We start from the raw sequence: 174,888 nt of genomic DNA, 5'->3' as shown, positions 1-174,888 counted from the left end.
GTTCATGCAGCAATTACGCAGAAAAAGCAATTACAACCGCTGTTGATACAATATTTCAAATAAATAAGAGATTACACACAATTTTCAGTATTTTTGTGATACAATAGCACACATTATGGAACATGTATTCAAGGAGAGATGACAGATGACAAAGCAGTTAACAGTTGCGGTTGTTGGGGCAACAGGTGCAGTAGGATCGAAAATGATGGAGCAGTTGATTAAACGTAAATTTCCGATTGGACATATTAAATTTCTAGCTTCTGCTCGTTCAGCAGGAAAATCAATCGAATTTAATGGGGAAACATATACAATTGAAGAAGCGACACCTGAGGCTTTCGAAGGCGTCAATGTCGCTTTATTCTCAGCTGGTGGTTCAGTATCAGCTGTGCTTGCACCAGAAGCAGCTAAGCGTGGTGCAGTAGTTATTGATAATACGAGCCATTTTCGTATGGATCCAGAGGTACCGCTTGTCGTGCCTGAAGTGAATCGAGGCGACTTAGCGAAGCATAAGGGAATTATTGCGAATCCAAACTGCTCGACAATTCAAATGGTAGCTGCGCTTGAACCAATTCGTCATGCATTTGGTTTAACAAAAGTAATTGTTTCAACTTATCAGGCAGTATCAGGTGCAGGGATTTCTGCGATCCAAGAATTAAAGGCACAAAGCGAAAACTGGGATGCAGGTAAAGATGTAGAAGCAAATATTTTACCGTCTGGTAGTGATAAACGTCATTACCCAATTGCTCGTAATGTCATTCCACAAATCGATAAATTCACAGATAATGGATTTACATACGAAGAAATGAAAATGATTAATGAGACGAAAAAAATCATGCATGCACCAGAGCTAAAAGTAGCTGCTACTTGTGTTCGTGTGCCAGTCGTTTCAGGTCACTCTGAATCTGTTTATATTGAGGTAGAGAAAGACGCGTCAATCCAAGAGATTTTCGAAGTATTACGCAACGCACCAGGTGTGGTATTACAAGATGATATTGCAACACAAACTTACCCAATGCCTATTTATGCAGAAGGGGAAGACGCTACTTTTGTAGGACGTATCCGTCAAGATTTAGACAACAGCAAAGGGTTCCATCTATGGATCGTTTCTGACAATTTATTAAAAGGCGCCGCATTAAACTCTATCCAAATTGCAGAAGCAATGCTTGAGGATAACTTACTATAAGAGGGGTGTAAGGATGAATTTAGGTCGAATTGGAACGGCAATGATTACGCCGTTCAAAAATGATGGCACGATTAATTATCCAGAACTAGAACGTATTATTAAYCATTTAATAGACAATGGTACTGATTGTATTGTTGCTTGTGGTACGACTTCTGAAAACCCAACTATGTCTACAGAAGAGAAAATTGAAGTTGTACGCTTTACCGTAGAGAAAGTAGCAGGTCGCGTACCAGTTATTGCAGGTACTGGGGATAATGAAACAGCTTACTCTATCGCGATGACACATAAGGCAGAAGAAAATGGAGCAGACGGCATTATGCTTGTAGCTCCTTACTATAATAAGCCAAATCAACGTGGGATTTATGCTCACTTTGAAACCATTGCTAAACAAACTAGTCTCCCTGTTATGCTTTATAATGTTCCAGGGCGTACTGGGGTCAATGTTGCCTATGAAACTTCTGTTGCATTAAGCAAGATTCCTAATATTGCTTGGATTAAGGAAGCGAGCGGTAACTTAGATCAGATGGGTGATGTTATTGAGAATGTTGATCCAGCTGATGATTTCTTAGTGTATAGTGGGGACGATGGTTTAACACTCCCACTAATGGCCATTGGTGGAGCAGGTGTTATTTCTGTAGCTGCCCATGTGGTAGGCAATGATATGCAATTAATGATTAAAGCGTTTGAAGAAGGAAATCATAAGCTAGCAGCCCAAATTCACCGAGCCTTATTACCTTTAGTACGTGCGCTGTTCGCTCAGCCCAACCCTTCACCGATTAAATATGCGATGACAAAATTAGGATTTGATACACTCAATGTTCGTTTGCCGATGATGGAAATGACAGATGAAGAGAAAGCTAATTTTGACCGAATTTGGGATACGTATCAAGAAAAAGCGAAAAGTTTTAGATAAATAGCAGCGAGGCTGATAGCATTACAGCCTCGTTTTTTATATTTTTTAAATAAAAAGTATGTACAAAATTTGTAACTCCTCGTCCTTACAAATACTTATTTAGCTCTATTTATACAGGATAGCCAATATTTGTTTTCCATCTGCTAGTAATAAGCAAATAGCAGGAAAATCTATTTCCTACGTGAAACATGTATTTTTAATTTGTGCAAAAGCTTTGCAAACCGTATAATAAATGTTAAGTGGTTGCTGTTCGGGATATTTTTTAGGAGGAAATAAATTGACAAAAAAGAAAAATGAATTAATCCGCATCATCCCTCTTGGTGGTGTAGGCGAAATTGGGAAAGCCATGTACGTAGTAGAAATTGATGAAGAGCTATTTGTGGTGGATAGCGGCTTAATGTTCCCAGAAGATGAAATGCTAGGTATAGATATCGTGATTCCTGACATTACTTACTTAGAAGAAAATAAAGAACGTGTGAAAGGTATTTTCTTAACACATGGTCATGAAGATGCAATTGGCTCTATTGCCTATGTATTACAAAAAATAAAGGCACCTGTGTACGGATCGAAATTAACTATTGCATTAGCAAAGGAACATTTAAAAGAATTACCTGCACCACATCAAGTGAAGTTTTTTGAAGTAACAAACCGTAGTCGTATGAATTTTAACTCAACGTATGTAACATTCTTCCACACAACACATAGTATTCCCGATTCGTTAGGGGTAGTGTTCCATACATCTGAAGGCGCGATTGTTCATACAGGAGAGTTTAAATTCGATCAGTCAGCGACAGGTAAATTTAAACCTGATTTAGCAAAAATGGCACAGCTAGGAGAAGACGGCGTTTTCATTTTACTATCTGAGTCTTGCGAAGCTGAGCGACCAGGATATACGACATCAGAGATTGTCATTGAAGAACAATTATCAAAAACATTCCACTCAGCACCAGGTCGTATTTTAGTAGCTGTTTACGCATCGAATTTTATTCGAATTCAACAAGTATTTGCTCAAGCACAGAAATCATTCCGTAAGGTTGTAATTGTGGGCAAACCTTTGGAAAAGGCAGTTGATTTAGGCGTACAGCTTGGTTATTTAACAGTCGAAGAAGATACAATTATTCCGATCTCGGAAATGCAAAAATATCAAGATGATGAAATTATCATTATTGCAACAGGCAACAGAGGAGAACCTCTCGATGCTTTAGAAAAAATTGTCCGTAAGCACCATCGTGACATTAAAATTAAACAAGGTGACACGGTACTAATTACTTTTACACCTTCTCCTGGCATGGAAGTTCAAATGGCGAATACAATGAACTCTATGTCAAAAGCAGGCGCTGAAATTTTGACTTCTAGCAAAAATGTCCATGTTTCAGGACATGGTAGCCAAGAAGATTTAAAGCTGATGCTAAACTTGATGCAACCAAAGTACTTTATTCCCGTACAAGGAGAATACCGTATGCTAATTGCGCATTCTAAATTATCACAACAGCTAGGTATGCAAAAATCCCAAATTTTTATCGCTGATAAAGGGGATATCGTAGAATATAAAAATAATAAAATGCGCATGAGTGGTCGTGTACAAGCTGGTAATGTCTTAATTGACGGTATTGGTGTAGGCGATGTAGGTAACATTGTACTTCGTGACCGTAAATTATTATCGCAGGATGGTATTTTCATTGTGGTGGTAACATTAAATCGAGCACAAAAGAAAATTGCCTCTGGGCCAGAAATTTTATCACGAGGCTTTGTCTATGTACGAGAATCAGAGGAATTAATGATTGAGGCTTCTGACATTGCGAGGAATGTGATTGAAAAGTACGTTGGGAAAGAAACCTTTGAATGGACGAACATAAAACAAGAAATTAGAGATACGCTAAATACGTATTTATTCCAAAAAACAAAACGTCGCCCAATGATTATTCCTATTATTATGGAATATTAATTGAACAAGCTCATCGTATATGCTTTGAGGAAAAAATAAATGATAAAGGATTTTCTCCCAATTGCGGTGGAAAATCCTTTTTTTGAAATATTCAAGTTCTACATGTGATGATTCGCTACATATATAGAATGGATTGCAGAAGAAGGTGAATTTGATGGCAGTTAGTAAGAGAAAAAAAGTTACTAAAAGTAAAACGACAACAGAAAAAAAAGAAATGCATCCGCTTATGTACGAAATATTAGGGTTGCTCTTAATTGCATTAGCAGTCATTATGATTTTTGAATACGGCATGATCGGGCGGATTCTACAAACAATCGCCATGTTCCTTTTTGGTAATTTACATTTTGCTGTTCCATTTATGCTTATATTTGTTGCATTGTTAATGATGATTGGTCGTAAAAAAGTTGGGATAAAGGATCGATTAATACTTGGCATGTTCCTCATTGTTATGAGCTTAACGATTTTTAGTCATGGCATATTATTTGAACAACTATCCAAATCAGGTGGTCTACTATCTGATTCTGTGCTACGTGAATCATGGCGAATTTTGATTAATACAGATGGTATCATTCATCGTAGTAATGCTTTAGGGGGTGGCATGATTGGTGCCCTACTATTTAGTGGGCTTCATGTGCTGTTTGAAGCCTCGGGGGCAAAAGTTGTTGCTTGGGTTATTTTCTTTATTGGTTTAATTCTTGTCACTGGTAAAGCATTAGTGCCTTATCTAGCAGAAAAAACGCCAGATATATTTGGTAAATGGAAAAAAAAGCATCATGATAAGAAAAAAAATACACCGAAAAAACCAAATAATCGTCGTTCAAGAGTAGAGAGTGGGGATGAAGTAGCAGCTGTTAATCAATCTATAGATATGCCTGAACAAGAAGAAGAAATACCACATGAACCAATTATTTCTGCTTTTACACAGAATGTTTCACAGGAAAGAGAAGTGATTGATACAACTCACATGGTGGAAAATGAACTTGAAGAAGCATCGGATGATGTCCAGATTCAGGGCACAGATGCAGTAGAAAATGCAGATTATCAGCTCCCATCATATAATTTATTACAATTACCTCCACAACATGATCAAAGTGGTGAATATTCAGTGATTCAGGCAAATGCCAAAAAGCTTGAGCAGACATTACAANKNNTKGDNRTRRWSRSRNAGGTGACACAGGTGCATTTAGGTCCTGCTGTTACGAAGTACGAGATTTTACCAGATATCGGTGTGAAAGTAAGCAAAATTGTCAATTTGCAAGATGATCTTGCATTAGCATTGGCAGCTAAAGATATTCGTATGGAAGCGCCAATTCCTGGGAAATCTGCGATTGGTATAGAAGTACCTAATAGTGAGGTAGCCATTGTAACACTTCGTGAGGTATTAGAATCGAAAGATGGTGCTAAGCCTGAAGCATTATTACAAGTAGCATTTGGTCGAGATATTACAGGACAAGCTGTATTAGCAGAGCTCAATAAAATGCCACATTTACTTGTAGCTGGTTCTACAGGTAGTGGGAAAAGTGTTTGCATAAATGGCATTGTTGTATCCATACTAATGCGTACAAAACCGCATGAAGTGAAGCTCATGATGATAGACCCAAAAATGGTTGAATTAAACGTTTATAATGGGATTCCACATTTATTAGCGCCTGTCGTAACGGATGCACGTAAAGCTTCGCAAGCACTGAAAAAAGTGGTATCTGAAATGGAACGCCGCTATGATTTGTTTTCTCATACAGGTACAAGAAATATTGAGGGCTATAATGCACATGTCCAAAAGGTTAATGATCAAACAGAGGAAAAGCATCCAAAGCTACCTTATATTGTGGTTATTGTAGATGAGTTAGCGGATTTGATGATGGTCGCATCAAGTGATGTAGAGGATTCGATTACACGTTTAGCGCAAATGGCAAGGGCAGCTGGCATTCATTTGATTATTGCCACACAACGACCAAGTGTAGATGTTTTAACAGGTGTCATTAAAGCAAATATTCCATCCAGAATTGCTTTTGCAGTTTCTTCCGCGATTGACTCAAGAACAATTTTAGACATGGGTGGAGCTGAACGATTATTAGGACGAGGCGATATGTTATTTTTACCTGCTGGAGCTTCTAAACCAAAAAGGGTGCAGGGTGCCTTTTTATCAGATCAAGAAGTGGAGGCAGTCGTTCATTTTGTTATAGAACAGCAAAAAGCTCAGTATCAGGAGGAGATGATTCCTACTGAAGAAGAGACCATTTTAGAGGAAACAGATGATTTGTATGATGAAGCAGTCCAATTAGTTGTCAATATGCAAACAGCATCTGTCTCTATGCTTCAACGTCGCTTCCGTATTGGTTATTCAAGAGCTGCACGTATTGTTGATCAGATGGAGCAACGCGGTATTGTTGGGCCTCCAGAGGGTAGTAAACCTCGTCAAGTACTTGTTCACCAATACGATAACTAAGCAAAAAATGAAGACGAAAATGGCGAGAGCATTTGTATTTTTGTCCAAAAATTTGCAGATAAAATAAAGAAAGAATGAATTCTATAACAGATTTTACTCAAAACTGTTTATTTCATTCTGCAAAAATGTTATATTTATGAACGATTAGTAGGAATGTTGTACATCAGATGTCTGATCTCTGATTTTGGTGGTGATATATGTGACTATTAAAGCAGATCATCGTCATCTCTATCTTCAAGTAATCGATCGTTTAAAATCTGACATCGAGGCTGGCGTTTTTAAAGAAAATGAAAAGCTGCCTTCAGAATTTGAATTATCGAAATCACTAGGAGTCAGTCGAGCAACACTTAGAGAAGCACTTCGACTGTTGGAAGAGGAAAATGTGATTGTGCGCCGACATGGGGTTGGGACTTTTGTCAACCCGAAGCCGTTGTTTACATCAGGCATCGAGCATTTATCTAGTATTTCTTCTATGATCGAGGCAGCAGGTATGGAGCCAGGTTCGCGATTTTTAAAAGCGACTGAGCATGTGCCTTCTGAGGAAGATTTAAAACGCTTCCAAAGTGATGGCGACGATAAAATACTCACGATTGAACGTGTCAGAACAGCGGATGGTGAGCCAGTAGTATACTGCATAGACAGGCTACCTGCAAGCTTCCTGCCTACTGACTTTGTCGAAAAAAAAGAAGTTTCACTGTTCTCTGCACTTGAGCAATCTGGCAAAATTCATGTAGCTTATGCTGTAACCTATATTGATCCAGTTGGGTATCATGAACAAGCCTCACCGATTTTAAATTGTGGACGTGAGACAGCTCTTTTAGTGTTAAAGCAATTGCATTATGATGATCATGATCAAGTAGTGCTCTATTCAAAAAATTATTTCCGAGCTGATAAATTCAGCTTCCATGTAGTTCGTAAACGGGTGTAGAACATTTCTAAATTTTTTCCTGCTAATTACAATACCTTTGGGGGGTTAATTAAATGAAAAAACGTAAATTTGGTTTAGTATTAACATCAGTATTAGCGGCAAGTGCTATTTTAGGTGCTTGTGGTACGAAAGACGACGAAAAGCCAGCGAAAGAAAATGACAATGCTTCAGGTGGCGAAAGCACAGAAGAAGCTTTCTCAGTAGCGATGGTTACTGACGTAGGTGGCGTTGATGACAAATCATTCAACCAATCTGCATGGGAAGGTGTACAAGCTTACGGTAAAGAGCATGATTTATCAAAAGGTGATGGTGGTTTTGACTACCTACAATCAGCTTCAGATGCTGACTATGAAACAAACTTAAACAACTTAGTTCGTCGTGACTTTAACTTAGTATTTGGTATCGGATTCATGATGGCTGATGCAATTGATGCAGTTGCTTCTGAAAATCCAGATAACCACTTTGCATTAATCGATGCTGAAGTAGAAGCAGACAACGTAGTAAACGTACTGTTCAAAGAGCAAGAAGGTGCTTTCTTAGCAGGTGTTGCTGCAGCGAAAACATCTAAAACAGGTAAAATCGGCTTCGTAGGCGGCGTTGATATTCCAGTTATTAACCGTTTCCACGCTGGTTTCGTTGAAGGGGCTAAAGCAGTAAACCCAGATATCGATATTCAAGTAAAATATACTGGTGCCTTTGATAAAGCAGATCTTGGTAAAATTACAGCGAACAGCATGTATTCKTCAGGTGTAGATGTAATCTTCCACGCTGCTGGTGCAACTGGTAACGGTGTATTCTCTGAAGCAAAAGAGCGTAAAGCGACAGATCCAAATGCTGATGTATGGGTTATCGGTGTAGATGCTGACCAATACGACGAAGGTAAAGTAGACGATAAAACAAACGTTACATTAACTTCTATGTTAAAAGGTGTTAATACAGCAGTAGTAGATATTTCAAATAGAGCGAAAAATGGTGATTTCCCAGGTGGAGAAACACTTGTTTACGGTTTAGCTGAAGACGGCGTTAAACTTGCGGATTCTCGCGGTGCGATTCCAGAAGATGTACAAAAAGTAATCGACGAATATAAAGAAAAAATTGCTAAGGGTGAAATCAAAGTTCCAGAAAAAGTGGAAAAATAATTCATCTTTTGATCATCATAAGGGACTCTTAGAAGGACCTTATGATGATTTTTCAATCTATCGTTATATTTAGATTATTCGCAATACTCTATTTAACTAGATTTATAGAAACCTTATAGAGGTAGTAATTATGATTTGAAWAATGATGGTAACAAGKTAATAGAAGAAAGGTTTCTAAYGATGACCTTTCCTGTATTAATTTAGCAAAACATCTACCTCTATAGGTGGKATATTAAATCGGTAATAAAATATAGCCTCTAGTAGAAAATTTATTACTGGACGTATGGCTCATTTGTACCATACATCATGTAGCAGCAGATACTATACGCTAAGATGAAAATACTTAATAATAGTGCCTATTAAGGGAGTGACAAATTTGGATTATGTGATTGAAATGCTAGGAATCCGTAAAGAATTCGGTAATTTCGTGGCGAATAATAATATCACCCTCCAACTGAAACAAGGCGAGATTCATGCATTGCTAGGTGAAAATGGTGCAGGTAAATCGACTTTGATGAACGTCCTTTTTGGTTTGTATCAACCAGAGGGTGGCGAAATTCGTGTACGTGGGAAGGCTGTAAAAATTACAAACCCGAATATTGCCAATGATTTAGGGATTGGCATGGTGCATCAACATTTTATGTTGGTAGAAAACTTTACGGTAACAGAAAATATCATTTTAGGCACTGAGCCTACTAAAATGGGAATTGTGAATATAAAAGATGCGGCTAAGAAAGTACAAGCACTTTCTGAAAAGTATGGATTAGATGTTGATCCGAACGCCAAAATCGAGGATATCACGGTTGGTATGCAACAGCGTGTAGAAATATTAAAAACATTGTATCGTGGTGCCGAAATTTTAATTTTTGATGAACCAACTGCATCATTAACACCGCAAGAAATTACCGAATTAATTCAAATAATGCGCCGTCTTATCGCAGAGGGTAAATCCATTATTTTAATTACGCATAAGCTAAAAGAAATTATGGAAGTTTCAGACCGTGTGACGATTATCCGTAAGGGAGAAGGGATTGGCACAGTTGTAACCGCTGCCACAAATCCTGATCAGCTTGCTGAAATGATGGTTGGCCGTCAGGTTGAATTCAAAACGGAAAAAACGGATGCGACACCGACTGACGAAGTGCTTGCGATTGAGAACTTGGTTGTTACAGACTATCGAAATATTGATAAAGTGAAAGGTCTTAATTTAAATGTTCGTAAAGGTGAAATCGTAGGTATTGCTGGTATTGATGGTAATGGTCAATCCGAGTTAATAGAAGCCATTACAGGTCTACGCAAAATTAAAAGTGGTAAAGTCAAGCTGAATGGTAAAGATATTACTAACATGAAGCCTCGTAAAATTACAGAGGAAGGCGTAGGACATATTCCACAAGACCGTCATAAGCATGGATTAGTTTTAGATTTCCCAATTGGTCATAATATTGCATTGCAAACATATTACCAATCTCCAATAGCGAAGGGCTTTGTGATGGACTATAAAAAGGTGTCAGAGAAAGCTCGCCAAATCATTAAAGAGTATGATGTGCGTACTGGTAATGGAGAGATGACACCAGCTCGTGCATTATCTGGTGGTAACCAACAAAAAGCAATTATTGGTCGTGAAATTGACCGTAACCCCGATCTACTAATTGCTGCTCTACCAACGCGTGGACTTGACGTAGGAGCTATTGAATTCATTCATTCTCGTCTAATTGAGCAACGTGATAAAGGGAAAGCCGTTTTGTTAATCTCATTTGAATTAGATGAGGTGATGAATGTTTCGGATCGAATTGCTGTTATCTATGATGGACAAATTGTTGATGAGTTAAATCCGAAAGAAACGACTGAACAAGAGCTAGGCTTACTAATGGCAGGACAAAGTAAAAAAAATATAAAGCGTGATGCGAAGGAGGGGAACGACTAATGTCAAATCGTGTCATTAATATCCTCGTTCCTATCATCTCTATCATTATCGGTTTAATTGTAGGGGCTATCGTTATGGTAGTCAGTGGCTATGACCCAGTGCAAGGTTATATCGCTCTTTGGACAGGTATTTTTGGAGATTCATATTCAATCGGGAACACAATTCGTCAAATTACACCATATATTTTAGCAGGTCTTGCGGTAGCATTTGCATTCCGTACAGGGCTCTTCAATATCGGTGTTGAAGGTCAGCTAATTTTAGGTTGGCTAGCCGCTGCTTGGGTAGGTTATGCGTTTGAACTTCCTAAAATCATTCACTTACCATTAGCATTGCTTGCAGCAGCAGCTGCAGGAGCATTTTGGGCCTTTATTGCAGGTTTCTTAAAAGCGAAATTTAAAGTTCACGAAGTTATTGCGACAATTATGCTGAACTACACTGCACTTTATATTGCAAATGCAGTGATTAAAAAATTGTCCGATGGCAGCTTTAAAACAGAACGTATCCATGAGTCAGCTTCTTTACGTTCTCCGTTTTTAAGAGAGCTTACAGACAATTCAAGTCTTCACTATGGGATCATTGTTGCACTTTTAATGGTAGTTGTGATGTGGTTCATTTTAGAAAAAACAACACGTGGCTACGAGCTAAAAGCAGTAGGTTTTAACAAAAATGCTGCTGACTATGCAGGTATGAGTGTCAATAAAAATATCATTTTAGCTATGACAATTTCTGGTATGTTTGCAGGTCTTGGTGGTGCGATGGAAGCTTTAGGGACATTCCAAAACGCATCCATTAAACCTGGCTTTACGGGAATTGGGTTTGACGGTATCGCCGTTGCGCTTCTTGGAGCCAATACACCACTTGGAGTAGTGTTTGGGGCATCCCTTTTTGGTTCTTTAAAATATGGTGCATTAAATATGCCAAATGCTGCGGGTATTCCAGAAGAAATCGTATCCATTATTATTGCATTGATTATCTTCTTCGTTGCATCAGGCTATATTATTCGAGTAGGCTTACAAAAGCTGAGCAAGAAAAAGGAGGGACAATAACATGAGCTTTTTAGAAATGTTATATTTCATCATCCCTTCAGCGATTCTTTATGCAACACCTTTGATTTTTACGGCCATCGGTGGGGTATTCTCTGAACGCTCTGGTGTTGTCAACATCGGGCTAGAAGGCTTAATGATTGTCGGTGCGTTTGTTGGTATTTTTGTCAATTTAGAATTCGCTTCATCATTAGGGGCAGCAACAGTTTGGGTGGCAATGCTAGCAGCTGTTGTGATTGGTGCTGTGTTCTCACTTTTCCATGCTGTAGCTTCTATTTCTTTCCGTGCCGATCAAACGGTATCAGGGGTAGCTATTAACTTACTAGGTTTAGCTGCAACCGTATTCTTAGTAAAAATGATTTATGATAAAGGTCAAACAGATATGATTGACCAACCGATTCGTCGTTTCGGTGTCCCTTACTTAGAGGATATTCCGTTCTTCGGTCGTTTACTGTTCCATGATGTTTACAGCACATCTATTTTAGCGTTCGCTGTAGCATTCGGGGCATGGTTTATCATTTATAAAACGCCATTCGGCTTGCGTTTGCGTGCCGTGGGTGAACATCCAATGGCAGCAGATACAATGGGTATAAATGTAAATAAAATGCGCTATATTGCCGTGATGATTTCAGGGGCATTAGGTGGTCTTGGTGGTGCAGTGTATGCACAAACAATTACACACGACTTCTCACATGCAACAATTGCTGGTCAAGGTTTCATGGCTATTGCCGCAATGATTTTCGGGAAGTGGCATCCAATTGGAGCACTAGGTGCAGCCTTATTCTTCGGTTTAGCACAAACATTAAGTATTGCAGGGAATCAAATTCCGCTAATCGAGAATGTTCCAGCAGTATATCTACAAATTTTACCGTATGTGTTAACAATTCTTGCTTTAGCAGGATTTATTGGTAAAGCAAACGCTCCAAAAGCGAGTGGACAACCTTATATTAAAGGTAAACGCTAAGAAAAGCATTTTAAGGACTGGGCACTATGCTCGGTCCTTTTTTTATTATAATTGGCGTAATTTTTAATTTTTCCCATACATACTTTGGATTCCTTTTGCAATTATAGACAATAGACATGTATAGTATGTGTAGTACATCGTTATATTAAGAAGGATAGGAGGGTTTCATATGTTTAAAACAATACCTTTTGCAAAAGGTGTCAATTTGCATATCCGACAAACGACCCAATTTAAAACCGTAAATTTTTCAATTAAATGGAGAAGAGCATTAACGGCTAAAAGTGCATCAGAGCGTACAGTATTAACAAATGTACTGCAGCACAGTAATGCTAAATATAAGACAACTGCTGCTTTTCGAAGCTTTTTAGATGACTTGTATGGTACAGTTTTGTATTTTGATACATCGAAGCGCGGAAATGAGCATACGGTTCTTATGAATGTAGAGACTGTTAATGATCATTATCTAGCAAATACAAGTGTCTTAAACGAAGTCCTTGGTTTATTGCATACAGCTATTTTTGAGCCTAATCTAGAAAATGGTGTCTTTAAGGAATCCGTTGTTGAGCGTGAGAAAAAGACAGTTATTCAACGTATTGAATCTATTTTTGATGATAAATCTCGCTTTGCTCAATTCCGTCTACAACAAATCCTGAGACCAAATGAGCCAGCATCAATTTCAGCGAATGGTAGTGTCGAAGAAATTCAAAAGATTACCCCTGCCTCATTATTTGAGGCTTATCAATCGATGCTAGCTAACGACAAAATCGATATTTATGTAGCTGGAGACATTAATGAAGAGGAAATTGTTGCGAAATTAAAAAAAGCGCTACCATTTAAGGATCGTACTCCTGAGGAAGTTCCAGCAGTACTCCCCCAACAACATCCAGACAATGATTATGTAAGAGAACAGCATGAAATGAAACAAGGTAAACTTCATATTGGCTTTAGCACACCTGTTAGATTTGGTGATGCAGATTTCTCTAAGATGCAAATTTTTAATGGGATTTTTGGTGGATATCCACATGCTAAGTTGTTTATGAATGTTCGTGAAAAAGAGAGTCTTGCTTATTATGCTTCTAGTTCCTATGCTTCGCATTATGGACTTGTATTTGTTGTATCTGGGATTGAAGCTAAAAATGAAGAAAAAGCGCTATCTTTAATTAAAGAACAACTTGCCGTCATGCAGGCTGGCGACATTACAGATTTAGAGCTGGAGCAAACAAAGGCTATGCTGACGAATCAGCTAAAAGAATCCTTAGATTCGGCACGAGGTCAAATTGAAATTTTTGATCAATATAAGGATTTACCTGAGGAATTCTCAGTTCAAGCCTGGGCAAATAAGTGGAAAGCTGTGACAAAAGAAGATGTTGTTGCAATGGCAAAGCAAGTGCAGCTTGAAGCGGTCTATTTCTTATGTGGAAAGGAGCAAGCCGCACAATGAAAACAATAGAATTTAAACAATTAGATGAAATACTTTATTATGAAAAACTAGACAATGGCTTAGATGTTTATATATTGCCGAAAAAAGGCTTTTCTAAAACATTTGTTACATTTACAACAAAGTACGGCTCTGTCGATCGTACGTTCGTGCCAATTGGTGAAACAGAAAGTATTACTGTACCAGATGGTATTGCACACTTTTTAGAGCATAAAATGTTCGAAAAAGAGGATGGAGACGTTTTCCAAAAATTTAGCGAATATGGTGCTTCTGCGAATGCCTTTACATCGTTTACGCGTACAGCTTATTTATTTTCATCTACTGACAATATTTATAAAAGTACAGAAACTTTATTGAATTTTGTCCAAGAACCATACTTTACAGAAGCTACTGTCAATAAAGAAAAAGGAATTATCGGGCAAGAAATTACAATGTATGATGATCAACCAGACTGGCGTCTATACTTTGGCACAATCGAAAATATGTATCATCATCATCCTGTAAAGATTGATATCGCTGGTACAATTGAATCGATTGATGGCATTACAGCCGAGCACTTATATACGTGCTACAATACGTTTTATCATCCTTCGAATATGTTGTTATTTGTGATTGGTGCTGTTGAACCAGAAGAAATGATGACGTTTATTCGTGAGAATCAAGGTAAAAAAGAGTTCCCAGAACCAACGCCTATTCAACGCTTCTTTGATATAGAACCAACAGAAGTAGCTATTAAAGAACGTACATTAAATATGGATGTTCAAAAACCAAAAATTTATGTAGGTTTAAAAGCGAAAGACACTAATTTATCAGGTCAGGACATGTTAAAGCATGAGTTGTCGGTTCAAATTGCACTTGAGCTTATTTTTGGACGTACCTCTGATTTTTATGAACGTGTTTACGAGGAAGGTTTAATTGATGAGACATATGCTTTTGATTTTACCTTAGAAAATGGTTTCGGGTTTGCCATGATCGGATCAGATTCAGCAGAGCCTGATAAATTGGCAAAAACGATTATGGACGAATTAGCAAAATATGAAGGAAATAGCCAGTTTGATCGTGCTGGTTTGGATCGTATAAAACGCAAAAAAATTGGGTTCTTCCTACGTGCACTAAATTCGATCGAGTTTATCGCAAACCAATTCACACGATATTCCTTTAATGACATGAATTTATTTGATGTAGTACCAGTACTTGAGACATTAACTGTGGATGATTTACAAAAAGCATTTGCTTCTATCCAAGGTGAAACACAGCAAACGGTCTTTAAAATTCTGCCAAGTAAGCAGGATGCACAGTGAAAAAATTTGCCCTTGTTTTAGGTGCATCAGGTGATATCGGTCATGCCATTTGTCAAAGCTTAGCTGAGGACGGCTGGTCTATCTATGTACATTATTCAAACAATCAAAATGCGGCACAGAGATTATGTGAAATGCTTTCCGAAAATTTCCCTGCACAAGAATTTATGCTTGTACAGGGGGATTTTTCAATTGTTAATGGAGCAGAATTAGTAGCCGCGCAAATTTTCAATGTGCAGGCTATTGTTTTTGCCAATGGACAAGCCCACTATTCATTGCTCGAAGATACGACAGTTGAGGATATGGATGCTTTATGGCGTGTTCATGTTCAAAATCCTATGAGACTAACAGCTTTACTTTCTGGAAAACTTCGCAAGCATGAAGTGAGCTATGTACTATTTATAGGTTCCATCTGGGGAGAAKCTGRCTCWRCRGGGGAGGMAMTTKAYGCWAYTGTTAAGGGTGCGCAACATGCTTTTGTTAAATCCTATGCAAAAGAAGCGGCATTATCTCGGATTAGAGTGAATGCTATTGCTCCTGGTTTTATAAATACCTCAATGAACAGCCATCTAAATCAAGAAGAGCTTCAATACATTTTGGACGATATCCCACTAGGCTCCATTGGACAAACAAAAGATGTGGCTGAAATGGTACGTTTTTATTTGTCTGGTAAAGCTAATTATGTGACAGGACAAATCGTACGATTAAATGGAGGCTGGTACATATAATAATCTCTTTTGCACATACTACTTGTGTAAAGGAGGAGGAAGAATATGACCATTTTAGAAAACTGGCAAAAATGGACATCGTTTTTAGGACAAAACGTTATGCAAGCTGAATCAAGCGGTATGCCGAAGAAAATGATTCAAACGGCTGCTGTCCAAATTGGGGAATATTTGGCGACTAATGTCGATCCTAAAAACGAACAAGAGCGAGTGCTGTCGGATTTATGGGGCGTTGCCTCTGAAGATGAAAAACATGCATTAGCGAATTGTGTCATTAAGCTTGTACAAAATAAGCATGTGCAGTAAATAAAAGAGGAGAGCCAATCTCCTCTTTTTGCTATACAATAAACTTTTTATCTGTGAAAACGGGAACGTATGTAAGCCTATTTAACAGTCTTCAAAAAAAATTAGTAAATAACGCTGTAATTCCATGTATTCTAACTTTCCATTACATAAAAAATCAGCTATGATGGAACTTATAAAGGATTTTTTACGTTAACTAATAGGAAGGGAACGAGTGTGTTGAGCGATTGGTACTTTGAATATGAAATTCAGGTGAATCGCCCTGGATTATTAGGAGATATTGCTTCACTTTTAGGGATGCTTCGTGTCAATATTATATCAATAAATGGTGTAGATGAGGATCGACGTGGTATGTTAGTGCATACAGACAATGATGAGGCAATTGAGCGTTTTCGTACAATTGTTTCGACAATGGAACATATTAACGTAACCAAATTTCGACAACCAAAACTTCGTGACCGTTTAGCCATTAGGCATGGTCGTTATATTCCTCGAGATGCAGATGAAAAAAACACATTCCATTTCGTAAGAGATGAATTAGGTATTTTAGTCGACTTTATGGCAGAACTCTTTAAAAAAGAGGGACATAAGCTGATTGGTATTCGTGGCATGCCACGTGTTGGAAAAACTGAATCCATAGTAGCCGCCAGTGTCTGTGCCAATAAAAAATGGATCTTTTTATCATCTACAATGATTAAGCAAACAGTTCGTAATAAGCTTGTGGGAGATGAATTTAGTCGTAACAATATTTTTATTTTAGATGGTATTGTGACTCGACGTTCATCTGATGAGAAACATTTGCAATTAGTGCGTGAAATGATGAATATGCCTTGTATCAAAGTTGTAGAGCATCCAGATATGTTTGTTCAGCATTCTGAATATAAAATAGAGGATTTTGATTATATTATTGAACTACGTCATCACACTGATGAAGAAATTACTTATGAAATAATGGAAAWAARWCATATGTCCGAATCCGATTCTTTTGGAGGATTTAATTTTTAATTTGATGTTAAAGTAGGTGTTATTAGTGGCAGAATTAGGGACTCGACTGAAAGAGGCGAGACTGTCTAAAGGCTACAGCTTAGACGATTTACAAGAAATAACGAAAATCCAAAAACGTTATTTAGTAGGAATTGAAGAGGGCAATTATTCCATTATGCCTGGTTCGTTTTATGTACGAGCTTTTATCAAACAATATGCAGAAGCTGTTGGGTTGGATGCGGAAGAAATCTTAGAGACATATAAAAATGAACTACCGAGCACTCCAAACGATCAAGTAAGTCAATCGATGACGAATAGCCCCAGCAGAAGAAAAGTAACGAAAGGCCCTTCGAATAAAATGATGGAGGCTATGCCAAAAATCATTGTTGCTTTATTTATTGTAGTCATTATTGTGGCTATATGGGTGCTATGGCAATCAAAAAACAGTCCAGGGACAAGCGAAGAAGTAAATCCAACTCCTGAAATTGAATATGACACAAATGTCAAGCCAATTGATAGTGAGAAGGATAAAAAAGAACAAGAAAATAAAGATGCACAGAAAAATGATAAAGAAGATACAAAAGCTACAGAAGAAACACCAACTGATGAAGATGACACTGATCAAACTGAAGAGATGAAGCAAACAATTTCCGCGGGTACTGTTGAAGCAGATGGAGCGACAACTTCTTATACGTTAACAGGGACAGATACAATGAAACTGAAAATTGAAATATCAGGCCCTACATTTGTTGGTATTCGCAATCAACAGCAACAAGAAATCTTAACAGATACGCGTGTCTATAATGCCGGGGAAGTAGTTGAATTTGACGCCTCAACACAAAACTATGTTCGTATTCGTCTCGGTAATTCAACGCAAGCTAAAATCTATATTAATVWCVAACHTCTAACGTATGCACAACAAATTGTAACGCAAAATATCGTCATHAATTTCAATAAAGAACAGTAGTCATCACATGATGACTACTTTCTTTCATCATGAAAGGTGTTAGAAAAATGAACATTCCAAATAAAATTACCATCTCTCGAATCTTACTTATTCCATTCTTTGTCATTGTTATGATGTTTGATTTTGGCTGGGGAACATTATCACTTTTTGGTGCAGAGATGCCAATTCATCATTTTATAGGCGCACTTATTTTTATCTTTGCTTCAACAACCGATTGGGTGGATGGTTATTACGCACGTAAGTATAATCTTGTAACGACATTTGGGAAATTTTTAGATCCCTTAGCTGAMMAKTTAMTTGTCTCAGCAGCCTTTWTTTTAATGGTCGAGCTTAAGATGGCACCTGCTTGGGTAATTATCATTATTATTAGTCGTGAATTTGCTGTAACAGGTTTACGTTTGATTTTGGCAGGTGGWGGAGAAGTCGTAGCTGCCAATCAGCTTGGTAAAATTAAAACTTGGGCACAAATTGTAGCGATTGCTGCTGCTCTTTTACACAATACAATCTTTACATTGGTTGGTATTCCATTTGATACAATCATGCTCTATGTTGCATTGTTCTTTACACTTTGGTCAGGATGGGATTATTTCTATCTAAATCGACGTGTATTACTTGAGTCTAAATAAGAAAGGTCTTGGGATCATGAATGCTGAAATTCTTGCGGTTGGCTCAGAACTATTATTAGGTCAAATTACGAATACAAATGCGAGATTTATCTCAAGCCAGCTATCCGAGCTTGGCATCAACGTTTTTTATCATACCGTAGTAGGCGATAATGCAAAGCGTTTAGAACAAGCTATCGAAGTGGCAGAGTCTCGTGCAGATCTCATTATTTTTTCGGGAGGACTTGGTCCAACAAAAGATGATTTAACGAAGGAAACGATTGCACGTCATCTTGGTGTTTCTCTTGAGCTTGATGAAGTAGCATTGACGTATATTGAGCAATTTTTTGCTAAACGAGGACGTCCAATGACGGAAAATAATCGTAAACAGGCATTAATTTTAGCTGGGAGTGAAGTATTAGCTAATCACCATGGAATGGCTCCAGGTATGATCTTCACAAAAAATGATCGCACTTATATTTTATTACCAGGACCTCCAAAAGAGTTAGAACCAATGTTTCAATTTGAGGCTAAACCTAAACTTGCTGCGATGCTTAATGATGGAGGGATCATTGCATCACATGTTATGCGATTTTATGGAATTGGTGAGGCCGAGCTTGAAGTACAAGTTCAAAATATTTTAGATGCACAAACCAATCCAACAGTTGCTCCACTTGCTTCTGATGGTGAGGTAACGTTACGCGTAACAGCTAAAGCCGCAACAGAGCAACAAGCTGGCCAGCTTATTAAGGCAAAGGTTGCAGAAATACAAGCACTTGTTGGTGATTATCAATATGGTGTAGATGATGATTCCCTTGCCTCAAAAACGGTAGAAATGCTACTGGATAATGAGCTAACAATTGCGGCTGCAGAAAGTTTAACTGCTGGTTTATTTCAATCTGAACTTGCGGAAATTCCAGGGGTAGGCAATGCACTTATAGGAGGCGTTGTTACCTATGCAGCAGATGCGAAAGTAAAACAGCTAGGCATTTCACAAGAATTAATTGATACACATGGTGTTGTGAGTGCTGAGTGTGCAGCGGCAATGGCAAGTGCTGTTCGTGAGAAATTTGCTACAAATATTGGGATTGGTCTTACAGGAGAAGCAGGTCCCACTGCACATGATCATCAGCCAGTAGGTACGGTTTGGATTGGTATTGCCATAAATGACGAGGAGCCGCTTACATATTTACTTCATTTATCAGGCATGCGGAATACGAATCGACTCCGTGCGGTGAAATTTACATGCCATTATTTAATGCAACTTTTAGAAGAACGTGGCTACACAAAACGATATTAAAATAGAGTAGAACATAGGAATTTGGGTAGAGGAAAACTATCCAAATTTTTATTTTGAAGAAAAATCGAATAAATGTTCGCTTTTTTCTTGCGTGTTTTCTCAAAAACAAGTATAGTAGAGATAGATAAAAACAGTGAACAGTTTTCGAAGGAGGAAAATGAATGAGTGATCGTAAAGCAGCCTTAGAACAGGCTCTAAAACAAATTGAAAAGAATTTTGGTAAAGGTTCCATCATGAAACTCGGTGAAAAAACCGATTTAGAAATTGCGACATCTTCAAGTGGTTCACTTGCACTTGATGCTGCATTAGGAGTCGGTGGATATCCACGTGGACGTATTATTGAAGTATACGGTCCAGAATCATCTGGTAAAACAACTGTTGCTCTACATGCCATTGCTGAAGTACAGGCAACAGGTGGACAAGCAGCATTTATCGACGCTGAGCATGCATTAGACCCGATCTATGCACAAAAATTAGGTGTCAATATTGATGAGCTATTGTTATCACAACCCGACACAGGTGAGCAAGCACTTGAAATTRCAGWAGCATTAGTGCGTAGTGGAGCTATTGATATTATCGTTATTGACTCTGTTGCTGCCTTAGTGCCAAAAGCTGAAATTGAAGGGGATATGGGTGACTCTCATGTCGGCTTACAAGCACGTCTAATGTCTCAAGCTTTACGTAAACTTTCAGGTGCGATTAATAAATCAAAAACGATTGCTATTTTCATTAACCAAATTCGTGAAAAAATCGGTGTCATGTTCGGTAATCCAGAAACAACACCAGGTGGACGTGCGCTTAAATTCTACAGCTCTGTCCGTTTAGAAGTGCGACGTGCAGAAGCTATTAAGCAAGGTAATGATATTGTTGGTAACCGTACTAAAATTAAAATTGTAAAAAATAAAGTAGCACCACCTTTCCGTACAGCTGAAGTAGATATTATGTATGGAGAAGGAATTTCTAAAGAAGGCGAAACAGTCGATTTAGGCGTAGAATTAGACATTGTACAAAAAAGTGGTTCTTGGTATGCATATGGCGATGAGCGCTTAGGTCAAGGACGAGAAAATGCTAAACAGTATTTAAAAGAAAATACTGCTGTCCTAGAAGACATAGCAAATAAAATCCGAGCTTCTTATGGTATTGCAGCTTCTTCTTATACAATTGCTGCCCATGATGATGAAGAAGAGATGGATGAAGAATTAATGTTACTTCTGGAAGAAGAATAATTAATGATTGCATTGTTCCCACTTTATTGAGGGGGCAATGCATTTTTTTGTCTATATTCTTAAATTTTTACACATAATAAGAGAGAGKCTATGTGTTTATTTCTTATGTACTGTTTTTTTATTAATTGTATTTAACATGAAAAATTTTCTAGTGAAATAGTAATAGGGAAAAAATTCACTGAATGGATAGGACTTACTTTTTTTGGCTAAGGTGGCGAACATACGCCTGACTATCCTTGACAGAGCATGAGGCTAGCTATACAATTAAATATGTATAATTTCTGAATTATGACTTTAAATAGGCAGTACATTTTATCCTCATTTAGCAAATGTTTTATAGTGAAATATCCTTTAAAATGGATGTCTAAACGCCTACTGGATGAAGATAATGCCTTTGGCCAATGAAACGGGTTTTGCATAAATTTTAACAAAATCTGGTGCATTTTAGCTAAGGCGACATAGATGTATGCGCCGACTGAAACTGTAATACCCAAATAGCAAGAGGAGGTGTTCATATGGATGGAATTACTATCATCTCCGCTTTGCTTGGACTCATCGTTGGTGCCGCTGTTAGCTATATCTACATGAAAAAAGTGAATGACTCAAAAATCACTGGTGCTAAACATGTCGCTGAAACAATCGTTGAAGAAGGAAAACGAGAAGCGGAGGCAATGAAGAAAGAAGCACTACTTGAAGCCAAAGATGAAACTCACAAATTTCGTACTGAAGCTGAAAATGACATTCGTGAACGTCGTTTAGAACTTCAAAAACAAGAGAACCGTTTATTGCAAAGAGAAGAGAATCTTGATCGCAAAGATGATGCTCTAAATAAGAGAGAAGCTGGCTTAGAGCGCAAAGAACAAGCTCTAGCTGAAAGACAACAGCATATTGAACAGATGGAGAGCAAAGTGGACGAGCTCATGGCATCACAAAAAACAGAGTTAGAACGTATTTCTGCTTTAACTAGGGATGAAGCTAAATCAATTATCCTCAATGAAGTAGAAAAAGAGTTATCAACTGATATTGCTGTGATGACGAAAGAAGCTGAAACACGTGCGAAAGAAGACTCAGATAAAAAAGCACGTGAAATTTTATCATTAGCATTACAACGCTTTGCTGCAGATCACGTAGCAGAAACAACTGTATCTGTTGTGAACTTGCCAAATGATGAAATGAAGGGACGTATTATTGGTCGCGAAGGCCGTAATATCCGTACATTGGAAACGTTAACAGGAATTGATTTAATTATTGATGATACGCCAGAAGCGGTTATATTATCAGGCTTTGATCCAATTCGCCGTGAAACAGCTCGACTTGCACTTGAAAAACTTGTACAGGATGGTCGTATTCACCCAGCTCGTATTGAGGAAATGGTGGAAAAAGCTCGACGTGAAGTGGATGAACAAATCCGCGAAACAGGTGAGCAAACTACATTTGAAATTGGTATTCATAACTTACATCCAGATTTAATGAAAATTTTAGGCCGCATGAAATATCGTACAAGCTATGGACAAAATGTCCTAAAACATTCAATTGAAGTCGMWCATTTAGCAGGATTACTTGCTGCTGAACTTGGTGAAGATGTAGCATTKGCTCGTCGTGCAGGCTTATTACATGATATTGGWAAAGCAATCGATCATGAMGTTGAAGGAAGCCASGTTGAAATAGGTGKGRAATWRSMAACAAAGTATAAGGAACACCCAGTTGTCATTAATAGTATTGCTTCGCATCATGGTGATACTGAAGCAACATCTGTTATTGCGGTATTAGTCGCTGCAGCTGATGCATTATCAGCTGCTCGTCCAGGTGCACGTAGTGAAACACTTGAAAACTATATCCGCAGACTTGAAAAGTTAGAGGAAATTTCAGAAAGCTATGATGGCGTAGAAAAATCTTATGCGATTCAAGCTGGACGTGAAATTCGTATTATTGTACAACCTGAAAAAATTGATGATTTAGCGTCTCATCGTCTTGCGCGTGATATTCGCAAACGTATTGAGGAAGAACTCGATTATCCAGGTCATATTAAAGTAACAGTTATTCGCGAAACACGTGCTGTGGAATACGCGAAATAAATATTAAAATAATAGGCATCCCTTGACCAAGGTCAGGGGGTGCCTTTTTGTATGTGAATAAATTCGATGTGATCTACCCAGTAAGAATAAATGGATGATTCCAACAATATAGTATGGAATAAAGCATAGTGAACTAGCCTCAACATGAATACCTTTTAAAAATTAACCAGCCTAGTTATACTCCATTTTTACAACTGGTATATGTTTTGACAAGGAGTGAAGAGCATTGAAAGAAACAATCACATTACAAGATATATTGAAAATAGTCCGAGAAAACTTTCTTTTTATCATAAGTTTTACACTTTTTGCAGCGTTGGTTACGGCCTTTATTAGTATCTTTGTGTTAAAACCTACCTATGAGGCAGAAACGCAAATTTTAGTTAATCAAAAAAATATAGAGCAACCACATTTAGGTGTACAACAGGTTGAAACAGATCTCCGACTTATTAATACGTATAACATTATCATAACAAGTTCTGCTATTTTATCTAAAGTTATAAATAAGCTAGATTTGGATGTCACACCTGAAGTTTTAATGGATCAAATTACTGTATCTAGTGCCAATAACTCACAAGTTGTCAATATTAATGTTGTAGACAAGCAAGCAGGGTTGGCTGTCGAAATTGCCAATACAATAGCAGATGTGTTTCAAGAGGAGATCCAAGTTTTAATGACGGTTGATAATGTTAATATTTTGTCAGTTGCACAATTAGATAAGGAACCTGTACCGATTGCGCCAAATAAAACCCTTTATATAKTAGCAGCCTCGTTTATTGGTTTTGTTTTAAGTGCTGCTCTCATCATCATAATAGAGAGCTTAGATACTACAATCAAGACTGAGCAAGATATTGAAGAGCTAGTAGGACTACCGATTATTGGCTTGATTAGTCAAATTAGTGATGCTCACAATAAAAGCACTAGGATAAAATCTCGTAAAACGAGGAGAGGGTCATAATGTTTTGGAAAAAAAAGAAAAAGAAGAAGTTAGTGAAAATGGCACGAAAACTTGTGACGATTGCAAATGACCATTCTTTTATTTCTGAACAATTTCGAACAATCCGAACAAATATTACTTTTTCAATGCCAGATAGAGAGATTAAAACAATATTAGTGACATCTGCAACACCAGGTGAAGGAAAGTCAACCAATGCAGCCAATATAGGTGTTGTTTTCGCACAAGAAGGAAAACGGGTCGTCATCGTAGATGCAGATTTACGAAAACCAACAATGCATTATACGTTTCTATTGCAAAATGCTAGAGGACTATCAAATTTACTAACAAGACATTTTACAATTTCCGAAGTCGTCAATAATACAGATATTGCTAATCTATATGTCTTGACAAGTGGGCCTATTCCCCCCAATCCAGCAGAGTTACTAGCTTCTACCTTAATGGGGAGTGTAATTGAGGAACTAAAGAAAGAGTTTGACATCATTATTTTTGATGCGCCACCCCTACTATCTGTAACAGATGCTCAAATTTTGTCCAATAAATGTGATGGTACATTATTAATTGTGAACAGTGGAGTTGCAGAAAATGAAAGTGTGTTAAAAGCAAAGTCAAGCCTTGAAGCCTCAAAAGCAAATATTTTAGGCGTAGTATTAAATAACTATAAAATGCCACTCCATCAATATTATGAGCAATATTATCGTTGATTCAAGTATCTATACAGGGAAGTGAAGTACAGTGATTGATATGCACAGTCATATATTATTKGATGTCGATGATGGTCCGAAAACGATTGAAGAGACACTTTGTTTATTTGAGCAGGCAGTTTTGGAGGGGATTTCAACGATTGTTTCCACTTCGCATGCTTTACATCCATTGTATAATGTCCCCTTTGATGTCGTGAATGAGCAAATTGTACAGTTACAAATGGCAATTGACCAACGTAAAATGCCGTTAAAACTTTACACGGGACAAGAGGTACGCTTGGCAGGTAACATTCTAGAATTGTATGAAAAAAAACAATTACATACATTAGCAAATTCCAATTATTTGCTGTTGGAACTTCCCTCTAATCATATTCCCAAATATACAAAGGATATCATTTACTCGTTATTAACAGCAGGCATAACACCAATTATTGCACACCCAGAGCGAAATAGAGTCATTTCAGAAAATCCAAGTCATTTGGAACAAATTATACGCGAGGGGGCAGTTGCACAAATTACATCAGGGAGTTTAGCAGGATTGTTTGGAAAAACCGTCCAAAAACTTTCGCTAAATTTAGTGCGCTCGAATCTTGTCCATACATACGGTTCAGATGTGCATAACTTAAATACACGTCCTTTCTTATTTGAAAAGGGACTTAGATTTTTAGAAAAACAAAAAGATTTGGATATGGTAGAATTTTTGCTTGAAAATAACGAACGAATCATTAACAATCTTACATTAATTGTATATGAACCAGATGATACTTTCACAAAAAAATGGTGGAAGTTTTTTTAAAATGGGAAAGCACCTTTAAGTTGTAAGGACATAAAAGGTAGGAAAAAGTAGCTGAAGCACTAGAGACATTCTATGTTTAAGGGGGGCATATGAGATGCGAGTTGTTTTTATGAGGAGTAACCCTGTTTCTCCAGATCCAAGGGTTGAAAAGGAAGCACATTGCCTTGCGAAAAATAATTGGAAGGTTCACATTTTAGCTTGGGATAGAGATAAAAAATATAAAATAAAGAACCAGCTGTTAGAAGGTGAACAGGCAATTCGTATTACAAGGTTTGGTATTCCGGCAACATTTGGAGGAGGTTTGAAAAAGAACTTAGTCCCATTTATAAAATTTCAACTTAAACTTTTTCAATGGTTACTTCGCCATAAAAATACGTACGATATGATTCACGCTTGTGATTTTKATACAGCGTTAATAGGTACAATATGTGGGAAATTACTTCGTAAAAAAGTAATCTACGACGTATTTGATTCGTATACATCACCATTTTATGGACCAGAGATTATTGGAAAGGTCATTGCTAGTCTAGATATACGCCTTATGAATAGTGTGGATGCAGTCATTATATGTACAGAAAAGCGCAAAGAACAGATTGCTAAGGCTTCACCTAAAAAAATAGAGGTCATATATAATACTCCACGTTATATAGATTCCAATGATTGCTTAGATTTGAACCCGAAAAAAGTAAAAATAGTCTATGTAGGTATACTTACTGAAAATCGATTGATTAGTGAATTGGTTGAAGTAGTAAAGAATACGCCAAGTTATGAGCTGCATATTGGTGGATTTGGTAAGTTAGCTGATACATTGCTGCAAGCTTCGAAAATGCATGACAATATACACTTTTATGGTAAGTTACCCTATGAAAAAACAATAGAGTTAGAAAATAGTTGTGACATTATGACGGCTATTTATGATCCTACCATCTCTAACCATTATTATGCTGMACCTAATAAATTCTATGAAGCGTTAATGCTTGRTAAGCCTTTGATTATGGTGAAAAMTACGGGAATGTCAGAAGTAGTTGCRACAAATAATTTTGGAGAACTTATTGATTACAATAGAGAGAGTTTACAAAACGGAATTGAGAATTTGGTAAAGCGTAGAAAAGAATGGCCAGAAATTTCTCGTGAAATGAAGGCACTGTACGAAGAAGGTTACAGCTGGGCGAAAATGGAGAAACGGATAACTGATTTATACAGTAATTTATAAAAGCCATGCGGAGTGTGAGTAGCAAAGGGAGTAGCTCGTAACGGCTATCGATCCAATTTTTATAAACGTAAGAGCAATATGAAAATTTACAGTAGTATTTTTAGGGGGGCTAATATGAAAATATTATTTGTTGCACAAAATTTTCAAAGGGGTGGCATCCAAAAGGCGTTAATTAATATGCTAAAAGAAATCAGCCTCTACGAGAAATATGAGATAGATGTTTTCACATTTAGTGGAGGGGAATTAATGAACGATATTCCCTCCAATGTGAAGGTAACTACAGGGAACTTACTGTTACAACTAATTGCTACACCTTTTGCTGAAGTGAAAAAAAGAAATAACGTATGGCATATTATTTTACGCATTGTGTGTATGATAGTTGTTCGATTAATAGGTTCCCATAACTTCTATTCGATGCTTTTAAAAAAACATCGCAATAATTGTCATTATGATATCGCCATATCTTATTTTAATGATGTACCCAATCAATACTTCAATAAGGGGACCAATTTATTTGTAGATCAGTTTGTGATAGCAGATCGTAAGCTCGCATGGATTCATACAGATCCCATTAAAGCGAATTTTAATTATGAGGCTTGTGTCAAAACCTATAAAAATTTTGATCGATTGTTATGTGTTTCAGTAGCATGTAAGGAAAATTTAATAAATTTTCTTCCACAATATCAACATAAAATTCAAGTGGTTTATAATTTTTTTCCAATCGAAGAGATTAAAGAACTGGCATGTCAATATACACCGTTTCATAAAAGCGAGTTGGATTTAATATCTGTCGGGCGAATTGAAAATAGTACAAAAAGGTTCGACCTTATTCCACATCTGTGTAAGTTGTTAAAGGAAGCTTCTATAAATAATTTTCGCTGGCGCATTTTAGGGGATGGACCAGACCTACTTTCAAATCAGCAATTAGCTTTGCAACTAGGTGTAGAGGATGTAGTTGAATTTGTAGGAGAAATGAAAAATCCCTATCCATTTATAAAATGTAGTGATGTATTCGTTTTAACATCTGCCTACGAAGGCTATCCAATGGTCATTGGGGAGGCATTAATTGTACAAACGCCTGTTATTACAACGGACTTTGCCGCAGCAGGTGAACAAATTTGTAATGGTCATAACGGATTGATAACAGGCTTTAACATYCAAGACSTCTTTCAAGTCATTTCTAGTGTTATGAMAAATACAGAATTACTACACAATATGAAAAATTACATAGAGGAAAATCACTACACAAACAAAAAAGCTCAAGAGCAACTTGTATTGGAGTTTGATKTACATGATAGAATCTAAGAATTTTAGTGTGCTCATTTGTATAATTTCAAGTATCTTTGTCGTATTCAAAATATATACAGGTAGTAATCTATTTCTCTGGCTCTTCTTCCTTTTAACTAGTTTGGCGATGCTGCTAGATAAGCAGCAGCATCGAATTGACTATTTATTGTTTTTTATTTCGTGGGTGTACGTCATTAAATTCGATATATCAGGATATTCACTGCTTGTTGTACTTAGTTCTTTCTATATTTTGTTAAGTATTTTGACGCTCTTTTTACAAAAGCAAGGTATTTCAAAACGACTCCTATTAACCTATTTTTTATTTGCATTTTATACGGTGGCCGTAACGATAGTTAGTGGTGGTAATCTTATTGCAGTTTTAGGCTTTGTGTTGAATTATAGTGTGCTCTTTTGTGCAATATTGACCCTCGATGATAAGGCATATTTCAGAAGGTATACGTATATCTATGCATCGGGTTTACTAGCTGCTTCAATCGTTCGATTGATTAGTTATTCTATCCCAGAAATTGATCATTTCATAGAGTCAATGACCATTGTGAATACAGTGAAGACAATGAACTCGATTAGTACAAGATTTACGGGTTTAGATTTAGATCCAAATTACTTTAGTTTGCAAGTATTAATAGCTATGGCTTGTTTATTAGTGCTTTTTAATYWGGATGRRWAARAKGWGAAAAAGTMAATTGTATTACTCGTGATATTAGCATTTTTTGGCATACTGACATATTCCAAAATGTTTATTATTACATTAATCGTTTTCATTATGATGACATTTGTTGTATTCATTAGAAATAATGTGAAGACTGCTATTAAATTTTCGTCTTTTATCGTGATTATTTGTGGGGGTGCCCTCTATTTTTTTTACGAGAAGTTATTCGAAATTTATTGGATTCGGTTTTTTGGGTCAGGAATATCGACAGATGCCATTACCACTGGTCGAGTGAGTAGTTGGAGCCTATTTGTAAATGAAATCCTTCAAAACACGAAAGTATTTGTTTTGGGTGCAGGCTTTGGCACAAGCTTTGCGAAGGTAAAGATGGCACATACAATGTACTTATCAACTCCCTATTATATAGGTTTVADCGGAATADTCTTGTCAGTACTATACATTTCAAGCCTCTATAAAGTACTTAGAGAGAATGTCGGAATTATGAATARACCAGGCTTTCAAATCCTTTCAATCAAYGCTATTCCTCTCTATATCATGTKAATAGCGAATATAGGACTTGATTCATTTGTCATGGATTATTTTCCATATCATATTTTATTAATTATGTTTGCACTGACTATGAGTAAAAGTAAGGGAGCTATTATGAATGAGAGGTGAGGTGAGTGCCATATTTAAGCATTATTGTCCCCGTCTATAATACGGAACCTTACTTAAAAATGTGTCTTGATAGTATTCTGAGACAGGAATTCGTAGATTTTGAGTTGATATTAGTAAATGATGGCTCGACTGATAGCTGCTCAGTAATCTGCGATGAATATGCCGAATCTGATACAAGAATTACCGTCATTCATCAAGCAAATAGTGGTGCTGTCAGTGCCCGTAAAGCAGGGCTAAGGGTCGCCAAAGGACAGTATATTGGTTATGTAGATAGTGATGATTGGATTGAAGTTGATATGTATAAATCATTATGTAATACTGCACGTGTTTTTGATGTAGATATTGTTATTTGTGACATTGTAGAAAATTATCCACTCCAAGAAGTGAAGAGATCACAGCTTGTCTCGCCTGGTTTGTACAGGAAGGATAGAATGGAAAAAGAAGTATATCCAATTATGCTATATTCGGGTGAGTATTACCGTTTTGGCTTATATCCATCTTTATCTAACAAAATATTTAAAAGAGACCTATTAGAGAAAAATCTCTTTGATGTGGATGATCAAATTTGCATGGGGGACGATGCTGCTTGTACATATCCTAGCTTACTTGATGCAGAAAGTATTTATATATTAGAAAATCAGTATCTCTACCATTACCGTCAGCATTCTTCTTCCATGACGGCTAGTTATGATCAGATGTTTTTTAAAAAAATACTTGTGTTGTATGAACAATTGAAAGTTTTAAAGTACAGGAAAGCAGACCAGGTTCCTAATTTTGCTGAACAACTTCAGTATTATTTTACTTATTTAGTGATGGCAGCGGTGAATAATGAATTGAATAGATTCAACCATAAGCGTTTACATGAAAAGCGTACCTTTATTAAGAAAATGTTGATTCATGAAGCGTTTCATGGATCGTTGCATGCGATTCGGATGACAAATATGCCGCTCAAATCAAAGATCTATACTTGGTTATTAAAGAAAAAACAAATTCTTTTACTTTTCATGTTGAATAGGTTTAAACAGCGGATCAGTGATTGCAAAGGCTTAATTCTTACTTTTACTAAAAGAAAAGGTGCTTACCAGCATGAGAACTAAGAGACTAGTTTTAAATTTAATGTCTAATGTATTACTACAAGTTGTTGCAGCGGTTATTAATTTCATTTTACCTCGACTATTTATGACAACATACGGCTCTGCTACAAACGGGCTTGTTTCGTCGATTAAGCAATTTTTAAGTTATTTAAAAATAGTAGAGGCTGGGGTTGGTAATGCATCTATAGTGGCACTTTATAAGCCACTAGCCAAGGGTGATAAAGACCAAATAAATGGAATTCTTTCAGCGACTAATCGTTTTTATAGACGTTCGGGTTATGTCTTTGTTGGATTAGTCGCCATTTTGGCTATTTGTTATCCGTTATTAGTAGGAGATGAAGTGAATCCGCGAACGGCTCTTTACATGGTACTTATTTTGGGGATTAGTGGCATGTGGGAGTATTTTTTTATAGGGAAATATTTAGTTCTACTGTCGGCAGATCAAAAAAGCTATGTTATTTTTCGCATTCAAACAATGTTGCTTTTTGCGAGTGCACTATTGTCAGTTACTTTGATAGCATTTGGTTTTTCCATCGTCATTGTTGTTGCTAGTTCAAGTGCCATATTGCTACTGGATGTTCTTTTTTTAAGATTGTATGTTAAAAAGAAATATCCATATTTCAATAGTAAAAAACAAGCGAATACGTTAGCAATTAAAGATAAATGGGATGCTTTAATTCATCAAATTGCCTCGTTAGTGGTGTTTAACACGCCGTTTATTTTAATAACGATTTTTCTGGGCTTAACAGAAGTCAGTGTGTTTACAGTTTATAGTATGGTGTTTAATGCAGTCACTTTGTTTATATCCACTTTTTCAGGGGCGATATTAGCAGCTTTTGGAGACATTCTTGTCAAAGAGGATAAGGACGTTCTTCGGAAATATTTTAATCACTTTGAATATATTTTTTATGGCATCATTGCTTTTAGCTACACATGTACAGCTATTTTAATATTGCCATTTATAAAGATTTATACAGCAGGGATTGAAGATGCCAATTACATAAGGCCCTGGTTAGCAATATTGTTTGTCATTGTAGGAGTAGCGAATACAATTCGGATTCCTGCCAATACGTTAGTGAATGCTGCAGGCCATTTTAGAGAGACGAAAAATCGTGCCATTATGGAAGCATTAATCAACCTTGTAGTTTCTCTTGTTTTTGTACAGTTTTTTGGCGCAGAAGGAATATTACTGGGAGGAATTTGTTCATACGGCTATCGTACTTATGATTTAATCATTTATTCTTCTAAAAAGATTTTACAAAATTCACCTAAAGATACTGTCAAAAAAATTGTGCAAAATAGTATTTTTGCACTTACTGCAGCAATACCATTTATATTTTTTATCGAGCTCCATATTACATCTGCAGGTTCATGGCTTGTAGCCGCTATATGTATTTCCTTGTGGACGATGTTTATTTTATTAGTAGGTAATTTTATTATTGAGCCTCAAACAATGCGAGATATTTTGGTGCAATTAAAGAGAACAACTACCAATAGTAAATAATTTTATCCCTGCATTGAGTAAGGTAAGTAGCATAATTGAAAGGCAAATTGATTCCTTTGAAATGGCAGGTGAGGGTGATGAAGCGAGAAGTCAAAGAAATATATTTACTACGATACGTTGCTTGCTTAGGGATTGTGTTAATGCATAGTGTTACGTTGGCATTGAACATGTATGACATAGAAGAAGGTCCACTATTCGTAATCCTGACATCTATTCAGCTGATCTTTATGTTCGGGACACCTCTTTTTATATTTATCTCAGAGTTTGTCATTGCCTATTCCTATTCAGATCGTTTGCCGAAAAAGTTTTATGTAAAACGTTATAAATATATGTTAACGCCATTTCTTTTTATTGGACTACTTGATGCCGTTCTTAAATCAATTGAATTGCCTTCTATTGAATTTGCCAAAAAACTACTACTAAATTATTTGGAAGGTGATTTCCATGGTTATTTTATCGTGATCATTTTTCAGTTTTATATCATTCATCCATTTTTTGTGAAATTTATTGCCTCAAGATACCCTGCCTATAAAGTAATAATGACTGCTTTTATCATTAATTTTGGTTACTTAGCCTTTTTTAATTTTTTGGATCCATTTAAGTATTTTCCTGATTTAGCGTATACTAGTTTACAATGGGATTTTTTTAATAAGATGCCATTTCCTGCGTGGATTGCTTATTTTGCAGTAGCTTATTACTGTGGAAAAAATTATGATAAATTTCTATCGTGGTTACAGCGTTTTCGTTATTTGTTACTAGCAGTATTACTAATCACAGTAAGTCTTTTGCTAATCACTCAATTATCAGGTATTATTACGGAAGTTCATTCAAAGAGAATAGACGTTATCCTTTATACATTCAGTGTAGCTTTTCTGTTATTTTTCATCGCGAGTAACAGAAGAAAAATGCCGAAATTTATCATTTTTATTAGTCGTTATTCCTTCGGTATATATTTATTACATCCCCTAGTTAATAGCCTACTTAAAATTTTTTTAACGAATTTTATCGAAACATTAAGTGTATTTTCTGTCATTGCCATTTCATTTATTGTCAGTCTCAGTTGCTCCATTTGTATAACATATATAATGAGTAGATGGAAATTAGGCGCTTTTTTTATAGGGCAACTCAATACCAATGGGGCCTCATCTAATAAAAAAGATGCACAATTTCCCATCCAGAAATCCTAAATAAACTGGCATTTAAACGTGTAAATGGGGTAAGGCTTGCGATTTACTTTGCGATTGCCAAAGCAAAGATGGTAAACTAAAAGATGTTATTTAGAGAAAGTGTGGTCTTGCATAATGAAAGTTCTATTTATTGGTGATATTGTTGGTTCAATTGGTCGAGATGCGGTGGAAAAATATTTACCTCGCTTAAAAAAGAAGTATAATCCAGATGTTGTGATTGCAAATGGGGAAAATGCTGCGGCAGGACGAGGGATTACTCGTAATATTTATAATAGCTTGCTACAAATGGGTGTAGATGTTATTACGATGGGGAATCATACATGGGACAATAAAGATATTTTTGATTTTATTGATGACGCGGATTACTTAATCCGTCCGGCAAACTTTTCAAGTGAAGCACCTGGTAAAGGTATGGTTCAGATTTCTAAAAATGGCGTGACATTATCTGTCATTAATTTACATGGTCGTGTATTTTTACCGCCACATGAGGATCCGTTTGCAATGGCAGATCAATTGATTGCAGAGGCTCGACAAATATCTCCACTTGTCTTCGTGGATTTTCATGCTGAAGCGACTAGTGAAAAAATCGCTCTTGGTTGGCATTTAGATGGAAAGGCTTCAGCGGTTGTTGGGACACATACACATGTGCAAACAGCAGATGCAAGAATTTACCCGCAAGGTACGGCTTATATCACGGATGTTGGTATGACAGGGCCGTACGATGAAATTTTAGGTATGACGAAGGAAAGTGTCATCTATAAATTCCAAACAAACATGCCATCTCGTTTTGAAGTTCCGAAAAAAGGGCGAGAGGTTTTGAGTGGTTTCTTTGTCGAGATGGATGATCGAACAGGAAAAGCTATTGCCTGTGAACGCATTTATATAAATGAAGACTATCCATTTCAAGGGTAGATAAGTCGAAGAATGTTTTTTTACGTTTCTTTTACGGGGATATAGGTTTCTTTGTCAAACTAGTCTATTTCCGTTTTGCGGAGCATAAAATGTGCTACGGACAATAACTTGAGGTCCAAAAAGGGGGACATGAGTTGTTGAGCGTAAACACTATTCGCGAAACGGGGAGGAATAATTGTGGATTCATTAAAAGTATCATCACGCTCTAATCCAAATTCAGTTGCAGGTGCATTAGTCGCGGTAATCAGAGAAAAAGGGCAGGCAGAAATGCAAGCAGTTGGGGCAGGTGCACTTAACCAAGCCGTGAAAGCAGTGGCCATTGCACGCGGATTTGTAGCGCCAAGTGGCACAGATTTAATTTGCGCGCCGGCGTTTGCCGATATTTTGATTGCTGGAGAAGAACGAACAGCATTAAAGCTGCTAGTGGAAAAACGTATTCGATAAAAAAGTAATGAAGTAAAATGCTCTGTCACATAATATGGTGGCGGAGCATTTTTTCGTTTTCCTGTTTTACATATGATAGATGTCACTTGAAATAGGGGCGTGATTTTGCTTAGATTTGAAAATTACAACTTTATGAACAGGATTTTCAGTCAAAGGTCTGATTTTCGCCTAAATCGTGGAGAAACAATAGTCCAGACGGTTTCTTCGTGTTAAACTTATGAAGGAAAAATAATAGTACACATTGGATTTAAGGAGTTGTTGACATGTTACATCAGCTTTCATGGAAAGTCGGTGGGCAACAGGGTGAAGGGATTGAGAGTACAGGTGAGATTTTCTCAATGGCAATGAATCGTCTAGGTTATTTCCTATACGGTTATCGTCACTTCTCTTCTCGAATTAAAGGTGGCCATACGAATAATAAAATTACAGTTCGTCCAACAGAAGTACGTTCAATTGCGGATGATTTAGATATTTTAGTGGCATTCGATCAAGAAACAATTGATGTCAATTATAAAGAGCTTACAGAAAAGGGTATTATTTTAGCCGATGCAAAATTTGATCCTGTTAAACCAGTGGATTCAAAAGCACCATTATTTGCAGTACCGTTTACAGAAGTAGCAGCAGAGCTTGGTACTTCGTTAATGAAAAACATGGTGGCTATCGGCGCAACTGCATCATTGCTAAACCTAGAAGACGCAGTATTCCAAAATGTTGTCGATGATATTTTTGGTAAAAAGGGCGAAGAAGTCGTACAAAAAAATATGGAAGCCATTACACGTGGTCGTCAAATTATGAATGAGCTGTTAGTTGATCGTATAGGCGAATGGGAGCTTGCACCTGCAGATGGTAAACGTCGTATGTTTATGATTGGGAACGATGCGATAGCACTTGGTGCATTAGCTGCTGGGACACGCTTTATGGCAGCATACCCAATTACACCAGCGTCTGAAATTATGGAATACTTGATTAAAAAATTGCCGAAATTCGGTGGAACGGTCATCCAAACGGAAGATGAGATTGCAGCAGCAACAATGGCTATTGGCGCTAACTTTGGCGGTGTACGTTCCTTTACAGCTTCTGCTGGTCCTGGTCTTTCATTAATGATGGAAGCAATTGGTCTTTCAGGTATGACAGAGCAACCTTTAGTAGTAGTGGATACACAACGTGGAGGCCCTTCAACTGGGTTACCAACTAAGCAAGAACAATCTGACTTGATGGCTATGCTTTACGGTACTCATGGAGAAATTCCTAAAGTAGTCATTGCACCTTCTACAATGGAGGAAGCTTTCTTTGATACGATCCAAGCATTTAACATTGCAGAGGAATTACAATTACCAGTAATCTTAATGACAGATCTACAATTATCTCTAGGTAAACAATCTGTTGAGCCATTTGATTATAATAAAATTGAAATTCGTCGCGGTAAAATTGTGATGGATGATCTTGAGGAAGCGGCAGATAAAGCCTACTTCAAGCGTTACGAAGATACAGAAGATGGCATTTCACCTCGTGTCTTACCAGGTACATTGCATGGTATTCATCACGTTACAGGTGCTGAACATGATGAAACAGGGAAGCCATCTGAGGCAACGGGTAATCGCCAAACTCAAATGGATAAACGCTTCCGCAAATTAGAGAGCTTGAAATTTGATAACCCAGTCTTTGTTAATGCACCACATGAGGAAGCCGATATTTTATTAGTAGGCTTTAACTCAACAAGAGGAGCTATTGAAGAAGTGCAAGAACGACTGAATGCACAAGGAATGAAAGTGAATCATGCCCATATTCGTTTAATTCACCCATTCCCATCTGCAGAAATAGCACCTCTTGTTGCACAAGCGAAAAAGGTGATCGTTGTAGAAAATAACTATACAGGTCAATTAGCTAATATTATGAAGATGAATGTTGGTGGTCACGATAAAATCGCGACAATCACTAAATATAATGGTACACCATTCTTGCCTGGTGAATTAGAAAATCGTGTGAAGGAGTTGACTCGCTAATGGCAACATTTAAGGATTTTCGTAATACAGTGAAACCAAACTGGTGCCCAGGCTGTGGAGACTTCTCAGTACAAGCAGCTATTCAACGTGCTGCTGCAAATGTCGGCATAGAACCAAATGAACTTGCTGTCATTTCGGGAATTGGATGTTCAGGTCGAATTTCAGGGTATATCAATTCTTATGGATTCCATGGTATTCATGGTCGTGCACTTCCGATTGCACAGGGATTGAAAATGGCTAATCGTGATTTACATGTTATCGCTTCTGGTGGTGATGGTGATGGATTTGCTATTGGTATGGGGCATACAATTCATGCCATCCGCCGTAATATTGATATAACTTATATTGTAATGGATAACCAAATTTATGGTTTAACAAAAGGTCAAACATCTCCACGTTCAGCTGCTGGATTTATTACAAAATCTACACCAGGTGGAGCTRTYKMKSYRWCWTTKMRWCCMTTMSMSRNMSMRTTMRYARGTKGTGCAACATTTGTGGCGCAGGGCTTCTCTACAGATATTAAAGAATTAACAGCACTAATTGAAGCTGGTATTAACCATAAAGGTTTCTCATTTATCAATGTCTTTTCACCTTGTGTAACGTATAACAAAGTGAACACATATGATTGGTTTAAAGAAAATTTAACAAAATTAGCAGATGTTGAAGGTTATGATCACTCAAATCGTGGTATGGCAATGCGTACAGTGATGGAACACGAGGGGTTAGTAACAGGCATTATTTATCATGATACGGAAACAACGTCGTATCAAGAAAAAGTACCTGGCTACTCTGAGTTACCATTAACAGATATCGATATCAAAATGAGCGAAAATGATTTTAATGATTTAGTAAAAGAATTTATGTAAAATTGATGAGATCGAAGCATTTGGAATGAAGTCATTCCAAATGCTTTTTTTATGCTTTAGTAATCGATCGCAAGTAAGTAATTGTTATGGAATCCTTATAAAATCCTTATATTTATTTTTTACACTAAGGTCATCGAAAGGATGATGCCTAATTATGAAAGATTTGATATTGAAAACAAACAATCTGAATAAAGCGTTTAAAGGACAAAACATTGTAGATAATTTATCGTTAGAAATTAAACGTAATTCAGTTTATGGCTTACTTGGACCTAACGGAGCGGGAAAATCTACAACCTTAAAGATGATAACGGGCATGCTACGACCTAATGCTGGAGATATCATTTTTAATGGACATCTATGGTCAAGAAAAGATTTGCAGGATATCGGGGTCTTAATTGAAACACCACCCTTGTATGATAATTTAACAGCTAAAGAGAATCTAAAAGTTCGAACGATAGCGTTAGGCATACCACAAAGTCGGATTGACGAAGTATTGGAGATTGTAGATTTAACGAATACGGGGAAAAAACGAGCAGGTCAGTTTTCTTTAGGGATGAAGCAACGATTAGGTATAGCAATTGCGCTGTTAAACAAACCGAAACTGTTAATTTTAGATGAGCCGACAAATGGTTTGGATCCAATCGGTATACAAGAGCTTCGTAAGCTCATTCGCTCCTTGCCAGAACAAGGTATCACTGTTATATTGTCTAGTCATATTTTGCATGAGGTAGAACAAGTTGTGGATGATATTGGCATTATTGCTGGTGGCAAGCTTGGCTATCAGGGACCAGCTCCACAAGGTCATGAATTAGAGTCACTCTTCATGCAGGTTGTTACTGCCAACAGAAAGGTAGGTCATTAGTATGTTAGCCATCATGAAAGCAGAACAATTAAAATGGAAGCGAACTTTTATTCCCAAACTACTGTGGCTTACGCCACTTATAACCTTACTTATAGGCGCTGTACTGATGGGAGGTGAATATTTTCAAACAGGAGCTTATAACTGGTGGTATACGATGCTTCTGCCAGGTGCACTGACGATTTGCTGTGCCTTAGTGATCGAAAAAGATAAGAAGTTGAAATACCATAGTATACTTGCACTACCACTTGGCCTCAAAAAGGTTTGGTTGGGAAAAATACTTTCATCAGGTGTATGGCTTTTCATTATCACTATTATGTTCTTTGGAGGAATTACAGTAGGGGGATGGCTATTTGATCATAGCTTACCAATAACAAGCAGCTTATTAAGTTCTCTAATTATTTTCGTAACGTTTTTGTGGCAAATTCCCTTATGTCTTTTTCTGGCAGCTAAATTAGGAACCTATTTGGCTATTTTGCTCAATGTAGTTGCCAATATCGTAGGGATTGTAGTATTTGCTGATGGAGAGCTATGGTATTGCTATCCTTTTGCAATAGGTGCACGTCTATTATGCTCAACTCTCGGTATATTACCAAATGGTCTACCAGTACCTGAGGGTAGTTCTTTACTCAATAACGATGTTATATTTCCTGGATTATTGATAACGATCACTTGGTTTATCATAATCACTTCACTCACGACAAAGTGGTTTCAAAAAAGGGAGGCCAAATAGCAAATGGACATGTTACGATTATTGAGAGCAGAAAGTCTTAAAACAAGACGAACTCCATTACTACTTACACATCTACTTGTCCCCATTGCTATTTCTGGATTGTTTTTAGCTTACTATTCCTATTCACCATGGGATTTTCACGGAAAAGTAACTGCCTATTTTCAAGGCCTAGCGTGTGGACTACCTATGATTATAGGATTAGTATGTGCAATGGCATCCGATCAGGAGGCGAAGGCAGGTCATTATCAAAGCATGCTAGTCTCAACAAAAATAAAAATAAAGGCATACTTGAGTAAGCTTATATTATTATTGATGTATAGCTTTGGAGCCATCTTTATGTCTGTAGCTATTTTTAGTATGGGCTTTAGAGAATTATTACATGAAGTAGATTTTGACTATTTATTTTATAGTGTTGCTGCCTGTATTTTATTCAGCAGTCATATTATTTTTTATATTTTACATTTATTTGTAAGCTTCCAATTTGGAAAAGGTGCTTCGATTGGTTTAGGCATTGTAGAAGCCCTGCTGGTCGCTTTGTTGCTTACTGGTTTAGGTGATGCTATTTGGCCCTTTTTACCGTATGGATGGAGCGGTCACTTTGTTTCTTTATGGATTTTAACTTCGGCGGGCACAAATTTAACATTGCTCGAAGGAAGTATCCAAACTAGTATAATATGGTGCTTAGCTGGAAGCATACTGGCTTTTGCATTATCTTGCCTATGGTTTTGGAGATGGGAAGGTAGAGCAGCTGAATAGTAGGAATGGATGGTTGAGGATAAATTATGGCAAATATATTAGTAGTTGATGATGAAATTGATATTTTAATGCTGGTTAAAAATGCACTACATAAAGATAATCATTTAGTAAATATTGTGTTTAATTCGACAGAGGTAGAGAAGATGGATCTAGGCTTCTTTGATCTAATCTTACTTGATGTGATGATGCCTGCTATTGATGGCTTTACGCTATGTAGGCAAATTCGCCATGCGGTAGATTGTCCGATTCTTTTTCTTACCGCTAAAACCTTAGAGGAAGATATTATGTTTGGTCTTGGCTTAGGTGCAGATGACTATTTAATCAAACCTTTTAGTATTGGCGAACTACGGGCAAGGGTAAATGCTCATATTCGACGTGAAAATAGAGAGAAACGGAATGTTCTTTATCATGGTAAAGTTCATTTTAATCTTTCTGGTAAAGAACTATTTGTTCAAAATGAGAGGATTCCGTTAACCAAAAGTGAGTATGAAATATGTGAATTTTTAGCGCGTCATCGCGGGCAAGTTTTTTCTAAAGAACAAATATACGAAACGATTTTTGGATTTGATGGCAAAAGTGACAGTACAGCGATAACAGAGCATATTAAAAATATTCGTTCAAAGCTGCATGCATTTGATATAGAAGTCATTGATACGGTTTGGGGGATTGGCTATAAGTGGAAACCGTAAAACCGAGGAAAGGAACACGTCTGCATACATTTTTTCTGAGATATTTATTTTTTCTGTGCATTGGCATCATTCTTTTAGTGGCACTATTAATAGGTCTATTTATGTTTGCCTTTTCAGCTAATATTATTTTACCTGCAAATTATGCAGAGGCACAAATCACGTTAGCAAAAGATCGAATTGCTACAAGCAGCTCGGTAACGGATGCGATGATCCCTGACCTTGTAGAATATGCAGTGGTTTCAAACCAGGGAGAGTTTATTTCAGGCAATTTAACTAAAGAAGAGGCTTCCTATGCATGGCAGTTAAAACAAAAAGGAGAAAAGCAGGGAAGTTCTCGATTTTATGCATTTATTGAGCGCGAACAGGAAGTATGTATTTTACGCTATAGTTTAGTACCTGAGTATCGCTCTGCTATCATAAGAAATTATTTACCTAATCCGCAATTAACAGTTTTATTAGTTTTTATTATTGGAGTTGTTGTACAAGCAGCGGTACTTGCTGTTCATTTTGGCAGAAGACTAAAACAAAAAATGATGGGCTTACAAGAAGCTATTGAAAAAATACAACATCAAAATTTGGCATTTCATTTACAACCGTCTGGAATCCAAGAAATTGATGATATTGCTCTTTCTTTTGAACAAATGAAGGAAGCATTAAATACTTCTTTGACACAGCAATGGCGGGCAGAAAGATTGCGCAGAGAACAAATATCAGCACTGGCACATGACCTGAAAACACCATTGACGATTATTCGGGGAAATGCCGAACTTTTATTGGACACCGCCCAAGATGAAATGCAAAAAGAATTTAACCATTATATATTAAAAAATACGGTTGAAATTGAAAAGTTCACAAAGCAATTAATGGATCTTTCGAATGTGGAGCAAGGTATTGTCACCTCAAAATCAAATGTCGCCATGCATTCTTTTATTCAACAGGTCGAACAACAAATGAAAGCTCTTGCTTTAGAAAAAAATCTTGAAGTTAGTGTAGAAATGGTCAGGCTACCTACTTCCATTATGATAGAGGAAGAGCTTTTTTATCGGGCTCTATTAAATGTGATTGTCAATGCAGTTGAGCACACACCAAATAACGGCAAAGTCACTTTATCTGTTGAAGGAAAGGGGGATGTTATTCATTTTACTGTGAAAGATAGTGGTACTGGTTTTTCAGCAAAAGATTTAAAAGAGGCTACCAAACAATTTTATCGTGGAGACCCAAGTAGAAATACAACAGATCATCATGGTATGGGCCTTTATATTGCAGAGTCAGTTATTAAAAAGCATGATGGGGTAATAACACTCGCTAATGATTCGATAACGGGTGGAGGAAAAGTGACAGTCACTATTCCTGTTATGAGGATGGAGTAACAGTTTATTTTTTCCAATTTACTGCGGGTAGAAATCAAAGTCATTGCTCTAATGAAGTCCTTCATGTTACCCTAGTAATAAATTTAGTCCTTTTTATTGGAAGTAAGGTTTTACAACTAACTATCCTTATAAAGGGCTTTTTTTATAGAAAAAAGTTTTAAGGGTACTTAAATGGAGGAGTTTTTTTTATGGCAGAAAGAGGTAGACCAAAAGGCGCAAGTGGAGAAGAAAGTCGCGCATTATTACTTGAAATTGCAGCGAAAGAGTTTGCGCAGCATGGATATCATGAAACGAAGGTGAGTACGATAGTAAAAAGTGCATCATTAAGTCAGCCTACTTTTTACCTGTATTTTAAAAATAAAGAGTCCATTTTTGAAGAATTAGAGAATCTTTTTCGTTTACGAATGATGGATTTAGCCAAAAAAAGCCGCTTACAGCCTGCATTAGAGCAAGCAACAGTAAAATCACGTATTATCCATAATGTTAAGGAATTATTAGCGTTTTTTGCTAAAAACCCAAATTTAACAAGAATTGGATTATATTTATCGACAAAGGCTGATGAAATAAAGGCACAAATCGTCAAGCAAATTAAAGAGAATCTGGATTATGAAGTAGATGCTGGCTATTTTCGGAAAGATTTAGATACACATATAGTTGCAGAGAGCTTAATAGGTATTATTGAGCGATTAACATTTGTTCAATTACTGCCAAAGCAAAAAAAGCCAGAAGAGATAGCCACTGATATTGTGAATTTATTAATAGATGGTATGTTGGATAGGGGAAGTCATGACTAATAATCAACCACTTCATAATTTTAAAAAAAGAAAATACTGATTTTTTCTTTTTTTAAAGTTGAATATTACTTTTGAGTAATATAATATTAGGAATATGTAGTGATTACCATTAGTATTTCAAATGGTTCACTCAATTAAAGAAGAAAAGAGGAGGTGAATGGAATGATGTATCCACCAATGCCATATGTAGGAGATAAAGGTGGCCGTATTACTGTTAAGTAATTATTACTTAAGGGTCTGGCTTATTTAGTCAGACCTTTATCTTTTAAATGAAGAGACTGTTTAATATGCTTGAACAGAGTAAGTTAGAAAATGTAACTTTCTACTACAGAAAAGAAGGTATAAAGCAATTGATTGGTCAATTAGCAACTGTAGATGGATTAGTGAAATTTCAGGGGACAAGGGGTGTTTTTGGAAAGATTTAGTTACACATATGGGTTTCAGAGTGTTTTAGTGAATTGATTGAATGATTAGCATTCATTCAATTGTTGCCAAAGTAAAAAGCCAAGAGATAGATAATTGTAACTTTAGTAATAGAAAGGATATTTACTAGAGAAAATAGAGGAAATAACTATATAAAAGAAAATGATTTTTCTTTTATATAGTTGAATATTACTTTTGAGTAATATAAAATTGCTTATTGTTATTTTATATCAAGATGTAGAAAGAAGGATCTATGAGTACCAAAATAACATCTCTGTTAACGTTCATCCAGATTTTTTAGGATCAAATCAAACCTTCTAAACTACTGTAAAAATCGATGGGGCTTTAAATAGACTTAGTGAATGAGTGACACCATTAAGAAGAAGGAAGATTGTACATGGGAGTGATGTTTAATGTTTAATATGTAAAATTAATCCAAAATAGAGTCGCATTTTGCTTTTATAGCAATTTAAAATTTTTAAATAATATAATTATCGTATATGTTTGTTATTCGTATATGCATTAGAACATGATTGATGTAAGAGAGTGCTCCTATTCTTTTTCAATCACATATTGGTAGAAGTAAAATGTATAGAAAGAGGAGAATGCTATGAGAAAATGGCAGCAGGCAGTATCGGTATTTGTCATCTATTTGTTAATGGCACAGATTGTAGTTGGTAGTTTCCCAGTGTATGCTGAAACGAATGATCATGAACAGCCCATACTAACTGTCACACTCACAACAGATGGAGAGCCTTATATAGATGGTGACATTGCTTCAAGTCCTGTTACTATTCAAGCGACAACAACTACAGTTGATAGTGCTAGTCTACAGATAGAGACTTCTAACGACAAAGGAAATACATGGACAGTATTCAATACTTTAACGCCACTTGTTTTAACAGATGCAGGGGACTATCATATTTGGTTTAGAATCATTGGGCAATCCGCCATTAGTAAGCATGTAATTCGCATCGCAGAACAAAAGCCATCGTTATTGTCAGCAGGTAACTCTATTATTTATGTGGACGCAACTGCTACTGTTGGGAATAATGATGGTACAAGTTGGGACAATGCATTTCAAGATTTACAATCCGCTTTACATAGCGCACTAAGTGGACAGCAAATCTGGATTGCCCAAGGAACATACACACCAACTAGAAAAATGGATGTAAATGATTCACGCAGCGTAGCATTCCGAATGAGAAATGGTGTGGAAATTTATGGCGGTTTTAAAGGTGATGAAGAGACATTAGCGCAGCGAGATTTTAACACATACAAAACTATACTAAGTGGAGCACTTCCTAGTGGAGAAAATGCCTATCATGTATTTTATCATCGATATGACCCTGATGTAAGTGTATTAAATGAAACAGCCATTCTCGATGGTGTCACCATTACGGGAGGTTTTGCTAATAAGGGGACGCATATGTATGGTGGTGGGATGTACAATAGCGATGGCAATAACCCACTCTTAAGAAATGTCCTATTTACCGGGAATAAGGCACAGGGAGATGGTGGAGGCTATGGAGGTGCTATGTATAATACTAGAGGAAGTAACCCGATTTTAACAAATGTTCTATTTAATGGAAATGAAGCGTACCTAGGTGGCGCTATCTACAATGCTAGTAGTAGTCCAAGATTAAGTGGTGTCAAATTTGATGGAAATAAAGCGACTGGCTATGGAGGCGCTATCTATAATGGTGGTAGCAGTAGTCCGACTTTAACAAATATAACATTTACTAGCAATGAAGCAGTATACGGAGGTGGTATATACAACGGTAACGTGAGTAATCCCATCTTAACGGAAGTTGAATTTAATAGAAATAAGGCAACTCAACATGGTGGTGGCATGTACAATTATGCCAATAATCCAACTTTAACAAACGTAACCTTTAATGAAAATGAAGCTACTTTTTATGGAGGTGCTCTATACAATGATGCTAGCAGTCCCAACTTAATGGAGGTAACATTTAGCGAGAATAAGGCGGAGTATGGAGGAGGGATGTTTAATACTGGTAGCAATAGTAGTCCACTATTGAAAAATGTGCTATTCAATAAAAATCAGGCAAGTCAGTTAGGAGGAGGGATGTTTAATACGAACTATAGTATCCCAAGCTTAACTGATGTAACGTTTGATCAAAACAATGCAATCAATGGGGGCGGCATGCACAATACCAATAGTAGCCCGATGATGACAACTGTAACATTTCGTGAAAATAAGGCCGGTTATGGTGGAGGGGCTATGTCTAATGATGGTGTCAGTAATCCAATTTTAACGAATATGCTATTCATTGGAAATGAAGCGTATATTGGGGGCGGTATGTTCAATGATGGCAGTAGCAGCCCCAATTTAAGAAATACGTTATTTACTGGCAACAAGGCAGATTTTGATGGTGCTACTATAAGTACTGACTCTCCAACTAGTAATATCATCTTAACGAATGTGACCATCAGTGGCGATGTTCCGAAATATGGAGTGGGTGCTATTTCTGGAGGTGGCTCAGCTAGTAAAATTCAAAATAGTATTATTATCGGAAATAACAAGAAAATTGCCTTTTATAATTATAAAGGTAAAGTTGAAAATAGCTTGCTCGATGTGGAAGTAGGAAAGAACATAAGAGGGAAACTATTTGATACGACTGGGACGGCTGTTGATACGCCCACTTATCTGCCAACAGATGTGTTTATGGATTCAAGCAAGAAAGATTATCGCTTAAAAGCAGATTCTCCAGTAATAGATCAAGGGAATGCTAGTTATCCTGAATTAGCAGATATAACAACAGACCTTGCTGGGAAAAAACGTGTGCAAGGAGCGGCGATTGATTTAGGCGCGTATGAAGTGCCAAATTATTATAACATTATCTACGATGCAAATGGAGCAACGGGAGGCAGTGTGCCACAAGATGATCAGAAATATGAAGAAAATGCCCTTGTGACAGTGAAGGTTAATAGCGATAATCTTGTGAAAACAGGCTATACCTTTAAAGGCTGGAATACACAAGCAGATGGTAAAGGCACAGCATATGCAGTGGATGATACCTTCCCAATGGGTACAGATAATATTATATTGTATGCGGAGTGGGTAGCTAACCAAACATATACAGTCAAATATGATGCAAATGGCGCAACAAGTGGTATAGTGCCACAGGATAGTCCATTATATGAGGAAAATGAAAAAGTGATGGTACAAGGAAATAGTGGAAATCTAGTAAGAACAGGCTACACATTCAAAGGCTGGAATACACAAGCAGATGGTAAGGGAATATCCTATGCCGAAAATGCAACCTTTCAAATGGGAAAAGCCGATGTCATCTTGTATGCCCAGTGGACAGCGAACCCAACTTATACAGTCATATATAATGCAAATGGTGCAACAAGTGGGACAGTGCCAAAGGATAGTACATTATATGAAGAAAATGAAACAGTAATGGTACAAGGAAATAGTGGAAATCTAGTAAGAACAGGCTATACTTTTGCGGGCTGGAATACAGCACAGGATGGTAAGGGTATAGCCTATATAGCAAATACGCCTTTAATAATAGGTGAGGCAGATATAATTTTGTATGCTCAATGGATAGCGAATTCTTCAACACCTGGTGGAGGTAATGCCAATGGTCCTTCAATGCCGCATGGAGGTAGTGCTTCTCATCCATCAACGTCTATTCAAATATCCTTCGAGACAAATGGTGGCCTATCTTTAGAGGACATGGAGATTACCTATAATACAAGAGTCAGTGATTTACCTGTACCAACAAAGGAAGGTTTTCGTTTTGACGGTTGGTATATAGATAAAGCGCTAACGATACAATGGGCTGAAGATACGCTTATGAGGGAGAATTTAACGCTCTATGCAAAATGGATAATATTGCCAACAAAAGAACCGAAAGAACCACAGCAATCCCCACAGTCAAAGCCTTCCGTGGTGACTTTCGAAGATATCGAAAACCATTGGGCACAGGATATGATTGAGGCATTAGCAACGCAGGGCATTATTAAAGGATATGAAGATGGTACTTTCCGACCGAATGAATCAATTAGCCGCCAGCATGTTGCCTCATTATTCACACGTGCTTTTGAATTCGAGGTGATTCGCCCAACAGCAGCCTTTTCGGATGTAGCACCAAACCATATGTACTATGATGCGATTATGACCTTACAGCAGGCAGGCATTATTGATGGAGCGGATGGAGCATTTCGTCCAACAGACAATATTACACGGGCACAATTAGCTAAAATTTTAGCAAATACACTACAACTGAAATCAGAAGGTAAGAGTTCTTTTAAGGATGTAGATAGCAATCATTGGAGTGTTGGCTATATTGCGGCATTAGAGCGAGCAGAGATTACATTAGGGGATAATGGCAAGTTCCACCCTGAAGCTTCTGTGACAAGAGCCCAATTGGCGGTTTTTATATACCGAGCAATGCAGCAATAAAAATGATTTTTTAGGCGTGAGGCTATCTAACAGCTTCGCGCCATTATACTATGAAAGAGTAATATTTTTGTTGAATATTACTTTTGAGTAATATAAAGTAGTGAATAGATAGTGAGGGTAATTCTGATGAATCACTAAATAAAGAAGAAGGAGGGATTCGATGCAACAACCGTTAAAAAAGTGGAAGCTATTGTTAGTCACTAGTGTTGTTATTATTTTATGTAGTTTGGGCTTGTTACCAAATGCAACAAAGGCAGCAGAAATTACAGTTAATGGAGAGGTTCTATCCTATATCCAATACCTAGAAGGAGATTCTGCAGGGATTCTCCATATATATAGTGGAGATTATTTAACAAAAAATTTTACCGATAGAGATAGTTTACCGACAGATGCGAAATGGATAACATTTTTTCCAATTACTCTGCCATTAGATAATGGTATAGAATACATGTTTAGTCGTGATGGAAAATCTGTAGAAAAGCAGTATGTTCACAATTGGACTGATATTCCTTCTGATGTTAAGTGGATAACAGTAAGTAATTTTGATGGTGATATTGGGAGTGGGAAAAACCCAATAACGAATCAAAAATACCGCTATAGTGTAGATGGTGTAAATATTGTGGAAAGTGCTACCGTTCCTGCTAATGCTTTATGGGCTAATTTAAGCTACTATGAAACCATTTCTAATGGAACACATAAACGTTTAAGGTATGAAAAAGTGAATTACACATTAAAATTAAATCCAACACCACCAGTGATCAATTTAACAAAGTCCCCTACAGGATGGACAAATGGTGATGTTACAGTTACGGCAAATATTAGTAGTGAAAGTGATTTGAAGATTCAAAAGTGGGATTATGGCATTCAAAATGAATCATATTTTAATACAGCTGGAAACTCATTAGTAGATTCTTTTGTTAGTATAGATCAAAATCGAACGATTACGTGGTATGCAAGGGATATTTTATTAAATTCAACTGTTCAAACGATTACTATTGATAATATCGATAAAGATGCACCAATCATTACAAGTGGCAATATGACCATAATTACCAATCAGAAATTAGAAGTTCCAATTACCATTACTGATAGTAAAAGTGGAGTGAAAACGAAGAAATGGGCATTTGGAAATCAAAATGAATCTTATTTTTTGACGGGAGGAAATCCGTTCACTGAGAATAAAATTGTTGTGGATAATTTTGGGACATATACATTGTTTGCGGAAGATCATGCAGGAAATAAGTCAATCTCCACCGTGCATTTATATTCAGCGGATTTAGAGGGCTTACATTTAAATGAAGGAACGCTTTCTCCACAATTTTCTAAAAAAATACTTTCTTATGATGTCAATGTAATGAACACAGTTTCAACCGTTACAGTGATACCAAATGCTATAGATTCAACTGCAACAGTTAAGGTTAATGGGAATCTAGTCAGTAGTGGTGCAACATCAGCTACAATTCCCCTTAATGTTGGAAGTAATACAATATTAATAGAAGTAACAGCTTTAAATAGCACAAAAAAGACATACCAAGTGAAAGTAACGCGGGCGCTATCAAGTAATGCTAATCTAATTAGTCTTACTTTAAGCTCAGGAATACTATCTCCTGAAATTAGCTCAGGAGATAGCAATTATACAGCAAGCGTAGAGAATGCCATTACTAGTTTAACAATAACACCAACAACAGCAGATGCTACAGCTAAAATAAAGGTGGACGGGCATGCGGTGAGTAGTGGCATAGCATCAAATCCGATTCCGCTGAATGTAGGACAGAATACGGTAACAATCGAAGTAACAGCAGAAGATAACACAACGCAGAGGACCTATACAATTACGATAACGAGATTCCCATCGAATAATGCTAACCTGAGTGATCTCACTCTAAGCACGGGGTCATTCCTTCCTGTATTTAATGGGGGAGATTTCACCTATACAGCAAGCGTAGAGAATGCTATTACTAGTTTAACAGTAACACCAACAGCAGCAGATGCCACAGCTAAAATAAAGGTGGACGGGCATGCGGTGAGTAGTGGCACAGCATCAGATCCGATTCCGCTGAATGTAGGACAGAATACGGTAACAATCGAAGTAACAGCAGAAGATAACACAACGCAGACCTATACAGTAACGGTAACGAGATTCCCATCGAGTAACGCAAATTTAAAAAGTCTAACGTTGAATTATGGAAATTTGAAGCCGTCATTTGATTCTCAAATTGAAAAATATTCAGTTAATGTTGATGTAAATGTGAATAGTATAGATTTAACACCAATACTGGATGACCATGATGCAACGCTGATGATTAATGGAATACCAAGCAGCAGTGGAAAGAAAATGACAGTGTCACTAAACTTCGGGGCAAATACTATTTTACTAGAAATAACAGCACCAGACGGGGTTACGAAAAAGAAATACAAAGTTGAAATATATCGTGAACAGCTACCAGCACCCGTAGATTCACCACAAATTCCAGGAAACTCAGCGCCTGTAGAGCCAGCAGCACCAGCACCAATAGAGCTTCCTCAGCTGGTACCGACTGATCCTAAGCAACCGCAAGAGCCCATTACAGATATTATCTTTTCAGACGTGCCCGTGCATCATTGGACTTACACAATGATTGGTGATTTTGCTAAACGTGGATATATTACAGGGTATGTGGATGGTACTTTTAAACCAAATGATCCGATTTCTCGTCAGCATGTTGCGTTAATATTTTCCCGTATTTTTAAACTAAATCCCATACAGGAAGCACAAACATTTAAGGATATTCCACTAAATCATCGGTATTATGAAACCATCAAGTTGGTGCAACAAGCTGGTCTGTATCAAGGTATTAACGGATACTTTAAGCCAAATGAAAATATGACACGTGCTCAAATAGCGAAAGTATTAGCTATAGCATTAAACTTATCACCAACGAGCACACATACATTTAAAGATATTCCATCAACACATTGGGCACATGACTATATTATCGCTCTGGCGGCAAATGATATTGCGTTAGGGGATAACGGTTACTTTAAACCAGAATCTTCAGTAACACGTGCCCAATTTGTAGCATTTTTATACAGAGCCTTACAACAATAATAAAATCCAACATGGTTCATATTTGTATAATTTTGTTAATCAACATGTGTGATTATGGGATAAAGGGGATGTTATGAGAAGAACATGGCAACAAGTGGTTTCGTTATTTGTCATCAGGTTGTTACTTATACAACCTGTGTGTGGTAATGTGACCGTATTTGCAAATATAAATGAGACACTTCATTTTACAATTACAACAGAATCCATCATCAGGTGACAATAAATACAAATGGTGGTACAATACTTCCGCCATTAGAGGTTGCTTATAATACAAAAATAAGTGATTTACCTTTGCCTACCAAAGATGGTTTTCGCTTTGGAGGCTGGTATGAGGATGCAGCATTTAAAATTAAGTGGGATGAAGATACAGTTATTCGAGAGAATTTAGTAATATATGCAAAGTGGATACCTTTGCCAGTGTACGAATCAGACACACCGCAGCACTGGTAAGGTTCGATGATATGGATAGCCATTGGGCAAAAGAGATAGTCGAGGAACTAGCGACACTAGAGATTATCCAAGGTTATGAACATGGGACTTTCCGTCCGAATGAACCAATTAGTCGAATGCATGTAGCAGTATTATTTGCTTGCACCTTCGAGTTTGAATCAATTCGCTCAGCAAAAGTCTTTTCTGATATAGCACCAAAACCTATCTACTATGAAGAGATCAACACGCTACAGCAAGGGGGAATTATTGATGGGTGGGGTGACACATTCCGACCATTAGAAGCTATTACATGTGCACAAGTAGCAAAAATTTTAGCAAAAACATTACAACTAACTTCTGAGGGTACAAGTTCATTTAGTGATGTTTCTAGTAATCATTGGAGCATGGATTATATTGCAGCACTAGAACAGGTTGAGATTGCATTGGGGAGTAATGGTGAATTTTATCCCAAAACGCCAGTAACACGTGCCGAGCTAGCGACCTTTTTATTCAGGGCACTCCAATTTTAACTATCTTTTGTGTAATCTAACAGCTTCACATCGTTATGAACACTGTAAAGTCGAATATTACTTTAAGTAATATAGATTAGCGATGAATAGATATTTTTATAATCACATTTGAAAGCTCATTAATTTAAAGAAGAAAAGTAATGGATATTACGTATAGCAACAAAGGGTAAAAATATTTTCTATTTGTAAATAGTCCAATAGATAGAAGAAATTATAAGTTAAATTAGTCTATTATTAGAAGTAGAAAAAACTGATTTTTCTATTTTTCTAGTTGTATATTACTTTAAAGTAATATAGAATCAAAAATAAGCAGTGATTATCATTAGCTTATCTGATGGTTGTTCACTCAATAGAGAAAAGAAAGTGAGGTGAAAAGTAATGATGTTTCCTCCAATGGGTTTCCCAAAAGGCGATACAAAGCCATTCGGTAAATAATTATTACCTCAAGGTCTGACTTTTTAGTCAGACCTCATCTTTTGAAATTTAATCAGGGAAGGCTGTTTACCATGCTTGAACCAATATATGAATTAGAAAATGTAACTTTCTACTATAAAAAAGGTAAATTTAAAGCAAATAATGGCATTTCATTGACTATATATAAAGGTGAAATAATTGGATTATTAGGCCCGAATGGTGCAGGAAAAACGACATTGATAAAGCAAATGATAGGACAGCTAGCACCAACAGAGGGATCCGTGAAATTTCATCAACAAGAAGTATCTAAGAATCCGAAGTATGTATTGAAACAGACTGCTTATTATTCACAGGAGACTTTTGCTTTATCATTTTTAAAAACATGGGAAGCCATTTATTTTACGGGTAGATTAAAGGGGCTTTCCAAAAAAGAGTCGAAGCAACAGACAGATAATATTTTGCTGAGGTTAGACATGGAAGCTTATCGAGATAAGCTACTGTCAAAGCTTTCGGGTGGTCAAAGAAGACTCATTAGTTTAGGAGCAACTTTGATTGGTCAGGCATCTGTTATGATTTTGGATGAGCCTACAAATGAGCTGGATCCATTAAAACGGAAATTAGTATGGGACATCATTCGTGAGCTTAACCAAAAGGGTACAACAATTATTTTAGTCACTCACAATATTTTGGAAGCTGAAAAAGTTGTTCATCGTGTAGCTGTTATAGATAACGGAAAGCTTTTAGCCATTGACCATGTCGAAAAGCTAAAGAGAAGAGTAGACCAAAGAATGCGTTTAGAAATTTATGCACAGGAGGCCTCTATTCACAATATCAAAGACAGACTGAAAGATTTTGGACAAGCAGAATTAGTAGAGGATACAAAACTCACGATGTTAATCGAGAAAAATATGGTTCGTACTATTGTTGAAATAATACAGGATGAGACATTGAACATTAACCAATACTCTCTGTTTCCACCAAGTCTAGAAGATGTCTATTCACTACTTCAAGAACAGCAAAGGAGTGAATAGTTAATGAATGCCTTTAGTCAATTCTTTGTTGAATTACTTATTTTATTTCGTATACAAATAGCTATTGTAAGGCACCAATTATTATGGATTATTGCAATGTCTTCCATTTTCCCAATAGTTACTTTAGTTTTTCTAGAATTTTTACTGGGTGAATCTAGCTCTGAACAATTGGCACGATTAATTATCGGTAATATGATTTTTAGTATTCTATTAATGGGGATGAATATTCTAGGGCAGGATATCTCGTATCAAAAATTTGGGGGCTATTTTACATATTACTCATCCCTTCCCATTCGAAAGGTTAATTTTATTTTATCTTTGTTGTTTTATGGTATTTTAACTTCCTTACCTTCGTTTATTATTGTATTTACGTTTGGTCAGCAAATTTATGGGGTGAATCTTCATTTTGAGTGGCTTTTACTACCAGTTGCTTTATTGGCGATTTTTAGTGTAGTAGGCATTGGTGTATTAATGGGTTTTTTATCTCCAAATCCTCAATTTACAAATATTGTAGCGCAATTTTTGTTGATGTTTGTTACTTTCTTAACACCAGTTATGATTGAACTGAAAGACCTTCCCATCGTTCTGCAGTGGATTTCCTACGTGTTACCTACAACATATGTAGCGAATGTATTACACGGTATGTTAACTGTTGGATGGACCAATTCTACATTCATAGATGTTCTTATCTTACTTATTTTTTCCTGTTTTTCTTATCTATTGATCAGTAAAAAAATACATTGGCGTGTTCAATAAATTATTTGAATAGGGAGTTAAATTTATAATGAAAACTTTTGAAACTAAGATAGATCAGTATGCTGAATTGGTCATAAAAATAGGTATTAATATTCAACAAGGACAGACTTTAGTGATTTCTGCCTCGATAGCTGCTGCTGATTTTGTTCGGAGGGTTTGCCGACATGCCTATCTCAATGGTGCACATTATGTTTATATAAAGTGGATTGATGAAGAGCTTGCTCGAATTGAATTTGAATATATGACAGAGCAAGGCTTAGCCTATACACCAGATTGGCTTGTGAAGGGGTATGAAGAAATGGCGAGTAGTGGTGCCGCTTTTCTTTATATTATTTCACCCCACCTGCAAAATATGGAGGGAATAGACCCTGTTAAGGTAGAAAAAGCAGAGTATGCTTCTGCACTTGCTTTTCGTTCTTTTACCGAAAAATTGATTAAAATGCAAGTTAGTTGGACTGTTATTGTTTATCCGACGGAGCAATGGGCAGCATCTATTTTCCCTGACTTAGAGCCCAAAAATGCTCTTGAGGAATTATGGGAAAAGTTTTTTGAAATACTAAGATTAAATGAAGAGAGCCCACTACAAGCTTGGGAAAAGCATGTTGAAACATTAAATAAAAGGGCCACGTTATTGAATGAAAAGCATTTCCGTTATTTACATTTCATTAGCGAAGACACAAATCTAAAAATAGAGCTACCACAAAATCATCGTTGGGTTAATGGCTTGGAAACGAATGACAAGGGAAGCTCATTTATTTGTAATATGCCGACTGAAGAAATTTATACGACACCACTCAAAAAAGGAGTAAATGGAATAGTCAAAAATACAAAGCCATTAGTTTATGAAGGGCAGATCATTGATCAATTTACACTTACATTTAAAGATGGTGAAATTATTGATTTCTTTGCAGAAAAAGGGATGGATGCATTCCAAAGTATTCTTCAAAAAGACGAGGGTGCTAGATATATAGGTGAGGTTGCATTGGTTCCTCATGATTCTGCAATCTTTGCGAGCAATCTACTATTTTATCATAATTTATTTGATGAAAATGCATCCAGTCATTTAGCCATTGGGCAAGCCTATACTTCAGGCTTGAAAGAAGATGGTGCAAACCTAGAAAACATAAATAATAGTATGATCCATATTGATTTTATGATAGGCTCACAAAACTTACAGGTGAATGGAATACGAGAGGACGGTACTGCCGAAGAGATTTTAGTGAATGGTGAGTGGGTAATTAAATAAGGGGGAAGATGAATGGAAATAGTGCAGTGTAAGACTGATAATGATTATGAAAAATTCGCTGTTTTCTTTTTGCAAAATAGAAATATATTTGACGATATGTATCCGATTTTAGATACACTTGGTAGTTTATATGTCATGATAGAGGAAACAAATCTGCTTCTCTTTCAAAATACACAGCAGGAAGTATTTGCTGCAGCAAGCTATACATTGGGTGTAAGAGAAGATCAATTTAAAAATAAACATATCGTTTTTATTGATTGCGCACTTTTAAAGAAAGAATATCAAAATAGTCGATCCTTTGTTAAGGGTTTTCTACAAATGCTAAAACATATTTTAGAAGAACACCCAGAAGTGAAGGAAGTCCAATTTTATGCTTATCGCCATCATGGCTATATTCACCGTCTTTATAAAAAGTTTGCCACTATTATAGATGAAAAAGAAGGATATTTTGGAATGCAAGATGTCTTCTCTGTGGAATTTCACAAATTGACTACTTTTTTAGAGGAATTTAATAAAAAACAAACCATTTAAACGGAATGGATAAAGGGCTATTTCAGGCAATGATTCTTTAAAAAATGCTACAATAAAAGAAAAAAAGAGGCGATGTACGTGAATAACGTCATTGATTTTATTGCAAAAAAAAAGGAACGTGAAGACMGAAAGCGTGCTCAGGATTTAGAACGTTATGTAGCTACACAATGTAATTTTCAACACCCTGAAAATATTGATGCTCTTGTAGAGGACAAATTGATTGAGGTTAAAGATCATACGTTATTTCTTGGCTTTCTATCCATTTTAAAGGATGAGCAAATAGAACCGTTAGATATTTTTCAAGATGTCTTTTCATTAGAGCCCTCTCGTTTTGAAATGTCCTACAATATGAGATGGTGGTCAGTTGTGCAATTGGCATTTACATTTTTAACAATTCTCAAGGAAAATGAGCCGCATACATATGCTGATTTTTTAGGTCTCTCCACATAATCTAAGTANGTSTMCGTCTGTAAAGCAAACGTACACATACTTAGATTTTTCTTATCTTCCCCCGCTAGCTTTACAAGCCTTCTTCATTTATTCATTAAATWCANAGATATTYAWAAKTCCTSAMWARTWTTTASWAAATAKKCTKAAYACMTMCAKASKTGSTTAAKKTTWRKTTTAWAACATAACGTTTGTAAGCAAATAAAAATAAAGCAAAACAAATGGAGGGTCCAACACATGGCAATTCAAAAACTGTGGAAAAAAGGTCTAATTGGTGCATTAGCTATTTCCATGTTGGCAGCTTGTTCTGACAGTTCATCTAGTGCAAATGAGGTAAACAAGGATTTATCGCTTGAGGACATTACAGAAAAAGCAAAGGAAGAGGGCACTGTTAATTCTGTCGGTATGCCAGATACATGGGCGAACTGGGTAGAAACCTGGGAGGAACTCGGGACCGAATATAGCATCAAACACAAGGATACGGACATGTCGAGTGCAGAGGAGTTAGCGAAGTTTGAAGCAGAGAAGGATGATGCTACGGCAGATATTGGAGATGTCGGGATTGCTTTTGGACCAATCGCTAAGGACAAGGGCTTAACATTACCATACAAAACGTCTTATTGGGATGAAATACCTGATTGGGCTAAAGATGATGAAGGACACTGGATTGTTGGCTATACAGGAACCATTTCTTTTTTGACAGATAAAAATAATGTGAAGAATGCTCCAACATCATGGGAAGACCTAAAAAATGGAGATTACACAGTAAGTATTGGGGATGCATTAACAGCTAACCAAGCACAGTTTGCCATCTTAGCAGCGGCTATAGCATTTGGTGGAGATGAGTCCAACATCCAGCCAGGTATAGATTTCTTTGCTGAATTAGCGAAGCAAGGACGTCTACAGGGAGATCCATCAGTAGCAARYMTRSMRWAWKSTGAAWKARATRWWRMRAWMYTATGGGACTTTAATGCATTAGGTTATCGTCATCAAATTGATGAGGACCGTTTTGATGTAGTGATACCTAAGGAGGGATCTGTCACTTCTGGTTATGCAACGGTAATTAATAAATATGCCAAAAACCCACATGCTGCCATGCTAGCACGTGAATATATTTTATCTGATGCAGGTCAAGAAAATTTAGCAAAAGGCTATGCGCGTCCAATTCGGGACGGAGTGAAATTACCACAGGATGTAAAAGATTTACTATTACCTGCTGATATGTATACGAATGCACAACCTGTTAAAGACCAAAAGAAATGGGAAGATACAACAAAGCAAATCCCTCAACTCTATCAAGAGCAGGTGTTAATCCATGCAAAATAACAAAGTGGTTCTCATTGTTATCGATGCCTTGCGCTTTGACACAGCCTGCACACATATGGGGTTCTTGCACCATTTAGTCGAGCGTCAGGTAGCTGCTCGCTATAAGGTTTGCTCAGAGGTGCCTTCTTTATCAAGACCATTGTATGAGACGATTTTAACAGGTACACCCCCTATTGTACAYKGCGTTACCAKCAATWTSACAGTKCGTTTATCGAAAGGGMAWAGTGTCTTTCATATYGCAAAKGAGMATGSTTTAACTACAGCAGCCTCCGCCTATTATTGGGTGAGTGAGCTTTATAATAGAGCGCCATTTAATCATATGGAGGACAGGCTACAACTCGATACACATTTACCAATTGAMAATGGTATGTTCTATTTTGAGGATCATTATCCAGATAGTCATGTAWTKRCYKATGYAGYATGSTTAAKGGSTCAWAAGYARCYTGATTTCCTGTATATTCATCCAATGAATGTKGATGATGATGGTCACAAATTTACGGCAGATTCTGCTCAATATCGCAATCGAGTTTTAGCGATGGATGCTTTACTATCCTTGTTTATTCCAAAGTGTATGGCGCTGGGCTATGAGGTTATCGTTACGGCTGATCATGGCATGACAAGAGATGGTAATCATGGCGGTACCACACATGAGGATCGTCATGTCCCGCTATTTGTCATTTCAGATGCTGTAAAGGCTGGCATAAAAGAAGGCATTATTTCTCAATTACAAGTTGCACCACTGTGCTGTCATTTATTAAATATCAAGCCTGCTGAAGATATGGTACCACTCCTGTTAGAAGGTGTGTTTACAGCAAAAGAGGTTTAAATAATAGTAGTCGCTCTTATTATAAGGAGCGGCTATTATCCCCATGAGCCGCAAGTCATTTATAGAAAGAAGTGAGTGTGTTGATATCGAAGCGGCAATCCATTGCTTGGCTTTCGCCTTTTCTTGTATTACTATTACTGTTTTTCTTAGTACCGCTCCTATATATGCTCATTACAAGCTTTYAAAATAGTGAGGGCTTTACTCTGAAGCAGTATGAATCAATTTTTACGAACGWCTACATTCKKCAAGGKTTKAAAAAKAGTATTACKTTATCTGTKATCTCAGCTATGATTGCGTTACTTATCACCTTGTTTGCAGTTTATGCCATGATGAAGTTTTCAGAGCCAGTACGGGAGAAGATTTTAATACTTACGAACTTAACCTCCAATTTTTCAGGTATTCCGCTAGCATTTGCTTTTATCGTTTTACTTGGCAATAGTGGTTTATTTACATTGTTATTTGACAAATGGGATATTGAGGCGTTGACATCCTTTTCATTATACAGTTGKAGCGGTTTGTTACTTATTTACATTTACTTTCAGCTGCCATTATCACTAATGCTTCTATATCCCATTTATGATGGAATTCAGCAACAGTGGAAGGAGGCGGCAGCTCTTCTTGGTGCATCTAGCTGGCAGTTTTGGATGAAAATTGGTCTCCCTGTTATGCTCCCAGGAATTGTGGGAACCTTTAGTGTATTGTTCGCCAATGCAATGGGCGCGTATGCCTCTGCTTATGCATTAACAAGTAGTAATTATAATTTAGTGGCGATTCGTATAGGCTCCTTAATAAAAGGTGATATTTTTGCTCAGCCAGAGCTAGCCAGTGCCATTGCAGTTATATTAGCAGTGACAATGGTAACGGCCATGCTGATCAGTGAGTGGAGCATCTCTAAAACAAGGAGGAAAGTAAAATGAAAAAGCGTGGTTTGGCTGATTTCTTTTTCCTTCTGCTCGTGGGATATTTACTATTACCTGTGTTAGCAACAATGCTCTATGCGTTTGCAACAAAATGGAATAAAACGATATTGCCAGAAGGACTCACACTAAAATGGCTTTCCACATTGTTTCAGGATACCGATTTTATTCAGGCATTTGGTCGTTCAGTATTTTTAGCAGGGGGGGCAGTTAGCATTGCACTCCTTGTCATTGTGCCAGCCATTTTCGTCATCGTCCTATACTTTCCAAGATATGAAAAATGGATACAGATGGCAGTGGTGATGGTGTATTCTTTTCCAGGAATCATTTTAGCTGTAGGGCTTATACGCGTTTATAGCCAAATAGGTATACCGATGATATTTGTTGTTTTAGGTGCCTATGTTGTGGGAATTCTTCCTTATATCTATCAAGGTACACGAAATAGTTTAAGAAATATAGATGCGAGGCAGCTACTTGATGCCGCTCAATTACTAGGCGCATCCAAAAGGCAGGCATTCACAAAAATTTTACTGCCTACCGTTTATCCAGGCTTATTTGCAGGGGCATTGTTATCCTTCTCTGTCTTATTTGGTGAGTTTGTCTTAATTAATCTTGTTGTAGGTTCTCGCTTTGAAACCGTTCAAATTTATTTAATGAAAAAGCTTAGCACAAGTGGACATATTGCTAGTGCTGTTGTTTTCATCTATCTCGTGCTAATGGGTCTTTTAACATTCGTCATTGCTATCGTAACGAAACGATCGAAAGGTGCTACAAATCTATGAATTATCTTGTTATTGAAGGGCTTCATAAAAAATATGGACAAGTATCTGTCTTAACCAATATTCATATGGAAATTCAAAAAGGAGAATTTATCACACTATTAGGTCCTAGTGGTTGTGGAAAGAGTACGATTTTGCGTATTGTTGCAGGCTTAACAGATGCATCGGCAGGTAAGATTTTGATTGAAGGAAAAAATATGAGTGGCGTACAACCGAAGGATCGTCAAGTGGGTATGGTCTTTCAATCCTATGCACTTTTTCCTAATATGACTGTGCTCGAAAATGTTGCTTTTGGTTTGCGTATGCAAAAAGTTAATACGGCAGATATAGAGCAGCGTGTTCATGAAATGCTAGCGCTTGTTCATCTAAGTGAGAAAGCTAATGCGTACCCGAAAGAATTATCGGGAGGTCAACAGCAGCGTGTTGCTCTAGCCCGTGCATTAATTGTCCGACCTAAAGTACTGTTATTAGATGAGCCGCTTAGTGCGCTTGATGCTCAAATTCGCAAAAAACTTCAAGCAGATTTACGAGCAATTCAGCGAAAATTAAATATGACAATGATTCTAGTTACTCATGATCAGGAAGAGGCAATGGCTGTTTCGGATAGAATATTTGTCATGAATAATGGCAGCATTGCCCAAAATGGTACGCCAACGGAAATCTATACGAAACCAAATAATGAATTTATTGCTAATTTTATCGGTCATTATAATGTTTTTCCTCGCCAAACTTTAGAAAAAATGCTTGGAGCATCTTTAATAGAGCAAGCCACGAAATTTGCTATACGACCTGAGGCGTTACATCTCGATCAACGAGATGGGGACTTATGTCTCTTTGGGGTTGCCAAACAATCATTAATGAGCGGCAATATTATTCGTACTACGTTTGAAGGAGAAATGGCGTTTACAATGGAACAACTGCATCAACAAGGGTATTCGATTGAAATGGGAAAATCCTATAAGTGTTATGTCGCACAAGAAGATGTGATTGCGCTATCATGACTTACGCTAAACTGGAAAGATTTGAATTTATTTTAAAACAATTAGATTCTGAAGGGAAAATTATTGTTGCCAATATTGCCGATGCCCTTCAGGTAGCACCAGAAACAATTCGCCGAGACTTTGATGAATTAGAACAACAGCATTTATTATCAAGAGTTCATGGCGGGGCTATTAAATATACGAATGTACGTAATGAACCGGTATTTTTACGCAAGCTACAAATGCACAAGGACGCAAAGAGACAAATTGCTCGTATTGCTGCAAAACGCATTTGCGACGGCGATACTATTGCAGTAGATACAGGTACTACAACAGTACATATAGCCGATTTTTTACTAGCTGTGGAAGATATAACGGTTGTAACGAATTCAATTGCAGCAGCTATTCAATTTAATTTAGCCATAGAAGAACGACGCATGACAGGCAAGGTCATATTACTAGGAGGTACGGCGAATCCAAAACAATCTTCTGTTGCAGGTGCTATGACGTTAGAAATGCTAGATAATATGAATTTTGATAAGGCCTTTTTATCGTGTGGTGGCATTAGTGAGGGCATTGTTTATGATTACGATTTGGATGAATCTCTTATTTCAAAGAAAATGCTCAAGCATAGCAAAGTGAGTTATTTATTAGCCGATGCATCTAAAATTAATGGCAAATCATTTTTTCAAATCTGTCATCTTGATGAATGTACAGAAATTCTTTGCGAAAGCACTTGTCCATTAGAATGGCAGGCTTATGAGGAAAAATGGACGATATGTAATGGAGGGAAGAGTGGATGACAATTGATTATCATGTACATTTAGAAGAGGGACCTTATTCATTTCGCTGGCTAGAGCGTACATCGCAGGCACTGGAGTTTTTTCATTCGAATGATGAAACGGAAAAAGGCTCCAAACAACAAATAACTTGTCATTTACAGCGGCTAGCAAGGCGTGTGAAAAATGGCTGTTATAGTGAGGAATGGTTGGATTTATATCTCGAACAGGCAAAGCAGCTTGGCTTACGTGAGGTGGGGATTGTCGATCACTTATATCGTTTTCAAGAAACGCGTGCCTATTTTGAGCGATTTATGAGGCTGGATGAAAGTAAAATTGGACAAATTCAGCGCTATTGGCTGGATCGTGTGATGACAGAAAATATGGATGCTTTTGTGACGACCATTCAGCAGGCAAAGGAAAAATGGCGTCAACATGGCATTACACTGAGACTTGGTATAGAGGCAGATTATTTTGTTGGTGGTGAGGAGGAATTAACTGCTTTGCTAGCAGGTTATCCTTGGGATTATGTAATTGGTTCTGTTCATTTTGTTGATGGGTGGGGCTTTGATAATCCACAAACAAAGTATCTTTTTGAGCAAATGGATCAACACTCTTTACAACAAAATTATGAGCGTTTTTTTAAAGTAGTAGAGAAAATGATTCTTTCCAATATGTTTGATTTTGTTGCCCATTTAGATAATTTTAAAGTATTTAATTATCAGGTGGAGGATCGTGCGTTTCTTGAAGTTTGGTATAAACGTATTGCAAAGGCACTAACGTCTACTGAAACCGCCACTGAAATCAATGCCGGGCTGTATTATCGTTACCCTGTACAGGAAATGTGCCCGGGTCCTCGTTTTTTACAAACCTTACTTGAGCATGGAGTTGCTTTTACTGTATCCTCTGATGCACATTTCCCAGATGATTTAGGTAAATATACATTTGCCAATACAGAGCTGCTAAAGGGTTATGGCGTTCAAGCTATTGCCTCCTTTGAACAGAGAGTGAAAAAAATGATGACGTTATAGGTTGAGTAAAGGGCACTAAAGCTTCAATGTAGTGCCTTTTATTCGTATTACATAAGTACAATTTTACTCGCATACAAATGATTAAATTCATTTTTATAATGTGAGGCGATTCAGATTGACATCTATTAAAGAACAACCCTTTTTACCTATTATTATACAATCGGGTCAGCATGCATACGGGGTAGCACGCTCATTTTATGCAGCCTACCGCATGAAAAGTCTTGTCATTGAGCCAGCAAAAAAAGGGAGGACGATGCGCTCACTCCTTTTGAAAGGCTCACAGGGAATTGCCACGCAGAATAGCGGTATTCTGGATTTTCAATACGTTGAACATTTAGATGATCCTACCCGTTTTGTACAAGCGCTAGTGGGATTGGCCATGCAGTGCCAACAAAAGAAATTGATTTTATTAGTTTGTGACTGCTACTATGCAGAGCTTATCATTGAAAATAAAGAGCAGCTTGAAAAGTACTTTATTTTACCTTACATTGATCAGGCTTTACTAAATAGGGTGCAAACAAAGGAGAAGTTCTACAGGCTTTGTGATAAATATCAGTTAAAATACCCCAAAACCATCATTATAACAAAGGAACATCATTCAAATAGAGAAATTCCAATCCAGTATCCCATTATTATTAAACCCTCCAATACCGTGGCCTATACGAACTGTTCCTTTCCTGAAAAGAAAAAAATATATCTAGTGCACGATGCAGATGAGATGCAGGACATCATTGGCTGTATTTATCGTTCTAGCTATCAAGACACCTTAATCGTTCAAGAATTTATTCCAGGCGACGATTCCTATATCCGTGTTCTAGATGTATATGTAGGAAGAGATCGAAAAGTAAAATTAATGTGTCTTAGCAACAAGCTACTCGAAGATCCATCTCCACAAAACAAAGGTATTTCTTTAGCTGTTATGACCGATTATGATGAACAGCTAATGGAATCCATTCGGCATTTTTTAGAGGACATCGGCTATACGGGCTTTGCTAATTTTGATATGAAATATGATGCAAGGGACGGGAAATACAAGCTATTTGAAATGAATTTGCGAGCAGGGGCTTCAAGCTACTATGTGACCGCAAGCGGGTATAATTTAATGCAATATGTGGTGGATGATTATTTATACCAGGTTAATCATGAACGAACATATGTCCAGACGAAGCATGTATGGTCACTACTTCCTTCAAAAACACTATTTAAATACATGAAGAATGAAAAATTAAAAATAGAAGCAAAGCAATTAATGAAAGAAGGGCAATACACGGATGCATTACTATATAAAGAAGATATGAATATCAAGCGTTGGATAAAGCTGAAATTGTATCATTCATATTTACAGATAAAATACAGCAAGTATTTTAACAAAAGCAATGGTTAGCATATGTGAAATGAAGGATAGGGCTTTAAGATTCGTATTTATTATTTCATTTTGTTAAGTGATTTAGATATTGAAAAGCGTTATGAGACATTAAATTTAGGTATAGAAAATGCTTTAATAAGAATGAATCAAAGAAAGGATTATCTTTTAGATGAAATTGTTTTAGAAAGCTTCGAATAGCTGATAAATAAAAATTGGTACCTTCAAATATAGTAAAAAAATATTGTAGTACTTTATTGGAAATAACGGATGAATTGCGCAAAAATAAAATTGAAAATGATGGGTATTTCAATTTGTTAAAAATAATTAGTGAATATAATATTGATTATGCTTATAAAATCTTTTAATAGCGAGTTCACATGTGTATGACAATAGGGTTAGGAAAGACTCTTTTGAGAGCGCTGTGGATAATATCGAACAATTAAAAGCTATAGAGTATTTTCATAAATTGTATAAATCAGAAATCAAATTATTTAAAGTTTATCTAATGAATTTAAAGATATAAAGATTGATTTGTTGACTTTAGAAGAAAAACTAAACCAACAGTAGGAAAAGATTTAACCAATAATCTTATTAATATTGAAATGATATCAACGAAAACATCTCAAAGATTTTTTCGATGGAGACTTAATTCGCTTAATTGATTATCTAAGAGAAAGTAGCTATTCAGATTACAGATATAACAATTATGTATCTGATACAATACATTATATAGTTGCTGCGGCTTTTAAAAAAAGTCACTTAGATATCAAATAAAAATAGTGGAGCACTAAGGTTATTTTGAATTACTTCAAATATATTCGCTTTTAGAAGGAAGTGGAGATAGAGAGAAATGTAGAGAATTATTTAGTTTCCTATAAAATTAGTAGAATTATTGGTCTTTTAAAGAAATAATTTTTAAAAATGAAATGATAGAATCTTATCTTTACAGACTGTGCTTTTTCTTTTGGTTATTTATAGCAATAACAGTTTCGGAATATTCAAACATATTTTGATGAGAATATTTAAATTTTACCGATTTATATTTGCCGAATCGACAAATCATACTTATAGCTCAATCTCTTATCACCTCTTAAAAAGGTATATTTGTTATTTTAAGTTATTCTTTAATCCCCACTATTATCATATCAATTTATGTTTAAATGACAAAATATATAAGTGAAAATGAGTGTGTATTTTATGGTAATTTTATGACATTGTAAATATAGTGTAGTATAAGAAAAGGCGTGTGCGCACGTGACCTAGAATAGCATAAAAAAGAACACTCATTTGTTTTTAACTCTAAAACAAATGAGTGTTTTTTCAGCTTTCATCGTTCTGAATAGTAGTCTGATTCAGAGGTTCTGCTCATTCCCACTTCAAAAAAATAACAATGTTATTTAATGAAATAGTGCAGAATACAATAGCACTAAAAAACTAAGTAGAGTGAAACTAAATAGAATTATTAGAGGTAATTTCTCTTTACGTTCTTTGATTCGATTCATTCTAAGAAATAGTACAATACAAAGGGTGAGTGAAATACCAAAAAGAATAATAGGAACTATAGATAACACAACTATCCCCCTTTTTTAATAATTAACATTGAGAACCTATCCAGAAAGGATCTGGATTTACTGTACCTGTCCATTTAATCCATAATCCACAGTCCTTAACGCTTGATAAGTTTAAGGCAGTTGCCCCAATATCAATTAATCCTATTGCAATAATAGTAGCTAATCCAAGAGGAGGAGCAATAAAGGCAGCGATAGCAGCTCCAAGTGTAGCTATTCCTGCTCCAATTTGAATATAAGTTATTATCTTGGAAGCTTGACAACTATCAAAGTAAGTATAGAATCCAACTGAAGTCTTTTCATACTTACTTTTACCGTTACATGCAGCTAACGGCTGGACAGAATTCATTAATTCAAAGTCTTTTGTAGTAGACTCAATTAAGTCTTCAGATACATTTTCTTTTCTAGCTGACTCTTCATCAAAATAAAAACCATTTTCATCATATGTTACAAATGGCTGTATAGCCAATGTATCGTTTATTATTTGATTATGTTCATTTACTTTTGATATTGCAAGCTTGATATCAGAATCTGTTGCACCTTGTTTTTTTGCTAAATTAGTATCTATAGCAATATAGTCTCCATCGAAACCTATTGTTTTATCAAATTCTTTATCTAATTCTAATACACTTGTAAGAATAGTCGATAAATTATCTATTGTTTCATTTTCTATTTGTGCTGCGGTTGCGGGAAACTGCGTTGTTATTGAAAACATAAAAATTATTGCAACGATTCCTGTAATAATTTTTTTCATTTTTTATCCCATCCTTTTAATAATATGATTCTCAACACTGTGTGACAACCAATATCTAGTAAACTATATTATTTCCATTTAGTAACCTCTTCTAGTAGATTATTTATACAATAACATAATAATTTACAAAAATAAACAAATATTAACAATTTTGATAATGATTATCCAATTGTGGAATTATTAATAGGGTTTTAACCAAAGATAAAATTATATAGCTTTTCATAATCTTTATTTAACGTAGTGCTTTATTTAAATATTCGATTTATGAAATATTAAATCTGTACATTTTAAATTTAAATAATTTATTAAATCTGTGCAAATATTGCATAAGTAAATAGTTCTATATAAGGAAGAAAGAAAACGTTTGAGGAACATATTCAAATTGTCAACTACTGTTTAAAGAGCCAGAAAAATTATCAATTAGCAGCACAAGCCTATGATGTTTCGTATCAACAGGTATACCATTGGGTGAAGAAATTTGAAGCGACTGATGAAGAGGGATTACGTGATCATCGCGGTCGAACAAAAAATGAAGTTGAATTAACAGCCGAAGAAAAACTTAAGGTTAGAAATCAAACGAATCGAGCGTGAAAATGAGTGCTTACGTGCTGAAAATCTATTTTTAAAAAAGTTAGAGGAAATCGAAAGGAGGCGTCGCTAAGCCAAATTCGCTTACAACAACGCTATTTAGCAATTCAAGAATTACACCAAGAGGAGAAACTTTCGATTCTTTTATTATGTGAAATCGTGGGTGTTTCGCGCGCCGCTTACTATAAGTGGCTAAGTCGTAAGCCATCTAACAGAGAAGTTGAAAATGAAGCCATTTCAAAGGATATTGATCTCCTTTACCACCAAGTAGATGGCATTTACGGCTATTGTCGTATGACATTGACAATCAATCGTCAGCGAATAAAGAATAATCAAGCGACGGTTAACGAGAAGCGTATTTATCGTTTAATGCAGGTGAGTGGATTGAAGTCCGTTATTAGGCGAAAGAGAAAGCCTTATCGTAAATCTCCAGCGCATCAGTGGCGGAGAACGTATTAATCGGGCATTTACCTCGGAAAAGCCAAATGAAAAATGGTGTACAGATGTCACAGAGTTTAAGTATAGAAACGGGAAAAAACCTTATTTAAGTGCAATTATCGATTTATATGATGGTTCAATTATGAGTTATGTGTTAGGTCATTCGAATAATAATTCCCTTGTTTTCAAAACAATAAAATCAGCTATTCAATCATTACAATCAGGCGAGCAGCCATTAATACATAGTGATCGAGGTTTTCAATATACATCGAAGGGATTTAAACGAATTGTGGAAACAGCCAATATGACACAAAGTATGTCCCGTGTTGGTCGATGTATTGATAACGGACCAATTGAATCATTTTGGGGCACATTGAAGTGTGAGAAGTATTATTTGCATAAGTTCGATTCATATGAAGGGTTAAAACTAGCGATTGATGATTATATTCATTTTTATAATTACTATCGTTATCAGAAACGATTAAACGGCTTGAGTCCTTTAGAATTCAGGGCTCAAGCCGCTTAATACATTTTTTATTATTTCCACTGTCTACTTGACAGGGAGCAGTTCATTACTCTGGTGTCTTTTGTTATTTATTATTGATCAATAATATCTCAATCTTTCAATGTTCGTACATTTTCGTATTCATTAGCTTTAGTTTTATAACTTTGAGGGTGTTGCTTCCAAAATAATATTAGTATAGCCTGTTTTGATTGTAGAACAAATAATCTGAAAACAAATTGTTCGACACAGTTTTACCATCAACAATAACAGTTTGAGCTAAAGCCATTATATATTTTGAACCGCCACCTTCTTTAGCTAAAAGAGGTTTAAATTCTTCACTTGTAACCTTTGATAATAATGCAATCTGTCCAAAGCTGTGCCTCCATTTACAACTAACAATTCATCTTTTGCAGTTGAATGTAAGTCATAAATTGAAGTAATATCATTATCTACTCAAAAATACCCTGGTTTGTACTCAAAATTACTTATGTCGGGTTTTCCTTCAAGATCGTTTGTAATTCCACTGATTTGTCAGCTACAACAGTAAAGCCTATAACGCCTAAACTCCTTTGTTTTATATAAATCAATAATAACAAAGGTTTGGAATTATTTATAAACTATTCTAATTATTGTTATAACTATTGAGAAAGGTGAAGTTTCATCTATTATAAAGGATTAGTAAAAATTATTTGTATGGACAGGAAATGTGACGTTTTAGTTTTGTAACAATTACTTTTTGCTTATTAATGATAAAACATAAAAATAATTGTATAATTCATTTGTGAGGAAGGAGCGTCCGTTTAGTGAGTGAAGAAATGAGAACAGGTAAGAGTGTTTTTGAATTAGAGCAAGAACAACTAAAAACATTACCGAAAAATAAAAATAAAGAATCAGAAAAAGATTATTCAACATATTTTCAAGGGCCATCAATGATTGATGGAAAAAAACGTAAAACAGTAGCTGAACATATTCAATATGCTTTAGAAAACGGTTTCCGTGGAATAGGCGAGGGAAAAAGTTATCATATCATGACTTATGGCTGCCAAATGAATGAGCATGACACAGAAGTAATGGCCGGGATTTTTATGCAGCTAGGCTACACACCAACAGAGGTGATTGAAGAGGCTGACGTTGTCTTGCTAAATACATGTGCTATTCGTGAAAATGCAGAAAACAAAGTATTTGGAGAACTTGGTTTCCTGCTGAAATATAAACGAAAAAACCCTGAGATGCTAATAGGGGTTTGTGGCTGTATGTCGCAAGAGGAATCTGTGGTTAATAAAATTTTAAGAAGCTACCCACATGTTGATATGGTGTTTGGTACACACAATATTCACCGTCTGCCAAACATTTTAAAAGAAGCCTACATGTCAAAAGAAATGGTCATAGAGGTTTGGTCTAAAGAAGGCGATGTCATTGAAAATCTGCCGAAGAAACGTCTTGGCTCCATTAAGGCTTGGGTTAATATTATGTATGGTTGCGATAAATTCTGTACGTATTGTATCGTTCCATATACACGTGGTAAAGAGCGCAGTCGCCGACCAGAGGAAATCATTGCTGAAGTTCGTGAGCTAGCGGCAGCGGGCTACAAAGAGATTATGTTATTGGGGCAAAATGTCAACGCTTACGGTAAAGATTTTGAGGATATTGATTATCGTCTTGGCGATTTAATGGATGAATTAAGAAAGATCGATATTCCTCGGATTCGATTTACAACGAGTCATCCACGTGACTTTGATGACCATTTAATCGAAGTTCTTGCAAAGCGTGGCAACTTAGTGGAGCATATCCATTTACCAGTACAATCGGGCTCGAATGACGTGCTAAAAATTATGGCGCGTAAATACACACGCGAGCATTTCCTTGGTTTAGTGGATAGAATTAAAGCGGCAATACCTGAAGTAACCTTAACAACAGATATTATCGTTGGCTATCCGAATGAAACAGAGGAACAGTTTGAGGAAACATTGTCCTTATACCGTGAAGTTGGCTTTGACGCAGCCTTTACGTATATTTATTCGCCGCGTGAAGGTACACCAGCTGCAAAAATGATTGACAATGTACCTGAAGAGGTGAAAAAAGAGCGTCTTCAACGTTTAAATGAAGTGGTGGGTGAATACTCTCGCAAAGCATTAGAGCGTTTAAATGGTCAGGTTGTAGAAGTATTAGTTGAAGGCACAAGTAAACGACGCGACGATGTGTTAGCGGGCTATACGAGGAAAAATCGTTTAGTTAACTTCAAAGCACCAGCAGAAGTAATTGGTCAATTAGTGAAAGTAAAAATAACAGAGACTACATCCTATTCACTTACTGGTGAATTTGTGGAAGTCGTAAAAAATGAAAAGGTGGAAGCATAAATGACACAAGTCTTATATACAAAAGAAGATTTAATTAAAAAATCACATGAAATTGCACATATGATTGCAAATACGCCAGAGGTTGAATTTTTCAAAAAGGCAGAAGCGCAAATTAACGAAAATCAACAAGTACGTGAACGTATTGCAAGCTTAAAAAGCTTACAAAAACAAGCGGTTAATTTCCAACACCTAGGGAAAGAAAAAGCATTAAAAATGATTGAAGATAAAATTGCTAAAATCGAGGAAGAAATTAATGCCATCCCAGTTGTGCAACAATTTAAAGAATCACAAGGCGATGTGAATGATTTATTGCAACTTGTTTCAAATACGATCGCAAATAATGTTACAAATGAAATTATTCGCTCAACTGGTGGCGATGTTCTTCGTGGTGAAACGGGTTCATACGTAGAAAATAGTCAACCAGGTAGCTGCTCTTAACAGATTATAGAAATCAAAGCTCGAATGCTGTCATTCGAGCTTTTTTTACGTCTTCTTCTATTGAAGCATTCAGCTGCTATAATAGACCTCTCATCGAAAAGTTTTAAATGATCCATTTCATTCTCTAAAAATATATGTTCACCCAATGGGCGCTACCTGCATATGATGGAGTGAAAAGAGTCGAAGGAGGAATTGCGCTGAAACGTTTACGACAAATCGTGACGAAAGCAGTAGTTGCCAAAGGGAAGAAGAGAACGGAAGAACGTGTAACATTATCACCAACAAATAAACCGACAAGTATTTTAGGGTGCTGGGTAATCAATCACACTTGCTCTGCAAAAAGAGTCGGGAAATTTGTAGAAGTAACAGGGAAATTTGATGTCAATGTTTGGTATGCCTATAGTAATCATTCGAAAACAGCTGTGTTTTCTGAAACGATTCACTATAAAGACAAAGTGAAGCTTCACTATCGAGACGGTGAAATTAGCGTTGGTGATGATGTTCGTGTACGTGTGATACAAGAACCAAATTGTATTGAAGCGATTATCTCTCCATGTGGTACAAAGTTTGAAATTGTAGTGGAACGTGAAGTAGTTGTTGAGGTAATGGGTGAAACAACAATTTGTATTAGTGTCCATCCACTAGACTATGAAGAAGATTGGAGCCTTAATGATGAAAGTTCATCTTCATCCTCATCAAGCTCTAGTTCTAGCTCCTCTTCAAGTCCTGAAGGAGAAGGCAGGTATGTGTTAGAGTCTTCATCGTTTCCTGATGAACGACCAAGATAAGTCTAAAAAACATCATTTTTTGATACATGCGAAATGCTAGCATCTTAAAAAAGGTGAATAAAGCGTTTCGCATGTATCTTTTGTTATAATAAATATATCTATAAGGCAAGAGCGAGGTAAATAGTGATATGACAACATATACACCAATGATGCAACAGTATCTACAGGTAAAGGAAGATTACAAAGATGCCTTTTTATTTTTTAGATTAGGTGACTTTTATGAAATGTTTTTTGAGGACGCAATCAATGCCTCACAAATTTTAGAAATTACATTAACAAGCCGAGATGCAAGCGCAAAAGAGCGAATACCAATGTGCGGTGTGCCGCATCATTCGGCTAAAAATTATATTGAAACACTTGTGCAAAAAGGCTATAAAGTGGCTATTTGTGAACAAACAGAAGATCCAAAGCAAGCAAAAGGTGTGGTCAAACGTGAAGTTGTTCAGCTTATCACACCAGGAACAATTATGGAAGGAAAGGCTCTTGATGGTAAATCTAATCATTTTATTGGAGCGGCAGAGCAATTAGATGACACAACATTTGGCTATGCTTATTTAGATTTATCCACAGGTGAAGCCGTAGCGTCTTCTATTGAAGGCGATGGAAAAGCCTTATTAATGCAAATGCAGGCTTACGGAATTCGAGAACTGATTGTCACGGATAGTTTGCAGCTATTATTAGCAGAGCATGCCGTCAATGCTGGGATCGTACTTTCAATTGAAGTGAATGAAATGCCAATGGACAAAGCAGCAAGTTATCTAGAAGCTGTACCAAAACCGTTACAAATTGCGTGTCTTCGATTGTTAGCTTATATTGACCAAACACAAATGAGATCTTTATCACATATTCAGGCATTCACGTTTAATGAAATTAAAAATTATTTACGCATTGATTCTAGCTCAAAGCGCAATTTAGAGCTGATTCAATCGATTCGTGGTGGCGATCAAAAAGGTACACTCTTATGGCTATTAGATGACACCGTGACAGCGATGGGTGGACGGAAATTAAAGCAATGGCTACACCAACCGCTTGCCACACGTTCAGCAATAGAGGCTAGACTAGCGATTGTTACGGATTTATTGGAAGAATATTTTGTACGAACAGAGCTTCAAGCATCCTTAAAACAAGTATATGATTTAGAGCGTTTGGCTGGTCGTGTTGCTTTTGGCAATGTGGGTGGACGAGATTTAGCCCAATTGCGTGATTCTTTACGCCAAGTGCCGACTATTCAGCAACAGTTGATGGGGTCAAATAAAGAAACATTACMGCAATTAGGTGCGGAACTTGATACATGCTCAGATGTCGAGGCATTATTAGCAAAAGCGATTACAGATAATCCCCCTATTACCATTAAAGAAGGGGATGTTATCCGTGACGGCTATAATGAACGCTTAGACGAACTTCGCTATGCCGCTCGTAATGGTAAGGATTGGATTGCCCAACTTGAACAAGAAGAGCGTGTGAAAACGGGTATTAAAAATTTAAAAATAGGCTATAATCGCATTTTTGGTTACTATATAGAAATTACAAAATCAAATATTCATTTAGCAGATTTAACACGCTATGAGCGAAAACAAACACTGGCGAATGCGGAACGCTATATTACACAGGAACTAAAAGAAAAAGAAGCATTGATTTTAAATGCTGAAGAAGAAAGCTTAACATTAGAGTACAACCTGTTTGTAAAAATTCGTGATGTATTAAAAACTTATATTCCGCGTGTCCAAGCACTAGCAGCAAACATTAGTGAATTGGATGTCTTATTAAGCTTTGCAAGCGTCTCAGAAAAATATCGATTTACGAAACCAGAATTTCACGGTGGACGTGCCCTTAAAATTATAGAAGGACGCCATCCTGTCGTTGAAAAAATGCTGAACAAGCAAATGTATGTACCAAACGATTGTGTGCTAGAAGAGCAGAACAATATGATGCTTATTACAGGGCCGAATATGTCTGGTAAAAGTACTTATATGCGTCAAGTAGCATTAATTGTTGTTATGGCTCAAATGGGCTGCTATGTACCTGCTGAAAAAGCGAAGCTACCAATTACCGATCAAATTTTTACTCGGATTGGGGCGGCTGATGATTTAGCGGCAGGACAATCTACATTTATGGTGGAGATGCTTGAATCGCAACATGCTATTATGCATGCAACAAAAAATAGCTTAATGCTATTTGATGAAATTGGACGTGGAACATCGACCTATGATGGTATGAGCTTGGCACAATCGATGATGGAATATATTCATGACAAAATAGGAGCCAATACGTTATTTTCTACGCACTATCATGAATTGACAGCACTTGAAAAGGATTTGCCACGCTTACAAAATGTGCATGTTTCAGCCACTGAAAAAAATGGTACGGTCGTTTTCCTGCATAAGGTGAAAAAAGGAGCGGCTGATAAATCCTATGGTATACATGTGGCACAGCTTGCTCAATTACCTGAGGAAATTTTAGCTAGAGCACGTGTATTACTTGAGAACTTTGAGGCAGGGAAAGAAGTAGTTGCCGAAACACAGGTGATAGCTGAACAACCAATACAGATGTCTTTATTTACAGAAGACGAACCGATTTCCCCAGCCGAGACAAAGGTGCTAAAGAAATTAGAAAAGGTAAATATTCTAGGTACTTCACCGATGCAGGCAATGAATATTTTATATGAGCTACAGCAAGAGCTAGTGAACGCTAAAAAATAAAGGAGTGATACGTTAGTGGGAAACATACAAATTATGGACGAATGGCTATCCAATAAAATCGCAGCAGGAGAGGTAGTAGAAAGGCCAGCTTCTGTTGTCAAAGAGCTAGTGGAAAATGCTATTGATGCTGGGAGTTCGTCCATTGATGTTTTTTTACTAGAAGCAGGTCTCACTTCTATTCAAGTAATAGATAATGGTAGCGGTATGGATGAAGAGGATGCACTAATGTCATTCTCTCGTCATGCTACTAGTAAAATTCATCAGGAACATGATTTATTTCGTATTCGAACACTTGGCTTCCGTGGTGAGGCGTTAGCATCCATAGCCTCTGTTTCTAAAATGACATTGATTACATCAAATGGTGAATCTGGAACACATTTAGAACTTGAAGGTGGACATATCCTCACTCATAAACCTGGTCCGTTACGTAAAGGGACTGATTTAACAGTCTCCCAGCTATTCTTTAATACACCTGCCCGTTTAAAATATATGAAAACCATTCAAACCGAACTTGGGCATACAATAGACCTGATGAATCGTCTCGCACTTGGTAACCCACAAATAGCATTCAGATTATTGCATAATGGTCAACAATTGCTGCAAACAAATGGCCGAGGAGATGTACAACAAGTGCTTGCAGCTATTTATGGTATACATAATGCCAAGAAAATGGTGTCATTCCAAGGCGAGTCACATGATTATCGAATTTCTGGCTTTGTATCCTTACCAGAGGTAACACGTGCTTCTAAAAATTATATGTCTCTATTTGTTAATGGTCGTTGGGTCAAGCATTATTTAGTACAAAAGGCTATTGTGGATGCTTACCATACGTATTTACCTATCGAGCGCTTTCCAATAGTTGTTCTTTATATAGAGGGTGATCCTTACTTAACAGACGTGAATGTGCATCCTGCAAAACATCAAATTCGTTTAAGTAAAGAGGCTGAGCTTTTGAAGTTAATAGAGGAAACCATTCGTGAAACAATACGCAACATTATTCGAGTCCCACAAATGGAAAAGAAAGAAAAAATAGTTAAACCAGCTACTGAGCAATTAAACATTTGGAAGCCTGCTCCGAAGATTGATGTGGAGAAAATGAATGCCATCGTAGAAAAATTATATGATGTCCAAACCATTCAAGAAAACAATCTTGAACAGATAGATGAGCCAAAGCCTATTTCTACGGTTCGAGAGGAAAGTTGGCAGCCTACACCACAAATAGAGGCTGAAACACTTGATGAAGTAACAATAGCTGCACAGTCGGAAATATTGGAAGAGACGCCTACGAAGGAACCTTTTCCTGAGCTCGAAGTAGTGGGTCAAATCCATGGCACATACATTGTCGCGCAAATGGAGGATGGTTTTTATTTAATTGATCAGCATGCTGCTCAGGAACGCATTAAATACGAATTCTTCCGTGAAAAAGTCGGTCAAGTTAATCCTCATGAACGTCAGGCATTATTGTTACCACTAACATTCCATTATGCAGCCGATGAAGCACTGATCTTACGAGAACACAGGCATGAATTAGAAGCGGTAGGCGTATTTTTAGAGGAATTTGGACAGTCATCTTTTGTTGTGCGTGAGCATCCGAGTTGGTTCCCACAAGGGGAGGAACAGGAAATCATTGAGGATTTAATTGAACAGGTGCTGACAACTAAAAAGGCTGATATCAAAAAACTACGTGAGGCAGCCTCGATTATGATGAGCTGTAAAAAGTCAATCAAAGCGAATCATTATTTAACAAAAGAGCAAATGGAAACATTGCTACGAGATTTACGCAATGCAGATAATCCATTTACATGCCCACACGGACGTCCAGTGCTTATTCACTTTACATCATATGAAGTGGAAAAAATGTTCAAACGGGTTATGTAAGGGAGAGGGGGAAAATGGATGGGTGAATTTATTTTAGCGATTGATCAAGGAACGACAAGTTCAAGAGCCATTTTATTTGATAAAAAAGGTCAAATTGTTCATGTAGCACAAAAAGAATTTCAACAAATTTTTCCAAAGGCTGGCTGGGTAGAGCATAATGCCAATGAAATATGGGGTTCTATCTTGTCCGTTATTGCGGCAGTATTAACCGAAAGTGGCCATGAAGCAAGTGAGGTTCATGCGATCGGCATTACCAATCAGCGCGAAACAACAGTGGTGTGGGATAAACACACAGGTCAGCCGATTTACAATGCGATTGTCTGGCAATCACGCCAAACACAGGACATTGTGAATGCCTTAAAAGAACAAGGACATGAAGAACATTTTCAGCAAAAGACAGGGCTTCGCTTAGATGCTTATTTTTCAGCGACAAAAATTAAATGGATCTTAGATAATGTTGAAGGCGCTCGTGAAAAGGCAGACAATGGCGATTTATTATTTGGGACGATTGATTCATGGATTGTTTGGCGATTATCAAAGGGAGCGGCTCATGTGACCGATTACTCAAATGCAGCTCGAACAATGCTCTATAATATTCATGAATTGAAGTGGGATGAGGAACTTTGCGAGCTTTTAGCTATCCCAATGTCCATGCTTCCAGAAGTGAGAAATTCATCAGAAATATATACAGAAACGGCTTCAAGTATATTTTTTGGAGAAAAAATTCCGATAGCTGGGATTGCGGGTGATCAGCAAGCCGCACTTTTTGGACAAACTTGTTTTACCAAAGGAATGGCTAAAAACACGTATGGCACTGGCTGCTTTATGCTATTAAATACAGGAGAGCAGGCAGTGACATCGGAAAATGGTTTATTGACAACCATTGCGTGGGGAATAGATGGGACAGTGACCTATGCATTGGAAGGTAGTGTATTTGTAGCAGGATCAGCTATTCAATGGCTACGAGATGGACTAAGGATGATTCGTACTGCAGAGGATTCTGAAACCTATGCTAGAAAAGTAGATCATACCGATGGGGTCTATGTTGTCCCTGCCTTTGTTGGACTCGGTACACCTTACTGGGATACAGATGCACGTGGCGCCATTTTTGGGTTAACACGTGGAACATCAAAAGAACATTTTATTCGAGCAACACTAGAATCATTAGCCTATCAAACGAAAGATGTACTAGACGCAATGGAAGAAGCAGCAGGTACTCCGATTGAAGTACTCCGTGTAGATGGTGGAGCTGTCAAAAATCAATTTTTAATGCAGTTCCAAAGTGATGTTTTACAGCTACAAGTAGAGCTAGCAAAACTCAATGAGTCAACAGCACTCGGTGCAGCCTATTTAGCGGGGCTGGCGACAAGCTTTTGGCCAAACCAAGAGGCTTTATCTGCATTATGGGTGAGTGGGGAAACCTATCAACCTTACATGGATGAAGAACAAGCCACAGCTCTGTACACAGGATGGCAGAAGGCTGTAGAGGCAACACGAATTTTTAAATCATAGCTATTGGGGGAGAAAGGTATGTTTTCATTTGAGCAGCGACCAAAAATTTTATATTATCTAGAGCACTATAGCTTTGACGTATTAGTCATTGGGGGTGGTATTACAGGTGCAGGAATTGCATTAGATGCCGCATCAAGAGGCCTTTCTGTCGCATTAATTGATATGCAGGATTTTTCAGCTGGTACGTCGAGCCGTTCAACCAAATTGATTCACGGTGGTCTGCGTTATTTAAAGCAATTTGATGTAGGAGTTGTAGCCGAGGTAGGGCGAGAGCGTGAAATTGTCTTTGATAATGCTGTACATGTCACAACGCCTGAAAAAATGCTATTACCTTTATATAAAAAGGGTTCACTCGGTCCCTTCACAACATCTATGGCATTAAAGGTCTATGACCGCTTGGCAGGTGTCAAAAAACATGAACGTAGAACGATGTTAAATGCTCAGGAAACCTTGGCATTAGAGCCTTTACTCAATCAAGATGGCTTAGTCGGCGGTGGCTATTATGTGGAATACCGTACAGATGATGCCCGTCTAACAATTGAAGTATTGAAAAAGGCTGTTGAATATGGAGCGCTTTGCCTCAACTATGCTGAAATGACGGAATTTATTTATGAAAAGAAAAAGCTTGTTGGCATTAAAGTGAGGGATCATGTGACGGGGAAAATGCTCAATGTCCATGCCGCCCAAATTGTGAATGCAACGGGTCCATGGGTTGATGACGTACGACAAAAAGATAAAGTAGCAGATAACAAGCAATTACGTCTAACAAAGGGCGTTCATATTGTCATCAAACAAAAGGATTTTCCACTAAAGCAAGCTGTTTATTTTGATATTGCTGATGGTCGCATGGCCTTTGCCATTCCACGAGATGGCAAAACCTATGTAGGGACGACGGATACTGTCTATGAAGGTAATCCTGTACATCCAGTGGCAACACAGCAAGATGTGGATTATCTAATCGAGGCTGCAAAAAAGGTCTTTCCAACAGCTACTATTACAAGAGACACAATAGAATCCTCTTGGGCAGGCGTACGGCCACTGATTTATGAAAAAGGCAAGGATCCATCAGAAATTTCAAGGAAAGATGAAATTTGGACAGCGCCAAGTGGTTTAATGACAATCGCTGGTGGCAAGCTTACGGGCTATCGCCAAATGGCTGAAACGATTGTCGATAAAATTGTGAAGACCCGTCGTTACAAGCATGCAAGTGCCTGTTTAACACGTGAGCTAGCACTTTCCGGTGCAAAGGGAATTAACGCTATAAATTTCCCTGACTATATTGCCTATAAAGCACGAGAAGGCGTACAGTATGGCTTAAATTATGATGAAGCCAAGCAGCTTGTACAAAAGTATGGCACGAATGTAGATGCTTTATTTGATCGCGTGAAATTTTTACATGAACATGGTAGTACAATGCCTCTTGCCTTACATGCTATGCTACTGTATGGCATTGAAGCTGAAATGGTCTATACACCAAGCGACTTCTTTATTCGTCGTACTGGTTTATTATACTTCGATATTGAAGCAGTAAAGCTTTATAAACAGCAAGTAATTCAGGTGATGCAACAACGCTTGAATTATACGGAGGAGCAAAAAAATAGGTATATTGCTGAATTAGAGCAAGCCATTAACGATGCAACAAATTTTGTGAAAGAAGGGGAGTAAGGGATGGAGCGTTATATTCAAATGTCGGATGAACAATTTGTCTTCACTCGAACATTGGAGCCTTCAACGCCATGTATTGGACATATTCACATTTTGCATGGCATGGCAGAGCACAGCGGTCGCTATTTAACATTTGCGAAAACACTCAACACAGCAGGCTATGTTGTGACGATGCACGATCACCGTGGGCATGGTGAAACGGCAGCATATAATGGGACATTGGGCTTTTTTGCTGAAGAAAACGGCTTTGAGCGTGTTGTAAAAGATGCTCATGAAGTGATTACACAACTTCACGCACCATACGCTAATGTACCATTTATTCTCTTTGGCCATAGTATGGGTTCTTTCATTACTAGACGCTATATTCAATTATATGGAGAGCAAGTAGACAATGTTATTCTCTGTGGCACTGGAAATGTGACAGCCTTGCATGCTGTAGGAAATCTAGTAGCCAAGGCTTTAGCTAAGGGGCTAGGAAAAGAAACTGAAAGTAAGCTGTTAAATCGATTGAGCTTTGGTAGCTTTAATAAGCGATTTCCCAATCCGAAGACTGCCTATGATTGGTTATGTTCAGTACAACAAGAGGTGCAAAAGTATATCGATGATCCCTATTGTGGCTTTATTCCAACGAATCAATTTTTCGTGGATTTGACAACTGGCTTTGCCACACTAAATCGTAAAAAAGAATTAGCAAAAGTAAGAAAAGACCTTCCTATTCTCTTGATTAGTGGCAGTAAGGATCCAGTTGGTGAACAGGGGCTAGGCGTTTACAAAGTTGCTGAACAATTAGCAGCGGTGGGGGTAGAGGATGTAACGGTTTATTTATTCGAGGATAAACGACATGAAATTTTAAATGAAGACAATCAAGAAGCGGTCTTTCAAGTTTTATTACGGTGGTTAGAAAAATATGATAGAAACTAAATTGCAGCAGGCAGAGGTCGTAGCAATAGTGGGGCCGACTGCCTCAGGTAAAACGGCATTAAGCATTGAACTGGCAAAAAAATATCACGGTGAAGTCATTAATGGTGATTCCATGCAAGTTTATAAAGGGCTCGATATTGGGACAGCTAAAATTACCGAAGAAGAGATGGAGGGCGTTCCTCATCATTTACTAAGCTTTTTAGAGCCTACAGAACCCTTTTCGGTAGCAGATTATCAAAAATTAGTACGTGCGAAGATCGCGGAAATACAAGCTCGTCAAAAATTACCTATAATAGTAGGAGGCTCTGGCTTATATGTACAAGCTGTCCTCTATGATTTCCAATTTACTGATGAAAAAGTAGATGAAGAAGCACGAAAAGCCTACTATGAGGAATTAGCAAGGCTTGGCCCTGAGGCAATGCATGACAAACTAAAACAACTAGACCCTCAAACAGCGGAGACAATCCATCCAAACAATACACGTCGTGTTATTCGTGCATTAGAAATGCTGGAATTAAGCGGTGTATCAAAAGCAGCTGAAGCACAAAATCGAGGGGAAGTACCCCTTTACAATCATGTTATTTTAGGGTTAGGTCAAAACATGTCCCGTGACGTGCTATATGACCGTATTAATCGTCGTGTTGATTTAATGATGGAAAATGGTCTTCTGCAAGAGGTGAAGGGACTATGGCAGCAAAATATCCGTGGTGTGCAGTCTATACAAGCCATCGGATATAAAGAATTATATGATTATTTAGATGGCAAATGTACCCTAGAGGAAGCCATTGATAGCTTAACACAAAATTCCCGTCGCTATGCAAAAAGACAGCTTACTTATTTCCGTAATAAAATGGATGTCCATTTTATTACGCCGGATGATCGATTATAAGAATAAAGAAGAATTTCTAAAAATTACTAATTGATAAATTGGTAGAACATGCTACTATAGGAATGAAGAGGTAGAAAGTTAGTAGGGAGGCTATTTGATGAAATCAATCAATTTGCAAGATACGTTCTTGAACCAACTACGTAAAAACAGTGTTTTTGTAACTGTATTTCTGTTAAACGGATTTCAGTTAAAAGGGACTGTGAAATCATATGATAATTTTACAGTATTACTACTTGATGCTGAAAATAAGCAGCACCTAATCTACAAGCACGCCATTTCTACATTCGTACCAGCAAAACAAATAGAGTTTTTAGAGACAGAAGTATAATAAGTATGTTAAACAGTTAGTGTTCTCACACTGGCTGTTTTTTTTGCTACAAGCTATAATGATAGTGGAATTTGATATTTTGGAGGACAAAGTTTATGAAAACAATGGAAACAACACAATTATTAGATCTGTTAGATGCAAATGAGGACCTATATATTATCGATGTTCGTGAAGAGGATGAAGTAGCACATGGCATGATCCCAGGTGCTAAACATATTGCACTCGGAACTATCCCTGAACGTTTAGAGGAATTAGATGTAGAAAAGCCATATATTATTGTATGTAAGGCTGGAGCTCGTTCTGCCAATGCGTGTGCTTACTTAGAGGCACAAGGATTTGATGTAACAAACCTTGAAGGCGGCATGCTGGCTTATGATGGAGAATTAGAATTTAAATAAATCATGAAAAAAAGAAAGAGCATATACTCTTTCTTTTTTCATGATTATTTTTTCACGGCGTCCATGATAAAATTAAAATTCTCTTCAAAGTTTTTGTAGATATTAACATTTTTTTGTCCCTGCACTTTTGAAGCATAACTAGCAAAGTTTAGACCAGCTCCATAAATTTGTAGTGCTCCATTCGCCAAATCCCCTTTTTGGAGAAGCTCAATGCCATCTTTCAAGAAATTTTGACTCTCCTCGAAATGACACTCCGTAATGTATTTATCACCACTATGAAATAATTTTAAATTTTCTAGTATTTTATTTGCTGTCTCTTCGCTGATCGAAGCGTCGATATTGATTAATAACTGATTGATCGGTTTTACGAGTTTGGCATAGAGGCTATCGTGCGTTTCACAGGTTTCAGCAATAGCGTTTCTTAATTCTTTTGCATTCATCGTATCTACTCCTAACTTTTCATCGTTTTACTATTTGATACTTACCCTAATTTTAATCAACTGAATACTGAATTTTTAGAAATAATTTATGTTTACATTGAACAGATTATTAAGGTTTTCAACTTTTATGTTCAACATTACTCAGTGAATTGGCAAAACATATGCTACGGAAGGTAGAGATGATGGAAAAGTCTGTAGTTTATTTGTTAAGACAATTGATTTAGTAATTAGTTCTTGTACAAGCTGAGTGTTAGGCATAGAGAAATCTTTAAAAGCAATAATTAAGGAAGACTAGGAATCAAGTGAAAGATTCACAGGCTATTGATAAGCTTATATTGGGAATTGGAGTATGTACTAAGTTAACACTCAAAAAATTTTTTCCTCTTGACACTAAAAAAGTTGTAAAGTAGATTTAACATAATTACATAAAAGCAATAGGTGCCCACTAGGGAGAATAGGGAATAAAGTGAAAAGCTTTAGCGGACCCGCCACTGTATAAGGGAGTTTCATAGTGTATGCCACTAGCGAAAAGCTGGGAAGGTACTATGAGGTGTTGAACTTGAGCCAGGAGACCTGCCTACATGCTTTAGAAGATATAGATGATGGAAAAGTCTGTAGTTTATTTGTCATGACAATAAACTACAGACTTTTTATTTTGTCTTAATGAGAACGAGAGGAGAAATAATCATGCAATTATTACAAGACACGATTCAAAACATTCAAGGGGTTGATATGAAAAGTATGGAGCAAGCTAGAATGCGGATTGATGCGCTTTGTAAGCCCCCGGGTAGCTTGGGTAAACTAGAATCAATTGCCGTACAGCTCTCTGGTATAACAGGACAATTATATCCGACGGTCGACAAAAAGGTGATGATTGTCTGTGCTGCAGATCATGGTGTTTGCGAGGAAGGTGTAACCACGAATCCACAAGATGTTACGGTCTTTCAAACATTAAATTTTCCTAAGGGGGGTACAGGCGTTTGTGCGATTGCGGGGATTACCAATGCAAAGGTGGTCACAGTAGATGTGGGAGTAAAAGAAGATATTTCACTTGATGCAGGTGTCATTATTCATAAAATTAAATACGGTACCGATAACATGGCACACGGTCCAGCTATGGCCAAACAAGAAGCCATTCAATCGATAGAAGTAGGAATCCGTGTGGCCACTGAGGAAATCATAAAAGGTGCTGATGTACTTGGGACTGGAGAAATGGGCATCGGCAATACAACACCAAGTGCTGCGATATTAGCTGTTTTGACGGGATGCAACCCTATCGAAGTAACGGGGTTTGGTGCAGGAGTAGGCCAAGGAGGCATTGCCTATAAAGCGGCAGTTATTGAAAAAGCAATTACCTTAAATAAGCCTAATCCAAGTGATGTTATTGATGTTCTGGCTAAGGTTGGAGGGTTAGAGATAGGGGCGATGACAGGTATTATTCTTGGCGCTGCTGCCCATCGTAAACCCGTTGTCATTGATGGATTTATTTCGACTATAGCCGCCCTCATTGCTTATAAGCTCGAACCAAAAGTAATCGATTATATCATTCCTTCCCATGCTTCAGAGGAACCAGGGGCAAAAATTGCCGCTGCCTTACTGGGCATTGAACCGATGTTGCATATGAATATGCGTTTAGGCGAAGGTTCTGGAGCAGCCTTAGCCTTTCCTCTTTTAGATGCAGCTTGCTCGATGATGAAAAACATGGTGACTTTAGAAGAATCAATGCAGTTGTTAAAAAGGTAAGTTAAATGTCTCTTTTTTAATCAAATAAGGAATGAAACATTAGCTTAAACAATAAAACAGCCAATGACTTAATTTTTGGTCATTGGCTGAATGGTTATGCACGATTTAACTTTCGTAATGGCAAGCGCCACTTCATCATATAGGAAAGAATACGTAAAGCTGTAATCACTGCGAATAAAATATAAAGGAATATGTCCCCTGTAAAAACCTCGAATCCGATTAGCAGTCCAGCAAGAGCTGCCCAAACACCATAAACTTCATCACGGAGAACTAATGGTTTTCTTCTAGCTAATAAATCTCGTACAATACCACCACCTGAACCTGTCAAAACAGCAGCTACAATGACTGCGCTCACTGGCATATCAAGCTTGACAGCATAGAGTGCGCCTTGAATAGCGAATGCTGATAAGCCAATCGCATCTGTGAAGTTACCCCAACGATGCCAATGTTGAATCAGATGATGCGGAAAAATAAAGAATATCGTAATCGCAGCAAGCGCTATTTGAAACATCATATCCTGTCCCCAAAGCGTTGTGACAGGTAGTCCAATGAGTAAATTTCGAATAGCTCCTCCACCAAAAGCAGTCACAATACCAAGTATATATACACCGAATAAATCGTATTCTTCTTCCATGGCAATAATTGCCCCAGAAATAGCAAAGGCAATTGTTCCTATAATACTAAAAACCTCCCAAGCCATCCCTTTCACCCCTTCTATCAATAAATAAACTTTATTAAAAGTTAAAAGACTTTTTACGTAACAGAATCTATGAATTTAATAGCCAAAATCGGTCATTAAATACGCTTCTTGAAATAAGTCCGCACATTAGCTTAGCGTAAAATCCCCTTAGAAACAATAGGCAAGTTTTACAGGTGCACATACAAATTGATAAAATGTGATTAAAATAAAGAAAAACATTCGTCAAAAGCGTTCATATACCAGTAGTTGGTTAGGGAATTCTAGAGTGATTGAAGTCAATTTAGATAGTCAATAAATCTTCCTGATTGAAATGCGAGACATTGTGAAATGGAGAAGAAAGAATGACGTTTACATCAAATTTATCAACAGAAACGCTGTCATTAGCGGCAAAAGTAGAGGAGCAAGTTCGGCCTTATCATGCCAAGGTAGAAGAAATGGCGTTCTACAATCAGCAGAAGGTGCTAGCAGCTTTCAGAAAGCATCAAGTAAGTGATTATCATTTACATCCATCAAACGGCTATGGCTATGATGATGAGGGACGGGATAATCTAGAGCGTGTTTATGCGGAAGTATTTGGTGCAGAGGCAGCCATAGTCCGACCACAAATTATTTCAGGGACACATGCAATCACGCTTAGTCTATTCGGTGTTTTGCGTCCTGGTGATGAGCTGCTTTATATTTCTGGTCAGCCATATGATACATTGCAATCCATTGTCGATGGTGGTGATAAAGATACAGGTTCACTGAAAGATTATAAAATCGGTTATCGACATGTGGATTTACTAGATAATCAGGTCATTGATTGGGCAGGTGTAGAAGCGGCCATTACAGCACAAACCAAAATGATTGCGATTCAGCGTTCAAAAGGCTATGCAACACGTCCATCCTTTACAATTGAAGAAATTGTAGAAATGTGTGTAAAGGTACGTAAAATAGCTCCGAAAGCTATTATATTTGTAGATAACTGCTATGGCGAGTTTGTAGAGGCGCAGGAACCTACAGAGGTCGGTGCTGACTTAATGGCAGGATCGCTCATTAAAAATCCAGGTGGAGGCTTGGCTAAAATTGGTGGCTATATTGCTGGCCGAGCAGATTTAGTGGAGAAATGTGCCTATCGTATGACATCTCCAGGTATTGGAGCCGAAGCGGGGGCCACATTAAATACACTAGGTGATTTTTATCAAGGATTTTTCCTGGCACCACATGTTGTATCGCAAGCACTAAAAGGGGCGATATTTACAGCTGCAATGCTTGAGGAAATCGGCATGAGCACTTCTCCGAGCTATCACGCGAAGCGTACAGATTTAATTCAATCAGTATCGTTCCAAACAGCTCAGCAAATGATTGACTTTTGTCGCGAAATACAAGCGAACTCACCGATAAATGCCCATTATGCTCCTGAGCCAGCCTATATGCCAGGCTATGAAGATGATGTCATTATGGCGGCTGGAACATTTATTCAGGGGTCCAGCATTGAGCTAACAGCGGATGGCCCGATACGACCGCCATATACAGCATTTATCCAGGGCGGACTAACATATGAACACGTTAAATTTGCTATTTGCAGTGCAGTTCAAGCCATTCAAAAAGCATAACAAGACAATAGATAAAGCCTAAATATGAATAGTTTTTTACAATTTTTAATCAGATTGAAAAAAATAGTGCCAACCATGTTAGATAACCTTACATGGTTGGTTGACAGTAAAAAAATTTCGTTATATGATAAGCGGGTATTGGAGGAGGACTTAAATGAGTCGTGAAATTAGACGAACTATGCCGTTATTATCGATGAGTATCGTGATGCAATTAACAGAGCTTTCGGCAAGACAAATTCGTTATTATGAAGAACACCATTTAATTGAGCCGCACCGAACAGAAGGCAATCGACGTATGTTTTCACTGAATGACGTCGATACATTGCTTGAGGTTAAAGACTACTTAGAACAGGGTATGAATATGGCGAAGATTAAAAAAATATTTGCTAAAAAGAAAAATCCTGTTGCAACAACTGATGAGCAAGATTTAAGTGATTCAGAATTACGTCAAATTATGCGCGAAGAAATGCGTCAAGCACAGCGCATGCAAAAATCGTCCATCCGAAGAGGGGATTTATCTCGATTCTATTAATAAATAGGGTAGGGTAAACATAAAAGCTAGACAAATTATAGGAGTGTGGAAAACTGTGGGTAAATACACAAAAGAGGACATTAAACGTCTCATCGAAGAAAAAAACGTAAGCTTTATTCGTTTACAATTTACAGATATTCTTGGCACTATCAAAAATGTTGAGATTCCTGTAAGTCAATTAGACAAAGCACTTGAAAATAAAATGATGTTTGATGGCTCATCTATTGAAGGTTTCGTTCGAATCGAAGAATCTGATATGTATTTATATCCTGATCTTGATACTTTCGTAGTATTCCCTTGGACTTCTGAAAAAGGGAAAGTAGCACGTTTTATCTGTGATGTTTACACTGCGAAAGGCGAACCGTTTGCTGGTGACCCACGTAACAACCTAAAACGTATTCTTAAAAAAATGGAAGAAATGGGCTTCTCAAGCTTCAATTTAGGGCCTGAGCCAGAATTCTTCTTATTCAAATTAGATGCAAAAGGCGAACCAACATTAGAAGTAAATGACCATGGTGGTTATTTCGATTTAGCGCCAACAGATCTTGGTGAAAATTGCCGTCGTGATATCGTGTTAGAGCTAGAAGAAATGGGCTTTGAAATTGAAGCATCACACCATGAGGTAGCTCCAGGACAACACGAAATCGACTTTAAATATGCGGATGCTGTTACTGCGTGTGATAACATCCAAACATTCAAATTAGTTGTTAAAACAATCGCTCGTAAACATGGCTTACATGCTACATTTATGCCAAAACCATTATTTGGTGAAGCAGGCTCTGGTATGCACTTTAACGTGTCACTATTTAAAGGCAAAGAAAATGCGTTCTATGATGAATCTACAGAATTAGGTCTTTCTGAAACAGCTATGCAATTCATGGCGGGTGTTCTTGCACACGTACAAGGTTTCACAGCTGTAACAAACCCAACAGTTAACTCTTATAAACGTCTAGTACCAGGTTATGAAGCACCATGTTATGTAGCATGGTCTGCACAAAACCGTTCACCATTAATTCGTATTCCATCTGCACGTGGCCTTTCAACTCGTGTTGAAGTACGCTCTGTAGACCCTTCTGCAAACCCATATTTAGCGATGGCTGTTATTTTAGAAGCAGGTCTTGAAGGTATTCGTCAAAGCCTAACACCACCTGCTGCAATTAACCGCAACATCTATGTGATGTCGGAAGAAGAGCGTCAAGCAAATGGTATTGAAAACCTACCTGCAGCACTTGATGATGCACTAACATTACTTGCTAAAGATCAAGTAGCACAGGAAGCATTAGGTGAGCATATTTATGCAAACTTTAAAGAAGCAAAAGAAATCGAGTTCGATATGTACCGTACAACTGTTCATCAGTGGGAACGCGATCAATATTTAAAAATGTATTAATCATAAAGATACCGAGTGCCTGATAAAGGGTACTCGGTTTTTTTCTGAGCATATTAGGAACGATGGGGTCATCTGACAACCCCATCGTTATTTTATCATTAGCGCATATGTTTATGATGGTGTGGCATATGGCAAGGGTTAGGTGGCATACCACACATAGTATGTGTTTCACAGCATTCATTCACGACAGATTCTGTGCATGGGAAATAGTACTGATGATCAATCATATGTTTGTTCACTGTTGTAACATGTGCAGGTTGTACGTGTGGAACAACCGTATGGATATAATTTGTGCGTACATATTGCTCTGGTGGTAAAAATTGTGGTGGATCATATTGCATTGGCATCATTTGTGGCGGACAGCAGTGTGGACCTTTTGCCGGATGGCGTCTTCGTTGAAACATGTTATTACCTCCTGTTTTGATAAGTTGTAGTTCATTATTAAGATATGAGATATACGTCGATAGGGTCTATTTATTTGCCTATTAATGCATAGGTAAATCTAACAAGTAACTAAAATAGTAGAAAATCTATAATCAATTTGCCTACGTCTTTGAGTGAAATGAAAGCATGACATATTGTTGAAAAAGATGATGGAACGGAAAACGCCTCGATCATGCTGCAAAACTTCTTTCACTCTAACAGTAGTGAACAAAATAGCACATATTTTCGAAGTGAAGATAATGAGTCTAACAACCATCCACTTGCTTGTTTTTCAACACGATGAATAGGTTTTTCAAATAACGTTCTTCCTAGCGTCATAATGTAAAATAAATTTTTATTAAAAAAGTATGTTTTTTGAAAAAATAGTTATTGTCAATAAAAGAATCGTACAGTATACTCTTTAATTGATAATGATTATCGTTGTCGATTATTTCTTAGGAGGAAATGTATGCCAAAATTATCACTGCAAAAAAAGAACTTTTTTGTACTTTTCACACTACTATTAACCTTCGCGTTATTATTAGTTGGGTGTGGGGAGAAGACATCGAACTCCAGTAGTTCACAAGAGAACGACAAAGCAGAAGAAAGTAACACTGAATCAGAATCTTCTAGTCGTGAGATTACACATGCAATGGGTACTACAACGATTGAAGGCACACCTACAAAAATCGTTACTCTATATCAAGGCGCAACAGATGTTGCAGTAGCTATGGGCATTAAGCCAGTTGGGGTAGTAGAATCTTGGGCTGAAGCGCCTGTTTATAATTATATGAAGAATGAGCTTGATGGCGTTGCAATTGTGGGACAAGAAACACAACCAAACCTTGAAGAAATTGCAAAGCTTAAACCAGATTTAATTATTGCTTCTAAAGTACGTCATGAAGAAATTTATGATCAGTTATCGCAGATTGCACCAACAGTTGCTCATGAAACGGTTTTCGATTTCAAAGGAACAGCTGAAATGATGGGTCAAGCAATGAATCAAGAAGATACGGTGAATGAATTACTTGGCGATTGGGATACACGAGTAGCTGATTTCCAAACAAAAATCAAAGAGAAGCTTGGCGATAAATGGCCATTCCATGTTTCTGTTGTCAACTTCAGAGCAGACCATGCTCGTATTTATGTGACAGGTTATGCGGGTTCTATTTTATCTGAGCTTGGATTCCAAGGTCCTAAAAATTTAACAGATGATTCTTTAGAAATTGTGAAGCTAACTGACAAGGAAAGTATTACACAAATGAATGCTGATGTTATTTATATGTTTATGGAAAATGATGAGACCGTGAAAAAAACTTATGAAGATTGGACAAACCATCCACTTTGGAAAGAGCTTGACGCAGTGAAAGCGAATCAAGTTTATCAGGTAGATGAAATCAATTGGAATCTAGCAGGTGGTATTACTAGTGCTAATTTAATGCTAGATGATATTTATGACAAGTTTGAATTAGAAAAATAGTGAATGAAGGATGGGCTGTTAAAAGTGTTAGAGAATACTTGAATAACAGCCCTCTCATTGTAGTGTTTGAGCAAAATTGAAACCTACATAAGATAAATTGTGGATCAAGAAAGTTGGCATAACATGAGAATTATTCTTTCCAGTACACCGATGAAACAAATAGGTTTATTCATCAGCTGTTTGATTCTTTTGCTGGCATTTATAATCAGCATAGCTATTGGTCAAACGTCCATACCTTTTTCGTCAATCTATGATGCTATTTTTCATTTTGATGCTGCTAATAAGGAGCATGTCATTATTCGAACATCTAGATTTACAAGAGCTGTGATCGCTACAGTAGTTGGCGCAAGCCTTGCCATTGCGGGCGCATTAATGCGAGCATTAACAAGAAATCCTTTAGCAGCTCCTGATATTTTAGGTATTAATGCAGGGGCTATATTTTTTATTGTCAGTGCCATTACTCTTTTTTCCGTTCAATCTTTAATGAGCTATATGTGGATTGCCTTTTTAGGGGCAGGTGCAGCGGGGGCGATGGTTTTTTTCCTAGGCTCATTAGGAAGGGATGGGTTAACACCGATAAAAATAGTATTAGCTGGTGCAGCGATTACAGCTCTATTTGTCTCGTTTACGCAGGGGCTTTTAGTCATCGATGAACAAGGTTTACAAAGTGTCCTGTTTTGGTTAGCAGGTTCTGTATCGGGGCGTAGTATTGAAATGCTCGTGCCTGTCCTACCGTTTATTTTAGGAGTGACAGTGGTGGCAATATTTATGGGGCGTTCAATCAATATTTTACAATCAGGAGATGATATTGCCAAAGGATTAGGACAACGAACAATGTTCACGAAAATCACGCTAGGCATAATTATTATCATACTTGCAGGCAGTTCAGTAGCTGTTGCAGGTTCAATAGGTTTTATTGGCTTGATTGTCCCTCATATAGCGATCCATCTTGTTGGCACGGATTATCGTTGGATTATTCCCTACAGTGCCGTGTTGGGAGCAATATTGCTATTGTTGGCTGATATTGCGGCAAGATATGTGATTATGCCATTGGAAATGCCGATTGGTGTTATGACTGCCTTAATCGGAGCTCCTTTCTTCATTTATATTGCTCGAAAGGGGTTAGCAAAAAATGCCTAATTATGTGACAGTTCGAACGAAATCTAATCGTATATCTTTTCAAATTGCTAAAAGAACGGGTTGGATACTATTACTATTAAGCTTATTATTAGTCATCATAACGATTCTTGGTTTATCAGCGGGTAGCGAGTTTATCCATCCAGTAACAGTGGTGAAAGAATTGTTGGGCTATGGGAATGGAGAGTATGATTTTGTCTTACATACATTAAGGCTCCCGCGTGTCTTAATGGCCTTATTAGTTGGTGCTGCGCTGGGAGTTGCCGGTTTAATTTTACAAGGAATTATCCGTAATCCTCTTGCTGCCCCAGATATTATTGGTGTAACGAGCGGAGCATCGATGGGTGCAATTATTTTTATCGTGTACTTTATGGGGTCAGTCAGCATTCAATTTTTACCGTTAGCTGCTATAGTAGGTGCTGGTATTGTCTCCTTCATCATTTATCTACTGTCATGGAGAAAAGGAGTCACACCAATTCGAATGGTGCTAATTGGAATTGGTATCTCAGCCTTAGCAAAGGCGGTTGTGACGATGCTGCTGGTGATCAGTAATGTAGCCGCTACAACGAAGGCCTATTTATGGCTGACGGGTAGTTTGTATGGGGCTAATATGCAGGATGTCTATTTGCTATTACCATGGCTAGTCATTTTAGTGCCACTAACATTTATTTTAGCAAGAACGGTGAATGTGAAGGAATTAGGCGATGAAATAGCGATAGGGCTAGGCGTAAAAGTACAAGTGTATCGTGTACTTTTTCTACTCATTAGTGTAATGCTAGCTGGTTCTGCAGTAGCTTTTGCTGGTGGCATTGCCTTTGTTGGATTAGTGGCTCCTCATATGAGCAGAATGCTTGTTGGGCGTTCCTTTGCAGGATTAATTCCTGTGACAGCTATTATAGGTGGAATCATTGTCATTCTGGCTGATATGGTGGCACGCACAGCCTTTTTACCAAAGGACTTACCTACAGGCGTATTTACTGCTGCAATTGGCGCACCATTCTTTATTTATTTATTATTTAGAACGCGCAATCAATAAAGCTTCATGATAAAAAAGTTAAAAGCTGTAGAAGAAGGTGACAGGATTTTGAATAATGTTTTAGAAGCACAAAATTTACATGTAAGCTATGGAGAAAATCTTATTTTAGAGGATTTGAATCTTCAAATACCAAAAGGAAAAATTACAGTACTAGTTGGGGCCAACGGTTGTGGAAAATCTACACTACTTCGGACATTTGCACGATTACAAAAAGCGAAGTCGGGTGAAATTTTTTTAGATGAGAATAAACTAGATGCCATTTCAACGAAAGAGGTAGCGAAACGTTTAGCTATTCTGCCGCAGGGCCCTGTTGCACCAGAAGGATTAACTGTTCAGCAATTGATTAAGCAAGGTCGTTATCCACACCAAAGTTGGTTAAAGCAATGGTCTACGGAGGATGAAAAAATTGTAAACAATGCGCTTGCAGTAACGCAGATGACTGAATTTGCCGATCGTCCAGTAGATGCATTATCAGGTGGTCAGCGGCAACGTGTATGGATTGCTATGACATTAGCGCAAAAAACAGATCTTATTTTACTAGATGAACCTACAACTTATTTAGATATGGCACACCAAGTAGAAATTTTAGATTTACTATTTGATTTAAATGACAAGGAAGGGCGTACCGTCGTTATGGTATTACACGATTTAAACTTAGCCTGTCGCTATGCCCATCATATTGTGGCGGTACGTAATAAACAGGTTTATGCCCAAGGCAAGCCAGAGGAAGTGGTGACAGCAGAGATGGTCCAGGCTGTTTTTCGTATGGATTGTACCATTATTAAAGATCCGCTCTTTGGTACACCTTTATGTGTGCCACATGGCAAGGGGCGAACAGTTCAAACAGTGGAATTAGAGGAGGTAGGGATCTGTTGAGCCTATCACTGTCAGCTGAAGAAACATCCGTGTTACTAAGAGAGTATCGATTGTCGATAGAGCCTGCAGTAGATGCTACATACTCTTTATATGCCAAAAATTTATTGGACAATGAACAAGCTCTAGATTATTTGCAAAAAATTGCCCATTTCTTTCAATCGCCTTCTATCCTAGTTACGGCATCGTTGTTTGCGAAGCGCTATAGCGTCTTAACGATAGCTTCAGCCTTCTATGCTATGTCCAGATACGATAAAGGACTACATTGCAGAATTGAAAATATGTGGGTAGAAGCGGAATATTCAAAACCTTGGCTTCCTACTATTCGGCTAATCGATCGCACAGTGTCAATACCTACTGAAGACCGTGAAAAATGGCGTGATGAGGTTCTTAGAGAAATCTTTGCGAATAATTTAGCGAAGGTTTGGCAGTCATTAGCGAAAATAAGTAAAATTCCAAAAACAATCTTATGGGAAAACACAGCTATTTATGTGAATTGGCTCTATGAAACGAAAATAGGGGAAGGAGCCAGTGAGCAAGAAAAGGCTCGTATACAAGAGGATTATCACTATATTGTAAACCTAGCACCAGGCTCCATTTTTGGAGAGAGAAAAAATCCTTTGACGGACTATTGTGGTCCTAAAGTGACAATTATGGAATCGGAGCAACCTGTACGCTTGAGAAAAACATGTTGTTTCTATTATCATACCTCTGATGAAGCAAATGATTATTGTATCTCCTGTCCAAAAATAAAAAGATAATCATAACAACAAAATCTCTAAACCACCAAAAGTGAGTAAACACTTATAGCATTTCATAGGTGTTTATTCACTTTTATTTTTGCCATCAATACCTGCCATTAAATAAGGAATTGCAGGTTTGATAAATTCTTCGGGCTGTATCTCCTGATTGCTAGTTCTCCATTCTATAGAAGCGCCATAGATTCCCCAGCTTAATATTACAGCAGTCATTTTTAACGCTTCGTTCTCTGTCGCTGCATTTTGTTTCAATAACATTTTGTAAAAGATAATTTCAAGCTGCTCTCTAATAATGCGAGCAATTGTCTCTTCATAGCCTCTATGACAACGATTAGACAATGACTTTTGAAAATTAGTTATCGCTTTAAAGAGAATAATGAAAGCTCCTTCATTAAGTTCGTTATGTTGTAGAAAGTCATCATTCAAATTAATTAATAATACTTCTGATAGGACCTTCTCTAACAAATCATATATATCTTCAAAGTGATAATAAAAAGTCGCACGATTAATCATAGCCTCTGTCGTAATATCCTTAACTGATAGGACCTTCTACTACAAATTACTAGAAAGTGTAATGAAAGAATCCATGATTAATTTACGAGTCCGTATAACACGAAGATCTGTCTTAGATGAGGTCATTACTTACACTCCTTTTTAAACAATTKCTTCAAAGTGTTGTATAAACAACAATTCAAATAGATTATTGGTTTATTGATGATTTTATTATGAATAAAATACAACTGTAAGGCAAATAAGAGAGTTATATATTTATATTTAATGAAAGTAAGAAAAGGGGATAGTCAATTGAAGAATCATCCAATGGTTTGTGATTTAGAGACAGGTGTATGTGGAGTAGCTGGCGAGGAGGAATTAGGGATAATTGATTTTAATCAACCAAAGAAATCCATTGAAGTATACTATGTAACTGATCCAATATGTTCTCATTGTTGGGCACTCGAACCCGTTCTTCGACGTTTTATCGAGCAGTACGGACACTATTTTAACTTTCATACGATTATGGGAGGATTACTAGAAAAATGGGGTGATGGTCCAGTAGACCCTGCTAATGGAATATCTGGACCTGCCGACGTTGTAGGACACTGGAGAGAAGTTGGAGAATATTATCGCATGCCAATAGATGGAACAGTGATGATGAACAATCCAGTGCAATCATCCTATCCACCATCTCGTGTTTTTAAAGTGATTCAAAAAAATCAGCATGATGCTATAGCATTTGAATATTTGCGCAGAGCAAGAGAAGCGCTATTCGTATTTAATCAAAATATTGCAGATACATCCGTTATGATTGACATTGTAAATAAACTGGGGCTTGATGGAGTGGCTATTGTAAACGAATCAGAACAAACAAGCGGGCAACAGTTATTAAATGAAGATTTTGACCTTGCAAGAAATCTAGGCGTAAGAGGATTTCCAACTATTATTATGATGAATGAAGATAATAAAGGGTTGAAAATTGTTGGTGGGCGTCCATTTGTAAATTATGTGGAAGGACTCAAACAGGTTCTCAATTTTGAAGAGCTGCAACCAAAACAACTGCCATCTCTTTTAAGCTTGCTTGAAAAAGAAAAGCTTCTATTTTCGAAAGAAATTGAAGTCATGTATGATTTGGAAAAGTCAGAGGTTATATCTTATGTGAAAAAAGAGCTTTCATCAGATCAATATGAAATGAAGGAAATACTTGGTGAGTGTTATATTACTACTAAATAATGAGGAGAATGGCAATGACATACGTATTACAAGTAGATTTTAAATTGGATGGACCATTTGGTGATGAGATGGCAGAAGCGTTTTCTGACTTAGCAAAAAGTATTTATGAAGAGGAAGGACTTTTGTGGAAAATTTGGACAGAGAGCCCTGAAACAAACGAAGCGGGCGGCATCTATCTATTTGAATCGAAACGCACAGCTGAACAATATATAGCAATGCATTCAAAAAGGCTAGCTGAATTTGGAATCACTACTATTAACGCAAAAATCTTTGCTATCAATTCAAAACTGACTGAAGTTACGAAAGGTCCAATAAAACAATTAAAAAATCATTGATGCATCATAGAATTACTAGCTAATTCAAAGGAGTCTAATTTCTAATTAAGAAGTTAGGCTTTTATTTTATGAATGTATAAATATTCTGAATATTGTGAGGTTGAACCAATTGCGTTGTAGCGTTTACAATAGTTTTATATCACGTTTATGTTATAAAAACATGAATAATTTGAGTGTTTTTCTGTTTAATGCTCAATACTTCAAAGCTTTTAAAATCGTTCTATAGCAGAAGGAGGGATGAGATGTTGAATGAAAACAACATATTTTTGCTTATATAGTTGTACAACAATTGATAAAAAAATGTTTCTTATAAACACTATTTTAATTGTTGTTATGCAAAATACATAAATTATTGAGATTAAAAGAGATGAGGTTTTATAAAAAAATGAAAAAGTATTCTGTTGCTACATATTTTTACTTCATTATTCCGTCTTTAATTGGTATCTTTCTATTTATGATCCCCATTTTAACGGAAGAGGGCTGGAAAGTACCCATTGCCATATTAGCCAATATTTTAGCGGGGATTGTGGCCCCGATCATTAGCTATTTTACAATTGGAATGTTTGCCATCTCTGCAATTGGTGCACTGATAGCGAAATTTATCMCTCGTAAAAATGCTAAAGAACCTAGTATGTTGGATACATTGTTTTATGTTAATTGGTTTTGGACAATTACTCGTATTATCGGTTTAGCCTTTGCTTCAATGGTGGTCTTCAATTTTGGACCTTCTGCCATCAATAATGAAAATACGGGTGGACTTCTCATGGATCCAAATGAGGGACTTGTGACGTTTTTATTTACCATTTTTTTGTTTGCGGGTTTCCTTTTACCAKTTTTAACAAACTTCGKTTTACTTGAATTTTTCGGGACAATGATGGTGAAAATTATGCGGCCACTGTTTAAAAGTCCAGGGCGTTCTTCAATCGATGCTCTTACGTCATGGGTAGGTGATGGCACAATAGGTGTGTTAATGACCAGTAAACAATATGAGATGGGGAACTACACAAAAAAAGAAGCTGCGATTATTGCCACAAGTTTCTCAGTAGTGTCCATCACATTCTGTATCGTTGTATTGGATACTGTACATTTGGCACGCTATTTTATTCCTTATTATTTGACAGTAGTACTTTGTGGWATTGTATTAGCCRWTATTAYGCSTCGAATCWATCCACTTGCGAAAAAGGAGGATACGTATATAGATGGGACACCAGTGGATTATTCACGTGAGAAATTACCAGAGGGCTATAATTCTGTTTCACATGGTTTAGAAAATGCACTTGCTGTTGCACATGCAAATCGTGATYCTCGACAATTTTTCAAAGATGGCTCTAGAAATGTAATTGATTTATGGSTGGGTGTGGCCCCTATTGTTATGGCTTTTGGGACAATTGCCTTAATGCTTGCTGAATTTACAAGTATTTTTGCGATTTTAGGAAAACCGTTCGAGCCAATTTTAACTGTCCTTGGCTTGCCTGAAGCGGCTGAAGCAGCGCAAACAATGGTCGTAGGCTTTGCCGATATGTTTCTACCCTCTATTTTAGGTGCAGGGATTGAATCGGATGTTACTAGATTTGTTATCGCTGTTGTTTCTGTGTCACAGCTGATCTATATGTCTGAGGTAGGTGGACTTATTTTAGGTACAAAAATTCCATTGAAGTTTTTGGATTTAGTCGTCTTATTTATACTACGTACGCTTATTTCTCTTCCAATTGCAGCATTGGTTGGTCATCTACTCTTCTAAATAAAATGCCAAGTCTTAAATGGACTTGGCATTTTTCATAAACAGATTGTGATCGATTTTCTTTAGACGTCTCCATAACGTAAGCATGTAGATAAAGAGTACAAAAATGATAAGATAGGCACTTAACATGGAGCCTTCCGTATTTCCCATAATGTTGAAGAAATTATTCAGTCCATGGAAAATAATTGTTACGATAATTGATTGACCTTCCAATACAAGTAAAGCTAGAACAAGGCCAACTAAAAGAGCATAGATGATTTGAAGAATCGTATCTTCTAGAGATTGGCCACCTAGTAATTGTAACGCATGTGTGACGCCAAACAATATACTAGAAATCCAGACAGCAGAAAAAGCCCCTTTTGCTAATAGCATGCGTAGCATAATGCCTCTAAATACAGACTCCTCAATAAACGCTACTATGAAAATTTGCATGATAAACATGACAATTAAATCACTAATAGATGTCATATTCAATCCTTTTGTGCTTACTAAGATGATGCCTAAAATAAGAAGAAGTGGTAAGGTGATGAAGAAATGATTCTTTTTAATAGGATAAAAGAAATATACTCTCCATTTCTTTTTCGCCGCTATATACATGAAGAGCCCTAATGCAAATGGGATTAACAGCGCAAACTGTAGAAAAGGGCTTAAAGGTTGTTTGATAGAAACAAAGGCACCATTTAAAACATAGAAAAATATGAGTAGAGACTCTAAACCAATTATTTTTATCAACATTTTTGGGTTCATGTTATTATCTTCCTCCTATTCTATTTATACAGGATTTACAGAAACCTTTCGCATACTAGCTGAAATAACTAGATAGAGGAAAATACTAAAAACAAACATGCTCCCTAAAATCGCTAATATAGATGAATTGGCTAACAGTTTATACAACGGAGAATACCATTCAAAGATCACCATTAATATAGGTATTAATGCAAGGAAACCAATTAAGCTATAGCCTCCTAGTATGCCTAAACGATAAAAAACAACGTTAAGGAGAAGGCCAGAACTTAGACAAAATAAAAGCAAGACCGTATCCAATACTACTGTTTGGAAAAATGAATGGGTAATATCAAAAAATAAGATAGGGTGGATGATAATAATATCTTTGATATTGAATAGGGTAGAAACATAAGAAATGATTTGATGAGCACACGCAATAATCAAGGCACCGACCAGACTCCAGCTGATAAAAAATAGCCCGACATACAACATATATTGCTGACGACTTAATCCTAGCTTTAAAAAATAGGGTAAGGTTTTATTGAGAAGTTTTGTTGCCATCATACTGTAAAAAATATAAACAGGAATTGAAATAGTCATAGCAAATGATACATATTGACCAAAAAATGCATCTAAGAAAAATGACAAAAGCACGATAGAAAATAAAATGCTCCAAAAAATAATATTTTGCTTCTTATAGCTTTGAAATAAGATATAAAAACTGCCTTTCATCGTGTTCATCGCCCCAGCCTCACTTTCTGTTTACTTAAATAGACGAGCATATCTTGAAGAGAGACAGATTCAAGCGTAATGTTCTGATCTTCAATGGATTGACCATTTGCGAAGACAATAGCTGTCATCTCTTGCATAAATGTATGTTGATAGATTACTTGTAAATCCCCAATTGCTCTCTCAACATCTGAGGCATTGCCTTTTACAGCCACAATATGCTCTCGCCATTCATCAGTGGTCTTTTGGAGCAAAAGTTCGCCCTCATGTAGAATGAAAATTTCCTCAAATAGCTCGCTTGCCTCATCGATTAAATGTGTAGATAGAATAAATAATCGCGGATTTTCTGTTTGCTGCTCAATTAACAAATCATAAAACATATTACGCGCTGCTACATCTAAACCGATATAAGGTTCATCAAATATAGTTATAGCTGTACAACTCGCAAAGCCTGTAATAATTCCAAGTGCAGAGACCATCCCTTTTGAAAGATTACGCACTTTATCTTTTGGATTCAGGGCAAATACTTGTAGCAGTTCTTGAGCTAGCTCTTCATCCCATTTTGGATAAAAGAAGTGATTGGCCTTTAATGTTTGGGCAATGGTCATTTCTTCTTGAAAGTTGCCACTTTCAGCGACAAAGCAAATATCACGTAATGTGGAAGGGGCATTGAAGACATTTTCTCCGTTAACTAAAATTTCTCCGCTTGTTGTAGAGATGAGGCCTGATAATAAATTTAAAAAAGTTGTTTTACCAGCTCCGTTGTGACCTAAAAGGCCAATAATCTTTGGTCCCTCCATGGTGAAGGAGATATTTTTCAAAGCTGCTTTATGTTTATAGGATTTCGTGACATTGCTCACATTAATTTTCATTCATGATCCCCCTAGTATCAATTTTTGTAACTCTTCATCTGAAATGCCTAGACGACTTGCTTCCTTTTTCAATGGTTCAATATGTTGCTGGAAAAAGCTTTCTTTACGCTCAGTAATTAAAATATTTTTGGCGTCTGCATGTACAAACATACCGACACCTCTCTTTTTATAAATGACGCCCTTATCCACTAATTCATTCACGCCTTTCCCAGCAGTTGCAGGATTAATCTGGTATTCTTTTGCAAACTCATTTGTAGATGGAATGCGATCTTCAGGCTGTAGCTGTCCATCTAGAATGGCATCTTCTATTCTTTCACGTATTTGTTGGAAAATGGGCTTTTCGTTATTTAAAGAATGAATCACAATCCACCTCACTTGTTAGTTGGTTAATTACTTGTGTAACTAACCATATAGCTTATGGTATCCATTGTCAATGATTTGGTAAAAAAATGTACAAAAATTTTTACATGAAAAAAACCTTCTCATTCTTGAGAGGGCTCTAAGTAAACTAAATATATGAACATGTTATTCATGAAAAAAATTCCTTCACTTTCTATATTTGAAAATAGCTTGCATCACAAAATATTATCAAAAAATCCTAGTAACTTGGCAAGAGTTCCATTTTTGCATATGTGTCACATAACCACTATGCATATACTGTGGCAAGAGGGGGGGAGGTGAGCTTTTATGAGAATTAATTGGAAGGTTCGTCTTCAACATATTCCATTTTTACTAGGGCTATTTTCATTGTTGCTCTTACTCGCACAACAAGTGGCTGCAATTTTTGGCTATGATTTTACGGGTGTGATGAGTGAGCAAATATCATCTATTTTAAATACAGTCTTATCCATTTTTGTGTTAATGGGGGTCATTGTCGATCCAACCACACGTGGCACTAGTGATAGTGAACGTGCCTTAATGTATCGGAGACCGAGATAAAATGAACAAAAAGTGTAATTTTACAATAAGGATAAATATGTTATAATGTTAGAAAATTGATAAAGTGGGGAGGATGATTGAATGTCCCTTGAATTGGAGCGCAGAATTGCGAAGCTCGAGGAGGAAATGGCAGATTTACGTCAGGAGTTGTCAATATTAAAAGGTTCGCAAAGCACTGAAAAAAATAATACTCTTGATGCCAGACAGTCGATGATCAAGCAATCAGAACCAATTAAACCAAAACCAGTACTGGAGTCGAAGCCTATCCCGACTAAAGTAGCGGAAAAAGAAGTGCAACCACAGCCATCGATGGAGGAACGTGTTATGTGGGCACTTCCAAAAGTATTCATGGTTATTTTAGTAATGGGCGTACTTTGGGGTCTAAAACTTGTCAGTGACTATGGCTATTTATCGGATGGCGTGAAAATCATCCTTGCCTATGTACTATCGTTGGGATTGGCGGTTATTGCCTATGTACTAGAGCGTAGGAAAGTAGGCTCATCGGCTATAACGATTTCTTTATATGGTGGGGCATTTATTGTCGGTATTTTAACAACTGCAGCAAGTGCCATATTATATGAAATCATTGGTCTTATTCCAGCACTAGGCATTACGCTGCTTTATATTGGCTATGGTATTGCCATTAGCTATTTGAAGAAAAATGAAGCACTAACTGTTTTTGTTGCCTTTACATCATTATTACTACCTTACTTACTAGAATATATGGATTTTAGTGCTGTCATTATCTTATTATTTGTGGTCGTATTGTTTGCTGCATTGCAATTAGTTATTTACCAGCACAAGCAAAAACTAGCCCTTTATATTGCCACATTCTTTTCAGTGCTAGCAGTGAGTGTTGTAGCATTTATGAATAGTGATCAACAAGTAGTTTTTGCACTTGGCTTACTTGTAATTCTAGCAATCTTTTATGCAATATGGTGTTTACTGTATAACGCACAATCCAAATGGAAGCCACTTCACATTGGACTCCAATTTTCTTTAGGCTCATTTAGTTTATTACTGCTGAATTTAATCATTCGTTCTCTTGAAAATGGAGAAATGCTACTCCTCATTTTAATGGCTTTATTTGGCGCTGTAGCGTTTTATAGCTATCGTCAAAAATGGCAGGAGGTACTGGATAGTGCTGTGACACTTGTGTTTATCACCTTCTGTAATATGATACTTCTATTGAATATTCCGAATAAAGTGGATGATTTATTGTATCCTTTGATTGCATTTGCAGGCGTGATGATGAGCTTACGAATACGTGCAAGTATGATGAAGGTCGTTACTTCACTTTCCCTTGTGATGACATTTACACTAAACTTTGTTTTCCATGAACCAAATCCATTTTTCAGCATCGATCATCTAAGCTTATTTATGCCAATCATCTATTTCATCATTATTTATTTATATGCAAGACGTCCAAAAGAGACACTCTCACCTTTTGAAAAGGTCATGAAGGATTTGTATGTAATCGATATTTTAGCAGTGGTCACAGCTGGCTATTTCTTAGCCTATATTAGCAAGCTAGATGCCGTATACTTTACAGCCACAAATGGCATTCCATATATGGTGTGTATCGTACTAGCTGTCTTATTTACTGGTTCTTTATTTGTAGAGGAAACTTACAAAGGACGTGCATTAACACCAGTACTTGGTGCATTTTTCCTACTAGTCTCCTTGATGATCAGCACTAGAGTGTCAATGTTGGAAAGCTTAAACACTATCACTAGATTAATTTATTTAGCAGTGATTGTAGCGATTGTCGCTGATGTGCTTGTAAAAGGAATTATTTATCGATTGTACGAGGACCGTCTGGGGAAATATGTGGACGCCATTGTAAGTACGGGGATTGTGCTCACGATGATTTCGATATGGGGACTGATCCATCAGTTTACATTTAACAACGCACTTGATTGGAAGCTAAGTATCGCTCTTACAACTATTACATTATTCTTAACTGCTAGTGTATCACTATGGATTAGTTCCACACATCATTTAAAAACATTGCGCACAACAGGCTTTATTATTTTAGTTATCGCATTTATTAAGCTAATTTTCTTTGACTTATCTGCCCTTGATTTACTGATTAGAGCTGTTCTATTTATTACCATTGGTGGTATTGGAATGCTATTGTCGGGTAGGTTGTTGAGGAAAAAGGAGTAAATCTGAAAGCACATAGGCAATAAATTTTTATTGCCCGTGTGCTAATTTATATTTCTAGTATAATATCTTCAGTGATATCTACCTTAGGAGGGGATGGAGGAATGTTTGGTTGATTGTTGTTGTCGCTACCGTCATTTCCATTTGAAGCATTACTTTCACTGAAGGTGATGGAAGCACCACCATCTACAAGAATTGTATCAGCAACAATTGCTCCTTTAATATGTGCACCTGCTACTACTTTCACATCAGCATTTGGTGCGATAATATGTTGTCCTGCTGAATTAAAGCCGCCATTAAATGTAATATTATTTCCTCCTGAATAAATATTCCCCTTTACACCTACGCCACCTGAAAATGTTAAATCTGCTTCCTTTGCATAAAGAGAGCCGTGGAGCTGAGTTTCATTTGAAAGTGTTAACGGTTTAGAGCCACTATATAAAAAGTTAATTTGACTAACATCACCGCCGTTGTTAAAGGAGCCTTTAATGTAGAGCGAGTCTTTTACATAAATATTTAGCTTTCCTGTACCAATGATTTTAATATGTCCCTGTAAAATATTTAGATCTTCAATATAAAGATCTTTATCCGTATCACCAACATTGATGGTAATGGTATTATTTTGACCGACTTTAAATTCTTTAAAATGCGTATCGCCACTTAAATTAAGTGTGTAATCCGATGCCATCCAGTTATCTGCTTGGAAATTTCCGTTATAAATAATATTGGTTTTATTTGATGAACTTTTTATAAGTTCCTCATTTGGAGGATAATTTAGTTGAGCTAAATCATTCATTCGATCTTCTGGAAAAGATGCAAGTGCATTGCCAGCTGGAAATTCTTGAGCCTGAGTTACTTGATCTTTGAATTTATTAAGGTATTCGGGAACATCAAGGTTGTCAGGAGAAACACCTATGTTACCTGTAATCTCTGTGCCACCTGTTAATTTAACCTTTCCACCAGCACTTGCTACATTACCAATAATTTTACCACCGCCATTTAGTATAATATCGCCTTTTGTTTGAACGGTATATTCATGTGGAACAAAATGACCACCACCTGATCCTTCAGTGGGAGCATCATCGTCATCTGAAGGATTGTTACTACTGTCTGGGTAGTCTAATTTCATTGTTACAATTTGCTGTAAGGTTCTTTTTATGGATGTATCCTCAAATTCACCTGTTGACTCAATTCTATAACGAAGGTCATCTGCATCTTCTAGAGTGATAGATACACTTACTTTGGGTTTAAGCCCAAATTGATCATCAAATGTAGGTATTAGAAATGGTATATAGTTTACTTTTGCTTCGTCTCTAACTCTACTTTCTATATCTTGGATTGCTGGGTCCTCTGACTTTATTAATATGGTTTCTTCTACATTATTAACATTTACAGGATAGCCCAAGTTTTCTAATTCGATTTTTAAAAGACCTTTAAAATCTTGAGGATTAGGAACTTGCTTTTTCTTATAAGCAATTTTTTGTTTTTGATACTCTGTAGTCGCTAAACTTTCAGCAATTTCAAAATTTTTACGTGTATGCTCACGCCCATAATTTAATCCAGCCTCTGCAATATAGTAAACTGATTGATCGTCTCGTTCATGAGCAGAGGTTTTTAAAGTATTACTGGAAACTTTTAGAATACTTAAACCTAATACCGATATTAAAATAATGGTAAAAAAAACAAGTAGAAAAGTATAGCCATTTTCATTTTTCAATACGAATATTTTAATTTTCCTCATAAAACTTCCCACCTTGTTTAACTAGTTTTCTTCCTTATCAGGCATTTTGATACCACGTGAAGTTAATTCTGCATTTATTTCTTTATCAGATGTATTTACAATTTTTATGGTTAGAACAACAGGAGTATCTTTTTTAGCCTCTAGTTTAAATTCTTTAATATTATTTGCAATAATCTCCCCATTTCGGGTAATTGTATTATTCAAAAGGGTGTATGTTTGTTGTCCATCTCTAGTAGTGAATGTATCAGTAGCATCATCAAATTGCGTTGCTTTCCTAAAATCCTTGGTAACTAATTTTAGGGCGTAAGAGGTATCCTGTAAATTTTTATTTTTTTTAGCTTGTTTTTGGTGTGTTGATGTACTGGAACTTAATATACTAAATAGAAGAACGGAGATAATGCTGACAATAACTACGACGGCTAATACTTCAGCTAAAGTAAAGCCCTGTTGCTGTTTTATTTGCATTTTTATTAGCCCCCTAATTTATATCTATTTTCTATTTTACTTTTTTCTTTTCCACTTTCTAATACTTTTATAATAATAGGAGTTAATCCTAAATCGTCAGGTTTTTTCAGTGTTAAATAGATGAGTATAGTGTTGTCTTGCTTTAACCAAGTATCCTCATTAGTAGCTACATAAGGAATTGTACTTTGCTTATTTAACTCGTCAATTAAAGCTTCACGTGTAAGTGCAGTTCGATATTTATAAATACTTTCCATCTCTTTTTGCGCAATATATGTAGCATTTACAATATCATCTGAGGTTGCTGTGGTTTTGCTAGTTTGTAAAAACATCCCCATAAAACTTAAAAGGATAACAGAGATTAATACGATTGAGGCAATAACTTCAATTAATGTTAGGCCACAATCTTGATTTATAAGACTAGTCTTTTTCATGATTTCCTCCTAAATTAGCCATAATTTATAATTTTTTAACTTAGATTTATTCAGCAAGCTCAATCAAATTTTTTTATTTAAATGTTTCTTTTCATTCTCTTGCTCTTGATTTATTAAAGTAAACTTATTATTTAAAACTAGATAAAAATGACTATCAAGGCTATTATAACAAATTCTAAATATGTATCGAAAGAAATTTAAGGTTATGCATAGTTCTTTGTGACTAATTGTTGAATTATTTTTGAATTTCTGTGAAATATCTAGTCAAAATGACGGAATAAAGTTGCATTTTAGTAGTGCCAGAATACCATAGTTGTAGTATCATTTGTATATAAATAGAAAAACCACTAAGTTAAATAAAGGATGATGTGGATGAAAACATACATAAAAATAATTAGCTTGTTTTTGGTAATTGTTCTAATTGTGGGATTTTTTGTTCCATCATTTGTGCTAAATGACACAGTTTTTGCTAAAGAAGGTCCTAAATCTTCAACCATTGGGGGTATTGAGATCCATGATGTGAAAACAGTAGATTTAGCAACTACGCTACAAAATGCAATTTCAGAATGGCAAGGTGCCGAAATGGAAATTGTTAGTGATGGTATAGCCAAAACCATTGACTCGAAACAATTTGTTTTTGATCCATCAGCAGCTATTGCTCAGTACGAAATGCTGACAAAAAAGCCTTGGTATGCTTTTTGGCAAAAAGAAAAAGTAGTTCATATTCCCATTCCTGTTACCGTCAATGAAGCTATTACGCAGCAAATAGATGAAGCAGGTGTTTGGGATACAGATAAAACACTCCAGAAACTAATCTTACAAGCCAGCTATTTGAAGGAGCATAAGGTCGAAGCCGTTATCAATGAAGGTTCCATGCAAACCGGGGAAAGGATTGCCTTTCAGATTGCCGAGCTACCAGCAAATAGTCAAGGAGTAGCAAAAATCATTCAGTTATTAAATGATGTAAATCTAGTTCCAAATCAATCCATCTCGTTGCTTACACTTTTAGGTGAACAGGCTGAGGTTGTCAATGATGCAGGTTTAGATTTTGTGGCATCAATGCTATATAGTGTAATTCTTCAAACGGATTACGAAATTTTAGAAAGACACTCTCAGGAAATAAATCCAAGCTATTTGCAACAGGGAATTGAGGCAGATATCAATGCAGCATTAGCAAAAGACTTACAATTTATTAATCGGTCTGAGCAGCTCGGTAAACTGAAAGCATCTATAGAGGGTAATCAATTAAAGATAGAAGTTTTTGCAGCCGCGAAAGACAAGGACATCACAGTACGTGTTAGTAAGGATAAAATTGTAAAGCCACGCATTATTTATCGCTATTCGAAGGAGTTAAAGGCTGGACAAGAAAGAGTGGAGCAAGAGGGGAAAGAGGGTTCAAGAGTGGAAGTATATCGTTCCATTGTAGAGAACGGAGCAACAGAAGAACAATTCATTAGTAGAGATTATTATGCACCTCAAAATCGAATTGTTACGCGTTCTTCGCAGGAGCCTGTTATTATCACAACGCCTACTCAGAACGTAGGGGCGGGTGCATCAGATCCTGATTTAGAAGTGGATTTAGATGGTAATGGTTTGCCTGATGTGAAACCTTCAAAATCAGVGGAAACAAAGCAAGAAGATGGACCAGAAAWTGTCTATGGCTACTATGATAAGGGTGGTAATTTTGTACAAACAAGTCCATAACGATTGGAGGTATGTTTATGGCWATGAAGCYARSGCKTAAACGTTTAGGGGATTTACTGGTGGAATCAGGTGTTATCACAGCTGACCAGCTTGAGTACGCATTAACTACTAAGATGAAAAATGAGAAGCTTGGAGATTTCCTTATCAAAGAAAATTTCTTAACAGAGCAGCAGCTTATTGAAGTCTTAGAATTCCAGCTTGGTATCCCTCATATCAGTCTGAATCAGTTTTCAATTAGTCCCGAATTATTACAGCTAATTCCAGCGGAGCTGGCAAAGCGGACAAATATTATGCCGATTCGCAAAGAGAAAAATAAATTGTTTATTGCAATGGAAGACCCGATGGATTATTTCGCCATTGAGGAAGTTCGTATGACGACAGGCTGTCAAATCGAGACAAGTATTGCGGCAAAAGATGATTTATATCGGACGATAACAAAATACTATGATTTACAGGAATCAATGGATGCGGCAATGTTGGATTTGGCTGCCACAAGTACGGAAACACAAGAGGAAATAGAGAATGAGGATTCACCTATTGTTCGTTTAGTGAATCAAATTATTGCGAATGGTGTCGCACAGCGCGCTAGTGATATCCATTTTGATCCGCAAGAAACAGAGCTTCGTGTCCGCTATCGGGTAGATGGTGTGCTACGTACTGAGCGATCCTTGCCAAAGCACATGCAAAACGTCGTATTGGCGCGTATTAAAATTATGGGGAATTTAAATATTACAGAAAATCGTATTCCGCAGGATGGACGTATTAAAACCAATGTTAATTTTAGACCTGTCGATATCCGTTTAGCTACACTACCAACAGTTTATGGTGAAAAGGTAGTTATGCGTATTTTAGATTTAACTAATTCAGCCAATGATATTGATAAATTAGGCTTTAGTGCAAGTAATGAAGCACTTTTCAGGAAAATGATAGCCCATCCAAACGGTATGATGCTGATTACTGGACCAACAGGCTCAGGTAAGTCCTCTACGTTATATGCGGCCCTTTCTCATTTAAATGAAGAAGGCGTCAACATAATTACGGTTGAGGACCCAGTGGAATATCAGTTAGATGGTATCAATCAGATTCAAGTAAAAGAGGAAGTCGGCTTAACATTTGCGGTAGGGTTACGCTCAATTTTACGACAGGACCCCGACATTGTAATGGTAGGGGAAATTCGTGATCTTGAAACAGCTCAAATTGCTATCCGTGCTTCACTAACAGGCCATTTAGTATTAAGTACACTGCATACTAACAGTGCCATCGAATCTATCTCACGGCTCCATGACATGGGGATCGAGCCATTTTTATTATCCTCTTCCCTTGTAGGAATCATGGCGCAACGTCTTGTACGAAAAGTTTGTCGTGATTGTGCTGAACCATATATATTCACTTCTCGTTCACTATCAATACTTGAGAAGCAGGGGGTGGAAGGCAAATCACATGGTAAAAAAGGGCGTGGATGTCCTGCCTGCAATCAAACAGGCTACAGAGGACGTATGGCGATTCATGAAATCCTCCCTGTTGATCGCCAAATAAAGGATATGATTTTAAATCGTGTTGGTGATCGCGTCCTCCGTGATTATATGAAAGAAAAAGGCTACCATACCCTATTAGTGGATGGATTACAAAAGGTTGTAGCAGGCCAAACAACCACTTCAGAAATATTACGTGTTGCAAGTGCAGACTAGGGGTGAAAAAAATGACAGCATATTCAATCGTTGAATTATTAACACGTGCATTTGAAGAAAAAGCATCTGATCTTCATTTAACAAAAGGTATTCCACCAGTATATCGTATCCATGGGCAACTAGAGCATTACGGCACAATCCCACTTGAAACAGAGGATTTGAAGGCAATGGTAAAGGTCATTCTTCCTGTCCATAAACAACAGGAATTTGAGGATAAGGGAGAAACGGACTTTAACTTTTCATTGCCTGGGAAATGTCGATTCCGTGTCAATGCATACCATCAGCGAAATGAAGTGACGATTGCAGCTCGTTTAATTGAGGCTAAAATTCCTTCTATTGAAGCACTCAATATGCCACAGGTGTTATATAAGCTTGCGGAAAAACCACAAGGCTTAATTTTAGTAACTGGCCCAACAGGCTCAGGGAAATCAACTACCTTGGCAGCAATGATAGATCACATCAATGAAACAAGATCTAAACATATTATTACGTTAGAGGATCCAATTGAATATTTGCATACACATAAGAAGTCTGTCATCAATCAACGTGAGATTGGTGTCGATACAATGAGCTTTGCCAATGGTTTACGTGCATCATTACGTCAAGACCCAGATATTATTTTAGTTGGGGAGATGCGAGATTATGAAACCATTTCAACGGCTATTACGGCTGCTGAAACAGGGCATTTAGTTATGGCTACACTGCATACAAGTAGTGCACCAACGACGATCGACCGTATTATCGATGTATTTCCACCGCATCAGCAGAGTCAAATTCGTGTGCAGCTTGCGAATGTACTACAAGGTATTGTTTCTCAGCGTTTATTTGTACGTAAGGATGTAAAAGGGCGTATTGCTGCGACAGAAATTTTAGTACAGGCACCTGCTATTTCAAATTTAATTCGTAACGAAAAAATTCACCAAATTCCAAGTGTGATGCAGACAAGTAAAGCATTGGGTATGCACACATTGGAGTATTCCATGCAACACCTAATTACCACAGGTAAGATTTCACTAGAGGATGCAAGACCATATATGAACGCTGGTGATTATAGTTGACGATATTTCGTTATAGTGGTCGGACCAAAACAGGAGCACCTAAAAAGGGCATTATCGAGGCACCGAATAAAAAGGTAGCCATGGAAAAGCTTCGAGCACAAGGAATTAATGCACGAGAACTTCAGGAGTCAAATAGCATTTTACATAAAGATATTGCTTTTGGGACAAAAGTAAAGCACCAGGAATTTGTTATTTATTGTCGACAATATGCGACATTAATTCGTGCTGGCGTTCCCGTTGTTGAAGCGACCCATATTTTGGGTGAGCAAACACGGAGTAAACCACTAAAGCGAGCATTGATGCAGGTTGAAGAGGATATTCGAAATGGGATGGCATTTTCAGATGCAGCAGGTAAACATCCAAAAGTGTTTCCATTGCTATTTGTCAATATGATGCGTGCTGGTGAGGCTACAGGAAACGTCGACGATACATTAGATCGCCTTGCAAGCACACTAGAGAAGCAATATAACATTAAGAAAAAAATTCAATCTGCTATGACCTATCCAGCGATATTATCGCTTTTAACACTGGTGGTTGGTATGTTTTTAATGGTGTTCATTGTGCCAACCTTTATGGATGCATTTAAAGAAATGAATTTGGAAATGCCATTAATAACGGTCATTGTAGTAGGTATTAGTGATTGGCTCATTCAATTTTGGTACCTTGTGATTTTGGGACTATTGGTGTTAGTAGTGGGCTTACACTATTTCTATAAAAATAATAAAGAGTTTCATTATGCCGTCAATGTATTTTTACTGCGTATGCCAATCTTTGGACAGTTGTTGCAAAAGGATATTATCGCGAGAATGACAAGAACCTTGTCAACACTCTTTAGCAGCTCCGTGCCAATTCTACAAGCCTTAACAATTGTCGAAAAGGTTGGCGGTAATCCAGTAATGGGTAAAGTAGTACTGGAAGCCCGCGATAATTTAGAAAAGGGTGGCACATTATCAGAGCCACTTGAAAAAAGCTGGCTATTTCCACCGCTTGTTACACAAATGACATCAATTGGTGAGAAAACAGGGTCCTTGGATTACATGCTTGAAAAGATAGCTGACTTTTATGAAGAAGAAGTAAATCGTGCCGTCGATACAATGAAGTCACTTATCGAGCCTTTAATGATTGTGGTATTGGCCTTAGTTGTAGGAGTCATTGTAGCGGCTATATTCTTACCAATGTTCCAACTATATGAAAATATGTAATATTTACAATGTTTATATGGATGCCCGTTTGTTCCGCTTAATGGAAAATATCTACTTAGATTTGCTAACAAAAGGAAGCGGAAAGTAGGTATCTTCACGTTTAAGTATTAAAGGAGAGACTGGACATGGGAAATAGGCTAAAGAACGAAAGGGGCTTGACCTTAGTCGAGCTTTTGGCAGTCATTGTTATTCTAGCTATCGTTGCTGCCATTGCAGTTCCTGCTATAGGTAATGTCATTGATAATTCACGTTATAAGGCATTAAAGGCAGATGCTATCAATGTCATTCATGCCGCACAGTTTTATTTTATGGAGCATCCAACCGCTGATAAATGGCAAATCGTCAACGTGAGTGACCTAGTATCAGGAGGTTATTTAGACAGTGCGGGTAAAATATTAGAGGCAGATAAAGAAGGTCAGAATGCCAATATTCAATTTATCGAGGGCACCTACTATTTTAATGCGCATGCGATTTATTACAGCAATGGAAAATATATTAATTTTGATAATGCCACCTTACAGCATATTGCAGACGATATTCGCAAGGGCAGTACAGGAAGCGGTGGCAAATGTATTGGGCGAGATTGTGCAGCTTCGCCATAATGTTCAGAAGCTCGTGTACACACACTTCATATAAAACTATTAAGGAGGATTTCATTATGTTTAAAAAATGGAAAAATAAAAAACTATTGAAAAATGAGAAAGGTTTAACATTAGTTGAACTATTAGCTGTAATTGTTATCCTAGCAATTATCGCAGCGATCGCTGTACCTGCAATTGGTAATATTATTAATAAGTCCAAGGACCGTGCAATTTTAGCAGAAGCATCAAATATTCTAGCTGGGGCAAAGATTGCTTATATTGATGGTGCATGTGGAAAGACTACTCCAGATAATAAGTGTGACAAAGGAGAATTAGAAGAGTTTGTAGATGGCATTGAGTTAGGTGATAATGATGAAGTAGAGTATAATGAAACTGATAAAAAATGGATAATATCATATGCTAGATTTTCTGAAATTAAAACAGCGGGTCTAAAAGTTGCCGAAAGCAGTAGTAATACTTCGATAGATGAAGCGGAACTTAATAAAAAATTAAAAAGTGCAGGAATAGACAAAGAAGAGACTGATTAATCAGTCCTCCCCACTCACTCAGAAACGCAAATTTTCTTGCGTTTCTGGCTGGGAAATGGATGACTAATTGAAAAAATCATTTATACTGAATAGGATAAGGAGGTCTTTTCACATGTTTAAGAGAAAAAGAAAGTCGCATGTTTCGATTGAACTGAAGGATTATGTGCTACGTGCGATTGTGGCGAAAGGACCAGAGCCTAATCAGTGGCAGGGCTATGAATACCCTTTAGCAGCTGGAATCGTTGAAAATGGAACTATAATCGATGAGGTAGCTCTTTTTGAGGTGATTAAAGAGCAAGTAATGAAATGGACAGGGAAAAAACAGGCTGTTCGTATGTTTGTCCCTGATACGACGGTTCTATTAAAAAACTTTGAGCACCCTAAAGATGTAAAGCCTCAGGAATTAAGAGGATATGCTGAAATGGAATTGGGACATTCTATTCATTTACCATTTCAAGATCCTTTAATTGATGTGTATGATGCAGATGCCGAGGATGGCAAGGCTATCTTATTTGCTGCGCCTTCTGAAGAGATTACGAAACTGGTAGGGATGCTGTTAGATGTTTCATTAGAACCCGAAGCTGCCGATATTCGTGCGCTTTGTAATATACGCTTATTAGAGCACATGTCCTTATTAATGCCTAATAAAACATATTTAATTGCAGAATGGTCGATTAATGAACTCTCTATCAGTATTTTTTCCAATGGCCAAGTGGAGTTTTTGCGCTATCAAACCATTGAAGTAGATATGACGCAATGGCTGGGGAAGAAAGAGAATGAGTTTAGCTATCAATTTATTTATAATGGCGAATCAGAGAATTATCAAATGGTCGTAATGGATCAGGTTCTAGAGATTGATCGGATGATGAATTTCTTTAAGTTTTCTTTACATAAAGGTGAAAAAACAGTGGATGAAATTATCATGCTTGGAGATAACCCACTATTGAAATCAATTGGGAACTTACTCGCTTCTAATTTAGAACCACCACTAAGGGTTGTCGATGGGGAAAAAATTGAGRAATCGTTTCCTCGCTTTAAGCGAGAATTTTCAACGTTGCTTGGCTTAGCTTTGAAGGAGGTTCGTTAATGGTTCCAGATATAAACCTCTTACCACAACTTGAAAAAAGAACAACCTCTCCCAAGCTTTTTTATAGCTTGGTGATTGTCATTGTGGGACTTATTATAGCTTATTTACTTTTTTTATTTTTTACATCCAAAAGTGAATTGTCACGATTGACTGCAGAGGAACAGGCATTAACAACACAGCTTGATCAATTGCAGCAAGAGCTAGACGCACGACAAAATGTCGATCAGGGTTCGTTGGAAGAGTCAGTAACTTTTATTCAAAGCGTTTCTTATCCTGTAACACCGTTAATTGATGAAACAAAAACTTTATTACCAACTCATTCCTATTTACGTAGCTATGTTTTCGGAGAGAACTCGGTGAATATTGAAGTGGATTTTGAAACGATGACAGATATATCGAAATATGTGGAGCGACTTTTAATGAGTAGCTATTTTACAGATGCTCAAATTAACACTGTCTCAAACTTTGAAATAGAGCTAGGTGAACAAAGGGTGTTAACACCCCAACAAAAATTTAAAGAAGTACCGCGATATTCAGTGTCCATTACAGCGACAATCGATTTTATGTATTTAGCTGGAGGACGACGTTCATGAATAAATTAACGAGTAGTAAAAATTCATCTATGATCTTGTTACTGGCGCTGATAGCTGCTATTTTATTTGCGCTGTATTATTATTTGCTTTCACCAAAATTGGATKWWGTGARYKAMAMAGAKRSYAMWGWRKTSYASGWDMAGMVHGAMTTMGCYAGBGTCAAADAACAACTAACACAATTAGACAAAGAGCAGGGACAGCCTACTATCAATATATTAGCCTTAAGACAAAAGCTACCTGCAACAAGAGCCGTTGAAAAGATTATTCTTGATTTAGCTGAGATTGAAGAGGTGACAGGAACTCGTATACTGTCTTTAACTGTTCAAGGTGAGGACGGCACTGTGACACCTTCAGATGTATCGAATGATCTTAATATGTTGGAGCAGGCTGAAGCAGAGGTCAATGGTGATCAGGAGAACAAGGAGACTACTACACCGATTGCATCTCTTTCGAAGGACTCTTTACCAACTAATTTAAAGCTTGTTACTTTTATATTAGAGGTGGGTGCGCTTGATTTTAATTCTCTTGAAAGCTTTTTACAGGAGGTTGAACAATTAGAGCGTGTCATGAAAACCGATAAGATTGAATTTAAATTGCCTGGAGAGCAGGCACAGCTTGAGAAAGATGCAGATCTTACGTTAAAGGCAACAGTGCAAGTGACAACGTTCTATTACGAAGAACAACAATAACTTTATTGATAGGCGCACCATACTGCATTTGTATGGGCGCCTATTGGTTTAGGAGGACATAAAATTGGAAATGGCTTATACGATCTTTATTTTTTTATTTGGACTTGTCTTTGGCTCTTTTTATAATGTAGTTGGCTTACGTGTACCACAGAAGGAGTCGATTGTACATCCTCCTTCACATTGTCCAAAATGTCAGAGACGACTGACGGCGCTTGATTTAGTACCAGTTTTGTCTTATGTATTGTTAGGAGGAAAATGTCGTGGTTGTGGCAATAAAATTTCTTGGGTTTACCCAGTCATAGAATTAATGACAGGTGTATTATTTSCCTTTGCTTATGGGCAGTTAGGCTGGGGCATAGAATTGATAGTAGCACTCTTTTTTATCTCCTTATTAGTTATTATCGTTGTATCAGATTTAGCCTATATGCTAATTCCAGATAAGGTGTTAGTATTCTTTTTACCTGTGCTAGCTATTGGACGAGTGCTGTCACCATTAACACCGTGGTGGGACTCTCTTGTGGGTGCTGTGGTTGGTTTTGGCATATTATATATCATTGCTGTGCTATCAAACGGTGGCATGGGTGGAGGCGATATTAAATTATTCTTTTTAATTGGTCTCGTTCTGGGTACGATTGATACACTGTTAACGCTATTTTTAGCTGCAGTTATTGGTATGATTGTCGGGATTACCATGTTATCGAAAAACAAACAGGGGAGAAAAACACCCATTCCGTTTGGGCCATCTATTGCATTGGCCGCAGTTATTGTTTATTTCTATGGCGATGTATTAATTAATTGGTATCTAGGCTTTTGGTAATTGTGCAATTTTCAAGAATTTGGAGGGAAGCAAGTGAAACCGATTATTGGTATTACAGCCTTTGTTGAGGATGATTTATCCTCTCGATTAAATGCTGCTTACAGTAAAAGCATCATTGAAGCAGGTGGAATTCCACTGATTATTCCAATTGGAGTAGAAGAAGAGGCGGCCCAGATTTTAGCCCTTACAGACGGTTTATTATTATCTGGTGGTCATGATGTGCACCCATTTCTATTCGGGGCTGAGCCTTCATTAAAGCTTGGAAAAATTCATCCAGCGCGAGATACGATTGAGTTAGCATTGATTGAAGCCGCATTCCAACGTAAGATGCCTATTTTCGGGATCTGTCGAGGAATTCAAATACTAAATGTTGCATTAGGTGGTACCTTATATCAGGATATTGATAGTGATCACTTTAGTACCAAGTTACTCCAACATATGCAGCAATCAGGTCGAGCTGTAGCTACCCATTCTGTACAGGTTATTGCTGACAATCTATTAGCGACTATCGTTGAACAAGAGAAAATAGCAGTGAATTCATTTCATCATCAAGCGGTGAATGTTTTAGCAGAAAAATTAAAAGTAGCGGCAAAATCTAACGACGGTATTATCGAAGCGGTAGTTCATGAGGAGATGCCATTTTGCTTAGCTGTTCAGTGGCATCCTGAGGAACTAGCCATAGCAGGAGATGAGAGTGCTCAAAAGCTATTTTCAGCCTTTATTGAAGCGAGCTTAAAATTTAAGAAGGAAGCTTAGAAGAGGCATTGTACAAAGAATCCAATCGTATGTGGATTCTTTTTTTGCGTAAAAAAGAGGATACATGCTCTTAGAAGGAACATAATCCTCAAAATCTGCTTTAATCGTTAATGTACACGTCTGTAAAGACCTACAACTTGTCCTAAAATAGAAACTTGATCGACTATAATTGGTTCCATAGAAGAATTTTCAGGCTGTAAACGGAAATGGTTTTTCTCTTTAAAGAAACGTTTTACAGTTGCTTCATCCTCAGCTGTCATAGCTACAACAATATCCCCATTATTAGCTGTTGCCTTTTGTTTTACAATGACTAAATCTCCATCTAAAATCCCAGCTTCAATCATTGATTCCCCCATGATTTCTAGCATGAACAATTGATCTTCACTTGTGCCATACGTATCGGGTAATGGGAAGTATTCTTCAATATTTTCAATTGCTGTAATTGGAGAACCAGCTGTAACCTTCCCGACAAGTGGGACATGGATCACCTGTTGTTTTTGAATGGATTCTTCAGGCTCTAAAATTTCAATTGCGCGTGGCTTTGTTGGATCTCGACGAATAAAGCCTTTTTGTTCTAATCGAGCTAAATGTCCATGAACAGTTGAACTGGAAGCAAGTCCAACTGCTTCACCAATTTCACGTACTGATGGTGGATATCCTTTAGCTCGTACCTCTTCCTTAATGAAAGCTAAAATGTCCTCTTGTCTTTTCGAAACTTTTTTCATGAGTGCTCACCTCTTTTTTCTAAAATCATTCTTCTTATTTGATAGTATAACAGAATGCGAACATGTATGCAAACATAGGTTCGAAAAGTGTTTGACAAAAACGTTTGTTCGCTTTATTATGGGAACATACATTCCGAACAAACATTCTTAAAAAGGGGTAATGATTATGACATGGTTTAAGAAAAACACACATATCTCAATTTTAATAGGAGCTTGTTTATTATTTGCAGCATACCTTTACATTACTGATCCAGGAAAAGTTAGTTACGCAGAAATTCAAATCGAACATGGGGATAGCTTGTGGTCGTTAGCCGAGCAATATCGTGGTAAGATGAGTACTGATGATTGGATAAAGCTTGTAAAAACTGAAAATGAACTAGCAGATATTAAAATTGTAGCGGGAAAATCTCTAGTTATTCCTGTAGTGAGTGATCAAGCCAGTCCCATCAATACTATCGAAATTGCRAGAAATGAACAATGATAAATAATCAACTATCGGCTGTTGTCTATTGTCGCGTAAGTACTGAAAAAGAAACACAAAGCTCCTCATTAGAGCGCCAGCAGGAAGAGTTGCTGCGCTATGCTAAAGAGCAAGGCTATGCGGTGAAGGGCGTGTTTAAAGATCAACATAGTGGCTATGATGTAGAACGTGAAGGCTTGCTAGAAATGCTTGATTTTATAAAAGATAAGAACATTAATGCTCTTTTTGTCCAAGATGAAACTCGTTTAGGACGAGGCAATGCAAGGATGGCTGTATTACATTTATTACAAAAGTCAGCAACTGATGTTTTTTCTATGCGTGATGCAGGCCCAGTCCAATTAAATGAAATGGATACGATGCTGCTTGAAATTTTAGCGATTGTAGAGGAATATCAACGTAGAATCCATAATGCTAAAATTCGACGAGGTATGCGACGTGCTGTAGAAAACGGTTATCGTCCAGAAAATAATTTATCGAATCGAGGTAATCCGCAGGGGCAGGAGCAAAAMGATCTACCTGTAGACGAAATTGTGAAGCTACGCAAACGTGGATTTACCTTTGAAGAAATTTCTATAACGCTTAGAGGGTTAGGCTTTGAGGTAAGTAAGGCGACAGTACATCGTCGTTTCCAAGAGCACCAAGAAAGATTAGCAGGAAAATAATATTCCTGCTAATTTTTTTTGTAAAAAACTACTGAAGGGAAGAAAAGCTTTCGATGATAACATGATTTGGCAGTTGGAAAGGGTGCTCTTTATTTATTCGGTCATAAAACATGATGCCATTTAAATGATCGATTTCATGCTGTACAACGATGGCCCCGTAGCCCTGTAACTGTATAAGGAGTTCATGTCCATCGATGTCGTAAGCTTTGACTTTAATTCTCTCATATCTCGGTACAAAACCAGGGACAGGTCGATTTACAGATAGACAGCCTTCTCCTTCCGGTAGATAAATCATATTAAGGGAATGACTCATTATTTTAGGGTTAATCAGCATCATTTCTTCGTCATCAAAGAGTACAGCAAACATTCGTTTATCTACGCCAATTTGATTAGCAGAGAGTCCACTTCCAGGGCGAAGCTTATATTTTTTTGCTAGCGTTTGATTTTGGCTATTTTTCAGATATTGCAGCATGGCTAGGAGGGTATTTCGGTCTTCATTGGTCACTGGTCTCGACACTTCTTGAGTTTGTTTTCTTAAAATTGCCGAGTGTTCTTTCACAAAATCCTYYMTTGTAATCATATGGTGGGGGGGGAATTTAGTCGGAGATAAAGAATTTTRTAATATGGCTATTAAGAACMTTAGCAATCTTAAAAGCTAATTCAAGGGTCGGATCATATTTATCATTTTCAATATTATTAATCGTCTGTCTCACAACTCCACATTCTTTTGCAAGAGCAGCTTGTGTTATGCCTAATTTTTTTCTTAAAATTTTGATGATGTTCTTCAGAAAGATCCCTCCATTTTGTCCAAAGTATTAGACATATATCGTAAGATAAGAATTAAAAAATGTCCAACTAGTTGGACATTTTTTGTGTGYSWRACNWWMYASTCAATTGAAGGGGAGAATTGATTTCCGGTGCAGGCTGCTTGCTTTCCTGTGGCACGCTGACGGAACGGAAATCACCCCACAGCCTTGTTAAAAGTTCTCATTCTACTAATGACATCATCTTCAACATGAAATGCCCGATTAATTGATTTGGATTTTAAATCATCACTTAATACCAATTTTCATCAAAATTTAGCTTTAACGCATGCCCGAAACAAATACCGAAAGGAATAAAACCTCTTCCTCTTGCTGTAATGATATTTCCATCTTGTACCACTAGTTCATCTGAATAGTTATGAAGTTCAAAGCACCCTAACTGCTCCATGCCATCTAAAGGTAGTCCTACTGTATATTTTTTGTTCTTTAAGACCCCTGCTTTTGCTAATAGGTAAGGGGAGCTAGAAATACTTGCAATCATTCCTCCTTTTGCAGATAGAAGACGAATGAAGTCTAGTAAGCTCTCTTCAAGTTGTAATGTAGAAATATCCATGCAGCCTGGTAATAGTAGACTATCAATATCGTCAAGCTCTACCTCATTCACGGATAAATCAGCTATACAATTTAAACCAGATTCTCCTCTGATAGGTTTGGTATTCGATCCAAGTGTGATGATGGGTTTACCGCCTTGCATTAATATGGACAAAGCAACACTCAATTCATATTCACTAAATTGTGGGTATAATAACACCGCAGTTTTCTTCATTTCATACACCTCTTACCTTTAGAGTGTTCCATTCTTCCTCTAAAATAGCGTAATAGTATTCATCCCACCAAGTCTCTCCATGAGGAATGCATTTTTTGAAAAATCCTTCTTGGCGCATTCCGATTTTTTCCATGACTCGGTAAGAAGCGATATTTTCTGGCTGGCATGTGGCAATAATTCGATGAAGTTTCATTTTATTAAAGCCGTGATCTAATAGGGCCAGAGCAGCTTCAGAAGCATAGCCATGATTATGATAGGCAGGATTCATAACCCATCCAATTTCATACGTATGGTCGCCAAAGTATTTGTGGAAAACAAGATGACCAATGACTCGCTGTTGTTCACGTAAAACAATGGCGAAATGTTTTGCTTGCTCGTTGCTATTCTCTGTTACGAAATTTTGAACCTGATCTTCATTCAACACACCCTCTGGCATATAGTGCATGACCGTTTTGTCGGACATATAGCTATAAACAGCCTGGCAATCTTGGGCTTCAAATGTTCGAATAAGTAGTCTAGATGTTGTGATGTTCATGATAGCTCCTCCTATTATCTATCAAATTTTTCCTTTTATTATTAGTTATACACCTCTAACTTCTGGAAGTCATGTAAATAATGGCTAAGAAGTGTTTTTAAGGGTTGGTATAACTGCATTTTAAGGGAAACCATGCTATACTTTGCATACTGAGGTCATTAAGCTAGGTACTGAAAGGTGTGTAACCATGTTATCAAAGGAAAAAATTAACCGAATTAATGAATTATCTGCTAAGGCAAAAAGCGGACAATTAACAGAGGAAGAAGCAAAGGAGCGAACAGCGCTTCGCAAGGAGTATTTAGATACGTTTAGAGCAACTATGCGAGATACGATTGAAAACGTTAAAGTGGTAGATGCAGAAGGAAATGATGTAACTCCTGAGAAGGTAAAACAAGCACAAAAAAATAAATTTCTAAATTAATGTGACACAATTCAATAAAGTATGTATGAAAACGTAAATAGTATAACAAAAGCATTGTTTTCTAAAGCAATGTTGACTAAACTGTAAAAGAATAATATATAGGACGAGAAAGGATGTCACAATATAATGACTCAACACGCGGATCTTTTAGCAATTAATGCTATCCGAACTTTGTCAATCGATGCTATTGAAAAAGCAAATTCTGGTCACCCAGGTTTACCAATGGGAGCAGCGCCAATGGCTTATACGCTTTGGACAAAACAATTAAGCCATAATCCAGCAAATCCAAAATGGTTTAACCGTGATCGTTTTGTACTATCAGCAGGTCATGGCTCAATGCTTTTATACAGCTTACTTCACCTTGGAGGCTATGGTTTACCAATGGAAGAAATTCAAAACTTCCGCCAATGGGATTCATTAACACCAGGACATCCTGAATATGGTCATACAGTAGGGGTAGAGGCAACAACTGGTCCTCTTGGGCAAGGAATCGCTATGACTGTTGGTATGGCAATGGCTGAGCGCCATTTAGCGGCTACTTACAATAAACCAGGTCATGACATTGTTGACCACTACACATTTGCGTTATGTGGCGATGGTGACTTAATGGAAGGCGTAGCAGCAGAGGCGATTTCATTAGCTGGTCACTTAAAACTTGAAAAATTAATCGTGCTTTACGATTCTAATGATATTTCTTTAGATGGTGACTTAGAAAAGTCATTTTCAGAAAACGTTCAAAAACGCTTTGAATCTTATGGTTGGAATTATTTAAAAGTGGCAGATGGTACAGATGTAGATGCTATTAATGCAGCCATTGAAGAAGCCAAAAAATCTACTGGCAAGCCAACATTAATTGAAGTGAAAACAGTGATTGGTTTTGGTTCTCCAAATAAATCTGGTAAAGCAGATTCTCACGGTGCACCACTTGGTACAGATGAAGTTGTCTTAACGAAAGCTGCCTATGAGTGGGCACATGAACCATTCCAAATTCCTGCAGAAGTTTACGATACATTTAATGCGGCTGCTGAAGTGCAAGGCGCACAACCAGAGGAAGCTTGGAATGCAAAATTTGCTGCATACAAAGAAGAATTCCCAGCGTTAGCAGCTCAATTCGAGAAAGCGATGAATGGTGAATTACCAGAAGACTTTGCTTCTGAGTTACCTGTATATGAAGCTGGTAAATCTGTAGCAACTCGTTCTTCTTCAGGCGATGCAATTAATGCTATTGCGAAGAAAACACCTTCATTCTTTGGTGGTTCAGCTGACCTTGCTGGCTCCAATAAAACAACGATGAAGGGTGCAGGAGATTTCTCAGCAGACGACTATGCTGGACGTAACATCTGGTTCGGTGTTCGTGAATTTGCAATGGGTGCTGCTATGAACGGAATGGCTCTTCACGGTGGTTTAAATGTATTCGGTGGTACATTCTTCGTATTCTCTGATTACGTTCGTCCTGCAATTCGTCTATCTGCATTAATGGGTCTTCCTGTAACATATGTATTCACACATGATTCGATTGCAGTAGGGGAAGATGGTCCAACACATGAACCAATCGAACACCTTGCATCATTACGTGCAATGCCAAACCTATCTGTTATTCGCCCTGCGGATGCAAATGAATCAGCAGTTGCGTGGGAGCTTGCAGTAGCAGCAGAAAAAACACCAACTGTTCTTGTATTATCTCGTCAAAACTTACCTGTTCTTGACGCTTCTATTGAAACAGTACGTGAGGGCGTAGCAAAGGGTGCTTACACAGTGTCTCCAGCTGCAAAAGAAGTGGCAGATGCTATTTTAATTGCAACAGGCTCTGAGGTTTCGCTTGCTGTCGAAGCACAAAAAGCATTAAAAGCAGACGGTATAGATGTAGCAGTTGTTTCTATGCCATCTATGGATCGCTTCGAAAAACAAGACGCAGCTTACAAAGAATCTGTTCTACCAAAAGCTGTTACAAAACGTCTTGCAATTGAAATGGGGGCATCATTCGGTTGGCATAAATATACTGGCTTTGAAGGCGATGTTCTAGCAATTGATAAGTTCGGTGCATCTGCTCCGGGTGAATTAGTAATGGAAAAATACGGCTTCACTGTTGAAAACGTAGTAGCAAAAGTGAAAGCACTATAATTTACAACAAATACCACAATACTCAGGGATTTAAACATCAACTGAGTGTTGTGGTACTTTTTTTAGCGGCAAACACAGTCATGTGAAAACTCCATAAAAAGGGTGAGCGAATGAAGAACTATAGCGTTGTGTTATTTGACCTAGATGGAACGTTATCTGATCCCAAAATAGGAATCACTAAATCAGTCCAACATGCTTTACAGAAGGCGGGCGTCATGGTGAATGATTTGGATGAACTCGAACCATTCATTGGACCACCATTACAAGTATCTTTTCAAGAAATCTATGGATTCAATGATACACAAATAACGCGAGCAATTAGAGATTACCGAGAACGATTTACGGAAAGGGGAATGTTTGAAAATAAACTATATGAAGATATTCCAGCATTGTTAGCTCATTTAAAGCAACAAGGATATATACTAACTATTGCCACCTCAAAACCAACTGTCTTTGCGGAACAAATCATAAAGTATTTTCAGCTAGAGTCCTATTTCGATCTTGTCGTAGGAAGTCACTTAGATGGTTCACGTTCTGCCAAAGGTGAGATTATTGCAGAGGTACTTCAACAACTTGATTCMTAWYSRWRRGMSYAATKGACTACGATTGACCATCGACCTCACGCTTTCAGCGGCGCTCGTGAAAATCAAATCGATGCCATCGGTGTGACATATGGTTTTGGGTCGCTAGAAGAATTAAAAAATGAAGAGCCTACATATATTGTGGACCATGTAAATGATCTCCTAAAATACCTCTAAAAACACGAAAAACTGCATGTCAGCATGCAGTTTTTTTATGTAGGATTATTTAGCAAGTCCGTTTTGGAAGGCGTAGACGACGGCTTGAGTACGATCTTGAACTTCTAGCTTTGCTAAAMTATTACTAACATGTGTTTTTACCGTTTTCAAGGCAATATATAGCTCATMAGCKATTTMCTGATTGGCTTTACCCTGGGCCATTAGCAATAATACTTCCATTTCACGTTCAGTCAATTGTTCGTATAGTGGCGTACTATTGCCATGGCGCATGCGGTGCATCATTTTGGAAGTGACCTCTGGCTCTAATACCGTTTCGCCACCCATCGTTTTTCGAATAGCATCTGCAATTTGTTTGGCATTAGATGTTTTTAAAATATAGCTTACCGCGCCAGCCTCTAAGGCAGGATATACTTTATCATCATCTAAAAAACTAGTCACCATCATGATTTTTGCCTCAGGCCATGCTGCTAATATTTCCACTGTTGCCTCTGCTCCTGTCATAACAGGCATCACATTATCCATTAAAATAATATCAGGCCTTAGCGCTAGGGCACGTTCCACAGCCTCTTTACCGTTCTCAGCCTCACCTACAACCGTAATATCCGGCTGTGCTGAAAGATAGGCTGACACACCAATCCGTACCATTTCATGATCATCCACTATGAGCACTTGTATCATCGACATTGACCTCCTCTTTTTGTAAAGGAATTTTAACCTCTACAATTGTTCCTTCACCAGGCACTGATACAATTTTATAGGTGCAGCCAATTTCAACTGCTCGTTCAGCTATATTTTGTAAACCGTATGATGTGGATTTATCTTCCTCCACATCAAAGCCTAAACCATTATCKTGAATTCGTAAAATAGCTAAGTCGTCACGTGCCACAAGAAGTAATTCCACCTCACTTGCTTTGGCATGACGCAGCGTATTGGRGAGTGCCTCCTGTKCAWKACKWAWTAAATGATCTTCCTCTGCTTTAGTTAAGGCCATTTCTTCTAATTCATATTCTATATGGAAATAAACTTTTTGCTGAAGTTCAATAATCAATTCCTCTAAGCCTTGTGCCAATGTTTTATTGTGTAAAGCTACAGGCCGTAAGTGTAGCAGTAATGCACGCATTTCTAGCTGTGCCTGCTGAACGATTTTCTCCACCTGTTTTAAGCTAGTAGCATGTTCGTCATTTTCAGTTAATGCAGATAGTAACATAGAGGCAGCAAATAGTTGCTGTGACACAGAATCATGGAGTTCTCTAGCTAGTCGTTGGCGTTCAGCAATAATACGCTCCTGAATAATTTTATCATTGGCCTCAGCCCGTTCATTGGACAAACGCTGTAAACTTTTACGTTGCGTATCAATTAATTCACTCGTTTGGACAAGTGCCTTTTTTAACGATTTCGGAAGAGCTTGTTTTTTAGGAAAAACAAAATCAGGCTCGATCAGTTGTTTCACTATTCGTGTTGCCTGCGCTTCTCGTGCCCTTGCAGTCATACTGATCCAGCTGGCAAACAGGAAGCTAAGTATAAACAGGCTAACTATGATGATGCCACCTAGAGGGATATTATCGTAATTCTGCTGCCATAAGGGCTCCCATGTTTTTTCATCAGGATTGCCCCATAGTGCAACAAGAAGACCGAAAACAGCACTCATTAAAATAAAAAATAATGTAAATAATCTTGAGATAAAGGCTATCATTTTCGTAGCACCTCCAAATCTCCAAGCCAGGTTGCGACATGAATAATCAGTACACGTTTAGCATCCTCAGGGTTGCCGTCTGAGAAAGTAATACTTTCATTTACTATACGTTGCGGCCCTACGTGTAAGCAGGAGAGCTCACCAAATAACGTCGTATACTGTAAACGGAATGGAATTTCATAAGGAACATAGATTTGAACTTTACCGATACCTTGTCGAATTGTAATAAGACTAGTGCCAGCTGGTAAAATCGTTTGCGTTGTATCAATGGTAATATCTCCTGCAAGGCGCTGAATTTGTACATCTTGCCATTTATAAGCTTCTATAGGCGCTGGCATTGTGCCAATTAGGTCATTTTTAATTGCAGGAAGCTTTTCAAATAGCTCTGCACCAACTACTTTTGGCTCGTTTTCTCTTTGCAAGTATTGATAGAGCATATATAAGAGCATGATGACGATAAATAAACGTAAGCTCCACATCGTGAACAAAGCAATGGCAATAAAGAAAATTCCTGTCCATTTAAAAAATCGAACTTTTTTGGAAAAACTTAAATAAAGAAGTACAGCCCCAATCAATAAACAGAAGGCACCACCATTATTAAATATAGTTAGCTCCACAAAGACGAGTAAAAAGAAGCAAAGAACCCAAAATGTGAGCTTATTTGTTGTGAAATTTTGCATGAGGGTCACCCTTCCTTCTACTAATAGTATAAGAGAGGGAATGGGACCCTCTATTCTTAAACGTGAAAGAATGCGCCTTTTAATGTTGGCGCATTGCTTTCATTATACCATGTTATTTATTTTCAATTAGCAGTGGTGAGCTTTCTTCTACTGCTTTTTTTTCTAATTCTGCCAGTCTTGCCTCAAAAGTTGTAAGCTCATGGTCTTTATCGATTTGATAAGCTAATTTATCGATATATGCTTCTAAATCTTCAAAGTTTGTTTTATTATTTTTGGCAATCATTCCATCCATTTGATGATGGGCACGAGTTACATTTTCTTTCCCMATCAGCTGTAATTGACGTACTTTCATATCTTTAATTTTATGCTTCATTGTTTCAAATTTACGCTCGAGCTCGAAGTATTCACGAGTACTTGCTTCAATGCTAGCTTGTAATGTAAGGTTACGAGCTGAATAAGCTGTTACTTCATCCGTAGCGAAATCAATTAAGTCCTGCTCTCCGCTAGATTTTGCTAATGCTAATTGAGATTCACGTTTCGCTAGTAAATCTGCGTTTTCTTTATATTCTTGCTCTAGCTTTTCTTTTAATTGCCCTTGTCGCTCTAATAATTTGCCTGTTTGTTCTGTTTGCTTTTCTGCTTCACGAATGTATTGATTTAACATCGCAATCGGATTTTTTTGTTCCTTCTTATCAAATAATTGGTGTAAGTCTGCCTCTACTGTATATCTAAAACGTTGAAATAAGTTCATTTAAAATCGCTCCTTTTATTTTGTTAAATTTGACCATTCTTTTTCAAAGTTTGTAAACGGATCTTCTTCTTTTTTTCCTTCAATTGTAGGGATTTTTACATCTTCGCCATTCCATTTTTTATAGATAACATAGATAATGGCGATGGCAGCAAGTCCAACCATTGCTGGAATGTTAGACACTGCTGATAGGACACCGATTAAACCAACTGTAAACCAGAAAATTTTACCGAAAGATGACTTACTAGCAATGTAGAAGTGCATGCCCAGTGCTACAAATAATCCAGAGAATAATAACCCCGCCAGTGGTCCAATTAACGCTAGTGCAACACATGCTGCAATGACGCCTCCAGTTAATAAAAGAAATTTTTTCATTTGTTTTAGCTCCTTTCGTTTGTACCTTTATGTTACCTATTTACAAGATTGTCTAAAACGGACTCGAAATTGATTTTGAACTAGGTCTTGAGGCTGAGATCCATCTAAGCAGCCAAAATAGAAGGTTTTTAGCCGTGTTTAATAAGACTTTTTCTTGTTTTTGGAAAAATATTAATTATTTTTGGTTGAAAATACCATTTGTCATAAAGTCATTTATAGACCCGAAACTAGAATTTTTTCGACAAAAATAGAAGAGAGATCCCTCCTTCGTTTGACAAATAAACAAGATTGAATGAGCTATACTTATGAAAAAGAAACTGAGCGAAGGAGGATTTCTGGTGAGAACCTATTCTATATATAAGATAAAAGAAGAGCATTTAACGTTTATTTTTGGCAGAGAGCGAAAGTTATTAGAGATGATGCAAGGTTGTGAAGATGCCAATGAGAAATCCTTAAAAGAGCTTGCATATATATGTGAATCCGTTCGTTTTGAGGAGATTGCAGCCATGTTAGAGCATCAACTTGATTCCAAATATGCACACCTAGAAAGAGCTCGTAATGCTTTGTTTTTAGAACATCCAATCAAAGGTAAAATGGCTATTTATTTAGTAGATCGTAAAATTTGTGTTTACTGTGAAGGTTCGCGAATGCTAGATTTAGATTTATTTCAAATGCTTGCTAAAATGAGTGAACGTTTTATTGCTTTTAATAAACAGGATAATGAGTGTGGGTGGTTAAAGCCGATGAAGTATACAATGCACTAGGAAAATTCACTACAATATATAGTAACACGCTATTATTTGGTGTATAATGGAGCGTGGAGAGTTTTTCTCGGTATATTGTAGTGGAGGAGGTTGGTTGTATGCCTACATGGGGCTGGATTATTATCGTAATTATCGCATTAGCAGCGGGCGCAGCACTTGGTTTCTATTTCGCTCGTCAAGCTATGATGAAATATTTGAAAGAAAACCCACCTATTAATGAGCAAATGATTCGTATGATGATGGCGCAAATGGGTCGTACGCCGTCTGAAAAGCAAGTACGTCAAATGATGGCGCAAATGAATAAATTCCAGAAGTAATTTGGAATGTTCCGAGCAACTAGTTCAAGCTTAACTAGTTGTTTTTTTATTTTTAATAGTATTTAAATAATTCTTAAAAATCATACAACTCTATCGGGAAACTATGTATAATGGAGTTACTATACGGAAGGGAGTTGTGTATATTGCAAAAAGAAAAAACAAATGTAGAAAGTTTTGATTTAGATCATACAAAAGTGAAGGCACCTTATGTTCGTTTAGCAGGTGTGAAAACTGGCAAAAATGGCGATGAGGTATATAAATACGATATTCGCTTTAAACAGCCAAATAAGGAGCATATGGAAATGCCTGCATTACATTCTTTAGAGCATTTATCTGCTGACATTATCCGTAATTACTCTGATCATATTGTTGATTTCAGTCCAATGGGTTGTCAAACAGGCTTCTATGTGTCCTTGATCAATCATAATGATTATGAGGATTTATTAGCTATTTTAGAGAACACATTTACAGATGTGACAAAGGCAACGGTAGTGCCTGCCTGAAATGAAGTGCAATGTGGAGGTGCGGCTATGAAGAGTTTAGAAGGGRCMCAAGCATTAGMGAAAGAGTWTTTAGCGAAACKTGATKAATGGCATATTATTTTTGAAGATTAAATAAAATAAAAACCTTGCGAGTAAAATGACGCAAGGTTTTTCATTGCCCTAAAAATGGAATGGAATGACATTCGAAGAAGAAGAATCCCGATTGATTTTTTGATAAATAAAATTGTCTAGAAAATCATGAATTAAATCCTCATATTCATCCATATTTTCATTAAAGGATTGTGCATGTGCCCCTGTATCAAAAAGTTTTAATTTTTTTGGACCGGTTTTTTTATTGTAGAGATCGAGTGACATGGAAGCTGGAATAAACGTATCAGGAATACTATGGATAAAGAGCACAGGTTTTTCAATATGTGTGACGGCTTCGGCAGGTGTTACACTTTTAAATGAGTAACCATCTCTGAGACGAACAAAAAAGTCAGCAAATCGAATAGGAATAATGGAGCCATATTTAAATTCAGTTTTTGCAATTTGTTTGAGCAACATAGAAAAGTCGGAGAACGCACAATCTGAGWTATAAAAATCAGCGCYATCCTCGACTGTTCCTGCATAGAGGAGCATGGTTGCTGCAHCCATCGATTCACCGTGAATGCCAAGAATAGCATCCTCTCCAATCATGGCTTTTACTGTTTTCACCACGGCATCAAGATCGTTTTTCTCATAGTAGCCATAGCTTGTTGTCTTGCCACCAGATTCACCATGGCGGCGGTGGTCAAATATAACGGAATTATAGCCAAGTCTTTCAAAAAGGCGAGCATATTTCACGGAATTTATTTTATTTTCGGTAACACCGTGGCAAATGATGATCGTGTTATTTGTTTGCAATGGTTGAAACATAATGCCTCGAATTGTATAGCCATTTGGAGAATCAATATTTAGTTCACATTTCAAGTTTTTATTGTACCAAGCCTCATCAAAGCGCTTTGCGGTCGTTTCTCGTTCCCGTATAAATTCAGGGTCTTTTTGTTGGATATACATTAATTTATTGGAAAGCGCGAAGCCGAACAGACCTGTTGCAGCGGCGGCTAGCGTTGTTGTAATACCAGAGAATAAAAGCATCTTCTTTTTCATCATAAAACACCTCCACATGCTGTTTCTTATTTGTAATGTTCCCAACTAAGATTGTTTAAAACACGTCAACATTTTACAATATCTTTGGCAAAACTGCGATTATTTCTATTATCGAAAATCGTCATAATATTTGTTAAAATATACATATCTGCTAGTAGCATATGCATGCAGTGTTGATTCTTGAACGGGGAAAAGGGGAGAATGATTATGACAAACGAGGTAGTAATCGTGAGTGCAGTGCGTACAGCAATCGGCTCATTTCAGGGGACATTAAAAGACGTACCAGCGACAACGTTAGGTAGCATTGTCATTAAAGAGGCATTAGTGCGTGCTGGCGTAGCAGGAGAACAGGTCGATGAGGTCATTATGGGGAATGTTTTATCGGCTGGACTTGGACAAAATCCAGCGCGTCAAGCGGCAATTAAAGCGGGGTTACCTCAAGAGGTATCAGCTTTAACAATTAATAAAGTATGTGGATCAGGTTTAAAGGCTGTTCATTTAGCAACACAGGCGATTTTAGCGGGAGATGCAGAGATTGTTGTTGCAGGTGGATTTGAAAATATGAGCCAGGCTCCATATGTCTTAAAAAATGCACGAGAAGGCTTCCGAATGGGCGACCAAAAGGTAGTAGATACAATGATTCAGGATGGCCTATGGTGTGCTTTTAACGATTATCATATGGGCATTACAGCTGAAAATTTATGTGATATGTATCAAATTTCTCGAGAAGAGCAGGATGCTTTTGCAGCTCGTTCTCAGCAACGCGCAGAGGCAGCAATTGCAGCGGGCAAGTTTGAAAATGAAATCGTTGCTGTTGAGATTCCACAGCGCAAGGGAGAGCCACTGCTTTTCAATAAAGATGAATTTCCACGAGCAGGTGTGACAGCAGAATCATTAGGTAAGCTACGACCAGCATTTAAAAAGGATGGCTCTGTCACAGCAGCGAACGCGTCTGGAATTAATGATGGTGCGGCAGCGGTAGTGGTGATGTCAAAGGAAAAAGCACAAGAGCTAGGCATTCAACCAATGGCGATCATTACAGCGAATGCTAGTGCTGGTGTAGATCCTGCAATTATGGGTACAGGTCCTGTAAAAGCAGTACAAAAAGCGCTGACAAAGGCTGAGGTTACTTTAAACGATATCGATTTAATTGAAGCAAATGAAGCATTTGCAGCACAATCAATTGCTGTAGATCGTGAATTAAGCTTTAATCATGATAAACTAAATGTTAACGGGGGTGCCATTGCTCTTGGTCACCCAATCGGTGCTAGTGGTGCTCGGATTTTGGTAACGCTATTACATGAGATGGAAAAGCGTGATGTGAAAACGGGCTTAGCCACATTATGTATCGGTGGTGGACAAGGCGTAGCAACAGTTGTGAAGCGCCCTTGATGTCAATAAGAAGGTGAATAGAAATGGGAAAGAAACGAAAACAGCAACAACATACTGACAATAGCGTAACAGCTAGCCTACCTAAGCAAGAGGCCGTTACATTAGCAGATCAGCTAGGTGGAGATGTGCTAGCAAAATTAAAAGCAGCGAAGCAAGATTTAACTGCTAAAGAGCAGGCGGCAGAAGAAGAGCGTCAGGCAAAATTAGCTTTTGAACGTAAACAACGAGAAAAAAACAAATCGTTTGAAGAACTTTTAAACGAATACGGCGATAAAGGTACTAAATATTAAGAGAGAACAGTGAATTCACATAGGTGGGTTCACTGTTTTATATTTACAGCATAACATTTATATGGTTGTGGTCGATATATAAGGAGAGATTTTTGAAATTAATGGAACGGGAGACGCTGCCAATAACATATACCTAATTGGAGTTTAGTATCAATTAAATTATGTTAGGAGACCAACATGGTAGAATTACAAACAGAAAGAATAAGATTAATTCCTTTAAACGCTAAGTATCTTAATTTACTAATAGAGCATGAGGAGCAAATGGCGGCGGAGTTGTCATTAAGTAAAGGTGTAGGGAGTTTAGATTGCGAGCTTAAACAAGCGCTGTATTTTAGACTTTGCAAAGTATTAGAAGATGAGCCAAATTATCTATGGCATACGAATTGGTTACTTGTATTAAAAGAAAAAAATTGTGCTGTTGGTGGCATAATGCTAAAAGGTACGCCAAATGAGCAAGGGGAAGTTGTAATCGGGTATTATACTTTGCCTCCTTATATGGGGCAGGGCTATATGACAGAATCAATCATAGCTCTTAAAGACTGGTTACTCCATCAGCCAAATGCAAAATACGTTATCGCTGACACGGAAAAAGAAAATATGGCTTCCCATCGAGTTTTGGAAAAAGCAGGGGCTGTCTTGTTTAAAGAAACGAAGTCCCTCTATTTTTGGCGGTTCCACCTTTAAAATAAAAGACAAAAGGCTATAATTGARCCTTTKGYCYTKWARTTTWGAGTATTTTTCTTACTGCAACAACGAGACTAACAAAAACAATGGCTCCAGCTGTATCGACAAGCACATCTTGAGCACTCATAGTACGACCTGGCGTAAAGCTTTGACGAAATTCATCAAGCACCGCGATTGTTGCCGTTCCACCGATAGCAATACTTGCTGCAAAACGTCTTTTKCCCCAGGCGAAGTAAAKGCCAAGTGSGATGCAWCCAAATCCCATGAAGTGTGTCAATTTACGAATTAAAAACTCTACAAATGGAAAATAACCTCGCTCTTCCACTGAAACGATGGTTCCCCAATAGGGAATTTTTAAAATAGATAGTTGTTTTTCAAAAGGTTTATTGGCGAGCAAATCTTCTAATTCTGGTAGTATACTCTGTTGCTCATAGGTCATACTAGAGGAGATTACTAGTACAACTAGACAAATGAGTAAAATTAGCCATTTTTTCATCGATGTTCTTGATAGTACTCATTTTTTGTTAGCTCATTAGCTACCTTGAAATCTGTTATTGAATTAATTTTTTCGTAGGAAGCAAGCGTTTGTGCTAGTTGTTGTTGAGAGCTTGCGCCAATGACCGTAGAAGCGATTGTCGGCTCTTTTAGATTAAAAGCGATAGCCAAAGCATGCAAGTTATTATAGTGTAAAGCTAAGTCTGTTAACGTTGTTGTTAACTCCTCAGCAGTATAGGTGTTAAAACCATTMAYRTGTTGTAGACGTTGTTGCCAGCTATTTGTTAATAAGCCCTTTGCCACTGTGCCACGTGTTACAACAGAAGCACCCTGTTTCGCAATAAAGTTAAACCATTCTTCAGGGCGGCGATCGAGGGCACTGTATTGCATCATGACGCTTCTAGCGGAGCTTGCAGGTAAAAATCGCTGCAATACATTAGGACGAATGGAGGATATACCATATTCACGAATGAGCCCTTCTTTTTTCAGTCCTTCAAATGTGTCAATTATCTCGTCCCAATCATCTTCGATTGTGCCACCGTGTAATTGATATAVATCAATGTAGTCTRKTCCTAAACSTCGTMAGCTAGCATGGACAGCTTCTTTTATATAGGATGGTGATGCGTCCCAATGCCAGCCATCTACCCCTTCTGCCCACCGATTACCTACCTTTGTTGCTAGGATGACATCATGACGACGCTTACCTAACGTTGCGCCAATAATCTCTTCATTTGCACCATAATCATATAAATCAGCTGTATCTATATAGTTAATGCCAGCATCTAATGCCATATCGACAATGGCAGCTGCTTGTGTTTTATCTGTCGAAAGAGACATGCCCCCTAAACTAATCTCTGAAATAAACAATTCACTTGTACCAAGCTGTCTTTTTTTCATACGAATGACCTCCTTCGATTTCTCTACTTGTAATGGTACAATGAACATATCTGAAGAMCAAGCGAGGTTATCGTCAATGAAAAAGTTTGAGGAAAAAACAACGAAAAMGANNCCGATCTATGACGGTAGAATAATAAAACTACAAATTGATGATGTCACTTTACCAAATGGACAGGTTGCAAAACGTGAAATCATTAAGCATCCAGGTGCCGTAGCGGTGATTGCTGTTACGGACGAGGGTAAACTAGTGTTAGTAGAACAATATCGTAAAGCGCTGGAGCGTTCTATTATTGAAATTCCAGCTGGAAAGCTAGAGCCAGGTGAGGAGCCAGTGATGACAGCACGTCGAGAATTAGAGGAAGAAACAGGTTATGGCGCGCATCAACTTACTTTTTTACAAACATTTGCAACATCACCAGGCTTTGCGGATGAAGTTCTTCATTTGTTTGTGGCGAGGGGATTATATACAATAGACAATAAAGCAGATTTAGATGAGGATGAATTTGTCGAACTATTAGAAGTTTCGTTGGAAGAAGCACAAGTAATGGTGGCTGACCAGCGTATATATGATGCTAAAACAGCATTCGCAGTGCTATGGCTAGCTGCAAATTTAGAAAATAATCTTTTAGCATAATAGAGACGGACGAGCATAAGCTGTACAAACCTTGATAGAAAAGGAGCATGTTTATGTCTCGTACGGTGTCTATTTTTTATCACGCTTCCATCATTGCAGTAAGTTTTGTTTGTGGCGTTATTTTCTTTCATATTATTGGTGGACCGAAAGCGGAACCCTTTATATTATTTATAGAGCCTCGTTTAGCAGATGGGGACAGGCAATCCATTTTTCGTTTAGTACTGCCTGTTGCTATTTCCATAGGTCTTATATTATTACTAGCAACACATAGCGTCTTAAAGGTGTTAGTGCGTGTGACTGTAGCCATGCGTGCCACTTTTTTTGGCTTTAGTTCGGTTTTTTTATTACAAAAACTTGAAGCTTTTTGGCTTTATACGATTTGGTGGTTTCCATTTCAGCTCATCTATTGTATATTGTTGCTAGTCCTATGCAATTTACTTGTACCCGCTTGGTCAAAGCGAAAAATCGGGAAACAAGTATCTGGTCGGACAATTTTGTTGAATTTTATCGCATTTTTCATCATAATAGTTGCTGAGTTTATTGTTATTTCTTATGTGTTAAAATGATGGATTGAATAGACCAAAATTGTGATCAGATAAAAAAGTAGAAGCATGTTAGAAATCTATTCACTATCTTGTAATAGGATTTACTCCTTTGGTATAATGGAAAGAGTTTAGGGGGGCGTCACATGGAGAGCCGAATTGATCGTATAAAAAAACAGTTGCATAGTGCTAGTTACAAGCTGACGCCGCAGCGAGAAGCGACAGTTGCTGTTTTGCTTGAGCACGAAGAGGACCACCTAAGTGCTGAAGATGTTTATCTTTTAGTAAAAGAAAAAGCACCTGAGATTGGTCTAGCTACTGTTTATAGAACGTTAGAATTATTAACTGAGCTCAAAATTGTCGACAAAATCAACTTTGGCGATGGCGTATCGCGCTATGATTTACGCCAAGAGGGAGCTGCCCATTTCCACCATCATCTTGTTTGTATCGAATGTGGTGCTGTTGATGAAATTCAAGAAGATTTACTTGAAGATGTGGAAGCCGTTGTTGAAAAACGTTGGAACTTTATTATAAAAGATCACCGACTAACTTTCCACGGCATATGCTGGCGCTGTCATGATAAAAACGACGAATCGAATGAAGAAAAATAACGAAAAACTGTCTGTTTTAATCTTTGGTATAGATTGAATCGGGCAGTTTTTTGTTTTTTTTATTGAAGTATAGACACCATTAGGGTTGGTGGTTTATGTCGAATGGAGGGTCCTTTAGCACATTTCTTAAGGCCATGCTAAAATAGAGAATAATTGACAGTGAGGGGGCGTTGTGATGAATGAATTTCAATATGCAGTAGAGGACTATATCCATTTTATTCAGGTGGAAAGGCAGTTATCTGTTAATACATTAGCATCCTATCGCCGAGATTTAGAAAGCTATGTACATTTTTTAAAGGAAGCAGAAGGTATGTCTGATTTTAGTGTGGTAGAACGGACAACTATATTACGCCATTTAGAGCAATTGCGGGCACAGGGAAAGACAAGTCGTACCGTTGCCCGTCATATTTCATCGATTCGGAGTTTCCACCAATTTTTACTACGAGAAAAGCGCGCAGAAACTGATCCGACAGTCCATTTGGAGATGCCGATAATTGAGCAAAAGTTGCCTAATATTTTATCTATCCAAGAGATTGAAGCTTTACTAACAGCTCCAAATAAAAGTAAGCCACAAGGTATACGTGATCTTGCCATGCTGGAGTTACTATATGGGTCTGGTATGCGCATCAGTGAACTTATTGCACTGGATTTAGCTGATATTCATTTAACCATGGGCTTTGTACGTGTATTTGGGAAGGGTGGCAAGGAGCGAATCATTCCACTCGGCAAAAGCGCACTTTCGGCAATAAATGCCTATTTAAATGGTGCTCGTAGTCAATTACAGGGAAAGTACCCCAAAACAGATGCGTTTTTTATTAATCAAAGAGGGAAACGTTTAACAAGGCAGGGTTGTTGGAAATTAATGAAGGAGCATGCGTTAAAGGCAGGCATCCAACATGAATTAACACCACATACATTGCGTCATTCCTTTGCCACTCATTTGGTTGAAAATGGAGCCGATTTACGAGCGGTGCAGGAGATGCTTGGTCATGCAGATATTTCTACTACCCAGATTTATACACATATTAGCAAAACAAGATTATCTGAGGTCTATAAGCAATTCCATCCACGTGCTTAAAAGATAATAGTAAAAAATTATTTTTCAGTCGGATGTCTGACCTTTATTTTTCGCATTTTTTTGGTAAAATAGAGTCATGAGATTAGGAGGCAACCATTATGAATAAACCTTTTAACAAAATCCATGTTGTTGTCATGGATTCCGTAGGTATTGGTGAAGCGCCAGACGCTGCTAAATTTGGGGATGTTGGCGCACATACACTAGGACATATCGCTGAAAAAATGAATGGGCTTACAATGCCAGTAATGGAGTCATTTGGTTTAGCAAATATTGAACCATTGCATGGAATGCATGCAACTACTGACCCTAAAGCATACTACGGTAAAATGCAAGAAGCATCAGTTGGTAAAGATACGATGACTGGCCATTGGGAAATCATGGGGTTAAATATTGATAAACCATTTAAAGTGTATCCAGATGGGTTTCCAGCAGAGCTAATTGATGAGCTAGAGAAACGTACAGGTCGGAAAGTGTTATGCAATCAGCCAGCAAGTGGTACACAAGTAATTGAAGATTTTGGGAAGGAGCATATGGAAACAGGTGCGATTATTGTCTATACATCAGCCGATCCTGTTTTACAAATTGCTGCTCATGAAGAAATCATTCCACTAGAAGAGTTATATAAAATTTGCGAAATTGCTCGTGAATTAACATTACAGCCTGAATATTTAGTAGGTCGCGTCATCGCACGACCATTTGTGGGTACGCCTGGAAACTTTACTCGTACATCCAATCGTCATGATTATGCGTTAAAGCCATTTGGTCGTACAACAATGAATGTTTTGAAGGACGCGGGGTTTGATGTGATTGCAATTGGAAAAATCTCAGATATTTTCAATGGTGAAGGTGTGACAGATGCTGTACGTACAAAAAATAATATGGATGGTATGGATCAATTTGCAGAAGTTGTACGTCGTGACTTCCGTGGTCTAAGCTTCTTAAATTTAGTCGACTTTGATGCCAATTTCGGCCATCGACGTGATCCTCTAGGCTATGGACAGGCATTACAAGAATTTGATGCACGTCTACCAGAAATTCTAGAGGTAATGTCAGAAGACGATCTATTAATTATTACAGCAGATCACGGCAATGATCCAACCTTCCCAGGGACAGATCATACACGCGAATATGTACCACTAATTGTCTATTCACCACGTTTTAAAGGTGGTGCGGAACTTGAACTTCGTGAAACCTTTGCAGATATTGCAGCAACAGTTGCAGAAAACTTTCATGTAGAAGCACCGCCATTCGGTAAAAGTTTCTTACATGATTTGAAATAAGGGGGTTTTTTGTATGAATATGGTTCAATTGTTTGAAAAGAAAAAACAAGGATTAGAGCTTTCTCAAGCTGAAATTCAGTATTTTGTTGAAGGMTATABGACAGGCTCTATCCCAGATTATCAAGCAAGTTCTTTATTAATGGCGATACGTTTACTAGGCATGTCTGATGATGAGACATTTTATTTAACAAAGGCAATGATCGAATCAGGCGATGTCATTGATTTAACATCTATTGAAGGCTTTAAAATTGATAAACACTCAACTGGAGGGGTTGGTGACAAGGTTACACTTGTGGTTACGCCAATTATTGCTGCTCTAGGAATTCCTGTTGCGAAATTTAGTGGTAAAGGCTTAGGGATTACTGGGGGGACAATTGATAAACTTGAATCCATTCAGGGCTTTAAAACAGAGCTTTCATCACAGGAGTTCATTGATAATGTCAATCAGCATAAAATTGCCGTTGCTGGACAAACAGGTAATCTAGTACCAGCCGACAAAAAATTATATGCATTGCGTGATGTGACAGGTACTGTCGATTCTATTCCATTAATCGCAGCGTCGATTATGAGTAAAAAAATTGCAAGTGGTGCCGATGGTATAGTCCTCGATGTAAAATGTGGCTCAGGTGCGTTTATGAAGACGCAGGAAGAAGCACAGCGTTTAGCAGATACAATGACGGCTATTGGAGAAAAACTTGGCCGTAAAGTCATCGCACACATCAGTGATATGGATAATCCTTTAGGGAAAATGATTGGTAATAAGCTTGAGGTAGTGGAGGCTTATGCCCTATTAAGTGGACGTATGGAAGAAACGCATGAAGATTTGGTTGATGAATGTGTTGTCATCTCTTCCTTGATGTACCAAATTGCGGCAGGTGTGAATGAAGCGGAAGCAACAGCTGCTGTTAAGCGAGTGCTAGCAGATGGCTCTGCAGCTGCAAAATTCGAGGAGTTTATTGTGGCGCAAGGAGGAGTAGTCTCTGATATTGTTCAAAATGACACAGCTCATAAAGTAGCAGTGACAGCGGTTTCAGAGGGCACGGTGGAGACGATTAATGCTTTATTAGTCGGAGAAGCAAGTGTTAGTCTAGGCGCTGGACGTTTAACGAAGGAATCAAAGCTTGATTATGATGCAGGAATTCAGCTAATCGCCAAAAAAGGTGATCATGTTAATAATGGCGATACGATTGCTTATTTGTATTCCAATCAGCCAATTGACGAAGAGACAATTAATAAAATTCAGCAAGCTTATACAATTGCATAAAGATTATTAGCGAGAGCCCTCACTTATGAGGGTTCTCGTTTTTTTGTGTGTTCGATGAATCGCCAAAATTTAGAGCTCGATAGCGTTTAGAAATTGTAGATTTATCCCATACTGCACTTAACCTAAAAAGCTATAAGTATGTCGATTAGACACTATTTCGGAAGACTTTGCACTAGTTCTGTCAGCCACAAGGATTCAACCTATTGAATGTGGAATTGCACGAGGAGGAGGCGATGTTCATGCATTATCAATTAGAAATGGTCACAAGAGAGACAGTCGTTATACGTTTGTTTGGGGAGCTCGATCATCATGCCGTTGAACAAATTCGAGCGAAAATTTCTGCAGCAATTTTTCAAGGCACTGTGACGACCATCATTTGGAACTTGGAAGGACTATCTTTCATRGATAGTTCGGGAGTTGGATTAGTGCTTGGTCGTATGCGTGAGTTAGAGGCAGTTGCTGGGCGAACTATATTATTGAATCCATCGCCAACAATGCGAAAAGTATTTCAATTTTCAGGTTTAGGACCGTGGATGATGGATGCAACAGAGGAACAAGCGATTGATCGCGTAAGGGGGATTGTAAATGGATAACGAAATGACATTAACTTTTTTGGCAATTAKTKAAAATKWAGCTTTAGCGSGTGTAGCTGTTAMAGGMTTTATTGCTCAATTAGATCCAACTATTGATGAGCTATCAGAATTTAAAACAGTTGTCTCAGAAGCAGTTTCCAATGCTATTATTCATGGCTATGAAGAAGATGGTAAGGGTGTTGTGACAGTTCATGCTAAACGTGAGGATGATATTGTGACAGTATCTGTCATGGATAAAGGGATAGGAATTGAAGACGTTAGTCGAGCGATGGAGCCATTATTTACAACAAAAAGTATGATGGAGCGTTCGGGTATGGGCTTCACGATTATGGATAGCTTCTCAGATCAGCTGACAGTTATATCAAAATGGCAAGAAGGAACAACTGTAACATTCACGAAGAAATTTTACACAGTTCGCACAGCGGTAATGTGAGGTTAAACCCGTGAAGCCGTTAGAACAGTCGTCCGATAAGCTATTGTCTCAGGAGGAAATGCGTGATTTAATTGCACGCGCACAGCAGGGCGATCATGAGGCTCGTAAACGAATGGTAGAAGGCAATACGAGACTTGTGTGGTCCATTGTTCAACGTTTTACAACGAGAGGTGTTGAGCTTGAGGATTTATTCCAGATTGGCTGCATAGGGCTCATGAAATCTGTGGATAAATTTGATTTAACCTATGATGTGAAATTTTCAACCTATGCAGTACCGATGATCATTGGAGAAATTCAGCGCTTTTTAAGGGATGATGGCATGGTGAAGGTGAGCCGCTCTATTCGTGAGCTCAATTTTAAAATCCGTCATGCTACAGATGAATTTATTAAAAAGAACGAACATCCACCAACCATTCAAGAGCTTGCTCAGGTGCTTGGTGTGACAACAGAGGAAATTGTTACAGCATCCGATGCATTGAGAGACCCTGCCTCTCTTCATGAGCAATTGTATGAGAGTGAGGGTGATTCCATTACACTAATGGATCAAATGAAGGATGAAAAATCGGAGCAACCATTTGATTACATCCCATTAAAAGAAGTACTAACGAGACTTGAGCCAAGAGAGCAGTCTATCATATATCTTCGCTATTTTTMAGATTGCACGCAAACTGAAATTGCAAATAGATTAGGTATATCGCAGGTACAGGTTTCCCGATTAGAGAAAAAAATCCTTGCCCAGCTGAAAAGTTGGATGGCAACTAGTGCAACAGTGGAGCAGGAAGTAATAAAAAAAGACATCTAAGAAAATGGTGACAGCATGACAAATAAATTATTTAACAGCTTAGAAGAAGCCGAAGATTTTCTTATCGAACAATTTGGTGACGGCGAATCGTTTGACGTTGGTATTAAACACTTATTTGTCAAAGATTTGCCGGTCCTTTGTGCATATATTAGTGGGCTTGTAGATGGAGAAGCTTTAACACAGTTGCTGTCTAGCATGCTTCCAGATGAGGACATTGAAATTGATGTAGAGGATGAGAAGGAATATTTTGAGTCTTACTTTAATTTCCATGGACGTTCAGAAGAAACAGAGCGTAAAGCCTATTTACTAGCCATTTTAAGTGGACAAGTCACCTTTATTACTAAAAGTGGCTATTGCTATGTTGCAGAGCTTAGAAACTATCCAGGACGCTCTCCAGAAGAGCCAGATAATGAAAAAGTTATCCGTGGATCAAGGGATGGCTTTACAGAAGGGATTTCTCAAAACACAGCCTTAATACGTAGGCGAATTCGTAATAGTAATCTACGTTTCGAGCTACATAAAATATCCAAAATCGGTCAAACCGACGTGGCGATCGCGTTTATGAAGGATGTTGCCAATGAAGATATGCTCGAAAGTTTACGACAGCGTCTTGGACAAATAAATCATGATGGCTTGACGATGGCCGATAAATCATTAGAAGAATGGCTCTTTAAACAAAAGTTCCACCCAGTTCCATTTGTACGTTATACGGAGAGACCTGATATTGCTGCAGCTCATCTACTTGAAGGGCATATAGCTATATTAGTCGATACTTCTCCATCCGTTATTTTAGTACCTGTTACAGTGTTTCATTTATTGCAGCATGCAGAGGAATATCGTCAGGCACCCACAGTAGGGACGTTTGTACGTTTTATGCGATATTTTGGCTCTGTAATGGGTTTACTTTTATTGCCATTGTGGTATGTATTTGCAACGAATGAATCCCTACTTCCAGATGCCCTCTCCTTTTTAGGTACGGAGGAGAAATCGCATGTACCTTTATTACTACAAATTTTGATTGCGGATATTGGAATAGAATTTTTGAGGATGGCCGCCATTCATACTCCGTATCCATTTTCCRCTGSGATGGGATKGGTTGCGGGGGTAATCAKTGGTCAAATTGCGRTTGATGTTGGATTATTCTCTTCAGAGGTGGTKCTCTATACAGCGGTGGCAGCCATTCTTATTTTCATTATTCCATCCTATGAGCTTAGTATCTCCATTAAAATTTTTAGGTTACTGCTACTTCTGATGACGGGTCTCTGGGGTGTCAATGGGTTATTTATTGGTTTATTTTTATTGTTTACGTATTTATGTTCATTGCGACCAATGCAGGCACCTTATTTATGGCCGCTTGTTCCATTCTTTCCAACAGCAATGCTTCGCGTCATTATTCGCTTCCCAATGACAGCAGATGCACTCAGACCTTATGTAGTCGCTTCCAAACAGCGAAAAAGATCATAGGAGCCGTTGCACTCGTTTTTTTCATGTGATAAAGTTCACATATAGTATTTTGTGATTTTTGCAAAAATTATTTTCATTCAAGAAAAAGCAAGAACTATACATTTGTTTTTTTATATGTGAGGGAAATAATTTTTTGATGGAATGGTTCTAATATAGTAAAGAACCCTTCCACTTTCAAACCGTAAAAATAACAAGATGGAACGATGTGAAAAGGGAGAGATGCACATGCATTTATATGGAACACAAGCGATTTCTGAAGATGGTCATTTAACAATTGGACAGGTAGACACATTAGAGCTAGCAAAAGAGTATGGTACACCACTTTTCGTGTATGATACTGCACTTATTCGTAAGCGTGCGCGCAGCTTTATCGATACGTTTAAAAAACTAGGTGTAAAAGCAGAAGTAGCTTATGCTTCAAAAGCATTTGCATGTGTAGCGGTGTATCAATTAGCAGCAGAAGAAAATTTATCATTGGATGTTGTATCTGGTGGAGAATTATTTACTGCCTTAAAGGCAGGTTTCCCTGCAGAGCGCATTCATTTTCATGGTAACAATAAAAGCATTGCTGAATTAGAGCTAGCTTTTGACTCCAAGATTGGATGTATTGTTGTAGATAATTTCTATGAAATACAGCTTTTAAAAGATATTTCGGAGCGCCGTCAGCAAAAAATGCGTATATTATTACGTGTTACACCAGGTGTTGAAGCACATACGCATGATTTCATCACGACAGGTCAAGCAGATTCAAAATTCGGCTTTGACTTAAACAATGGTCAAGCAGATGAAGCATTCCAACAAACATTTAACCATGAATTCCTAGAGCTACTTGGTTTACATTGCCATATTGGCTCACAAATTTTTGACACTGCCGGTTTTGGATTGGCTGGAGAAAAATTGATTGACAAAATTTCTGATTGGAACAAGACTCACGGATTTACATGTACTGTGTTAAACTTAGGTGGGGGCTTTGGTATTCGTTATACTGAAGAAGATGCACCGCTTGAACCACAAGTATATGTAGAGGATATGATTACAGTTGTCAAAAATAAAGCAACTGTTCTTGGACTGAAGATGCCGGAAATTTGGATTGAACCAGGTCGATCACTTGTAGGTGATGCAGGAACATCTCTTTATACAATCGGTTCACAAAAAACTGTGCCAGATGTGCGAAAATATATTGCTGTCGATGGAGGTATGAGCGATAATATCCGTCCCGCATTATACGACGCTAAGTATGAGGCAGTCATCGTAAGTAAGGCGAATGAGCCGAAAGATGAGCTCTATACAGTTGCTGGTAAATTATGTGAATCTGGCGATAAATTAATTATTGATGCTAAACTACAAGATGCTGCTTCAGGTGATGTGTTAGCCATCTTCTGTACAGGTGCGTATGGTTATTCGATGGCTAGTAACTATAATCGTGTGCCAAGACCTGCAGTTGTATTTGTAGAGGATGGACAGCATCAACTAGCTATTCGCCGCGAAAGTTATGAAGATATTGTGCAAAACGATCTCCCGCTAACTTTAAAAAAGGGTGAGTAAATTTGAGGAAAAATAAGTGGGTATTACTAGCGTCCATTACAACATTTATTTTATTATGGGGCGTAGTCTATTGGGTGTTGGCGTCGAAAGGTATTCTCGGACCTGGTTCGTAAGACAGAAATTGGCTTGCGGTAAAAGTACAAATCGTGTAGGATAGTCAAAGATTATGTACAGCTAGAAAAAGAGGGAATAGACAAATATGTTAATTCGATATAAAAAAGCTTTAGAGAAAATAGCAATGGGGCTACTTTCATTTATGCCTAACGAAAAAGACGTAAAAAAGCTTACAGAAACCATCCACTCCTATGAAAATGACGATAATTGGGTTTTATACTTATGGAAAAAGAATGATGAATATGTTGGCATTGTAGGGCTTGTTGTTGACGAGCATAATATAGCCACAATCCAGCACGTGTCGGTGATCCCTTCCTATAGGGGAGAGGGAGTAGCAACGGAGATGCTTCAAGAAGTGGCGGAACTTGGCCAATATGAAAGTGTGCGTGCTACAGATGAAACACGTAGTTTTGTTCAAAAATGTATTCATTGTATCGATGAAAAAGCAGACGATTAACAACGTCTGCTTTTTCTTTGTTTGCTTTCTTGTCGCTCTGCAAGAATATGTGAGCGATCTCGAAGCATATGTTTATGAAGAAGATAATTTGAGCTATTTGATGGCAAAAGCTTTATACGTGCTAGGGCTAAATCCAGCAAGTGAGGTGAAAGAGGGAGCTGGAAAGTTTGAAAGGACTTGCCCGTTTTAATCGAAGTGATAGCTTTTGTTATTTGTGTTAGGAGTTCAAGATAATCAATTTCTTGGAAAAAAACATGCCCTTCATTTTCTTGAAAGTTATGAAGTGCTTTTTCTAAAATTCGTTTAGCACCAGTATTGTTACCACGTCGCCAATGATAGAAACCTGTTGCCAGCTGCACATAGCCGACAAGCGGATGCATTTTATCACCAGGTGCAATTTCCTTCCAATATTCCTCTAGCACTTCATGGCATTCAAAAAAATCTTGATTGCCATTAAAATAGGCACAGTAATCTATAAATAAAGTATGATGCTGTGGATGCATTTTGGACTCCTTTCCACTATACTAAAAGAACATAGAATCTCAGGGTGGTAAAATAATGTCTTATGAAGTAAAATTAGAAGCCTTTTCAGGGCCTCTTGATTTATTATTGCATTTAATTCACAGATTGGAAATTGATATCTATGATATCCCAATGGCTGAAATTACACAACAATATATCGACCATATACATGCAATGCAAGTACTAGAGTTAAATGAAGCAAGTGAATATTTAGTAATGGCAGCAACGTTACTGGCAATTAAAAGCCGCATGTTATTGCCAATTCACGAAGGAGAGATGGAGGACGCAGAATTAGAAGTGGACGGCCCTGACCCTCGTGAAGAACTCGTGCAACGCTTAATCGAATATAAAAAATACAAGGAAGCAGCTAGTAATTTGCAGGAGCTTGAAACAGACCGAGCACAGGTATTTACGAGGCCACCTGCTGATTTAACAGGATTAGCCTCAGAAGAACAGATGGCTTTATTTGATTTGAATGTGAATATCTATGATATGCTTGGAGCATTTCAAAAATTGATGCGTCGCAAAAAATTAAAGAAACCATTAAAAACAACTGTAGCAAGGCAGGAGCGATCAGTAAAAGATCAAATGCGCTCTGTTGTGGATTCTTTACGATTAACAGGTGGACGTGCATCATTTTTCGAGCTTTTTCCCTATGAAGATAAGCCAACACTTATTCTGACGTTTGTATCCCTACTTGAACTGATGAAACGTCAGGTCGTCATCGTAGAGCAAGATGGTAACTTTGAAGAATTAACGGTTACCTTACAGAAGGAGGAATGGGAAGATGACGAAAACATTGATGTTACAAAGTAGAATTGAAGCCTTATTATTTGTTGTRGGAGATGATGGCTTAACGATCAAACAACTTTCACAACTCTTAGGAGAGCAGGAAGAGCTGATTCTGCAAACAATGAATACATTGAGAGAAACCTACGAAGAAGATTTAACAAGAGGAATCACGGTGAAAGAAATTGCAGGCGTTTATCAGCTCATTACAAAATCTGATTTTGCCGATACGATTCAAAGATTAGTAGAAAATCCAACCGCACAATCCTTATCTCAAGCCTCCCTTGAAGTGTTAGCGATCGTGGCATACAAACAGCCCATTACACGTGTAGCAATAGAAGATTTGCGCGGTGTGAAGTGTGAACGGCCAATCCAAACATTAGTTTCACGAGGATTAATTAAAGAGGTAGGACGGTCAGAAGGGACTGGACGTGCCATCTTATATGGAACAACAAAAGAATTTTTACATTATTTTGGCTTAAATAGTATAGAAGAAATGCCTCCTCTACCTGAAGAGGACCTTGCTGATACAGAACAAGAAACAGATTTATTTATGACGAAGTTCCAAGAGACTTTTAGCGGAGCAAAATAATGGTTAGGTATAATGCGTAGCCTTCAACATAAATTTAAATCTATAATTTCCTATCACATTGAATAAGGAGTGGCTCGTTGCTTCGGTTATTTCGTTTAACACTGTTTATGATCATTGTGTTAATGGTAATGCTTCCTCAGGCTAGCTTTGCAAGAGGAGGAAGCGGCTATGCTGTCTTGGATGGCGATACAGGTCGACTTTTAATTGGATCCAATAGCGATGAACGATTACCTATTGCTAGCCTCACAAAAATTTGGACAGCACTTGTGGCAATTGAAAATAGTGACTTGCAGGATGAAGTCGTTATATCACCTAAGGCTGCTATGGCTGAGGGGAGCTCTATTTACCTACAGGCTGGTGAAACGGTGACAGTTGAAACGTTATTGTATGGCTTAATGCTACGTTCCGGCAATGATGCTGCAACAGCTTTAGCCGAACATGTAGGAGGGTCTGTAGAGGGTTTTGTCAAATTAATGAATGAAAGAGCTGTTATTGCAGGTCTTACCAATACCGTCTTTATGAATCCTTCTGGTCTTCATCATGATGAGCATTTATCGTCTGCAAGAGATACTGCTGAGATGTTAAGACTTGCGTTGCAAAATAAAACATTTGAGAAAATTGCTTCAACGGTACTTTATCGGGCAAATACAGTAAACGGAATGTTATGGGAAAATAAACACCGTCTATTAAGAGAAGGTTCAGGAATGGCAGCAGATATAGATGATGAGACAGAACAGCCTGTTAGTTCCTTAAAGTCAGCCACTGGTACTGCTTTCGCTGGAAAAACGGGCTTTACTAAGGTTGCTGGACGAACACTTGCAACGGCCTTTCAAAAGGACGGGCAAATCTGCGTTGTCGTCACATTAAATGAATCAGATGATTGGAATGTACATCGAGGCTTATCCAATAAAGTATGGCAAGATTATAGTCTTGAAACAGTAGTGAAAAAGGGTAAATACAATGTCAATAAAAAGTTGGCTATTCGTTTACAAGAGCCCGTTAGACTACAGTTAAATAAAGAGGAAAAAGAACAGGTGAGGCAAGTATTACATGTTTCAAGGAAACGCCAAGAAGCAGTCTTGTCTATCTTTATAGGAGAAGAACGGATTTATGCAACGCCAGTAAAAGTTGAATCAGCGGATCGTTAAAAACGATTTGCTGATTTTTTACATTATTTGATCAATTGATGTTAAATTTGGTAAAATGATAATGAATGTAAAATTCTTAATTTTCGAAAAAAGGGGTGAGGAAATTGAGGAAAGCTTCAATGGAAAGTAATGGTAGGCAAATTCAATTTGGGCTAATCATTATCTTATTCTTATCAAGTTTAATTGTGCCTGTCATTCTTCTATATCCAATTCAAGAGATACTATATCGACCTAATGAATTTTATTATTTTGCACCTTATTTTAATGCTTATATTATCTTTATGGTCTCTTTATTTGTCATGGCCCTCGTACTACTAATCAATTATTTGATCATACCTAAAACGAAAAAAAGAAAGAATATAAAACGTGGTCTAGTATCTACTTCCTTATTAATTGCCTTAGGTTTCATCGCATTAAGCTTTAATACTTATAAATGGATAGATTCAAGAGGTATTCATATGAATCCATTTTTTAGTTTAAAAGTAAATTTTGTCGAGTGGGAAGAAATAGTGAAAGTTGAGCAGGTTAATCTAGAAAAAAGTGGTGTGACAAAGCCTGATCATCTGGTTTTTACATTTCAAGATGGTTCCACAATTGAGGAACCTTTGGCAGGCAACATGGTACTGGCTAAAAACTATATAGCCAATGAGTTAAAGCAGCGTGGCCTAACAATTGAAAATGTATACAAATAAAAGCTGCCGAATGGTAGCTTTTTTTGTGTCAAAATAAACATTTTACAATCGATTCGCATGATTATCAAATGAGTATACTGCTAGTAAACAAAACAAAATCTCGGTTCAAATGTTAAGAAATTAACGAACGAGAAATTAGTCGGAATACTTAATTAAAAAATGTGAAATTTGTTTTTCTTTAATAATGTCTAAAAGTATGACATAATTTTCACAGATTAGCGGGAAAAATAACCCTATTCATTGGATCGAAATCGAATGATGACGAACGTGTCAATGTGAAAGAAAACTAGAGGTGAAAAAATGGAAAGATTACAAAAGGTCATTGCCTATGCAGGTGTTGCGTCAAGGCGCAAGGCAGAGCAATTGATTTTAGAAGGTAAAGTTAAAGTAAATGGTGTAGTGGTTCGTGAGTTAGGAACAAAGGTATCTAATTCCGATACAATTGAAGTAGAAGGTGTAAAACTAGAAAAAGAAGATAAGGTATATTTCTTACTTTACAAACCACGTGGAACAATTTCTGCAGTTACAGATGATAAAGGACGCAAAACTGTCACAGATTTATTTCATCATATTCCGCAACGTATTTTCCCAGTTGGTCGTCTTGATTATGATACATCTGGATTATTGCTATTGACAAATGATGGAGAATTTTCCTATATGTTGACACATCCGAAATTTAAAATTGACAAAACATATATCGCTCGTGTCAAAGGAGTGCCAACAATTGAAGGGCTTAAAAAGCTTCAACGAGGGATCAAATTAGAGGATGGAAAGACAGCACCTGCTAAGGTAAGTATGACATCTTTCGATGAAAAAGCGGGCAAAGCTATTTGTGAAATTACGATTCATGAAGGGCGCAATCGCCAAGTTCGTCGTATGTTTGAAGCGATTGGAACACCTGTTGTTAAATTAAAACGCGAACGCTTTGCTTTTTTAGATTTATTTGGTCTTGCTCCAGGAGAATACCGTGAATTATCAAAGCATGAAGTAAAGCAACTACGCGTGTTAGCAGAAACAGGAAAGCTTGATTAATGCAATTTTGCCAGAAGAAAGTGTGGATACCAATAGAGGTATTTGGATGTTTACACTTTCTTTGTGGTGAAATCGTTCATAAATCATTCATAATTAATAGCTAAGTGTTTTTGTATCATTTTGCTATAATAGGTGAGAATAGTACACCTAGTAGCAGTTTGTTCAAAAAAGCTGTAACACATTTAATCCGGTATTGTTGACGTCAATGTGAAAGAAGCTTTTACATATTTATAGACGTATAGAGAGTGAAAAAGTTCTATTTGTTTCTTCAATATGTAAAAGCAACGCAAGCCGTAATTGATAGGGGGTTTATTAACTTGGAGAAAAAGAAAAAACGTCTTGTACTGCGAACTGTCATTTTAGCTGTGTTAGCGTTGGCAATCGGGTACACAGTATATGGAACAGCAACAAAGGAAAAAGTAGAGTTAGTAGCAGTAGGCTCTGAGGCACCTGACTTCACGTTAGTAGATTTAAACGGTGAAAAACATAAATTGTCGGATTATAAAGGGCAAGGGGTATTTTTAAATTTCTGGGGAACTTGGTGTAAGCCTTGTGAGAAGGAAATGCCCGCAATGGACAATCAGTATCAAGAATTTAAAGATCACGGTGTACAAACATTAGCTGTCAATATTGCTCAAACAGATTTTGAAGTACAGAATTTTGTCGATCGATATGGGTTGTCATTTCCAGTAGTTATCGACAAAACAAAAAGTGTTATGACTGCTTATAATGTAGGACAATTACCTGCAACAGTGTTAATTGATCCAGAAGGCAAAGTGGCCAAAATTATTACAGGTGAAATGACGGAGAAAGATATTGCTTCGTACATGGAATTAGTGAAGCCAAATAAGGAGTAAATGACGATGGAAAAAATCATTTGTGCTTGTGGTCATAGTAATCCATACGGCACGAAGCTTTGTGAGAAATGTGGTCGTCCTTTAACCGAAGAAGAAAAACAAAATAAAGTTGTTGATATGCGCTATGATGGTATGGCCATTCGTTCCAAAACATATAACAAATCATTTGTTGATAAAATATGGAATTTCTTCTCAAGTGTTAAAGTTGGTATATCCTTAATTATTATCACATTAATTGCTGCTTCAGTCGGAACATTACTACCGCAAGAGTTTTACGTAAAAGCTTCTGATATGGAGAAGGGGGCTTATTACGCAGACGTATATGGTACATTCGGTAAAATCTATTATACGTTGGGGCTTTCGGATTTATATAGCTCATGGTGGTTCCAGATTTTAGTTGGTATGCTAGCAGTATCAATTATAGTGGCAAGTCTTGACCGAGGCATTCCACTTTATAAATCATTAAAGAATCAACGTGTTAAAAGACATGAAAGCTTTATGAAGCGTCAGCGCATTGTTGCAGAAGGACAAGTGTCAGCGAGTGCGGAGGAAACGCTTGATAAAGTGGCTCAAAAAATGACTGAGATGAAGTATTCTGTTCGTCGAGATGGTAGCGCTCTCTTAGCTGAAAAAGGACGCTTTTCTCGTTACGGTCCGTACATAAACCATGTAGGTCTCATCATTTTTTTAGGTGGGGTCATGCTACGTCTAGTTCCAGGCTTCTATGTTGATGAATCGATATGGGTGCGTGAAGGTGAAACACGAGCTATCACTGGAATGGAAGGCTATTTCATTGAAAACCGTGACTTTATTTTAGAAACACATGATAATACACCTCAAGGTGAGCAAGTTAAACAGGGTGTGAATGTAGTGGCTAAAAACTTCCAGACCGATATTACACTTTACAAGCAACCTGAAGACGCATTGCCTGGGGATACGGAAAATCTAGAAAAAGTAAAAGACTATTCTATTCGTGTAAACCATCCTTTGAAAGAAGATGGCTTTGCTCTTTACCAGATGGATTATCGTCTAAATGAATTAAAACAGATGAATTTTGAATTAATTAATAAGACGACAGAGAAATCATTAGGTAAGGTAGAGATTGATTTAACAAATCCTAAAAAAGAATATGATTTAGGGAATGGTTCATCCGTTCAAATTCTTGTCTATACACCTGATTTTGATGGATTTGAAAATGGAGAACCTCAGACTAAAACGTCTATTCCAAATAATCCTGCATTTTTATTTAAAATGACTACACCAGAAACTCCTGAAGGAGAAGTAAGCTTTGTTGAAATTATGCAGCCTCCTTTAGAACCACTGGGTGAAAATAAATACAGAATGAAATTTGCTAGTGCAGAGATGCGTGATATGTCAGGTATTACGGTGCGAAAAGATAGTACCATCCCTATTCTGTTTGTTGGTGGGGTCATCTTTATGATCGGTGTTGCCATTGGCTCTTACTGGAATCATCGTCGTTTATGGCTTCAAGTGGAACCAGACGGCCGTGTGTTAATGGCTGCCCATGTCAACAAAAATATGTTCAGCATGAAAAAGGATTTAGATGCTGTTACAACATTTGCTGCATTGCCTCCGTATAAAGATCAGTTAGAGAAAGATGAGGCTGGCGAAGAGTCCACTACTGGTGGCATTAAAGAAAAGGAAGGTGACAACACCTTATGAGTTTGATTGACTTAAGTGGAAACTTACTATTTGTAGCGTTTATTGCTTATCTAGTTGCGACATTATTATTTGGTGGTTCAATTAAGCAAGGTAATGCTACTGGTAAAAATACTGGCAAATGGGGCAAGCTTGCCATTGTGGTTACTATTATTGGTTTCCTATCACAGCTTGGCTATTTTATTACGCGTTGGATTTATACAGGACATGCGCCAGTAAGTAATATGTTCGAATTTACAACTGCCTTTGGTATGTTCATTGTCGGCGCGTTTATCTTAATTTATTTTATTTATCGTTTGACTGCACTTGGATTAGTGGCACTGCCTGTTGCACTTTTGATTATTGCTTATGCAGCAATGTTCCCGAAAGAAGTAAGTCCATTAGTGCCTTCATTACAAAGTCATTGGTTAACAATTCACGTTATTACAGCAGCATTAGGGCAATCTATTTTAGCCATTAGTGCTGTGGCAGGACTTATTTACTTATTAAAAGTAGTAGATTTAACAAAGCCCTCTAAACAACGTTTTTGGTTAGAAGCCGTTATGTACTGTCTTGTAGTAGTTGTTGGATTTGTCGCGGTAACATCTACATTTAGTGCTATGGATTATGAGTCTAGCTATAATTATGTGGATAAAGAAGGTACTACTCGTAAAATTATTTACAATTTACCTCCAGTATTCGGTATGAATGAATATGAAGTGATAGAAGAACATGGCATGTCGCCATTAGTAGAAATGCCAGCGTTAATTAATGCTAAAAAATTAACAACCGTTGTTTGGTCATTATTGGTAGGATCTGTGTTGTATTTATTAATTCGTTTAATTGCTCGCCGTCGAATTAGTGCCATTTTCCAACCACTTGTTAAACGTGTCAATTTACAATTACTTGATGAAATTGGTTATCGTTCAGTGCTGATTGGTTTCCCTGTATTCTCCCTTGGTGCTTTAATCTTTGCGATGATTTGGGCACAAATTGCTTGGAGTCGTTTCTGGGGTTGGGATCCAAAAGAAGTATGGGCTCTTATTACATGGTTATTCTATGCAGCATTCCTGCATTTACGTCTATCAAAAGGCTGGGAAGGTCGAAAATCTGCTTGGTTAGCACTAATTGGTTTTGGGATTATTTTATTCAACCTAATTGCTGTTAACTTAATTCTTGCAGGTTTACACTCCTACGCGTAACCTGTGAAGCAACAAGCCTTTTCGCTGTAGCGAAGAGGCTTTCTTTTCTTTTCAATATGTGTCACACCATGTACAATAGAAGTTAGAGAAAGATGGAAGAGAGGGATCGTGAAAGTGTCAGAAAATATTTCAGTATTAGTAGTAGATGACGAGGATCGTATTCGCCGCTTATTAAAAATGTATCTTGAGCGAGAAGGATACCTTGTTGACGAGGCCGAAAATGGAGAACAAGCGATCGAGAAATCTTTAGAAAAAGAGTATCACTGTATTTTACTTGATATTATGATGCCTGAAAAAGATGGGCTAGAAGTGTGTGCAGAAATTCGAGAGCGCGCAGCAACACCAATTATTTTATTAACTGCCAAAGGCGAAGAAGCGAACCGTGTACAAGGCTTTGAGCTTGGTGCAGATGACTATATCGTAAAACCATTTAGTCCTCGTGAGGTTGTGTTACGTGTGAAGGCTATTTTACGTCGTTCACAGGCTTTCTCACCAACGACTAATGCATCTTCTTCAAAAGATTTAGTGGTGTTCCAACACTTAATGATTGACCATGATGCACATCGTGTGACTGCAGAAGGCATTGAGGTTAATTTAACACCGAAAGAGTATGAATTGCTGTACTTTTTAGCGAAATCGCCAGACAAAGTATTTGACCGTGAACAACTACTAAAAGAGGTATGGCATTATGACTTCTTTGGTGATTTACGCACAGTAGACACACATGTAAAACGTTTACGTGAAAAGCTCAACCGAGTTTCTGAAAACGCTGCTAAAATGATTGTGACGGTTTGGGGCGTTGGATACAAATTTGAGGTTGTCAATGAATAGAATATGGAATAGTGTTGTCGGGAAGCTATGGGTAACCATATTGCTTCTCGTTTCATTTGTATTATTTGTTTTCACGGTATTAATGCTTGAATTTCTTCAAAATTACCATATGCAGCAAGCAGAAATTTCATTGCGACAAACAGCAGCAACGGTAGCAAGTATAGTAGATGACAATGAAACAGCCGAATCTACCTCTGAATTATTAAAAGATATTTTACCTACAGGAACCAATGCATTGATCGCTATCAGTCATGTTGAAGTGTCCTTTGCGATGCAAGAGGGTGTCAACAAAAAAGAAATACAAGATACTATATTAGCCAATAAATCTTTTCATGAAGTGTTTCAATCAGATGAGCCGATTATTAAAGAAATGATGATGCCTTCTTCAACTGATCAAGAAAAGATGGAATCTTATGTCGTACTTGGTTTTCCCCTAAATGTTGAAAATGCAGTACATGGAGCTGTCTTCATCTACCAAAGCCCAGATGCGCTACATAAAACGTCTAAGGAAACTACGAAAATTGTCTTTTTAGCAGCCTTCATAGCATTTGTGTTGACGACATTCTTCGCATTCTTCCTTTCTTCACGTATAACTTCGCCATTAAGAAAAATGCGTGAATTAGCTTTTGAAATTGCAAAAGGGAATTTTGAAGCGAAAATGCCTACTACCCAAAATGACGAAATTGGTCAGCTTGCCGTTGCCTTCAACCAAATGGGCCGTCAATTAAAGCATAATTTAGAGGTTATCAATCAAGAAAACGAACAGCTTTCTAATATTTTGACATCTATGACAGATGCAGTGATTACGTTTAATAGAGATCGTACAATATTATTAAGTAATCCACCAGCCGAACGTCTGATGCAAAAATGGTTTGTCAACAAAGGCTCCCAAAGTGCTAAACCAATTCCACCTGAGCTGTATCATATGCTTGATCATGCACTGATGTTTGAGGATAAACTAGAAGAGGAAATTGAAATGGATGGCAGCTATTATACATTTACCATTAGTCCTCTTTATAGTGGGGAAATGATACGTGGTGCTGTCGCTGTTATTCGTGATATGACTGAACAGCATCGCTTAGAAAAACTAAGATCGGATTTTATTGCGAATGTCTCTCATGAGCTTCGGACACCGATTGCCATGCTTCAAGGTTACTCAGAAGCATTAATGGATGACGATTTTATTCAGGATCAGGAAGAGCGAAATGAGATTACCAAAATTATTTATGATGAATCGAAGCGAATGGGTCGCCTTGTGACAGATTTATTAGATTTGGCACGTATGGAATCAGGGCATATGACTCTTTATAAAGATGAATTACCAATTAATTCTACTTTTGAACGTATTACACAAAAATTTGCACAGGTAGCAAAAGAAAAGCACGTTCGTCTGCTGTTTGAGAGTGAATTTAATGACGAGGCCATGATTAATATAGATGAGGATCGCATTGAACAAGTGCTTACAAATTTAGTTGACAATGCCCTGAGACATACAGATGAAGGGTCTGTGACTGTAAAAGTAGAGCAGGAGCCGACATTTGCTAAAATATCTGTTCAAGATACAGGACATGGCATTCCTCAAGAGGACTTACCCTATGTCTTTGAACGTTTTTATAAAGCAGATAAGGCACGTACTCGTTCCAAGGGTGGAACTGGTCTCGGCTTAGCCATTGCTAGAAATATTGTGAAGGCACACTCAGGTAATATTATGGTAGACAGTGTGTTGAAAGAGGGTACGACCTTCACGTTTTATTTACCGTTCGATTAATAACAAGTATTGCTATTAATTGGCTGTAACTTCTATGAATGTAAGACGACAAATATTATAGAACGGGGGTGGAGTGCTTTGAATGACTCCGTGTTCCATCGACTATACGATGCATATCACCAAGACGTGTTTCAGTTTTTAATATATTTAGTAAAAAACCGTACACTTGCCGAAGATTTAGCACATGAAGTTTATGTACGAGTGTTGCGCTCATACGATCAATTTGCAGGCAATAGTAGTGAGAAAACTTGGCTATTTGCTATTGCTAAAAATGTAGCAATTGATCATTTTAGAAAGCAAGCTGTACGTCAAAAGCATTCACATGATTTCTTTGACTGGGAAACGGAACAGCTCCATTCAACCACGCCATCACCGGAAGATATGCTACAGGCCAGTGATGAATTTATGCAGGTAGAATCAGCACTTGAAAACTGTACAGGAGACCAAAAAATGGTCATTATTATGCGCTATTTTCAAGATTTATCGATTGCAGAAACAGCGCAAATACTAGATTGGACAGAAGCTAAGGTAAAAACGACCCAGCATCGAGCCATTAAATTTTTAAGGCAACAGCTACAGCCGATTAGAGAACAGGAGGCGAAACGGCAATGACGCATAAGCCATTTGATGATGAACAGCTTGAACATGTCTTGAACAATGCCCCTAAGCTTTCTGACCGCCGTTCAAAAGAAGAAATATTAAATCGGTTAATGGCAGATGCTCGCTTGCAGGATAATAGTCACCTACAAGAAGCGATACAACAACCTATAGAGAATGAAGAAGCACAACAAGAAAGTAAATCTTTAATACAAGATGAACGACCATCACGATTTAAGTTCCGAAAAATGCCGATTTTTACGAGTGTAGCAGCAGTTTTCGCGATAACGGTACTCGTTGGCTTCATGTTCATGAATAATGACGCTAGCCAAAAAGATCTAGCTAGTACGCCAGAAACGGCTAATTACTCTACGTTACAGGAAGATCGTTCTGCTAAAGAGGCAGCTACCCAGGATGAGGCACTTCAATCCAGTATTGTATCGGAGCATGAGCGTATGTTATCTTTACGGTCGTCTGTCTATGAGGAAGATGTGAAAGATGCTGTCGTTTTCCGTATTGGTTTGGCAGGACGCGATGCAGAAAGTGTTCCAATGACATATGTGATACCAAATGAGCGTGTAGCAACTGATTTTGGAACTGAAAAGCCTTCTACCCTACAGATGTATGAAAAATATGCTCCTCAAATAGATGAAGAAGCCAAAGGGTTTACGGATTATCATCCTTTTAAAGGTGAACTGAAGGAGAAGGAAGACAAGCTTGTCCACGTATTACCAAAGGACAATGACTATGATGTTGCATCAGCTACCGTTAATGAGTACAAAGGGACTTTAGAGGATACCTTCTCGGATTCTGAATATACGGAAGTTGAGATTCAAAATGAAGATGGCACACCTTATGAGTTTTCTCAGGAGGGTGAGCCAAGTCAAGCTATGTCATTAACAAACGCCAAGCATTTTAATTATTATTTATACCAAGATGGTAGTGGGGCAGAATATCTGTCACCAGATTTCCGTCAAACATTTGCTAATGTTACAGAGGCACTTACACTAATGAAAAACAAAAATGATGATGTTTATGTAACAGTGGTTCCTGAAAATGTAACATATACCGTGAAAGAGGAAGCAGAAGGTGTAGTCGTAACATTCGATATTCCCTTAGATTTAGCATCGATGGAGCCAATTCGCGCTACCCAATTGATTGAAGCTATGATGTTAACTGCTGCTAGCTTTGACCAACAATTACGCTTGGATAATGTGGTCCAAGAAAGCTGGGAAGGATTCGATTTAAAAACGTATTTGCCAAAGCCTGTGGGGCCAAATAAACAATATATGCCTTAGTCAAAATCAAAAATGGAGCATTCCTGTAACATGGAATGCTCCATTTTTACAATACTTACAAATCTAATCGGAATTTTTTAAGCAGAACTATTTACTTTTTCTTAATAATTAATTATAGTAAGGTTGTAGTATAAAATAATATGATTCATCTTCGGGGCAGGGTGAAAATCCCGACCGGCGGTAATAGAGTGGTGAACCGTTAATGTTTCCATTAACTCGAATGGTTTATGCTTCGCTCTTCAGCCCGCGACCTGTGCAAATTTATTTGCATGGCTGACTTGGTGTGATTCCGAGGCCGACAGTTAAAGTCTGGATGGGAGAAGATGGAGGTACGATCGTCATTCATTGTTATGAAATAAACTATGACCGAGCGCTTTTTTTGTATGGCTTTTTAAACAGTGCTCAAAAATAGTTTAAATTGACGCCTATTCGTCATGCCTTTCTCCCTTGTGCTCTTTATGCATAAGGGTTTTTTTCGTGCTAACAATTGAAAGATCGTCACCTTTCTTCTTGCGAGATTGAATCAGCAAAGAGGAGAGAGTTTTCTATGAAGAAAAATGTTAAACTTCAATCGTTTATTACGATTGGCATGCTGAGCAGTATTTCGTTTTTATTAATGCTTTTTAATTTCCCAATTCCACCATTCCCAGCATTCTTGGAAGTCGACTTTAGTGATATGCCTGCATTAATAGCAGCCATCACAATGGGGCCTGTAGCTGGTATTTTAGTAGAATTATTTAAAAATGTATTGGATTGGATTTTCTCTGGAACGCCAACAGGTKTGCCAGTAGGTCATATTGCCAACTTTGCAACAGGTATTTTATTTATTTTGCCTGTAAGTCTTANTTTTAATCGCTTTAAAACAATTGCTGGTCTTGTTGGAGGTTTAGCGACAGGAACAGTCGTAATGGCAGTAGGGATGAGTATTTTAAACTACGCAGTATTTTTACCGATGTACACATACTTCTTAGGAATGGAACCGGTTGTAGGTGACTCACTTTATAAAATGATTATCGCTGGGATTTTACCATTTAACATTGTGAAAGGTATTTTATTAACGGCTATTATGGCGTTTTTATTTACAACTATGCGCAAGTGGATCGACCGCCAGCGTTCTATCTATATAACAAAATAATTTTTACTAACCTCGGGTGAACATACCTGAGGTTTTTTGTTGGAAGGAATGATGGATAGGGAAAGGTGTAAAGAATAGAAAGGCAAAACTAACGGATAAATATAGAAAAAAGTAATGGGGTAAAAAAGCTAACTAGTACTTTATAATTATAAMCTAGTCGAAAGCTATATTTTCATGTAAAATAGAGAAGAGTTTAGAATGTTTGAGGAGTTTGAAGAGATGAGTGGAAAAAAAGGACAATGGTCTAGTAAATTAGGTTTTATTTTAGCATCAGCTGGTGCGGCGATCGGACTAGGGGCAATTTGGAAACTTCCCTATGTAACAGGACAAAGTGGTGGAGGAGCATTTTTCCTTATCTTTGTGTTATTTACCTTGTTAATAGGACTACCGATGTTATTGTCCGAGTATGTTTTAGGACGTGGTACACAATCCGAGGCTGTAACAGCGTATAAAAAAATTGCTCCAACTAAGCCAGGATGGGCCTGGATTGGTCGAATGGGCGTGCTAGGCTGTTTTTTATTATTAACTTTTTATAGCGTTGTTGGAGGTTGGATCTTTATTTATAGCGGGCTAGGTGTAGCTGGCGCGGTAATTGATCCAGCAGTAGATCCTGCTGAATTATTTGGAAAAATTATAGGCACGYCTTGGATTACGCTAGTTGGTCTAGTGTTGTTTACATTAGCCAACGTACTTGTGATTTCATTAGGTGTACAAAATGGGATTGAAAAGGCCAATAAATGGATGATGCCGTTACTTTTCATAATGTTTATTGTCCTTGTTGTGCGTGCAGTTACATTAGATGGGGCAATGGAAGGGGTAAAATTCTTCTTATGGCCTGATTTCTCGAATATTACGGGTAAGGCATTATTAGAAGCCTTAGGGCAATCGTTCTTTGGGTTAGCAGTAGGTTTTTCTTGTCTAGTTACATATAGCTCTTATCTAAAAAAAGATGTCAGTCTTCCGAATTCAGCGGGTTCTGTAGTGCTGTTAACCGTGCTTGTTTCATTTTTAGCAGGTTTAGCGATTTTCCCTGTTGTGTTCGCCTTTGATTTAGAGCCAGCAGCGGGTCCAGGTTTGCTATTTATGGTGCTACCAACAGCATTTAGTCAAATGCCATTTGGTGAAGTGTTTTTAGCCATGTTTTTATTGCTATTTTTATTTGCTACATTAACGTCATCATTTAGTTTATATGAGATTATCGTCGCGGCATTTATGGAGCATAGTCAGAAATCGCGTCCAATGTGGACACTTTTACTTGGTATAGTCGTGTTTATTGCAGCCATTCCAGCAGCGCTTTCTTCGAGTGTTTTATCGGATATAATGATTTTTGAGAAAAGTATCTTTGATGCAACCGATTTTTTAGTGTCGAATATCATGCTTCCGCTAGGGAATTTATTCATTGCTATTTTTATTGCCTATGTAGTGGATAAAGAATTTGTGAAGAGAGAATTGCTAACGGGAAGTCAAATGGGACAAGGGTATTATTCGACATATCGTATGTTAATGCTAGTTGTTGTACCGATTATCATTCTAGTTGTGTTTGTTAATATGCTACTGCAGTATTAAAGAAAAGGTATATTCCGCCATAGGAAAAATACCTTCTCTTAGTGTTAAAAACATAACAGTCAATAGAAAGGTAGAAGTGGATTTCTATTGAAGGCTACTTGCTTTCCTGTGGGCGAGTGCCAGCAGCTTCCTCCGTGTAGGGGCTCACCTGTCTCGTTAATCCACGGGAGTCAAGAAGCCTTCCGCACCAACCCAAAAAATCTCAATCTTTTTAGCAAAGGTTTTCAAATAAAGTAAAGGAGTTCATTACCCTTTATGAAGAGGTGTTGTCACTCATCACTTCTCCACATTGAAAATAAGAGCCTATCCCCTCTAAGAATACAAATAATGGGTGATTTGATCGCTATGCTACTATGAGGTAAAGACACTTTGTAGAATGGTTGATAGCGTCACTCCTATGGGATTTAGCGGCTCATCGGACGCCCCCCTGGAAAGGACGCTGGCGGAACGAAAATCAACCTCTCGCCTTGCAAAGTTACTATTTCTACCGTTGATATCTTCTTTTTTTAACAACATAAAAAGGTGTATTCCGTCTAATAGGAATACACCTTTTATTATGATTATAGAGATTAATAATCGTTAAGTGATAGCTCACCTAGCCAATCTTCTTTAATAATCTTCCTTGCTTGTTCTTCACTTTCGGCAATAGGGAATACTTTATCAACCTGTGAAATAGCGAATAAGTTGCGAATGAAATCATCGACGACAATAATGGCGATTTTCTTATCTTTTACAGACACCTTCTTAGCAAAATWMMMGAKSMTCCCGAATCCAGTACTATCAATATTTGTTACCTTTTGCATATCGATAATGTATCCGTGTTTTGTGTCTAAGCTAAGTGTTTGCAGCTCTGACTTTATTTCTTCAATCATCCCGTATTCTAAATCGCCTGTAAACGCAATCACAATATAATCAGCCTTTGTGTCAATATTCATTGCAATTTTCTTCTGATTCATCCTATAGCGCCTCCATTTTTCTTTTCTTGTTTGGGGATTTATTCAAACTTAAATTTATTCACTTCATTTTGTAATTTATCAGCAATTGATGATAACTCATCTGAGCTTTGTGTAATTTCGGCAACAGTCGCATATTGCTCTTCTGAGGTTGCGGCAATCTCTTCTGTAGCTGCTGCCGCGTCCTCGATGATGCGAGAAATATCTTGAATGGCTTGTTGCACATCTAGGGAGTTGTCGTTAACATGTGTAAATGCCACTTTCATTTGTTCGACACCTTCTTCAGTTTCGACAACTTTCTCCACGATTTCTTTTAAGGCACTTCCGCCTTTATTGATGATCGTTACTTGCTCCTCGACAGCTAGTAAATTACTTTCCATTGTTCGTACGGTCACAGATGTTTCCGCTTGGATATCATTAATAAGATTAGTAATTTGTCCAGCTGCTAAACTTGACTGTTCAGCTAATTGACGAACCTCTGATGCAACGACAGCAAAACCTTTCCCTTGATCACCTGCTCGTGCTGCCTCGATGGCCGCATTTAGTGCTAACAGATTCGTTTGTTCTGCGATGCCAGTGATAACGGTAATAATACCACCAATTTCTTCAGAGCGCTTGCCTAATTTTTGGATAGAATCTGTTGCATAAGACAMTGTTTTCGTAACATCCCTTAGATGCATAATCGCTTCATTGATGGCTTCTTCTCCTTTACGTGCGATATGAGTGGATTCGATAGCGCTATTTAAAGTGATTTCAGCTTTTTGTAAGCTCTTTGATACTTCCTCAAGCGTTTTTTGCATCATTGAAACTATTCGTTCAGCCTGATCAGATTGAGTGGTAGTACCAACGGCGATTTCATTCATTGTTAGTGCGATCTGATTAGATGCTTCGCTTGTTTGATGTGATGATTCTGCCAAAGTGTGTGATGACTTTGCAATTTGATGTGCACTACCAGCCACAATCTTTATCGTCTCTGTTAAATGATTTTTCATACTACTAAATGCGCGTGCTAATTCAGCGATTTCATCTTTGCCTTTAGGGTTTAACAGTTTAACATTTAAATTTAGTTCTGCTAGTTCCTTGGCATTGGTACTTAGAATGTTAATAGGATTAACAATTTGCTTTTGTAAGAACCAACTAATTCCTCCAATCATTACAATGGCGATCACTAAGGAAATCGCTACATTCTCCAGTGCTGATTTTGTGGCAATGCTTATATAAGGAGCGGTAGGGACAGCGGTTGCCCATACACCGATAACCTCGCCTTGACTATTTACAATCGGATCATAGGCTGCTTGATGCAAMCTTCCTAAGACATTGGCAGAACCGATAAAGCGCTTTTTTTCTCCTAGTACAACAGTAGCAACCTCGTCAGAAACCTTTGTATTTAAAGCGCGTTCACCATTATCCACTATATTGGTACTTATACGCGTATCGTTTTGAAAGATGGATACAGCATTCCCGTTTGTGAGTTCTCCAACTTTATCAGCTACCTCAAAGTTTTCTACCATATTGATATCGCCCTTATAGAGTTGGTTGTTTTTAATGGACCATTCACCAGGATATTTAGCGTCTAAATATTCATAGCTCAACTGTATATCTGATAAAAGCTTTGTATCAGCACTTTCTAATAGATTGTTCTTGGCAACAAAAAAATTGACTCCTGCTAAAAGGGAAGTAAGTAAAATAATACAACCAAATATAAGCAGHTTCATTTTCTTTCGTATAGATAACTTCATTAAAACGCCCCCAATTTTACGTTTACTTTATAGATGAATCTTTTTGGAAATACCAACTAAAAATTTTGTTTCAGAAATATTTTCGAACCAAATATGGTCGACCATATTTTTGACAAAAAATAAACCGCGTCCACGATCAGCATAATCAAATTTGTCTAAATCGAATTGAAGAACTTTGTCCCAGTCCTTTTCGTCAATGCCTTTTGCTTCGTCAGTGACTGTTATTTTTATCTCTTCGTTTGATTGAGTTACTTGTATTTGAATCTTCTTTTGAGCGGGTGTATTAATTTTTCCCATAGCCTCTACGGCATTGATGACTAGTTCATGAACAACAAATCTTAACTCTCGTTTATAAGGTAGATTATATATCTCTGTATAATTCTCCATTACTTGATCAATAAAGGCTATAGCTTGTGTATCAGGATTTACATTGRGTGTGAATTCCATCTTCAATCACCTACCCTTTAATGTAATTGTTATTGAAACGACTGTGATGTCATCGCTGTAATCATTATCAAATAAATTGTACTTTTGAGAAAACTTTTGTAGTGCATAGCTGTTATCCTGTGAAGCATAGGCGTAGAAAAAGTCCATATCAATTGAGTTTTGCTCGTTCAATGTTAATAATCCATCCGTATAAAGAATAATACGATGCCAGCCTGATAAAGGTNNNNTTTTTTTATTTATTTGAATAGTAGGGAATAGTCCGAGGATAGGCGTATTCGCTGGGAGGAAGACTGTTTCTCCAAATTTTCCAAATAAAAAACCAGAAGGGTGAGCCGCATTCACATAGTGCAAAGTGCCGTTTTTTGTATCTAGAAGTATGTAGATTGCTGTCATTAAAAAACGGTCCATATCCTCATCAGAAAATAGCTCGTAAATTTGGCGGTTAAGTTCTTGGATTACGGCTACTGGATCAATTAACTTAGTAATCATTCCTTTTAATAATGATCTGATGGACATAGTAACGAGTGATGCAGCTATGCCATGCCCCATTGCATCGTACAGAAGAATGGCGGTTAAATGGTCATTAATCTTAAACCAGCAGTACATGTCACCTCCTAGTGTATTGGATGTTACGTAAAGACCATCAACCTGTATTTGCTCAAGATTTAATGGAGGAGATAGTGCGTTCTTTTGGAATTTTTTTGCAACAAATAAATCTTTTTGAATCATACTTTCTTGCTGCTTTCGAAGCTTGGCTTCCCTCTGATATTTTAAGGCTACTTGAATTCGAGTCTTAAAATGAGTAAAATCAAACGGCTTTAAAATAAAGTCGAAAATGCCTGCTTCAAAAACCCTATCGATTGTTATGTTTTTTTCGTAGGTAGTAGATAGAAGGATAGGGACATCTATCCAATTTTTAAGTACATGAATGTGCTGACAAATTTCCTCGCAATTGCTGAGTGTCATTTTCGTGTCAAGTACGATTAATTCTAGCTCATCTTTCAAAGCTGAATCTACTAAATAGTTCATTGCTGCTTCCGTTGTTGAAAAGCAATATATATTGGGGATGCTGATACGATGAAAATACTTTTGCAGACGTAGCACATCATTACTTACGCTGCCAATAATTAATACTGACATGCCTACTTAATTCACCGCCTTATGTATCTATAACTAAATATTTCCTGGAAGCCAACATAATGATTTCTAACCATAATTATATACTCCGTATTTACTGATAATATGAATAAATTAAAATTCTAATTTGCTATAAATTTACCAATAAATATCGCATTATACAAGGCTTTTGTGATATAAAGTAAAACTTAATCAATAGGATTTTTGACATCTTGGTTCTTGGATAGGGTTCACGGGTTATCTTTTTAACGATGTTCTTGATATATCTACATTTGATGCATGTGGAAGTAGTGAATGCTTCGTCTCTAGTCCTGATACTAGACTGTTTATTTTTAGAATGACGAAGAATTTTTATAAGACTAAAGGCCTTTTGTAGAAAATGGTAATTTTGCCCTTTTTTAAAGATGAAAGATCGCTATTTGAGATGGAAATAGGGTAAGAGAAATTAATCTAAAATAAGGATTAATATATTCGATAAAAGGTATGTCATAAAACCTTACATATATATTGCTTATTCTTCAAAATTAATGTATTTTTAGAGCAGTTATAAAAAACGTGTTAATTAAAATTACATTGGAGTGGTGAAGAATGAAACATTATACCAAAGAAGATATTATACGCCGAGTAAAGGAAGAAAATGTGAAATTTATTCGCCTACAATTTACAGATATTTTAGGGACAATCAAAAATGTGGAAGTTCCTGTCAGTCAATTAGAAAAAGCGCTAGATAATAAAGTTATGTTTGACGGCTCTTCAATCGAAGGTTTTGTGCGTATTGAAGAATCAGATATGTATTTAAAGCCAGATATCAATACCTTTGTGATTTTTCCTTGGACTGCTGAAAAGGGGAAAGTAGCACGCTTTATATGTGATATTGCAAGACCAGATGGTACACCGTTTGAAGGAGATCCACGCTCCAATTTAAAACGAGTATTGAAGGAAATGGAGGAGCTGGGCTTTACGTCGTTTAATTTAGGGCCAGAGCCTGAATTTTTCCTATTCAAGTTGGATGAAAAAGGGCATCCGACACTGGAATTAAATGATAGTGGAGGCTATTTTGATTTAGCGCCAACTGATTTGGGAGAGAACTGTCGTCGTGATATTGTTTTAGAGCTAGAGGGGATGGGCTTTGAAATTGAAGCGTCTCATCATGAAGTAGCACCAGGCCAGCATGAAATCGACTTTAAGTATGCGAGTGCTATTGAGGCATGTGACAATATCCAAACATTTAAACTGGTGGTAAAAACCATTGCTGCACAGCATGGTCTCCACGCAACATTTATGCCAAAGCCACTATTTGGGGTCAATGGCTCAGGAATGCATTTTAATCTCTCCTTATTTGAAGGTGATAAAAATGCCTTCTATGATGAACATGCAGACTTGCAATTAAGCGCAACCGCACGTAGCTTTATGGCAGGAATTATGAAGCATGTGCATGGTTTTACAGCTATCACGAATCCACTTGTCAATTCCTATAAACGATTAGTACCTGGCTATGAAGCCCCTTGCTATGTAGCATGGTCTGCTCAAAACCGCTCACCATTAATTCGCATTCCAGCAGCACGTGGGCTATCTACACGAATTGAATTGCGCTCAGTTGATCCAGCAGCAAACCCTTATTTAGCAATGGCTGTAATTCTAGCATCTGGRCTGGATGGTATACGAAAAGATTTAACACCACCAGCCGCGGTAGACCGTAATATTTATAAAATGACAGCAGCAGATCGGGAGTTGAACGGGATTGATAGTTTACCATCCTCATTAGAATTTGCGCTAATTGAATTAGAGATGGATACCATTGTTCGTGATGCATTGGGTGACCATATTTATGATAAATTTACAGCTGCCAAAGAAATTGAATGGAATAAATATCGCACACGTGTCCATAACTGGGAGCGTGAGGAATATTTAACGATGTACTAAAGGTGTTGGGGCTTTTTTAGCTCCAACTTTTTTATGTGACATGTACTTCTTTTTGCTCTATCATAAGATTAAAGGAGTGTGAACGATGACACAGATAACTCAAGTTGTGACAATTCAAAACAATGATATTGTTCAATTTGAACTTGATATTAACCGTGCTTTAGTAGATTTAAAAGGCTTTTTCATACTTGATATCAAATACAATACGCTCTTTATTGGAGAGCAGACAGTCATCCATTCTGCTTTAATTATTTATCAGCAAAACAATTACACTATTTAACAAGAGGGGTCATGTCGATGAGACGTGACTTTTTTTAATAAAAGATAAACTCGATTGTTGGAAAGGTTAATGGTAATCGGGTTTCTTCCTCCTTGGATTGTCATAAATTAATTCATCTGGATCACGGATCATTATTTTTCTCCCTAACCAGTAAGTTTCAAAGTAATGAACATCCACAACTTCATTAAGTCTTATAATAACTTCTTTAATAATCTTAATGAAATAGCTTGTTATCCTGCCGAATGTAGCGTGCCTCAAAGTTTTCTACTGCCATTTTACCACTTGATGGAAACACCTGTTTTTTTATCCAAAGCACCTTGGTATTTTACAAAAAATACCTCCTCTCTTATATTTACAGTGGGTAAATGAAAATCGATAGTTGTCGGAAATTTATATGTATTTTATATACTTTTGCTATAATAAAATTATCATGTTCATCGAACAAAGGAGGGGTTTGGTTGAAAATACGGTTAGGTCTTCTTGGCCCTTCAGACTCGATTGAATTTGTCGAAGCTGTCTTGAAAAATTGGCCAGAGTTTATATTTACCTCGATAGAATGTCTAGCACAAGAGGATTTAGATGAAAAAGTGACACCTTTATTGATGGAAGAAATGGATATGTGGCTGTGTACAGGGCCCATCACCTATAATATTGTGCAAAGTTGGAACCAACTAAAGACACCAGTTTTTTATGTTATGTATAAAGGATCATCCTTATATAAAACCGTGTTAAAGGTATTGTACGAACACAAAATCGACGTGAATGAAATTAGCTACGATGCTGGTAATAGTGATGCATGGGAGCAGGCCTTGGTGGAGGCAGGGATTGAAGTAAAGCCTAAATTTGTGGAATCGGAGACAATTTCATTAAAAGAGCTTGTGCACTATCATTTTAAGCTTTGGGAAAGTGGCCAAACAAAGGCTGCCATTACTGGTCATCCCATTCATCATGAACTACAACTGCTAGGTGTTCCAACCTATCGATTGTTCCCATCCTCGATGGCTGTAGAGGCTGTTATTACGAATATGCTACGAACATATGAAATGCTACGCTATAAGGCGACTCAAATTGCTGTACAAATAATCGAAATTGATCCATTTTTAGGAATCGCAAAAAATAACTTCTCAACAGATGAGCTGTTTAGAATGGAACTTAAGATAATGGAGCATTTGCTGACGTACACAAAAAGCATCCATGGTTCCATTAAATCTACAAGATTTGGGCGTTATGTGATTTTCACTACGAGAGGCTTAATGGAGGATATAACGAAGAATTTTAACCAAATGCCTGATATAGAAGATTTCACACCGCTAGATCAAGAGGCCATGACTTGTGGAATTGGGATTGGTCAAACGGTATATGACGCAGAAATAAACGCTGGAAATGCCTTATTGCATGCAAAGGAATGCGGTAAGGGTTCATGGATGGTTTGTTTTGATGATAAAAAAATTGCAGGACCGCTTGGAAAGCCTGAACAACTTACATACTCCTATACCTCAGAAGAATTAGAGGCTTTAAGTCAGAAAACCACCTTAAGTGTGATGACATTAAATAAGTTAAAGTCCTCATTGAAAAAATTAGCAAGTGATGAGCTGAATGCTAATGAGCTAGCAAAATATATGCAGATACCAGCTCGAAGTGCGCGCAGAATATTAACAACCCTTGAGGAAAAAGGATTTGCTGAAGTCGTTGCAGAGGAGAAACCCCATACACGCGGACGTCCACGTAAGGTTTATAAAATTTCTCCATTCTAAGGAGAGTCCATAGATATATGGACTCTCTTGTTATGCTATGAGCGAATTTTGTATTGCTTTACATCTGATGGCAGAGGGGAAGTGTATACCTCACCAGCTCGACGTTCAATTAATTCTGCCTTCGCTTGTTCAATTAATTCTGGTTGTAGAAGGACATCCAGTGCTGTAGAAGCCATAACTTTCCCTGCATGAAGCATGCCTTTATGTGCTAAGGAAGTTGTCCCTGTTGCTACGATTTGCCATGTATGAAGAGGGGTTCCAAGTGGTTCACATGCGGTCATGCATTGTGCAGTTGGGACAAGCCAGCTAACATCACCTACATCAGTAGATCCAGCCATAAATTCATCAGGCTTAAATGGATCAATAATATCCGCAATATCTTTTCCAGCTAATTGACGATTTCTTTGCACATCCACCTTTTTTTCCTCTTCCGATAGTGTTTTACGAATAGCACTAGCAAATTGTATTTCCTCATCTGAATAAGAAGGTGTACCTAATTTAATGAAATTTTCATACATAACCTGTTCTAATGTTGTATTTGGAAGCACATTAGAAAGAGCTGAAGCTAGATCTATTTCTACCTCAGTACCAGTCATCAGAGCAGCACCTCTTGCAAWTTMACAAATACGTTGGTAGATATCCTCCGTTTGAGAAACTCTTGGAGCTCTTACAAAATACAAAACTTCTGCCTCTGCTTGTACAACATTTGGAGAAAAACCACCTGTATTTGTAATGGCATAATGGACTCTTGCTTCAGGAATGATATGCTCTCGTAAATAATTTACTCCTATATTCATCAACACCACAGCATCAARAGCASTTCTCCCTAAGTRAGGGCTAGCAGCTGCATGGGCGCTTTTACCTTTAAATTTAAAGTACACTTCGTAACAAGCTAGTGTGGCAACCGACATTATATTATTCGTTGTTCCTGGATGCCAAGTCAAAGCAATATCAACATCATCAAAAACACCCTCTCTTGCCATAAAGGTCTTACCGCCACCGATTTCTTCCCCAGGACAACCGTAATAACGGACCGTTCCTTCGATATTGTTCTCTTGCATGTAATCACGTAATGCAATAGCAGCACCAAGTGAACCTGTACCTAATAAATTATGTCCACACCCATGACCGTTACCTMCTRCTTCTTGTGGATTTGVCTGCGCTATACCGCCATGTTKACTTAAACCAGTAAGCGCATCAAATTCTCCTAGAAATGCGATGACAGGATTGCCATGACCATTCTCTCCTATGAAGGCGGTTTCAATTTGGGCAACACCTTTCTCCACTTCAAAACCTTCATCCTCTAGTGCTTTGCTTAATAGTTCAGCAGATTTAAATTCTTCAAATCCTGTTTCAKSATWTYGCCAGATTTGATTACTCACTTCAATTAATTTTTMTCGTTTTTCTTMAATAATTTGTGATAGTCTACTATATTTGGTCAAATAAACTCACCCTTACCTTTCTTTTTATGCATGATCAATTAAACTACTATTCTTTGATGGAATTCTATAGAATACCGCACAGATTACCACGATGACTAAGGCGCCGATTAGGAAGAAGAAGGCTGCTTGGAATGAGCCTCCAAAACCATCAATAAGAGCACCCATGGCTGTTGGGGCAATAAAGCCAGCCATACCACTAGCGAAATACATCATGCCTAAAAAAGAGCCTATAATTTTTTGAGAAACATACTTAAGCGGAATGGCCAAAATTGCCATTGAAATGGCTGAATCCCCTATAGAGAAGATACTCTGAAAGGAAATCGCTAACTGAATACTCGATGCATTAAACATCATATAAAGGCATAGGCCTGAAACAATGGCACCAATCAATACAATTATTTTTTCTTTTCCAGCAAGTCCTTTMTCAATTAAAAATCCTGTGATAATAGCTGCGATTAATCCACAAGCCTGTGGAATCATAGCAAGTGATCAGACTTCTCGTAAATTTAAATTCCGCGTTTGTTACAAATAGGAGGGAAGCCATGACGAGAAACCCCAATGGACTGTACTTGAGCAAAAGTACATCACGACAAGCATCCATAAAAATGAACTTTTATAGAGTTCTTTCATTGGACGACCATTTGAAGTTTCTGCCACCTGTTGTTTAATAAGCTTTGGGGGATTGTAAAACTTAAACAATAAAAGAGTGACAATTAGACCAACACCACCAATAATGTAAAACATTGTGCGCCAGCCCCAAGTATCAGCAATTAAACCAGCCAAATACAAAGCAAGAACACCACCAATTAATTGAGCAGCTAGAAGCATCGATTTAGCCCGTGCACGAACATCTTTTTTGAAAATCTCCGTAATGGCAACGCCACTGCCTGTCGGTAAACCACCATCACCAAGACCAAGAATAAAACGAATAGCTAAGATTGCCATAAAAGAGCCAATCATCCCAGTCAGTAGGGAGAAGAGGGAAATCATGAAAACAGCAATAACAATTATTTTCCGTGAGCCAAACTTATCAGAGGCCCATCCTGCTAGCAATGTCATCAGTGCACTGCTTAGCCAAAAGCTACTGATGACCAACCCGCTTTGTGTCTGTGTTAAATGTAATTCTTTGCTAATGGGGATAATGGCCACATTCATACCGAACAAWGTTAATGAATCGACWAACCATGCTAGAAATAATAATGAAAAGATAAAATTTCGTTTGCCAACACTCAATTGCGTATGTAACTCACTCATTCAATTCTTCCTCCTTTTTAGGACGCTTTATTTTTATTTAAGGACAATMAAGGTCTTGTCCGTTATTATAAATACATTATTGTTATTTTTCAATATATTTTGATTTCGAGTACAATGAAATTTTGAGGAGATAGAGAAAAAAGTGTAGATGAAGGACGAAATTAAGCAAGGAGAGTAGATCATAAAAAATACTTCCCTTAAAACCTGTCCAAAGTTAGCATAAAAAGACAGGTTATACAGCGATATCTATTTTAAGATGGAATCAAGGAGTGAAAGCAATGAGTTGGATTGAGTCGATACAAAAGGCCATTAATTATATGGAGGAGCATTTATTAGAGGATATTACGATTGAACAGATTGCGCAGGAGGTTAATTCTTCTGTCTTTCACTTTCAGCGAACATTTGCCATTTTGACAGATATGTCTATTGCAGATTATCTGCGACGAAGAAGATTAACATTAGCTGCACAAGAATTGCTGGGTACTGAACAAAAAATAATCGATCTCGCCTACAAATACGGCTATGAAACTCCTGAAGCCTTTACTAAAGCGTTTCGAAAACAGCACCATGTTACGCCTAGTGAAGCAAGAAAGAAGCAAGGACCATTACAATCATATAATCGCCTGGTCATACAGGTAAGCTTGAAGGGAGCAGAACCAATGAAATATAAAATTATTGAAAAAGACAAGTTTCAAATTGTGGGTGTAAAAAGAACATACAACTGTCAAAATGGGGAGAATACAACGGAAATACCTCTATTTTGGCAAGAGGTAAACCAAAGTGGCTTTGATCACCAGCTATACCAATTAAATAATGGCACGGTCAATGGCGTATTAGGTGTTTGTGTACCAAATACTGAACAGGGACAAAAGGGCTTCATTGATTATTGGATTGCTACTGATCATGTAGGAGAAGTAGGGGAAGATCTCTTAACAATGGAAGTACCTGCATCCAAATGGGTTATCTTTGAAGTACATGGACCTATGCCTGATGCAATGCAAAATACGTGGAAACAAATTTATTCTGAGTGGTTCCCATCCAACCCATATGAACCAGCAGGAACAGCAGAGTTAGAGGTTTATCCTGAAGAGGATGCTTATAGCCCTGATTCGTATTCAGAAATTTGGATTCCAATTAAATAACAAGAAAGCCAAGGATGCTATACTAGTGTATCCTTGGCTTTTATTATTCTATTAAAAAAATTTCCCCTTTTTTTAGTTTTATTAAAGATGTAAAATATATATATGTTTAAAATAAACGGTTAAGTGGCGTTTATTAATCGTTACATAATTTCATGAGGGGGTTAAGAAATGATGAGAGGTACGATTCAAAACAAACGTGTKGAAATTTCACAAGAGGACGCACAGCAGTACTTAAAGTTGGGAAAAGTTGCGCATGTTGCAACAGTTGATGAGGAAGGTTTTCCTTATGTTATTCCGTTTGTCTATGTATATGAAGGGGAGGACAAACTATACTTGCATATTGGTAATCTTCGAGAAAGTCACTTTTGGTCAAATATCAAACAAAATCCTAAAATTTGTATAGAAGTTTGCGATATGGGTGATTTACATCCAGGCAAWWMMYMYKYMTNTCWMYCMKYRMWWGWWTAKCMAWKYRTTKTTTKGTTTGGACATATCGAAAGAATTGAAGAGGAAACGAAAAAAGAATGGTTCTTTGATGCGTTACTGGAGAAGTATGGCAAGCCTGAATGGACATTTGAAAGAGAAGGCTATCCGATTATGCCGAAAATTGAACTATTTGAAGTAATAATAGAAAAGCTGACAGGGAAAATTAATCACGGCATGTATCATTAATCAAAAAGGCTAAGTATTGGTTGGATTCTACCATGCTTAGCCTTTTCTTCTTACGATTTTGTTAAAGTGTAAAGTTGTAGAGTATCTTCAGTATTGTGCTTCTCTTGGTAAATGAAATTCAATTTTTTTAAAACCTTGATTGAATTGATATTGGCAGCGTCAACTTCTGCCACAATTGTTTCCATTTTTAAGTGCTTAAAGGCATAATCAATTAAAGCAGTTATAGCTTCTGTTGCATAGCCTTTTCCCCAATATTCCTTGCCCAAATCATAGCCAATCTCTGTTAGAGCATTGTCATAATCAAGCATATTAAAGCCACATGACCCAATGATATGATTGGATGCCTTTTCAAAAATAGAGAAGCGGATTGCCTTGTGTTGCTTAGCTAATTGTTCTAGAAGTTCAATCATTTCCAAGGCTTGCTCTTCTTGTGTAAACTGAGTAATGTTCATATACTTGGTTACATCAGGATCAGACCAAATGGTTAATAAACTTTTAGCATCAGCTTTCTCCATTTTTTGTAACCGCAATCTTTCCGTGTCGATATTTTCAATCAATACTTTTACCTCCAAAATTATGATGATGTTGGATGAAAAATATTGCTATCTGCGCATAATTCAGTCCCTTCATATGGATATAAGTTTATTATAATAGAAATGATACATACTGCAAAATACTGGAGGAAATAGCATGATAAAAGTCTCGGAAGAGCAATATCCTATCATTAAACAATTTATTTCAAGAGCCCCGACATTTGTGTATAGTATACTAGATCGAATGATAGAAGGAGCTGTCTATTCTGATACAGCTGCTTTTCAAACATTATTATTTCACACGAAATCAGGGATATACTATGTATATGGCGATGAAAATAAGACTTCGATTGATTATCAGCTTGCCTATTGTTTGCAACAGGCTATAGAACAACAGAAACGGTTTACCTTATTTTCTTATTATGAACAGTGGAATACTAAAATCGAACAATTGTTAAATAACCAGCTGAGAAAGCTAGAACGCTATACATTTACATTTGATGAAAATATTTATAATCATAGAGAGAAGCATGGGGAACGTGATTACGAAGTCAAATTTATTACTGAACCCTTGATTAAAAATTCACTGGAATTTGATCAGACATATTATGAGGAATATTGGGATTCTACCTCTAATTTCCTCAAAAATGGCTTTGGTTTTTGTTTCGTACATAAAGAACAAATCATTAGCGAAGCCGTCTCAATATTTAAATCAAATGAGTATGCAGAAATTGATATTATGACAGATTCGAATTTTAGAGGACAAGGATTAGCAAGTAGCATTGCAGAAGCATTTATAGATCATTGTCTTGTCAACCAGCTAAAGCCTTGTTGGGATTGTGATATTTCGAATACAGGATCCATTCACCTAGGCACAAAGCTTGGTTTTACGACACCACAAAAATATACTATCTATACAAAAAGTAGCCCACGCGGTTATTAAAAACATCGTGAGCTTTATCTGCTTTTAAAAGAAACGATTGCGTAATTCAAAAACTCGATAGAATAGTCTAGCGTCTCTAGCCATTTTATTTGGAGCGTTCATATGGGGACGGAGGCATTGTTGAAACAATTCATCACAGTATTTTGTGCTACCGTGGCGTTCATAGCATTCATCATGCAGTTTACAGCAAGCATCCACTMCATTTYTAGYCGTACCTGRTCC

General features: G+C 37.4%; 160 protein-coding genes, 14 pseudogenes and 2 riboswitches (2 of these 176 only partly in view). Of the genes and pseudogenes, 139 read left to right on the top strand and 35 right to left on the bottom strand.

The annotated features are described in order from the left end of the window. From ACHZEU_RS08210 to ACHZEU_RS07920, 59 genes and pseudogenes are all read left to right on the top strand, one after another. Positions 1–63, top strand: partial view of a dipicolinate synthase subunit B gene (locus ACHZEU_RS08210; protein WP_404804343.1) — the 3' end only. Its footprint begins 528 nt before the window's first position; the window shows 63 of its 591 coding nt (coding positions 529–591); its start codon lies beyond the left edge, outside the window; its stop codon occupies positions 61–63. Positions 64–145: 82 nt separating this feature from the next. Then, complete coding sequence (locus ACHZEU_RS08205) at positions 146–1,183, top strand: aspartate-semialdehyde dehydrogenase (protein WP_048391546.1); 1,038 nt, start codon at positions 146–148, stop codon at positions 1,181–1,183. A gap of 13 nt (positions 1,184–1,196) precedes the next feature. After that, a complete protein-coding gene (dapA, locus tag ACHZEU_RS08200) occupies positions 1,197–2,096 on the top strand; it encodes a 4-hydroxy-tetrahydrodipicolinate synthase (RefSeq protein ID WP_048391545.1) in 900 nt (299 codons plus the stop codon). Positions 2,097–2,373: 277 nt separating this feature from the next. Further along, complete coding sequence (locus ACHZEU_RS08195; protein WP_404804342.1) at positions 2,374–4,041, top strand: ribonuclease J; 1,668 nt, start codon at positions 2,374–2,376, stop codon at positions 4,039–4,041. A gap of 154 nt (positions 4,042–4,195) precedes the next feature. Continuing rightward, positions 4,196–6,487 (top strand): annotated as a pseudogene (locus tag ACHZEU_RS08190) (DNA translocase FtsK). A 199-nt stretch (positions 6,488–6,686) separates the two neighbouring features. Beyond that, a complete protein-coding gene (locus ACHZEU_RS08185; protein WP_048391539.1) occupies positions 6,687–7,415 on the top strand; it encodes a GntR family transcriptional regulator in 729 nt (242 codons plus the stop codon). Positions 7,416–7,468: 53 nt separating this feature from the next. Further along, positions 7,469–8,554: a BMP family protein gene (locus ACHZEU_RS08180; protein WP_404804341.1), complete on the top strand. Its 1,086-nt coding sequence runs from the start codon at positions 7,469–7,471 to the stop codon at positions 8,552–8,554. Positions 8,555–8,930: 376 nt separating this feature from the next. Beyond that, positions 8,931–10,478, top strand: a complete 1,548-nt coding sequence (locus ACHZEU_RS08175; RefSeq protein WP_054550535.1) for an ABC transporter ATP-binding protein — start codon at positions 8,931–8,933, stop codon at positions 10,476–10,478. Beyond that, positions 10,478–11,524: an ABC transporter permease gene (locus tag ACHZEU_RS08170; RefSeq protein WP_004224945.1), complete on the top strand. Its 1,047-nt coding sequence runs from the start codon at positions 10,478–10,480 to the stop codon at positions 11,522–11,524. The genes ACHZEU_RS08175 and ACHZEU_RS08170 overlap by 1 nt, the downstream gene beginning before the upstream one ends. A gap of 1 nt (position 11,525) precedes the next feature. Then, positions 11,526–12,485, top strand: a complete 960-nt coding sequence (locus ACHZEU_RS08165) for an ABC transporter permease (RefSeq protein WP_048391533.1) — start codon at positions 11,526–11,528, stop codon at positions 12,483–12,485. Between the two features lie 169 nt (positions 12,486–12,654). Then, positions 12,655–13,926, top strand: a complete 1,272-nt coding sequence (gene yfmF / locus ACHZEU_RS08160; RefSeq protein WP_054550536.1) for an EF-P 5-aminopentanol modification-associated protein YfmF — start codon at positions 12,655–12,657, stop codon at positions 13,924–13,926. Further along, complete coding sequence (gene yfmH, locus ACHZEU_RS08155; RefSeq protein WP_259950896.1) at positions 13,923–15,224, top strand: EF-P 5-aminopentanol modification-associated protein YfmH; 1,302 nt, start codon at positions 13,923–13,925, stop codon at positions 15,222–15,224. Before yfmF ends, yfmH begins: the two co-directional genes overlap by 4 nt. Next, positions 15,221–15,949: an elongation factor P 5-aminopentanone reductase gene (gene ymfI / locus ACHZEU_RS08150; RefSeq protein WP_404804340.1), complete on the top strand. Its 729-nt coding sequence runs from the start codon at positions 15,221–15,223 to the stop codon at positions 15,947–15,949. Before yfmH ends, ymfI begins: the two co-directional genes overlap by 4 nt. Before the next feature lie 45 nt (positions 15,950–15,994). Then, the gene (locus ACHZEU_RS08145; RefSeq protein WP_004224939.1) at positions 15,995–16,252 is read left to right on the top strand and encodes a DUF3243 domain-containing protein; all 258 of its coding nucleotides are present in this window, start codon (positions 15,995–15,997) and stop codon (positions 16,250–16,252) included. A gap of 216 nt (positions 16,253–16,468) precedes the next feature. Further along, a complete protein-coding gene (locus ACHZEU_RS08140) occupies positions 16,469–17,254 on the top strand; it encodes a DUF3388 domain-containing protein (protein WP_404804588.1) in 786 nt (261 codons plus the stop codon). A 16-nt stretch (positions 17,255–17,270) separates the two neighbouring features. Further along, positions 17,271–18,200 (top strand): helix-turn-helix domain-containing protein, encoded by a 930-nt coding sequence (locus ACHZEU_RS08135; RefSeq protein WP_404804339.1) that lies wholly within the window; start codon positions 17,271–17,273, stop codon positions 18,198–18,200. A gap of 47 nt (positions 18,201–18,247) precedes the next feature. Continuing rightward, positions 18,248–18,826, top strand: coding sequence for a CDP-diacylglycerol--glycerol-3-phosphate 3-phosphatidyltransferase (gene pgsA / locus ACHZEU_RS08130; protein ID WP_404804338.1), 579 nt, complete (start codon positions 18,248–18,250; stop codon positions 18,824–18,826). A gap of 16 nt (positions 18,827–18,842) precedes the next feature. Continuing rightward, a complete protein-coding gene (locus ACHZEU_RS08125; protein ID WP_048391687.1) occupies positions 18,843–20,102 on the top strand; it encodes a competence/damage-inducible protein A in 1,260 nt (419 codons plus the stop codon). 161 nt (positions 20,103–20,263) lie between these two features. Beyond that, positions 20,264–21,328, top strand: a complete 1,065-nt coding sequence (gene recA, locus ACHZEU_RS08120) for a recombinase RecA (RefSeq protein ID WP_404804337.1) — start codon at positions 20,264–20,266, stop codon at positions 21,326–21,328. A gap of 515 nt (positions 21,329–21,843) precedes the next feature. Then, positions 21,844–23,403, top strand: a pseudogene (gene rny / locus ACHZEU_RS08115) (ribonuclease Y). Between the two features lie 226 nt (positions 23,404–23,629). Next, positions 23,630–24,358: a YveK family protein gene (locus ACHZEU_RS08110; protein ID WP_404804336.1), complete on the top strand. Its 729-nt coding sequence runs from the start codon at positions 23,630–23,632 to the stop codon at positions 24,356–24,358. Then, on the top strand, positions 24,358–25,059 hold the full coding sequence (locus ACHZEU_RS08105; protein WP_305193137.1) for a CpsD/CapB family tyrosine-protein kinase: 702 nt from the start codon (positions 24,358–24,360) through the stop codon (positions 25,057–25,059). Before ACHZEU_RS08110 ends, ACHZEU_RS08105 begins: the two co-directional genes overlap by 1 nt. A gap of 40 nt (positions 25,060–25,099) precedes the next feature. After that, the gene (locus tag ACHZEU_RS08100) at positions 25,100–25,855 is read left to right on the top strand and encodes a tyrosine-protein phosphatase (protein WP_404804587.1); all 756 of its coding nucleotides are present in this window, start codon (positions 25,100–25,102) and stop codon (positions 25,853–25,855) included. Between the two features lie 94 nt (positions 25,856–25,949). Further along, positions 25,950–27,068 (top strand): glycosyltransferase family 4 protein, encoded by a 1,119-nt coding sequence (locus tag ACHZEU_RS08095; protein ID WP_404804335.1) that lies wholly within the window; start codon positions 25,950–25,952, stop codon positions 27,066–27,068. A 114-nt stretch (positions 27,069–27,182) separates the two neighbouring features. Further along, a complete protein-coding gene (locus tag ACHZEU_RS08090) occupies positions 27,183–28,373 on the top strand; it encodes a glycosyltransferase (protein ID WP_404804334.1) in 1,191 nt (396 codons plus the stop codon). Continuing rightward, positions 28,360–29,703: pseudogene (locus tag ACHZEU_RS08085) on the top strand (hypothetical protein). The gene ACHZEU_RS08090 and the pseudogene ACHZEU_RS08085 overlap by 14 nt, the downstream one beginning before the upstream one ends. Positions 29,704–29,708: 5 nt before the next feature. After that, the gene (locus ACHZEU_RS08080; RefSeq protein ID WP_404804333.1) at positions 29,709–30,800 is read left to right on the top strand and encodes a glycosyltransferase; all 1,092 of its coding nucleotides are present in this window, start codon (positions 29,709–29,711) and stop codon (positions 30,798–30,800) included. Next, positions 30,790–32,301, top strand: a complete 1,512-nt coding sequence (locus ACHZEU_RS08075; protein WP_269898911.1) for a lipopolysaccharide biosynthesis protein — start codon at positions 30,790–30,792, stop codon at positions 32,299–32,301. Before ACHZEU_RS08080 ends, ACHZEU_RS08075 begins: the two co-directional genes overlap by 11 nt. Before the next feature lie 77 nt (positions 32,302–32,378). Beyond that, a complete protein-coding gene (locus tag ACHZEU_RS08070) occupies positions 32,379–33,488 on the top strand; it encodes an acyltransferase family protein (RefSeq protein WP_404804332.1) in 1,110 nt (369 codons plus the stop codon). A gap of 114 nt (positions 33,489–33,602) precedes the next feature. After that, positions 33,603–34,400 carry a TIGR00282 family metallophosphoesterase gene (locus tag ACHZEU_RS08065; protein ID WP_048391507.1) on the top strand — a complete coding sequence of 266 codons (798 nt, stop codon included), beginning with the start codon at positions 33,603–33,605 and terminating at the stop codon, positions 34,398–34,400. 177 nt (positions 34,401–34,577) lie between these two features. After that, positions 34,578–34,844, top strand: coding sequence for a stage V sporulation protein S (locus ACHZEU_RS08060; RefSeq protein ID WP_004224903.1), 267 nt, complete (start codon positions 34,578–34,580; stop codon positions 34,842–34,844). A 263-nt stretch (positions 34,845–35,107) separates the two neighbouring features. Next, entirely contained in the window at positions 35,108–36,847 is a 1,740-nt protein-coding gene (locus tag ACHZEU_RS08055; protein ID WP_404804331.1) for a 2-oxoacid:acceptor oxidoreductase subunit alpha, read from the top strand. Next, positions 36,847–37,713 (top strand): annotated as a pseudogene (locus ACHZEU_RS08050) (2-oxoacid:ferredoxin oxidoreductase subunit beta). Before ACHZEU_RS08055 ends, ACHZEU_RS08050 begins: the two are co-directional and overlap by 1 nt. A gap of 154 nt (positions 37,714–37,867) precedes the next feature. After that, positions 37,868–38,575, top strand: a complete 708-nt coding sequence (locus ACHZEU_RS08045; protein WP_279494250.1) for a lantibiotic protection ABC transporter ATP-binding protein — start codon at positions 37,868–37,870, stop codon at positions 38,573–38,575. Positions 38,576–38,588: 13 nt separating this feature from the next. After that, positions 38,589–39,305: a lantibiotic immunity ABC transporter MutE/EpiE family permease subunit gene (locus tag ACHZEU_RS08040; protein WP_279494251.1), complete on the top strand. Its 717-nt coding sequence runs from the start codon at positions 38,589–38,591 to the stop codon at positions 39,303–39,305. A gap of 3 nt (positions 39,306–39,308) precedes the next feature. Continuing rightward, complete coding sequence (locus tag ACHZEU_RS08035) at positions 39,309–40,061, top strand: lantibiotic immunity ABC transporter MutG family permease subunit (RefSeq protein ID WP_202341638.1); 753 nt, start codon at positions 39,309–39,311, stop codon at positions 40,059–40,061. A gap of 26 nt (positions 40,062–40,087) precedes the next feature. Continuing rightward, positions 40,088–40,750, top strand: a complete 663-nt coding sequence (locus ACHZEU_RS08030; protein WP_004224888.1) for a response regulator transcription factor — start codon at positions 40,088–40,090, stop codon at positions 40,748–40,750. Next, a complete protein-coding gene (locus ACHZEU_RS08025; RefSeq protein WP_279494252.1) occupies positions 40,738–42,120 on the top strand; it encodes a cell wall metabolism sensor histidine kinase WalK in 1,383 nt (460 codons plus the stop codon). Before ACHZEU_RS08030 ends, ACHZEU_RS08025 begins: the two co-directional genes overlap by 13 nt. A 188-nt stretch (positions 42,121–42,308) precedes the next feature. Then, a complete protein-coding gene (locus tag ACHZEU_RS08020; RefSeq protein WP_004224884.1) occupies positions 42,309–42,914 on the top strand; it encodes a TetR/AcrR family transcriptional regulator in 606 nt (201 codons plus the stop codon). Between the two features lie 269 nt (positions 42,915–43,183). Beyond that, entirely contained in the window at positions 43,184–43,339 is a 156-nt protein-coding gene (locus ACHZEU_RS08015; protein WP_279494253.1) for a hypothetical protein, read from the top strand. A 608-nt stretch (positions 43,340–43,947) separates the two neighbouring features. After that, the gene (locus ACHZEU_RS08010) at positions 43,948–47,775 is read left to right on the top strand and encodes an InlB B-repeat-containing protein (protein WP_279494254.1); all 3,828 of its coding nucleotides are present in this window, start codon (positions 43,948–43,950) and stop codon (positions 47,773–47,775) included. Between the two features lie 160 nt (positions 47,776–47,935). Then, on the top strand, positions 47,936–50,863 hold the full coding sequence (locus ACHZEU_RS08005) for a cadherin-like beta sandwich domain-containing protein (RefSeq protein WP_279494255.1): 2,928 nt from the start codon (positions 47,936–47,938) through the stop codon (positions 50,861–50,863). Between the two features lie 73 nt (positions 50,864–50,936). Further along, positions 50,937–51,080 (top strand): hypothetical protein, encoded by a 144-nt coding sequence (locus ACHZEU_RS08000; protein WP_279494256.1) that lies wholly within the window; start codon positions 50,937–50,939, stop codon positions 51,078–51,080. Continuing rightward, a complete protein-coding gene (locus ACHZEU_RS07995; protein WP_004225880.1) occupies positions 51,077–51,313 on the top strand; it encodes an InlB B-repeat-containing protein in 237 nt (78 codons plus the stop codon). Before ACHZEU_RS08000 ends, ACHZEU_RS07995 begins: the two co-directional genes overlap by 4 nt. Before the next feature lie 11 nt (positions 51,314–51,324). Continuing rightward, the gene (locus tag ACHZEU_RS07990; RefSeq protein WP_279494258.1) at positions 51,325–51,822 is read left to right on the top strand and encodes an S-layer homology domain-containing protein; all 498 of its coding nucleotides are present in this window, start codon (positions 51,325–51,327) and stop codon (positions 51,820–51,822) included. A 506-nt stretch (positions 51,823–52,328) separates the two neighbouring features. Then, entirely contained in the window at positions 52,329–53,267 is a 939-nt protein-coding gene (locus ACHZEU_RS07985; protein WP_004225877.1) for an ABC transporter ATP-binding protein, read from the top strand. Between the two features lie 3 nt (positions 53,268–53,270). After that, on the top strand, positions 53,271–54,023 hold the full coding sequence (locus tag ACHZEU_RS07980; RefSeq protein WP_004225875.1) for an ABC transporter permease: 753 nt from the start codon (positions 53,271–53,273) through the stop codon (positions 54,021–54,023). Between the two features lie 28 nt (positions 54,024–54,051). After that, positions 54,052–55,269, top strand: a complete 1,218-nt coding sequence (locus ACHZEU_RS07975) for an aminopeptidase (protein WP_054550552.1) — start codon at positions 54,052–54,054, stop codon at positions 55,267–55,269. A 12-nt stretch (positions 55,270–55,281) separates the two neighbouring features. Beyond that, entirely contained in the window at positions 55,282–55,800 is a 519-nt protein-coding gene (locus ACHZEU_RS07970; RefSeq protein WP_054550553.1) for a hypothetical protein, read from the top strand. 72 nt (positions 55,801–55,872) lie between these two features. Beyond that, the gene (locus ACHZEU_RS07965; RefSeq protein ID WP_231595587.1) at positions 55,873–56,250 is read left to right on the top strand and encodes an ELKS/Rab6-interacting/CAST family protein; all 378 of its coding nucleotides are present in this window, start codon (positions 55,873–55,875) and stop codon (positions 56,248–56,250) included. A gap of 234 nt (positions 56,251–56,484) precedes the next feature. Next, positions 56,485–57,573, top strand: a pseudogene (locus ACHZEU_RS07960) (ABC transporter substrate-binding protein). Beyond that, positions 57,563–58,399: pseudogene (locus ACHZEU_RS07955) on the top strand (alkaline phosphatase family protein). The pseudogenes ACHZEU_RS07960 and ACHZEU_RS07955 overlap by 11 nt, the downstream one beginning before the upstream one ends. A 71-nt stretch (positions 58,400–58,470) precedes the next feature. Beyond that, entirely contained in the window at positions 58,471–59,316 is an 846-nt protein-coding gene (locus ACHZEU_RS07950; RefSeq protein WP_404804330.1) for an ABC transporter permease, read from the top strand. Beyond that, positions 59,313–60,098: an ABC transporter permease gene (locus tag ACHZEU_RS07945; RefSeq protein WP_048391486.1), complete on the top strand. Its 786-nt coding sequence runs from the start codon at positions 59,313–59,315 to the stop codon at positions 60,096–60,098. Before ACHZEU_RS07950 ends, ACHZEU_RS07945 begins: the two co-directional genes overlap by 4 nt. Then, entirely contained in the window at positions 60,095–61,096 is a 1,002-nt protein-coding gene (locus tag ACHZEU_RS07940; protein WP_404804329.1) for an ABC transporter ATP-binding protein, read from the top strand. Before ACHZEU_RS07945 ends, ACHZEU_RS07940 begins: the two co-directional genes overlap by 4 nt. Next, on the top strand, positions 61,093–61,878 hold the full coding sequence (locus tag ACHZEU_RS07935; protein ID WP_279494262.1) for a DeoR/GlpR family DNA-binding transcription regulator: 786 nt from the start codon (positions 61,093–61,095) through the stop codon (positions 61,876–61,878). Before ACHZEU_RS07940 ends, ACHZEU_RS07935 begins: the two co-directional genes overlap by 4 nt. Then, positions 61,875–62,885 carry a histidinol phosphate phosphatase domain-containing protein gene (locus ACHZEU_RS07930; RefSeq protein WP_279494263.1) on the top strand — a complete coding sequence of 337 codons (1,011 nt, stop codon included), beginning with the start codon at positions 61,875–61,877 and terminating at the stop codon, positions 62,883–62,885. The genes ACHZEU_RS07935 and ACHZEU_RS07930 overlap by 4 nt, the downstream gene beginning before the upstream one ends. Before the next feature lie 115 nt (positions 62,886–63,000). Continuing rightward, a complete protein-coding gene (locus tag ACHZEU_RS07925) occupies positions 63,001–64,269 on the top strand; it encodes an ATP-grasp domain-containing protein (RefSeq protein ID WP_279494264.1) in 1,269 nt (422 codons plus the stop codon). A 51-nt stretch (positions 64,270–64,320) separates the two neighbouring features. Then, positions 64,321–64,449 carry a hypothetical protein gene (locus ACHZEU_RS07920; protein WP_255409654.1) on the top strand — a complete coding sequence of 43 codons (129 nt, stop codon included), beginning with the start codon at positions 64,321–64,323 and terminating at the stop codon, positions 64,447–64,449. A gap of 1,395 nt (positions 64,450–65,844) precedes the next feature. Here ACHZEU_RS07920 and ACHZEU_RS07915 read toward each other — a convergent pair. Continuing rightward, positions 65,845–66,573: a hypothetical protein gene (locus ACHZEU_RS07915; protein WP_233732487.1), complete on the bottom strand. Its 729-nt coding sequence runs from the start codon at positions 66,571–66,573 to the stop codon at positions 65,845–65,847. A gap of 348 nt (positions 66,574–66,921) precedes the next feature. Here ACHZEU_RS07915 and ACHZEU_RS07910 point away from each other — a divergent pair. The 12 genes and pseudogenes from ACHZEU_RS07910 to ACHZEU_RS07855 all read left to right on the top strand — a co-directional run. Beyond that, positions 66,922–68,125: pseudogene (locus ACHZEU_RS07910) on the top strand (IS3 family transposase); the annotation flags it as partial. A 794-nt stretch (positions 68,126–68,919) separates the two neighbouring features. Continuing rightward, on the top strand, positions 68,920–70,461 hold the full coding sequence (miaB, locus tag ACHZEU_RS07905; RefSeq protein ID WP_036219113.1) for a tRNA (N6-isopentenyl adenosine(37)-C2)-methylthiotransferase MiaB: 1,542 nt from the start codon (positions 68,920–68,922) through the stop codon (positions 70,459–70,461). Continuing rightward, positions 70,462–70,899 carry a RicAFT regulatory complex protein RicA family protein gene (locus ACHZEU_RS07900; RefSeq protein ID WP_048391473.1) on the top strand — a complete coding sequence of 146 codons (438 nt, stop codon included), beginning with the start codon at positions 70,462–70,464 and terminating at the stop codon, positions 70,897–70,899. 134 nt (positions 70,900–71,033) lie between these two features. Continuing rightward, a complete protein-coding gene (gene cotE, locus ACHZEU_RS07895) occupies positions 71,034–71,687 on the top strand; it encodes an outer spore coat protein CotE (RefSeq protein ID WP_175400709.1) in 654 nt (217 codons plus the stop codon). Between the two features lie 128 nt (positions 71,688–71,815). Beyond that, on the top strand, positions 71,816–74,386 hold the full coding sequence (gene mutS, locus ACHZEU_RS07890) for a DNA mismatch repair protein MutS (protein ID WP_404804328.1): 2,571 nt from the start codon (positions 71,816–71,818) through the stop codon (positions 74,384–74,386). 15 nt (positions 74,387–74,401) lie between these two features. Then, positions 74,402–76,264 carry a DNA mismatch repair endonuclease MutL gene (mutL, locus tag ACHZEU_RS07885; protein WP_279494266.1) on the top strand — a complete coding sequence of 621 codons (1,863 nt, stop codon included), beginning with the start codon at positions 74,402–74,404 and terminating at the stop codon, positions 76,262–76,264. Positions 76,265–76,282: 18 nt separating this feature from the next. Continuing rightward, on the top strand, positions 76,283–77,776 hold the full coding sequence (gene glpK / locus ACHZEU_RS07880) for a glycerol kinase GlpK (RefSeq protein WP_279494267.1): 1,494 nt from the start codon (positions 76,283–76,285) through the stop codon (positions 77,774–77,776). Positions 77,777–77,794: 18 nt separating this feature from the next. Continuing rightward, complete coding sequence (locus ACHZEU_RS07875; protein ID WP_279494268.1) at positions 77,795–79,441, top strand: glycerol-3-phosphate dehydrogenase/oxidase; 1,647 nt, start codon at positions 77,795–77,797, stop codon at positions 79,439–79,441. A 3-nt stretch (positions 79,442–79,444) separates the two neighbouring features. Further along, positions 79,445–80,362 (top strand): alpha/beta fold hydrolase, encoded by a 918-nt coding sequence (locus ACHZEU_RS07870; RefSeq protein ID WP_279494269.1) that lies wholly within the window; start codon positions 79,445–79,447, stop codon positions 80,360–80,362. Next, positions 80,349–81,251, top strand: a complete 903-nt coding sequence (gene miaA, locus ACHZEU_RS07865) for a tRNA (adenosine(37)-N6)-dimethylallyltransferase MiaA (RefSeq protein WP_279494270.1) — start codon at positions 80,349–80,351, stop codon at positions 81,249–81,251. The genes ACHZEU_RS07870 and miaA overlap by 14 nt, the downstream gene beginning before the upstream one ends. Positions 81,252–81,348: 97 nt before the next feature. After that, positions 81,349–81,579: an RNA chaperone Hfq gene (gene hfq, locus ACHZEU_RS07860; protein ID WP_004225825.1), complete on the top strand. Its 231-nt coding sequence runs from the start codon at positions 81,349–81,351 to the stop codon at positions 81,577–81,579. Between the two features lie 95 nt (positions 81,580–81,674). Continuing rightward, the gene (locus ACHZEU_RS07855) at positions 81,675–81,977 is read left to right on the top strand and encodes a rhodanese-like domain-containing protein (RefSeq protein ID WP_279494272.1); all 303 of its coding nucleotides are present in this window, start codon (positions 81,675–81,677) and stop codon (positions 81,975–81,977) included. A 44-nt stretch (positions 81,978–82,021) separates the two neighbouring features. Here ACHZEU_RS07855 and ACHZEU_RS07850 read toward each other — a convergent pair whose 3' ends face one another. Continuing rightward, positions 82,022–82,417 (bottom strand): hypothetical protein, encoded by a 396-nt coding sequence (locus tag ACHZEU_RS07850; protein ID WP_279494274.1) that lies wholly within the window; start codon positions 82,415–82,417, stop codon positions 82,022–82,024. Positions 82,418–82,836: 419 nt separating this feature from the next. Further along, positions 82,837–83,013, top strand: a riboswitch (cobalamin riboswitch). A 91-nt stretch (positions 83,014–83,104) separates the two neighbouring features. On the opposite strand from ACHZEU_RS07850, the gene cobT reads away from it, so the two are divergent. Continuing rightward, positions 83,105–84,160 carry a nicotinate-nucleotide--dimethylbenzimidazole phosphoribosyltransferase gene (gene cobT / locus ACHZEU_RS07845; RefSeq protein WP_279494275.1) on the top strand — a complete coding sequence of 352 codons (1,056 nt, stop codon included), beginning with the start codon at positions 83,105–83,107 and terminating at the stop codon, positions 84,158–84,160. A gap of 94 nt (positions 84,161–84,254) precedes the next feature. Here cobT and ACHZEU_RS07840 read toward each other — a convergent pair whose 3' ends face one another. Next, complete coding sequence (locus tag ACHZEU_RS07840; protein WP_004225816.1) at positions 84,255–84,860, bottom strand: trimeric intracellular cation channel family protein; 606 nt, start codon at positions 84,858–84,860, stop codon at positions 84,255–84,257. Positions 84,861–85,201: 341 nt separating this feature from the next. Here ACHZEU_RS07840 and ACHZEU_RS07835 point away from each other — a divergent pair, with 341 nt between their 5' ends. The 3 genes from ACHZEU_RS07835 to glnA (ACHZEU_RS07825) all read left to right on the top strand — a co-directional run bounded on the left by ACHZEU_RS07835 (position 85,202) and on the right by glnA (ACHZEU_RS07825) (position 88,377). After that, positions 85,202–86,455, top strand: coding sequence for a methionine gamma-lyase family protein (locus ACHZEU_RS07835; protein ID WP_279494277.1), 1,254 nt, complete (start codon positions 85,202–85,204; stop codon positions 86,453–86,455). A gap of 154 nt (positions 86,456–86,609) precedes the next feature. Then, positions 86,610–86,987 (top strand): MerR family transcriptional regulator, encoded by a 378-nt coding sequence (locus ACHZEU_RS07830; RefSeq protein ID WP_004225812.1) that lies wholly within the window; start codon positions 86,610–86,612, stop codon positions 86,985–86,987. Between the two features lie 55 nt (positions 86,988–87,042). Beyond that, positions 87,043–88,377 (top strand): type I glutamate--ammonia ligase, encoded by a 1,335-nt coding sequence (gene glnA, locus ACHZEU_RS07825; protein WP_004225810.1) that lies wholly within the window; start codon positions 87,043–87,045, stop codon positions 88,375–88,377. Between the two features lie 98 nt (positions 88,378–88,475). Here the strand turns inward: glnA (ACHZEU_RS07825) and ACHZEU_RS07820 are convergent, their stop codons facing one another. Continuing rightward, positions 88,476–88,781, bottom strand: coding sequence for a CotD family spore coat protein (locus ACHZEU_RS07820; RefSeq protein ID WP_016991980.1), 306 nt, complete (start codon positions 88,779–88,781; stop codon positions 88,476–88,478). A 488-nt stretch (positions 88,782–89,269) separates the two neighbouring features. Here ACHZEU_RS07820 and ACHZEU_RS07815 point away from each other — a divergent pair, with 488 nt between their 5' ends. The 5 genes from ACHZEU_RS07815 to ACHZEU_RS07795 all read left to right on the top strand — a co-directional run bounded on the left by ACHZEU_RS07815 (position 89,270) and on the right by ACHZEU_RS07795 (position 94,087). Further along, complete coding sequence (locus ACHZEU_RS07815) at positions 89,270–90,280, top strand: iron-siderophore ABC transporter substrate-binding protein (RefSeq protein ID WP_279494281.1); 1,011 nt, start codon at positions 89,270–89,272, stop codon at positions 90,278–90,280. Between the two features lie 123 nt (positions 90,281–90,403). Then, positions 90,404–91,420, top strand: a complete 1,017-nt coding sequence (locus ACHZEU_RS07810; protein WP_279494282.1) for an iron ABC transporter permease — start codon at positions 90,404–90,406, stop codon at positions 91,418–91,420. Further along, on the top strand, positions 91,413–92,453 hold the full coding sequence (locus ACHZEU_RS07805; protein WP_279494283.1) for an iron ABC transporter permease: 1,041 nt from the start codon (positions 91,413–91,415) through the stop codon (positions 92,451–92,453). The genes ACHZEU_RS07810 and ACHZEU_RS07805 overlap by 8 nt, the downstream gene beginning before the upstream one ends. A gap of 6 nt (positions 92,454–92,459) precedes the next feature. Next, complete coding sequence (locus tag ACHZEU_RS07800; RefSeq protein WP_279494285.1) at positions 92,460–93,329, top strand: ABC transporter ATP-binding protein; 870 nt, start codon at positions 92,460–92,462, stop codon at positions 93,327–93,329. Then, positions 93,326–94,087, top strand: coding sequence for an IucA/IucC family C-terminal-domain containing protein (locus tag ACHZEU_RS07795; RefSeq protein ID WP_048391377.1), 762 nt, complete (start codon positions 93,326–93,328; stop codon positions 94,085–94,087). Before ACHZEU_RS07800 ends, ACHZEU_RS07795 begins: the two co-directional genes overlap by 4 nt. 63 nt (positions 94,088–94,150) lie before the next feature. Here the strand turns inward: ACHZEU_RS07795 and ACHZEU_RS07790 are convergent. Further along, a pseudogene (locus ACHZEU_RS07790) lies at positions 94,151–94,723 on the bottom strand (TetR/AcrR family transcriptional regulator). Positions 94,724–94,888: 165 nt separating this feature from the next. Between ACHZEU_RS07790 and ACHZEU_RS07785 the strand changes: the two are divergent. The 3 genes from ACHZEU_RS07785 to ACHZEU_RS07775 all read left to right on the top strand — a co-directional run bounded on the left by ACHZEU_RS07785 (position 94,889) and on the right by ACHZEU_RS07775 (position 97,888). Next, a complete protein-coding gene (locus ACHZEU_RS07785) occupies positions 94,889–95,812 on the top strand; it encodes a DsbA family protein (RefSeq protein WP_048391375.1) in 924 nt (307 codons plus the stop codon). 14 nt (positions 95,813–95,826) lie between these two features. Then, positions 95,827–96,147 carry a monooxygenase gene (locus ACHZEU_RS07780; RefSeq protein ID WP_048391374.1) on the top strand — a complete coding sequence of 107 codons (321 nt, stop codon included), beginning with the start codon at positions 95,827–95,829 and terminating at the stop codon, positions 96,145–96,147. Positions 96,148–96,532: 385 nt separating this feature from the next. Next, positions 96,533–97,888 carry a YjiH family protein gene (locus ACHZEU_RS07775; RefSeq protein WP_404804327.1) on the top strand — a complete coding sequence of 452 codons (1,356 nt, stop codon included), beginning with the start codon at positions 96,533–96,535 and terminating at the stop codon, positions 97,886–97,888. A gap of 15 nt (positions 97,889–97,903) precedes the next feature. Here ACHZEU_RS07775 and ACHZEU_RS07770 read toward each other — a convergent pair whose 3' ends face one another. The 4 genes from ACHZEU_RS07770 to ACHZEU_RS07755 are packed head-to-tail and all read right to left on the bottom strand — an operon-like array spanning position 97,904 to position 100,578. Then, positions 97,904–98,635: a CPBP family intramembrane glutamic endopeptidase gene (locus ACHZEU_RS07770; RefSeq protein WP_048391371.1), complete on the bottom strand. Its 732-nt coding sequence runs from the start codon at positions 98,633–98,635 to the stop codon at positions 97,904–97,906. Positions 98,636–98,659: 24 nt separating this feature from the next. Further along, positions 98,660–99,355, bottom strand: a complete 696-nt coding sequence (locus ACHZEU_RS07765; protein ID WP_054550576.1) for a hypothetical protein — start codon at positions 99,353–99,355, stop codon at positions 98,660–98,662. Further along, complete coding sequence (locus ACHZEU_RS07760; protein ID WP_054550577.1) at positions 99,352–100,215, bottom strand: ABC transporter ATP-binding protein; 864 nt, start codon at positions 100,213–100,215, stop codon at positions 99,352–99,354. Before ACHZEU_RS07760 ends, ACHZEU_RS07765 begins: the two co-directional genes overlap by 4 nt. After that, on the bottom strand, positions 100,216–100,578 hold the full coding sequence (locus tag ACHZEU_RS07755) for a GntR family transcriptional regulator (protein WP_054550578.1): 363 nt from the start codon (positions 100,576–100,578) through the stop codon (positions 100,216–100,218). It abuts the gene before it with no gap. A 324-nt stretch (positions 100,579–100,902) separates the two neighbouring features. On the opposite strand from ACHZEU_RS07755, the gene ACHZEU_RS07750 reads away from it, so the two are divergent. After that, on the top strand, positions 100,903–101,154 hold the full coding sequence (locus ACHZEU_RS07750) for a phage holin (RefSeq protein WP_048391360.1): 252 nt from the start codon (positions 100,903–100,905) through the stop codon (positions 101,152–101,154). An 81-nt stretch (positions 101,155–101,235) separates the two neighbouring features. After that, entirely contained in the window at positions 101,236–103,323 is a 2,088-nt protein-coding gene (locus ACHZEU_RS07745; protein ID WP_279494290.1) for a DUF2339 domain-containing protein, read from the top strand. Between the two features lie 46 nt (positions 103,324–103,369). Here the strand turns inward: ACHZEU_RS07745 and ACHZEU_RS07740 are convergent, their stop codons facing one another. The 3 genes from ACHZEU_RS07740 to ACHZEU_RS07730 are packed head-to-tail and all read right to left on the bottom strand — an operon-like array spanning position 103,370 to position 105,957. Next, positions 103,370–105,061, bottom strand: coding sequence for a pilus assembly PilX N-terminal domain-containing protein (locus ACHZEU_RS07740; protein WP_279494291.1), 1,692 nt, complete (start codon positions 105,059–105,061; stop codon positions 103,370–103,372). A gap of 21 nt (positions 105,062–105,082) precedes the next feature. Continuing rightward, complete coding sequence (locus ACHZEU_RS07735; protein WP_279494292.1) at positions 105,083–105,526, bottom strand: prepilin-type N-terminal cleavage/methylation domain-containing protein; 444 nt, start codon at positions 105,524–105,526, stop codon at positions 105,083–105,085. A gap of 5 nt (positions 105,527–105,531) precedes the next feature. Beyond that, the gene (locus tag ACHZEU_RS07730; RefSeq protein WP_279494293.1) at positions 105,532–105,957 is read right to left on the bottom strand and encodes a prepilin-type N-terminal cleavage/methylation domain-containing protein; all 426 of its coding nucleotides are present in this window, start codon (positions 105,955–105,957) and stop codon (positions 105,532–105,534) included. Positions 105,958–106,329: 372 nt separating this feature from the next. Here ACHZEU_RS07730 and ACHZEU_RS07725 point away from each other — a divergent pair, with 372 nt between their 5' ends. The 11 genes and pseudogenes from ACHZEU_RS07725 (at position 106,330) to ACHZEU_RS07675 (ending at position 116,680) form a co-directional block, all read left to right on the top strand. Further along, entirely contained in the window at positions 106,330–107,661 is a 1,332-nt protein-coding gene (locus tag ACHZEU_RS07725; RefSeq protein WP_404804326.1) for a G5 domain-containing protein, read from the top strand. A gap of 17 nt (positions 107,662–107,678) precedes the next feature. Further along, a complete protein-coding gene (locus ACHZEU_RS07720) occupies positions 107,679–109,349 on the top strand; it encodes a GspE/PulE family protein (protein WP_404804325.1) in 1,671 nt (556 codons plus the stop codon). 11 nt (positions 109,350–109,360) lie between these two features. Further along, a complete protein-coding gene (locus ACHZEU_RS07715) occupies positions 109,361–110,407 on the top strand; it encodes a type IV pilus twitching motility protein PilT (RefSeq protein WP_048391346.1) in 1,047 nt (348 codons plus the stop codon). Next, complete coding sequence (locus ACHZEU_RS07710) at positions 110,404–111,609, top strand: type II secretion system F family protein (protein WP_036080216.1); 1,206 nt, start codon at positions 110,404–110,406, stop codon at positions 111,607–111,609. Before ACHZEU_RS07715 ends, ACHZEU_RS07710 begins: the two co-directional genes overlap by 4 nt. Before the next feature lie 125 nt (positions 111,610–111,734). After that, a complete protein-coding gene (locus tag ACHZEU_RS07705; RefSeq protein ID WP_279494300.1) occupies positions 111,735–112,211 on the top strand; it encodes a prepilin-type N-terminal cleavage/methylation domain-containing protein in 477 nt (158 codons plus the stop codon). A gap of 56 nt (positions 112,212–112,267) precedes the next feature. Beyond that, positions 112,268–112,738: a prepilin-type N-terminal cleavage/methylation domain-containing protein gene (locus ACHZEU_RS07700; RefSeq protein ID WP_279494301.1), complete on the top strand. Its 471-nt coding sequence runs from the start codon at positions 112,268–112,270 to the stop codon at positions 112,736–112,738. 112 nt (positions 112,739–112,850) lie between these two features. Then, positions 112,851–113,825: a type IV pilus biogenesis protein PilM gene (gene pilM / locus ACHZEU_RS07695; protein ID WP_404804324.1), complete on the top strand. Its 975-nt coding sequence runs from the start codon at positions 112,851–112,853 to the stop codon at positions 113,823–113,825. Next, positions 113,825–114,418: a PilN domain-containing protein gene (locus tag ACHZEU_RS07690; protein WP_048391337.1), complete on the top strand. Its 594-nt coding sequence runs from the start codon at positions 113,825–113,827 to the stop codon at positions 114,416–114,418. Before pilM ends, ACHZEU_RS07690 begins: the two co-directional genes overlap by 1 nt. Next, positions 114,415–115,107: pseudogene (locus tag ACHZEU_RS07685) on the top strand (hypothetical protein). Before ACHZEU_RS07690 ends, ACHZEU_RS07685 begins: the two are co-directional and overlap by 4 nt. A 64-nt stretch (positions 115,108–115,171) precedes the next feature. Next, positions 115,172–115,924, top strand: a complete 753-nt coding sequence (locus ACHZEU_RS07680; protein ID WP_404804323.1) for a prepilin peptidase — start codon at positions 115,172–115,174, stop codon at positions 115,922–115,924. Between the two features lie 33 nt (positions 115,925–115,957). After that, positions 115,958–116,680, top strand: a complete 723-nt coding sequence (locus ACHZEU_RS07675; protein ID WP_048391332.1) for a gamma-glutamyl-gamma-aminobutyrate hydrolase family protein — start codon at positions 115,958–115,960, stop codon at positions 116,678–116,680. 107 nt (positions 116,681–116,787) lie between these two features. Here the strand turns inward: ACHZEU_RS07675 and lexA are convergent, their stop codons facing one another. Further along, the gene (lexA, locus tag ACHZEU_RS07670) at positions 116,788–117,405 is read right to left on the bottom strand and encodes a transcriptional repressor LexA (protein WP_004232118.1); all 618 of its coding nucleotides are present in this window, start codon (positions 117,403–117,405) and stop codon (positions 116,788–116,790) included. 166 nt (positions 117,406–117,571) lie between these two features. Between lexA and ACHZEU_RS07665 the strand changes: the two genes are divergently transcribed. Together ACHZEU_RS07665 and ACHZEU_RS07660 are read left to right on the top strand one after the other, a co-directional pair. Further along, positions 117,572–117,886 carry a LysM peptidoglycan-binding domain-containing protein gene (locus ACHZEU_RS07665; protein ID WP_048391327.1) on the top strand — a complete coding sequence of 105 codons (315 nt, stop codon included), beginning with the start codon at positions 117,572–117,574 and terminating at the stop codon, positions 117,884–117,886. Beyond that, positions 117,883–118,548, top strand: coding sequence for a recombinase family protein (locus ACHZEU_RS07660; RefSeq protein ID WP_404804322.1), 666 nt, complete (start codon positions 117,883–117,885; stop codon positions 118,546–118,548). The genes ACHZEU_RS07665 and ACHZEU_RS07660 overlap by 4 nt, the downstream gene beginning before the upstream one ends. 28 nt (positions 118,549–118,576) lie before the next feature. On the opposite strand, the gene def is transcribed toward ACHZEU_RS07660, so the two are convergent. The 4 genes from def to ACHZEU_RS07640 form a co-directional block, all read right to left on the bottom strand. Further along, complete coding sequence (gene def / locus ACHZEU_RS07655) at positions 118,577–119,128, bottom strand: peptide deformylase (RefSeq protein ID WP_404804321.1); 552 nt, start codon at positions 119,126–119,128, stop codon at positions 118,577–118,579. A gap of 16 nt (positions 119,129–119,144) precedes the next feature. Beyond that, on the bottom strand, positions 119,145–119,336 hold the full coding sequence (locus ACHZEU_RS07650; RefSeq protein ID WP_404804586.1) for a helix-turn-helix transcriptional regulator: 192 nt from the start codon (positions 119,334–119,336) through the stop codon (positions 119,145–119,147). 268 nt (positions 119,337–119,604) lie between these two features. Beyond that, complete coding sequence (locus tag ACHZEU_RS07645) at positions 119,605–120,138, bottom strand: DJ-1/PfpI family protein (protein ID WP_048391323.1); 534 nt, start codon at positions 120,136–120,138, stop codon at positions 119,605–119,607. A 1-nt stretch (position 120,139) separates the two neighbouring features. Beyond that, a complete protein-coding gene (locus tag ACHZEU_RS07640) occupies positions 120,140–120,673 on the bottom strand; it encodes a GNAT family N-acetyltransferase (RefSeq protein WP_048391321.1) in 534 nt (177 codons plus the stop codon). Between the two features lie 187 nt (positions 120,674–120,860). Here ACHZEU_RS07640 and ACHZEU_RS07635 point away from each other — a divergent pair, with 187 nt between their 5' ends. The 3 genes and pseudogenes from ACHZEU_RS07635 (at position 120,861) to ACHZEU_RS07625 (ending at position 123,973) form a co-directional block, all read left to right on the top strand. Then, positions 120,861–121,094: a DUF896 domain-containing protein gene (locus ACHZEU_RS07635; protein ID WP_004232132.1), complete on the top strand. Its 234-nt coding sequence runs from the start codon at positions 120,861–120,863 to the stop codon at positions 121,092–121,094. A gap of 126 nt (positions 121,095–121,220) precedes the next feature. After that, positions 121,221–123,215 (top strand): transketolase, encoded by a 1,995-nt coding sequence (gene tkt / locus ACHZEU_RS07630; protein WP_404804320.1) that lies wholly within the window; start codon positions 121,221–121,223, stop codon positions 123,213–123,215. A gap of 110 nt (positions 123,216–123,325) precedes the next feature. Beyond that, positions 123,326–123,973, top strand: a pseudogene (locus ACHZEU_RS07625) (HAD hydrolase-like protein). Between the two features lie 45 nt (positions 123,974–124,018). Here ACHZEU_RS07625 and ACHZEU_RS07620 read toward each other — a convergent pair. The 5 genes and pseudogenes from ACHZEU_RS07620 to ACHZEU_RS07600 form a co-directional block, all read right to left on the bottom strand. Further along, complete coding sequence (locus tag ACHZEU_RS07620; protein WP_404804319.1) at positions 124,019–124,651, bottom strand: response regulator; 633 nt, start codon at positions 124,649–124,651, stop codon at positions 124,019–124,021. Further along, positions 124,626–125,666 (bottom strand): annotated as a pseudogene (locus tag ACHZEU_RS07615) (sensor histidine kinase). The gene ACHZEU_RS07620 and the pseudogene ACHZEU_RS07615 overlap by 26 nt, the downstream one beginning before the upstream one ends. After that, on the bottom strand, positions 125,663–126,346 hold the full coding sequence (gene liaF / locus ACHZEU_RS07610) for a cell wall-active antibiotics response protein LiaF (RefSeq protein ID WP_004232142.1): 684 nt from the start codon (positions 126,344–126,346) through the stop codon (positions 125,663–125,665). The pseudogene ACHZEU_RS07615 and the gene liaF overlap by 4 nt, the downstream one beginning before the upstream one ends. A 112-nt stretch (positions 126,347–126,458) precedes the next feature. Next, positions 126,459–127,097 carry a PspA/IM30 family protein gene (locus ACHZEU_RS07605; RefSeq protein WP_404804318.1) on the bottom strand — a complete coding sequence of 213 codons (639 nt, stop codon included), beginning with the start codon at positions 127,095–127,097 and terminating at the stop codon, positions 126,459–126,461. A gap of 15 nt (positions 127,098–127,112) precedes the next feature. Beyond that, positions 127,113–127,469: a hypothetical protein gene (locus ACHZEU_RS07600; RefSeq protein WP_048391315.1), complete on the bottom strand. Its 357-nt coding sequence runs from the start codon at positions 127,467–127,469 to the stop codon at positions 127,113–127,115. A gap of 338 nt (positions 127,470–127,807) precedes the next feature. Between ACHZEU_RS07600 and sirA the strand changes: the two genes are divergently transcribed. The 3 genes and pseudogenes from sirA to ACHZEU_RS07585 all read left to right on the top strand — a co-directional run bounded on the left by sirA (position 127,808) and on the right by ACHZEU_RS07585 (position 129,164). Then, complete coding sequence (sirA, locus tag ACHZEU_RS07595) at positions 127,808–128,233, top strand: sporulation inhibitor of replication protein SirA (protein WP_004232148.1); 426 nt, start codon at positions 127,808–127,810, stop codon at positions 128,231–128,233. A 98-nt stretch (positions 128,234–128,331) separates the two neighbouring features. Continuing rightward, a complete protein-coding gene (locus ACHZEU_RS07590; protein ID WP_004232154.1) occupies positions 128,332–128,550 on the top strand; it encodes a YneF family protein in 219 nt (72 codons plus the stop codon). Between the two features lie 110 nt (positions 128,551–128,660). Further along, positions 128,661–129,164: pseudogene (locus ACHZEU_RS07585) on the top strand (S-ribosylhomocysteine lyase). 48 nt (positions 129,165–129,212) lie between these two features. Here ACHZEU_RS07585 and ACHZEU_RS07580 read toward each other — a convergent pair. Beyond that, positions 129,213–130,184, bottom strand: a complete 972-nt coding sequence (locus ACHZEU_RS07580; RefSeq protein WP_404804585.1) for an alpha/beta hydrolase — start codon at positions 130,182–130,184, stop codon at positions 129,213–129,215. Between the two features lie 207 nt (positions 130,185–130,391). On the opposite strand from ACHZEU_RS07580, the gene ACHZEU_RS07575 reads away from it, so the two are divergent. The 3 genes from ACHZEU_RS07575 to ACHZEU_RS07565 all read left to right on the top strand — a co-directional run bounded on the left by ACHZEU_RS07575 (position 130,392) and on the right by ACHZEU_RS07565 (position 132,550). After that, positions 130,392–131,576 (top strand): acetyl-CoA C-acetyltransferase, encoded by a 1,185-nt coding sequence (locus ACHZEU_RS07575; protein ID WP_082148122.1) that lies wholly within the window; start codon positions 130,392–130,394, stop codon positions 131,574–131,576. A 23-nt stretch (positions 131,577–131,599) separates the two neighbouring features. Then, positions 131,600–131,866, top strand: coding sequence for a YqkE family protein (locus ACHZEU_RS07570; RefSeq protein WP_036080173.1), 267 nt, complete (start codon positions 131,600–131,602; stop codon positions 131,864–131,866). 177 nt (positions 131,867–132,043) lie between these two features. Further along, the gene (locus ACHZEU_RS07565) at positions 132,044–132,550 is read left to right on the top strand and encodes a GNAT family N-acetyltransferase (protein WP_048391312.1); all 507 of its coding nucleotides are present in this window, start codon (positions 132,044–132,046) and stop codon (positions 132,548–132,550) included. Between the two features lie 16 nt (positions 132,551–132,566). On the opposite strand, the pseudogene ACHZEU_RS07560 reads toward ACHZEU_RS07565, so the two are convergent. Next, a pseudogene (locus ACHZEU_RS07560) lies at positions 132,567–133,046 on the bottom strand (VanZ family protein). Continuing rightward, positions 133,043–133,942 carry an aldo/keto reductase gene (locus ACHZEU_RS07555; RefSeq protein ID WP_404804317.1) on the bottom strand — a complete coding sequence of 300 codons (900 nt, stop codon included), beginning with the start codon at positions 133,940–133,942 and terminating at the stop codon, positions 133,043–133,045. The pseudogene ACHZEU_RS07560 and the gene ACHZEU_RS07555 overlap by 4 nt, the downstream one beginning before the upstream one ends. Before the next feature lie 76 nt (positions 133,943–134,018). Between ACHZEU_RS07555 and ACHZEU_RS07550 the strand changes: the two genes are divergently transcribed. From ACHZEU_RS07550 to ACHZEU_RS07495, 12 genes are all read left to right on the top strand, one after another. Continuing rightward, on the top strand, positions 134,019–134,576 hold the full coding sequence (locus tag ACHZEU_RS07550; protein ID WP_404804316.1) for an NUDIX domain-containing protein: 558 nt from the start codon (positions 134,019–134,021) through the stop codon (positions 134,574–134,576). Positions 134,577–134,629: 53 nt separating this feature from the next. Beyond that, positions 134,630–135,142, top strand: coding sequence for a hypothetical protein (locus ACHZEU_RS07545; protein ID WP_004232169.1), 513 nt, complete (start codon positions 134,630–134,632; stop codon positions 135,140–135,142). A 122-nt stretch (positions 135,143–135,264) separates the two neighbouring features. Further along, positions 135,265–135,729 carry a Fur family transcriptional regulator gene (locus tag ACHZEU_RS07540; RefSeq protein WP_004232171.1) on the top strand — a complete coding sequence of 155 codons (465 nt, stop codon included), beginning with the start codon at positions 135,265–135,267 and terminating at the stop codon, positions 135,727–135,729. Between the two features lie 175 nt (positions 135,730–135,904). Then, positions 135,905–136,807 (top strand): site-specific tyrosine recombinase XerD, encoded by a 903-nt coding sequence (xerD, locus tag ACHZEU_RS07535; RefSeq protein ID WP_048391303.1) that lies wholly within the window; start codon positions 135,905–135,907, stop codon positions 136,805–136,807. A gap of 98 nt (positions 136,808–136,905) precedes the next feature. Further along, positions 136,906–138,087 (top strand): phosphopentomutase, encoded by a 1,182-nt coding sequence (gene deoB / locus ACHZEU_RS07530; protein WP_048391302.1) that lies wholly within the window; start codon positions 136,906–136,908, stop codon positions 138,085–138,087. A gap of 13 nt (positions 138,088–138,100) precedes the next feature. Next, positions 138,101–139,351: a thymidine phosphorylase gene (locus tag ACHZEU_RS07525; RefSeq protein ID WP_404804315.1), complete on the top strand. Its 1,251-nt coding sequence runs from the start codon at positions 138,101–138,103 to the stop codon at positions 139,349–139,351. 239 nt (positions 139,352–139,590) lie between these two features. Further along, entirely contained in the window at positions 139,591–139,944 is a 354-nt protein-coding gene (gene spoIIAA, locus ACHZEU_RS07520; RefSeq protein ID WP_404804314.1) for an anti-sigma F factor antagonist, read from the top strand. Continuing rightward, positions 139,937–140,377, top strand: coding sequence for an anti-sigma F factor (gene spoIIAB, locus ACHZEU_RS07515; RefSeq protein ID WP_404804313.1), 441 nt, complete (start codon positions 139,937–139,939; stop codon positions 140,375–140,377). Before spoIIAA ends, spoIIAB begins: the two co-directional genes overlap by 8 nt. Positions 140,378–140,387: 10 nt before the next feature. Continuing rightward, complete coding sequence (gene sigF, locus ACHZEU_RS07510; RefSeq protein WP_404804312.1) at positions 140,388–141,179, top strand: RNA polymerase sporulation sigma factor SigF; 792 nt, start codon at positions 140,388–140,390, stop codon at positions 141,177–141,179. A 15-nt stretch (positions 141,180–141,194) separates the two neighbouring features. Continuing rightward, positions 141,195–142,643, top strand: coding sequence for a spore germination protein (locus ACHZEU_RS07505; protein WP_404804311.1), 1,449 nt, complete (start codon positions 141,195–141,197; stop codon positions 142,641–142,643). Between the two features lie 225 nt (positions 142,644–142,868). Beyond that, complete coding sequence (gene lysA / locus ACHZEU_RS07500; protein ID WP_048391295.1) at positions 142,869–144,188, top strand: diaminopimelate decarboxylase; 1,320 nt, start codon at positions 142,869–142,871, stop codon at positions 144,186–144,188. 199 nt (positions 144,189–144,387) lie between these two features. Continuing rightward, positions 144,388–144,759: a GNAT family N-acetyltransferase gene (locus ACHZEU_RS07495; protein ID WP_004232192.1), complete on the top strand. Its 372-nt coding sequence runs from the start codon at positions 144,388–144,390 to the stop codon at positions 144,757–144,759. On the opposite strand, the gene ACHZEU_RS07490 is transcribed toward ACHZEU_RS07495, so the two are convergent. After that, positions 144,756–145,262 (bottom strand): DUF309 domain-containing protein, encoded by a 507-nt coding sequence (locus ACHZEU_RS07490; protein WP_048391294.1) that lies wholly within the window; start codon positions 145,260–145,262, stop codon positions 144,756–144,758. The genes ACHZEU_RS07495 and ACHZEU_RS07490 overlap by 4 nt on opposite strands. A gap of 55 nt (positions 145,263–145,317) precedes the next feature. Here ACHZEU_RS07490 and ACHZEU_RS07485 point away from each other — a divergent pair, with 55 nt between their 5' ends. From ACHZEU_RS07485 to ACHZEU_RS07420, 14 genes are all read left to right on the top strand, one after another. Next, complete coding sequence (locus tag ACHZEU_RS07485) at positions 145,318–146,097, top strand: segregation/condensation protein A (RefSeq protein WP_112117570.1); 780 nt, start codon at positions 145,318–145,320, stop codon at positions 146,095–146,097. After that, a complete protein-coding gene (gene scpB, locus ACHZEU_RS07480) occupies positions 146,069–146,662 on the top strand; it encodes an SMC-Scp complex subunit ScpB (RefSeq protein ID WP_054550606.1) in 594 nt (197 codons plus the stop codon). Before ACHZEU_RS07485 ends, scpB begins: the two co-directional genes overlap by 29 nt. A 77-nt stretch (positions 146,663–146,739) precedes the next feature. Continuing rightward, a complete protein-coding gene (locus ACHZEU_RS07475; RefSeq protein ID WP_053075681.1) occupies positions 146,740–147,810 on the top strand; it encodes a D-alanyl-D-alanine carboxypeptidase family protein in 1,071 nt (356 codons plus the stop codon). 104 nt (positions 147,811–147,914) lie between these two features. Then, the gene (locus tag ACHZEU_RS07470; protein ID WP_233436311.1) at positions 147,915–148,502 is read left to right on the top strand and encodes an alkaline shock response membrane anchor protein AmaP; all 588 of its coding nucleotides are present in this window, start codon (positions 147,915–147,917) and stop codon (positions 148,500–148,502) included. Between the two features lie 300 nt (positions 148,503–148,802). Next, positions 148,803–149,534: a pseudouridine synthase gene (locus tag ACHZEU_RS07465; protein ID WP_004232209.1), complete on the top strand. Its 732-nt coding sequence runs from the start codon at positions 148,803–148,805 to the stop codon at positions 149,532–149,534. Positions 149,535–149,851: 317 nt separating this feature from the next. Continuing rightward, positions 149,852–150,391, top strand: a complete 540-nt coding sequence (resA, locus tag ACHZEU_RS07460) for a thiol-disulfide oxidoreductase ResA (RefSeq protein ID WP_004232210.1) — start codon at positions 149,852–149,854, stop codon at positions 150,389–150,391. 6 nt (positions 150,392–150,397) lie between these two features. Beyond that, entirely contained in the window at positions 150,398–152,074 is a 1,677-nt protein-coding gene (locus tag ACHZEU_RS07455) for a cytochrome c biogenesis protein ResB (protein WP_054550608.1), read from the top strand. Beyond that, positions 152,071–153,252, top strand: a complete 1,182-nt coding sequence (gene ccsB / locus ACHZEU_RS07450) for a c-type cytochrome biogenesis protein CcsB (RefSeq protein WP_048391290.1) — start codon at positions 152,071–152,073, stop codon at positions 153,250–153,252. The genes ACHZEU_RS07455 and ccsB overlap by 4 nt, the downstream gene beginning before the upstream one ends. 114 nt (positions 153,253–153,366) lie before the next feature. After that, positions 153,367–154,083, top strand: a complete 717-nt coding sequence (locus ACHZEU_RS07445; protein WP_004232215.1) for a response regulator transcription factor — start codon at positions 153,367–153,369, stop codon at positions 154,081–154,083. Continuing rightward, entirely contained in the window at positions 154,076–155,851 is a 1,776-nt protein-coding gene (locus ACHZEU_RS07440; RefSeq protein WP_066036607.1) for an ATP-binding protein, read from the top strand. The genes ACHZEU_RS07445 and ACHZEU_RS07440 overlap by 8 nt, the downstream gene beginning before the upstream one ends. A gap of 78 nt (positions 155,852–155,929) precedes the next feature. Continuing rightward, entirely contained in the window at positions 155,930–156,463 is a 534-nt protein-coding gene (gene sigX / locus ACHZEU_RS07435; RefSeq protein ID WP_009370717.1) for an RNA polymerase sigma factor SigX, read from the top strand. Continuing rightward, entirely contained in the window at positions 156,460–157,746 is a 1,287-nt protein-coding gene (locus tag ACHZEU_RS07430) for an RNA polymerase subunit sigma (protein ID WP_257961741.1), read from the top strand. Before sigX ends, ACHZEU_RS07430 begins: the two co-directional genes overlap by 4 nt. A 143-nt stretch (positions 157,747–157,889) precedes the next feature. Then, a riboswitch (FMN riboswitch) is annotated at positions 157,890–158,075 on the top strand. A 218-nt stretch (positions 158,076–158,293) separates the two neighbouring features. Continuing rightward, positions 158,294–158,881, top strand: a complete 588-nt coding sequence (locus tag ACHZEU_RS07425) for an ECF transporter S component (RefSeq protein WP_404804310.1) — start codon at positions 158,294–158,296, stop codon at positions 158,879–158,881. 219 nt (positions 158,882–159,100) lie between these two features. Continuing rightward, positions 159,101–160,447, top strand: a complete 1,347-nt coding sequence (locus ACHZEU_RS07420; RefSeq protein WP_404804309.1) for a sodium-dependent transporter — start codon at positions 159,101–159,103, stop codon at positions 160,445–160,447. A 569-nt stretch (positions 160,448–161,016) separates the two neighbouring features. On the opposite strand, the gene ACHZEU_RS07415 is transcribed toward ACHZEU_RS07420, so the two are convergent. Genes ACHZEU_RS07415 through ACHZEU_RS07400 form a run of 4 tightly spaced genes read right to left on the bottom strand, consistent with a single transcriptional unit; the run spans position 161,017 to position 164,726 of the window. Further along, positions 161,017–161,403, bottom strand: a complete 387-nt coding sequence (locus tag ACHZEU_RS07415) for an STAS domain-containing protein (RefSeq protein WP_404804308.1) — start codon at positions 161,401–161,403, stop codon at positions 161,017–161,019. A 38-nt stretch (positions 161,404–161,441) separates the two neighbouring features. After that, positions 161,442–163,139 carry a methyl-accepting chemotaxis protein gene (locus ACHZEU_RS07410; protein ID WP_404804307.1) on the bottom strand — a complete coding sequence of 566 codons (1,698 nt, stop codon included), beginning with the start codon at positions 163,137–163,139 and terminating at the stop codon, positions 161,442–161,444. A gap of 27 nt (positions 163,140–163,166) precedes the next feature. After that, complete coding sequence (locus tag ACHZEU_RS07405; protein WP_404804306.1) at positions 163,167–163,586, bottom strand: ATP-binding protein; 420 nt, start codon at positions 163,584–163,586, stop codon at positions 163,167–163,169. 6 nt (positions 163,587–163,592) lie between these two features. Further along, positions 163,593–164,726, bottom strand: coding sequence for a SpoIIE family protein phosphatase (locus tag ACHZEU_RS07400; protein ID WP_404804305.1), 1,134 nt, complete (start codon positions 164,724–164,726; stop codon positions 163,593–163,595). A gap of 585 nt (positions 164,727–165,311) precedes the next feature. Between ACHZEU_RS07400 and glnA (ACHZEU_RS07395) the strand changes: the two genes are divergently transcribed. The 3 genes from glnA (ACHZEU_RS07395) to ACHZEU_RS07385 all read left to right on the top strand — a co-directional run bounded on the left by glnA (ACHZEU_RS07395) (position 165,312) and on the right by ACHZEU_RS07385 (position 168,680). Further along, positions 165,312–166,646 (top strand): type I glutamate--ammonia ligase, encoded by a 1,335-nt coding sequence (gene glnA / locus ACHZEU_RS07395; RefSeq protein WP_048391277.1) that lies wholly within the window; start codon positions 165,312–165,314, stop codon positions 166,644–166,646. Between the two features lie 85 nt (positions 166,647–166,731). Further along, positions 166,732–166,926 (top strand): hypothetical protein, encoded by a 195-nt coding sequence (locus tag ACHZEU_RS07390; RefSeq protein ID WP_048391275.1) that lies wholly within the window; start codon positions 166,732–166,734, stop codon positions 166,924–166,926. A 458-nt stretch (positions 166,927–167,384) separates the two neighbouring features. Next, on the top strand, positions 167,385–168,680 hold the full coding sequence (locus tag ACHZEU_RS07385; protein WP_048391274.1) for a transcriptional regulator: 1,296 nt from the start codon (positions 167,385–167,387) through the stop codon (positions 168,678–168,680). 35 nt (positions 168,681–168,715) lie between these two features. Here the strand turns inward: ACHZEU_RS07385 and ACHZEU_RS07380 are convergent, their stop codons facing one another. The 3 genes from ACHZEU_RS07380 to ACHZEU_RS07370 all read right to left on the bottom strand — a co-directional run bounded on the left by ACHZEU_RS07380 (position 168,716) and on the right by ACHZEU_RS07370 (position 171,376). Next, on the bottom strand, positions 168,716–170,062 hold the full coding sequence (locus ACHZEU_RS07380; RefSeq protein WP_404804304.1) for a M20 family metallopeptidase: 1,347 nt from the start codon (positions 170,060–170,062) through the stop codon (positions 168,716–168,718). An 84-nt stretch (positions 170,063–170,146) separates the two neighbouring features. Further along, positions 170,147–170,602, bottom strand: a complete 456-nt coding sequence (locus tag ACHZEU_RS07375) for an MFS transporter (protein ID WP_404804303.1) — start codon at positions 170,600–170,602, stop codon at positions 170,147–170,149. 42 nt (positions 170,603–170,644) lie between these two features. Next, complete coding sequence (locus tag ACHZEU_RS07370; protein WP_404804302.1) at positions 170,645–171,376, bottom strand: MFS transporter; 732 nt, start codon at positions 171,374–171,376, stop codon at positions 170,645–170,647. A gap of 278 nt (positions 171,377–171,654) precedes the next feature. On the opposite strand from ACHZEU_RS07370, the gene ACHZEU_RS07365 reads away from it, so the two are divergent. Together ACHZEU_RS07365 and ACHZEU_RS07360 are read left to right on the top strand one after the other, a co-directional pair. Continuing rightward, on the top strand, positions 171,655–172,518 hold the full coding sequence (locus tag ACHZEU_RS07365; RefSeq protein ID WP_066036610.1) for an AraC family transcriptional regulator: 864 nt from the start codon (positions 171,655–171,657) through the stop codon (positions 172,516–172,518). Positions 172,519–172,686: 168 nt separating this feature from the next. Then, positions 172,687–173,190, top strand: a pseudogene (locus tag ACHZEU_RS07360) (pyridoxamine 5'-phosphate oxidase family protein). Positions 173,191–173,240: 50 nt separating this feature from the next. On the opposite strand, the gene ACHZEU_RS07355 reads toward ACHZEU_RS07360, so the two are convergent. Continuing rightward, on the bottom strand, positions 173,241–173,747 hold the full coding sequence (locus ACHZEU_RS07355; RefSeq protein ID WP_305193175.1) for a GNAT family N-acetyltransferase: 507 nt from the start codon (positions 173,745–173,747) through the stop codon (positions 173,241–173,243). A gap of 133 nt (positions 173,748–173,880) precedes the next feature. On the opposite strand from ACHZEU_RS07355, the gene ACHZEU_RS07350 reads away from it, so the two are divergent. Beyond that, positions 173,881–174,666, top strand: a complete 786-nt coding sequence (locus ACHZEU_RS07350; protein WP_404804301.1) for a GNAT family N-acetyltransferase — start codon at positions 173,881–173,883, stop codon at positions 174,664–174,666. A gap of 24 nt (positions 174,667–174,690) precedes the next feature. Here the strand turns inward: ACHZEU_RS07350 and ACHZEU_RS07345 are convergent, their stop codons facing one another. Next, on the bottom strand, positions 174,691–174,888 hold the 3' portion of the coding sequence (locus tag ACHZEU_RS07345) for a Parvovirus coat protein VP1-like protein (protein ID WP_404804300.1). It continues 66 nt past the right edge of the window; 198 of the gene's 264 nt are visible here — the last part of the coding sequence; the start codon falls outside the window, past its right edge — the gene reads right to left on this strand; its stop codon occupies positions 174,691–174,693.

The sequence above is a fragment of the Lysinibacillus sp. S1 genome (genome assembly GCF_044986265.1).
Taxonomy (GTDB): domain Bacteria; phylum Bacillota; class Bacilli; order Bacillales_A; family Planococcaceae; genus Lysinibacillus; species Lysinibacillus capsici.
The sequence above is the reverse complement of the archived record's forward strand: the minus strand, read 5'-3'. Positions and strand labels throughout refer to the sequence as shown.

Bases quoted from the DNA above. Each gene is read 5' to 3' on its own strand.
- ACHZEU_RS08205 (WP_048391546.1), top strand. From the start codon at position 146: ATGACAAAGCAGTTAACAGTTGCGGTTGTTGGGGCAACAGGTGCAGTA.
- ACHZEU_RS08170 (WP_004224945.1), top strand. From the start codon at position 10,478: ATGTCAAATCGTGTCATTAATATCCTCGTTCCTATCATCTCTATCATT.
- ACHZEU_RS08165 (WP_048391533.1), top strand. From the start codon at position 11,526: ATGAGCTTTTTAGAAATGTTATATTTCATCATCCCTTCAGCGATTCTT.
- yfmF (WP_054550536.1), top strand. From the start codon at position 12,655: ATGTTTAAAACAATACCTTTTGCAAAAGGTGTCAATTTGCATATCCGA.
- yfmH (WP_259950896.1), top strand. From the start codon at position 13,923: ATGAAAACAATAGAATTTAAACAATTAGATGAAATACTTTATTATGAA.
- ACHZEU_RS08145 (WP_004224939.1), top strand. From the start codon at position 15,995: ATGACCATTTTAGAAAACTGGCAAAAATGGACATCGTTTTTAGGACAA.
- ACHZEU_RS08125 (WP_048391687.1), top strand. From the start codon at position 18,843: ATGAATGCTGAAATTCTTGCGGTTGGCTCAGAACTATTATTAGGTCAA.
- ACHZEU_RS08105 (WP_305193137.1), top strand. From the start codon at position 24,358: ATGTTTTGGAAAAAAAAGAAAAAGAAGAAGTTAGTGAAAATGGCACGA.
- ACHZEU_RS08075 (WP_269898911.1), top strand. From the start codon at position 30,790: ATGAGAACTAAGAGACTAGTTTTAAATTTAATGTCTAATGTATTACTA.
- ACHZEU_RS08070 (WP_404804332.1), top strand. From the start codon at position 32,379: ATGAAGCGAGAAGTCAAAGAAATATATTTACTACGATACGTTGCTTGC.
- ACHZEU_RS08065 (WP_048391507.1), top strand. From the start codon at position 33,603: ATGAAAGTTCTATTTATTGGTGATATTGTTGGTTCAATTGGTCGAGAT.
- ACHZEU_RS08055 (WP_404804331.1), top strand. From the start codon at position 35,108: ATGTTACATCAGCTTTCATGGAAAGTCGGTGGGCAACAGGGTGAAGGG.
- ACHZEU_RS08045 (WP_279494250.1), top strand. From the start codon at position 37,868: ATGAAAGATTTGATATTGAAAACAAACAATCTGAATAAAGCGTTTAAA.
- ACHZEU_RS08040 (WP_279494251.1), top strand. From the start codon at position 38,589: ATGAAAGCAGAACAATTAAAATGGAAGCGAACTTTTATTCCCAAACTA.
- ACHZEU_RS08035 (WP_202341638.1), top strand. From the start codon at position 39,309: ATGGACATGTTACGATTATTGAGAGCAGAAAGTCTTAAAACAAGACGA.
- ACHZEU_RS08030 (WP_004224888.1), top strand. From the start codon at position 40,088: ATGGCAAATATATTAGTAGTTGATGATGAAATTGATATTTTAATGCTG.
- ACHZEU_RS08020 (WP_004224884.1), top strand. From the start codon at position 42,309: ATGGCAGAAAGAGGTAGACCAAAAGGCGCAAGTGGAGAAGAAAGTCGC.
- ACHZEU_RS08015 (WP_279494253.1), top strand. From the start codon at position 43,184: ATGAAGAGACTGTTTAATATGCTTGAACAGAGTAAGTTAGAAAATGTA.
- ACHZEU_RS08010 (WP_279494254.1), top strand. From the start codon at position 43,948: ATGAGAAAATGGCAGCAGGCAGTATCGGTATTTGTCATCTATTTGTTA.
- ACHZEU_RS08005 (WP_279494255.1), top strand. From the start codon at position 47,936: ATGCAACAACCGTTAAAAAAGTGGAAGCTATTGTTAGTCACTAGTGTT.
- ACHZEU_RS08000 (WP_279494256.1), top strand. From the start codon at position 50,937: ATGAGAAGAACATGGCAACAAGTGGTTTCGTTATTTGTCATCAGGTTG.
- ACHZEU_RS07990 (WP_279494258.1), top strand. From the start codon at position 51,325: ATGGATAGCCATTGGGCAAAAGAGATAGTCGAGGAACTAGCGACACTA.
- ACHZEU_RS07985 (WP_004225877.1), top strand. From the start codon at position 52,329: ATGCTTGAACCAATATATGAATTAGAAAATGTAACTTTCTACTATAAA.
- ACHZEU_RS07980 (WP_004225875.1), top strand. From the start codon at position 53,271: ATGAATGCCTTTAGTCAATTCTTTGTTGAATTACTTATTTTATTTCGT.
- ACHZEU_RS07975 (WP_054550552.1), top strand. From the start codon at position 54,052: ATGAAAACTTTTGAAACTAAGATAGATCAGTATGCTGAATTGGTCATA.
- ACHZEU_RS07970 (WP_054550553.1), top strand. From the start codon at position 55,282: ATGGAAATAGTGCAGTGTAAGACTGATAATGATTATGAAAAATTCGCT.
- ACHZEU_RS07945 (WP_048391486.1), top strand. From the start codon at position 59,313: ATGAAAAAGCGTGGTTTGGCTGATTTCTTTTTCCTTCTGCTCGTGGGA.
- ACHZEU_RS07940 (WP_404804329.1), top strand. From the start codon at position 60,095: ATGAATTATCTTGTTATTGAAGGGCTTCATAAAAAATATGGACAAGTA.
- ACHZEU_RS07935 (WP_279494262.1), top strand. From the start codon at position 61,093: ATGACTTACGCTAAACTGGAAAGATTTGAATTTATTTTAAAACAATTA.
- ACHZEU_RS07930 (WP_279494263.1), top strand. From the start codon at position 61,875: ATGACAATTGATTATCATGTACATTTAGAAGAGGGACCTTATTCATTT.
- ACHZEU_RS07915 (WP_233732487.1), bottom strand. From the start codon at position 66,573: ATGAAAAAAATTATTACAGGAATCGTTGCAATAATTTTTATGTTTTCA.
- miaB (WP_036219113.1), top strand. From the start codon at position 68,920: ATGAGAACAGGTAAGAGTGTTTTTGAATTAGAGCAAGAACAACTAAAA.
- ACHZEU_RS07900 (WP_048391473.1), top strand. From the start codon at position 70,462: ATGACACAAGTCTTATATACAAAAGAAGATTTAATTAAAAAATCACAT.
- cotE (WP_175400709.1), top strand. From the start codon at position 71,034: ATGTTCACCCAATGGGCGCTACCTGCATATGATGGAGTGAAAAGAGTC.
- glpK (WP_279494267.1), top strand. From the start codon at position 76,283: ATGGGTGAATTTATTTTAGCGATTGATCAAGGAACGACAAGTTCAAGA.
- ACHZEU_RS07875 (WP_279494268.1), top strand. From the start codon at position 77,795: ATGTTTTCATTTGAGCAGCGACCAAAAATTTTATATTATCTAGAGCAC.
- ACHZEU_RS07870 (WP_279494269.1), top strand. From the start codon at position 79,445: ATGGAGCGTTATATTCAAATGTCGGATGAACAATTTGTCTTCACTCGA.
- miaA (WP_279494270.1), top strand. From the start codon at position 80,349: ATGATAGAAACTAAATTGCAGCAGGCAGAGGTCGTAGCAATAGTGGGG.
- hfq (WP_004225825.1), top strand. From the start codon at position 81,349: ATGAAATCAATCAATTTGCAAGATACGTTCTTGAACCAACTACGTAAA.
- ACHZEU_RS07855 (WP_279494272.1), top strand. From the start codon at position 81,675: ATGAAAACAATGGAAACAACACAATTATTAGATCTGTTAGATGCAAAT.
- ACHZEU_RS07850 (WP_279494274.1), bottom strand. From the start codon at position 82,417: ATGAATGCAAAAGAATTAAGAAACGCTATTGCTGAAACCTGTGAAACG.
- cobT (WP_279494275.1), top strand. From the start codon at position 83,105: ATGCAATTATTACAAGACACGATTCAAAACATTCAAGGGGTTGATATG.
- ACHZEU_RS07840 (WP_004225816.1), bottom strand. From the start codon at position 84,860: ATGGCTTGGGAGGTTTTTAGTATTATAGGAACAATTGCCTTTGCTATT.
- ACHZEU_RS07835 (WP_279494277.1), top strand. From the start codon at position 85,202: ATGACGTTTACATCAAATTTATCAACAGAAACGCTGTCATTAGCGGCA.
- ACHZEU_RS07830 (WP_004225812.1), top strand. From the start codon at position 86,610: ATGAGTCGTGAAATTAGACGAACTATGCCGTTATTATCGATGAGTATC.
- ACHZEU_RS07820 (WP_016991980.1), bottom strand. From the start codon at position 88,781: ATGTTTCAACGAAGACGCCATCCGGCAAAAGGTCCACACTGCTGTCCG.
- ACHZEU_RS07815 (WP_279494281.1), top strand. From the start codon at position 89,270: ATGCCAAAATTATCACTGCAAAAAAAGAACTTTTTTGTACTTTTCACA.
- ACHZEU_RS07810 (WP_279494282.1), top strand. From the start codon at position 90,404: ATGAGAATTATTCTTTCCAGTACACCGATGAAACAAATAGGTTTATTC.
- ACHZEU_RS07805 (WP_279494283.1), top strand. From the start codon at position 91,413: ATGCCTAATTATGTGACAGTTCGAACGAAATCTAATCGTATATCTTTT.
- ACHZEU_RS07800 (WP_279494285.1), top strand. From the start codon at position 92,460: ATGATAAAAAAGTTAAAAGCTGTAGAAGAAGGTGACAGGATTTTGAAT.
- ACHZEU_RS07780 (WP_048391374.1), top strand. From the start codon at position 95,827: ATGACATACGTATTACAAGTAGATTTTAAATTGGATGGACCATTTGGT.
- ACHZEU_RS07770 (WP_048391371.1), bottom strand. From the start codon at position 98,635: ATGAACCCAAAAATGTTGATAAAAATAATTGGTTTAGAGTCTCTACTC.
- ACHZEU_RS07765 (WP_054550576.1), bottom strand. From the start codon at position 99,355: ATGAACACGATGAAAGGCAGTTTTTATATCTTATTTCAAAGCTATAAG.
- ACHZEU_RS07760 (WP_054550577.1), bottom strand. From the start codon at position 100,215: ATGAAAATTAATGTGAGCAATGTCACGAAATCCTATAAACATAAAGCA.
- ACHZEU_RS07750 (WP_048391360.1), top strand. From the start codon at position 100,903: ATGAGAATTAATTGGAAGGTTCGTCTTCAACATATTCCATTTTTACTA.
- ACHZEU_RS07745 (WP_279494290.1), top strand. From the start codon at position 101,236: ATGTCCCTTGAATTGGAGCGCAGAATTGCGAAGCTCGAGGAGGAAATG.
- ACHZEU_RS07740 (WP_279494291.1), bottom strand. From the start codon at position 105,061: ATGAGGAAAATTAAAATATTCGTATTGAAAAATGAAAATGGCTATACT.
- ACHZEU_RS07735 (WP_279494292.1), bottom strand. From the start codon at position 105,526: ATGCAAATAAAACAGCAACAGGGCTTTACTTTAGCTGAAGTATTAGCC.
- ACHZEU_RS07730 (WP_279494293.1), bottom strand. From the start codon at position 105,957: ATGAAAAAGACTAGTCTTATAAATCAAGATTGTGGCCTAACATTAATT.
- ACHZEU_RS07715 (WP_048391346.1), top strand. From the start codon at position 109,361: ATGACAGCATATTCAATCGTTGAATTATTAACACGTGCATTTGAAGAA.
- ACHZEU_RS07705 (WP_279494300.1), top strand. From the start codon at position 111,735: ATGGGAAATAGGCTAAAGAACGAAAGGGGCTTGACCTTAGTCGAGCTT.
- ACHZEU_RS07700 (WP_279494301.1), top strand. From the start codon at position 112,268: ATGTTTAAAAAATGGAAAAATAAAAAACTATTGAAAAATGAGAAAGGT.
- ACHZEU_RS07690 (WP_048391337.1), top strand. From the start codon at position 113,825: ATGGTTCCAGATATAAACCTCTTACCACAACTTGAAAAAAGAACAACC.
- lexA (WP_004232118.1), bottom strand. From the start codon at position 117,405: ATGAAAAAAGTTTCGAAAAGACAAGAGGACATTTTAGCTTTCATTAAG.
- ACHZEU_RS07645 (WP_048391323.1), bottom strand. From the start codon at position 120,138: ATGAAGAAAACTGCGGTGTTATTATACCCACAATTTAGTGAATATGAA.
- ACHZEU_RS07640 (WP_048391321.1), bottom strand. From the start codon at position 120,673: ATGAACATCACAACATCTAGACTACTTATTCGAACATTTGAAGCCCAA.
- ACHZEU_RS07635 (WP_004232132.1), top strand. From the start codon at position 120,861: ATGTTATCAAAGGAAAAAATTAACCGAATTAATGAATTATCTGCTAAG.
- tkt (WP_404804320.1), top strand. From the start codon at position 121,221: ATGACTCAACACGCGGATCTTTTAGCAATTAATGCTATCCGAACTTTG.
- liaF (WP_004232142.1), bottom strand. From the start codon at position 126,346: ATGCAAAATTTCACAACAAATAAGCTCACATTTTGGGTTCTTTGCTTC.
- ACHZEU_RS07600 (WP_048391315.1), bottom strand. From the start codon at position 127,469: ATGAAAAAATTTCTTTTATTAACTGGAGGCGTCATTGCAGCATGTGTT.
- ACHZEU_RS07590 (WP_004232154.1), top strand. From the start codon at position 128,332: ATGCCTACATGGGGCTGGATTATTATCGTAATTATCGCATTAGCAGCG.
- ACHZEU_RS07575 (WP_082148122.1), top strand. From the start codon at position 130,392: ATGACAAACGAGGTAGTAATCGTGAGTGCAGTGCGTACAGCAATCGGC.
- ACHZEU_RS07570 (WP_036080173.1), top strand. From the start codon at position 131,600: ATGGGAAAGAAACGAAAACAGCAACAACATACTGACAATAGCGTAACA.
- ACHZEU_RS07565 (WP_048391312.1), top strand. From the start codon at position 132,044: ATGGTAGAATTACAAACAGAAAGAATAAGATTAATTCCTTTAAACGCT.
- ACHZEU_RS07545 (WP_004232169.1), top strand. From the start codon at position 134,630: ATGTCTCGTACGGTGTCTATTTTTTATCACGCTTCCATCATTGCAGTA.
- ACHZEU_RS07540 (WP_004232171.1), top strand. From the start codon at position 135,265: ATGGAGAGCCGAATTGATCGTATAAAAAAACAGTTGCATAGTGCTAGT.
- xerD (WP_048391303.1), top strand. From the start codon at position 135,905: ATGAATGAATTTCAATATGCAGTAGAGGACTATATCCATTTTATTCAG.
- deoB (WP_048391302.1), top strand. From the start codon at position 136,906: ATGAATAAACCTTTTAACAAAATCCATGTTGTTGTCATGGATTCCGTA.
- lysA (WP_048391295.1), top strand. From the start codon at position 142,869: ATGCATTTATATGGAACACAAGCGATTTCTGAAGATGGTCATTTAACA.
- ACHZEU_RS07495 (WP_004232192.1), top strand. From the start codon at position 144,388: ATGTTAATTCGATATAAAAAAGCTTTAGAGAAAATAGCAATGGGGCTA.
- ACHZEU_RS07490 (WP_048391294.1), bottom strand. From the start codon at position 145,262: ATGCATCCACAGCATCATACTTTATTTATAGATTACTGTGCCTATTTT.
- ACHZEU_RS07485 (WP_112117570.1), top strand. From the start codon at position 145,318: ATGTCTTATGAAGTAAAATTAGAAGCCTTTTCAGGGCCTCTTGATTTA.
- ACHZEU_RS07465 (WP_004232209.1), top strand. From the start codon at position 148,803: ATGGAAAGATTACAAAAGGTCATTGCCTATGCAGGTGTTGCGTCAAGG.
- ACHZEU_RS07455 (WP_054550608.1), top strand. From the start codon at position 150,398: ATGGAAAAAATCATTTGTGCTTGTGGTCATAGTAATCCATACGGCACG.
- ccsB (WP_048391290.1), top strand. From the start codon at position 152,071: ATGAGTTTGATTGACTTAAGTGGAAACTTACTATTTGTAGCGTTTATT.
- ACHZEU_RS07440 (WP_066036607.1), top strand. From the start codon at position 154,076: ATGAATAGAATATGGAATAGTGTTGTCGGGAAGCTATGGGTAACCATA.
- ACHZEU_RS07430 (WP_257961741.1), top strand. From the start codon at position 156,460: ATGACGCATAAGCCATTTGATGATGAACAGCTTGAACATGTCTTGAAC.
- ACHZEU_RS07390 (WP_048391275.1), top strand. From the start codon at position 166,732: ATGACACAGATAACTCAAGTTGTGACAATTCAAAACAATGATATTGTT.
- ACHZEU_RS07365 (WP_066036610.1), top strand. From the start codon at position 171,655: ATGAGTTGGATTGAGTCGATACAAAAGGCCATTAATTATATGGAGGAG.
- ACHZEU_RS07350 (WP_404804301.1), top strand. From the start codon at position 173,881: ATGATAAAAGTCTCGGAAGAGCAATATCCTATCATTAAACAATTTATT.